This is a genomic window from Streptomyces sp. JLYT201 (assembly GCF_059448825.1).
Genome location: NZ_CM182551.1, coordinates 6,040,811 through 6,267,753 on the forward strand (window position 1 = coordinate 6,040,811; position 226,943 = coordinate 6,267,753).

General features: G+C 72.9%; 201 protein-coding genes, 6 tRNA genes and 2 riboswitches (2 of these 209 running past the window's edge). Of the genes, 99 read left to right on the forward strand and 108 right to left on the reverse strand.

Features of this window, described 5'->3' with window-relative positions:
• Both AC5WAM_RS25285 and AC5WAM_RS25290 read right to left on the reverse strand, forming a co-directional pair.
• On the reverse strand, positions 1-115 hold the 5' portion of the coding sequence (locus tag AC5WAM_RS25285) for a PTS transporter subunit EIIC (RefSeq protein ID WP_495518885.1). 1,136 nt of this gene lie to the left of the window's left edge; the window shows 115 of its 1,251 coding nt (coding positions 1-115); the start codon lies at positions 113-115; the stop codon falls past the left edge of the window.
• Between the two features lie 228 nt (positions 116-343).
• Positions 344-1,657 (reverse strand): PTS transporter subunit EIIC, encoded by a 1,314-nt coding sequence (locus AC5WAM_RS25290; protein ID WP_138959946.1) that lies wholly within the window; start codon positions 1,655-1,657, stop codon positions 344-346.
• 222 nt (positions 1,658-1,879) lie between these two features.
• Here AC5WAM_RS25290 and AC5WAM_RS25295 point away from each other — a divergent pair, with 222 nt between their 5' ends.
• From AC5WAM_RS25295 to rdgB, 4 genes are all read left to right on the forward strand, one after another.
• A complete protein-coding gene (locus AC5WAM_RS25295) occupies positions 1,880-2,113 on the forward strand; it encodes a PTS sugar transporter subunit IIB (protein ID WP_030686811.1) in 234 nt (77 codons plus the stop codon).
• Positions 2,114-2,422: 309 nt separating this feature from the next.
• The gene (gene rph, locus AC5WAM_RS25300) at positions 2,423-3,154 is read left to right on the forward strand and encodes a ribonuclease PH (RefSeq protein WP_495518886.1); all 732 of its coding nucleotides are present in this window, start codon (positions 2,423-2,425) and stop codon (positions 3,152-3,154) included.
• 124 nt (positions 3,155-3,278) lie between these two features.
• The gene (locus AC5WAM_RS25305; protein ID WP_138959944.1) at positions 3,279-3,677 is read left to right on the forward strand and encodes a hypothetical protein; all 399 of its coding nucleotides are present in this window, start codon (positions 3,279-3,281) and stop codon (positions 3,675-3,677) included.
• Between the two features lie 97 nt (positions 3,678-3,774).
• Entirely contained in the window at positions 3,775-4,377 is a 603-nt protein-coding gene (gene rdgB, locus AC5WAM_RS25310) for an RdgB/HAM1 family non-canonical purine NTP pyrophosphatase (RefSeq protein WP_138959943.1), read from the forward strand.
• A 92-nt stretch (positions 4,378-4,469) separates the two neighbouring features.
• On the opposite strand, the gene AC5WAM_RS25315 is transcribed toward rdgB, so the two are convergent.
• From AC5WAM_RS25315 to bcp, 3 genes are all read right to left on the reverse strand, one after another.
• Positions 4,470-4,553 (reverse strand) — tRNA-Leu (locus AC5WAM_RS25315).
• A gap of 47 nt (positions 4,554-4,600) precedes the next feature.
• A complete protein-coding gene (proP, locus tag AC5WAM_RS25320; RefSeq protein ID WP_366796005.1) occupies positions 4,601-6,127 on the reverse strand; it encodes a glycine betaine/L-proline transporter ProP in 1,527 nt (508 codons plus the stop codon).
• 121 nt (positions 6,128-6,248) lie between these two features.
• On the reverse strand, positions 6,249-6,716 hold the full coding sequence (bcp, locus tag AC5WAM_RS25325; RefSeq protein ID WP_138959941.1) for a thioredoxin-dependent thiol peroxidase: 468 nt from the start codon (positions 6,714-6,716) through the stop codon (positions 6,249-6,251).
• Between the two features lie 143 nt (positions 6,717-6,859).
• Here bcp and AC5WAM_RS25330 point away from each other — a divergent pair, with 143 nt between their 5' ends.
• The 3 genes from AC5WAM_RS25330 (at position 6,860) to AC5WAM_RS25340 (ending at position 8,060) form a co-directional block, all read left to right on the forward strand.
• On the forward strand, positions 6,860-7,186 hold the full coding sequence (locus AC5WAM_RS25330) for a DUF3618 domain-containing protein (RefSeq protein ID WP_138959940.1): 327 nt from the start codon (positions 6,860-6,862) through the stop codon (positions 7,184-7,186).
• Between the two features lie 97 nt (positions 7,187-7,283).
• On the forward strand, positions 7,284-7,586 hold the full coding sequence (locus AC5WAM_RS25335; RefSeq protein ID WP_051707732.1) for a GroES family chaperonin: 303 nt from the start codon (positions 7,284-7,286) through the stop codon (positions 7,584-7,586).
• Between the two features lie 54 nt (positions 7,587-7,640).
• Positions 7,641-7,710: riboswitch (guanidine-III (ykkC-III) riboswitch) on the forward strand.
• 29 nt (positions 7,711-7,739) lie between these two features.
• Positions 7,740-8,060, forward strand: coding sequence for a DMT family transporter (locus tag AC5WAM_RS25340; protein WP_495518887.1), 321 nt, complete (start codon positions 7,740-7,742; stop codon positions 8,058-8,060).
• Between the two features lie 60 nt (positions 8,061-8,120).
• Here the strand turns inward: AC5WAM_RS25340 and AC5WAM_RS25345 are convergent, their stop codons facing one another.
• A complete protein-coding gene (locus AC5WAM_RS25345; RefSeq protein WP_495518888.1) occupies positions 8,121-11,111 on the reverse strand; it encodes a transglycosylase domain-containing protein in 2,991 nt (996 codons plus the stop codon).
• A gap of 202 nt (positions 11,112-11,313) precedes the next feature.
• On the opposite strand from AC5WAM_RS25345, the gene AC5WAM_RS25350 reads away from it, so the two are divergent.
• Genes AC5WAM_RS25350 through AC5WAM_RS25365 form a run of 4 tightly spaced genes read left to right on the forward strand, consistent with a single transcriptional unit; the run spans position 11,314 to position 14,858 of the window.
• Entirely contained in the window at positions 11,314-12,135 is an 822-nt protein-coding gene (locus tag AC5WAM_RS25350) for an ABC transporter permease (protein WP_366794730.1), read from the forward strand.
• On the forward strand, positions 12,128-13,030 hold the full coding sequence (locus AC5WAM_RS25355; RefSeq protein WP_495518889.1) for an ABC transporter permease: 903 nt from the start codon (positions 12,128-12,130) through the stop codon (positions 13,028-13,030). Before AC5WAM_RS25350 ends, AC5WAM_RS25355 begins: the two co-directional genes overlap by 8 nt.
• Positions 13,031-13,036: 6 nt before the next feature.
• Positions 13,037-14,005 (forward strand): ABC transporter ATP-binding protein, encoded by a 969-nt coding sequence (locus AC5WAM_RS25360; protein ID WP_495518890.1) that lies wholly within the window; start codon positions 13,037-13,039, stop codon positions 14,003-14,005.
• A 10-nt stretch (positions 14,006-14,015) separates the two neighbouring features.
• Entirely contained in the window at positions 14,016-14,858 is an 843-nt protein-coding gene (locus AC5WAM_RS25365) for a DUF1707 SHOCT-like domain-containing protein (RefSeq protein ID WP_495518891.1), read from the forward strand.
• Positions 14,859-14,888: 30 nt separating this feature from the next.
• Here the strand turns inward: AC5WAM_RS25365 and AC5WAM_RS25370 are convergent, their stop codons facing one another.
• The 4 genes from AC5WAM_RS25370 to AC5WAM_RS25385 form a co-directional block, all read right to left on the reverse strand.
• The gene (locus AC5WAM_RS25370) at positions 14,889-15,263 is read right to left on the reverse strand and encodes a hypothetical protein (protein WP_366794728.1); all 375 of its coding nucleotides are present in this window, start codon (positions 15,261-15,263) and stop codon (positions 14,889-14,891) included.
• Positions 15,264-15,319: 56 nt separating this feature from the next.
• Positions 15,320-15,712, reverse strand: a complete 393-nt coding sequence (locus AC5WAM_RS25375) for a roadblock/LC7 domain-containing protein (protein ID WP_366794727.1) — start codon at positions 15,710-15,712, stop codon at positions 15,320-15,322.
• Between the two features lie 79 nt (positions 15,713-15,791).
• A complete protein-coding gene (locus AC5WAM_RS25380) occupies positions 15,792-16,610 on the reverse strand; it encodes a transcriptional regulator (protein WP_495518892.1) in 819 nt (272 codons plus the stop codon).
• Positions 16,607-17,011, reverse strand: coding sequence for a hypothetical protein (locus tag AC5WAM_RS25385; RefSeq protein WP_495518893.1), 405 nt, complete (start codon positions 17,009-17,011; stop codon positions 16,607-16,609). Before AC5WAM_RS25385 ends, AC5WAM_RS25380 begins: the two co-directional genes overlap by 4 nt.
• Positions 17,012-17,437: 426 nt before the next feature.
• Between AC5WAM_RS25385 and AC5WAM_RS25390 the strand changes: the two genes are divergently transcribed.
• Positions 17,438-17,812, forward strand: coding sequence for a roadblock/LC7 domain-containing protein (locus AC5WAM_RS25390; RefSeq protein WP_172384396.1), 375 nt, complete (start codon positions 17,438-17,440; stop codon positions 17,810-17,812).
• An 18-nt stretch (positions 17,813-17,830) separates the two neighbouring features.
• Here the strand turns inward: AC5WAM_RS25390 and AC5WAM_RS25395 are convergent, their stop codons facing one another.
• The 3 genes from AC5WAM_RS25395 to AC5WAM_RS25405 form a co-directional block, all read right to left on the reverse strand.
• Positions 17,831-19,498 carry a DEAD/DEAH box helicase gene (locus AC5WAM_RS25395; protein ID WP_495518894.1) on the reverse strand — a complete coding sequence of 556 codons (1,668 nt, stop codon included), beginning with the start codon at positions 19,496-19,498 and terminating at the stop codon, positions 17,831-17,833.
• Positions 19,499-19,585: 87 nt separating this feature from the next.
• Positions 19,586-19,789 (reverse strand): cold-shock protein, encoded by a 204-nt coding sequence (locus tag AC5WAM_RS25400; RefSeq protein WP_007502648.1) that lies wholly within the window; start codon positions 19,787-19,789, stop codon positions 19,586-19,588.
• Positions 19,790-19,953: 164 nt separating this feature from the next.
• Positions 19,954-21,288, reverse strand: a complete 1,335-nt coding sequence (locus AC5WAM_RS25405) for an SGNH/GDSL hydrolase family protein (RefSeq protein ID WP_495518895.1) — start codon at positions 21,286-21,288, stop codon at positions 19,954-19,956.
• 519 nt (positions 21,289-21,807) lie between these two features.
• On the opposite strand from AC5WAM_RS25405, the gene AC5WAM_RS25410 reads away from it, so the two are divergent.
• Both AC5WAM_RS25410 and AC5WAM_RS25415 read left to right on the forward strand, forming a co-directional pair.
• Positions 21,808-23,019, forward strand: coding sequence for a DUF445 domain-containing protein (locus AC5WAM_RS25410; RefSeq protein WP_366794735.1), 1,212 nt, complete (start codon positions 21,808-21,810; stop codon positions 23,017-23,019).
• Between the two features lie 224 nt (positions 23,020-23,243).
• Positions 23,244-23,684, forward strand: a complete 441-nt coding sequence (locus AC5WAM_RS25415) for a hypothetical protein (RefSeq protein WP_495518896.1) — start codon at positions 23,244-23,246, stop codon at positions 23,682-23,684.
• A gap of 35 nt (positions 23,685-23,719) precedes the next feature.
• On the opposite strand, the gene AC5WAM_RS25420 is transcribed toward AC5WAM_RS25415, so the two are convergent.
• The 9 genes from AC5WAM_RS25420 to AC5WAM_RS25460 all read right to left on the reverse strand — a co-directional run bounded on the left by AC5WAM_RS25420 (position 23,720) and on the right by AC5WAM_RS25460 (position 35,670).
• Positions 23,720-24,028: a hypothetical protein gene (locus AC5WAM_RS25420; RefSeq protein ID WP_366794722.1), complete on the reverse strand. Its 309-nt coding sequence runs from the start codon at positions 24,026-24,028 to the stop codon at positions 23,720-23,722.
• 172 nt (positions 24,029-24,200) lie between these two features.
• Positions 24,201-25,550: a DNA cytosine methyltransferase gene (locus tag AC5WAM_RS25425; protein WP_495518897.1), complete on the reverse strand. Its 1,350-nt coding sequence runs from the start codon at positions 25,548-25,550 to the stop codon at positions 24,201-24,203.
• Positions 25,551-25,559: 9 nt separating this feature from the next.
• Entirely contained in the window at positions 25,560-27,404 is a 1,845-nt protein-coding gene (locus tag AC5WAM_RS25430) for a DNA cytosine methyltransferase (RefSeq protein WP_495518898.1), read from the reverse strand.
• A complete protein-coding gene (locus AC5WAM_RS25435; protein ID WP_495518899.1) occupies positions 27,404-28,258 on the reverse strand; it encodes a hypothetical protein in 855 nt (284 codons plus the stop codon). The genes AC5WAM_RS25430 and AC5WAM_RS25435 overlap by 1 nt, the downstream gene beginning before the upstream one ends.
• Positions 28,259-28,296: 38 nt before the next feature.
• A complete protein-coding gene (locus tag AC5WAM_RS25440) occupies positions 28,297-30,294 on the reverse strand; it encodes a hypothetical protein (RefSeq protein ID WP_495518900.1) in 1,998 nt (665 codons plus the stop codon).
• The gene (locus AC5WAM_RS25445; RefSeq protein WP_495518901.1) at positions 30,291-31,319 is read right to left on the reverse strand and encodes a PD-(D/E)XK motif protein; all 1,029 of its coding nucleotides are present in this window, start codon (positions 31,317-31,319) and stop codon (positions 30,291-30,293) included. Before AC5WAM_RS25445 ends, AC5WAM_RS25440 begins: the two co-directional genes overlap by 4 nt.
• Positions 31,316-33,883: a Z1 domain-containing protein gene (locus AC5WAM_RS25450; RefSeq protein ID WP_495518902.1), complete on the reverse strand. Its 2,568-nt coding sequence runs from the start codon at positions 33,881-33,883 to the stop codon at positions 31,316-31,318. The genes AC5WAM_RS25445 and AC5WAM_RS25450 overlap by 4 nt, the downstream gene beginning before the upstream one ends.
• 237 nt (positions 33,884-34,120) lie before the next feature.
• Positions 34,121-34,543, reverse strand: coding sequence for a very short patch repair endonuclease (locus AC5WAM_RS25455; protein ID WP_495518903.1), 423 nt, complete (start codon positions 34,541-34,543; stop codon positions 34,121-34,123).
• Positions 34,544-34,608: 65 nt separating this feature from the next.
• Positions 34,609-35,670, reverse strand: a complete 1,062-nt coding sequence (locus AC5WAM_RS25460) for an SEC-C domain-containing protein (RefSeq protein ID WP_495518904.1) — start codon at positions 35,668-35,670, stop codon at positions 34,609-34,611.
• 227 nt (positions 35,671-35,897) lie between these two features.
• Here AC5WAM_RS25460 and AC5WAM_RS25465 point away from each other — a divergent pair, with 227 nt between their 5' ends.
• The 3 genes from AC5WAM_RS25465 to AC5WAM_RS25475 are packed head-to-tail and all read left to right on the forward strand — an operon-like array spanning position 35,898 to position 38,472.
• Positions 35,898-36,704 carry a class E sortase gene (locus AC5WAM_RS25465; protein WP_495518905.1) on the forward strand — a complete coding sequence of 269 codons (807 nt, stop codon included), beginning with the start codon at positions 35,898-35,900 and terminating at the stop codon, positions 36,702-36,704.
• An 11-nt stretch (positions 36,705-36,715) separates the two neighbouring features.
• Positions 36,716-36,949, forward strand: coding sequence for a DUF3311 domain-containing protein (locus tag AC5WAM_RS25470; RefSeq protein ID WP_366794710.1), 234 nt, complete (start codon positions 36,716-36,718; stop codon positions 36,947-36,949).
• A complete protein-coding gene (locus AC5WAM_RS25475) occupies positions 36,946-38,472 on the forward strand; it encodes a sodium:solute symporter family protein (protein WP_366794709.1) in 1,527 nt (508 codons plus the stop codon). Before AC5WAM_RS25470 ends, AC5WAM_RS25475 begins: the two co-directional genes overlap by 4 nt.
• Here the strand turns inward: AC5WAM_RS25475 and AC5WAM_RS25480 are convergent.
• Complete coding sequence (locus AC5WAM_RS25480) at positions 38,438-39,847, reverse strand: MFS transporter (protein WP_495518906.1); 1,410 nt, start codon at positions 39,845-39,847, stop codon at positions 38,438-38,440. The two genes, AC5WAM_RS25475 and AC5WAM_RS25480, sit on opposite strands and share 35 nt — an antisense overlap.
• Before the next feature lie 150 nt (positions 39,848-39,997).
• Between AC5WAM_RS25480 and AC5WAM_RS25485 the strand changes: the two genes are divergently transcribed.
• From AC5WAM_RS25485 to AC5WAM_RS25505, 5 genes are all read left to right on the forward strand, one after another.
• Entirely contained in the window at positions 39,998-40,528 is a 531-nt protein-coding gene (locus AC5WAM_RS25485; RefSeq protein ID WP_495518907.1) for a winged helix-turn-helix transcriptional regulator, read from the forward strand.
• 50 nt (positions 40,529-40,578) lie between these two features.
• A complete protein-coding gene (locus AC5WAM_RS25490) occupies positions 40,579-40,902 on the forward strand; it encodes a DUF6412 domain-containing protein (protein ID WP_495518908.1) in 324 nt (107 codons plus the stop codon).
• 190 nt (positions 40,903-41,092) lie between these two features.
• Positions 41,093-41,860 carry a YidC/Oxa1 family membrane protein insertase gene (locus AC5WAM_RS25495; protein WP_495518909.1) on the forward strand — a complete coding sequence of 256 codons (768 nt, stop codon included), beginning with the start codon at positions 41,093-41,095 and terminating at the stop codon, positions 41,858-41,860.
• 173 nt (positions 41,861-42,033) lie between these two features.
• On the forward strand, positions 42,034-42,891 hold the full coding sequence (locus AC5WAM_RS25500) for a fumarylacetoacetate hydrolase family protein (protein WP_366794704.1): 858 nt from the start codon (positions 42,034-42,036) through the stop codon (positions 42,889-42,891).
• A 192-nt stretch (positions 42,892-43,083) separates the two neighbouring features.
• Entirely contained in the window at positions 43,084-44,724 is a 1,641-nt protein-coding gene (locus AC5WAM_RS25505) for a choice-of-anchor A family protein (RefSeq protein ID WP_495518910.1), read from the forward strand.
• An 18-nt stretch (positions 44,725-44,742) separates the two neighbouring features.
• Here the strand turns inward: AC5WAM_RS25505 and AC5WAM_RS25510 are convergent, their stop codons facing one another.
• Together AC5WAM_RS25510 and AC5WAM_RS25515 are read right to left on the reverse strand one after the other, a co-directional pair.
• The gene (locus tag AC5WAM_RS25510) at positions 44,743-45,219 is read right to left on the reverse strand and encodes a heme-degrading domain-containing protein (protein WP_366794732.1); all 477 of its coding nucleotides are present in this window, start codon (positions 45,217-45,219) and stop codon (positions 44,743-44,745) included.
• A gap of 5 nt (positions 45,220-45,224) precedes the next feature.
• Positions 45,225-46,310, reverse strand: coding sequence for a Gfo/Idh/MocA family oxidoreductase (locus AC5WAM_RS25515; protein ID WP_495518911.1), 1,086 nt, complete (start codon positions 46,308-46,310; stop codon positions 45,225-45,227).
• A 56-nt stretch (positions 46,311-46,366) separates the two neighbouring features.
• On the opposite strand from AC5WAM_RS25515, the gene AC5WAM_RS25520 reads away from it, so the two are divergent.
• From AC5WAM_RS25520 to AC5WAM_RS25580, 13 genes are all read left to right on the forward strand, one after another.
• A complete protein-coding gene (locus tag AC5WAM_RS25520; RefSeq protein ID WP_495518912.1) occupies positions 46,367-47,551 on the forward strand; it encodes an ROK family transcriptional regulator in 1,185 nt (394 codons plus the stop codon).
• Positions 47,552-47,740: 189 nt separating this feature from the next.
• Positions 47,741-48,448, forward strand: a complete 708-nt coding sequence (locus tag AC5WAM_RS25525) for a hypothetical protein (RefSeq protein WP_495518913.1) — start codon at positions 47,741-47,743, stop codon at positions 48,446-48,448.
• 744 nt (positions 48,449-49,192) lie between these two features.
• Positions 49,193-49,981, forward strand: coding sequence for a GntR family transcriptional regulator (locus tag AC5WAM_RS25530; protein ID WP_366794698.1), 789 nt, complete (start codon positions 49,193-49,195; stop codon positions 49,979-49,981).
• Positions 49,982-50,141: 160 nt separating this feature from the next.
• Entirely contained in the window at positions 50,142-51,263 is a 1,122-nt protein-coding gene (locus tag AC5WAM_RS25535; RefSeq protein WP_495518914.1) for a TIGR03364 family FAD-dependent oxidoreductase, read from the forward strand.
• Positions 51,257-51,973, forward strand: coding sequence for a phosphonatase-like hydrolase (locus AC5WAM_RS25540; protein ID WP_366794696.1), 717 nt, complete (start codon positions 51,257-51,259; stop codon positions 51,971-51,973). Before AC5WAM_RS25535 ends, AC5WAM_RS25540 begins: the two co-directional genes overlap by 7 nt.
• Positions 51,970-53,025, forward strand: a complete 1,056-nt coding sequence (locus tag AC5WAM_RS25545; RefSeq protein WP_495518915.1) for an ABC transporter ATP-binding protein — start codon at positions 51,970-51,972, stop codon at positions 53,023-53,025. The genes AC5WAM_RS25540 and AC5WAM_RS25545 overlap by 4 nt, the downstream gene beginning before the upstream one ends.
• The gene (locus tag AC5WAM_RS25550; RefSeq protein WP_495518916.1) at positions 53,018-53,980 is read left to right on the forward strand and encodes a 2-aminoethylphosphonate ABC transporter permease subunit; all 963 of its coding nucleotides are present in this window, start codon (positions 53,018-53,020) and stop codon (positions 53,978-53,980) included. The genes AC5WAM_RS25545 and AC5WAM_RS25550 overlap by 8 nt, the downstream gene beginning before the upstream one ends.
• Positions 53,967-54,764 (forward strand): ABC transporter permease, encoded by a 798-nt coding sequence (locus AC5WAM_RS25555; protein ID WP_495518917.1) that lies wholly within the window; start codon positions 53,967-53,969, stop codon positions 54,762-54,764. Before AC5WAM_RS25550 ends, AC5WAM_RS25555 begins: the two co-directional genes overlap by 14 nt.
• A gap of 50 nt (positions 54,765-54,814) precedes the next feature.
• Complete coding sequence (locus AC5WAM_RS25560) at positions 54,815-55,885, forward strand: 2-aminoethylphosphonate ABC transporter substrate-binding protein (protein ID WP_495518918.1); 1,071 nt, start codon at positions 54,815-54,817, stop codon at positions 55,883-55,885.
• Between the two features lie 89 nt (positions 55,886-55,974).
• Positions 55,975-57,471, forward strand: a complete 1,497-nt coding sequence (locus tag AC5WAM_RS25565) for an alkaline phosphatase family protein (protein WP_495518919.1) — start codon at positions 55,975-55,977, stop codon at positions 57,469-57,471.
• 83 nt (positions 57,472-57,554) lie between these two features.
• Complete coding sequence (locus AC5WAM_RS25570; RefSeq protein WP_138959908.1) at positions 57,555-58,334, forward strand: HAD-IIA family hydrolase; 780 nt, start codon at positions 57,555-57,557, stop codon at positions 58,332-58,334.
• Between the two features lie 87 nt (positions 58,335-58,421).
• Positions 58,422-58,961, forward strand: coding sequence for a hypothetical protein (locus AC5WAM_RS25575; RefSeq protein ID WP_366794691.1), 540 nt, complete (start codon positions 58,422-58,424; stop codon positions 58,959-58,961).
• A gap of 2 nt (positions 58,962-58,963) precedes the next feature.
• A complete protein-coding gene (locus AC5WAM_RS25580; RefSeq protein ID WP_495518920.1) occupies positions 58,964-59,644 on the forward strand; it encodes a class F sortase in 681 nt (226 codons plus the stop codon).
• Between the two features lie 119 nt (positions 59,645-59,763).
• Here AC5WAM_RS25580 and AC5WAM_RS25585 read toward each other — a convergent pair whose 3' ends face one another.
• The 3 genes from AC5WAM_RS25585 to AC5WAM_RS25595 form a co-directional block, all read right to left on the reverse strand.
• Positions 59,764-60,594, reverse strand: a complete 831-nt coding sequence (locus tag AC5WAM_RS25585; protein ID WP_495518921.1) for a CbtA family protein — start codon at positions 60,592-60,594, stop codon at positions 59,764-59,766.
• A gap of 17 nt (positions 60,595-60,611) precedes the next feature.
• Positions 60,612-60,839 (reverse strand): CbtB domain-containing protein, encoded by a 228-nt coding sequence (locus tag AC5WAM_RS25590; RefSeq protein WP_366794688.1) that lies wholly within the window; start codon positions 60,837-60,839, stop codon positions 60,612-60,614.
• 55 nt (positions 60,840-60,894) lie between these two features.
• Positions 60,895-60,965: riboswitch (cobalamin riboswitch) on the reverse strand.
• Between the two features lie 459 nt (positions 60,966-61,424).
• Positions 61,425-62,246 (reverse strand): ANTAR domain-containing protein, encoded by an 822-nt coding sequence (locus AC5WAM_RS25595; RefSeq protein WP_495518922.1) that lies wholly within the window; start codon positions 62,244-62,246, stop codon positions 61,425-61,427.
• 159 nt (positions 62,247-62,405) lie between these two features.
• Between AC5WAM_RS25595 and AC5WAM_RS25600 the strand changes: the two genes are divergently transcribed.
• Positions 62,406-63,440, forward strand: a complete 1,035-nt coding sequence (locus AC5WAM_RS25600; protein ID WP_495518923.1) for a glycoside hydrolase family 6 protein — start codon at positions 62,406-62,408, stop codon at positions 63,438-63,440.
• A gap of 124 nt (positions 63,441-63,564) precedes the next feature.
• Here AC5WAM_RS25600 and glxA read toward each other — a convergent pair whose 3' ends face one another.
• The 4 genes from glxA to AC5WAM_RS25620 form a co-directional block, all read right to left on the reverse strand.
• Positions 63,565-65,502 (reverse strand): radical copper oxidase GlxA, encoded by a 1,938-nt coding sequence (glxA, locus tag AC5WAM_RS25605; RefSeq protein ID WP_495518924.1) that lies wholly within the window; start codon positions 65,500-65,502, stop codon positions 63,565-63,567.
• The gene (locus tag AC5WAM_RS25610) at positions 65,499-67,487 is read right to left on the reverse strand and encodes a glycosyltransferase family 2 protein (protein WP_366794684.1); all 1,989 of its coding nucleotides are present in this window, start codon (positions 67,485-67,487) and stop codon (positions 65,499-65,501) included. The genes glxA and AC5WAM_RS25610 overlap by 4 nt, the downstream gene beginning before the upstream one ends.
• Positions 67,488-67,819: 332 nt before the next feature.
• On the reverse strand, positions 67,820-68,533 hold the full coding sequence (locus tag AC5WAM_RS25615) for a FadR/GntR family transcriptional regulator (RefSeq protein ID WP_366794683.1): 714 nt from the start codon (positions 68,531-68,533) through the stop codon (positions 67,820-67,822).
• 172 nt (positions 68,534-68,705) lie between these two features.
• Positions 68,706-68,779, reverse strand: a tRNA-Lys gene (locus AC5WAM_RS25620).
• Between the two features lie 243 nt (positions 68,780-69,022).
• Between AC5WAM_RS25620 and AC5WAM_RS25625 the strand changes: the two genes are divergently transcribed.
• From AC5WAM_RS25625 to AC5WAM_RS25655, 7 genes are all read left to right on the forward strand, one after another.
• Positions 69,023-70,360 carry a peptidoglycan-binding protein gene (locus AC5WAM_RS25625; protein WP_495518925.1) on the forward strand — a complete coding sequence of 446 codons (1,338 nt, stop codon included), beginning with the start codon at positions 69,023-69,025 and terminating at the stop codon, positions 70,358-70,360.
• A gap of 49 nt (positions 70,361-70,409) precedes the next feature.
• Complete coding sequence (locus AC5WAM_RS25630; RefSeq protein WP_366794681.1) at positions 70,410-71,615, forward strand: SPFH domain-containing protein; 1,206 nt, start codon at positions 70,410-70,412, stop codon at positions 71,613-71,615.
• Positions 71,616-71,976: 361 nt separating this feature from the next.
• A complete protein-coding gene (locus AC5WAM_RS25635; protein ID WP_366794680.1) occupies positions 71,977-72,576 on the forward strand; it encodes a lytic polysaccharide monooxygenase auxiliary activity family 9 protein in 600 nt (199 codons plus the stop codon).
• A gap of 91 nt (positions 72,577-72,667) precedes the next feature.
• Complete coding sequence (locus tag AC5WAM_RS25640) at positions 72,668-73,219, forward strand: DUF3592 domain-containing protein (protein ID WP_309248601.1); 552 nt, start codon at positions 72,668-72,670, stop codon at positions 73,217-73,219.
• Between the two features lie 22 nt (positions 73,220-73,241).
• Entirely contained in the window at positions 73,242-74,492 is a 1,251-nt protein-coding gene (locus AC5WAM_RS25645; RefSeq protein ID WP_495518926.1) for a sensor histidine kinase, read from the forward strand.
• Positions 74,459-75,124 (forward strand): response regulator, encoded by a 666-nt coding sequence (locus tag AC5WAM_RS25650; protein ID WP_366794678.1) that lies wholly within the window; start codon positions 74,459-74,461, stop codon positions 75,122-75,124. Before AC5WAM_RS25645 ends, AC5WAM_RS25650 begins: the two co-directional genes overlap by 34 nt.
• A 14-nt stretch (positions 75,125-75,138) precedes the next feature.
• Positions 75,139-75,429, forward strand: coding sequence for a hypothetical protein (locus AC5WAM_RS25655; RefSeq protein WP_138959895.1), 291 nt, complete (start codon positions 75,139-75,141; stop codon positions 75,427-75,429).
• Here AC5WAM_RS25655 and AC5WAM_RS25660 read toward each other — a convergent pair.
• From AC5WAM_RS25660 to ehuB, 11 genes are all read right to left on the reverse strand, one after another.
• Complete coding sequence (locus AC5WAM_RS25660; RefSeq protein ID WP_495518927.1) at positions 75,369-77,585, reverse strand: MMPL family transporter; 2,217 nt, start codon at positions 77,583-77,585, stop codon at positions 75,369-75,371. The two genes, AC5WAM_RS25655 and AC5WAM_RS25660, sit on opposite strands and share 61 nt — an antisense overlap.
• A gap of 169 nt (positions 77,586-77,754) precedes the next feature.
• Positions 77,755-78,450 carry a response regulator gene (locus AC5WAM_RS25665; protein ID WP_366792749.1) on the reverse strand — a complete coding sequence of 232 codons (696 nt, stop codon included), beginning with the start codon at positions 78,448-78,450 and terminating at the stop codon, positions 77,755-77,757.
• Positions 78,383-79,657, reverse strand: a complete 1,275-nt coding sequence (locus tag AC5WAM_RS25670; protein ID WP_495518928.1) for a sensor histidine kinase — start codon at positions 79,655-79,657, stop codon at positions 78,383-78,385. The genes AC5WAM_RS25665 and AC5WAM_RS25670 overlap by 68 nt, the downstream gene beginning before the upstream one ends.
• Before the next feature lie 109 nt (positions 79,658-79,766).
• Entirely contained in the window at positions 79,767-80,597 is an 831-nt protein-coding gene (locus AC5WAM_RS25675) for an endo alpha-1,4 polygalactosaminidase (RefSeq protein WP_495518929.1), read from the reverse strand.
• A 110-nt stretch (positions 80,598-80,707) separates the two neighbouring features.
• Positions 80,708-81,463: a thioesterase II family protein gene (locus AC5WAM_RS25680; RefSeq protein WP_495518930.1), complete on the reverse strand. Its 756-nt coding sequence runs from the start codon at positions 81,461-81,463 to the stop codon at positions 80,708-80,710.
• 108 nt (positions 81,464-81,571) lie between these two features.
• A tRNA-Lys gene (locus AC5WAM_RS25685) sits at positions 81,572-81,645 on the reverse strand.
• Positions 81,646-81,731: 86 nt separating this feature from the next.
• Entirely contained in the window at positions 81,732-82,490 is a 759-nt protein-coding gene (locus AC5WAM_RS25690; protein WP_495518931.1) for an IclR family transcriptional regulator, read from the reverse strand.
• Positions 82,491-82,677: 187 nt separating this feature from the next.
• On the reverse strand, positions 82,678-83,493 hold the full coding sequence (gene ehuA, locus AC5WAM_RS25695; protein WP_366792744.1) for an ectoine/hydroxyectoine ABC transporter ATP-binding protein EhuA: 816 nt from the start codon (positions 83,491-83,493) through the stop codon (positions 82,678-82,680).
• Positions 83,483-84,148: an ectoine/hydroxyectoine ABC transporter permease subunit EhuD gene (gene ehuD / locus AC5WAM_RS25700; protein ID WP_495518932.1), complete on the reverse strand. Its 666-nt coding sequence runs from the start codon at positions 84,146-84,148 to the stop codon at positions 83,483-83,485. Before ehuD ends, ehuA begins: the two co-directional genes overlap by 11 nt.
• Entirely contained in the window at positions 84,145-84,984 is an 840-nt protein-coding gene (gene ehuC, locus AC5WAM_RS25705; protein WP_495518933.1) for an ectoine/hydroxyectoine ABC transporter permease subunit EhuC, read from the reverse strand. Before ehuC ends, ehuD begins: the two co-directional genes overlap by 4 nt.
• Positions 84,981-85,913, reverse strand: coding sequence for an ectoine/hydroxyectoine ABC transporter substrate-binding protein EhuB (gene ehuB / locus AC5WAM_RS25710; RefSeq protein ID WP_366792741.1), 933 nt, complete (start codon positions 85,911-85,913; stop codon positions 84,981-84,983). The genes ehuC and ehuB overlap by 4 nt, the downstream gene beginning before the upstream one ends.
• 121 nt (positions 85,914-86,034) lie before the next feature.
• Between ehuB and AC5WAM_RS25715 the strand changes: the two genes are divergently transcribed.
• A complete protein-coding gene (locus tag AC5WAM_RS25715; RefSeq protein ID WP_366792740.1) occupies positions 86,035-86,541 on the forward strand; it encodes a DUF3830 family protein in 507 nt (168 codons plus the stop codon).
• Here AC5WAM_RS25715 and AC5WAM_RS25720 read toward each other — a convergent pair.
• Together AC5WAM_RS25720 and AC5WAM_RS25725 are read right to left on the reverse strand one after the other, a co-directional pair.
• Complete coding sequence (locus AC5WAM_RS25720) at positions 86,538-87,944, reverse strand: amidase (RefSeq protein ID WP_495518934.1); 1,407 nt, start codon at positions 87,942-87,944, stop codon at positions 86,538-86,540. The genes AC5WAM_RS25715 and AC5WAM_RS25720 overlap by 4 nt on opposite strands.
• Before the next feature lie 83 nt (positions 87,945-88,027).
• Positions 88,028-89,014: a D-2-hydroxyacid dehydrogenase gene (locus tag AC5WAM_RS25725; protein WP_366792738.1), complete on the reverse strand. Its 987-nt coding sequence runs from the start codon at positions 89,012-89,014 to the stop codon at positions 88,028-88,030.
• Between the two features lie 430 nt (positions 89,015-89,444).
• On the opposite strand from AC5WAM_RS25725, the gene AC5WAM_RS25730 reads away from it, so the two are divergent.
• The 3 genes from AC5WAM_RS25730 to AC5WAM_RS25740 all read left to right on the forward strand — a co-directional run bounded on the left by AC5WAM_RS25730 (position 89,445) and on the right by AC5WAM_RS25740 (position 92,503).
• The gene (locus AC5WAM_RS25730; protein WP_366792737.1) at positions 89,445-90,365 is read left to right on the forward strand and encodes a maleate cis-trans isomerase family protein; all 921 of its coding nucleotides are present in this window, start codon (positions 89,445-89,447) and stop codon (positions 90,363-90,365) included.
• Positions 90,362-91,102: a maleate cis-trans isomerase family protein gene (locus tag AC5WAM_RS25735; protein ID WP_366792736.1), complete on the forward strand. Its 741-nt coding sequence runs from the start codon at positions 90,362-90,364 to the stop codon at positions 91,100-91,102. The genes AC5WAM_RS25730 and AC5WAM_RS25735 overlap by 4 nt, the downstream gene beginning before the upstream one ends.
• A gap of 294 nt (positions 91,103-91,396) precedes the next feature.
• Complete coding sequence (locus tag AC5WAM_RS25740) at positions 91,397-92,503, forward strand: LLM class flavin-dependent oxidoreductase (RefSeq protein ID WP_366792758.1); 1,107 nt, start codon at positions 91,397-91,399, stop codon at positions 92,501-92,503.
• Between the two features lie 177 nt (positions 92,504-92,680).
• Here AC5WAM_RS25740 and AC5WAM_RS25745 read toward each other — a convergent pair whose 3' ends face one another.
• Positions 92,681-94,534 (reverse strand): putative bifunctional diguanylate cyclase/phosphodiesterase, encoded by a 1,854-nt coding sequence (locus AC5WAM_RS25745; RefSeq protein ID WP_366792735.1) that lies wholly within the window; start codon positions 94,532-94,534, stop codon positions 92,681-92,683.
• A gap of 337 nt (positions 94,535-94,871) precedes the next feature.
• Between AC5WAM_RS25745 and AC5WAM_RS25750 the strand changes: the two genes are divergently transcribed.
• A complete protein-coding gene (locus tag AC5WAM_RS25750; RefSeq protein WP_495518935.1) occupies positions 94,872-96,146 on the forward strand; it encodes a M6 family metalloprotease domain-containing protein in 1,275 nt (424 codons plus the stop codon).
• A gap of 69 nt (positions 96,147-96,215) precedes the next feature.
• Here AC5WAM_RS25750 and AC5WAM_RS25755 read toward each other — a convergent pair.
• From AC5WAM_RS25755 to AC5WAM_RS25785, 7 genes are all read right to left on the reverse strand, one after another.
• Positions 96,216-96,289, reverse strand: a tRNA-Lys gene (locus AC5WAM_RS25755).
• On the reverse strand, positions 96,280-96,882 hold the full coding sequence (locus AC5WAM_RS25760; protein ID WP_495518936.1) for a bifunctional DNA primase/polymerase: 603 nt from the start codon (positions 96,880-96,882) through the stop codon (positions 96,280-96,282). Before AC5WAM_RS25760 ends, AC5WAM_RS25755 begins: the two co-directional genes overlap by 10 nt.
• A gap of 346 nt (positions 96,883-97,228) precedes the next feature.
• Positions 97,229-97,576 carry a DUF8844 domain-containing protein gene (locus AC5WAM_RS25765; protein ID WP_366792732.1) on the reverse strand — a complete coding sequence of 116 codons (348 nt, stop codon included), beginning with the start codon at positions 97,574-97,576 and terminating at the stop codon, positions 97,229-97,231.
• A gap of 122 nt (positions 97,577-97,698) precedes the next feature.
• Positions 97,699-99,045 carry an AAA domain-containing protein gene (locus tag AC5WAM_RS25770; protein ID WP_495518937.1) on the reverse strand — a complete coding sequence of 449 codons (1,347 nt, stop codon included), beginning with the start codon at positions 99,043-99,045 and terminating at the stop codon, positions 97,699-97,701.
• A complete protein-coding gene (locus AC5WAM_RS25775) occupies positions 99,042-100,628 on the reverse strand; it encodes a hypothetical protein (RefSeq protein ID WP_495518938.1) in 1,587 nt (528 codons plus the stop codon). The genes AC5WAM_RS25770 and AC5WAM_RS25775 overlap by 4 nt, the downstream gene beginning before the upstream one ends.
• 157 nt (positions 100,629-100,785) lie before the next feature.
• Positions 100,786-101,880 carry a hypothetical protein gene (locus AC5WAM_RS25780; RefSeq protein ID WP_495523652.1) on the reverse strand — a complete coding sequence of 365 codons (1,095 nt, stop codon included), beginning with the start codon at positions 101,878-101,880 and terminating at the stop codon, positions 100,786-100,788.
• Positions 101,846-102,970, reverse strand: a complete 1,125-nt coding sequence (locus AC5WAM_RS25785) for a phosphatase PAP2 family protein (protein ID WP_495518939.1) — start codon at positions 102,968-102,970, stop codon at positions 101,846-101,848. The genes AC5WAM_RS25780 and AC5WAM_RS25785 overlap by 35 nt, the downstream gene beginning before the upstream one ends.
• A 304-nt stretch (positions 102,971-103,274) precedes the next feature.
• On the opposite strand from AC5WAM_RS25785, the gene AC5WAM_RS25790 reads away from it, so the two are divergent.
• The gene (locus AC5WAM_RS25790; RefSeq protein WP_366792728.1) at positions 103,275-103,871 is read left to right on the forward strand and encodes a histidine phosphatase family protein; all 597 of its coding nucleotides are present in this window, start codon (positions 103,275-103,277) and stop codon (positions 103,869-103,871) included.
• Between the two features lie 10 nt (positions 103,872-103,881).
• On the opposite strand, the gene AC5WAM_RS25795 is transcribed toward AC5WAM_RS25790, so the two are convergent.
• Positions 103,882-105,303, reverse strand: coding sequence for an NsdA family TPR-like regulatory protein (locus AC5WAM_RS25795; protein ID WP_495518940.1), 1,422 nt, complete (start codon positions 105,301-105,303; stop codon positions 103,882-103,884).
• A 496-nt stretch (positions 105,304-105,799) separates the two neighbouring features.
• On the opposite strand from AC5WAM_RS25795, the gene AC5WAM_RS25800 reads away from it, so the two are divergent.
• Together AC5WAM_RS25800 and AC5WAM_RS25805 are read left to right on the forward strand one after the other, a co-directional pair.
• A complete protein-coding gene (locus AC5WAM_RS25800; protein ID WP_495523653.1) occupies positions 105,800-106,231 on the forward strand; it encodes a hypothetical protein in 432 nt (143 codons plus the stop codon).
• A 337-nt stretch (positions 106,232-106,568) separates the two neighbouring features.
• A complete protein-coding gene (locus AC5WAM_RS25805) occupies positions 106,569-107,432 on the forward strand; it encodes a spermidine synthase (protein WP_495518941.1) in 864 nt (287 codons plus the stop codon).
• 32 nt (positions 107,433-107,464) lie between these two features.
• Here AC5WAM_RS25805 and AC5WAM_RS25810 read toward each other — a convergent pair whose 3' ends face one another.
• Positions 107,465-107,989 carry a hypothetical protein gene (locus AC5WAM_RS25810; protein ID WP_495518942.1) on the reverse strand — a complete coding sequence of 175 codons (525 nt, stop codon included), beginning with the start codon at positions 107,987-107,989 and terminating at the stop codon, positions 107,465-107,467.
• A 131-nt stretch (positions 107,990-108,120) separates the two neighbouring features.
• On the opposite strand from AC5WAM_RS25810, the gene AC5WAM_RS25815 reads away from it, so the two are divergent.
• Positions 108,121-108,807 (forward strand): response regulator transcription factor, encoded by a 687-nt coding sequence (locus AC5WAM_RS25815; RefSeq protein WP_172383965.1) that lies wholly within the window; start codon positions 108,121-108,123, stop codon positions 108,805-108,807.
• 34 nt (positions 108,808-108,841) lie between these two features.
• Positions 108,842-110,248, forward strand: a complete 1,407-nt coding sequence (locus AC5WAM_RS25820) for a sensor histidine kinase (RefSeq protein ID WP_495518943.1) — start codon at positions 108,842-108,844, stop codon at positions 110,246-110,248.
• Between the two features lie 259 nt (positions 110,249-110,507).
• Here AC5WAM_RS25820 and AC5WAM_RS25825 read toward each other — a convergent pair whose 3' ends face one another.
• From AC5WAM_RS25825 to AC5WAM_RS25840, 4 genes are read right to left on the reverse strand one after another with little or no spacing between them, the layout of a single operon-like run.
• Positions 110,508-111,953: a GH1 family beta-glucosidase gene (locus AC5WAM_RS25825; RefSeq protein ID WP_495518944.1), complete on the reverse strand. Its 1,446-nt coding sequence runs from the start codon at positions 111,951-111,953 to the stop codon at positions 110,508-110,510.
• Positions 111,954-112,010: 57 nt separating this feature from the next.
• A complete protein-coding gene (locus AC5WAM_RS25830) occupies positions 112,011-112,931 on the reverse strand; it encodes a carbohydrate ABC transporter permease (protein ID WP_495518945.1) in 921 nt (306 codons plus the stop codon).
• A 9-nt stretch (positions 112,932-112,940) separates the two neighbouring features.
• Positions 112,941-113,930 (reverse strand): carbohydrate ABC transporter permease, encoded by a 990-nt coding sequence (locus AC5WAM_RS25835; protein ID WP_495518946.1) that lies wholly within the window; start codon positions 113,928-113,930, stop codon positions 112,941-112,943.
• A 7-nt stretch (positions 113,931-113,937) separates the two neighbouring features.
• The gene (locus AC5WAM_RS25840; protein ID WP_495518947.1) at positions 113,938-115,314 is read right to left on the reverse strand and encodes an ABC transporter substrate-binding protein; all 1,377 of its coding nucleotides are present in this window, start codon (positions 115,312-115,314) and stop codon (positions 113,938-113,940) included.
• Positions 115,315-115,576: 262 nt separating this feature from the next.
• On the opposite strand from AC5WAM_RS25840, the gene AC5WAM_RS25845 reads away from it, so the two are divergent.
• Complete coding sequence (locus tag AC5WAM_RS25845) at positions 115,577-116,632, forward strand: LacI family DNA-binding transcriptional regulator (protein WP_366792720.1); 1,056 nt, start codon at positions 115,577-115,579, stop codon at positions 116,630-116,632.
• Positions 116,633-117,072: 440 nt separating this feature from the next.
• On the opposite strand, the gene AC5WAM_RS25850 is transcribed toward AC5WAM_RS25845, so the two are convergent.
• Positions 117,073-117,279 (reverse strand): hypothetical protein, encoded by a 207-nt coding sequence (locus tag AC5WAM_RS25850; RefSeq protein ID WP_366792719.1) that lies wholly within the window; start codon positions 117,277-117,279, stop codon positions 117,073-117,075.
• Complete coding sequence (locus tag AC5WAM_RS25855) at positions 117,276-117,779, reverse strand: hypothetical protein (RefSeq protein WP_366792718.1); 504 nt, start codon at positions 117,777-117,779, stop codon at positions 117,276-117,278. Before AC5WAM_RS25855 ends, AC5WAM_RS25850 begins: the two co-directional genes overlap by 4 nt.
• A gap of 249 nt (positions 117,780-118,028) precedes the next feature.
• On the opposite strand from AC5WAM_RS25855, the gene AC5WAM_RS25860 reads away from it, so the two are divergent.
• The 3 genes from AC5WAM_RS25860 to AC5WAM_RS25870 are packed head-to-tail and all read left to right on the forward strand — an operon-like array spanning position 118,029 to position 119,664.
• Positions 118,029-118,289, forward strand: coding sequence for a hypothetical protein (locus AC5WAM_RS25860; RefSeq protein WP_366792717.1), 261 nt, complete (start codon positions 118,029-118,031; stop codon positions 118,287-118,289).
• Positions 118,261-118,788, forward strand: a complete 528-nt coding sequence (locus AC5WAM_RS25865; protein WP_495518948.1) for a DUF6879 family protein — start codon at positions 118,261-118,263, stop codon at positions 118,786-118,788. Before AC5WAM_RS25860 ends, AC5WAM_RS25865 begins: the two co-directional genes overlap by 29 nt.
• 24 nt (positions 118,789-118,812) lie before the next feature.
• Positions 118,813-119,664 (forward strand): helix-turn-helix domain-containing protein, encoded by an 852-nt coding sequence (locus AC5WAM_RS25870; protein WP_366792715.1) that lies wholly within the window; start codon positions 118,813-118,815, stop codon positions 119,662-119,664.
• A 280-nt stretch (positions 119,665-119,944) separates the two neighbouring features.
• Here the strand turns inward: AC5WAM_RS25870 and AC5WAM_RS25875 are convergent.
• From AC5WAM_RS25875 to AC5WAM_RS25890, 4 genes are all read right to left on the reverse strand, one after another.
• Positions 119,945-120,017, reverse strand: a tRNA-His gene (locus AC5WAM_RS25875).
• Between the two features lie 114 nt (positions 120,018-120,131).
• Positions 120,132-120,734 (reverse strand): oligoribonuclease, encoded by a 603-nt coding sequence (gene orn, locus AC5WAM_RS25880; protein WP_366792714.1) that lies wholly within the window; start codon positions 120,732-120,734, stop codon positions 120,132-120,134.
• A gap of 10 nt (positions 120,735-120,744) precedes the next feature.
• Positions 120,745-122,085 (reverse strand): helix-turn-helix domain-containing protein, encoded by a 1,341-nt coding sequence (locus tag AC5WAM_RS25885; RefSeq protein WP_495518949.1) that lies wholly within the window; start codon positions 122,083-122,085, stop codon positions 120,745-120,747.
• Positions 122,086-122,481: 396 nt separating this feature from the next.
• Positions 122,482-122,793, reverse strand: a complete 312-nt coding sequence (locus tag AC5WAM_RS25890) for a hypothetical protein (protein WP_366792754.1) — start codon at positions 122,791-122,793, stop codon at positions 122,482-122,484.
• A 644-nt stretch (positions 122,794-123,437) separates the two neighbouring features.
• Between AC5WAM_RS25890 and AC5WAM_RS25895 the strand changes: the two genes are divergently transcribed.
• The gene (locus tag AC5WAM_RS25895) at positions 123,438-123,962 is read left to right on the forward strand and encodes a universal stress protein (protein ID WP_030681921.1); all 525 of its coding nucleotides are present in this window, start codon (positions 123,438-123,440) and stop codon (positions 123,960-123,962) included.
• Positions 123,963-124,268: 306 nt separating this feature from the next.
• Here AC5WAM_RS25895 and glmS read toward each other — a convergent pair whose 3' ends face one another.
• From glmS to AC5WAM_RS25910, 3 genes are all read right to left on the reverse strand, one after another.
• Complete coding sequence (glmS, locus tag AC5WAM_RS25900; RefSeq protein ID WP_366792712.1) at positions 124,269-126,086, reverse strand: glutamine--fructose-6-phosphate transaminase (isomerizing); 1,818 nt, start codon at positions 126,084-126,086, stop codon at positions 124,269-124,271.
• A 29-nt stretch (positions 126,087-126,115) separates the two neighbouring features.
• Complete coding sequence (locus AC5WAM_RS25905; RefSeq protein ID WP_172383958.1) at positions 126,116-126,373, reverse strand: hypothetical protein; 258 nt, start codon at positions 126,371-126,373, stop codon at positions 126,116-126,118.
• Positions 126,374-126,491: 118 nt separating this feature from the next.
• Positions 126,492-127,394: a DUF4429 domain-containing protein gene (locus AC5WAM_RS25910; RefSeq protein ID WP_366792711.1), complete on the reverse strand. Its 903-nt coding sequence runs from the start codon at positions 127,392-127,394 to the stop codon at positions 126,492-126,494.
• Positions 127,395-127,519: 125 nt separating this feature from the next.
• On the opposite strand from AC5WAM_RS25910, the gene AC5WAM_RS25915 reads away from it, so the two are divergent.
• Complete coding sequence (locus AC5WAM_RS25915) at positions 127,520-129,151, forward strand: beta-N-acetylhexosaminidase (protein ID WP_495518950.1); 1,632 nt, start codon at positions 127,520-127,522, stop codon at positions 129,149-129,151.
• A gap of 86 nt (positions 129,152-129,237) precedes the next feature.
• On the opposite strand, the gene AC5WAM_RS25920 is transcribed toward AC5WAM_RS25915, so the two are convergent.
• The 7 genes from AC5WAM_RS25920 to AC5WAM_RS25950 all read right to left on the reverse strand — a co-directional run bounded on the left by AC5WAM_RS25920 (position 129,238) and on the right by AC5WAM_RS25950 (position 138,526).
• A complete protein-coding gene (locus AC5WAM_RS25920; protein WP_366792709.1) occupies positions 129,238-129,816 on the reverse strand; it encodes a GNAT family N-acetyltransferase in 579 nt (192 codons plus the stop codon).
• A gap of 30 nt (positions 129,817-129,846) precedes the next feature.
• Positions 129,847-131,289 (reverse strand): pyridoxal phosphate-dependent decarboxylase family protein, encoded by a 1,443-nt coding sequence (locus AC5WAM_RS25925; RefSeq protein WP_495518951.1) that lies wholly within the window; start codon positions 131,287-131,289, stop codon positions 129,847-129,849.
• 283 nt (positions 131,290-131,572) lie between these two features.
• Positions 131,573-132,610 (reverse strand): ABC transporter substrate-binding protein, encoded by a 1,038-nt coding sequence (locus tag AC5WAM_RS25930; protein WP_366792707.1) that lies wholly within the window; start codon positions 132,608-132,610, stop codon positions 131,573-131,575.
• A 117-nt stretch (positions 132,611-132,727) separates the two neighbouring features.
• Complete coding sequence (locus AC5WAM_RS25935) at positions 132,728-133,888, reverse strand: acyl-CoA dehydrogenase family protein (protein ID WP_495518952.1); 1,161 nt, start codon at positions 133,886-133,888, stop codon at positions 132,728-132,730.
• Positions 133,889-133,893: 5 nt separating this feature from the next.
• Complete coding sequence (locus AC5WAM_RS25940; protein WP_495518953.1) at positions 133,894-134,853, reverse strand: hydroxymethylglutaryl-CoA lyase; 960 nt, start codon at positions 134,851-134,853, stop codon at positions 133,894-133,896.
• Positions 134,850-136,889, reverse strand: a complete 2,040-nt coding sequence (locus AC5WAM_RS25945) for an acetyl/propionyl/methylcrotonyl-CoA carboxylase subunit alpha (protein ID WP_495518954.1) — start codon at positions 136,887-136,889, stop codon at positions 134,850-134,852. The genes AC5WAM_RS25940 and AC5WAM_RS25945 overlap by 4 nt, the downstream gene beginning before the upstream one ends.
• Positions 136,890-136,909: 20 nt before the next feature.
• Positions 136,910-138,526 carry a carboxyl transferase domain-containing protein gene (locus AC5WAM_RS25950; protein WP_366792703.1) on the reverse strand — a complete coding sequence of 539 codons (1,617 nt, stop codon included), beginning with the start codon at positions 138,524-138,526 and terminating at the stop codon, positions 136,910-136,912.
• A gap of 83 nt (positions 138,527-138,609) precedes the next feature.
• Between AC5WAM_RS25950 and AC5WAM_RS25955 the strand changes: the two genes are divergently transcribed.
• The 3 genes from AC5WAM_RS25955 to AC5WAM_RS25965 all read left to right on the forward strand — a co-directional run bounded on the left by AC5WAM_RS25955 (position 138,610) and on the right by AC5WAM_RS25965 (position 141,513).
• Positions 138,610-139,239 carry an SACE_7040 family transcriptional regulator gene (locus AC5WAM_RS25955; RefSeq protein WP_495518955.1) on the forward strand — a complete coding sequence of 210 codons (630 nt, stop codon included), beginning with the start codon at positions 138,610-138,612 and terminating at the stop codon, positions 139,237-139,239.
• Positions 139,240-139,408: 169 nt separating this feature from the next.
• Positions 139,409-140,566: an acyl-CoA dehydrogenase family protein gene (locus AC5WAM_RS25960; RefSeq protein WP_366792701.1), complete on the forward strand. Its 1,158-nt coding sequence runs from the start codon at positions 139,409-139,411 to the stop codon at positions 140,564-140,566.
• 8 nt (positions 140,567-140,574) lie between these two features.
• Complete coding sequence (locus AC5WAM_RS25965) at positions 140,575-141,513, forward strand: acyl-CoA thioesterase (protein WP_495518956.1); 939 nt, start codon at positions 140,575-140,577, stop codon at positions 141,511-141,513.
• A 10-nt stretch (positions 141,514-141,523) separates the two neighbouring features.
• Here the strand turns inward: AC5WAM_RS25965 and AC5WAM_RS25970 are convergent, their stop codons facing one another.
• On the reverse strand, positions 141,524-142,309 hold the full coding sequence (locus tag AC5WAM_RS25970; RefSeq protein ID WP_366792699.1) for a phosphatase: 786 nt from the start codon (positions 142,307-142,309) through the stop codon (positions 141,524-141,526).
• Between the two features lie 80 nt (positions 142,310-142,389).
• Positions 142,390-143,934 carry a PucR family transcriptional regulator gene (locus tag AC5WAM_RS25975; RefSeq protein ID WP_495518957.1) on the reverse strand — a complete coding sequence of 515 codons (1,545 nt, stop codon included), beginning with the start codon at positions 143,932-143,934 and terminating at the stop codon, positions 142,390-142,392.
• A 134-nt stretch (positions 143,935-144,068) separates the two neighbouring features.
• On the opposite strand from AC5WAM_RS25975, the gene AC5WAM_RS25980 reads away from it, so the two are divergent.
• The 3 genes from AC5WAM_RS25980 (at position 144,069) to AC5WAM_RS25990 (ending at position 148,459) form a co-directional block, all read left to right on the forward strand.
• A complete protein-coding gene (locus tag AC5WAM_RS25980; RefSeq protein WP_495518958.1) occupies positions 144,069-145,517 on the forward strand; it encodes a sodium:solute symporter family protein in 1,449 nt (482 codons plus the stop codon).
• A 261-nt stretch (positions 145,518-145,778) separates the two neighbouring features.
• A complete protein-coding gene (speB, locus tag AC5WAM_RS25985; protein WP_366792696.1) occupies positions 145,779-146,771 on the forward strand; it encodes an agmatinase in 993 nt (330 codons plus the stop codon).
• Positions 146,768-148,459, forward strand: a complete 1,692-nt coding sequence (locus AC5WAM_RS25990) for a thiamine pyrophosphate-binding protein (RefSeq protein WP_495518959.1) — start codon at positions 146,768-146,770, stop codon at positions 148,457-148,459. The genes speB and AC5WAM_RS25990 overlap by 4 nt, the downstream gene beginning before the upstream one ends.
• Here AC5WAM_RS25990 and AC5WAM_RS25995 read toward each other — a convergent pair whose 3' ends face one another.
• On the reverse strand, positions 148,460-148,906 hold the full coding sequence (locus tag AC5WAM_RS25995) for an ATP-binding protein (protein ID WP_495518960.1): 447 nt from the start codon (positions 148,904-148,906) through the stop codon (positions 148,460-148,462).
• A gap of 195 nt (positions 148,907-149,101) precedes the next feature.
• Between AC5WAM_RS25995 and AC5WAM_RS26000 the strand changes: the two genes are divergently transcribed.
• The 3 genes from AC5WAM_RS26000 (at position 149,102) to AC5WAM_RS26010 (ending at position 154,805) form a co-directional block, all read left to right on the forward strand.
• Complete coding sequence (locus tag AC5WAM_RS26000) at positions 149,102-149,860, forward strand: GntR family transcriptional regulator (RefSeq protein ID WP_495518961.1); 759 nt, start codon at positions 149,102-149,104, stop codon at positions 149,858-149,860.
• Positions 149,861-150,001: 141 nt separating this feature from the next.
• A complete protein-coding gene (locus AC5WAM_RS26005; protein ID WP_366792694.1) occupies positions 150,002-150,928 on the forward strand; it encodes a serine hydrolase in 927 nt (308 codons plus the stop codon).
• A gap of 100 nt (positions 150,929-151,028) precedes the next feature.
• The gene (locus AC5WAM_RS26010) at positions 151,029-154,805 is read left to right on the forward strand and encodes an ABC transporter ATP-binding protein (RefSeq protein ID WP_495518962.1); all 3,777 of its coding nucleotides are present in this window, start codon (positions 151,029-151,031) and stop codon (positions 154,803-154,805) included.
• Positions 154,806-154,817: 12 nt separating this feature from the next.
• Here AC5WAM_RS26010 and AC5WAM_RS26015 read toward each other — a convergent pair whose 3' ends face one another.
• On the reverse strand, positions 154,818-155,309 hold the full coding sequence (locus tag AC5WAM_RS26015; RefSeq protein WP_495518963.1) for a hypothetical protein: 492 nt from the start codon (positions 155,307-155,309) through the stop codon (positions 154,818-154,820).
• A gap of 160 nt (positions 155,310-155,469) precedes the next feature.
• Between AC5WAM_RS26015 and AC5WAM_RS26020 the strand changes: the two genes are divergently transcribed.
• Both AC5WAM_RS26020 and AC5WAM_RS26025 read left to right on the forward strand, forming a co-directional pair.
• A complete protein-coding gene (locus AC5WAM_RS26020; protein ID WP_366792691.1) occupies positions 155,470-155,862 on the forward strand; it encodes a hypothetical protein in 393 nt (130 codons plus the stop codon).
• A 180-nt stretch (positions 155,863-156,042) separates the two neighbouring features.
• Positions 156,043-157,452, forward strand: a complete 1,410-nt coding sequence (locus AC5WAM_RS26025; RefSeq protein ID WP_495518964.1) for a S28 family serine protease — start codon at positions 156,043-156,045, stop codon at positions 157,450-157,452.
• A gap of 155 nt (positions 157,453-157,607) precedes the next feature.
• On the opposite strand, the gene AC5WAM_RS26030 is transcribed toward AC5WAM_RS26025, so the two are convergent.
• From AC5WAM_RS26030 to AC5WAM_RS26040, 3 genes are all read right to left on the reverse strand, one after another.
• Positions 157,608-158,228, reverse strand: coding sequence for a hypothetical protein (locus tag AC5WAM_RS26030; RefSeq protein ID WP_366792689.1), 621 nt, complete (start codon positions 158,226-158,228; stop codon positions 157,608-157,610).
• 131 nt (positions 158,229-158,359) lie between these two features.
• Complete coding sequence (locus AC5WAM_RS26035) at positions 158,360-160,108, reverse strand: glycoside hydrolase family 3 protein (protein ID WP_495518965.1); 1,749 nt, start codon at positions 160,106-160,108, stop codon at positions 158,360-158,362.
• A 295-nt stretch (positions 160,109-160,403) separates the two neighbouring features.
• Positions 160,404-161,300, reverse strand: a complete 897-nt coding sequence (locus tag AC5WAM_RS26040; RefSeq protein ID WP_495518966.1) for a LysR family transcriptional regulator — start codon at positions 161,298-161,300, stop codon at positions 160,404-160,406.
• Between the two features lie 169 nt (positions 161,301-161,469).
• Here AC5WAM_RS26040 and AC5WAM_RS26045 point away from each other — a divergent pair, with 169 nt between their 5' ends.
• Positions 161,470-162,390: an EamA family transporter gene (locus tag AC5WAM_RS26045; RefSeq protein WP_366792687.1), complete on the forward strand. Its 921-nt coding sequence runs from the start codon at positions 161,470-161,472 to the stop codon at positions 162,388-162,390.
• Entirely contained in the window at positions 162,387-163,109 is a 723-nt protein-coding gene (locus tag AC5WAM_RS26050; protein WP_495518967.1) for a MerR family transcriptional regulator, read from the forward strand. Before AC5WAM_RS26045 ends, AC5WAM_RS26050 begins: the two co-directional genes overlap by 4 nt.
• A 151-nt stretch (positions 163,110-163,260) precedes the next feature.
• On the opposite strand, the gene AC5WAM_RS26055 is transcribed toward AC5WAM_RS26050, so the two are convergent.
• Positions 163,261-164,052 (reverse strand): sugar phosphate isomerase/epimerase family protein, encoded by a 792-nt coding sequence (locus AC5WAM_RS26055; protein WP_495518968.1) that lies wholly within the window; start codon positions 164,050-164,052, stop codon positions 163,261-163,263.
• Positions 164,053-164,081: 29 nt separating this feature from the next.
• Positions 164,082-165,008 (reverse strand): bifunctional helix-turn-helix transcriptional regulator/GNAT family N-acetyltransferase, encoded by a 927-nt coding sequence (locus tag AC5WAM_RS26060; RefSeq protein WP_366792684.1) that lies wholly within the window; start codon positions 165,006-165,008, stop codon positions 164,082-164,084.
• A 137-nt stretch (positions 165,009-165,145) separates the two neighbouring features.
• On the opposite strand from AC5WAM_RS26060, the gene AC5WAM_RS26065 reads away from it, so the two are divergent.
• Positions 165,146-165,340, forward strand: a complete 195-nt coding sequence (locus AC5WAM_RS26065; RefSeq protein ID WP_495518969.1) for a hypothetical protein — start codon at positions 165,146-165,148, stop codon at positions 165,338-165,340.
• Positions 165,341-165,727: 387 nt separating this feature from the next.
• Here AC5WAM_RS26065 and AC5WAM_RS26070 read toward each other — a convergent pair whose 3' ends face one another.
• Entirely contained in the window at positions 165,728-166,783 is a 1,056-nt protein-coding gene (locus AC5WAM_RS26070; protein WP_495518970.1) for a LacI family DNA-binding transcriptional regulator, read from the reverse strand.
• A gap of 149 nt (positions 166,784-166,932) precedes the next feature.
• On the opposite strand from AC5WAM_RS26070, the gene AC5WAM_RS26075 reads away from it, so the two are divergent.
• Genes AC5WAM_RS26075 through AC5WAM_RS26085 form a run of 3 tightly spaced genes read left to right on the forward strand, consistent with a single transcriptional unit; the run spans position 166,933 to position 170,161 of the window.
• The gene (locus tag AC5WAM_RS26075; protein ID WP_495518971.1) at positions 166,933-168,084 is read left to right on the forward strand and encodes a Gfo/Idh/MocA family protein; all 1,152 of its coding nucleotides are present in this window, start codon (positions 166,933-166,935) and stop codon (positions 168,082-168,084) included.
• Positions 168,081-169,310, forward strand: coding sequence for a dihydrodipicolinate synthase family protein (locus AC5WAM_RS26080; protein ID WP_495518972.1), 1,230 nt, complete (start codon positions 168,081-168,083; stop codon positions 169,308-169,310). The genes AC5WAM_RS26075 and AC5WAM_RS26080 overlap by 4 nt, the downstream gene beginning before the upstream one ends.
• Complete coding sequence (locus tag AC5WAM_RS26085; protein ID WP_495518973.1) at positions 169,307-170,161, forward strand: sugar phosphate isomerase/epimerase family protein; 855 nt, start codon at positions 169,307-169,309, stop codon at positions 170,159-170,161. Before AC5WAM_RS26080 ends, AC5WAM_RS26085 begins: the two co-directional genes overlap by 4 nt.
• Here the strand turns inward: AC5WAM_RS26085 and AC5WAM_RS26090 are convergent.
• From AC5WAM_RS26090 to AC5WAM_RS26115, 6 genes are all read right to left on the reverse strand, one after another.
• Positions 170,121-170,534 (reverse strand): DUF937 domain-containing protein, encoded by a 414-nt coding sequence (locus AC5WAM_RS26090; RefSeq protein WP_366792678.1) that lies wholly within the window; start codon positions 170,532-170,534, stop codon positions 170,121-170,123. The two genes, AC5WAM_RS26085 and AC5WAM_RS26090, sit on opposite strands and share 41 nt — an antisense overlap.
• A 271-nt stretch (positions 170,535-170,805) precedes the next feature.
• A complete protein-coding gene (gene rbsD, locus AC5WAM_RS26095) occupies positions 170,806-171,201 on the reverse strand; it encodes a D-ribose pyranase (RefSeq protein WP_366792676.1) in 396 nt (131 codons plus the stop codon).
• Complete coding sequence (locus AC5WAM_RS26100) at positions 171,198-172,127, reverse strand: ribokinase (protein ID WP_495518974.1); 930 nt, start codon at positions 172,125-172,127, stop codon at positions 171,198-171,200. Before AC5WAM_RS26100 ends, rbsD begins: the two co-directional genes overlap by 4 nt.
• 60 nt (positions 172,128-172,187) lie before the next feature.
• Positions 172,188-174,155 carry an ABC transporter permease/substrate-binding protein gene (locus AC5WAM_RS26105; RefSeq protein WP_495518975.1) on the reverse strand — a complete coding sequence of 656 codons (1,968 nt, stop codon included), beginning with the start codon at positions 174,153-174,155 and terminating at the stop codon, positions 172,188-172,190.
• Positions 174,142-175,731, reverse strand: a complete 1,590-nt coding sequence (locus AC5WAM_RS26110) for a sugar ABC transporter ATP-binding protein (RefSeq protein ID WP_495518976.1) — start codon at positions 175,729-175,731, stop codon at positions 174,142-174,144. Before AC5WAM_RS26110 ends, AC5WAM_RS26105 begins: the two co-directional genes overlap by 14 nt.
• Positions 175,728-176,795: a LacI family DNA-binding transcriptional regulator gene (locus AC5WAM_RS26115; RefSeq protein ID WP_495518977.1), complete on the reverse strand. Its 1,068-nt coding sequence runs from the start codon at positions 176,793-176,795 to the stop codon at positions 175,728-175,730. Before AC5WAM_RS26115 ends, AC5WAM_RS26110 begins: the two co-directional genes overlap by 4 nt.
• 171 nt (positions 176,796-176,966) lie before the next feature.
• Here AC5WAM_RS26115 and recD2 point away from each other — a divergent pair, with 171 nt between their 5' ends.
• Entirely contained in the window at positions 176,967-179,222 is a 2,256-nt protein-coding gene (gene recD2 / locus AC5WAM_RS26120) for an SF1B family DNA helicase RecD2 (RefSeq protein WP_495518978.1), read from the forward strand.
• Positions 179,223-179,442: 220 nt separating this feature from the next.
• Positions 179,443-180,741: a citrate synthase gene (locus AC5WAM_RS26125; RefSeq protein ID WP_495518979.1), complete on the forward strand. Its 1,299-nt coding sequence runs from the start codon at positions 179,443-179,445 to the stop codon at positions 180,739-180,741.
• Between the two features lie 765 nt (positions 180,742-181,506).
• Here AC5WAM_RS26125 and AC5WAM_RS26130 read toward each other — a convergent pair.
• The 4 genes from AC5WAM_RS26130 to AC5WAM_RS26145 form a co-directional block, all read right to left on the reverse strand.
• Positions 181,507-183,765, reverse strand: coding sequence for a heavy metal translocating P-type ATPase (locus tag AC5WAM_RS26130; protein ID WP_495518980.1), 2,259 nt, complete (start codon positions 183,763-183,765; stop codon positions 181,507-181,509).
• 94 nt (positions 183,766-183,859) lie between these two features.
• On the reverse strand, positions 183,860-184,108 hold the full coding sequence (locus tag AC5WAM_RS26135) for a heavy-metal-associated domain-containing protein (RefSeq protein ID WP_366792670.1): 249 nt from the start codon (positions 184,106-184,108) through the stop codon (positions 183,860-183,862).
• Positions 184,109-184,266: 158 nt separating this feature from the next.
• A complete protein-coding gene (locus AC5WAM_RS26140) occupies positions 184,267-184,467 on the reverse strand; it encodes a helix-turn-helix transcriptional regulator (protein ID WP_030687661.1) in 201 nt (66 codons plus the stop codon).
• 350 nt (positions 184,468-184,817) lie between these two features.
• Complete coding sequence (locus AC5WAM_RS26145) at positions 184,818-185,744, reverse strand: sugar phosphate isomerase/epimerase family protein (protein WP_366792669.1); 927 nt, start codon at positions 185,742-185,744, stop codon at positions 184,818-184,820.
• A gap of 126 nt (positions 185,745-185,870) precedes the next feature.
• On the opposite strand from AC5WAM_RS26145, the gene iolC reads away from it, so the two are divergent.
• The 6 genes from iolC to AC5WAM_RS26175 all read left to right on the forward strand — a co-directional run bounded on the left by iolC (position 185,871) and on the right by AC5WAM_RS26175 (position 193,720).
• On the forward strand, positions 185,871-186,860 hold the full coding sequence (iolC, locus tag AC5WAM_RS26150) for a 5-dehydro-2-deoxygluconokinase (protein ID WP_495518981.1): 990 nt from the start codon (positions 185,871-185,873) through the stop codon (positions 186,858-186,860).
• Positions 186,857-187,750 (forward strand): Cgl0159 family (beta/alpha)8-fold protein, encoded by an 894-nt coding sequence (locus tag AC5WAM_RS26155; protein ID WP_366792667.1) that lies wholly within the window; start codon positions 186,857-186,859, stop codon positions 187,748-187,750. Before iolC ends, AC5WAM_RS26155 begins: the two co-directional genes overlap by 4 nt.
• A 31-nt stretch (positions 187,751-187,781) precedes the next feature.
• Positions 187,782-188,585 carry a 5-deoxy-glucuronate isomerase gene (iolB, locus tag AC5WAM_RS26160; RefSeq protein ID WP_366792666.1) on the forward strand — a complete coding sequence of 268 codons (804 nt, stop codon included), beginning with the start codon at positions 187,782-187,784 and terminating at the stop codon, positions 188,583-188,585.
• Positions 188,582-190,459, forward strand: coding sequence for a 3D-(3,5/4)-trihydroxycyclohexane-1,2-dione acylhydrolase (decyclizing) (gene iolD / locus AC5WAM_RS26165; RefSeq protein ID WP_366792665.1), 1,878 nt, complete (start codon positions 188,582-188,584; stop codon positions 190,457-190,459). Before iolB ends, iolD begins: the two co-directional genes overlap by 4 nt.
• 22 nt (positions 190,460-190,481) lie before the next feature.
• Positions 190,482-191,984 (forward strand): CoA-acylating methylmalonate-semialdehyde dehydrogenase, encoded by a 1,503-nt coding sequence (mmsA, locus tag AC5WAM_RS26170; protein WP_495523654.1) that lies wholly within the window; start codon positions 190,482-190,484, stop codon positions 191,982-191,984.
• Between the two features lie 320 nt (positions 191,985-192,304).
• Positions 192,305-193,720, forward strand: coding sequence for an APC family permease (locus AC5WAM_RS26175; protein ID WP_366792664.1), 1,416 nt, complete (start codon positions 192,305-192,307; stop codon positions 193,718-193,720).
• A gap of 206 nt (positions 193,721-193,926) precedes the next feature.
• On the opposite strand, the gene AC5WAM_RS26180 is transcribed toward AC5WAM_RS26175, so the two are convergent.
• Positions 193,927-195,087: a threonine synthase gene (locus AC5WAM_RS26180; protein ID WP_495518982.1), complete on the reverse strand. Its 1,161-nt coding sequence runs from the start codon at positions 195,085-195,087 to the stop codon at positions 193,927-193,929.
• Between the two features lie 143 nt (positions 195,088-195,230).
• Between AC5WAM_RS26180 and AC5WAM_RS26185 the strand changes: the two genes are divergently transcribed.
• Positions 195,231-197,921 (forward strand): alpha/beta fold hydrolase, encoded by a 2,691-nt coding sequence (locus tag AC5WAM_RS26185; protein ID WP_495518983.1) that lies wholly within the window; start codon positions 195,231-195,233, stop codon positions 197,919-197,921.
• Between the two features lie 176 nt (positions 197,922-198,097).
• Entirely contained in the window at positions 198,098-198,904 is an 807-nt protein-coding gene (locus tag AC5WAM_RS26190) for an ABC transporter permease (RefSeq protein WP_366790542.1), read from the forward strand.
• Positions 198,905-198,952: 48 nt separating this feature from the next.
• On the opposite strand, the gene AC5WAM_RS26195 is transcribed toward AC5WAM_RS26190, so the two are convergent.
• Both AC5WAM_RS26195 and AC5WAM_RS26200 read right to left on the reverse strand, forming a co-directional pair.
• Positions 198,953-200,635 (reverse strand): arabinofuranosyltransferase AftB family protein, encoded by a 1,683-nt coding sequence (locus tag AC5WAM_RS26195; RefSeq protein WP_495518984.1) that lies wholly within the window; start codon positions 200,633-200,635, stop codon positions 198,953-198,955.
• Between the two features lie 96 nt (positions 200,636-200,731).
• A complete protein-coding gene (locus AC5WAM_RS26200) occupies positions 200,732-201,205 on the reverse strand; it encodes an SCP2 sterol-binding domain-containing protein (RefSeq protein WP_495518985.1) in 474 nt (157 codons plus the stop codon).
• Positions 201,206-201,335: 130 nt separating this feature from the next.
• Between AC5WAM_RS26200 and AC5WAM_RS26205 the strand changes: the two genes are divergently transcribed.
• Both AC5WAM_RS26205 and AC5WAM_RS26210 read left to right on the forward strand, forming a co-directional pair.
• Entirely contained in the window at positions 201,336-201,992 is a 657-nt protein-coding gene (locus AC5WAM_RS26205) for a TetR/AcrR family transcriptional regulator (RefSeq protein ID WP_366790543.1), read from the forward strand.
• Positions 201,993-202,211: 219 nt separating this feature from the next.
• Positions 202,212-204,131 (forward strand): AMP-dependent synthetase/ligase, encoded by a 1,920-nt coding sequence (locus tag AC5WAM_RS26210; protein ID WP_495518986.1) that lies wholly within the window; start codon positions 202,212-202,214, stop codon positions 204,129-204,131.
• Between the two features lie 57 nt (positions 204,132-204,188).
• On the opposite strand, the gene AC5WAM_RS26215 is transcribed toward AC5WAM_RS26210, so the two are convergent.
• Complete coding sequence (locus AC5WAM_RS26215; protein ID WP_366790389.1) at positions 204,189-204,674, reverse strand: MarR family transcriptional regulator; 486 nt, start codon at positions 204,672-204,674, stop codon at positions 204,189-204,191.
• Positions 204,675-204,783: 109 nt separating this feature from the next.
• Here AC5WAM_RS26215 and AC5WAM_RS26220 point away from each other — a divergent pair, with 109 nt between their 5' ends.
• Complete coding sequence (locus tag AC5WAM_RS26220) at positions 204,784-205,146, forward strand: HGxxPAAW family protein (protein WP_495518987.1); 363 nt, start codon at positions 204,784-204,786, stop codon at positions 205,144-205,146.
• 157 nt (positions 205,147-205,303) lie between these two features.
• Positions 205,304-205,654 (forward strand): SCO4225 family membrane protein, encoded by a 351-nt coding sequence (locus tag AC5WAM_RS26225; protein WP_366790391.1) that lies wholly within the window; start codon positions 205,304-205,306, stop codon positions 205,652-205,654.
• A 193-nt stretch (positions 205,655-205,847) separates the two neighbouring features.
• Here AC5WAM_RS26225 and AC5WAM_RS26230 read toward each other — a convergent pair.
• A tRNA-Arg gene (locus AC5WAM_RS26230) sits at positions 205,848-205,920 on the reverse strand.
• Between the two features lie 308 nt (positions 205,921-206,228).
• Between AC5WAM_RS26230 and AC5WAM_RS26235 the strand changes: the two genes are divergently transcribed.
• The 7 genes from AC5WAM_RS26235 (at position 206,229) to AC5WAM_RS26265 (ending at position 215,299) form a co-directional block, all read left to right on the forward strand.
• The gene (locus AC5WAM_RS26235; RefSeq protein WP_366790392.1) at positions 206,229-207,833 is read left to right on the forward strand and encodes a dynamin family protein; all 1,605 of its coding nucleotides are present in this window, start codon (positions 206,229-206,231) and stop codon (positions 207,831-207,833) included.
• Positions 207,830-209,746 carry a YfjP family GTPase gene (locus AC5WAM_RS26240; protein ID WP_495518988.1) on the forward strand — a complete coding sequence of 639 codons (1,917 nt, stop codon included), beginning with the start codon at positions 207,830-207,832 and terminating at the stop codon, positions 209,744-209,746. Before AC5WAM_RS26235 ends, AC5WAM_RS26240 begins: the two co-directional genes overlap by 4 nt.
• A 213-nt stretch (positions 209,747-209,959) precedes the next feature.
• Positions 209,960-210,484: a single-stranded DNA-binding protein gene (locus AC5WAM_RS26245; RefSeq protein WP_366790393.1), complete on the forward strand. Its 525-nt coding sequence runs from the start codon at positions 209,960-209,962 to the stop codon at positions 210,482-210,484.
• 307 nt (positions 210,485-210,791) lie between these two features.
• Positions 210,792-212,336, forward strand: coding sequence for a Cys-Gln thioester bond-forming surface protein (locus AC5WAM_RS26250; protein ID WP_495518989.1), 1,545 nt, complete (start codon positions 210,792-210,794; stop codon positions 212,334-212,336).
• Between the two features lie 179 nt (positions 212,337-212,515).
• On the forward strand, positions 212,516-214,180 hold the full coding sequence (ettA, locus tag AC5WAM_RS26255; RefSeq protein ID WP_138959796.1) for an energy-dependent translational throttle protein EttA: 1,665 nt from the start codon (positions 212,516-212,518) through the stop codon (positions 214,178-214,180).
• A 1-nt stretch (position 214,181) separates the two neighbouring features.
• Positions 214,182-214,616: an acyl-CoA thioesterase gene (locus AC5WAM_RS26260; RefSeq protein ID WP_366790395.1), complete on the forward strand. Its 435-nt coding sequence runs from the start codon at positions 214,182-214,184 to the stop codon at positions 214,614-214,616.
• The gene (locus tag AC5WAM_RS26265) at positions 214,613-215,299 is read left to right on the forward strand and encodes a DUF8185 domain-containing protein (protein ID WP_366790396.1); all 687 of its coding nucleotides are present in this window, start codon (positions 214,613-214,615) and stop codon (positions 215,297-215,299) included. The genes AC5WAM_RS26260 and AC5WAM_RS26265 overlap by 4 nt, the downstream gene beginning before the upstream one ends.
• 18 nt (positions 215,300-215,317) lie before the next feature.
• On the opposite strand, the gene AC5WAM_RS26270 is transcribed toward AC5WAM_RS26265, so the two are convergent.
• Positions 215,318-215,722: a globin gene (locus tag AC5WAM_RS26270; protein WP_366790397.1), complete on the reverse strand. Its 405-nt coding sequence runs from the start codon at positions 215,720-215,722 to the stop codon at positions 215,318-215,320.
• A gap of 85 nt (positions 215,723-215,807) precedes the next feature.
• Between AC5WAM_RS26270 and AC5WAM_RS26275 the strand changes: the two genes are divergently transcribed.
• Positions 215,808-216,797, forward strand: a complete 990-nt coding sequence (locus tag AC5WAM_RS26275) for a methyltransferase domain-containing protein (RefSeq protein ID WP_366790398.1) — start codon at positions 215,808-215,810, stop codon at positions 216,795-216,797.
• Between the two features lie 44 nt (positions 216,798-216,841).
• On the opposite strand, the gene AC5WAM_RS26280 is transcribed toward AC5WAM_RS26275, so the two are convergent.
• A complete protein-coding gene (locus AC5WAM_RS26280) occupies positions 216,842-218,425 on the reverse strand; it encodes an FHA domain-containing protein (protein ID WP_495523655.1) in 1,584 nt (527 codons plus the stop codon).
• On the opposite strand from AC5WAM_RS26280, the gene AC5WAM_RS26285 reads away from it, so the two are divergent.
• On the forward strand, positions 218,424-218,669 hold the full coding sequence (locus tag AC5WAM_RS26285; protein ID WP_249402289.1) for a hypothetical protein: 246 nt from the start codon (positions 218,424-218,426) through the stop codon (positions 218,667-218,669). The two genes, AC5WAM_RS26280 and AC5WAM_RS26285, sit on opposite strands and share 2 nt — an antisense overlap.
• A 263-nt stretch (positions 218,670-218,932) precedes the next feature.
• On the opposite strand, the gene AC5WAM_RS26290 is transcribed toward AC5WAM_RS26285, so the two are convergent.
• From AC5WAM_RS26290 to AC5WAM_RS26315, 6 genes are all read right to left on the reverse strand, one after another.
• Entirely contained in the window at positions 218,933-220,276 is a 1,344-nt protein-coding gene (locus AC5WAM_RS26290) for a vWA domain-containing protein (protein ID WP_495518990.1), read from the reverse strand.
• A gap of 140 nt (positions 220,277-220,416) precedes the next feature.
• Positions 220,417-221,766 (reverse strand): PP2C family protein-serine/threonine phosphatase, encoded by a 1,350-nt coding sequence (locus AC5WAM_RS26295; RefSeq protein WP_495518991.1) that lies wholly within the window; start codon positions 221,764-221,766, stop codon positions 220,417-220,419.
• A 2-nt stretch (positions 221,767-221,768) separates the two neighbouring features.
• A complete protein-coding gene (locus tag AC5WAM_RS26300) occupies positions 221,769-224,384 on the reverse strand; it encodes a serine/threonine-protein kinase (RefSeq protein WP_495518992.1) in 2,616 nt (871 codons plus the stop codon).
• Complete coding sequence (locus AC5WAM_RS26305) at positions 224,381-225,700, reverse strand: coiled-coil domain-containing protein (protein ID WP_366790403.1); 1,320 nt, start codon at positions 225,698-225,700, stop codon at positions 224,381-224,383. Before AC5WAM_RS26305 ends, AC5WAM_RS26300 begins: the two co-directional genes overlap by 4 nt.
• A 78-nt stretch (positions 225,701-225,778) precedes the next feature.
• Positions 225,779-226,807 (reverse strand): glutamate ABC transporter substrate-binding protein, encoded by a 1,029-nt coding sequence (locus AC5WAM_RS26310; protein WP_495518993.1) that lies wholly within the window; start codon positions 226,805-226,807, stop codon positions 225,779-225,781.
• A 40-nt stretch (positions 226,808-226,847) separates the two neighbouring features.
• Positions 226,848-226,943, reverse strand: the 3' end of a protein-coding gene (locus tag AC5WAM_RS26315) for a GlnX family signal transduction membrane protein (RefSeq protein WP_366790405.1). The gene runs 1,359 nt beyond the window's last position; the window shows 96 of its 1,455 coding nt (coding positions 1,360-1,455); its start codon lies off the right edge, out of view; its stop codon occupies positions 226,848-226,850.

Consider the following 226,943-nt stretch of genomic DNA (forward strand, 5'->3'; position numbering starts at 1 on the left):
CGGCGGGCAGCACGGCGATGGGCAGCTGCAGGCTGCGGCCGACCTTCTGCAGACCCTGCAAGAGGCCGGCGCCCCGCTTCTTCGCGGGCGCCGCCTTGGCGGTGGCCGTACTCATGACTTCCTCCATGTGCGGGTGCTGTCAGGGGACAGTTCGGGGGGTCGACAGCATCCAGGTGGTCTACACCACTCAGTGGTGTAGACCTGTTGTAACACGGTCAAGGCGGCATAAGGAACCCGCGATTCCTGTGGCCTGGGCCATATCGGCACAAGCATGACGAAAGGCCCCGGGACCAGGGGTCCGAGGGCCTTTCCGAAGGCTCTGAAGCGAGGTTCCGCTTGAGTCTTACGCTTTAGTCTGTTCTGCGTCCAACGCCTTTGCCTCTTCTTCCGGTTCGCGGCCCGGGGTGGGCAGGTCGAACTTGTGGATGACGAAGCGGAACAAAGCGTAGTAGACGACCGCGAACGCCAGGCCGATCGGGATGATCAACCAGGGCTTGGTGGCCAGGCTCCAGTTGATGACGTAGTCGATGAGACCCGCCGAGAAGCTGAAGCCGTCCTTCACGCCGAGCGCCCACGTCACCGCCATCGAGACGCCGGTGAGCACCGCGTGGATCGCGTACAGGAGCGGCGCGATGAAGAGGAAGGAGTACTCGATCGGCTCGGTGATGCCGGTGACGAAGGAGGTCAGGCCGACCGAGAGCATCATGCCGCCGACGACCTTGCGGCGCTCGGGCCGCGCCGCGTGCGTGATGGCGAGCGCGGCGGCGGGCAGCGCGAACATCATGATCGGGAAGAAGCCCGAGGTGAACTGGCCCGCCGTCGGGTCCCCGGCGAGGAAGCGGTTGATGTCACCGTGCACCACGGTGCCGTCCGCCTTGGTGTAGTCGCCGAACTGGAACCAGACGAAGGTGTTCAGGAACTGGTGCAGGCCGACCGTGAGCAGCGCGCGGTTGGCCACGCCGAAGATGCCCGAGCCCAGCCAGCCGAGGTCCACCAGCCACTTGGAGAAGCTGGTGAGCCCGTCGCCGATGGGCGGCCAGACCCAGACGCACAGGCCCGCGAAGACCAGGCCGACGAAGGCCATGATGATCGGTACGAGCCTGCGGCCGTTGAAGAAGCCCAGCCAGTCCACCAGGCGCACCCGGTGGTAGCGCTGCCAGAGCCAGGCCGCGAGCAGGCCCATCACGATGCCGCCGAACACGCCCGGATTCTGGTACGAGGCCTGCGCCGAGGTGCCGTCCTCGGCCACGCACACCCCGCTCCACATCCCGGCGCCCGCGAAGTCGGCCCCGGCCGCGCAGTCCTCGGGGAAGGCGCGGAGCACCGCGTAGTAGACGAGGAAGCCCGCGACGGCGGCGAGGGCGGTGGAGCCGTCCGACTTCTTGGCCATGCCGATCGCCACGCCGATGCAGAAGAGGAGCGGCAGACCGAGCGAGGAGTCGAGCAGGGCGCCGCCCGCGGCCGCGAAGACCTTGGCGACGTTCGTCCAGCCCAGGCCGTCGTCGCCGAAGACGTCCGGTTGGCCGAGCCGGTTCAGGATGCCCGCGGCGGGCAGCACGGCGATGGGCAGCTGGAGGCTGCGGCCCATCTTCTGAAGGCCCTGGAAGAGGCCGTTCCACCACTTCTTCTGCGGTGCCGCGGCGGCGTCCGAACTCATCGGCGTTCCTCCTGGAACCGGCCAGTTTGGCGGTCGTTGAAAACTGGTGTAGACCAGTTGCGGACGGGTGTGCGGTGGCCCCCTGGTCAGGGACGACACCTTGATCGTCATGATGGGGTGCGGCCGCCGTGACCGCCCGCGAAGATGGGCCAACCGTGCGTTACCGTGACAAAGCGGACCTACGGTGTCGTGGCCGCGTCCTTTCACAGCAGGGAGTAAGCAATGGCCAGCAAGGCTGAGAAGATCGTTGCCGGGCTCGGCGGCATCGACAACATCGAAGAGGTCGAGGGCTGCATCACCCGTCTCCGCACGGAGGTCAACGACGCGGGCCTGGTCGACGAGGCCGCCCTGAAGGCCGCGGGCGCGCACGGCGTCGTGAAGATGGGCACGGCGATCCAGGTCGTCATCGGCACGGACGCGGACCCGATCGCGGCGGAGATCGAAGACATGATGTGAGCGACTTCGCTCCCGCTGGGGGGTGCGGGTCCGGGCAGCCGGGGCCGCGCCCCTTTTGCGTTGCCCGGGGTGGCGTCCCTCGGGCTGCTGCCGGGGCCTGGTGCCGCGGCGCGGGGCGGCTGTCCTCTGTGCCCGCCCATCCCCAAGCTCTCGGCTTCGCTCGAGCAGGGGAGGCCCCACTCGCCCTCTGGGCGGACCAGCCGCCCACAGGGACCCAGGGAGGAGGGCGGGACAGCCGCCCGCCGGTCGTCCGTAGCGGAGCGGGTGAACCGGTCGGGTGGGTTCCGAGGGGACTATAGGGTCGTTGGCATGTCTCGATTCGACGGTCGTACCCCCGCCCAGCTTCGTCCCGTTTCCATCGAGCGGGGGTGGAGCAAGCACGCCGAGGGCTCCGTCCTCGTCTCCTTCGGCGACACCAAGGTCTTCTGTACGGCCTCCGTCACGGAGGGCGTGCCCCGCTGGCGCAAGGGCAGCGGCGAGGGGTGGGTCACCGCCGAGTACTCGATGCTGCCGCGCTCCACCAACACCCGCGGCGACCGCGAGTCCGTGCGCGGCAAGATCGGCGGCCGCACGCACGAGATCTCCCGCCTCATCGGCCGCTCGCTGCGCGCCGTCATCGACTACAAGGCGCTCGGCGAGAACACCATCGTCCTGGACTGCGACGTCCTCCAGGCCGACGGCGGCACCCGCACCGCCGCCATCACCGGCGCGTACGTCGCGCTCGCCGACGCCGTCTCCTGGGCGCAGGGCAAGAAGCTCATCAAGGCGGGCCGCCAGCCGCTGACCGGCACCGTCAGCGCCGTGTCCGTCGGCATCGTCGGTGGCGTGCCGCTGCTCGACCTCGCCTACGAGGAGGACGTCAAGGCCGACACCGACATGAACGTGGTGTGCACCGGCGATGGCCGGTTCGTCGAGGTCCAGGGCACCGCGGAGGCCGAGCCGTTCGCGCGCGACGAGCTGAACGCCCTGCTCGACCTCGCCGTCGGGGGCTGCGCGGAGCTGGCCGCGCTCCAGCGCGAGGCACTGGATTCGGCCAAGTAGCCGTCGATGTAAAGGGGTTCGCCTCCCGGCGAGCAACCGTCCCGCCGACCACGGGCGTTCTATGAGGTGGAGCGTGCGGGAACGACCGCACGCTCGCTCACCGCATAACGGGAGGGAACCATCCATGGCCGTGCGCCACCGACGGGTCACCGTCGCCATAACCACCGCCCTGATCGCCGTACCGGCGACGCTCGGCCTGGTCGCCTGCGACCCGAAGGACGCCGTGGACTGCGTCAAGGCGGCCGACGCCGTGTCGGACGGCGCCGACGCGCTCCGGCAGGCCGCCCAGGACGCCGTCCTCTACCCGGACCGGAAGTCCGAGAAGCGCTTCGACAAGATCCGGGGCGACCTCGACGACATCCGCAGGGACCACGAGGACGACGAGGACATCAGCGACGCCGTCGACGAGATGCAGAAGGCCGTCGACAACGTGGAGAAGGCCGTCGACAACGGCGACAAGACGCCCGACCTCCGCCCGATGGCGAACGCCGCGGGCAAGGTCACCAAGGCCTGCACGAACTGACGCGGGGCCAGGGCCAGGGCGAACCGACGCGGCGGGACGGCCGGGGGCACCCCCGGCCGGGCGGCCGGGTCCCGGTGACGGGACGGATACTGGTCCCATGACCCGTCTCATCCTCGCCACCCGCAACGCCCACAAGGTCACCGAGCTCAGGGCGATCCTCGCCGCCGCGGGCCTCGACCACGAACTCGTCGGCGCGGACGCCTACCCCGAGATCCCCGACGTCAAGGAGACCGGGGTCACCTTCGCCGAGAACGCCCTGCTCAAGGCGCACGCCCTGGCGCGGGCCACCGGCCTGCCCGCCGTCGCCGACGACTCCGGGCTCTGCGTCGACGTGCTCGGCGGGGCGCCCGGCATCTTCTCCGCGCGCTGGGCGGGACGCCACGGCGACGACAAGGCCAACCTCGACCTGCTGCTCGCCCAGCTCGGCGACATCGACGAGGCCCACCGCGGCGCGCACTTCGCCTGCGCCGCGGCCCTCGCCCTGCCCGACGGCACCGAGCGCGTCGTCGAGGGCCGGCTGCGCGGCACCCTGCGCCACGCCCCCGCGGGCACGAACGGCTTCGGCTACGACCCGGTCCTCCAGCCCGAGGGGGACACCCGGACCTGCGCCGAGCTGACGGCCGAGGAGAAGAACGCGATCAGCCACCGCGGCGAGGCCTTCCGCGCCCTGGTGCCGGTGGTGCGGGAGCTGCTCGGCTGACCCGGCGCGCACAGACGGCGAAGGGCGCCCCCGCGTGCGGCGGGGGCGCCCTTTCGTACGTCTGCTTCCGAAGGCGGCAGGGCCCTCGCGAGTGCGGCCGGAGGGACTCGAACCCTCACGGGTGTTACCCCACTGGGACCTAAACCCAGCGTGACTGCCAATTCCACCACGGCCGCGTGCCGCCCCATCGTAATGGGCGCCCGCCCGCGGTCGCCGGGCGGAGTCAGAACTCGGGTGCCGCGGCCCGCGCCTCGACCAGGTCGGCGGCCTCCTCCTCGGTCTCGACGCACGGCGGGGAGCCGCTGAGCGGCCGCTGCGCCGTCTCCTTCAGACAGGCGACCGCGGCGATGCCGACGCCCGCCGCCGCCATGGAGTAGTAGGCGGGCATCATGTCCGAGCCCGTGACGCTGATCAGCGCGGTGATCACCAGCGGCGCTGTGCCGCCGAACAGCGAGGCGGAGAGGTTGTAGCCCACCGACAGCGAGCCGTAGCGCACCGGTGTCGGGAACAGCGCGGGCAGCGTCGCGGACATGGTGCCCAGCAGACACACCAGGGACAGGCCGAGCATCAGCACGCCCGCCGCGACCGCGACCAGCGCACCCTGCTTGATCAGCAGGAACGCCGGGACCGGCAGCACCAGGAAGCCCACCATGCCGGTCATCAGGAGCGGCTTGCGGCCGAAGCGGTCGGACAGCGCGCCGACCCGGCTGATCACCAGCATCAGCGCGAGCATCGTCACGATGAGGATCACCAGACCGTGCGTGTCGTCGTAGCCCAGCTCGTCGGTCAGATACGTCGGCATGTACGACAGGAGCGTGTAGTGGGCGATGTTGTACGCGCCGACCAAGGCGACGCACAGCACCAGCGGCCGCCAGTGCTCGCGGAAGATCCTGGCCAGATCGCCCTTGGCGGAGGTCTCGACGGCGGACGCGGCGTCCGACGCGGGGTGGCGGCTCTCGTCCGTGAGCTTCTGGAACGCCGGGGTCTCGTCCAGGCGCAGCCGCAGATACAGCCCGACCAGGCCGAGCGGGCCCGCCACCAGGAACGGCACGCGCCAGCCCCACGCCTCCATGGCGCCGTCGTCGAGCACGGTCGTCAGGATCGTGACCAGGCCCGCCGCGCCCGCGTACCCGGCGAGCGTGCCGAACTCCAGGAAGCTGCCGAAGTAGCCGCGCCGCTTGTCCGGCGCGTACTCGGCGATGAAGGTGGACGCGCCGCCGTACTCGCCGCCGGTGGAGAAGCCCTGCACCATGCGGAAGAGGATCAGCAGCACCGGGGCCCAGAAGCCGATGGTGGCGTAGCCGGGGATCAGGCCGATGGCGAAGGTGCCCGCCGCCATCAGGATCATCGTCAGGGCCAGCACCTTCTTGCGGCCGACCTTGTCGCCCATCGGCCCGAACACCATCCCGCCGAGCGGCCGCACCAGGAACGAGACCGCGAAGGTGGCGAACGACGAAAGCAACTGGACCGTGCTGTTCCCGGACGGGAAGAAGACGTGCCCGATGGTGACGGCCAGATAGCTGTAGATGCCGAAGTCGAACCACTCCATGGCGTTGCCGAGCGACGCCGCCTTCACCGCGCGGCGCACCGCCGCGTCGTCGGTGACGGTGACGTCGGTGCGCCGCAGGGGCGGGTTCCGGCGCCGTCTCACCGTGCGGAAGAGGAGGCGGTGACGCTTCACCGCCTCCGGGTCGGCGCCGGGGGCGAGGGGGTCGGTCCCCGGGTCGGCCTGGTACCTGCTGGCCGCCATGGAAGGAGTCCTTTCGGAGCGGGTGGGTCTCCAGGACGCCTACTCCGAGCCCGCGATCGCAAACGAAAGCCCCCTGCCGGAGGGGGCTTTCTCACATCCGCCGCGGCGGATGCGCGCGTCGTCAGATGCCGAGATCGCGGATGATCTTGGCCACGTGGCCGGTCGCCTTCACGTTGTAGAACGCGTGTTCCACCTTGCCGTCCTCGTCCACGACGACGGTCGAGCGGATCACGCCCGTCACCGTCTTGCCGTACAGCTTCTTCTCGCCGAAGGCGCCGTACGCCTCCAGGGTCTCCTTGGCCGGGTCGCCGACCAGCGTGACCTTCAGGTTCTCCTTCTCGCGGAACTTCGCGAGCTTCTCCGGCTTGTCCGGGGACACCCCGATGACGTCGTAGCCCGCGGCCGCGAGCACGTCCAGGTTGTCCGTGAAGTCGCAGGCCTGCTTGGTGCAGCCGGGGGTCAGGGCGGCCGGGTAGAAGTACACGATCACCTTGCGGCCCTTGTGGTCCGCGAGGGAGACCTGCTTGCCGTCGGCGTCGGGCAGGGAGAAGGCGGGGGCGGTGTCGCCGGGCTGCAGTCGCTCGCTCATTCTTGGGCTCCTCACGGTGCGCGTACGCACCAAGCTGTGGTGACGGAGACGAGCGTAATAGGGGTGCCGTGGGGTGCGGCGCGGGCGAAGCTGACAGACTGTGGAGGTCCGAGTACACATACACACCCCACGGAGGCAGCGCGGTGTCGGATGCGGATGCCAGGACCCCTGCGCAGATCGAGGCGGACATCAAGCTCCGGCGCGAGCAGCTCGCCGAGACCCTCGACGAGATCGGGGTGCGGGTCCACCCGAAGACGATCGTCGGCGACGCGAAGGCGAAGGTCGCGGCCAGCGTGGACAACACCCTCGGGCGGGCCTACGTCGGGGCGAACCGCTTCGTCTCCGACGTGCGCGGTCAGCTCGTCTCGGCGGACGGCCAGCCACGCCTGGAGCGGATCGTGCCGGTGGCCCTGGTGGTCGTGGGTCTCGTGGGGCTCCTCGCCGTCGGATCCCGGCGTCGCAAGGGCTGACCCGGGGGCGTACAGGGCGCGTGCGGGCAGGTAGGTTCGGGGCGTGAGCGCCAAGACACAGGAATCAAGCACCCACGACGACAAGCTGCCGATCCGGATGCTGCACGACCGCGTGCTCGTGCGTCAGGACACCGCCGAGGGCGAGCGGCGCTCCGGCGGCGGCATCCTGATCCCGGCGACCGCGGCCGTCGGCCGCCGGCTCGCCTGGGCGGAAGTGGTCGCCGTCGGGCAGAACGTGCGCACGGTGGAACCGGGCGACCGGGTGCTCTACGACCCGGAGGACCGGGCCGAGGTCGAGGTGCGGGGCACGGCGTACGTGCTGATGCGCGAGCGCGACCTGCACGCGGTGGCCGCGGACCGCTTCGAGGGCTCGGAGGACTCCACGGGGCTCTATCTGTAGCCCGCGCACCGGGTGTGCGAAGGGGCTGGTGACCATGGTCACCAGCCCCTTTTGCCTGTCTTTTGCTACCGTGGAGGGACCCCGACGAGACGCGCCGTACCGGGCCCCGCAAAGACGACGCACCCCTGAAGTCTCGTTCTCGGAGGTTCCGTCATGGCCTGGGTCCTGCTCGTCGTCGCCGGTCTGCTCGAAGTCGGCTGGTCGATCGGCATGAAGTTCACCGAGGGGTTCACCCGCCTGTGGCCGAGCGTGTTCACCGGCGCGGGCATCGTCGCGAGCATGGTCCTGCTGTCGTACGCGGCCAAGACGCTCCCCGTCGGCACGGCCTACGGCGTGTGGGTCGGCATCGGCGCCGCGGGCGCCGCGGTGGTCGGCATGGTCGCCCTGGGCGAGCCCACCACCGCGGCCCGGATCTTCTTCGTGTGCCTGCTGCTCGTGGCCGTCGTCGGCCTGAAGGCGACGAGCGGCCACTAGCCCCGCAAGGGGCGCGGGGAACCGCACGCTCGGCCCCCGCGCACCCGCACGATCACACGATCAGCCGTCGCGGTCCCGCCCACCGGGCCCCACGGTGAGTCCGCCGAGGGCCCCCTGGGCGGCCCCGCCCTGGTCACCGCCGCCGCCGTCCGCACCGCCGCCGCCGTCCGCCGCACCGCCGCCGTCCGCGGCACCACCGCCATCGGCCGCGCCGCCCTGGGCCTGGCCCTGGTTCTGCCCCTGGTTCTGGCCGCCCTGGTCGCCGCCACCGGTCTGGCCGCCCTGGTCGCCGCCGCCGGTCTGGCCGCCCTGGTTCTGCCCGCCGGTCTGGCCGCCGTCCGTGGTGCCGCCGTCGGTCCGGCCGCCGTCGTCCGCGCCGCCCGTCGCCCCACCGGTGTCGTCGCCCTCGTCGGGCTCCTGCGCCGACTGCGACGGGTCCGGCGCGGCCGGCTCCTCGGAGCCCGGCTCCAGCTGGAGGTCGAACTCCTTGACGGGCTTGCCCGCCAGGGCGTCCTTGGTGAACTGCGCCCACACCTTCGCCGGGTAGCCGCCGCCGTTGATGCGGGTCTCGCCGAGCGCCCCGTACAGCGGCGTCTGCGTCGCCGTGACCGGGTCCTGGCCCATCACCGCGACCACGGTGGCGAGGTCGGGGGTGTAGCCCGCGAACCAGGCCGCCTTGTCGTTCTCCGCCGTACCCGTCTTGCCCGCCGCCGGACGGCCCGCGGCGAGGGCCTCGCGGCCGGTGCCGGACTGCACCACGCTCTGCAGGATCGACGTCGTCGTGTCCGCGGCCTCGCGGCTCACCGCCGTCGACGTCTTGCGCTGCGGCAGCGCGATGTCCTGGCCGTCCTTGCTGATCTTCTCGACGAGCGTGTACGTGCCGTGCTTGCCGTGGTTGGCGAGCGTCGCGTACGCCTCGGTCATGTCCAGGACGGACGCCGTGGACGGGCCGAGCGCGATCGACGGGGACGCGGTCAGGTCCGGCGTCTTCGCCGGGACGCCGAGCGCGACCGCGGTCTCCTTGACCTTGTCCGAGCCGACGTCGACGGCCATCTGCGCGTACACCGAGTTCACGGACTTGTCCGTGGCCTCGCGCACGCTGATGTCGCCGTACTGGTAGTCGTCCTCGTTGGCGGGCGCGTACGTGCCGCCGTCCCAGCCCTGGACCGGGCGGCGGTTGTTGCCGTCGTAGACCGTGTTCGGCGTGATCGGGCGGCCGTCCTGCGTGGTCGAGTCGTTCTCCACCGCCGAGGTGAACACGAACGGCTTGAAGGTCGAGCCGACCTGGTAGTCGCGCCGGGTCGCGTTGTTCACGAACTGCTTCGTGTAGTCGATGCCGCCGTACATCGCGACGACCTTGCCGGTCTTGGGGTCCACCGAGGCGCCGCCGACCCGCACGTCCTTGTCGATCTTGCGGGCCTTCTTGTCGATCTTCGACATGACCTGCTCGTCGACGGCCTTCACGAAGGCGTCCTGCTTGGGCTTCTGGAGCGTGGTGGTGATGCGGTAGCCGCCCTTGCTGAGGGCGTCCTCGTCGACGATCCGGTTCTCGATCAGATAGTCCTCGACGGCCTTCACGACGTAGCCGCGCTGGCCGGAGAGGCCCGGCGCGCCCTTCGCCTGCTCCGGCATCGGGAACTTGACCTTGTCCCGCTCGGCCTTGTCGAGCCAGCCCTCCTTGACCATGCCGTCCAGGACGTAGTTCCAGCGCGCGACGGCGCGCGGCTTGTTCTCCGGGTGCGTCGCCACGTCGTAGGCGTTGGGGGAGTTCACCAGGGTCGCCAGGTAGGCGCCCTGGCCGACGGACAGGTCCTCGACGTCCTTGCCGTAGTACGCCTGGGCCGCGGCCTGCACGCCGTACGCGCTGCGGCCGAAGTAGCTGGTGTTCAGATAGCCCTGGAGGATCTCGTCCTTGCTCACCTCGCGGTCCAGCTTGATCGCGATGAAGAACTCCTTCACCTTGCGCGAGACCGTCTGCTCCTGCGCCAGGTAGTAGTTCTTCACGTACTGCTGGGTGATCGTCGAACCGGACTGCTTGCCCTTGCCGGTGAGCGTGTTCCAGCCCGCACGGAGCATCGCCTTGGGGTCGACGGCGGACTCGCTGTAGAAGTCCCGGTCCTCGGCGGCGAGGACCGCGTGCTGGACCTTCTTGGGCACCTTCGACAGCGGCACGTTCTCGCGGTTGACCTTGCCGTCGCGGGCGATCTCGGTGCCGTCGGAGTACAGATAGACGTTGCTCTGCTTGGTGGCCATGGCGTTGGCCGGCGGGATGTTCACGAGGAAGTAGCCCGTCATGAACGCGCCCACGCCGAGCAGGATGAACAGGATGAAGGCGCCGAGCACCATCCGCCAGGTCGGGAACAGGCGCCGCCAGCCCTTGCGCTTGGGCCGCTTCGCCTTCTTGCCCTTCTTGCCCTGCTGGCCGGGCGCGACGGGTCCGGCGGGGCTCGCCCCGTCGCCGTCGCCCGTGCCGCCCTCGCCGGGGTCGCGGGGCGCCCAGCCCTGCGGCCGGCCGTTCCCGGGCTCCTGGTGCCCGGCGCCTGGCCCCTCGGGCCGCACGGGCCGCAGCCGGGTCGTGGCGGGGCCGCCCTTCGCCGCGGCGCCCGCGGCCCCGGCAGCGCCCGCGGCGCCCGCGGCCCCGGCCCCCTGGGCACCGGCCTTCACGGGGCGGATCTGCTGGGTCGCGGGGTCGTTCGCCCCGGCGGCCGGGCCGCCCTGGGGCGTCGCGGCGGAGCCGTCCTTGCGCAGGGGCGCGGCGTCGCCCCCGCCCTTGCCCCGCGGCGCGGCGCCCCGGTCCGTGACCGGCCGGATCTGCTGGGTGGCGGGGTCGGGCGCGCCCTGGCCGGGGCGCGCGGCGGGGTCATCCCGGCGTGCGGGCCCGTCACCCTTGCCGGGGACGCCCGGGCGCCCCGCGTCGGCGGGGCGGCGGGCCCCCTCGGGGGCGTCCTGGCGCGGGGCCGCAGGCCCGTCCTCGGGGGCGGCGGGCTCCCCGGGCCCGTCAGCGGGCCCGCGCCCGGGGCCACGCTGCTGCTGCGGCTCGTCGCTGCTCATGTCTCGCGGAACTCCCAGTTCGCGTCGTACGCCTCGTACGACCCATTGCACACTGTCTCCGCATGCCTTTCTGACCAGGCACGCGCCGCGCGGCGAAATTGCCTGGCACGGACGGCCCCGCTCACATTAGGCTCCTGCGCTTCGGTCCGGACACGCGGTCCGGGCGCCCGGCCTGGAAGCGGGACGAGGCTCTCTGAAAGGGATGTGCGTGAGAACAGGACGGTTCCGCTTGTACGCGGCCGTCGCCGGAGGAAACTTCCGGAGATTCGCCACATACCGGATGGCGACGCTGGCGGGTGTGTTCACCAACACGGTGTTCGGGGTGATCCTGGCCTACACCTACAAAGCCCTCTGGGACGAGAGACCCGGACTAGGAGGATACGACCAGGCGCAGGCGCTCACGTACGTCTGGCTCGGTCAGGCCCTCCTGATGACCGTCGCGGCGATGGGCGGCGGCTTCGAGGCGGACCTGATGGAGCGCATCCGCACCGGCGACGTGGCGACCGATCTCCACCGGCCCGCCGACCTCCAGGCGTGGTGGCTCGCGAGCGATCTGGGCCGGGCCGCGTTCCACCTTCTGGGCCGTGGGGTGGTGCCGATGATTTTCGGGGCGCTCGCCTTCCAACTCGCGCTGCCGAGATCTCCGTTGACCTGGCTGGCGACGCTCCTCGCGGTGTTCCTCGGCGTCGTCGTCAGCTTCGCCCTGCGCTATCTGGTGGCGCTCAGCGCCTTCTGGCTCCTGGACGGTGCGGGCGTGGCCCAGATCTCCTGGCTCGCCGGCACCTTCTTCTCCGGCATGCTGCTGCCCCTGAACGTCTTCCCCGGCGCCCTCGGCGAGATCGCCCGGGCCCTGCCCTGGTCGGCGCTGCTCCAGGTGCCCGCGGACGTGTTCCTGGGCAAGCACACGGGCACCGGGCTCCTCGCGATCTACGCCTTCCAGGCCGCCTGGGCGGCGGGGCTGCTCGCCGTCGGACGGCTGCTCCAGGGCGTGGCGACCCGGCGGGTGGTGGTCCAGGGTGGCTGAGCCGCTGCGGGAGCGGCCCGAGCCGCCGCGCGCGGGGGCCGGGGGCCCGGCGCCCGGCGGCCTCGGCGCCCCGGTCGGGCCGCTCGGCCGGGCCCGCGAGGGCGTGCGCGCCTACCGCCTGATCACCGCCATGTGGATCCGCTCCACGATGGCGTACCGCGCCTCCTTCGCGCTGACCGCCTTCGGGAACTTCGCGGCCACCGCGCTCGACTTCGTCGCGATCCTGCTGATGTTCTCCCAGGTGGACCGGCTCGGCGGCTACGGCCTCGGCGAGATCGCCTTCCTGTACGGGGCGGCGTCCACCGCCTTCGGCGTGGCCGACCTCGCCATGGGCTCCATGGAACGGCTCGGCACCCGGGTGCGCGACGGCACCCTCGACACCCTCCTGGTCCGCCCCGTGCCGGTCCTCGCGCAGGTCGCCGCCGACCGCTTCGCGCTGCGCCGCCTCGGCCGGATCACCCAGGGCCTGCTGGTCCTCGCGTACGCCTTCTGGAGCGTGGACATCGCCTGGACGCCCCTGAAGGTGCTCCTCGTGCCGCTGATGCTGATCAGCGGGGCCGGGATCTTCGCAGCCGTCTTCGTGCTCGGCGCGGCCTTCCAGTTCGTCGCCCAGGACGCCTCCGAGGTGCAGAACTCCGTCACCTACGGCGGCAACACGCTGCTCCAGTACCCGCCGACCGTCTTCGCCGACGACCTGGTGCGCGGGGTCACGTTCGTCGTCCCGATCGCCTTCGTGAACTGGCTGCCCGGCCTGTACGTCCTCGACCGCCCGGCCCCGCTGGGCCTGCCCGGGTGGGCCGCCTTCGCCCCGCCGCTCGTGGCCCTCGCGTGCCTGGCGCTCGCGGGACTCGCCTGGCGCGCGGGGCTCCGTTCGTACCGCAGCACAGGGAGCTGACTCTTCGTGGGCACCGACGCGTTCATCACCCTCGACGGCGTCGAGAAGGTCTTCGACGTCCGCAGGAAGACCGGCTTCCTGCGCCGCGAGCGGCACGAGGTGCGCGCCGTGGACGGCATCACCTTCCGGGTGCCGCGCGGCGAGATGGTCGGCTACATCGGGCCGAACGGCGCGGGCAAGTCGACCACCATCAAGATGCTCACCGGCATCCTCACGCCCAGCGGCGGCCGGCTGCGGGTCGCGGGCATCGACCCGGCCCGCGAACGCACCCGCCTGGCCCGGCACATCGGCGTCGTCTTCGGCCAGCGCACCACGCTGTGGTGGGACCTGCCGCTCATCGACTCGTACCGCCTGATGCACCGGATGTACCGGATCCCCGACGCCCGGTTCGCCGAGAACCTCGACCGCTGCGTCGAACTCCTGGACCTGGGCGCCCTGTTGGACGTCCCCGTGCGCCAGCTCTCGCTCGGCCAGCGCATGCGCGGCGACATCGCGGCGGCGCTCCTGCACGACCCGGAGGTCCTCTACCTGGACGAGCCGACCATCGGCCTCGACGTGGTCAGCAAGGCCAAGGTCCGCGGCTTCCTGCGCGATCTGAACGCCGAGTCCGGCACCACCGTCCTGCTCACCACGCACGACCTCACCGACATCGAGCAGCTCTGCGAGCGCGTCATGGTCATCGACCACGGCCGCCTGATGTACGACGGCCCGCTCGACGGCCTCCACGAGGCGGGCCAGAGCGAGCGCATGCTGATCGTGGACCTGGAGCACGAACTCCCGCCCCTGGAGGTCGAGTCGGCGCGGGTCGTGCGCACCGAGGGCCCCCGGCAGTGGCTGGCCTTCCCCGCGGACGCCTCCGCGGCCCCGCTGGTCGCCGCGGTCGCCGAGCGCTACCCGCTGCTCGACCTCTCCGTGCGCGAGCCGGACATCGAGGCCGTCATCGCCAAGATGTACGCCGACCGGGGGACCTCGTAGGCTTCGGGGTATGACGGACGCCGAGCCTTCCCAGCCCCCCGCGCCGCGGCCCTCAGCGTCGCCGCCGGCCGTCCCCGGCGCGCCGGACCCGGGCCTCCGCGCCTCCGACGCCGACCGCGAGCGCGTCGCCGAGGTCCTGCGCGAGGCCCTCGCCGAGGGTCGCCTCGACATGGACGAGTTCAACGAGCGGGTGGACACGGCGTACCGCGCCCGTACGTACGGCGACCTCGCGCCGCTCACCCGGGACCTGCCCGCGGCCGGTGCGGTCGCGCCCGCCCCCAAGACGTCCCTGGTCAAGCGGTCCGCCGACGACGGCTCGACGGAGATCGACTGGGCGGAGCGCGTCGTCCTGGGCGCCGAGCCCACCTCCAGCGGCGCCTTCGCCCTCTGGAGCGGCTTCAACCGCAAGGGCGGCTGGACCATCGGGCGGCTCTTCACCTCGTTCGCGATGTGGGGCGGCGGCGAGATCGACCTGCGCGAGGCGCGCTTCGCCGAACGCGACGTCGTGATCCGCTGCTTCACGATCATGGGCGGCATCCAGGTCACCGTGCCGCCCGAACTGAACGTCACCGTCAAGGGCTTCGGCATCATGGGCGGCTTCGGCGACGACGCCACGGGCGAGGGCACCCCCGGCTCCCCGCGGGTGACCGTCACCGGCTTCGCCCTGATGGGCGGCGTCGGCGTCGAGCGCAAGCTCCGCAAGGCCGAGCGCCAGCGCCTGAAGGAGCAGCGCCGCCAGGAGCGGATCGAGGAGCGGGAGGCCCGGCGCCTCCAGCACCGGGAGCGCCACGAGCTGCGCCACCGGCGGCCGGAGGGCGGCCACCGCGGCGTCCACGGCGGGGACGGGCAGTAGCCCGCCCGCCCCCGCCGTCCGCCGTGGCGGTCAGACGTCCAGCTCCGCCTCGATGCGCCGCAGCTGGTGCCGGGCCATCGCGAGGTTCGCCTTGTCCTTGTCGAGCGCGAGGTACAGGAAGAGCCCGCTGTTGTTGCGGGACTTCAGCAGCCGGATCAAGTGGTACTGATCGCTGAGGGTGATCAGGACGTCCTCGATCTCGCCCTTGAGGCCGAGCATCTCCATGGTCCGCACCTTGGCGCGCACCACGTCGGTGTTGCCCGCCGCGGCCACGGACAGATCGAGCTCCTTGCTGCCGCCCAGGGTGCCGAGGGCCATGCCGCTGCTGTAGTCGACGAGGGCCGCGCCGAGGGTGCCGTCGATGGCGGTCATCGCCTCTTTGAGGGCGGTTTCGGTGTTGTACATGGGACTCGTACTTCCTTTCCGTCTGTTGGTGGAGCGGGCTGTGGGAGGGGTCATGGTCAGGTGTCCTCCAGTCGTTCGAGCGCCCCGTCGAGCAGTTCCCCGATCCGGGCGCCGGCCCGGCGGCCCTCCAGGTGGAGCCGGCCCACGTTCACGCGCGGCTCCGCGAGGAGGGTCAGGACGGCGGTGGGGCCCGCCGCGTACGCCGCTACGTAGCCCCCCTCGCCCCGGACGAGCAGCTCTTCCGCACGCCCCTGGCCCGCGGCGTCCGCGAGCCGCAGGGCGGCGAGGAGGGCGTCCACGGTGAGGGCGGCCAGACGCTGTGCCCCCTCGTCCGTGGTGTCCCGGGCGAGCACGCGGCCGCCCGTGTCGGCCGCGAGGGCGCCGGTCAGCTGCGGGACTCGGGCCCGCAACCGTGCGAGTTCGTCGAGCACGTCGGGTTCCACCGCCATCAGCTGCCTCCTCAGGGCGCGGCGCCGCGCGGCCCGCCCCCTCACGGAGCACTCGCGCCCCGGCCCGTGGCGCCGCGCGTCACAGGGCCTCCAGGGCGTCGCGGACCCGGCGCAGCAGCGCGACGTCGGGCGGGGTGAAGCCGTCCGTCCCGAAGGAGCGGGCGACGGGGGAGTCCCGGGGCGGGACGCCGGGGGCGTCCGGCTCGGGCGGCGGCGGGCGCGGCGGGTCGATCAGCCCCGCGACCGCCAGGCGGCGCACTTCGAGCAGGACGTGGAAGACCGGCCTGCCGAGCAGCCGCGACAGCTCGCCCGGGGTGCGGCGGCCGTCGGCCAGGTCGAGCAGCGCGCGCTGGCGGCGCGGCACGCTCCCGCCGGGCGGCCCCGGCCGCCGCACCAGCGGCGCCGTGTCGATGGCGGGGCCCGGCCAGGCGCTGTCGAGCAGCCGTCTGCGCCGCCGGGCCTCCCGCTCCACGGCGGCGGCGGACACGGGCCGCACCGCCCCGATGCCGTGGCCGACGCCGCGCCGGAACCGGGTGGGCCCGCCGCCCGGGGCCAGGGCGAAGAGCGCGGCGTCGTACAACGCGGTGAGCAGGCAGATCTCCAGCTCCCCGGGCGTGAGGTGCCCCTCGGCGACCAGATGGCTGCCGACCTGCCGCCGGGGGCCCGCCCGGCCCGCGGCCTCGTCCCAGACCGCGCGCGGCAGCCGCCCGCCCGCGACGAGCAGGACGTCGACGCCGGGGGCCGACGCGCTCTCGGCGTGGCTGACCAGGCCCTCGGTGAGGTACAGCGTCCCGGTGTCGCGCAATAGCGCGCCGGTGGCGCCCTCCGCGGCGAGGCGCTGGAGCGTCGAGCAGCGCGCGGGCAGGGCCGTCTGCACCGGAGGCGCGGTGGCGTTCACTCCAGGACCAGCCTTCGGGCGGCGTCCCTGAGGCACAGGCGGGCCACGGCCAGGTTCCCCGCGTCCCGGTCGAGCCACAGATGCAGGAACACGCTGCTCTCGTCGCCGGTCTCGACGAACCGCAGCAGGTGGTAGGCGGTGCGGGTGGTGACGATCAGGTCCTCGACGGCCCCCGGCGCCCCGGGGCCCGGCGGCTCCTCGTCGTCCGGTGGCCGGAAGGTGCCGTACTCCACGGAGAGGCGGGCCAGCTCCGCCGCCTCGACAGCGGCCGACTCGGCCTCTCCGCGCGGCGGTTCGCCCGCCGAGCCGAGGGCGAGGCCGCACGTCCAGTCGACGAGGGCGGCGCCCCGCGCACCCGGCAGGGCCATGACCTCGTACAGACACACGTCGATTCCGGACACCGGGCTCCCCTCCCCGCGCGGCGCGGCGGTCGGCGCACCGTGCCGCGGTGACGCGGAGGTTATGCACCGCCACGACACCGGCGGAAGGACCTGGCGCATTCCCTCGGAACCTGTTCGAGAACGACAGGACCGTGCCGCAGGGCGCCCATTCCGTGACGTGTTCCGGCAGTACTCCGGGCGAGTGAGCGATTTTCTCCCCGAAAAGGGTGAACCAGAAGTAAACAGTCGCTCGATCGAAAGGAAAGCGATTCCCGATCCACGGGCCGGACCACATTCCGTCACATTGTGCGAATGCGGGGGTGGGGCGCACGCCGGTTGATAGACATGCCCCCGCGCGGCCGGTGACCCGGCGGGCCCCCCGGACGGCCGCCGCACCCCGTGTGACATCGCCCTGCATCACGCACGTACGCCCGAGGGGGCCATGGAATGAACCACGAGGCACTGGCGACGGAGATGCGGGGGCTGCGCGAACAGCTCGCGGGCGTCACGGACACGGCCGTGGCGGCGGTCGACGGGCTGCTCATCGTGTCCGACACCGACGAGGCGATCGACGCCGACAGCCTGGCCGCGCTCGCCGCGGCCAGCCTGGGCCTCTCCCAGCGCATGGTCGCGATGACCGAGCGGGGCGCGCTGCGCAGCGCGGTGTCGTACGGCAGCAGGGGCTGCGCGGCGGTGTACGCGGTCGGGGACAACGCCCTGTTCGTCGTCCTGGGGGACGAGGGCCTCGACCTGGACCGGCTGCACCGCGAGTCGCAGCCGGTCCTGAAGCGGATCGACACCATCCTGACGAGCGGGGCGTGACGGCCCCGCGGGGGTGGACTAGGCCGCGGAGTCCCGGCGGCCGCCCTGGCGGCCGGAGCCCGTGCCCTTGGCGCCGCCCGCCGCCGTACGCCGTCCGGAGCCGCGCCCGGCGTTGCCGGAGGCGGCACCGGCCGCGGACCGGCGGCCGGAGCCACGGCCGGAGGCCGCGCCTGCCGCCGTCCCGCCGGACGCCCGGCGCTCCGAGCCCCGGCCCGCGGCCGTGCCCGTGGTGCCGGTCGCGGTGCCCGTCGCGGCCTTCGCCCCGCCGCCACCGCGGCGCCGGCGGCTGGACCGCCTGCGCGACTCCGAGCCGGACGCCCCGTCGGCACGGCCGGAGGCCGGTGCCTGGGGCTGCGGGACCTCGATGGTGACGGCCACGCCGGAGGGCTCGCGGGCGCCGGTGATGTCGGCCAGCTCCGTGTCGCTCGACGTGACGCGGCTGGTCCGGGGGCGGATGCCCGCGTCCGACATGAGCCGGGTGATGTCCCGCTTCTGCTCGGGCAGGACCAGCGTGACCACGCTGCCGGAGTCACCGGCGCGGGCCGTGCGGCCGCCGCGGTGCAGATAGTCCTTGTGGTCGGCCGGGGGATCGACGTTCACGACGAGGTCGAGGTCGTCGACGTGTATGCCCCGGGCCGCGACGTTCGTCGCCACCAGGGCGGTGACCTGCCCGTTCTTGAACTGTTCCAGGGTGCGGTTGCGCTGCGGCTGGGAGCGGCCGCCGTGCAGTGCCGCCGCGCGCACGCCCACGGCCAGGAGCCGCTTGGCGAGCCGGTCCGCGCCCCGCTTGGTGTCGATGAAGAGGATCACCCGGCCGTCGCGGGCCGCGATGCGCGTGGTGACGGCCTTCTTGTCCGTCTCGTCCTGAACGTGGAGCACGTGGTGCTCCATGGTGGTCACCGCGCCCGCGGACGGGTCCACGGAGTGCACCACCGGGTCGGTCAGGAACCGCTGCACCAGACGGTCGATGTTCCGGTCCAGGGTGGCCGAGAAGAGCAGGCGCTGACCGTCGGGCCGTACGCGCTCGACCAGCTTGGTGATCTGCGGCAGGAAGCCCATGTCGGTCATCTGGTCGGCCTCGTCGAGCACCGTGACGCGGACGTCACCGAGCACGCAGTCCCCGCGCTCCACGAGGTCGTTGAGCCTGCCGGGGGTCGCCACGAGGACCTCGGCGCCGCGCCGGATCGTGGCGGCCTGCTTGGTGATGGAGAGGCCGCCGACCACGGTGGCGAGACGGAGGTTCACCGCCGTCGCGTAGGGGGTCAGCGCGTCCGTGACCTGCTGGGCGAGCTCACGCGTGGGCACCAGGACGAGGGCGAGGGGCGCCTTGGGCTCGGCGCGGAGGCCGGCCGTACGGGTCAGCAGCGCCAGCCCGAAGGCGAGCGTCTTGCCGGATCCGGTGCGGCCGCGGCCGAGGAGGTCGCGCCCGGCGATCGAGTTGGGCAGCGTGGCGGCCTGGATGGGGAAGGGGGTGGTCACCCCCTGCGCGGTGAGGGTCTTGAGCAGGCCCGAAGGCATGTCCAGATCGGCGAAGCCCTCGACGGCGGGGAGTGCGGGTGTCGTGTTCTCCGGCAGCCGGAAATCCCTCGCGGGCGGCGCCGAGGACGCGGACGACTTGGACGACCTGGACGAGGACGTCTTGGCCGACGACGCGCGCCGGTTCGGCTTCTGGGGCCTGCGGGACATGCGGGTACTTGCCTTCCTGGAAACAGCACAAACCGGGGTCCGCACCGTGACGGTACGGACCCCGGTGAGTGGATACGCGTCCGGCGATCAGGCGGGGACGATGTTCTCCGCCTGCGGGCCCTTCTGGCCCTGCGTCACGTCGAAGGAGACGCGCTGGCCCTCCTGGAGCTCACGGAAGCCCTGGGTGGCGATGTTCGAGTAGTGGGCGAAGACGTCGGGGCCGCCGCCGTCCTGCTCGATGAAGCCGAAGCCCTTTTCCGAGTTGAACCACTTCACGGTTCCCTGTGCCATGACATTCTCCTTGACTGTAGGCAGAGGCCCCATCCGGAGATGCCGGAAAAAACTAATGCGCCCGAGGAAACATTCCCGTCAGGCGCACATAGGTTCATGGGTACCACAACTGCAACGCTGAAACTCTAACACAGCCCGGCGGCCGCCGCCGGGTGATCGTTCTCTCAGAGTTCGGCCGCGCCCGACCCCTTCAGGTCCCCCAGGTCGAAGGTCTCGCCCATGCGGCGGAAGCCCGCGTCGCTGGGGTGGAGGCTGTCGCCCGAGTCGTAGCGGGCGAGGAGCCTGCGGGGGTCGTACGGGTCGCGCAGGGCCTTGTCGAAGTCCACGAAGTCGTCGAAGACCCGCCCCGAGCGGATCTCGGCGTTGACGGACTGCCGCACCGCCTCCAGGGCGGGGGTGTAGCCCCGGTGGCCGCCGAAGGGCATGAGTGTGGCGCCGACCACGCGCAGGCCGCGGGTGTGGGCCTGGCGGGTCAGCTCCCGCAGCCCGTCGAGGATGCGCTGGGCATCGGTCTGCCGCGGGTTGCGCAGGATGTCGTTGATGCCGAGGGCGATGACGACGGCCTTGGCGCCGCTGCGGCCGAGGACGTCGCGGTCGAAGCGGGACAGGCCGCTGGGGTTGTTCGCGGGGGCGTCCGCGGAGCGGGCGGGGCGCCCGTCGGACAGGACGCGGTTGCCGCTGATGCCCTGGTTGACGACGCTGTAGCGCGGTGCGCCCGGCTCGTCGCGCAGCCGGTCCGCGAGCACGTCGGTCCAGCGGCGGTTGGCGCCCATGGTGGACGTGATGCCGTCGGTGATCGAGTCCCCGATGACGACGACCGTGCCGTCCGTGTCGCTGCTGAGGACGTCCACGGCGGAGACGTACCGCCAGTACGGGCTCTGCTCGTGGTAGGCCGCCCCGGTCGCGTCCTCGGTCCGGTCGCCGTCGGCCACGTAGGAGATCTGGCGGGCGTGCGGGTGGTACGTCACCGGGCCCGAGGGCGTCGGCGAGTACGTGGTGACCAGCAGGTCCGCGTCGTCCGGGACGCGCAGGCGGGCCGCGTCGCTGACCACCTGGCGGCCGGGCGGGATGACGACGGACGTCTCGCCCCGGAAGGTGAGGCGGCGCAGCGTGTCGGCGGCGGCGGCCGGGCTGCCGGCCCCGGCGGCCACCGCGAGGGAGGCGTGCGTGACGGTCAGCGGCCGGCTGCCGTACAGGTTCGAGAGGGTGACGCGGGCGCCGTCGCCGCCCACGCTGGTGTGCACCACGTTGCGCAGGGAGCGGCCCGCGAGGCCGTGGGCCTGCGTGCCGGGCTCGGCGCCCGCCGGGGACGCGGACCAGGTCCCGACCCAGGTGCCCGCGGAGGCGGGGGCCGCGGAGTTGCGCGGTGCGCGGGGGCCAGCGCCGGACGCGTCCCCGGTGTCGTCGGCGCCCGTGACGCCGAGGTATATGGCCGCCGATACGACCACGGTGACCGCGAGCAAGGCGGCCAGCAGTGCATAACCGTGACGCTTGGTCATGCGGCCTTTTTCTCCTCGGGCAGAGGGAGCCCGAGGCTCCGGTGTGATGACCCCATGATGCGTCATGGGCCGCGAGGGAGCCGACGGTGCCCCCTCCGCTCCTTCAGACGCCGGGAACTCCTCGTCCGTTCCGGGAGTCGGTCTGAAGGGAACCCGGATGGGATCCGCTGAAGGGCACCCGGAGGGGGCCTGAAGGGACAATGCGTACGACGAACTACGCGAGACGGGGCGCTGGGTATGAATCGCATCAAGGGTGAGGAACCGCTCGAAACGGGTTCCGGGGCTCGGCGGGGCGCCGCGGCCTCCACGGGCGGGCCGGACGCGCGGGGCACGGTGGGCGCGCTGGACACGGCGGACGCGCTGGACACGGCAGGCCCGGCGGGCACGGTGGATCCGTCGAACCCGGCGGTCCCGGCGGACCCGGAGGACCCGACAGGCACCCCTGGCTCCGGTGGCTCCGGTGGCTCCGGCTTCACCTACAGCGCGGCCGACGAGGAGAAGCGGCGCGGCGTGCGCCGGATGAAGCTCACGGCCACGGGGCTCCTGCTGTTCGTCGCCGTCGTGTACGTCCTCGCGAAGTGGGCGCAGCACGAGGACGCGGGCGCCTGGGCCGGGTACGTCGCGGCGGCGGCCGAGGCGGGCATGGTCGGCGCGCTCGCCGACTGGTTCGCGGTCACGGCCCTGTTCCGCCACCCGCTGGGCATCCCCATCCCGCACACCGCGATCATCCCCAAGAAGAAGGACCAGCTGGGCGCCTCGCTGGGTGACTTCGTGGGGGAGAACTTCCTCTCCCGGACGGTCGTACGCCAGCGGCTGCGGGCCGTGGGCATCGGCAGCCGCCTCGGTACCTGGCTGGCCGAGCCGGAGCACGCCGACCGGGTGACGGCCGAGCTGGCCACGGCCCTGCGGGGCGCCCTGACCGTGCTGCGCGACTCGGACGTCCAGGCCGTGGTCGGCGAGGCCATCACGCGCCGGGCGGACGCGCAGGAGATCGCGCCCGGCATGGGGAAGATGCTGGAGAAGGTCGTCGCGGACGGCGGGCACCGGCGGTTCGTCGACCTGGTGTGCGTCCGCGCCCACGACTGGCTGGTGGTGCACGCCGACCAGGTCATGGACGCGGTGCAGGGCGGCGCCCCCGGCTGGACCCCCCGCTTCGTCGACAAGAAGGTCGGCGAGCGCGTCTACCGCGAGCTGCTCCGCTTCGTCACCGAGATGCGTGACATGCCCGAGCACCCCGCGCGCGGGGCCCTCGACCGCTTCCTCACGGACTTCGCCGCCGATCTGCAGTCCGACTCGGACACCCGGGCGCGCGTGGAGCACCTCAAGCGCGAGGTCCTCGCCCGCGGCGAGGTGCAGGACCTGATCGCCTCCGCCTGGTCGGCGGTCCGTCAGATGATCGTGGCCGCCGCCGAGGACGAGCGCAGCGAGCTGCGGCTCCGGGTGCGGGCGGCGCTCCTCTCGCTCGGCGCGCGCATGGCCGGTGACGCCCGCCTCCAGCAGAAGGTCGACGGCTGGGTCGAGGGCGCGGCGGTGTACGTCGTGACGACGTACCGCGACGAGATCACGTCGCTGATCACCGACACGGTCGCGAGCTGGGACGCGGACCACACCTCGAAGAAGATCGAGGCACACATCGGCCGCGACCTCCAGTTCATCCGCATCAACGGCACGGTGGTGGGCTCGCTGGCGGGGTTGGCGATCTACTCGGTTTCGCGGTTGTTCGTGGGGTGAGGGGGTGGCTGGGGTGCGGCCGGGTGCGCCGCCGGGTGCCGCCGGGGTGCGGCCGGGTTCCGGCGAGGCTCCGCCGGGCTTCGGCGGGCTTCTGCTGGGCCCCGGCGGGCTCCGATGGGCTTCCGGTGGAGTGGGCTGTCGCGCGGGGAACTGCGCTCGCCCGGACGGCACTTGAGTACGCGTACTCAGGCGGCACCCACGGCCCGCACGCCATCGTCGTACACATGAGCGCACTGAGCCCCCTGCCCGCCCGCCCCCTCCTGGAGCGCGGGACGGTCCGCCTGCTCGGCGCGGGCCTGGCAGCCGCCACGTACCTCCTGTTCCTGCCCTGGGACCTGCGCAACCGTGCCGAGTCGCCGGGCGGCATCGACGAGACGTCCCCCGTCACGGACATGGGCATCACCGGCGTCGTCGTCACGGTCCTGGCCCTCGCGGCCTACTTCGGCTACCGCGACCGCCTGTACTGGGTCCTGCCGGTGGTGGCCGCACCCCCGGCCGGCCTCCTCCTGGCGTCGTTCCTGACCCACGAGCCCCCGGACGCGTCGCTGTGGCCGCTGGCCTGGGTGGTGTTCGTGGCGGTCGGCGGGGCCGCGGTGCTCGCGGTGGCGGGGTTCGCACGGCAGCTCCGGGCTGGGGCGGGCGGGGCTGCCGGGAGTAACGCGTAGGCGGCGAAGCCGCAGGTCTCTAACGCCGTAGATCTCTAACGCCGCCGGTCCGCCACGAGCCACGAGGCGAGCCCCACGGCACCCGCGACCCCGAACACGGCGGGCCAGGCCCCGACCTTCTTGGCGAGCGGGTGGGACCCGGCGAAGGCGGCGACGTACGCCGCCCCGAGCCCGACGGCGGCCTTGCCCCCGGCCCGCTCCTGCCACCCCTTGGCAGCGACGGCCCCGGCAGCAGCGAGCACGACCCCACCGAGGGGCCGCTTCTTGGTGAACCGGGCGGTGGCGTACCCACCGACGAGCCCACCCACCGCGACCGCTGCCGGGGGTACCTGGACCTTGGCCATGCTTGCCTCGCCTTCGGGCTGTCCTTGGGCGGACCGGCCCATAAGGGGCCGGTCCCTTGCCCTGAGCGTAATGGGCGGTGATTTCCAGAGGGGAGGCCTGCAGGTGGAGAGAGCCGACGAAGTATGCCTGGGCTGCCGATCTTCGGGGGTGGAGTCAGGCCCCTTCCCTGGATCAGCCGCGCAAGAAGCTGTGGATCGCTGAGGCAATAGCGGTGCCGAGCGGAACGGGAACGGCGTTGCCGATCTGCCGGGCGATTTCGATTTTCGAGCCGCACCAACGAAAGTCGAGAGGGAATCCCTGGATCCGTGCCGCTTCGTAGTGGGTGATCGGACGGGCAGCCGTCGGGTGGAGGTAGCGGCCCTTTTCGGGTTTGAAGAACTCGGTTCGGATGGTCACTGAGGGCTGGCCCTTGCGGAGCCTTCCCATGACGTCACCGGAGCCGGTGTTGTGATTGTCCCAGCTTGTGGTGGATAGATATTCGACAGGAGTTTTCACCCCTGCAGGTTTCGGGGTGTCGAAGATTTGAATGCTGCCGTCGGCGTTGAGCGTGTACCACTTTCCCTGGAGGTCCTTCCGGTTTCCGCCTTCGGGGATAGCGAGATACCGACCTCTCGAGAGTGGTTCCGGATTGCGACCGAAGTGTAGGTCTCTGGTCGAGAAAATCCCTGGGACCACGGCATCGATCTCGGCGATATGGTCTTTGCTGTCCGGCAGTTCGGTACCACGGAGCATCAGATGTGATGATTCGTCAAACACGCCGTCCACGGCCTGCCAGTACGTGATACCGGCGTCGACGCTTTCGAGTGGCTGGTCGGAGGAACCGAGGCCGCGCTTCGGGCGCCGCATGTGGGTTGCATTCGGGTACGTCATCTCGCGTTCGCCCACGTCACGGCGTATGCCGATGACAATGGCCCGTCTGCGGGCCTGGGCCGCTCCGTAGTCTGCGGCGTTGAGAAGATAGCGTTTGTTCTTCTGGTCAGGCGAATCCATCGGCGTATAGCCGGGAGGATCGACAAGGTGGTAGTCCTCCAGTAGGCCGCCCTTGTCCACCTGACTGAGTAGATTGTGAAATTCGTCCGACTTGAGGAATCGGTCGACATTCTCGATCACGAAGACCTTGGGGCGGACCTTGGCCACAATGCGAACGTAGTCTTCCCACAAACGATTTCGTTCGCTGCCCTTCTTGTCGCGGTTCAGAGCTGAGAAGCCTTGGCAGGGAGGACCCCCCACCACTACGTCTGCGTGCAGTGCCTCGGGTGTGGGGTCCCACTCCTCGATGTCGCCGAAGTGAACGCGGGCGGGCGGAATGGACTTGTCTGGCCTGGCTTGTCCGAAGTTCACGGCGTATGTGGCAGCCGCCGCGGCGTCATGCTCCACTGCAGCAATGCTGTGAAACACGGGGCCACCGTTCTCGTCCCCCTTCGGGCGGAAGGCATGGAACCCCTGGGTGAAGCCGCCGCACCCAGCAAAGAGATCAACAACTGTGATGGGGGCGGATTCGTGGGGGCGGGGCATGCGCATGAGGGGATCTTAGCTGTGCAGCGCAGCCGCGATGGCATGTCCGACGGCGGTTGCGACGGGGGGAGGCATGGCGTGACCGATCTGGCGATACCGCGACGTCTTGCCGCCGAAGAACCGCCAGTCCGCCGGGAACGCCTGGATCGCAGCAGCTTGGTCGATGGTCAGCTTGGGGTGCTCGTCTGCGGGGAAGTCCGCGTCCGGTGGTTCGTTGCCGAGGCTGTTGCCGTTCACGCCGAGCGTGGCCCAAGCCCTCTTGCTACCGGTTGGACCGAGGTCTGCCCCGCCGCGCCGTTCCGAACCCCCGATGAGAGGTGGTGCGATGCGGTCGGCGTCCTTGATCCAACGTTGTGCACCGGGCCAACCGTTCGCGGACATGGAGCGGCCGAGTACTTGGCCGACTGTGGGGGGAGGTTGATCTGTCGGCTCAGGCCATGAGAAACGTGAGTAGTACGGGGCTCGCAGGCTCACCAAGAAGCCACTTCTTCGGTTCTGCGGCACACCGAAGTCCGCGGCGTTGAGGACCTTCCAACTCGAGTGATAGCCAGCGCCTTCGAGTTCGGACTCAATCCAGGAACGATCGAACTCGAATTCCGAACTCTCCACTAGGTCCGGCACGTTCTCCAGCAGCACGGCCTTCGGCCGGATGGTGCGTGTCAACCCGATCACGGCCCTGAGGACCTTGCGTTCCTCTGTGTCCTCAGCGCGCCCGATGCTGGCAGAGGACCTGACCCTGGGGAGGCCGCCACTCACTAGATCAGCATTGAAGACATCAGGGAACATGATCGGCTGGAATTCCATCACGTCCATGCAAACAACGTTCCACTCAGACCTGTTGAGGTTGATCGTGAAGCAGGCGTCGGCCTTGCTGTCGATGAGGATGACCGGATCGAAACCGGCGCGCTCAAGCCCCAGGGCCTGGGCGCCGGCACCGGCGCAGAACTCGACAGAGCGGAACCGATGGGATCTTTTCTGCCCTTTTCCCTTCGCATCGAGTACGGACGCTTCATTTGAAGGGAATGCGCTCTTTGGATCCCCGCCCTTGCCGATGATCTGGTGCGATGCTTGATGAGTTTGTGTGGTGGTCGCCGAGATGGGCACGGGACTCGGCCGTTGGGCTTCGATGGACTCCTGGGCGACCGCGTGCAGTTCCTCATGGAGAGCGTCACTCTCGACGCCATCGAAGAGTACGAACGGGGCGAGCCGCAGCAGTCTCTTGAGGAAGTCGCGCAGGGTCTCCCGCTCGTTCAACCCGGCAAGATCGAGATCTTTCCAGACGTGGAGGATGGCCCGGACCATGTGAGGGCTTCCGCCGAGGGCGGCACGGCGCGCGTAGATCTGGTCGAATGCGGCCTCACCGAGGATCTTCAGAGCGCTGTAAGGCTCGGGATCGTCCGAGGACCGCACAAGCTGGGCCCGCCACCACAACCGGCCGAAGACATGGCGGGTCAGGTCCGTACCGAGGACGCGGTCTCTGGGCGGCTGCGGGTACCGCCAGAAAGCGACGTCCGGGAGTAGCACCAGAGAAAGGAAGGCCCAGACGTCCCGAGAGGCGGCTTCTGCGGGGACCATGCCCATCTCGGCATGCAGCAGCGCAGCGAGCCGAAGGTCGAAGTCGGCGTTGCGGTTGCGATCCGAGTGGTCGGGGAACCCGGCCTCCATGGCGAGGCTGAGCACGCTGTCACGTAGTTCCCTGAGCTGGCCGGAGGAAATCCGGTCACCACCCGTGGCCACATAGACTGCAGACTCATGACTGATGGCCGAGAGGTCGGTCAGCTCGGTGATCGGAAGAGGGCGGTATTCCTCGAAGAGAGGTCTGGCCTGGGCGGCTAGCAACCGGGGATAGAGGAAGCCCATCACGACACCTCGAACACTTTGACGGCTGCTTGCAGGTCGGAGGCGAACAGAGCGGGCGACTGCCGTTGGCGCAGTCGCACGTCGGCGATTGCCTGACCTGGGAACAGATGGTTGAAGAGGGTAACCAGAGTGGCACCCAGCGAGCCGTCCGGGAAGGTGGAGTCCTCAGTGAAGTCTTCATTGCCGAGCGCGTGCTCGATCATGATCCGAGCAGTATCCGCATACACTGCGGAGAGTACGATCCGGTCCACCGGGCGCGGCTTGCCCGCGTTCTCGAACGCGGTGGCGGTCACTGTGTTGCGCTCATTGACGAGCAACAGCAACGAACCCATTGTCGCGCTCTCCAAACCCCCGCTGATCTGCAGGTGCCAGGCGGCGTTGCTCGGAAAGGACGTGCGGTCGAAGTCGATCACAGCCATGGGGAACTGTGGCGCGTCACCTTGGAGGCGCAGTGACTCTCGATCACTCCACAGCACTGAGCCTGCCCGACGAGGCGAGGACGGGTGCGCGTCGCCACGGCGTTCGGCCAGTACGAGAGCTGTGTCGAGCAGGAGTAGGCCGCCCAGGTCGGCGCCCCGCAGCCGAATGTCCAACGTGGCTGTCACGGTGCCCTCTTCGGACAGGCGCACGTGTTGTGCGGGTCCGCTGAGATTGGACCCCGTGGCTGTCCACACAGCTGAGAGAGTGAGCGGTGCATCGGTCGGCAACCCCGACTGGGCTCGCGTTTGGTCGAGGTCGACTTGAATGGTCCTGCGTAGATGCAGGTCCATCTGGTAGTCCCAATCCGGCAAGGCCTCGGGCATGGCCACCTCGCCGTCCTCAGTCACCAGCGACCAGTCCCGGGCGACGACCACGTCCTCGGACGGACTGCGGTATGGAAGAACACGCCGGGTCACTGGCCCCTCACTGCCTCAACTTTGATCCCGATCTCAGTCATGGTGTCCGGTGCGGGACGCACGACAGCTCGCCAGACAGCCTCGCCTCCACCTTCGATGACGCAGATCTCGGCGTCGTGCAGGCGGCCGTTGTCGTCCTCCCAGCCGACGAGTGCGGGCATGCTCGCTCCAATAGGGGGATCTGTCTCTCGCCCACCGGTACCCGGGAGCGTGACAGCCAGGTCGATGCGGACCCGCTGAGGGCCGGGCACCGGAAGTCGGAACTCCTGGATGAGCACTGTGAGGGTGCCGCGATCGTTGTAGTAGGCGTCACCGACGTACTGCACGCGCGGTCGATGACGCGGCGTACCGGGCGAAGGGTTCCCCGGCCCATCGGTGAAAGAGCGTCGGCCGGTATCGAGGTGGGTAGGGCCCGGGAGCCCGCCGGAGTGGGGCCGCTCCCTGCCGCTCGGCACGGCCGTCGGAGCGGAACGACCCGGTTCATGAGATGCGACCGCTTTCGTTTCACTCGACCTTGCTCCGTGAGTGGAGGCGCTGCCCGACTTGGAGTAGGCAGTGGCACCACCGATCCCCCAGGCTCCCCCCACCAACCCGGAGAAGACTGAGCTGGCTGCTCCCAGGGCGACATTGCTGGCTCCCGAACGGGCGGCACCTCCCAGGGAGAGCAGGCTCTCCAACGATTCGCCGATGCGTCGGAACGTCGTGAGCACGAATGTGCTCTCGGGACGCTCGAGCGACTGTGGGTTCCAGGCATCGTGCGTGGGAGGTTCGGCTTTCGCGTAGATCTCATCCATGGCTTTGTCGGCCCGGAAGACGCCCGCGTAGCCCTGGTGCACGCTCGGAGGTTTAGGGCCCGGACGATATGTGACGACGAGCTCCGCGGGCCGCATCAAGCACACGTGATGGATGAGCTGCTCGATGTCGAGCATGCGCGAGGCGCGACTCGGTTCCAGCGGCGGCATGACCCGCTTGACCAGGCCCAACCGTCCCAAGTACCTCTTGGGCTTACGACATTCCACGTCGATGCCGCTCGGCCCACGCATGGCCTCGTAGGCAGCGACGAACATGTTGAGTGGGTGATTCTCCTGCGGATCGGGCACGTCGTGTTCGAGGCCGTCGCAGGTGACGGAGAAGCGCATGGAAGGTGAGCTCCCGCCCTCAGGGAGCATCTTGGGCCAGAGATGCCAGGCGATGGTCTCGGCCAAGTAGTCGGCAGCCTCGGACGGAGAGAGCTCGTCCAGGTTCGGGTCGACGACGATGACGGTTGTGCCGGTCTCCTCGGGCCCAAAGGGCTTGAGGCCTAGGCGTAGGGCCATCTCCTCGGCAGCCCGGTCGACCAGGGGTTCCACGAATTCCCCCGAGTTGTCCCCCCACCAGTGCCGACCCGTGTATCGACGGTTTCCCTCAGGCCCAGCGCCCACGTAGCTCTTCCACAGGGCGCATCCGATGAGTCGGGTTTCGAACTCTCCTCGCGTATTGCGGCATCGGGAGTGCACGAGGACGGTCCCCGGCTTGGACAAGAGATAAAAGATGCCCTTGCCGAAGCCGTAGGTACCGCCGCCCAGTGCGACGTCGCGCGGTTCGCCGATGTTGCGGATGAAGGATACGAAGTCGCGGTCGGCGTCGACGGCGTCATCGGCGCGAGTGGGGCCTCCAAGCCCTCGCGTGCCGCGGTCGGAGACCGCAAGGGTTCGGATGGGGCCGCGTTGGAGCGACTCGCGGAGCGGAAAGTTCTCCACGCCGGCGGGGGCTCCTTCGAGGAGCAGTTCCCGCCACGCCCTGGCGTGAGCCGGGCCGACCGCCCACAGGTCGATGGAGTAGCTGACAGGACCTGAGGGCGGCGTCGATCGAGCGTCCCAGCTGTTCTGTGCCGACTCACGGACCAGGATGGTGAGCAGATCGAGTTCCGGACGCCCGAGTTGGTTTCGAATTCCCTCTGCCGCGCTCGCGCCTTCGGGAGGGTAGGGCTGAGAGAACCAGTTGGTTGCTGTCACACGGGCTCCTGGATCAGCTTGTCGATCGTTCGGGAGATCTTTCCAGGAGTGAGTGGGGCAGGCACCTCGCCGGACAGGTCGATGGTGTATTCGACGTCCGTGACCGACACGGGTACACCTGCCGCAGTGAGGGCTCGGCCCGTCAGCCCGGGGAAGTTGGCGTCGACCTCGTACCACCTCTCCTCCTCGACGGTGAAGCGCACATCGCGGTACCGTGCGGCATCCTCACGGTGGTGGTACCCGGCGCCCACGAGGAGTTCCAGGAGCGCACCTTCGTCGTCGCACAGTTGCAGCGCCTGCTCGATCGACTCCACGAGTCCTGTGCCGTCGCCGTTCGCAGTGGTGCGCCGCAGACGGAACCAGGCCAGACAGAGGGTTCCGCCCTCTGGCACTTCGAGTTGGCCGAGACCGTGTATCCGCGCCTTCCGCCCGCCACCGAAAGTGCTGCATTTCACTTCGATGGCGGTGACACCGCTGGCGAAGTCGTGGCGATACCTCTCAGGCCCGTGCCAGCACCGGTGAGCACTCGCGTCCTTCGCGATGATCCGGTTGAGCACGAGCAATTCGCCGAAAAGGCTTGCGAGCTGCCCGGCGTCCAATGGGTCGCTGTGAGTCCGGAAGAGAGCCCTCCAGCGGTCAAGAGCCCGATAGAGGGCTTTGGTCGGGTTGTGAGGCAGTCGTTTGGTCTCGTCCAGGATGTCGACGCACAGCTCCGTGAAAAGGTCGTTGAGGTCTTCGCGGAGACAGACGAGATCGGCATAGGTCTGGTAGCTGTCCGCGCCCTCGAGTGGGCGCTTGCGCAACAGCAGAGTGGGGCCGTTCAGGCCGGGACGGACCTTGCGATGGGTAGGGATCGGTACCAGAACATGTCGATGTCTGTCGTGGTCGACCGCCACCGCCAACGGGCCGTGCTCTGAGACGACCGGCAGTTCGGACACGCGCAGCCGACGCTCGCCAGTGCTCAGCGCCTCCTCGAGTCTGGCCCAGTGCTCGTCCACGGCCTTGCGCAGGGTGTCGTCCCTCATTCGTCCTCGCTGTCGAGGAGGCTGAAGTCCTCATACTCGATCGATACGTTGGACAGGTCCGCAGAGATATAGCTGTGCACCGTGCTGTCTCCGCCTCGTGGCTCCGGGAAGACCAAGCCGACACCGATCACGTGATCCTCTGCGTTCAGGGGAGCGCGCAACAGCTGCTTCCTCGGGTTGCTCGACGGAATCGGATCGGACACTTTGTCGATCGGGTACAGAACCAGCAGACCGATGTCCGGGAGCAGCTCGCTCCGTTGACTCGCGATGGCTTTCTCGGTCAGCTTCGAGGTGTCCCCGGGAAGGTCTACCGCTGCGTCACGGCGACTCATCAGTGTCTTGATGTCGGCAAAGTCGTCAATGGGATTGTCGACCTTGAGCCGAGCGCGGATATTCCGCCCCACGGCCACGCCCGGCGCGAATGGAAAGATGCCCCCCTTGGGGTTGCCGACGATCGCAATGTTCCACCGGCCGAGCGAGCCGGATTCGGTAACCCGCTTGCGAATGTACTTGATGATCAGTTCAGGGTCGTTCTCTGAGGACTTCTCATGGAACTTGTAGCTCGAAAGGAAGTCGATGACGAAGCTGTGAGGGACGTACCGGAACACGTACCGGCCTTCCGTCGGGCGCGCCTCCGTCCTGACGGCGTTCGTGGCTGCGGCTCTGACCAGGTTGCGGGCGGCGTTGATGTTTCTGCTCAGCCAGTCCTCGTTGGTGTGGAAGTAGTGGGTCTGAACCCGTTTGCCGCCGTACGAAGAAGCCGCGGTGACGGCGTTCTGCATCTTGGCGGCGGCGGTCACACGCAGGGCGGGGTGGGTGCGCAGCCGGACGGCGAAGGTGAGAGGCGTCTCGTCCTCGGTCATGTAGACGTCGATGTCGCGCCGCATCTCCGTCTCTACCGTGGCTAGGTGTCGGAACCACTCGGCCAGCTCGTCGGTCATCCAGATCCGTGGCAGGTCGGCATAGCCGTTCCGAAAGCCGAACCAACGCCCCATCTGCAACAGTGTGTCGTATGCCGATACAGCGCGGACGAAGTAACTGACTGAAAGGCCTTCGAGCGTCAGTCCTCGGGAGAGGGTGTTGCCGCCCACGGCGATGGCTACGACCGGTCCGTTCTCGTAGTCCAGGCGATCCTCGCTGCTGGAGTTGTCCATAATGACGCGACAGCTGTCGAGGACACCTGGCAATTCGGGTAGCAGCTGATCGAACGGTACCTTCGTCTCGCCGAAGATCTCCGCTGGGACGCGGTCGGTCTCCTCTTCCCACTTGCTGCGCAGCCGGGAGAGGAATGCGGCATCTGTCAGTGACTGTGCCGACCGGTTGCGCAGATTTTCCAGGGGCTTCTTGAAGCTGTTGTGCACTGCGGTGTTGACGCTGGTGTGGATCAGCATTGTGCTGTGGGGGTTGCCGGTTGCTCTCACCCGCCGTGCCGCTGTGGCCAACCAGAAGTATTCGACTGCCGTGCGGAGCGTATCGGTGATGACTGGTTCGAAGCCGTCGACATCTGCCCTCGTCGCAGGCCGTACGCATGCCACGTCGTCATCGGGGACCGAGCGAATCATGTCGTAGCCGTCGTCAAGCTGCTCGGGATCCTCGTCGTCGAGCGCGTAACGCCCGAAGAGGACCTCGGTGCCGAAATGCCCTTCGGGTTTGGGAAGGTTGACGATGAAGTCTTGAGGATAGAGATCATCAGCACTTGGGTCGATGAGCAGGTTCGCGAATGGCGAAGCGGTGTATCCGACGTACGCGGACTTTGGCAGATTACTCATGATCCTGAGGATCAATGGGTTGATCGAATTCGTTGCCACGGTGGCCTGGTCGGCCTCGTCGTCAATGATCAGGGCAGGGCAATCCGCAAGGTAGTCCGAAGCCTTGGCGAGCCATTCCGCCAGCTTGCGCAGTACCGTCGCATTTTTCTTAACCACACAGAGCACGTGGGTTCTGTTGTTCTTCCCGAAGTACGAGGCCGGGTTTTCCTGCGGGGTGAAATCCTTCTCGATCCCGGTCAACTGCGACCACATCGTGGGGTTCGGCTCGATGAGTTGCTGGACCAGCCGGGCCTGGGTCTGGCGACGGAGGCCGTTGTGGACTCCTGCCAGTACGATGAAAAGCTTGTAGCCTCGGTCGGCGGCCTTGGCCATGACCGAGGTGAAGTTCGTCGTCTTGCCGGACTGTACGTGGCCGACGACTAGGCCTCGGGCGGAGAATGCTTTCTCCTTCGGATGGTTCAGCAGTGAGACGATACGCGTCGAGGAATTATCAAGATTCTTGATCGCGGGTTCCTGAGACCAGTTATCCTTGCGGAGCAAGTCGACAATTGCCGGCCAGCACTTGTCCTTGGGCTGGGGGCCCGTGTACCAGGTGTCGCGATTCCCCAGGACCACCGCGCGCGGCTCTTCGAGCTCCTTGATCCGGATGGTTTGCCGTACGTGCCGGTCGCGGATCTGCTCGATGATGTCGGAGCTGATCCCGAGCTGTTCCAGCCGCTTGACTGATTCAGCTGGGGAGAACTTGTCCAGGATTGCCTTGAATGTGTCGTACATTCCGTCGAGCTCATCAGCCATGGGAGGCGACCATTCCCCTTGATCTCGTTCACTGAAACATCCGAGCCGCAGCGATCCCGTGTCTCGATGGGGTTCGTTCCGTGATCGGCACGGGTCTCCGGGTGCGTCAGAGGGTGTCGGCCCCAGTCGTGGGTGCACCCTCTCGCGCAAGGCCTACACACTATTGGGTGCGGGCGGGTTCTGATGTTCGATACGGGTCACGATCGAAGGCTGAATTGCGCCACTCGATGTCAGTCCCTATGGGGGTGGCCTTCGGGCGATCACAGCGGCTGCGACCCGGTCTGCGATCACCTCCGCTGATTCGTGCTCCCAGAACCTCAGCACTGTCCAGCCTTCGGAGCGCAGATGGTCGGTGGTCTCTTGATCTCGCGCCGTGTTCCGGTCGAGCTTCGAGCGCCACCATTGTGCGTTCGCCCGAGGGCTCGTCGCATGTTCGGGACAGCCATGCCAGAAGCAGCCGTCGAGGAACACGGCGACGCGCCACTTGCCAAAGGCTACGTCCATTGTGCGGCGGGGCATCCCCGGGACAGGGACGTGCACCCGATAACGCAGCCCTTTGTGGTGCAAGAGCCGGCGCACGGCCAGTTCTTGTGCCGTGTCGCGGGAAGCCTGACGACTCATACGTGCGGCGACAGCCGGGGATGAGGCGTTCGGGGGCATGGCATCAGTATGGGTTGCGGGACGTGGGTCGCGCGAGCGGGATCCGGCATCGCTACGTCGCACGTTCAGTGGCTCGGTCGGGTTCGTTCGCCGTGGCACTCCCCATAGGAATTGCCCGACCCGCACCAGCAAGCCTCCGAAGGGCGTGGCGGCCACTCCTGTGCTCGCCCCCTCGCCGCCAGCGTCGTCGCGTACTGAGGGAGGAGGGTCGGGTCCGACGGTGGGGTGCCCTCGGAGGCGGCGAAGGCTTCGTAGGAGGGGACCGTGCCGGTGACGATGCCGAGGTTGGGGGTGCCGGAGGCCGAGAGTTCGCGCAGGGAGGCCTCTATCGTCGTCAAGTGGGCCTCGTGGGAGGGGTATTCGGCCGCCAGGCCGGGATACGCCGTCAGGAGCTCGGCGAGTTCCGTGGCGGGCCAGTGCAGGACCGCCACCGGGAAGGGGCGGGACAGGGCCTCCCGGTACGTGCCCAGTTCCGCCTGGAGGCGGGTGATCTCGGCGCGGATCTCCTCCGGGTTCTCCGAGCCGAGGGTCCAGATCCGCTTCGGGTCGTGCAGCTCGTCCAGGGGCACCGGCGTGCGGCCCGACGCCGCCGCGCGGGCCCGGTGGACGCGGTCCGCGCGCTCGTCCCAGTTGTCGTGCGGCGCGCCGAGCAGGCGCCGCACGCGGTGGCGGCCGTAGAGCAACGGGTGCGTGGCGTACGGTGGTTCGAGGTCGGGCGCGGGGAGCAGGAGGGCCAGGGCCTCCGAGAACGTGTCGTGCGCCTGGTCCAGCTCGTCGTGGGACTCCAGGGACTCCGCCACGATCACCCACGGGGCCGCGTCCGCCGGGCGCTGGCCGCGTACGCCGTCGATGATCGCCCTGGCCTCCGCCTCGTGGCCGTACTCCCAGAGGTTCGCCGCCTTGAGCGCGCGGATCAGGGTGGGGTTCTCCGGCGGGTGCGGTGCCGACGGGGACAGCAGCTGGTCGTAGAGCGTCGTCGCGCGGTCGCGGGCGTCGGCCAGCTCCAGGTGGGCCGCGGCCTGGAGGAGGAGGTGTTCGGCGTCCTCCGGGTAGAGGCCCGCGGTGCGCTCCAGGCGCTCCGCTTCGGCGATGTGGTCGACGTGGTCGGCAGGCGTGTCGGGGCGCATGGGTGACACCGTACTGCCGTACCCCGGCCAGGGTGTATGGGCCTTGTCGTCGGTGTGGTCCGTTCCGTCCGCGGGGGCCTCGCTCCCTCGTCGGTACGTCCCGTCCCTTCGCTTCGCGCTGGGGGGCTGACCTCGGTACCCCGTCGGGGCACCTCCCTCCCGGGGCTGGTCTCTTCGCGGCCGCGGCCCTATCTTGCGGGCCTGCCGAGTCGCCGGGAGGGGGCGGAGTGGTTCGCGTCGTCACGCACGGAGCCCGCGGAGAGCGTGGGGAGCGCGGGTCCGCCCTCGCCCGCTCCCTCTGGTGCGCCGCCGAGCTCCTCGTCACCCTCGGCCTCGTGCTGCTCCTGCTGGTCGTGCACCAGCTGTGGTGGACCAATCGGCAGGCCCGGGCCGGGGCGCGGGCCGCCGTCCAGCGGCTGGAGGAGGAGTGGGGGCACCAGGCCCTGCCCGATACCGCCCCCGACGCCGCCCCCAAGGCGATCCCCAGGACAATCATCCCCAAGGCGATCCCCGATACCGCCCCCGATACCGTCCCCGACGCCGACCGCGGGCCCGGCCCCGGCGTCCCCCCGCCCTCCCGCCCCCACGCCGCCTACGCCGTCCTCCGCATCCCCCGCCTCGGCCGGAGCGCCCCCGTCGCCGAAGGCATCGGCAAGCGAGCGGTGCTCAACAAGGGGTACGTCGGCCACTACCCGCGCACCGCCCAGCCCGGCCGGGTCGGGAACGTCGGGCTCGCGGGGCACCGGAACACCCACGGCGAGCCGTTCCGGCACCTCGACCGGCTGCGGGCCGGTGACCGGATCACCGTGGAGACCCGCGCCGCCGTCTACACCTACGCCGTCGTCAGGACGCTGCCCCGGACCACCCCGTACGACCGCGGCGTCCTGAAGGCCGTGCCGCGCAGCGACGTGCGGCCGGGGTACGGCTTCCGCGAGCCGGGGTACTACCTCACGCTCACCACCTGCACCCCGGTCCACACCTCGACCCACCGGCTCGTCGTGTGGGGGAAGCTGCGTTCGATGGCGCCTCGGTAGGCTGACGCCCCGTGATCATTCGCCGTCAGCCGCGCGCCCCGCGCCGGCCGCAGCTGCTCTGGCTGCTCGTGCCCTTCGTGCTGTATCTGGGGGCGCTGCCCTTCGCCGACCGGGTCGACCCGGTGGTGCTCGGGCTGCCCTTCCTGTTCGTGTGGCTGCTCGGGGCCACGCTCCTGACGCCGGTCGCGGTGTGGCTCACCTACCGGGCGGACCGGAAGAGCGGCCGGAAGGGACGGCGCCCGTGAACACCGCCGTCGCCACCTCCGTCTTCGGCGTCTTCATGGTCGGCACGGTCGCGCTCGGCCTCCTCGCGGTGAAGGGCCGCGGCGGGCAGGGCGGGCTCGCCGAGTGGTCGGTGGGCGGGCGTTCGCTCGGGCCCGTGTTCATCTGGGTCCTGATGGCGGGCGAGGGATACACGAGCTTCAGCTATCTCGGCGCCGCGGGCTGGGGGTACAACTACGGGGCGCCCGTGCTCTACGTCGTCGCCTACATGTCCTGCGGCTACGCGGTCGGGTACGTCGTCGGGCCGCTGCTGTGGGACTACGCGCGGCGGCACGGGCTCGTCGGCGTCAGCGACATGGTGGCGCACCGCTTCGGCAGGCCCTGGCTCGGCGCCGGGGTCGCCGTGCTCGCGACCGTGTTCCTGCTGCCGTACATCCAGTTGCAGATCACGGGGATGGGCGTGGTCGTCTCGACGATCTCGTACGGCGCGATCAGTCTGAACTGGGCCTACTTCATCGGATTCGCCGTCACCACCGGGTTCGTGGTGGTGAGCGGTCTGCGCGGCAGCGCGTGGGTGTCCGTGCTCAAGGACGTGCTCGTCATCGGCACGCTCGCCTTCCTCGCCGTGTACGTGCCGCTGCACTACTTCGACGGGTACGGGGACTTCCTCGACCGGGTGGTGAGCGAGAAGCGCGACTGGCTGACGCTGCCGGGGCACGGCGGTTCCCCGTACGGCGAGGCCTGGTTCGCCACCACGTCGTTCCTCAACGCGCTCACCGTCGTGATCTTCCCGACCACCGTCGCCGGGTACCTCGGCGCCCGCAGCGCCGACGCGCTGCGCCGCAACGCCATCTGGCTGCCCGCGTACAACGTCCTGCTGTTCGTGCCGATGCTGCTCGGCCTCGCGGCCCTGTTCGTGGTGCCGGGGCTGACCGGCGCCGGGTCGAACCTGGCCCTGTTCAAGCTGGTGGTGGACTCGCTGCCCGCGTGGGCCGTCGGCGTCATCGGGGTCGCCGCCGCGCTCTCCTCGATCGTGCCGATGGCGGTGTTCATGCTGGTCATCGGGACGATGTGGGGCAGCAGCGTGGTGTCCCTGCTGCCCCGGTGGCGGTCGCCCGCGCGGCAGAAGCTCGCCTCGCAGGGCGTCGTCGTGGCCGCGGGCGCGCTCGCGCTCGTCCTGACGTACGCGACGCCCAACACCCTCGTGCGCCTCTCGCTCATCTCGTACGAGGGGATGGCGCAGCTCGTGCCGATGCTGCTGCTCGGCCTGGTGTGGCGGCGGCTCACGCTCGCGGGGGCGGTGAGCGGGCTCGTCGTGGGCGTCGCGGTCGTGTGCGCTCTCGTCTTCACCGACCGCGACCCGGTGGCCGGCGTGAACGCGGGGATCGTCGCGCTCGGCGCCAACCTCCTGGTCGCGCTCGTGGTGTCGTACGCCGGTCCGGCGGACCGGGACCCGCGGCCGGACGGCGAGGTGCTCGCGCGGGACCCGCTCGACGACGACCACGACGAGGTCAGCGCCGCCGCTCCCGCAGCGTCAGGACGGTGAGCGCGGCCAGGACGCCGAGGCCCGCCGACACCAGGAGGGCCACGTCGGCGCCGTGCGCGAGCGCGGCGGGCGACGAGCCCGAGGCCGTGGCCACGGCGATCATCAGGGCGACGCCCGCCGCTGAGCCGAGGTAGCGGGCGGTGTTGCCCGCGCCCGAGCCCATCGCGGCGCGCCCGGGCGGCACCGACTCGACGGCGAGCAGCGGCAGGGCGGCGTTCAGCAGGCCGCTGCCCGCCCCGGAGAGCAGCAGGCCGGGCAGCAGGCGCGGCCAGGAGCCCGCGGCGGCCGCGCCCAGCATGGTCACGGCGGCGACGGCGTGCAGCAGGAACCCGGCGGCGAGCTGGGCCCGCGCGGGGACGCGGCCCGCGAGCCGCCGGGCCTGGAGGGCGACCAGGAAGCCGGTCCCGGCCCAGAGCATGAACAGCCAGCCGGTGCCCGTCGCGGACAGGCCCATGGTGTGCTGGAGGACCGTCGGCAGATAGCTGAACAGGGCGATCACCGACAGGCCGGTGAAGAGCCCGCCCGCCGACGAGGCGAGGAACAGCGGGCGGCGCAGCAGGCCGAGGTCCAGCATCGGTGTCGCCGCACGGCGTTCCACGTACGTGAACGCGGTGAGCAGCGCGGCGGCGGTGAGCAGCAGGGCGCCGACGGGCAGCCGCAGCCAGCCGTCGCGGCCCAGGGTGAGCGCGGCGAGCAGGGCGACGAGGGCCAGGCCGAAGGTCAGGGCGCCCGCGAGGTCGGGGCGGCCCGCGCGTGGTGCCCGGGACTCGGTCAGGGCGCGCGGGCCGAGGGCGCCGACGGCGAGGGTGGCCACGGCCATGACGGCGTACGGCAGGCGCCAGTCGGCGAGCGTGGCGAGGGCGCCCGAGACGACCGGCGAGAGGGCTATGCCGCCGCTGACGAACGCGCCCCAGACGCCGGTCGCCCGGATCCGGCCGGGCCCCGCCGGGTAGGCCTGCGCGATCAGGCCGAGGCTGGCCGCGAGGACGGCGGCGCTCGCCGCGCCCTGGACCACGCGGGCCAGGGTGAACATCCAGGTCGAGGTGGCGAGGGCGCCCAGCGCCGTGGTGACGCCGAGCGCGTGCGTGCCGTACAGGAAGATCCGGCGCCTGCCGTAGTCGTCGGCGAGGCTGCCCGCGACGAGGAGCAGGGCCGCGAGCCCGAGCGGGGTGCCGTTCAGGAGCCAGGCCTGCGCGGACAGGGAGGTGCCGAGGGCCGCGGCGGTGTCGGAGAGCGTGACCATCGGGGCCGTGTACGTCATCAGGGCCATGAAGGTCGCGGCGCTGGTCAGGGCGAGGGTCCGGGCGGGGGACGCCGTGCGGACGGGGGCGGCGGCCGCGGGCGCGGTGGGCGCCGCGGTGGCTGTGCGTGGCATGGGTGAGTGCCCTTCGGGAGGTGCGTGGTGGGGCGCACGCGTCGACGGGTCATGCAGGTTCATTCATTGAACCTGTGGTGCGTGACGACCGTAGCAGGGATCAGTTCAATGAATGAACCTCGGGTCGGCAAAAGGACTACAGTGGGGGCCATGGCTCTCGGCAAGGACTACGCGGCGCAGGAGTGCTCCATCGCCCGCGCCCTGGAGGTCGTCGGCGAGCGCTGGACGCTGCTCGTCGTGCGCGACGCGCTCTACGGCGTCCGCCGCTACAACGACTTCCTCGTCCACCTCGGCATCCCGCGCGCGGTCCTCGCCGCCCGGCTCCAGACGCTCACCGACGCGGGCGTCCTGGAGAAGCGGCCGTGCCCGGGGGCGCCCCGGCGGCACGAGTACGTGGTGACCGAGCGGGGCCGCGCCCTCTGGCCGACGCTGCGCGCGCTGAGCGCGTGGGGCCGCGAGACCCTCGCCGGCGCCGAGCCGCTGCGCTACTTCCGGCACGCGCCGTGCGGTACGGAACTGGGGCCGTCGGGGGAGTGCCCGGCCTGTGGGCTGCTCGTGCCGGTCGACGACGTGGAGATGCTGCCCGGCCCCGGACTCGATCCGGAACCAAGCGATCCGGTCAGCCGGGCGCTGCTCGCCCCCCGGCGTCTGCTTCAGCCCGTCGTCACGGATCCTGTATAAACAGCAGCAGACACATGCGTACGCACAGGGGTTCGGGGAGGAGGGCGGCCTTGGTCAAGGAACTGGTCAGGCGCTGGGGCGGAGTCCTGCGGCCCGCCGTCCTGCTGTTCGTCCTGCTCGTCGAGACCGTCCTCGCCGACACCGGCAGCCTCGTGGGCGCCGTCGCGGTCGCCGCGACCGCCGCCGCGGGCTCCGCGCTCGCCCTGTGCTCCCTGCTCGCCGCGCGCTCCGCGCCCGCCGTGCCGCGCACCCGCGTGCGCACCGCCATCCGCGACCGCGAGCGGCGCACCGCCTTCCTGCCCCAGCGCGACCCCGACGCCCGGGGCCGCACGCGCCCGCGAGCGCCCGGCCGTCCCCTCCTGACGGCCGCGTAGGGGACCCCGGCTCCACCTCCCGGGAACTCCCGGAACCTTCCGGAACTCCCGGTGCCTTCCGGAGCTCCTGGACTCTCCCGGAACTCCCGGACTCTCCCGGAACTCCCGGATCCCGCGCGGATCGTCCTGCCGACACGCACACGCACACGCACCTCACCCCGGCACGACGAGACCCCCGGAGGGCTCACCCATGTCTTTCATCGCCGACCTGGTCGCGCGCCTCGCCGACCTGCTCGAACCGCTCTTCCACGGCTCCGCCATGGCCGCGGCCATCGTCCTGGTCACCGCCTGCGTACGCCTCCTGATCCACCCGCTGTCCCGGGCCGCGGCCCGCGGCCAGAAGGCGCGCGCCAAGCTCAACCCGCAGATCGCCGAGCTCCGCAAGAAGCACGGCAAGAACCCGGAGAAGCTCCAGAAGGCGGTCCTCGAACTGCACCGCAAGGAGCAGGTCTCCCCGCTCGCGGGCTGTCTGCCCGGCCTCTTCCAGCTGCCCGCGTTCTTCCTGCTCTACCACCTGTTCTCCAACTCGAAGATCGGCGGCGAGGCCAACGAGCTGCTCGGCCACGAACTGCTCGCGGCCCCGCTCGGCGGGCGCTGGGCCGACGCCCTCGGTGACGGCGGCGTGTTCGGGGCGGCCGGGCTCGTCTACCTCGCCCTGTTCGCGCTCGTCGCGGCCGTCGCGACCTTCAACTTCCGGCGCACGAAGCGGCAGCTGGCCGGATCGCCGCTGCCGGGCGGTGCTTCCAGCGGCGGGCAGGCGCCCGGCGCGGAGGCCATGGCGGCGATGTCGAAGTTCATGCCGTTCCTGTCCTTCTTCACGCTGGTGACGGTCGCCGTCGTGCCGCTGGCCGCCGCGCTGTACGTCGTCACCAGCTCGACGTGGGCCGCCGTGGAGCGCGCGGTCCTGTACCGCGACATGCCGCAGGGCGCCGCCGGGGCCGCGGCCCCGGCGATGTGACCCCCGGAGCCCGTGGACGGTCCAGTACGTGAACGGGGTCTTGCGGGCCGGACGGTGAGCTTGGAGGATCGACCGAACCTCCGGTGGTGCCGCACCTCCATCCCCAAGTTCTCGGCTTCGCTCGAACAGGGGAGGCTCCACTCCGGGTCAGGCTCGACCAAGGGGAGACAGAGATGAAGCTGCTGCGAGTCGGTACGGCGGGCGCCGAGCGTCCGGCGCTGCTCGACGCCGGGGGCACCCTGCGCGATCTGTCCGGCGTCGTCACCGACATCGACGGCGCGCTGCTCGCCGACGACGCCGCGCTCGCCCGCGTGCGCGCCGCCGCCGACGCGGGCGGCCTGCCCGCGCTCGACGCGGCCGGGCTGCGCGTCGGGCCGCCGCTCGCGCGGATCGGCAAGGTCGTCTGCATCGGGCTCAACTACCACGACCACGCCGTCGAGGCGGGCGCCGAGCCGCCCGCCGAGCCCGTCGTCTTCCTGAAGGCGGCGGACACGGTGGTCGGGCCGGACGACACGGTGCTCGTGCCGCGCGGCTCGGTGAAGACGGACTGGGAGGTCGAGCTGGCGATCGTCATCGGGCGGACCGCGCGCTACCTGGACTCCCGCGAGGAGGCGCTCGCACACGTCGCGGGCTACGCGGTGGCGCACGACGTGTCCGAGCGCGAGTTCCAGATCGAGCGCGGCGGGACCTGGGACAAGGGCAAGAACTGCGAGACCTTCAACCCGCTCGGGCCGTGGCTCGTGACCGCGGACGAGGTGCCGGACCCGCAGGCCCTGTCCCTGCGGCTGTGGGTCAACGGCGAGCTGATGCAGGACGGCACGACGGCCCGGCAGATCTTCCCGGTGGCGGAGGTGGTCCGCTACGTCAGCCGGTTCATGACGCTGTACCCGGGCGACGTGATCAACACCGGGACGCCCGCCGGGGTCGCCCTCGGCCGCCCCGAGCCCAAGCCCTATCTGCGGGCGGGCGACGTGGTGGAACTGGAGATCGACGGGCTCGGGCGGCAGCGGCAGGAGTTCAAGGACGCCTGACGCCGGGACGGTCCCCGCCCGGCCCTCGACACCCCCGCCCGGCCCTCGACACCCCCACACGGCCCTCGGCGCCCCCGCACGGGCCGCCGCTGGTCGGCCTAATGGGGGCCGTGCTGAGCGTGTCTCCCGCCCTTGATGTCCGTAATACGCATATTTCCAGGTATGCGAAGAAAAAGCTCAGCATATCTAGCGGTGGCTGTCGCGGTCGCGGCGGCCACGGTCGTCGGCGGCCTGGCGGGGCAGGGCGTCGCCGACCCCCTGCCCGGCGGCCTCGGCCCCTGCCTGGGCGATGCCTGCCCGGGCACGTACCCCGAGGTCAACAACGGACCCGTGGCGGGCCGCGACGAGAACGTCAACGTCTTCGTCGGTGAGGACATGCTCGTCCGCGAGGCGGCGGCGGAGGCCGAGGGCAAGGTCGTCGTGCTCGGCGACTTCGACATGAACAAGCGGGCCGGGGCCTCGCAGATCTACAACGTGGGCGTCGCCGGCGTCGGCTCGCGCGTGCCGCCGCCCAACGGCTCGGACTTCCTCACCACGGGCGGCGACCTGACCGTCGCCGCGGGCCAGCGGCTGCTCGCCGAGGAGGGCAGCGTCTCCGGACGCGTCGTGTACGAGGGCACGGCCAGCGGCACGGTCGCCCCGCCCGCGGTGCAGGAGGCCGGGGCGGCCGACAAGTACGCGACGCTGCCCGCCCAGCTCACGCAGGCGAGCCAGTGCTACGCCTACGACCAGGGCTCGCCCCGCACGGCCACCGGCACGGCCGTCAACAACGGCAGCGAGACGACCTTCACCGGTGACGGCACGTCCGCGATCCAGGTCTTCAACGTGGACTTCGACCTGGTCAGCCGCACCGGTGGCGACCAGGGCATCGTGTTCGCGAACATTCCCGCCGACGCCACGGTCCTCGTCAACCTCACCGGTGACGTGCGCACCATCCGCACCTACATGGGCACGCTGCCCGGCGGCCTGCGCGAGCGGCTGCTCTGGAACTTCCCGGACGCGTCCAACGTGCAGTTCGGGGGCAGCGGCCAGTTCCAGGGGAGCGTGCTCGTCGGGTCGCCGGGCAGCATGACGACGGTGACGCTGCCGGGCATGAACGGGCGCTTCTTCACGGCGGGCTCGATGACCCACACCTCGGGGGCGGGCGGCGGGCAGGAGTTCCACGCCTATCCGTTCAACGGCGACCTGCCGACGTGCACCACGCCGTCGCCGTCGCCTTCGCCGTCGGACAGTGAGAGTCCGTCCCCGTCGCCCTCGCCGTCGGACAGCGAGAGCCCCTCACCGTCGCCGTCCCCGTCGGACAGCGATGGTCCGTCGCCGTCTCCGTCGCCGTCGGACAGTGACGGCCCCTCGCCGTCTCCGTCGCCGTCCGACAGCGACGGCCCGTCGCCGTCCCCGTCCCCGTCGGACAGCGACGGCCCGTCGCCGTCTCCGTCGCCGTCGGACAGTGACGGTCCCTCGCCTTCGCCGTCGGACAGTGACGGGCCTTCGCCGTCTCCGTCGGACAGCGACGGCCCGTCGCCGTCGCCGTCCGACAGTGACGGTCCCTCGCCCTCGCCGTCCGACAGCGACGGGCCCTCCCCGTCCCCGTCGGACAGTGACGGGCCTTCGCCGTCTCCGTCGCCGTCGGACAGTGACGGCCCGTCCCCGTCCCCGTCGGACTCGCCCACGCACCCGACCCCGCAGCCGACCAAGAGCCCCGACGAGATGGCGCACACCGGTGCCTCGTCCGGGGAGCTTGCCCTGGTGGGCGGGATCGCCGCCGCGCTGCTCGCGGCGGGTGTCACGGTCGTGGTGACGGTACGCCGCCGCCGCGCCGGGGAGTTCGAGTGACGGACCCCCACCCGGGCGTCAGGACGCGGTGAACCGCTCCAGGGCCTCCACCACCAGGGCGTGATCCGCGACCTGGGGGAGACCTGAGACGGTCACCACGCCGACGACGCCCACGCCCTCGACCCCGATCGGGAACGCGCCACCATGGGCCGCGTACCGGTCGGGGTCGAGGCGCGAGGAGTCCTCGAACGTCGTGCCCTTGGCCCGGAACCGGCTGCCCACCAGGTACGACGAGCAGCCGTACCGCTCGACGACGCGGCGCTTGCGGTCGATCCAGGCGTCGTTGTCCGGCGAGGATCCGGGCAGCGCCGCGTGGAAGAGCTGCTGGCCGCCGCGCCGGATGTCGATCGCCACGGGCGCCTCGCGCTCGCGTGCGAGCTCCACCAGGAGGCAGCCGAGCGCCCAGGCGTCCTCGTGGGTGAAGCGGGGCAGCGTCAGCCGGCGCTCCTGCTCCTCGATCTCCTCGACGGAGGGGGCCTGCGGGCCGGTCGGCAGCGCCGTCACAGCGTCACCGCCACGCCCTCGTGGGCCGAGCGGCGCGCGGCCTCCAGGACGTCGAGGGCCGCGGCGGCCTCGTGCGCGGTGACCGGGTTGTCGCCCTCGCCGCGCAGAGCCGCGGCCACGGCGGCGTAGTACGCGGGGTAGTCGCCCGGCAGCGTGGGTTCGGGGCGGCCGCCGCCGGTCAGCGGGGACTCGCCGGAGCCGACCCGGCCCCACATGCACTCGGGCTCCGCGCCCCACGGCCCCTCGGCCGCGTCGTCGCCGGGGCGCCTGCCCTCGCGCAGGGCGGCCTCCTGGGGGTCGAGGCCGTACTTCACATAGCCCGCGGCCGAGCCGAGGACGCGGAAGCGCGGGCCGAGCTGGGCCGCGGTCGCGCTCACGTACAGGTGCGAGCGGACGCCGCCGGTGTGCGTGAGGGCGATGAAGGTGTCGTCGTCGGCCCGCGCGCCCGGGCGGCGGACGTCCGCCTCCGCGTACACGCGCTCCGCCGGGCCGAAGAGCACCAGGGCCTGGTCGACGACGTGGCTCCCCAGGTCGTACAGGAGCCCGCCGATCTCCTCGGGGTCGCCGGACTCGCGCCAGCCGCCCTTGGGCTGCGGGCGCCAGCGCTCGAAGCGGGACTCGAAGCGCCAGACGTCGCCCAGCTCGCCGGCCGCGAGCAGCTTGCGCAGCGTACGGAAGTCGTTGTCCCAGCGGCGGTTCTGGAAGACGGACAGGAGCAGGCCGCGCTCGTCGGCGAGGGCCGCGAGGTCCCGGGCGTCGGCGGCGGTGCCCGCGAGCGGCTTGTCCACGACGACCGGCAGGCCCGCCTTGAGCGCCGCGGTCGCGAGCGGTACGTGCGTCTTGTTCGGCGACGCGATCACGACGAGGTCGAGCTCGTCGGCGCGGTCCAGGAGCTCGTCCGCGGACGCGGCCGTCCGGCTGCCGTACGCCGTGGTCGCCTCGGCCTGCCGCTCGGGGTTCGACGTGACGACCGTGTCGAGCGCGAGGCCGTCGGTGGCGGCGATCAGCGGGGCGTGGAAGACGGAGCCCGCGAGGCCGTAGCCGATGAGGCCGACGCGGAGGTCGTTCTTGCCTTCAGTCATGACCTCCACTTTGGCAACGCTGTTGCCAAAGTGCAAGCGGCGGCGACAATGGAGGGGTGAACAGGGCTGACTCCGGTACGACCGGGCCGACGGGAGCGAATCTGCGAGCGCTGCGCGGGCACAACGCGGCGGTCGTGCTCGAACTGCTGCGGGGCGCCGGGGGCGAGGGCGTCAGCCGCCTTGAGCTCGCGGCGCGGGCGGGGCTCACGCCGCAGGCCGTCAGCAAGATCGTCGCGCGCCTCCGGGGGGAGGGCCTCGTCGCCGACGCGGGGCGGCGGGCCTCCACCGGCGGGAAACCGGCGACGGCGCTGCGGCTCGTGCCGGAGGCGGGGGGCGCGGTGGGCGTGCATCTGGAGCGGGACGCGCTGGTCGCCGTCCTGGTGGATCTGGCCGGGACCGTGGTGGCCGAGCGGCGGGTGGGGGTTGACTTCTCGGCGGGGGTCTCGGCCGTGGTGGATCTGGTCGCTCGGGAGGTGCGGGGGCTGGTCGACGGGGCTTCGGCCGAGGGCGGTGGCGCGGTGCAGGGCGCAGCGGGGACACGAGTGGACTCACCGTCCGTCGTGCTCGGGGTAGGTGTGGCGCTGCCCGGCCCCCTCGACCACGTCCGCGGCGTGCTGCACCGGGTCACCGGGTTCCCCGGGTGGGACGGGTATCCCCTGCGGGAGGTGCTCGCGGAGCGGCTCGGCCTCGCCGTGGTGGTGGACAAGGACACGAACGCCGCCGCGCTGGGGATCGCGCTGGCCGGGGGCGCGGAGTCGTTCGCGTATCTGCACCTGGGGACGGGTCTCGGCGCGGGCCTCGTGCTCGGGGGCGGTCTGTACCGGGGCGCGCGCACCGGGGCGGGGGAGTTCGGGCACCAGGTGGTGCTGCTCGACGGGCCCGTGTGCGAGTGCGGTGACCGGGGGTGCCTGGAGGCGCTGTGCCTCGCGGCCGTGGCGCGGGGCGACCTCGCCGGGGCGGCCCGCCTGCTCGGTGTCGGCGCGGGCAATCTGGTCTCGCTCCTCGACATCGACCTCGTGCTGCTCGGCGGGCGGACCGTGGCGGGGGCCGAGGACGTGTTCGTACGGGGCGTCGGCGAGGCCGTGACCGCGCGTTCCCGGCGTGAGGGCGCCCGCGCGCGCGTGGGCGTCGCGAGCGCGCCGGGCGGCGAGCGCGGCGTGGCGGAGGGGGCGGCGCAGCTGGTGCTCGCCCCGCTGTTCGGCCGGGCGGACGTGGCCCTGCCCGCACGCCGGACCGGCTGAGGCGCGGGGGGATCGGCTGTTCGAGGGGAATTCCGGGGGCGGTCGGCCGCAAGGAGTGGCGACGGCGGGGCGGGGGCGCGCGGCCGTGACAGGGTCGGCCACGGCCTGTTGCCTCCCGGCGGGGCAACGGGGCACGTCCCGGCGCGAGTTCGACGCGCCCCGCCCGCCCGCGCTCAGCAAAGGTCCCGCATGCGACTCCGCTGCCGCCTGGCCGCAGGCGTCACCGCCGTGGCCGCCGCCCTGGTGCCCGCCGCGGCCGAGGCCGCCGCCCCGCGCCCCGCACACCGGGCCGCCTGCTCCGCTCCGGCCTCCGCCGACTTCCCCGTCCGCGCCCGCATGGGGAAGGGCCCGGACGTCTACCACGCGGGCGGCGGCTACGGGCGCTGGTCCCTCAGGCTCGTGAACACCACGGGGGGCAGCTGCGAGCACATCCACCCCGTCGTCGTACTCGTGGACCGCAAGGGGAGGCTGCGGCCGGGGCAGGCGCAGCTGGAGTTCCGTGCCGGGGGCCGCTGGCGGGCGGTCGCGTTCGAGGGGGCGGGGCGGGGGGAGAACGTCGGGGTCCTCGACGACGGGACCGGCGGGTTCACCGTTCGGCCCGGAGAGCCGGTGAGCGTGCCGGTGCGGCTCGCGTTCACCTCCGACGCCGGGGCGGACCGCGTCGTGGCGAGCGCCGCCGTCGTGCAGCGGCGGGGCGGGGACGGCGACTGGGTGGGGGAGTCCGACGACTATCCGTTCCGCGTGGTGGGCGACGGCGGCGCCCGGCCGTCACCCGCCGAACTCGCGAGGACCGGCCCCAGCGCCCTCCTCGGCCTCAGCGCCACTGCCGCCGCCCTCCTCCTCACCGGCACGACCTTGATGGCAGCCTCCCGCCGCCACCCACCCAAAGACCGCTGACTGCGGGCAGGGGCGTTCGGGCCAGCGCCCCAAAGGGGCGCGGGGAACGGCGCGCTCAGCCGCGACGCTCCCGCAGACGGTGAACGGCTGAGGGGGATGCCCCGCCCGGCGCGCGGGGGCTTTCGGGGCAGCGCCCTGAAGGGGCGCGGGGAACGGCGCGCCCGGCCCCGACGAACCTGCAGGCGGCTACCGGCCCATCGTGGCAGCCCTGGCGGAGCCTGTGGGGTGTCTCGCCCGGCGCGCGGGGGCTTTCGGGGCAGCGCCCTGAAGGGGCGCGGGGAACGGCGCGCCCGGCCCCGACGAACCTGCAGGCGGCTACCGGCCCATCGTGGCAGCCCTGGCGGAGCCTGTGGGGTGCCTCGCCCGGCGCGCGGGGGCTTTCGGGGCAGCGCCCTGAAGGGGCGCGGGGAACGGCGCGCCCGGCCCCGACGAACCTGCAGGCGGCTACCGGCCCATCGTGGCAGCCCTGGCGGAGCCTGTGGGGTGCCTCGCCCGGCGCGCGGGGGCGTTCGGGCCAGCGCCCTGAAGGGGCGCGGGGAACGGCGCGACCAGCCACAACGAACCCGCAGACGGCCAACGCCCCACGGCGGCAACCCCGGCGGAGCCCCCGGGACCAGGGGCCAGCCCCGGAGCGGGGCCAGGCGCCAGTCCCAGCACGGGGCCAGGGCCGGCCCCAGCACGGGCCCCGGGGCCGGCCCCGGCTGTTCAGCCTGGCCGCACGGCCGCTCGTGCGACGATCCCCCCGTGGACCACCAGGACAACCCCATCGCCGCCCCGCCCGCCCACCTGCGCGGCCAGGTGCCCGGCGGGCCGGTTCGCTCGGGCATCCCCGAGCACGGCCGTATCCCCAAGTACTACGCGGTCAAGGCGCGGATCGCGGAGCTGATCGAGGAGTTGGGCGTGGGGCGGGCGCTGCCCACGGAGCGGGACCTCGCGGAGCGGTACGAGGTGGCGCGCGAGACCGTGCGGCAGGCGCTGCGCGAGCTGCTGCTCGAAGGCAGGCTGCGCAGGCAGGGGCGCGGCACGGTCGTCGCGGGGCCCAAGCTGGAGCAGCCGCTGTCCCTCGCCAGCTACACCGAGGGCGTGCGCCGCCAGGGCCGCACCCCGGGCCGCACCCTCATCTCCCTCGACCGCTTCCCCTGCCCGGCCGCCCTCGCCGCCGACATCGGGGCCGCGGTGGACGAACCGGTCTGGCACATGGAGCGCGTCCTGCTCGCCGACGACGAGCGGGTCGGCCTGGAGAGCACGTACGTCGCGGTGGCGCGGGTGCCGCGGCTCGACGCGGACTTCGACCCCGACTCGTCCTTCTACGCGTATCTGCGCGACCAGCTCGGCATCGCGTTCGGGGACGCCGACGAGCGCATCGAGACGGTGCTCGCGACGCCGCGCGAGGCGCTGCTCATCGGGACGCCGCCCGCGCTGCCGATGCTGCTCCTGCACCGGCTCTCGCGGGACACGGAGGGCGGTCCGCTGGAGCGGGTGCGGACCCTGTACCGGGGGGACCGCTTCTCGTTCACGACGCACCTCGGCTGAGTCCGGGACGCAATCGGGTCCAACTATCCCTTTCCGGGTCGTAGTTGGGCCCGCTTAATTACGGAAAGATAACGGGTCTAGTCCAAACTTGCTCGGCAGTTCACCCTTTGGTTGCCGCCCGGCCCTCGCCGGGCCACCCGCCGAAAGGAACGTTGCCGTCGTGAGAGTCATCGTCGTAGGAGCAGGCGTGGTCGGAACCATGCACGCCTGGCACGCAGTGGAGCGCGGCCACGAGGTCGTACAGATCGAGCGCGAGAGCGAGGCCCGAGGGGCGTCCCTGCGCAACTTCGGGCAGATATGGGTGAGCGGCCGCGCGGGCGGCGAGGAGCTGGAGACGGCCCTGCGCGCCCGCGAGCTGTGGGAGGGGATCGGCGCCCGCGTCCCGGGCCTCGGCTTCCGCGCCAACGGCTCGCTGACCCTGGTGCGCACCGAGCGGGAGCGCGCCGTCGCCGAGGCCGCGCTCGCCCGCCCCGACGCCGCCGCCCGCGGCTACAAGCTGTTCGCCCCCGACGAGGCCCGCGCGCTCAACCCCGCGCTGCGCGGCGACTTCGCCGCCGCCCTGTGGTGCGAACGGGACGCCGCCGTCGAGCCGCGCACCGCGCAGCTGCGCCTGCGCGAGGAGCTGCGGAAGTCCCCGCGCTACACCTTCCTGCCCGGCCGCGAGGTCCGCGACGTCGTCGGCCCCGGCGCGGTGCGCGACGACCACGGCGACGTGCACACCGGCGACGCCGTCGTGCTGTGCACCGGCGCCTGGCTCGGCGGCCTCGTGCGCGAGCTGGCGCCGGACCTGCCGGTGCGCCGCGTACGGCTCCAGATGATGCAGACCGACCCGCTGGGCGAGCCGCTCACCACGTCCGTCGCCGACGCCGACAGCTTCCGCTACTACCCGGCGTACCGCTCCCCGGAGCTCGACGCCCTCAACGCCGGGCAGGAGCAGCCCCCGACGGCCGCCGCGCACAAGATGCAGCTCCTCATGGTGCAGCGCGCCGACGGCGGCCTGACCATCGGCGACACCCACGAGTACGAGCACCCCTTCGCCTTCGACACCGTCGAGGACCCCTACGACCACCTCGCCGAGGTCGTCGAGGGCTTCCTCGGGCGCCCCCTGCCCAAGGTCCGGCGGCGCTGGGCGGGGGTGTACGCGCAGTGCGTCGACACCAGCAGGGTCGTGCACCGCGAGCGCGTGGGCGACGGGGTGTGGCTGGTCACCGGGCCCGGCGGGCGCGGCATGACCTGCTCGCCCGCGATCGCCGAGCAGACCGCCGACGAACTGGGATGGTGAGGGAATTGACCACGCACGACACCACGCGCATCAAGCTGGCCGTACTCGACATGGCCGGGACCACCGTCGCCGACGGCGGCCTGGTCGAGCGGGCCTTCGCGGCGGCCGCGGGGGAGCTGGGCGTCGAGCCGGGCTCCGCCGACCACGCGGCGAAGCTCGACTACGTCCGCGCCACCATGGGCGAGTCCAAGATCTCGGTCTTCCGGCACCTGTTCGGCGCCGAGGACCTGGCCCAGCGGGCCAACACGGCCTTCGAGAAGGCGTACGGGGAGCTGGTCGACGGTGGTCTCATCGCCCCCGTCGCCGGGGCCCGCGAAGCCGTCGAGGAACTCAGGGCCGACGGTCTCACCGTGGTCCTCACCACGGGCTTCGCCCGTGTCACCCAGGACGCGATCCTCGACGCCCTCGGCTGGCGGGACCTGGTGGAGCTGACCCTGTGCCCCGCCGACGCGGGCGGGCGCGGGCGCCCCTACCCGGACATGGTGCTCGCCGCGTTCCTGCGCACCGGCGCCGCCGACTCGGTGCGCGAGGTGGCCGTCGCCGGGGACACCGCGTACGACATGCGCAGCGGCACCCGCGCCGGAGCCGGGATCGTCGCGGGCGTCCTGACCGGCGCCCACGACGAGCCCGCGCTGCGGGACGCCGGGGCCACGCACGTGCTGCCCTCGGTCGTGGAACTGCCCGCCCTGATACGGGACTTCGGGTCATGAGCAGCGGCATACGGTTCGACTCGGTGTCGGTCGCGTACGGCGGCAACGTCGTCCTCGACTCGCTCGACCTGACCGTCGAGCCCGGCGAGGTCATGGCGCTGCTCGGGCCCTCCGGGTCCGGCAAGACCACCGCCCTCCGGGCCGTCGCCGGGTTCGTGACACCGGCCGCCGGGCGGGTGTTCATCGGCGACCGCGACGTGACGGGCCTGCCGCCGCACCGGCGCGGCATCGGCATGGTCGTCCAGCAGTACGCGCTCTTCCCGCACCTGCGGGTCGAGGAGAACGTGGCGTTCGGCCTCCGGGCGCAGAAGGCCCCCAAGGCGGAGATCCCGGCGCGCGTCGCCGACGCCCTGGAGATGGTCGGGATGGCCGCGTACGCCCGGCGGTTCCCGCGCGAGCTGTCCGGCGGCCAGCAGCAGCGCGTCGCCATCGCCCGGGCCCTCGCCATCCGGCCCGGGGTGCTCCTCCTCGACGAGCCGCTGTCCGCGCTCGACGCGCAGCTGCGCTCCGGCATGCTCGCCGAACTCGCCCGGCTGCACCGGGAACTGCCGGACGTCTCCATCCTGTACGTCACCCACGACCAGGTCGAGGCGCTCACCCTCGCCGACCGGATCGCCGTCATGGACCGGGCCCGGCTGCGGGACGTGGGCACGCCGCAGGAGCTGTACCGGCGCCCGCGCACGGAGTTCACGGCCTCCTTCGTGGGCAACGCGAACCTCCTGCCGGTGTCGGTGGGCGAGGGCGCGGTGTCCCTCGGCGCGGCCGAGGTGAAGGTCGCCACGGACGGGGTCGCGGCCGGGGCCACGGCCACGCTGTGCGTACGGCCGCACCTGATGGGGCTCGGGCCCGGGCCCAACGCGCTGACCGGCAGCGTCACGGAGGTGCAGTGGCGGGGGTCCACGCACCGGCTGTACGTCGACGTGGACGGGCACGCGGTGAAGGCCGACGTGCGCGAGCTGCGGGTGCCGCCCGGGCTGGGGGAGCGGGTCACGCTGCACTTCGCGCCCGAGGACGCGGTGCTGCTTGCCGCAGGGGTGAACGGCGATGGGTGACCTTGGCTCGGGCCTCGTTGACAGCGGGGCGGCACCTTCGGCTGTGCCCACCCCTCCCCAAGCTCTCGGCTCCGCTCGAGCAGGGGATGCCCCACTCGCCCTGCGGAACGATTGCCCACAGGGCAAACAGCGCCATATCCCGTCGTTTGTCTGGGTGTTGCCCCCCATCGCTCTGCTCGGGGCCGTCTTTCTCTATCCGCTCGGGCTCGTCGTGCAGCAGTCCGTGCGGCCGGACAGCGGGGGGACCTCGCTCCAGCCGTATGCCGACGTGTTCGCCTCGGCGTCCTTCCGGGACGCGCTCGGGACCACTGTGTGGCTGGCCGTGGGGGCGACCGTCGGGTGTCTGGTGCTCGGGTTCGTGCTCGCGCTCGTCATCGCCTTCGTGCCGTTCCCCGGCGGGAAGGCCGTCGCCAAGTTCATCGACGTCTTCCTGTCCTTCCCGTCCTTCCTCATCACCCTCGCGCTCCTCTTCATCTACGGCACCAAGGGCATGGCCAACGGGCTGTGGACGGACGCGACCGGGAGCGGCGGCGACGGGCCCTTCCAGTTCCTGACCACGCCGTGGGGCGTGCTGCTCGCCGAGATCACGTACTTCACGCCGTTCGTGATGCGGCCGCTGCTCGCCGCCTTCTCGCAGCTCGACACCGCGCAGCTGGAGGTGGCCTCCAGCCTCGGCGCGCGGCCCGCGCGGATCGTGCGGAAGGTGATCCTGCCGGAGGCGCTGCCCGCGCTCGCGGCGGGCGGCAGCCTCGTCCTGGTGATGTGCCTGAACGAGTTCGGGATCGTCCTGTTCACCGGGGCCAAGGGCGTCACGACCCTGCCGACGCTCGTCTACGGCAAGGCGATGCTCGAGTCCGACTACCCGGCGGCCTGCGTCGTCGCCGTCGTCAACATCGCGATCTCCGTGGGCCTCTACGGCCTGTACCGGGTGGTGAGCCGTCGTGCTGGTGCATAGCCGCAAGGGCAAGTGGACGCTGTGGGCGGTGTTCGCCGTGCTGTTCCTGCCGGTGTTCGCGCTGCCGCTGGCCGTCATCGTCATGGCCTCGTTCGCGGGCCACTGGTCGGGGGCGTTCCCGTCCGCGTTCACCACCGAGCACTACGCGGCGGCGACCCGGGGCGAGTCCCTGGAGGCCCTCACCACCAGCCTGCTCACCGCGCTCGGCGCGAGCGTCGCCGCGCTCGCCGCGGGCACCTGGGCGGCCCTCGCCGCGGCCCGGCTGCGCAAGCCCGGCAAGCGGGTCGTCGACGCGCTGTTCATGCTGCCCGTCGCCGTGCCGTCCGTCGTCGTCGGGCTCGCCGTGCTCGTCGCCTTCAGCAAGCCGCCGGTGATCCTCAACGGCACGTCCACGATCGTCGTCCTCGCGCACGCGATCCTCGTCACGGCGTTCGCCTACCAGTCGGTCGCGGCCGCCCTCGTGCGTCTCGACCCGATGTACGAGCAGGCCGCGGCGTCCCTGGGCGCCCGGCCCGCATACGTCCTGTGGCGGGTCAAGCTGCCGCTGCTCCTGCCGTCCCTGACAGCCGCCGCGGGCCTGTGCTTCGCCCTGTCCATGGGCGAGCTCAGCGCCACGATGATGCTCTACCCGCCGGACTGGACGCCCCTGCCCGTACGGATCTACGCGGCCACCGACCGGGGCGCCGCCTTCACCGGGGCGGCCCTCGCCGTGGTCCTCATGGGCGCCACCCTGCTCGTCCTCTTCGCGGTGTCCCGCATCCGCACCCGCGCCTCCTACCGCTGACCCGCCCGACCCCTCACCCGAGCACCCCTCTCCAAGGAGCACGACACGTCATGCGTACCGTCACCCCCGTCCGCGCGCTCGCCGCCCTCGGCGGCTGTGCCCTGCTGGCCACCACCCTGACCGCCTGCGGCGGCGACTCCGCCGCGTCCGACGCCAAGGTCGTCACCGTCTACAGCGCCGACGGCCTCAAGGGCGAGAACGGCGACGGCTGGTACGACCAGGTCTTCAAGGACTTCGAGAACAAGACCGGCATCGAGGTCAAGTACGTCGAGGGCGGCTCCGGCGAGATGGTGCAGCGCGCCGTCCGCGAGAAGTCCAACACCCAGGCCGACGTCCTCGTCACCCTGCCCCCGTTCATCCAGCAGGCCGACGACAAGGGCCTGTTGCAGGCGTACTCCCCCGAGGGCGCCGAGCAGGTCGACGGCGCGAACAAGGCGTCCGACGGCAAGTGGACCACCGTCGTGAACAACTACTTCGGCTTCATCTACAACAAGAAGGAGCTGAAGGGCTCCAAGACGCCCAGGACCTGGGACGAGCTGACCGACGGCGCGTACAAGAACAAGATCCAGTACTCCACGCCGGGCGTCGCGGGCGACGGCACCGCCGTCCTCATCAAGGCCATGCACGACTTCGGCGGCAAGGAGCCCGCCATGAAGTACCTGGGCAAGCTCCAGTCCAACAACGTCGGCCCGTCCGCCTCCACCGGCAAGCTCGCGCCCAAGGTCGACAAGGGCGAGCTGCTCGTCGCCAACGGCGACGTCCAGATGAACTACGCCCAGTCCAAGGACATGCCCAACCTCGGCATCTGGTTCCCCGCCAAGCGGGGCGCGAAGCCCACCACCTTCGCGCTCCCGTACGCCGCGGGCCTCGTCACCAAGGCCCCGCACAGCGCCAACGCCAAGAAGTTCCTCGACTACCTCCTCAGCCGCACCGCCCAGCGGCAGGTCAGCGAGATCGGCGGCGGCTTCGCGGCCCGCAAGGACGTCAAGGCCACCGACGCCAACGCCATCGCCCTGGAGAAACTCCTGGACGGCGTGGAGGTCTTCGAGCCGGACTGGGCAGACATCTCCGAGAACCTCACGTCGTACGTCGAGGACTGGAAGTCCGCCACCGGCAGCTGACCCCACCACCCCTCTCTCCTTCCCCCAACGCCCCTGTGCCACCAGGGGCGTTGGCGTGTCCTGCCCTGCCCGCTCCCCCTGGAGGAATCGTGTCCCACGGCATCCGCCGCCGCTCGCTCCTCGTCTCCGCCGCCGCCCTCGCCACCGCCGCGGGGCCCCTGTCGGGCCTCGCCCGCGCGGCCGCCGCCCGCACGCCCAAGGTCCTGGTCATCGGCCTCGACGGCACGCTCCTCAGCCGCATCAAGGACGCCGACGCCCCCCGCCTGAAGTCCCTGATGGCGCGCGGCCTCACCGCCCCGAGCAGCATCTACGCCAACCCGCTCGCCCCCACCATGTCGGGACCCGGCTGGGCCACGCTGCTCACCGGCGTCTGGCCCGACAAGCACAAGGTCGTGGGCAACGACTTCGCCGACCACGACCTCGCCCGCTACCCCGACTTCATGACGCGCGCCGAGACCGCGAAGCCCGCCCTGCGCACCTACGCCGTGTCCTCCTGGGCGCCCCTCACCGAAACGGTCTTCTCGCCGAAGGTCGACACGCGCGTCTCGACGCCGTCCGCCGAGTACGACGAGGGCACCACGAAGCGCGCCGTCGCCGCCCTCAAGGACAAGGACCCCGACGCCGTCTTCGTCCAGCTCGACAACATCGACCACGCCGGGCACAGCAGCGGCGCGGCGAGCCGCGCCTACCTCGACGCCATCCAGGGCGCCGACGCCCAGGTCGGCCGCATCCTCGACGCCGTGGCCGCCCGCCCGGGCCACGGGGACGAGGACTGGCTGATCCTGGTCACCGCCGACCACGGCCACACCGACGCGGGCGGCCACGGCGGCTCCAGCAGCGCCGAGCGGCAGACCTTCCTCATCGCCGTCGGGGACGGGCTCACCGCCGGTTCCGTACGGCACGACGTGCGCATGCCCGACGTCGCCGTCAGCGCCCTCGCCCACCTCGGCGTCCCGGTCGACCCCGCCTGGGGCCTCGACGGCCGCCCGGTGCAGCAGCCGCGCCCCGACGCCTTCGACACGCTGCGGGACCGGCTGAAGCCGTCCGTGGACGAGACCGGCATCGGCTCCGGCGTCCTCGGCTTCACCCACACCCCGCCCGACGGCTGGAGCGTCGACAACACCAGGATGGGCGGCGGGGGCGTCACCGAATGGCGCGGCTGGGCCTTCACCACGGACGAGTTCTGGACGCGGACCGAACGCGACCAGCAGCGCGAACTCAACGTCAGGGCCCGCAACGTGTTCGCCGTCGCCGACGGCGACGAGTGGTCCGACAAGCCCGTCACCGGCACCTTCGACTCCACCCTGATCAGCCCCGCGTACGAGGTCACCGGCGGCGCCCCGGCGACCCTCACGTACACGACGTACTACCGCCACGAGGCCCCGCAGCAGGGCCAGGTGCTCGTCTCCTACGACGGCGGCGCTCCCGTCGTCGTGAAGACGTACGCCGCCGACACCCCGTCCACCGTCGAGACCGTCCGGCTCCAGGTCCCGGCCGGGGCCCGGACGGCGCAGGTCCGCTTCCGCTACACCAGCGGCAACAACTGGTACTGGGTGATCGACGGGGTCGGGATCAAGCCCTCGTGACTAGGCTGGGGGCGTCGGCACAGCGTGGTTCCGACGCCCCACCCGCCACCTTGGTTTCACGCAGACCCGCAGGAGTGCACCCCATGGCAGAGCGCAAGCCCATCGAATCGTGGCTCACCGACATGGACGGGGTGCTCATCCACGAGGGCGTGCCGATCCCCGGCGCCGACTCCTTCATCAAGAAGCTCCGCGAGTCCGGCAAGCCGTTCCTCGTGCTCACCAACAACTCCATCTACACCGCCCGCGACCTCCAGGCCCGGCTGACCCGCATGGGCCTGGAGGTGCCCGTCGAGAACATCTGGACCTCGGCCCTCGCCACGGCGAAGTTCCTCGACGACCAGCGGCCCGGCGGCACGGCGTACGTGATCGGCGAGGCGGGCCTGACGACCGCCCTGCACGACATCGGCTACGTCCTGACCGACCACGACCCGGACTACGTGGTCCTCGGCGAGACCCGCACCTACTCCTTCGAGGCCATGACCAAGGCGGTGCGGCTCATCAACGACGGCGCGCGCTTCATCTGCACCAACCCGGACGAGACCGGCCCCTCCACGGAGGGCCCGCTGCCCGCCACCGGCGCCGTGGCCGCACTGATCACCAAGGCGACCGGCAAGAAGCCGTACTTCGCGGGGAAGCCGAACCCCCTGATGATGCGGACCGGTCTGAACGCCATCGGGGCGCACTCGGAGACGAGCGCGATGATCGGCGACCGCATGGACACGGACGTCCTCGCGGGCCTGGAGGCGGGCATGGAGACCTTCCTGGTGCTCACCGGGCTCACCTCCCGGGCCGACATCGACCAGTACCCGTTCCGGCCCTCCAAGGTCGTGGACTCCATCGCCGATCTCGTGGACCGGATCTGAGGCCCGGCGGCCCCGGGGCACGGACGGGTGTGCTGAGGATGCGGTAGGGCGCCGCGCGCGTGAGCCTGCTGGTACAGGAGGTTCACGATGCGTATATGTTCGCTCGCCGTGCGTGGCGCGGGAGGGCTCGTCCTCGCGGGCGCCCTGGCTGCGGTGCCCTCACCGGCAGCCGCGCACGCGCAGGACCAGGTCAGGGCCCAGGTCACCCCCGCGGGCGCGGAGCCGGGCGGGCAGGTCGAGGTGCGGGTCTCGGGGTGCCGGGGGACGACCGGCGCCGCCGGGTCCGGGGCGTTCGCGAAGGACGCCGCGCTGACCGGCGGCGACGGGAAGTCCCTCACCGGCTCCACCCGGATCAGGGCCGGGATCTCGGGCACGTACGAGATCACCGTGACCTGCGACGGGCACCCCCACCAAGGCGTCGGCACCGTCCGGGTCGGCGGCGCCGGGGCCACCCCGCAGGCGCCCGTGCGGGCCGGTGGCGGCGGCACCGCCGATCTTCAGCCCGTGGCCGCGGTCGCCGAGGAGGCCGGGCCCGGCACGCGGCACGCCGTCGTCGGCCTGGTGCTCGCGGGGGCCGCCGCCGTCGCCGTGGCCCTGCGCAGCGTCCGCCGGCGCCGCTCCGACTGACCATGTCCGGGCCCGAGCCCGAAGGCGCCGACGCCCCGCACGGCACGAGCCGTCTCGTCCTGGGCGTGGCGTGGGCCGTGCTGCTCGTGGCCCTGTGGCTGTGGGGCAACGAGATCACCGATGTGCGCGGCGGCCTCTCCGACCCGACCACCGGCGACGTCGCCGCCGTCGGACGGCCCCCCGGCCTCGAACTGCCGGGACCGCACGAGCCGCTGGCGGACGCGCGGCCGCAGCGCGTGGACGTCCCCTCGCTCGGCGTCCGGGCCCCGGTGGTGGCGCGCGGCCTGGACGCGGCGGGCGCGATCGACCCGCCGCCCTACGAGCAGCCGGGCGTCGTCGGCTGGTACAGCGGCGGGGTGCGGCCGGGGGCCGCCGGGGCCGCGCTCCTCGTCGGACACGTGGACACGGAGAGCAGGCCCGCCGTCTTCTACCACCTCAGCGCCGTGCGCCCCGGCGAGAAGGTGCGGGTGGTGCGGGACGACGGGGCGGTCGCCGAGTTCACGGTGGACGACGTCCAGGTCATCGGCCGCGACGACTTCGACGCGAAGACGGCCTACGGCCCCCGCCGAAAGGGCCGGGCCGAGCTGCGCCTGATCACCTGCGGCGGCACCTTCGACCGCGCGAGCCGCACGTACTCGGCGAACGTGGTGGTCTCCGCGTACCTCACTGGGGTGAGCCCCTGAGCGATTCGCTGGAATTGCCGCGACGGGCCGTCGATCGCCTGCGGGCCCGTCGCGGCTGGTCGCGCAGTTCCCCGCGCCCCTTCGGGGCGATGCCGAACCGCACCACACTTCCACAGGGCCTAAGCCGCCTCCGCCCCGGCTCCGGGGCGCAGGGCCCGCAGGCCGATGCCGCCGAACACGGCGGCGAAGACCACCCACATCAGCACGTGCGACGCGAGCGACAGCATGCGGAAGTCCCACAGGAGCGTGGGGCTCACGGGCGTCGGGTCCGGGTTGTCCGGCAGCGCCCACAGCAGCGCGAGGACGGCGGCCGCCGTGCCCGCCGCCGCGAGCTGCCGCACCGGCAGGGCCCGGGCGGCCAGGCGCACGTACACCTGCCAGACCAGGAACATGCCGAGCACGCTGATCACGACGGCCGCGACCCACATCGCCTGCCGGTCGCCCACCGTGCCGGAGTCCCCGACGCCCGGCGGCATCGCCGGATAGCGCAGGGCGGGGAAGAGAGAGATCGCGCAGAACGCGGCCGCGCAGAAGGCGAGCGCGCGCGGCCAGGGGTGGGAACGCGGATCGCGCCGGTGCACGAGCGCGTACGCGACGGCGAAGAGCACGCCGATCGCGAGGCCCGCCACCACCAGGGCGATGACCAGGCCGGCGTGCTGCGTGGAGCGGGAGAACAGCTCCTCGTGGTGCTGCACGGCGGCACCGGGGTCATGCTGCTCGTGCGCCTGCGAGCGGGCCTCCTCGGCGCGGATCGCCCGGTCCATCAGCGGTTCGGCGAGCAGCAGCGAGAAGAGCCCGGCGGCCAGCCCGCCCAGGCTCCCGGCCGCGAGACCGCGGCCGAGCAGCGCGAGGACGGGGGAGGAGGCCGCCGGGGAGGCGACGGAGCGGGCCGGACTGCGGGGAGCGGTGAGGGAGTTCGGGGATGGGGGAGTCTCTGGGGACGCGGTCATGGTGCGAGCGGCCCCGATCAGTGGCAGGGGGCACCGAAGAGGTGCCTGCCGTCGTGCGCGAACTCGTGGAGGTAGTCGCCGGTCGCCGAGATCAGCGAGCCGTTGTCCATGAAGACGGCGTACAGCGTGATGAGCGCGAGGATCACGGCGCCCGCGGCGATCAGCCAGTCGCGGGTCTCGATGGTCGCGGACTGTATCGCGGCGGTGTCGGACTGTGGTGCGGTGTGCGCAGCGGAAGCGGACATACCGTGGTTCTCCTTACTGGGGTTTCCACGCCCCACGGCAGGAGGACGACGGGTTCAGTTCCTGACTTCCCCACGTGTCGCGGGGTCACAGTGGCGGGACCGTCCCGGAGTCGCACCGGGTTCCTGGCAACCGTCGCCTCGATGTATGGACTTGTCGCCGGGAGAGTCGCAGGTGGTCATGGACACTGTCAACCAGTCACCGCGCCCCCGAAGGGACCGCGCGCGGGCGGCGTGCGCCCCGGAGCGGGCACGACCTGGCCCGGTCAACGACCCGCTCCCCCCGGAGTCGCCGACCGGGCCGGTCCTCCACCGCGCGCGCTCGAGCTGCGGGAGGAACCCGGCGTCGGCGCGGGAGGCTTGCGGATGGTCCAGCGGTCGTGAGGTGTGCGGAACGCCCTGGAGCGCACGGACGCAAGGCGTCGCGCCGCACTCGGATCGCTCCATTCCGGCCGGGGGCTTGGGCCGTCACCACGACTTTAGAGCGGAAGCCGGTCCCGGCCTAGGGGAGTTTGACGCCAACTCACCTTTTGCCACGGCTTGACGAACGCCGCAGGTGGCACGGGACGGAGGCCGGGCCGGAACCGGCTACGGGGGCGGCGCGAGGCCGTCCCGCAGGCTCGTGTCGTCGAGGTCCCCCTGGATCACCATCCCGGCGACCGTGTCCATGATGAGGCGCTCCCTGCGCGCGTACCGCCGCATCGCGCCGAAGGCGACGTCGGGCCCGGTCCGCCAGCGCTCGGCCAGTATCCCCTTGGCCTGCTCGATCCGGATGCGGCTGCTGAGCGCCGACTGGAGCTGCCGGGAGAGATCGCGGTACTCGGCGTAGGCGCGCTGGTTGTGCAGACCGGCGGCCGCGGCGTCGGCGAGCGCCTGCGCGAGCCCCAACGCGCTGCCCTGTCCGTCCTCTTGGGGCGCCGAAGCCAGGCTCCCTCCGGCCTCCGGCGCACCGGGCACGCCGAGCGGCCACCCCTCCGCCGCGAAGACGCTGAGCACGCCGAAGACGTGCCCCCGGGCCCGCAGCGCCACCGCGAACGCGAGCCCGACGCCCTGGACGCGGGCCCGGGCCGAGAACTCCGGCCAGCGGGCCACCGCCTCCCGCGACGCGAGCCGGACGGGCCCCACCGGCTTGCCGGTGCCGAAGCAGTCGATGCAGGGGCCGCCCAGGTGCTGGGCCTCAAGGAGGCCGCGGGCGAGGGCCTCACCGCGGTGGCTCGCGGCGATCCGCACCGCGCCCTCGGCGTTCGTGTACAGCACGCCCGCGGCGAGCGCGTCCAGGAGCTCCGCGCAGAGCTGGCTGACGCGGCGCAGATGGCGGTCCGCGTCGAAGTCGTCGGCGACCGTGACCACGGTCTCGACGAGGGCGCGCGCCAGTCTGAGCTCCGGGACGGGGTCGGGCATGGCCTGCATGGCCTCTCCTCTTCGCCTCCCCCCAACCGGGTCGCCTACCCCGCTACGAGGGGCTGTAACAGCTCTCCTACAGGTGCTCGGGCGGGCTCTCCCGGCCTCGTGAGGGGCGCGTAGTTATGTCAGGATTGGGCACCGGACCGTGCACCCGAGGGGGACTGGATGTACCGCAAGAACACAGGTCGCGGGCGGGGTCTCGCGGCCAGGGGGGTGCCGGCCGCGGTGGTGCTCACGGGGGCCGCGCTGCTGCTCGCGGGGTGCTCGTCCGACGGCGACGGGGACGGCGACGAGGCGACCCGTCCGGTGAAGCAACAGCCCAAGGACACCGACCCGTTCTGGGTCAACCCCGACGGGAACGCCGCGCGGCAGGTCGCCACGTACGAGAAGGACGGAGACAAGGACGAGGCGGCGCTCATCCGGAAGATCGCCGAACAGCCCGTCGGCGAGTGGATCGGCCCGGAGAAGCCCGAGGACGAGGCGCGCGGCTTCACCGAGGCGGCCGAGAAGGCCGACCGCGACGCGCTCCTGGTCCTCTACAACATCCCGCACCGCGACTGCGGCCAGTTCTCCAAGGGCGGCGCCGCCGACGGCAACGCGTACCGGGCGTGGATCGACGGCGTGGCCAAGGGCATCGGCGACCGCGCCGCCACGGTCGTCCTGGAGCCGGACGCGGTGCTGCACATGGTCGACAAGTGCACGCCCGAGCAGTTCCACGAGGAGCGCTACGACCTCCTCAAGGGCGCCATCGCCAAGCTGAAGTCCCTGAAGAACACCAAGGTCTACCTGGACGCGGGCAACGCGGGCTGGTCGCATCCGGACGGTCTGTACGAGCCGCTGAAGCGCTCCGGCGTCGAGCAGGCCGACGGCTTCGCGGTGAACGTCTCCAACTTCCAGACCACCGAGGCGAGCGTGGCCTACGGCAAGACCCTTTCCGCCAAGGTCGGTGACAAGCCGTTCGTCATCGACACCAGCCGCAATGGGCGCGGGCCCTACACGGGCAAGGGCAAGGACCCCTGGTGCAACCCCCCGGGGCGGGCCCTGGGGGAGGCTCCCACGACCAAGACCGGTGACCCGAAGGTCGACGCCTACCTCTGGGTCAAGCGGCCCGGCGAGTCGGACGGCACCTGTCGCGGCGGCCCGCAGGCCGGGCAGTGGTGGCCCGAGTACGCACTCGGGCTCGCCAAGAACGCCCCTTAGGGGCGCGGGGAACTGCGCGCTCAGCCGAGGGAAAGCCGCAGTCGCGTCTGCCGAGTTACCGAGCAGACGCGACTGCGGCTTTTCACTGGTTGCTCGCGCAGTTCCCCGCGCCCCTTACGGGGCCTTAGGGAACGTGCACCCACTGGGCCTTGCTGGGGATGCCCTTGGCATTCGTCACGAAGAGCATGTACCAGCCCGACTCCACCAGACCGCGGTTCTTCGGCACGGTGACCGTGATCTCGCCCTTGGACTTCTTCAGGCCGAGGGCGATCGACGTCTGGTCGATGTCCGTGACGTGGGTGGTGGCCGAGGGGCGGATCAGCCGGGCAGCCTTGACGGAGGAGGCGTCCTTCGTGGGGAACGTGCCGGATGCGCCCCGCTTCAGGGTCTTGGGGCCCGCACCGAGCGCGGGCCGGTCGCCGTGGTACAGGTACGGCGGCGTGTAGATCTCCACCCGCTGCTCGAACGTCCCCGGCTTCGTGTTCGCCTTGTCGTCGTACAGCGAGTCCGAGCCGAAGAACATCACGCGGCCGTCGGGCAGCAGGATCGAGCCCGAGTGGTAGTTGCGGCCCACGAGCGGGTCGGCGACCTGGTCGAAGGTGTTCTTGCGCGGGTCGTAGAGGCGGGCCTCGTGGATGTTGGAGGCGCCGCGGCCGCGGTAGTCCTCGGAGCCGCCGGAGACCAGGACGGAGTCGTCGGGCAGGATCGACGCCTGCGGATAGCGGGTGCCCTTGCCGAGCTCGGGCCCGTCCACGAAGCGCGGGTCGCGCTTCTTCAGGTCGACGATGCGGGTCTTCTTGGAGGCCTCGGTGGACTCGCCGACGCCACCGCCGCCGACGACCATGTAGCGCTGGTCCTGCGCGGGCGGCAGCTCGACCGTGTTGGAGGTCTCCAGGAGGTCCGGGTCGCTCATGCCCGGGATCTTCTTGAAGGAGTTGCTCTCCAGGTCCCAGACGCCCGGGACGCGGCCGACGTCGGCGGGGCCGTAGCCCGCGTTCGAGCCGGAGTAGAAGAGCTTGCCGTTGGCCAGCTGGAAGATCGCCGGGTAGGTCGGGAACTGGCGGATCTTCTTGGTGTACGTCCACTTCTTGGTCTTGGGGTCGTACACCTCGTTCTTGCCCGGCACGAGCTGGCCGATCTCGTCGAGGCCGGAGAGGGAGAGCACCTTGCCGTCGGTGAGCGTGGTCAGCGTGGGGTACCAGCGGGCCTCGTTCATCGGGTCGACCTTGATGTACTTCTCGGCGACCGGGTCGAACTCGAAGGTGTCCTTGATGCCCTGGAAGTCCTTCTTGTCGAGGGCGAGCTTCTGCGCGATCCCGTACGTGTTGCGGGCGTCGGCGCCGCTCAGGCCCTGCACGCGGTAGTTGTCCTGCGTGCCGGTCTCGTACTTGGCGCCGCTCGCCTGCGCCTCCACGTAGATGCGGCCGAGGCCCGGGTCGTTGCGCAGGAACGCGCCGGTCTGCTTGTCGAAGACCTTCTTCGCGCGCTCGACGACGACGGGGTCCTTCGACACGAAGGTCTTGCCGTTCTTCTTGCCGGTGAACCTGGTGCCCGCGGGCAGCGTGATCGGCCGGTCCGGGTTCTCGTTGTGCACGATCATCAGGCCGCCGGCCTTGGTGACGTCACCCTTGAGCTTCTCGTACCGCTTGGTGCCGCCCGCGATGAGCAGCTTGCCGTCGGCGAGCTGGGTGTGGCCGGTGCAGAACAGGTCCGTGGGCGTCGGGATCTTCTTGATGGTGTTCTTCTCGGGGTCCCAGAGCCGGGTGTCGAACTTCTTCTCGTCGAAGTTCTTCTGGTTGTTGCCCGAGCCCGCCACCATCAGGATCTTGCCGGTGTGCAGGAGCGACGCGTGGATCGTGTTCTGCCGGTACTCCTCGGGGAACTCGACGACCTTCCAGTGGCCGTTCGCCGCCTTGTACTCCGGCTTGTTGATCTTGTAGTTGTGGTACTTCTCGGAGCCCACGCGCCACAGCCAGGGGCCGTTCATACCGGCCAGCGCCAGCACCACCGCGGTGCCTATCGCTATCCGGCGGGCGCGCCGGCGGCTGGAGGGGTCTCTCATGTGTCGTGGCTCCCGAGGGCGATGTGCATGGTGTCGTCATTCGGACCGGCCGGGGGGTTCGCGGCCCAGCTGGGCTTCTGCTGCGGCGCGTGCCGGGCCGGGTGCGCGTGCGGGGGCGCGCTGTGCGGTGCGAACTGCCGGGCGGGCAGGGTCTGCTGCTCGGGCCCCTGGGGGCCGCCGCCCGCCGCGGGCACCGGCGGCCTCTTCCGCTCCTGCCGCAGGCCGTGCCGCCAGGCGAAGATCGGCGCGGCGGTGACGAGCAGGGCGAAGGTGGCCCAGATGATCATCGCCGGGTGCGCGTGGTCGTACACGTACGCCGCCGCGATGGAACCGCCGAAGACCAGGATGAAGAACAGGTGGATCCGGAACGTGCCGAACAGCGTGTCCGGGCTCGCCGAGTCGCCCTTGGGCGTGACCACGAAGCTGCTCTTGCGGCGCAGCGCGGCGTCCATGAGGGAGCGCGCGTAGATCGGGGCCGACAGGGCCGACATCACCATGCCCGCGACGCCGCCGGAGCCCTCGGGCTCGTGCGGCGAGACGTTGTGGCGGCGGTTCCAGATGTACAGGCCGATCTGGAGCGCGGACGCGTTGCCGTACAGCATGAGCCAGATGGTCGGGTCGATGTTGACGCCGGAGGCGCCGAGGCCGAGGAACAGGGCGCAGCTCAGGGCCGCGAGGATCCAGTTCAGGGCGGACATCGGGTAGAAGATGACCATCATCGTGTAGTTGAAGAGACGGCCCGGCGGCAGCGAGAAGGGCGCCTTCCAGAACTGCTTGAGGATCGTCTCGTACGTGCCGCGCGACCAGCGGAGCTGCTGGGTGAAGAAGTCCGTCCAGGCGTTGGGGCCCTCGCCGACGGCGAGCACGTCCGGGGTGTAGACGGACTTCCACTTCTTCCCCGTCACCGGGTTCTTGTGGCGGTGGATCTCGAAGCCCGTCGCCATGTCCTCGGTGATCGAGTCGTACAGGCCGCCGATCTGCTTGAGGGCCTTGATCCGCACCGCGTTGGAGGTGCCGACGAACATCGGCGAACCGTAGGCGTTGCCCGCGCGCTGGATGAGGGCGTGGAAGAGGAACTGCTGGGACTCGGCGGCCTTGGTGACGAACGTGTCGTAGTTGCCGTAGACCTGCGGGCCGATGACGAAGCCGACGTCCGGGTCGCGGAAGAAGCCGAGCATCCGCTCCAGGTAGTTGGGCATCGGGACGTGGTCGGTGTCCACGGAGGCGAAGTAGTCGTAGGCGTCGCCGTGCGCGTCCAGCCAGGCGTTGTAGTTGCCGTGCTTGGTCTTGGCGCGGTGCGGGCCCTTGGCCTGGTTCCACTTCGCGACGCCCTTGCGGGAGAAGTGGTGCACGCCCAGGCGCGCGCAGACGGCCTTGACCTCGGGGTCGTCGCCCTCGTCGAGCAGCCACACGTGCAGGAGGCCGCGGTGGCGCAATCTCACCGCCGCTTCGAGGGTCTTGGTGACCATCTCGATCGGCTCCTTGCCGGGCACGAACGAGGTGAGGAAGGCGACGCGGGTGCCGGTCTCGGGCACGACGGGGATCGGGTCGCGGGCGACGAGCGTGGCGTGCGCGTTGGACAGGACGTTCATGCAGCGGAAGAACTCGATCAGGCCGATCGAGACGAGCATGACGACGTCGAGCACGGGCAGGAAGTCATACGCGGGGTAGTCGCGCTCCGTCCAGTGCTCGGGCTGGAGCAGCCAGGCGAGCAGGACGAGGGAGAGCAGCGGCGCCGCGCCGAGCATGAGGGCCGCGCGTATCCGGTGCGGCTCCTGGGAGAGCAGGGAGCGGTACTGGACCTTGTACGGCTTGGCCGGGTCCGGCTGGGTGAGGGGTCCCGCGAGGCGGCTGTAGTGCTCGTAGTCGTAGCGCGGCAGTGACTTCTTGATGCGTCGCAGGCCGCCCGTCCGGTGCGAGAGCACGCGCAGCTGGGTGGTCTGGGACGGGTCGCCCTGCCGCTCGCCCGGTGGCGTCGACGTCATGAGTCATCCCCCCGCACGCGGCTCTCCGCGTGGTCGTCGGTCCTTTCGCCCGCGGCGGTCCCCCTCGACCTGTGCGAGCGCATCAAGTGGGAGGCCACCCCTCGCCCAAGACAGCGAAACGTGACCTTCCGGTTGCATGATGCCCCCCTTGGCATCCGTTCATGAACGCGGGGACCCCCTGTCCCGGTGTTCATGAGGACTCTCGTCGCACGGGCGGCGTCCGAGTCCCCAACTGCCCCGCGCCGCACGCCCCGTGAGAGCCGAGGCTCCGGTGTGCCTTCCGTCAGGGTTCTATGCGCCCTTGCGTGATCGCAAGAGTGAAAGCAAGGAGTTTACCGGTCATATGTGGGGCTGGGGGCCACTGTTGAGGCGGGCGCACTCAAGCGGGTGCGAATGTTGCCGAAGTGTTCGCGTATGGCCCGTTCCGCGCGCAGGACGTCGGAGGAGCGGACCGCGTCGAGGATCTCGCGGTGCTGGCGGCAGGTGATCTTCGGGTCCCTCGGCACGTCGACGAGGTCGGTGCGGACCTTGTGGAAGGCGTCCCAGAACGCCTCCAGGACCTCGCCGAGGAGCCGGTTGCCGAGGCAGCGGTAGAGCGTGGCGTGGAAGGCCCGGTCGGTCTCGGCGCGGACCTCGCCGTCGGGCCCGGCGGCCTCGGCGTCCATGCGGTCCACGAGCGCGTCGAGCTCGGCCAGGTCGGCGGGCGGCAGGGAGCCCGCGAGGCGTGCGATCAGCCCGGTCTCGACGGCCTCGCGCAGCTCCAGGAGCTGGAGCAGGCTGTCCTCGCCGCGGTAGTGCCCGGCGACGGTGCGGAAGGTGAGGCCCTCGATCATCGGGGCCATCGACATCGGCCCGACGTAGGTGCCGAAGCCGTGCCGGACCTCGACGATGCCCATGGCCTGGAGCGCCTTGAGCGCCTCGCGCACCGAGTTCCGGCTGACGCCGAGGCGCTCCATCAGCTCCGGCTCGGTCGGCAGCACGGAGCCGGAGGGCAGCCGCTGGTCGATGATGAGTTTCTTGATCCGCTCCTGGATGTCCCGCGCCATGGCGCAACCGTAGCGGCAGAACGACGAAAGCCCCCCGTCGGTGACGGGGGGCTTTCGCTGCTCCGGGGGTGCGGGTGGCGAAGCCCCCGCAGGGCGCGGCGGAGCCGTGCGGAAAACAGAGATGGCGAGGCCGGTTCGCGCTTTCCGCGAACATGCCTCGCCATCGTCATCGTGCGCCGCCAGGGACTCGAACCCCGGACCCGCTGATTAAGAGTCAGCTGCTCTAACCAACTGAGCTAGCGGCGCCTGCTGACGGAGATAACTCTACCGGACGTTCAGGGGTGCTCTTGACCATCAGGGCTCCCGGGGGTGCTTCCCGGCGTCAGGGCGGGGAGCACCCCCGGGAGTCTTTCCCGTGCCCCCTCCATCATTCGGACCGTCAACATGCGATATCCCCGGACAGTTGGAAAACTGACGGATATGCAGATGCGCGGACAATCCTGGCCGGGGGCCTTCCCCGGACACCCCGGCGGATGTGAGGGGAATCGCATGGAGGCCGCTCCGGCATTCGAGGAATTCAGGCCCGCGAGTGACTGCGACTGCCCGGGCTGTGTGTACTGGCGGCGCGCCGGAATGCACGCGCTGCCGCCGGGGCGCGGCGGCCACCCGGGTGCGCACGGCGCCCGGCGGGCCCTGGTCCTCGCGGCGGCGGCGGGCTCCGTGCTCGGCCCCGGCCAGGCGCTGCCCGCGGCCGCGGCCCCGGCCCAGGAGTCGTTTCCGCAGGTGGGAGCGGGTGCGGCGGCGCCGAAGGGGGACGACCCCGGCACCCCGCAGGGCAGGCAGAGCCCGCTGCACGGGACGAGCGCGCACGGCGCCCGGCTGCGCACCACCACCCGGGCCGAGATCATCGCCAGGGCCGGGCAGTGGGTGGACGCGCGGGTCCCGTACAACCTGCGGAGTTTCTGGACGGACGGCTACCGGCAGGACTGCTCGGGCTTTGTCTCGATGGCCTGGGACCTCGGCGGAAACGAATGGACGGGCACGCTCGACCAGCACGGGACGCGCATCTCGAAGGCCGCCCTCGCGCCGGGGGACATTCTCCTGTTCCACAATCCGGCGAACCCGGAGAGGGGCTCGCACGTGACGATTTTCGGCGGCTGGACGGACTCCACGCGCACCTCCTATCTCGCCTATGAGCAGGCGCGGCCGTACACCCGGAAGAAGGCCACGCCCTACGCGTACTGGAAGGACGCGAACCGCTACCGGGCCTACCGGTACAAGGGCCTGCGGGCGCCGGGGCCCGGGGGTGCCGCCCCGGCGGTGTCCGCGCGCTATCCCGGGGCGCGTTCCTTCGGGCCCGGCGCGCACAACGCATACGTCACCCGGCTCGGGCGGCTCCTGGTCGCCCGGGGCGGCGCCCCCTTCTACCGGTCCGGGCCGGGGCCCCGCTGGGGCGACGCCGACCGCAGGGCGACCCGGGCGTTCCAGCTGGCACAGGGCTGGACGGGCCGGGACGCGGACGGCATCCCGGGGCCGCTGACGTGGTCGTACCTGGTCACGGGCAAGGGCCGGGACATTCCGGGCGGCCGTGGCGCGGGGGGCGGGCAGGGCACCCCGGGCGCCCCCGGCGTCCCCGCCGCGTCCGCTGTCCCCGTCTTCCCGGGCAAGGCCCACTTCCGGCCCGGGCAGAGCAACGCGTACGTCGAGCTGCTCGGGCGGCAGCTCGTGCGCAGGGGCTTCGGCAAGCACTACGCGGTCGGGCCCGGGCCGCGCTGGGGCGAGGCGGACCGCAGGGCGGTCGAGGCCTTCCAGCGGGCGCAGGGCTGGCGGGGCGGCGCGGCCGACGGGATCCCGGGCCCCGAGACCTGGCGGCGGCTGTTCCGGTGAGGGGCCCGCGCGCGGCGGGGAACCCATGGCGGAGGCGACGGAGGCAGAGATGAGCACGACGACAGAGCGGTCCCCGGAGTCGGACGAAGGCCGGGGGCGCGGCGGCGCGGCGGGGGCCGCGGGCCGCCCGTCCCGCCTCATCCACAGCGAGGCCACCACGGAGATCCCCGTCCACCTGCTGTTCCGCGACGATCCGCGGGATCCGGTGGGGGTGGCACTGCCCTCCGCCGTGGTGCGCGGCGGCGCGGCGCGCCCCCGCGTGGAGCCCGCGGCCCGGGCGGAGGCGGCGGCCCGGGCGGAGGCGGCGCGGCCGTCCGTGCAGCTCCCGCCGCCGGTGCCCGGGGCCGACCCGGAGCTCGCCGAGCGGCGCGCCCGGGTGCTGCCCGGCGCGGCCGGGGTGCTCGCCGGTGGCGTGGGGGCGGCCGGATGCGTGCTCGCGCTGTGGTGGGCCGGGGTGCTGCCCCGGGTCCTGCCCGGGGCGCCGGGCCGGGCGGGGGCGCAGGGGATCGGGGCCGCGCAGTGGGCGGTGCTCGCCGGGGCCGGGGCGCTCGCCCTGTTCGGGTTCGGCGGGCTCGCGCGCGGCCGGGTCGGCGGGGCGTGGGTCCTGACCCTGTTCGGCCGGTACCGGGGCAGCGTGCGGCGGACCGGCCTGCTGTGGGTGAACCCGCTGCTGCTGCGCCGCCGTGTGGACGTGCGCCTTCGGCACTGGCGCAGCGAGCCGATGGCCGCCGTGGACCGCTCCGGGGTGGCGCTGCGGGTGGTGGTCCTCGTGGTGTGGCGGGTCAGGGACACCGCGCGGGCCGCGCTCGCCGTCGCGGACCACCAGGAGTACCTGCGCGAGTGCGTGGAGGCGACCGCCGCGCGCGTCCTGTCGCGGCTGCCCGCCGACGCCTTCCACGACGGGGCGCGGGGCGCGGCCGACGGCGGTCCGACGCTGCGCGACGCGGAGGCCGTGGGGGAGGCCCTGACCCGGGCCCTCGCCGCGCAGGCGGAGCCGGTGGGGATCGAGGTCTTCTCCGTACAGCCGACGCGGATCGAGTACGCGCCGGAGGTGGCCGAGGCGATGCACCGGCGCCGGATCGCCGCGCTCGACGCGCGGCACCGCGACAGCGTGCTGACGTCGGTGGTGGACTCCGTCGAGGACACGGTGACGCGTCTGACCGCGCGCGGCCTGGTCGAGCTCGACGACTACGAGCGCAAGGCGCTGGTGAAGGATCTGACGGTGGCGTTCTACACGGGGCACGGCGAACGCTGATCGGCGACAGCACCGTCGGCGTACTTGCCGAAGTGTGCCGGAACCCGCTGGTGGCACGGCAGTTGACGGGTGATCGCAGCCCGTCGGCGGCGCGGGCGTGGACGCAGGCGGGGGCGGCCCCGTCCGTGAACTTGTGGAGGAATCGCGGGGACGCTGCGACCGGATCACCTCCACGGTTGGTATGGACATGTTCAACTAACCGCAATAATCTGAGACTTGGTCTAGACCGCACATCCCCGTAGGTCCAGACCATGCGACTCGCACCCCGCGTGGCACCGGACCATCCGTCACACGGCAGCTCAGCACGACCGTCAGCGCGCACGGCTCACAGAACTACCCCCACGTTGTTCAGGAGCGCAGCATGCGAAAGAAGATGTCCGCCGCCATGCTCGGGATGGCGACGGTCGGAGCGTTCGTGCTCTCGACCGGCGGCGCCAGCAGCCATGGCTACACCGACCTGCCCGCAAGCCGTCAGATCAACTGCGCCAAGGGCGTGGTGACGGGCTGCGGTTCAATACAGTACGAACCGCAGAGCGTCGAGGGCCCCAAGGGCTTCCCGGCGGGCGGCCCCGCCGACGGAAAGCTCTGTTCCGCCGGACTCGCCGGCTTCAGCTCGCTCAACAAGGCGACGCAGCCGAACGGCAACGCGTGGCCCACGACGAAGGTGTCCGGCGGCCAGAGCTACAGCTTCCGCTGGCAGTTCACCGCGCGCCACCGCACCACGGACTTCCGGTACTACATCACCAAGCAGGGCTGGAACGAGAGCCAGCCCCTGACCAGGGCGGCGCTCGACACCCAGCCGTTCCTCACCGTCCCCTACAACAGCCAGCAGCCGCCCGCGACCCTGTCGCACAGCGGCACGATCCCGGGCGGCCGCAGCGGCCACCACGTGATCCTCGCCGTCTGGACGATCGCGGACACGGGCAACGCGTTCTACGCCTGCTCCGACGTGAACTTCTGAGACCGCGAGCACCTGGTTCAGAGGTTCTCCTGAGGATCTCCGCCACCCCCCACGGGTAGGTTCTGCGCACGCCGTACGTGACCACGACGGCGTGCGCGGGACTTATCGGGGGATCCTCATGGGCCTGTTCTTCTCACTGATACCGCTGGTCATGGCGGGCGGAGCCATCGCCATGGCGGTGGCGATCGCCAGGCGCTCGGCCCAGGTGCGGCGCGCCTGGGGCAGCGGCCTGACCGCCGAGGCGCGCTGTCTGCGCACCTACACCACGACCTCCGGGCACCGCGACCACGTGTCCACGACCCTCCACCACGTCTACGAGTTCGTCACTCGCGACGGCCGCACGGTCCGCTTCGAGGAGGAGAACGGCCCGGCGACGGTCGTCCAAGGCGACATCGTGACCGTGTACTACACCCCGGACCGGCCCGAGCGGGCGACCGCCCACGCACCGCGCCCGGTCGCGAACACGGTGGCCACGGTCGCCACGCTCTGCTTCCTCGGCCTGTTCGCCGTCTTCTGCCTCTCCTTCGCCACCGGCGCGCACGCCTTCTCCGAGGACTTCGGCTGGGGGCCCGGCGTGAGCGTCGACGACGACCCGGCCGCCGACGTGCCGTGGGAGTCCGACCCGGAGATCGAAGTGCCCTGAGGCGCCCGGCTAGCGTGACCGCGTGAAGCACACGTTGCGGGGCGCGGCCTACGTGCTGTCGGGGGCCGCGCTGGGAGCGCCCCTCCTCGTCGCCCTGGTCACCGGCCTCGCCCTCGGCCTGGCCGCCAGCCTCGCCGTGGTGGGCATCCCCCTGCTCGCGCTCCTCGCGCTCGCGGGCGTGCCCGTGGCGGCCCTGGAGCGCCGCCGCGCCCGGCTCGTGCGGCCGGGACCCCTTGCCAGCCCGCACCGCGTCCCCGAGGCTCCGGGCCTCGCGGCCTGGCTGCGGCTGCGGGTGCGGGAGCAGGCGACCTGGCGGGAGTTGGCGTACGCCGTCCTGATGGCGTGCGTGCTGTGGCCCCTCGACCTGGCCGTCGCCGCCTGCACGCTGGGGCTGCCCCTCGCCCTGGCCGCCGCGCCCGCCCACCTCGCGCTCGCGGGCGGCCCCGGGGGCGGCGGCGTCCGGCCCGCGAAGCTGTGGTTCGTCGCGTCCTACCCGGCGGCCTGCGGCACCGCCCTGCTCGGCCTGGCGCTGCTCGCCGCCCTGGCGTACCCGCTCGGCGCGTACGCCACCGCCCGCGCCGCCGTCGCCCGGCTCCTGCTCGCCCCGCGCGAGGCCGAGACCGAGGCGCGGCTCGCCGAGGTCACCCGGTCCAGGGCCCGGCTCGTCGCCGCCTTCGAGGCCGAGCGCCGCCGGGTGGAGCGGGACCTGCACGACGGGGCGCAGCAGCGGCTCGTCGCCCTGAGCATGGGCCTCGGCCTCGCCCGCCTCGACGCCGAGCCGGGCAGCCCGCTGGCGGTCCGGCTCGCCGCGGCCCACCAGGAGGCCGACCGGGCCCTGGCCGAACTGCGCGAGCTGATCCGGGGCATCCATCCGCGCGTCCTCGCGGACTACGGCCTAGCGGCCGCCGTGGAGGACGCCGCCGACCGCTCGCCCGTGCCCGTCGACACCGACGCGGACCTGCCCCGGCTGCCCGAACCCGTGGAGTCCGCCGCGTACTTCGCGGTCCGCGAGGCCCTCGCCAACGTCGCCCGGCACAGCGGCGCCGCACGGGCCGAGGTGCACGCCCGGCACACGGGCGGCGCCCTGCGGCTGCGGGTGCGCGACGACGGGCGCGGCGGCGCCGACCCCGCGCGGGGCACCGGCCTGACCGGCCTCGCCGACCGCATCGCCGTCCTCGATGGCACACTGACCGTCACCAGTCCGCCCGGCGGGCCGACCGTCCTGTCCCTGGAGATACCGTGCGACCCGATGCCGCCCGCGCCCGCCGCGTAGTCCTCGCCGAGGACAGCGTGCTGCTGCGCGAGGGCCTCGTCGGGGTACTCACCCGCTTCGGGCACGAGGTGGCCGCCGCGGTCGGCGACGCGGACGCGCTGCGCCGGGCCGTCGCCGAGCACGGCCCTGACGTCGTCGTCACCGACGTGCGGATGCCGCCCGGCTTCCAGGACGAGGGGCTGCGCGCCGCGCTCGCCCTGCGCGCCGAGCGGCCTGACCTGCCGGTCCTCGTGCTCAGCCAGTACGTGCAGCGGTCGTACGCCGCCGAGTTGCTGGACACCGGCGACGGCGGCGGCGTCGGCTATCTGCTCAAGGACCGGGTCGGCCAGGTCGAGCAGTTCGTGGACGCCTTCACCCGGGTCGCCGACGGCGGCACGGTCGTGGACCCCGAAGTCGTACGGCAGTTGCTGCGGCGCAGGCGCGACCCGCTGGAGCGGCTCACGCCGCGCGAGCGCGAGGTGCTCGCGCTGGTCGCGGAGGGCCGGTCCAACGCCGCGATCGCCGCCGAACTCGTCGTCACCGAGGCCGCCGTGGGCAAACACATCGGCAACATCCTCGGCAAGCTCGACCTGCCCGTCACCGACGGCACGCACCGGCGCGTGCTCGCCGTCCTCGCGTACCTCAGGTCCTGACTACGATCCCGGGCATGAGCATGTCGGAGCAAGAGCCCGCGGAGCGTGGGGCCCGCACCCCGCGCCAGGCACGGCGACTGCGCGTCGCCGCCGCCACCGCGGGGATGGCGGTGGCGGCGGTGCTGCTCGCTGTGCGCCTGCTGGACAGAGCGTCCGTTCTGGTCGTAGGTGTGTACGGGCTGCTGCTCATCCTGTGCGGAGTCGTCGTCGAACTGAGCCGCCGCGGCCGCACCAGGCTCGGCAGCTACCTCCTCGGCTGCGGGCTCGCCGTCGCCGTCGTCATGGACGTCATCGTGCTCTCCTGAGGAGCGGGCGCGGCCGCCTCGTGCTCGGTCCTGACCTCGGCCGGGGCCTCCTTGAGCCCGTACCGCTGGTGCAGCCGCCGCAGGAACGGCGGGGCCCACCACGCCCGGTCGCCGAGCAGCGTCATCGCGGCGGGCACGAGGAGCATCCGTACGATCGTGGCGTCGATCAGGACCGCGAGCGTCAGGCCCAGGCCGATCTGCAGGATCGGTGAGAAGCCGCCCGTCATGAAGCCGCCGAAGACGATGGCGAGCAGCAGCGCGGCACAGGTCACCACGCGGCCCGAGCGGCGCAGCCCCTCGACGACCGCCTCGTGCGCGTCCCCGGTCGCCTCCCAGGACTCCCGCATCCGCGACAGGATGAACAGCTCGTAGTCCATGGCGAGCCCGAACGCGATCGCGATGATCAGCGGCGGCGCGGTCAGGCTGAGCGCGCCGAGCCCCTCGCCGCCGAGCAGCGAGGCCCCGTGCCCGTCCTGGAACACCCAGGTCACCACGCCGAGCGCGGCCCCCAGGCTCAGGAGCGTGGTCAGCAGCGTCCGCAGCGGGCTGAGCAGCGAGCCGGTGAAGGCGAAGAGCAGCGCGAACAGCCCCCCGAGCACGGTGAGCACGGCCCAGGGCGCCCGGTCGGCGAGCATCGCCCGGAAGTCCACGAGCCGGGCCGCGGTGCCGGTCACCCGGGCCGGCTCGCCGTCGCGCAGGTCGCGCACCCGCTCGACCAGGGCGGTGGCGTCCGGCCCGTCCGCCGAGCCGGTCGGGGTGAGCCGCACCAGCGTCGAACCGCCTGGCAGGCGCTCGCTGGCCGACCGGGTGACGCCGGGCAGAGCGCGGATCTCCCGTGCGTAGGCGGGGTCGGCGCCGGGCCGGATCATGACGTCGACGGTGTTCACGTCGGTGCCCGCGGGGAAGTGCTCGTGCACGGCGTCGTAGAGCTGTCGGGCCTCGGTGTCGTGCGGCAGCTGGCGGGCGTCGCCGATCTCGATGCGCAGGCCGAGGACGGGCATCGCGAGCACGGCGAGCCCGGCGACCACGGTGACCAGGACGGCGTAGGGACGCCGGGCCGAGAAGCGGGCGAGCCGGGCGAAGAGCGCGCCGGGCTCCGCCGGCCGCTTCCGCAGCCGGGCCTTCGCGCGCTTGGGCGTCAGCTTGCCGCCGAACAGGGCGAGCAGCGCGGGCAGCAGCGTCAGGGCCGCCAGCATGTCGACCACGACGACCGCGCCCGCCGCGAGGCCCATGCTCCGCAGGAACGGGCTGGGGAACCACACCAGGCCCGACAGGCACACGGCCACCGTCAGACCGGAGAACAGCACGGTCCGTCCGGCGTGCGCGACCGTCGCGTGCACGGCGCGTACGACATCCGGCTCACGCCCCCGTTCCTCGCGGAACCGCACCACCATGAGGAGCGCGTAGTCCACCGCGAGGCCGAGGCCCAGCATCGACACCACCTGCACCGCGTACACGGAGATGTCCGTGACCTGGCTGAACGCGAACAGCGTCAGGAACGCCCCGGCCACCCCGCTCACCGCCACGAGCAGCGGCAGCCCGGCCGCCCGCAGCCCGCCGAAGATCAGCAGCAGGGCGAGCAGCACCGCGGGCAGGGTGATCAACTCGGCGCGCGCCACGTCCTCCTGGGCCCGCCCGCCCATCTGGTCGCCGAGCAGCGGGTCGCCGCTGACCGCCACGTCGACGCGGTCGTCGGCCGCCCCGGCGATCTCCCGCAGCCGGTCGGCGGCGTCGTTCACCGCGTGGATCTCCTCGCGGTCGGAGAGGTCGCCCTCCAGCGTGACGGGGATCAGGAGCACCTTCCCGTCCTCGGCGACGAGGCCCTTGGCGGTGTACGGGTCGAGGACGCGGTCGACGCCCGGCAGGCCGCGCAGGTCGGCGAGCGCGTCGGCCACCGCGGTCCGCACCTCCGGGGCGCGCACCGAGCCGTCCGCGCCGCCCGTGACGGACGCCGTGAAGGACTCCCCGCCCGGCGTGAGCGGCCCGAGCACCTCGCTCGTGACCGCGGACTCGCTGCCGGGCACGTCCTCCACGGACGAGTTGAGGTCGCCGAAGACCCGCGTACCGAAGCCGAATCCGACGGCGAGCAGCAGAAACCACACCAACAGCACCAAGACCGGATGCCGGGTGGCCGTCCGGGACAGCTTGGCGAGCATGACCGCTCCTAACTGGCCCCAGGGGCCGGGGCGAAGACTGTTCTCGGCCATACCTTCGCCCGGCGCCGGCATCCGCCGGATCGCCGTGGGGAGCGGTCTTCGGGGACGCGGTCCCTGGGTCGCGCGGGGGAGGGCGCGGGCCGCGCTCCCTCCGGCGGGGGAGGACCGCTCAGGGGCCCTGGTCCCCGGGCACCACGAGCCCGTGCTCGTACGCGCAGATCACCGCCTGGACGCGGTCCCGCAGCGCCAGCTTCGACAGGACGTTGCTGACGTGGGTCTTCACGGTGTGCTCGCTGACCACGAACTCCGCCGCTATCTCCGCGTTCGACAGGCCGCGGGCGAGCAGCCGCAGCGTCTCCTCCTCGCGGGCGGTGAGCACCCCGAGGTGATGGGAGGGGCCCGCGGCGGACGAGGGGGACGGCGCCGCCGCCTCGCCGGGGCGGCCGCGGCGCACGAAGTCCGCGACCAGACGGCGGGTCACGGACGGGGCGAGCAGCGAGTCCCCGGCGGCGACGACGCGCACCGCGTGCACCAGGTCGTCCCTGCGCACGTCCTTGAGCAGGAACCCGCTCGCGCCCGCGTACAGGGCGTCGTACACGTACTCGTCGATGTCGAAGGTCGTCAGCATCACCACCCGGCAGCCGGACTCCGCGCACACCACGCGGGCGGCCTCGATGCCGTCGACGCCGGGCATGCGGACGTCCAGGAGCAGCACGTCCGGCGCCAGGCGGCGCACGGCGTCGATGGCCTCGGCGCCGTCGCCCGCCTCGGCCACCACCTCGATGCCGGGCTGCGCGTCAAGGATCATCGCGAAGCCGCTGCGCACCAGCTCCTGGTCGTCGGCCACCACCACGCGGATGCTCATGCGCCAAGGATGCCGTGGGCAGCCGCGCCGCGACACGGAATCCGCCTCCTGCGGCGGGTCCCACGTCGACCCGGCCGCCACAGGCGGCGGCGCGCTCGCGGATGCCGACCAGGCCGTAGCCCCCGCCGGTGCCCCGCGCGGCCCCCGTGCCGTCGTCCGTCACCGTCAGCGCCAATTCCTCGGGTGACCAGGCGACTTCCACGGTCACCAGGCTCGCTCCCGCGTGTTTCAGCACGTTGGTCAGGGCCTCCTGGGCCAGGCGGTAGGCGGCCACGTCGACGTCGGCGGCCAGCGGGCGCGTCTCGCCGGACTCCTTCAACCGCACGGTGACACCGGCCTGTTCGACGCGGGCCAGCAGCGCGGGCAGCGCCGCGAGGGCGGGCTGGGGCCCCCGGCCGCCGTCCGGGGAGCCGTCGCCGTCCGCCTCCCGCAGCACCCCGAGTATCCGGCGCAGCTGCTCCATCGCGTCCCGCCCGGCCGCGCCGATCGCCTCGAACGCCCGCTCCGCGCGCCCCGGATCGGCCCGCACCACCACCGGACCCGCCTCGGCCTGCACCACCATGACGCTCACGGCGTGCGCCACCACGTCGTGCATGTCCCGGGCGATCCGGGCCCGTTCACGGGCGACGGCCCGCGCGGTCTCGCCGGCCCGCTCCCGCTCCAGGCGCAGCGCCCGGTCCTCCAGGGCCGCGGTGTAGGCGCGCTGCACCCGGGCCAGCACGCCGAAGCCGTACGCGCTGACGAAGCTCAGCAGGTGGAAGGCGTACTCGAAGGGCTCGGCCCGCTCCCGGAACGTCATCGTGGCCGTCGCGCCGATCAGCCAGGTGGCGAGCACGACGCGCCGCTGCACGGGCTTGCCGACGACGGCGAGGGTGTAGAGGGCGACCAGGCCGCCGTAGGCGACGTCCGGCGGCGGGGCCCGGTAGACGGCCATCGCGGGCGTGAACACGCTCACCAGATAGACGCTGAGCATCGGCGCGCGCCGCCGCCACGCCAGCGGCACCGCGGTGCCCGCGCCCAGCAGGAAGCCGATCGGCGAGAGCCGGTCGTCGCCCTCGTGGGGGAAGAGGAACTGCAGGGACGTGGCGAACAGGACGAGGGCGGCGAGCGCCCCGTCCGTGAGGTACGGGTGGAACGAGTGGAACGAATGGAACGGGTGGTGACGGCGGCGTGCCGGTCCAGGTCTCGGCACGGACGTTCGCTGCATGCGGCGGCTCCCTCGCGCGGGGGTTGCCAGTTCAGCACGGGCGGCGGGCCGCGTCCTCGCCGGTGCGGGGGATATCCGGCGCCCCGGCGCGCGGCCCGCGCGGGGGAGGTCAGCAGCGCCGGTACACGTACGCGTCCGCTCCGGCGGGGCTCACGTCGCGGTCGCGCAGGACGATGGAGAGCTTGTCGCCCCAGCGGCGGCACGCGGCCTCGAAGCCCTTCTTCTCGTACTCGACGTCGAAGACCTTCCGCCCGTACACCGCCGCGTAGTCGCCGCACTCGCCGTACTGGCCGCACTCCTCGGCGACGGCGAAGTCGAAGCCGAGCCGCGCGTCCAGGAACTCGGTGGTGTTCTTCTGCGCGATGGCCAGGCCCCGCTCGTGGGCCCTGCGCACCAGGAGCCGCGCGAAGGCCCGGCCGTCGGCGGCCTTGAGACGGCCGTGGGAGCGCGCGTAGGAGTCGAGGTTGTCGGGCTCCACGGCGTCGAACCCGGCGCGGGCGCAGCCGTCGATCCACGGGCCGACGACGGTGAGCAGGGCCTTGCGCTTGGCGGCGGTGGAGATGTCGAGGAGCGGCTCCTTCCAGTCCTCGTCGATCACGAGCTCGCCGTCGGAGTCGCGCAGCAGCAGGCCGGGGTGGTTCTCGCGCCACCACGCGGCGGTCCTGCCGCCGGGCTGGGCCTGGAAGGCGTTGACGTAGCAGATGTTGTAGCGGCCGGGGACGGGCTTCGCCGCGCGGTCGCGGGAGACGGCCCGGACGCCGTCGGGCGGCGGGTAGGCGCCGCCGAGCTGGTAGTCGAAGGGGGCACCGGCGCGGGGTGCCTGCGGCGCGTGGTCGGAGGGGCGGGGGGACGGGTCGCCGTCGCCGCTGGAGCAGCTCGTGAGAAGCGCCGACACGAGAGCGAGGCCCCCGAGGACCCGGGCCGGGCGACTGAGCGACATGTGATCCTCCTCGAGGAGTAGGGGAGCGCCCCAAAGGGGCGCGGGGAACTGCGCGACAAGCCACGATGGTCCCGCAGACGGCTGACGGCCCAGCGGCTCCGGCCAAGCGCTCAGCGAACGCGCTCGATCAGGGCGAAGGGCGGCTCGTCGGCCAGGTAGAAGTGCCCGCCGGGCAGCGTGAACCGCTCGTAGGCGGCCCGGGTGGTCTCCCGCCAGGCCTCGGCCTGCTCGACGCGCACCCGGGGGTCGGCGTCACCGAGCAGAACGGTGACGGGGCAGTCGAGCGGGGCGGCGTCCACCGGGGCCGTGTACCCCGCGACCATGCGGAAGTCCGCGCTCACATAGGGCATGACCAGGTCGAGGAAGAGCGGGTTGTCGAGCAGCTCCGCCTCGGTGCCGCCGAGCTGGCGCAGGATGTCGAGGACCTTCGCGTCGTCGAGGGCCGCGGCCTCCTCGGGCGAGCCCTGCGCGGTGTGCGGGGCCCGGGACGCCGAGGCGAAGAGGTGCTCGGGGCGGGCACCCTCGGCCTGCCAGATCCGCGCGACCTCGTACGCCACGGTGGCGCCCATGCTGTGCCCGAAGAAGACCGTGGGCCGTCCGTCGGGGAGCGGCCGCAGCTCCCGCGCGAGGTCGCGGGCCAGCTGCCGCAGATCGGTGGCGGGCGGCTCGGCGATGCGCTCGCCGCGCGCCGGGTAGCAGACCGCGTGCACCTCGAAGTCGGGCAGGGCCTTGCCCCAGGAGCGGAAGAAGTGCGGCGAGCCGCCCGCGTGCGGGAAGCACACGAGGCGCCGGGCCGCGAAGGGCCGCGGTTCCACGACGGTCGTCCACACCATGTTGTCCCCCCACCACCGGTACCTGGTCGACATCCGATGATCGCACGCGGGGCCGACACGCACGGAAACACGAAGAGGGCCCCTCCGGAAACCGGAGGGGCCCTCTTGGAGCCAGCATCGGGCGGGTGACCCGATCGCTAGTGCGCCGCCAGGGACTCGAACCCCGGACCCGCTGATTAAGAGTCAGCTGCTCTAACCAACTGAGCTAGCGGCGCCTGCTGACGAAGAAAATATTACCTGGTCCGCGGGGGTGCTCATGACCACCGGCCGCGCACCGCCGCCGGAGCCCCGGCCGGGCGGCTCAGATCGCCAGGGAGAGCAGCACCGGGGCCGCCTTGCGGTTCAGCGTCTCCGCGGCCTCCCGCAGCCGGTGCGCGCGCTCGACCGGCAGGGACAGGGCGAGACAGCCGACGGCCTCGCCCGCCGTGACGGGGACGGCGGCGCAGACCGTGCCGACCGCGTACTCCTGGATGTCGAGGACGGGGACCGTGGGGGCCTGGGCGGCGAGCCTCGTCAGCAGCACCCGCTCGTTCGTGATCGTCCGGGAGGTGAGCCGGGGCATCTTGTGGCGGGCCAGGTGGTCCCGGCGCGCGGCCACGTCCAGCTGGCCGAGCAGGCTCTTGCCGACCGCGCACGCGTGGCCCGCGACCCGGAAGTCCACCCACTCGTTGACCTTCGGCGTCCGGGGGCCGTCCGCGACGTCCATGACCCGGATCTCGCCGTCCACGTACCGGCTCACGTAGACCGCGGCGCCGATCGAGTCGCGCAGGCCGACGAGCGTGCTCTGGAGCTTCTCGCGCAGGGCGCGGCTGCGCTCGTGGGCGGAGCCGAGCCGGGTGAGGGAGGCGCCCGTCACATACGCCCCGTCCGCGAGCTGCTCCACGTACCCCTCGCGGAGCAGCATGCGCAGGAGCGGGGCGAGCCGGGCCGGGGGCAGGGCGGTGTGCCGGGCCAGTTCGCCGTCGGTGACGCCGGCGCCGCGGCGCGCGACGAGTTCGAGCACGCGCAGGGCGTGCTGCACCGACCGGTGCGCCGTCGTCGGCTCGTGCTGGAGCGTCACGGCTTCCCCCTCGACCCCTCGTGGCCCCGGTGGCCTGGTGATCCCTGGACACTGCGGTTTCCGGACAGCTGGACCCTGTCCACCATAACCGCCAAATCGCCTGCTGACAGGGGGCGTTGGAGGTTTCTACGGCGTTCCCGGCGCACCCCGGCGGGGCGCGCCGGGAAAATCCCGACGTGGGCGCCGCTCAGAGCACCGCGGACAGGAATTCGCGGGTCCGGTTGTGCTCGGGGTCGGTGAAGATCTTCTCCGGCGGGCCGGACTCGATCACCCGGCCCGCGTCGAACATCAGGACCTGGTCGGAGATGTCCCGGGCGAAGTTCATCTCGTGGGTCACGCAGAGCATGGTGATGTCCGTGGTGTGCGCGATGTCCCGCAGCACGTCCAGGACCCCGGCGACCAGCTCCGGGTCGAGCGCCGACGTCACCTCGTCCAGGAGGAGCACCTGCGGGCGCATCGCGAGGGCGCGGGCGATGGCGACCCGCTGCTGCTGGCCGCCGGAGAGCTGCGTCGGGTAGGCGTCGCACTTGTCGCCGAGGCCGACCAGGTCGAGCAGGTCGCGGGCGCGCTGCTCGGCCTCGTCCTTGGGCAGGCCGAGGACGGTGACGGGGGCCTCCGTGATGTTGCGAAGCACCTTCATGTTCGGGAAGAGGTTGAACTGCTGGAAGACCATCCCGATGTTCTTGCGGACCTCGCGGACGTGCTTCTCGCCCGCGGGCACGAGCCTGCCGTTCTTCTCCTCGTGCGTCAGATAGGTGCCGCCGACCTTGATCGTGCCCTCGTCCGGCCTGATCAGGGTCATGAGCAGCCGCAGGATCGTCGTCTTGCCGGAGCCCGAGGGGCCGATCAGCGTCACGTGCTTGCCGGAGGCCACGGAGAAGTCCAGCTCGTCCAGGACCGTGTGCGAGCCGAAGCGCTTGACGACCTTGTCGAAGCGGATCAGCTCGCTGCCGTCGACGGCCGGGTTCGCCCGGTCTTTGGAGAGGTGGGTGTCAGCGGACAAGACGGCGCTCCAGGGCTCGCAGGAGGAGGGAGGACGGATAGGCGATGAGGACGAAGGCGACGCCGACGACGGTCAGCGCCTCCGTGTACTGGAAGGTCTGCGCCGCTTCGAGCCGCGAGCGCTGGAGCAGCTCCAGGACGCCGATGCCGGAGAGCAGCGGGGTGTCCTTGAGCATCGCGATGACGTAGTTGCCGAGCGCGGGGACCACGCGGCGGATCGCCTGCGGCAGGATCACCGCGGTCCAGGTGCGCGGGTACGACAGGCTCAGCGCCTTGGCCGCCTCCCACTGGCCGACGGGCACGGCCTCGATGCCCGCGCGGTAGACCTGCGCGGTGTACGTCGAGTAGTGCAGGCCGATCGCGAGCGTGCCGGTGGTCTCGGCGGAGAACTGGATGTTCCACTCCGGCAGCACGAAGAACAGGAAGAACAGCTGCACCAGCAGGGGCGTGTTGCGGATGAACTCGGTGATCACGCCGACCGGCCAGCGCACGAACCGCGTCGGCGCGCGGAAGGCGAGCGCCCACACGAGCCCCAGCGAGAAGGCGATCAGCGAGCCGAGCGCGAGCACCTGGAGGGTGACGAGCACCCCGTCCCAGAAGTGCGGCATGAAGTCGGCGACCGCGCCCCAGTCCCATGTGTCCGTACCGTGGTTCATCGCGAGGCACCTCCGTCCGTGACGCCCGTGACGCCCGTGACACCGGGGGCGCCCGCGGTGCCCGTGACACCGGGGGAGCCCGCGGCACTCGCGGTGGCCGTGACGCCCGTCGTGCTCAACTCGCCGGACTTGGCGCTCGGCTGACGGAACCTCAGCCACGGGCCGAGGCCCTGGCGCGGCTCCGGGAACTGCCCGATCCCGGCCTTGGCCCTGCGCTCCAGGAGCTTCATGCCGCGCGTGAGCAGGAAGGCGAGGACGAAGTAGATGACCAGCGTGATCGAGTAGATCTGCGCGCTCTCGGTGGTCGCGAGCCGCACCAGGTACGCCGCGAAGGACACGTCGCCGATGCCGAGCAGCGACACCAGGGCGGTGCCCTTGAGCAGCTCGACGAGCAGGTTGCAGAACGACGGGATCATCTCCGGGACCGCCTGCGGCAGCAGGACGAGCCGCATCCGCTGCCACGGCGTGAAGCTCAGCGCGACCCCCGCTTCGCGCTGCGCCGGAGCCACCGCGTTCAGGGCGCCGCGCACGATCTCGGCGCCGTACGCGCCGTAGGAGAGCCCGAGGGCGAGCACGGCCGCCCACATCGGCACCAGCGCCCAGCCCGCGAGCTGCGGCAGGACGAAGAAGATCCAGAACATCAGGATCAGGGCGGACACGCCCCGGAAGACCTCGGTGTAGAACGCGGCGAAGAACCGCACCACCCGCGAGCTGTGCGTGCGCGCCATGCCGACGCCGAAGGCGACCGCGGTGGCGAGCGCCGCGCTGTAGACGGTCAGCTGAACGGTGATCCAGATGCCCGGCAGGACCCAGTGTTCCCAGAGGCCCGCTGTCATCGGCACAGCTCCTTGGCGGTCAGGGTGGTCATCTCGGCCTCCGTGAAGCCGAACGGCTTGAGCACCCGGAAGAGCTCGCCGCTCTTCTTCATCTTGTGGATCTCCACGTTGAAGGCGTCCCGCAGCCCGGTGTCCGTGGGCCGGAACGTGAAGCCGCCGCCGTCGACGTGCTTCTTGCCGTCGATGACGGGCGCGAACGGCTCGGTGGCCTCGGCCCTGCGGCTCTTGCGCACGACCTGGCGCGCGGTCAGGGCGGTGCCGCCGAACACGTCGATGCGCCCGGCCTCCACCGCGTTCAGGCCCGCGACCTGGTCCTGGAGGATGACGATGTCGCTCTCCGCGTACCCCGCGGCGACGGCGTACGCGATCTCGGCGTACCCGGTGCCCGTCCCGAACCTGGCCTTCTTCCGCACCACGTCCTGGTACGTGCGCAGCCCCTTCGGATTGCCCTTGCGGACGATGAAGGAGTCCAGCATCTGGTACTCGGGATCGGAGAAGATGACCTGCTGGCAGCGCTCTTTGTTGATGTACATCCCGGCGGACACCACGTCGAACTGCTGCGTCTTGAGCCCCGGTATCAGCGAGCTGAAGTCGGTCGCGACGGGCTGCACGCGGCCGACGCCGAGCCGCTTGAAGATGATCTTCGCGAGCTCCACCGCCTCGCCGGTGAAGTCCCCCTCGTCGTTGATGTACCCGTACGGTGCCTCGCCCGCGATGCCGAGCCGCACCGTGCCCTGCGACTTCAGACGGGCCAGCGTGTCCCCGGTGGGGATGCGGCTGCAGCCCGCCGCGCCCAGCGCGCCGACCGCGCCGAGGGCGGCGGCGGACGCCAGGACCGCACGCCGGGGCGGGCCCGGCGCGCGCCCGGGTCTGCGCCCGTCCGCCCGTCCGCTCGCTGTCTTGATGGGGTTGCTCAGTGGTGGAGCCATGGGCGCGCGGCTACCCGAGCCGACGCGAGATATGCGGATCAATTCAGGCCCCGCCGGGAACCCGGGGCCCGGCGGACGTCCTCTTGACGCGGGCCGCGGCCCCGGGAGGACCATGGGGCGCATGGCAGACCGCTACATCGAAGTCGCCCTCGCCAAGCGCGGTGTCCGGGCCACGGCGCGGCTCCTCGACGACAAGGCTCCGGTGACCTGCGCGGCCGTGTGGGACGCGCTGCCGCTCAGCGGCGAGGTGTACCACGCGAAGTACGCCCGCAACGAGATCTACGCCCTCTTCCCGCCCTTCGCCCCCGAAGAGCCCCCGCTGGAGAACCCCACCATCACGCCCATCCCGGGCGACCTGTGCTACTTCACCTTCGCCGGCACCGAACTGGGCACGGCGTCGCACGGCTACGACACCCCGCCCCCGAGCGGCACGGTCGTCGACCTCGCCCTCTTCTACGAGCGCAACAACCTGCTGGTCAACGGCGACGTCGGCTGGGTCCCCGGCATCGTCTGGGGCGAGGTGGTGGACGGCCTGCCCGCGCTGGCCGAGGCCTGCAACGACCTGTGGCGCACCGGAGCCCAGGGGGAGACCCTGAGCTTCCGGCGACACCCCTCGGACGCGGGCTAGGCCACCGGCCCCGGGCGCGGGATCGCCGCCGCCCCGGCCTCGTACAGGGCGTGGGCGGCCCGCAGCACCACGTCGTCGGCGAACCGCGCCCCGACCAGCTGCAGCCCCACGGGCAGGCCGTCCCCGTCCACCCCGCACGGCACCGTCGCCGCGGGCTGCTGGGTGAGGTTGAAGGGGTACGTGAACGGGGTCCACCCCGTCCATCGCCGCGCCCCGCTCCGCGGTGGCACCTCGACCCCCGCCGCGAAGGCCGTGACCGGCAGGGTCGGCGTGACCAGCAGGTCGTACGTCTCGTGGAAGCGGCCCATGCGCCGCCCCAGCTCCATGCGGACGTCCACCGCCGCGAGGTAGTCGAGGGCGCTGAACCGCGCGCCCTGCCCGCACACCTCCCGCAGCGCGGGGTCGAGCAACTCCCGGCGCGCGGGCGGCAGCTGCTGCACCACCCGGGCCGCCCCGCTGAACCACAGCGTGTGGAAGGCCTCCACGGGGTCGGCGAAGTCGGGGTCGGTCTCCTCGACGTACGCGCCGAGCGAGGCGAGGGCCTCCACGCCCGCGCGCACGGCCGCCGCCACCGCGGGCCGCACCGCGACCTGCCCGCCGAGAGTCGGCGAGTACGCCACCCGCAGCCCCCGCACCCCGCCGCGCAGCGCCTCCTGGAAGGTGCCCCCGCGCGGGCCCAGACAGGACCAGTCCCGGGCGTCGGGAAGCCCGATCACGTCCATGAGCAGCGCCGCGTCCGCCGCGTCCCGCGTCATCGGCCCCACGTGCGAGAGCGTCCCGAACGAGGACGGGGGGAACAACGGCACCCTCCCGTACGTCGGCTTGAGCCCGAAGACCCCGCAGAGCGCGCCGGGGATCCGCACCGAGCCGCCGCCGTCCGTGCCGAGCGACAGCGGCCCCGCGCCGAGGGCCACGGCCGCCGCACTGCCGCCGCTGGAGCCGCCCGCGGTGCGCGTGGTGTCGTACGGATTGCGGGTGATGCCGTGCCGGGGGCTGTCCGTGACGCCCTTCCAGCCGAACTCGGGCGTGGTCGTCTTGCCGACGAACACCGCGCCCTGCTCGCGCAGCCGGGCCACGGACGGCGCGTCCTCGTCCCAGGGGCCCTCCTCGCCGACGCACCAGGAGCCGCGCAGCGTGGGCGTGCCGCGCTGGAGCAGGATGTCCTTGACCGTGACCGGCACCCCGTCCACGAGCCCGAGCGGCTCGCCCGCGCGCCAGCGCTCCGCGCTCTCCCGCGCCCCCGCGAGCGCCGCCTCCGCGTCGGTCCTGACGAACGCGTTCACCGAGGGCTGGATCTCCTCGGCCCTGCGCAGCACCGCGCGCGTCGCGTCGACGGGGCTGAACTCGCCCTTGCGGTAGCCATCGACGAGTTGTACGGCGGTCAGTTCGGCGAGCTCAGTCATGCACGCTCCTGGAAGAGGCCCGGCAGGGGACGGCGCCGGGGGGACTCGGGGGACGCGTGATCCCTGCCCACTCGCGCCCGCGGTCAGTGCCCCGGGACGTATCCGCGTTCCTTGTCGACGACGTTCGGCAGTGGGCGCCCCGCCTCCCACCTGCCGTACAACGTCACGAACTGCGCGCCGAGTTCGTCGCGCCAGCCCACGGTGTCGCCGCTCATGTGCGGGGACACCAGCAGTCCGGGAGCCGTCCACAGCGGGCTGTCCGGCTCCAGCGGCTCGCGCTCGAAGACGTCCAGGGCCGCGCCCGCGATCCACCGCTTCGACAGCGCGGCCACCAGGTCGTCCTCCACGACCAACGGGCCCCGGCCCACGTTGATGAACCGCGCCGAGGGCTGCATCACGCCGAAGCGGCGCTCGTCGAACATGCCGCGGGTGTCCTCGGTGAGCGGCGCCGCGCACACCACCCAGTCGGCGCGGGCGAGCAGCCGGTCGAGGTCGGCGGGGCCGTGCACACCGGTGCGCGGGGTGCGGCCGACCAGGACCGTGGTGACGCCGATCGCCTTCAGCGCGCGCACGATCGCCCGGCCGATCGGGCCCGAACCCACCACGCACGCGCGCGTGCCCGCCACCCGCTGGCTCTCGCGGTGCAGCCAGGTCCGCTCGCCCTGGAGGGCGAGCGTGCGCGGCAGGTCCTTGGCCAGAGCGAGCACGAGCGCCGCGACGTACTCGGCGATCGGCTGGTCGAAGACGCCCCGGGCGTTGGTCACCACGGTGTCGGAGGCGACGAGTTCGGGACACATCAGCCGGTCGACACCCGCGCTCGCGGTGTGCACCCAGCGCGGCCGCGGCCCCTCGCCCGGCCAGGCGCGGCGCACCGCGTCGGACAGGAAGTCCCACACCAACAGCACGTCGGCGCCCGGGAGTTCCGCGGCGAGGCCGTCCGCGTCGGTGTGCCGGACGCGGGCCCGGCCGGTCAGCGCGCCGAGCCGCGGCGGCGGCGCGGGGGCCGGGGCGTCGAGGACCAGGACGGTGGGGGGCGCCCCGGTGCCCCCGGACCCGGTTCTTTCGGACACGGTGGAGAATCCGTTTCGCAACGAGAGCCCGCTTCCCTGGAAGTGCGTGCTGGACTGGAGGTGTGCGCGGTACGTGTCTCCGAGCGCCCGGGCCACGGCCCGCAGGGTCCGCACGGAGCGCCCGGACCGCGCGCGACGGACGGCTCGAACGACGGGCCGGACGGCGCCCGCGACGCCGCGCGAGCCGGCGTCTTCGACTGTCTGAGATGTGCGGATTGACCACGCTGGCACCCGAACCTACCTTCGTCAACAGAGGCACTGCACTCCCGTGACGGCGGCGGCGAGTACGTTCGGCGCACCCGCTCCCGCCCCCGTGTGCACGCCGCACATGTCCCCCGTCCCGACGTCCCGGCGCGTCGCCGGTACCGCACCACTTCCGGCCCCCGGCCGGCCCTGTCACTGCACGCACGCACGAACGTAGGGCCTGCGCATGGACGTCACGTCGTTCTCCCTGGCCGGCGGACCGCACCCGCAGCGCGGTGTCGGTGTCGTCGCCCCCTTCGACTTCGCCCTGGACCGCGAGCTGTGGCGCTGGGTCCCCGACGACGTCTCCCTGCACCTCACGCGCACGCCGTACGTGCCCGTCGAGGTCAGCCTCGACCTCGCGCGCCTGGTCAGCGAGCACGAGACGCTCGCCGAGGCGGTCCGGGCGCTGACCGCCGCCGAGCCCGAAGTCCTCGCGTACGCCTGCACGTCCGGCAGCTTCGTCGGCGGCGTGGCGGGCGAGCGGGCGATGTGCGAGGCCATGAAGCGCGAGGGCGAGGTGGCCGCGGTGACCACCTCCGGCGCCCTCCTGGAGGCCCTCGCCGAGCTGGACGCGCGCCGCATCGCCCTCGTCACGCCCTACACCTGGTCGGTGACGCAGGCCCTGGAGGAGTATCTGGGCGAGGCGGGCGTCTCGGTCGTGGGCCGCGCCTACCTCGGACTCACCCGGCACATCTGGAAGGTGCCCTACCGCGACGTCGCGGACATGGCCCGCCGCGCCGTCCTGCGGCCGGTGGACGCGCTGTTCATCAGCTGTACGAACCTGCCCACGTACGACGTCATCCCGCAGCTGGAAGCGGAGCTGCGGGTACCGGTCCTGTCGGCGAACCAGGTGACGATGTGGTCGGCCCTGCGACGACTGGGTACGCGTGCGGTAGGGCCTTACCAAGCGCTGATCGACGCGGGCGCGCGGCCGGGCGCGGCGACCCTCGCCCCCCTGGACCCGGCGCTCGGGTCCCCGGCGGGCGGCATCGCGGAACCGGCGGTGACCGAGCCGCCCGCCCCCGCGGCGCCCCCGGAGGCCCTGCCGGAACCGCCCGCGGGGCCCGGAGCCACGGGCCCCACCCCTGAAGGAGGCTGGTCTTGACCGCACTCGGATTCCTCTACCCGGGGCACTCCGCCGAGGACGACTACCCACGCGTCGAGCAGCTCCTCGGCTCCGACGTCCGCCTCCAGGTCGTCCACACCGACATCGGCGAGGACGCCCACCGCGTCGACGCGCTCGTGGAGATGGGCTCGCCCGCACGGCTCGCCGCGGGGGTCGAGGAGCTGCGCCTCACCGGCGCGGAGGCCGTGGTGTGGGCGTGCACCAGCGGGAGCTTCGTCCTCGGCTGGGACGGCGCGCACGACCAGGTGCGGGGCCTGGCCAGGGCGGCGGGGCTGCCCGCGTCCTCCACGTCCTTCGCGTTCGCGCACGCGGTACGGGAGCTGGGGGCGGGGCGGGTCGCCGTCGCGGCCACGTATCCCGAGGACGTCGCCGGGTACTTCGCCGCGTTCCTCAAGGCGGCCGGGGCGGACGTGGTGTCCCTGCGGTCCAGTGGCATCGTCACGGCGGCCGAGGTCGCCACGTGGGGCCGCGACGAGGTCCTCGCGCTCGCCCGCGCGGGCGACCATCCCGACGCGCAGGCCGTCCTCCTGCCCGACACGGCCCTGCACACCGCCGCGCACCTCCCCGACCTGGAGGCCGCTCTCGGCAAGCCCGTCCTCACCGCCAACCAGGTCACCGTCTGGGAGGCCCTCCGCCTCGCCTCCCGCCGCGTCAACGCCCCGGCCCTGGGGGCACTCTTCACGAAGGAGCCCTTGGTCCAGGTGCCGGGGGCGTAGCCCGCGCGGTGCGCCCCAGGCCCGCCCCTTCCCGATCCGGGGGCTGCCGCCCCCGTGCCCCTGCCTTATTGGCGCTTCGCGCCTCGTCCTCAAACGCCGGACGGGCTGGATGGTGCCGCTCGCGGCTGTGTTTCAGCCTCTCCGGCGTTTGAGGAGCGGAGCCCCCAGGAATCGGGAAGGGGCGGGATCGGGGAGCCCCCGGCAGGGCCCGGGAATAACCGGAGCCCCCCTCCTGTTACCGCCCTCCGTACGGACGGACAAGGCGGACCGCAGGAGGCCCCAGTGCCAGTGGACATGGACGCGAACGACGGCGGCGGCGACGGCATCCGGGCCCAGCCCAGAGGCACGGCTCCCACGGCCCTGTCCGTCCTGGACCTCGTGACCGTCGGCTCCGGCCGCACCGCCACCGACGCCCTGCGCACCAGCGTCGCCCTCGCCAAGCTCGCCGAATCCCGCGGCTACCACCGCCACTGGGTGGCCGAGCACCACTCGATGCCGGGCGTGGCCTCCTCCTCCCCGGCCGTGATCCTCGCGCACCTGGCCGCCCACACGACCCGCATCCGCCTGGGCTCGGGCGGCGTCATGCTGCCCAACCACGCCCCGCTCGTCATCGCGGAGCAGTTCGGCACCCTGGAGGCCCTGGCCCCGGGCCGCGTCGACCTCGGCCTCGGCCGGGCCCCGGGCACGGACGGCGCCACCGCGGCGGCCCTGCGCCGCACGGACCGGCTCGGCGAGGGCGCCGACGACTTCCCGCAGCAGCTCGCGGAGCTGACCCGGTTCCTCGACGACGACTTCCCCGACGGCCACCCGTACGCCCGGATCCACGCGGTCCCCGGGCCGGTCCAGGCCACGTCCCCGGGCGGTGTGCAGTCCCCGCACCGCCCGCCGATCTGGCTGCTCGGCTCGTCCGGCTTCAGCGCCCGGCTCGCCGGGGTCCTCGGGCTGCCCTTCGCGTTCGCACACCACTTCTCCGCGCAGAACACGCTCCCGGCGCTTGACCTGTACCGCGAGTCGTTCCGCCCGTCGGCGGTCCTCGACGCCCCGTACGCCCTCATCGGCGTCTCCGCGCTCGCCACGGACGCCGAGGAGGAGGCCCGCCGCCAGGTCAGGGCCGCCGCCCTCAACATGATCCGGCTGCGCACCGGCCGCCCCGGGCTCGTGCCCACCCCCGACGAGGCGGCCGCGCACCGCTTCACCGAGGCGGAGCGGGACTTCGTGACCAGCTGGAACAGCAACGTCATCCACGGCACGGCCGACCAGGTCCGCGCGGGCCTCGACGACCTCGCCAAGCGCACCGGCGCCGACGAGCTGATGCTCACGGCCAACGCACACAGCGGCGAGGTACGCCTACGCAGCTACGAACTCGTGGCGAATGCCTACGCCCTGCCCCAAGCCCCGTAGAGGAGGCCCCGTAGAGGAAGCCCCGTAGGGGCGCGGGGAACTGCGCGCCCAGCCACAACGAACCCGCAGACGAAGGACGGCCCACCGCGGCGCGTCCCGGCGAAGCGGGGGTGCCGCCCCTTCACGGGGGTGGGGGCGGCACCCCGCGCACGGCCCCCGCACACGGCGCCCGAGGCGTCACGCTCCGGCGGCTGCGAGCCCCTCCGTCGTAAGGATCTTGGAGATCCGCTCGGCGGCCACGGCCCGGGAGTACAGCCAGCCCTGCCCGGTGTCGCAGCCGATCCTGCGCAGCCGCTCCGCCTGCCCCGAGGTCTCCACGCACTCGGCCGTGACGGTGAGCCCGAGCTGGTGGGCGAGGCGCACCAGGGCCTCGACGATCACCTCGTCGGCCGGGTTGACGTGGCCCTCGCCCTCCTCGTACTGGAAGCCCCGGACGAAGGACCCGTCCAGCTTGAGCACGGAGACGGGCAGGCGGCTCAGATAGGCGAGGTTGGAGTAGCCGGTGCCGAAGTCGTCGATGGCGATGCGCACGCCCATGTCGCTCAGCGCCTGGAGGGCCTGGAGCGGGCGCCCGGCAGAGCCCATCACGGCGGACTCGGTGAGCTCCAGCTGGAGCAGCTCGGGCGCGAGCCCGGTCTCGGCGAGGATCTCCGCGACGTCCGCGACGAGGTCGGAGTCCCACACCTGCCGCACGGCGACGTTCACGCTCACGAACACCGGCTCCCGCTCGGGGTGTTCGAGCTGCCAGCGGCGCGCCTGCCGGCAGGCCGTGCGCAGCACCCAGCGGCCCAGCTGCACGATGGAGCCGTCTTCTTCAGCAAGTCCGATGAACCGATTCGGCGTGAGCAGACCGAACTGCGGATGATCCCACCGCACCAGCGCCTCCACGCCGCGCAGACCGCCGTCCTCCATGCCCACGAGCGGCTGGTAGTCGAGCACGAACTCGTCGCGCTCGACGGCGGGCCGCAGCGAACTGGCCAGGGCCTGCCGGGTCATGCGGTGCGCGTTGCGCTCGGGGTCGAAGAGCGTCCAGCGGGCCTTGCCGTCGGTCTTCGCCCAGTACAGCGTGGTGTCGGCGGCCTGCATCAGGCCGGTCGTGGTCGTCCCGGCGGCGCGCCGCTCGACGACGCCGATGGACGCCGAGAGGGAAAGGCGCTGCCCGGACAGGTCGAAGGGCTCCTGGAGCGCCCGCAGGGTCGCGTCGGCCAGCTCCGCGAGCTGGTCGGTGCCCGTGGAGTCCTCCACGAGGAGCGCGAACTCGTCCCCGCCGAGCCGCGCCACGAGCGGCGCGGACGTCCTGCCGTACGCGGCCCGGTCGGCGCAGCCGGTCAGGCGCTCGGCCACGGCGGCGAGCAGCCGGTCGCCGACGCGGTGGCCGAGGGTGTCGTTGACCGCCTTGAACCCGTCGAGGTCCAGGTAGCACAGGCCGACGCGGCCCGTGCTCGTGTCGTCGTACGCGCCCGCCTCCAGGGCGGTCGCGAGCCGCTCGAAGAACAGCGCGCGGTTGGGGAGGCGGGTCACCGGGTCGTGCATCTGGAGGTGGCGCAGGCGCGCCTGGAGGTCGCGCCGGGCGCTGATGTCGGCGGCGGCGAGCAGCACGGTGCCCGGCGCGTGCCGCTCGTCCGGCAGCGGCGAGACGGTGATCTGCGTCCACAGGGAGTGCCCGTCGGGATGTTTCAGACGGCGCGTACAGCGCAGCTTGGCCTGGCGGCCGCGGAGCACCTCGTGGTACGCGTGCCAGGTGCGGGCGTCGGACGCCAGGTCCACGAGGTCGGCGGCGACCCGGCCGGGCAGGTCGGCGTGGTCCGTGCCGAGCAGCCCGGCGAACGCCTCGTTGGCGCAGACGACGAGCCCGTCGCGGTCGACGACGGCGAGGGGGAGGGGCGCCGCGGCGAAGGCCGCGCGGTAGTCGGCGATGTGCTGGACGGAGTGCCCGGCCACACCGCATTGATTACGCTCTGTGACGGCAGGCCGGGTGCGGCCCGGTGCTGTGACCGCTGTGGCAGTCGGCCCTTCGGACGTTCCGTTCACCGCTTGCTCCCGCAGTGCGATCGATCGAGCAGGTCGATGGGGCCCCTGTTCCTGGCGGGTCTGGGGAGGCGATCGACCGCTCGTGTGCGGCCGACGGGGCCCGGAAAGTGTGCCGATCATAGAGGGTGGCCCGCATCGCCTCCAGCCGCCGCACCTTGCGGAAGCGGCCCCGGAGACCGCGGCAGATCGTTTCTGCTCGGCCCGGCCCCGCTTTCTTTCTGCGACGACCGCTTGTGACGGTGAGTGAGCGCCGGGAGTGTCGCCTTCTCGACCATGTTCACTCGGTCAGGTCAGACAAACTGGGCGAACTTCAATAAATCACCACAGGGTGGGTGGGGTGTCCCGCATTCCGCACCCGGAGGTCGACGTGGAGCGTCAGCTCCCCCCTTGGCGGCTCACCCGTGGCGGGGAGCGGCTGCGCACCACGGCCACGCTCTTCACCTGCATGACCGCCGTGGCCGCCACGTCCCTGGTCGCGGGCCCCGCGATCGCCCACGGCGCGGCGGGCCCGTGCGCGCTGCGCCGCACGGCCGCGCACCATTCGGAGGGCCTGGACACCTGGAACGCCGCGTATCCGCGGCCCACTCGGAGCCGCGACGCCGTCATGGTCTTCCTGTCGTTCCCGGACTCGCCGCCGGTGACGACGCCCGCGGAGCTCGCCGCGGACTACTTCCCCGAGACCAGCGACTTCTTCGCGCGTGCCTCGTACGGGCGGTTCCGGTTGCGCGCGCATCCCCAGTCCGAGTGGATCCCGATGCCCAAGGCGTCCACCGCGTACGCCATAGAGCGCGACTGGAAGCCCCAGCGGCGCGCCTCCTATCTGCGGGACGCGCTGGCGGCGGCCGATCCGCACGTGGACTTCTCCGCGTACGACATCGTGTACTTCGTGGCCGATCCGGACGCGCCGGGCGTGGACTCGGACGCGACGAAGGTCGTGAACTTCGACCGGCCGATGCGTGCCGACGGGGTCTCGATCCGGCGCATGGTCACGGTCTTCGAGCGCCACCCGCCGGACCGCAACGTCCTCGCGCACGAGACGGGCCACGTCTTCGACCTGCCGGACCTGTACCACCGGCCGACCGACGGCGAGGGCGACTGGGACACGCACGTCGGGGACTGGGACGTCATGGGCAGCCAGTTCGGCCTGGCCCCCGACCTGTTCGGCTGGCACAAGTGGAAGCTGGGCTGGCTCGACCCGCGCCAGGTGGTCTGCGTCCGGGGCGGCGGCCCCCGGCGGCTGACCCTCGAACCCCTGGCGGCCCCCGCCCGCGGCGGCGTCGGCGGCACCAAGCTGGCGGTGATCCGCACCGGCCGGGGCAGCGCCGTCGCCGTCGAGGCCCGGGGCCCCGCGGGCAACGACCGCGCGACGTGCAGCGAGGGCGTCCTGGTGTACCGCGTCCACAGCGACACGGCGTCGGGCCGGGGCCCCGTCGAGGTGGTGGACGCCCACCCGCGCACCGAGGCGTGCTGGAGCGAGTCGGTCTATCCGCCGCTGGCGGACGCGCCGGTGCGCGCGGGGGAGAGCTTCACGGTGCCGGGCGCCGGGGTCAGGATCGAGGTCGCGGACCGCACCCGGTCCGGCGGCTGGACCGTGGAGATCACCCCGGCCTGAGCCGGTCCCGGTCACGGACAGCAACGAATGAGGCCCCTCGCGTTTCCGCGAGGGGCCTCATTCTGTCGGTGCGCCGCCAGGGACTCGAACCCCGGACCCGCTGATTAAGAGTCAGCTGCTCTAACCAACTGAGCTAGCGGCGCCTGCTGACGTCGTAGACCTTAGCACCCTGATCGCCGCTGGGAAAAATCGATATACGCACCGCCGTCTCCGCGGCGCCCCGGGCGGCCCGTACGCAGGCCCACAGGACCACCTCGGGCCCCGGCAGCCAGGGGCTGCGGGTGTCGGGGGCGACCACCCAGCGTGACCCGCTCCGGTCGCGCTCGTCGCGCGCCAGCGGCGGCACGGTGACGGCGTCCCCGGCGCCGTGGCAGAGCAGCGAGGGCACGGCGGAGCCCCACTCCTCCCAGCGCAGGAGCGAGGGGAGCCGCTGGGCGGTGCCGGGCGCGGCGAAGAGCAGGACGCGGCCCCGGTGCACGGCGACGGGGCCGGAGCCCGGCCCCTCGTGCCAGAGCCGGTCGACCATGCGCCGCCCGAACACGGCGGGCACGCTCACCACGTCGAAGGCGCTGCCGCAGGACAGCACGGCGGGTTCGTGGGGCCGCGCCCGCCAGTCGGTGAGGGCCCTGCGCGGATACGTTTCCGCGGAGGTGAGCCAGGTGGCGCCGTCGGCGGTCACCTCGGCCGCGGAGCCGAACGCGTGGGGCTGCGGGCTGTGGGGGAGGGTGAGGCTCATGGCGACTACGTGTACCGGGAGTGAGTGCCCGGTTCCGCAGGGTTCCCGAAATCCGGGACGGTGGCCGCCCGGGTGGGGTACCGTTCGCCCTCGGCATATGCCAGAGGGCTTGCCGGGGGGAAAGGGACGGACGGGCCGCGCGGGGCCCGGGACGCCCGCCCCGCACCCGGGCCTACGCGTCGACGCCCCGCCGGGGCCTAGGTGTCGCCGCCCCCCCCCGGGGGGCCCACACGTGCCCGCCCTGCCGGGGCCCACACGTGCCCGCCCCGCCGGGGTCTACGGCGTGCCCGCCCGCAGAGCCCGGGGCCCGGGGGCCGTGACGCGCCCACCCGCCGGGGCCCGAGGCCTACGGCGTGCCCGTGCCGTCCCTGCGCAGCAGGTCCCGGCCGAACTCCACCATCTTCTTGGCGTAGTCCTCGGTCCACTGCGCGCGCTCGGCGATGTCCGCGGGCGTGAGCCGGTCGAACCGCCGCGGATCGGCGAGCTGCGCGGCCGCGATCGCCTGGAACTCCACGGAGCGGTCCGTCGCCGCCCGGAAGGCGAGGGTCAACTCGGTGGCCCGGGACAGCAGTTCGCGCGGGTCCTCGATGGACTCCAGGTCGAAGAAGTGCTCCGGGTCGGCGGCGGCTTCCGCGGGCTCGAAGAGCAACGGCGCGGGGCGCATGCGCTTGCCCTGGGCCTCGGATTCCGCCATCTTCACGATCCTTCCCTCGTACGCCACGTGCCGCGACCCATTGTCCCTTGCCCCGCAAGAGGCCGGGGGCTGCGGCCTCGTCACCCCCGCCCGGGCACGCGGTGCGCGTAGCGGCACGGTGGTCAGGGGCGCCAGGGCACCCGGTGCTCGGCCAGGTGGGACCACGTCGTCATCATCGCGTCCCAGCCATCGGGGAACTTCACCGTCACGCCCAGGCGTACGGGCTCCGTCGACGGGTGGTCGTCGAGCAGGGAGTCCACCCCGGCCCGGCACACCACCACGCACGCGTGCCGGTGCCGGGAGGTGAGCACGCACAGGCGGCCCGTCTCCAGGTGGAACGCCGTCGCGTCCGGCCGCCCCGACAGCGGGTGGAGCACCACCGTGACGTCGAACTCCCGGCCCTGGAGCCGGTTCGCCGTGTCCACGGTCACATCCACCACGCCGAGCGCGGCGAGCGCCGCGCGCACGGCCGCCGCCTGGTCGCGGTGCGCCGTGCCCACCGCCACCCGGTCCGCGGTCAGCGGCACCGGCTCCGCGGCCCGCTCCGAGGTCGCCGCCCCGCCCCGGTCGAGCAGCCGGCGCACCACCAGGGCGACGGCCCGCACCGCCTCGGGGTCGGTGCGCGGCGTGTGCCGGGCGGGCAGTTCGAGCAGGCCCCAGCCGGAGGCCGCCGCCTCGTCGATCACCCGGTCGGGCCCCGACCCGTCCGAGGGCACCGCGAAGCGCAGGGCCCGGTCCTCGGGGCCCGTACCGCTGCGGAACGGCGTGAACGGATAGAACGCGTCCGACACCAGCGGCGCGGCCGACGCGGGCAGCCGCCACGACACCGGCAGCCGGTGCTGCGGCAGCTCGGGGTTGTGCGCGAGCAGCGTGGAGACCGCACTGGCCGACGGGTCGTAGGCGAGCCCGGCCCACTGCTCGGCCTCGGCGATCGCGAACGGGTCCAACTGCCCGGGGTCGCCCACGAACAGCGCCCGCTCGAAGAGACCGGCCACGGCGAGCAGCGCGTCGGACCGCATCTGGTACGCCTCGTCGACGATCGCGTGCCCCCACGGCTCGACGCCCCGCACGTGCGCCCACTTCGCGGCGGTGGACACCACCACGTCGAGGCCCGCGAGGTCGGCGGCCTTCGTGGACTTCCGCACGTTCGCCAGGCCGTCGAGCGCCTTGTCGTACGGGTCGGAGTCGCTGCTGTGCAGACGCCCCACCGGCAGCTCGGGGTCCTTCTCGGCGAGGCGCAGCACCAGGTCGTCCACCTGCGCGTTCGTCTGCGCGACCACCATCAGGGGCCGCCCCGCCGCGGCCAGTTCGCGGGCGGCCCGCACGACGAGCGTGGACTTGCCCGCGCCGGGCGGCGAGTCCACGACGACGCCGCGGTGCGCGCCCTGGAGCGTGTCGCGCAGGATCGCCTCGGTGGCGCGGGCGGCCGCGGCACCGGGGTCGAAGGCGGTGGGGGAGGCCGGGGTCACAGGGTGTCCTCCGCGGTCACGGGGTCGGGGGTCTCGGCGGTGGCGTCCGGCGGGCCGCCGTGCGTCCAGGGGGTGTCCTCCGGGTCGGGCAGCTTCGGGCCGCCCCGCTGCTCGTGCTCGAACAGCGTCCAGCACAGCACGTCGCCCGCCTCGGGCACGGAGCCGGGCTCGGGCTCCTTGCCGCGCCCCATCTTGTCCACGATCCGCAGCACCAGCGCACCGTCCCCCTCGTACGTCACGAAGTGCGCGGTCTGCGGCTTCCCGGCCAGGGAGCGGTACACCTTCACGCCCTCGTCGAGATGCGGCCGGTCGGCCGTGCGCACGGTGACCAGCGGGCGCGGGCGCGGCGACTTGCCCTCGCTGTACGCCATCACGACCTGGGCGACCTCCCCGGCGAACGCCTCGCCGCGCAGCCGCCGCCCGGCCATCACCAGGGGGTCGTCGAGCGCCTCGTGCGCGTCGAGCCGCGCCTGCTCCCGCTCGCGCGTGGCCAGCTTCTGGGCCGCCGTCACCGCGTCGTCCAGGCGCGGCTGCGGCGGCTCACCGGCGGCGACCCGGTCGCGGTGCGCGGTGAACGACCAGCGGTCGCTGCGCCACCGGTCCTCGGCGTGCGCCGCCTCGGGCAGCGTGCACAGGGCGTCGAGGCCGCGCCACACCGCGTCCCAGGTGGGCCGGGTACGGCTGTCCACCAGGGCCCGGATCTCCCGCTCGGCAGCGGTGAGGCCGGCAAGGCGGGCCTCGGCCGCCGGGCCGTCCTCGGCGGCGGCGAGGGCGGTGCGCGCGCGGTCGTAGGCCTCGATGGCCGGAGCCAGCAGATCGTTGTCGAACGCCGGGTCGGTGGCCGGGCCCGCGGGCGGGCACAGCAGCTGCCCGGCGGCGTCCCTGGCCAGCTCCGCGCGGAGCGCCGCGGCCGCGCCCGAGGTGCCCTCGGGCGCCTCGATCCAGGCGAGTAGCGCGCCCAGGTGCTGCTCCTCCAGGCTGGACTGGCCCGTCGCCCAGTGCCGCGACAGCAGGTCCGTCATGGCGAGCAGCAGGGCCGAGCCGGGCACCCGGGCGCGCTCCCCGAAGTGCGTCAGCCAGCGGCCGAGCAGCGGCACGCGCGGCGGCGCCGGATGCGGGGTGTCCGGGTCCTGCTCGGCGGTGCGGCGGAACCGCATGGAGCGGCCGAGGAGCCGGACGAACTCGATGCCCGCACGGCTCGGCACGATCAGCTGGGGCGCGTCCGCGCACAGGTCGACCTCGACCTTGACGCGCTTGCCGGTCTCCGGGTCGGTCTCGGTGCGCTCGGCCGCCTCCACGTCGTCGCCGTACGCCTCCACGTACGGCAGCAGCACGTCGGCGAGCTCGGCGAGGAAGGCGAAGCGGAGGTCGCGGTCGCGGGGCTGGGGGACGACGAGCAGCCGCGGGGCCGTGCGCTCGGTGCCGATCAGCGCCCCGAGCGGAGCGCCCGCCTCACCGGCCGTGGTCAGCGGGACGAGCACCAGCGGGCGCTGGGAGAGCCGACGGTGCCGGACCGTGGCCCGGGGCTGCGCCCGCCCGCTGGCCGTCGCTTCCAGCCGGGCCAGGTGGTCGATCAGGGTCATGTCCGGGGCCTCGGGGTCCTTGTCTGCGGTCCGGTGGACGCTTTCAGCCCGTCCGGCGTGTGAGGACGAGGCGCGGAGCGCTGACGGACGGGGGTACGGGGGCGGAGCCCCCGGATCGGGAAGGGGCGGGCCTGGGGCGCCCTGCGAGGGACCGGCATCACCCGGGCCTCCCGGCCAGCGCCTCGGCCCGCAGCGCCCCCGCGGCCCGCAGCGCCGCCACCACCGGGTCGTCCGGATCCCCGGCCTCCCCGCGCGCGGCCGCGAGGGCCTGCTCCACCGTGGTCAGCGCACCGAGCTCGCCCCGCAGCGACCGCCCGAGCGCCGTGACCTCCCCCGCGGCGCGGGAGCGCGCACGGCAGTGGAAGGCCAGCTCGCAGGCCGCGAGGCACTCCGGCGCATAGGTCGCGGGCACCGCGTCGACCGCCGCGGTCAGCTCGGCGGCGGGACGGGTGACGTCGAACGTGGTGCCCGGCGGGAGCCCCGCCGCGATGTCCTCGACGCGGGTGAGCCGGGACAGCTGGCGGCGGGTGACGGAGAGCTGCTTGCGGATGTCGACCGGGGACGCCGTCGGCAGGTTCGAGAAGTCCTTGGGGCAGACCAGGAGGACCTGGTCGCGCACCCGGGGCGCCGGGCCGTCGAGCCGGGCGGCCAGGTCCTCCAGGGCGAGGGCGTACACCGCCGCCTGCCGGGCGGCCGCGCCCACCTTCGCCGCGTCCGCCGAACCGTCGATCATCGGGAACGACTTGATCTCCACGACCGTCCACGTGCCGTCCGGGGCGACCACCACCGCGTCCGGTTCGAGGAAGGCCGGGGTGCCCGCGACGTCCAGGGCCAGCATGGGGTGGTCGAGGAGCGTCCAGGCCCCGGCGGCCGTGGCCTCGCCCAGGGCGAGCTCCGTGCGGGCCGCGCGGCCCCGCGGGCCCGCCGCCGTGAGGTCCGGCACGTGCGCCTCGCCGGGCACCGGCTCGGGGCCGCCGCCCACGCGCGCGTGCGTGAGCCGGAGCAGCTCCGCGCCGCCGTCCGCCTTGACCCGCGCCTCGAAGGCGTGGCCGCGCATGAACGCGAACTGGGACTGCCCGAACGCCGACGGCGCGCCGAGCGAGCGCGCGAGCTCCGCCTTGGGCACGCCCGCGCCGTCCAGGAGCGCCCGTCGGCGACAGCCCGGGTTCGCCGCGAGCGCGGCGAGGGCGCGGGCGTCGAGCGGCTGCGCCGGTACGTCAGGTCCGCGCAGCTCCGCCAGCCGTCGCCGCAGCGCCGTCCCCGGTGACGGCGGTGTCGGCGGTGCTGACGGGGTGGCCTGCCGGTCGTGCGCTCCTCGGGCCGCGGGAGCCGGACTCGGCACCGAGCGTGCGCTGATGGGGAATTCGCTCACCCGCGGAAGTCTGGCATCCGCCACCGACAACCGAGGCGTGTGCGCCGGAAGTGGCGTCCGCGGCCCGCCCCGAGGACGCGTCCGTGCCCTCGGCGGACGCGGTGTCCCGGCGGGTACCGGAACCGGAACCGGAGCCGAACCGGCCGGGCAGCGCCGCCGCGACCACGGGCCGCAGCCGCGCCTTGCCCCGCTCCGCGAGCCGCTGGACCGGCTTGACGAGGAGCAGACCCACGAGCATCACGGCGACGCCCGCGACCGCGTCCAGGAAGTAGTGGTTGGCGGTGCCCATCACGACGATCGTGGTCAGCAGCGGATAGGCGACCGCCGCCGTCTTCGCCACCGGGCCGCGCCCGTACCGCCACAGCATCACGCCGCACCACAGGGACCAGCCGACGTGCAGGCTCGGCATCGCCGCGTACTGGTTGGTCATCCCGCCGAGGCCGCGCGGGGCGCTGGCCTGGCCGCCCCACCAGCCCCAGTCGCTGTACTGCGCCATGGTGTCGACGAACCCGTGGCCGGAGTCGAGGAGGCGCGGCGGACAGGTCGGCATCAGCGAGAAGCCGATCAGGCCGATCAGCGTGGAGACCATCAGCCAGGTGCGGGCCGCGGCGTAGTGCACGGCCCTGCTGCGGAACAGCCAGATCAGGATCAGCGGCGTGACCAGGTAGTGCAGCGAGGCGTACCAGAAGTCGGCCGGGACGCCGAGGGAGGCGTGGGCGGTGAACAACCGGTTCAGCGGGTGTTCGAGGTTCAGGTTCACGGCCTTCTCGACCCGCAGGATGGACAGGCCGTGGTCCACGGCCGTGGTCACGTCCCCGCGCGCAAGGAGGCGGCCCGCCGAGTAGGCTCCGTAGACGAGCAGGATCAGCGGCAGCTCGGTCCACCAGCGCAGACGGAGGCCGGGGACACCCCGTGTCCGGTGCCCGGATATGCCGCCGTTGCCGGCGCCCTGTGCCTCGGTGTGCGGCATCCGGTGGGTCCCCCATCTCAGTTCGCGCTGTTCTCACTCAGTTCTCGCGGCGTACGGCCGCTGGGTCACTTTACGGCGTACGCGAAGGCCGACGAGCCATCCCCCTGGTGGTCATAGACGCAGAGATCGGCGCGCGGGTTGCTCATCGCGCGCGTGAGTGATGATGGAAGGAAACAGAAGGGCACATGAGGGAGCGGACGATCACTTGTCCGCTTTTGTCCCAGTCGATTTCTGACATATCGGTTCGCCTCACTGCTGCCCCCTGCCCCCCGCTCCTCCTCGCATCTCCCCAGGAAGGCTCCTCATGGCACCGCGCATCCTGCTGGCCCGGCACGGACAGACCCAGTGGTCGCTGTCCGGCAAGCACACCGGCAGGACCGACATCCCGCTCCTGGACGAGGGCAGGCGCGGCGCCAAGCTGCTCGGCGAGCGGCTGCACCGGGCGCCCTACGACGGCCTCCCCGGCGTCGAGGTCCGCACCAGCCCGCTGTCCCGCGCGCGGGAGACGTGCGAGCTCGCCGGGTTCGGCGACCGGGCCGCGGAGTGGGACGCCCTGATGGAGTTCGACTACGGCGCGTACGACGGCCTGACCCCGGCCGACATCCAGGCGATCCGGCCCGGCTGGTTCATCTGGCGCGACGGCGTGCCGGACGGCGAGACGCTGGCGCAGGTCTCCGCGCGCGCCGACGAGGTCGTCGACTGGGCCCGCGGCGCCGACCGGGACGTGCTGGTCTTCGCCCACGGCCACATCCTGCGCGCCATCGGCGCCCGCTGGCTCGGCAACGACATCTCCTTCGCCTCCCGCATCCGCCTCAACCCGACGTCCCTCTCGGTCCTCGGCTGGGCGTACGGGGAGCCCGCGATCGAGTCCTGGAACGAGACCGGGCACCTGGCCGGCTGAACGCGCGCGGTCACCCGCGCGCGCGGGACGCGTGGTGCTCCAGGAAGCCGCTCACTCCGGAGGCGCGCCGGTGCGGGAGCAGCACGCGCGCGGTGGTGGCGAGCATCCCCTGGATGCGGGACGACTGGACCTCGTCGAGCAGGGCGAGCACCCGCAGGCCCGCCGCCGCCGCCTCGTCCGGGCGGCCCGCGCGGGCCAGGTCGTCGGCGAGCTCGGCGGTGTACAGGGCGATGTTCCTGGTGAACTCGGGCGTCTGCGCCGCCGCCACGTCGGCCGCCCGGTGCGCGTGCCGCGCGGCGCGCTCCCAGTGGCCGAGCGCCGACCAGCACTGGGCCTCCAGGCCCGCCAGCTCCGCGGGCCCGTAGAAGGTCATCCACTCCGGGTCCTGCGGGCCGGGGCCCCGGTCGAACAGGGCGTGCGCCTGCGACAGGGCCCGCTCGCAGCCCGCGCGGTCGCCGAGGCCCGCCCAGCCGCCCGCCTCGCGCAGCGCGATCAGCGACAGGAGCCGGGGCGAGGCGACCTCCCGGGCGGCGCGCGCCGCGGCCTGTGCCGCCCGCACCGCCTCGCGCGGGCGCCCGGCGTCGCGCGCGAGGAACGCCGTGTTGCAGAAGGCGTGGGCCTCGACGGCGGGGTCCCCGGACATCCGGGCCGTCGCGAGCGCCTCCGCGTAGTGCGAGCGGGCGTCGTCGAAGCGGCCCGAGTCGTGCGCCAGCCAGCCCACAGAGATGGCCAGTTCGCCCGCGCCCGTGTACAGCCGGTCCGCCGTGGCCGGGCGTGCGGTACCCGCGTCGAGCAGGGCGTAGGCGGTGCGCAGCGGGGCGGCGGCGCGCCGGTAGAGGCCGTCGGCGCCGTGCCGGTCGTCGAGCAGCCGGATCCGGCGGACCGCCTCCTCCACCGCGTGCACCTCCGCCTCGCCCGCCGTGCGGGGGCGTGGGACCGCGCCCGCCGCGGCTCCGGCGGTGCCGCTCAGGGGCAGGGCCGTCAGGGAGGCGGCCGCCACCGTGGCGGTGCCGCCGGCCATGAATGCGCGACGCCGCACGTCGCTCTCCTCGTCGCTGTGGTTCTCTTCGGGGTGCCGGAGCCCGCCCGGGGCGGGGACGCGGCCCGGGCCGTGCGCCGTGGGCGTGTCGGAGTCGGTGCGCGCCCCCCGGCCGCGCACCGCCGCGCGCGGTGCGAAGCCGAGGTCCGTCAGCGTCCGGCCGGGGAACATGTGCAGGAACACCCGTTCGTACGCGTAGTTGGGGCAGCGGATCTCGCCCGCCTCGACGCGGCCGACGTACCGCGCGTCGCAGCTGACCCGCTCGCCGATCTCACGTGCGGCCCGCCGCACCAGGGCCGCGAACTCGCCCGGCGAGCGCTGCCCGCGCAGCCGCCGGAAGGCGAGGTTCGGCCGCGGCGGCGGGGTGGACGAGGCCGTGGTAGACGACACCATGCCGGATCCTCTCGTGGGGACCGAGGCCCTCTCGTGGGGGACCGTGCCGACGAACCGCTGGAGTCCCGCGCCGCGCGTCCCGCCCCCGCGCTGCCCCGTGGCCCGGCCGTGTCCCGGCGGAGCAAGAAAGTACCCTCTGTGCCTCCGCGATGACGTGGAGTTTGGCTACAAACCGGATATCTCACCCGTGATCTGCCATGAACTGCCATCCTTTGCGGCGGCGTGGCGCCGTAGCCGTTGACGCGGTGGCGCGTTGAACCAGTGCGGAGAGGGAGCGAAGCGGCTTCCGCCCTGGCGAGGAGGGGTTCCCTTGTTGGAGGTCGGCATGGAGAACAGCGAATCTGGGGGCTCACTGACCACGGCTCGGCACCGGCCGAGCCAGGACCGCAGCGCCGGACCCGGCGGCGGCGAGGCGCGCGGCCCGGCCCACCCCGGGCCCCGCGGCCACGAGCCGTACGCACGGCACGCCCCGCACACCGCACACACGGCCCACACCCTGTACGACCCCCACGCCCCGTACGCCCCCTATGGCGTCGGCCCCGCCCCGTACGGCGTCGACCCGGGTCACGAGCACTGCGACCTCGTCACCGTGCCCGCGCGCCAGGGCCTCGAAGCCGTCGACATCCTGCGCCGGGGCGCCGGGGACGAGGCCGTGGGGCCCGTCCTGCACGACGGCGGCTGCGACACCCTCGGCTTCCTGGTGCCGCCCGGCACGGCCGCCGCGTGGGACCTGCCGGGCAGCGCCTGTACGCAGACCTTCGCCGGGCCCGGCACCGGCGTCCAGGACCCGACGCCCCCGCCCCCGGTCGCCGGCACGGGCTGGCTGGTGCCGCCCCGCCCGACGGACCCGGTCACCGACCCCGCGGCCCTCCGCGCCGCCCTCGGCGAGGCCCAACGCATCATCGAGGCGGCGGACAACTGCCGCTGAGCCCTGCGTTGAGCCCTGCCGGGGTGGCCGGCCGTTGATCGGCCTTCGGCCTCGTCCTCAAACGCCGGACGGGCTGAATGGTGCCGCTGCGCGCCGCACCTCGCCTGCGGCCCGGGACTGGTCCGCGGTCCGCGGACGAGATGCGGCCCGCACCGGAGACTTTCAGCCCGTCGAGGGGGTACCCCCTGCTCCTTAAGAGCTTGGGGGAGTTTGAGGACGAGGCGCGGAGCGCCGATGAGGGCCGGGGCCCGGGGGCGGCCAGCCCCCGGTTCGGGGAGGGGCGGGCCCGGGGCGCACCGCGCGAGCGGCACCCCCCGGCCCCGGCGATAATGGCCGGATGGCGAGGAACAGGCGGAGCCGCGACGCGGCGCGGGAAGCGGTGGTCGAGGAGGTCGACGGCGGCCTCGCCGAACTGCTGCCCGACCGCGACCGCCCCCGCGCCTGGACCCTCGTCATCGACGGCGCGCCCCAGTCCCACGTCGACCTCGACGACCCCGCCCACCTCGACTTCGAGTACCAGCGCAGGCTCGGCCACATCGCCGACCTCGCCGCCCCGCCCGGCGCCCCCCTGCACGTGCTGCACCTCGGCGGCGGCGCCCTCACCCTCGCCCGCTACGTCGCCGCGACCCGCCCCCGCTCCACCCAGCAGGTCGTCGAGCGCGACACCGCCCTCGTGAGCCTGGTGCGCCGCGTGCTGCCGCTCGACCCGCAGGCCCGCGTGCGCGTGCGCGGCGCCGACGCCCGCGAGGGCCTCGCCAAGGTGCCCGACGGCTGGGCGGACCTGGTGATCGCCGACGTGTTCAGCGGCGCCCGCACCCCCGCGCACCTCACGTCCGTGGAGTTCCTCGGGGGCGTGCGCCGCGTCCTGAAGCCCGAAGGGCACTACGCCGCCAACCTCGCCGACGGCCCGCCGCTCGGCTATCTGCGCGGCCAACTCGCCACCGCCGCCGCCGTCTTCCCCGAGCTCGCGCTCGTCGCCGACCCCGCCGTGCTGCGCGGCAAGCGCTTCGGCAACGCCGTGCTCCTCGCCTCCGCGCGCCCCCTGCCCATCGCCGAACTCACCCGGCGCAGCGCGAGCGACCCGCACCCCGCGCGCGTCGAACACGGGCGCGCCCTCGTCGACTTCGGCGGCGGGGCGGCCGCCGTCACCGACGCCAGCGCGGTGGCCTCGCCCGCGCCGCCGCCCTCCGTGTTCCGCTGAGCCGTGGGGCCGCTGAGCCGTGGGGCCGCGGCTCAGTACGTGGTGACGTCGACCCGCGGCGCGTGGTCGTGCCAGGTGCAGAACACCGAGACGCGGTCCGCGCCCGACGTGAACTCCACCCGGATCCACGCCGGGGCCTTCCACACCCGCATCGACCAGCCCGTCGCGGGCGACGCGGAGACCAGTGCGGCGGTGTCCCCGCCGAGGTCGAACACGACCCGGCCGCCGTCGGTGGGGTAGGTCCTCACCCGGCCGGTCGCGGGCCCGGTGGGAGGGGACGTCCGGGGAGCCGGGGCGCGCGACGCGGGCGGCTCGTGCGACGGCTCGGGGGCGGCCGGGGGCCGCGCGGGCCCCGACGACCGTGCGCCGGGCTCCGGTTCGGGCCGGTGCGTCGACGACGACACGGCGCGCTCCGGATGCTCCGCCGCGAGCGGCAGGGCGCGCGGCGGATCGTAGGCCGTGCCCGCCATCACGGTGTGCACGCCCCACCACGACAGCGTGACCGCCACACCCGTGGCGAGCGACCACGCGCCGGCGTGCAGGAGACCTCTGCGCATAGCGCGCCATGGTGCCCCACCACCACCCCGGTGGCCACATCTCCCGTCCCCCGTAAGGGACATGACGCCCATGTCCGGGCCAAAAGTCCCACGGGGCACCGGCGCCGTCCGCATGGCGTACGGTGCCGCCCATGGCTCGTGTGCTCGTCGTCGAGGACGACCAGTTCGTCCGCTCGGCCCTCATCCGGCATCTGTCCGACGCCTCCCACACCGTACGGAGCGTCGGCACCGCCCTGGAGGCGCTGCGCGAGGTCGCCCACTTCCGGTTCGACGTGGTGATCCTCGACCTCGGCCTGCCCGACCTCGACGGCGCCGAGGCGCTCAAGATGCTGCGCGGCGTCACCGACGTACCCGTGATCGTGGCGACCGCGCGCGACGACGAGGCGGAGATCGTCCGGCTCCTCAACGACGGCGCCGACGACTATCTGACCAAGCCCTTCTCCGTCGAGCACCTCTCCGCGCGCATGACCGCCGTGCTGCGCCGCGCCCGCGGCTCGGGGGCGTCACCGGCGAGCCGGGTGCTGCGCGTCGGCGGCCTCGCCATCGACCCGCTGCGCCGCCGGGCCCAGCTGGACGGCGCGCCGCTCGACCTGACCCGGCGCGAGTTCGACCTGCTCACGTTTCTCGCCGGGCGGCCCGGCGTCGTCGTGGCGCGCAGGGAGCTCCTCGCCGAGGTGTGGCAGCAGAGCTACGGCGACGACCAGACCATCGACGTCCATCTCTCCTGGCTGCGCCGGAAGCTGGGCGAGACCGCCGCGCGCCCCCGCTATCTGCACACCCTGCGGGGCGTCGGGGTGAAACTGGAACCGCCGCTGTGACGGCGGCGGGCGGCGCCACCGGGGAGCCCGCGCCATGAGGTGGGCCCTGGTGAAGGTGTGCCTGGCCGTCACGACGATGGTCGCGGCCGCCTTCGCCGTCCCGCTGGGCCTCGTCATCCAGGAGATGGCCCGCGACCGCGCCTTCTCCGCCGCCGAACGGCACGCCGCCGGCATGGGCCCCACACTGTCCATCACCACCGACCGCGCCGAGCTGACCCGGGCCGTCGCCACCTCCGAGGCGGGCGGCGAGGGGCGCATGGCCGTCCACGTCCCCGCCGTCGGCGCGCACCCCGCGCTGGCCATCGGCGACCGCCGCGCCCACGCCCACGACGTCGCCGCGACGCGCGCGCAGGGCCGGGCCAGGACCGTCACCGTGCCCGGCGGCTACGCGCTGCTCCAGCCCTTCGCCATCGGCTCCGGAGGGATCGCCGTGGTCGAGATCCACGTGCCGGAGAGCGAGGTCGGCAAGGGCGTGACCACGGCCTGGCTGGTGCTCGCGGGCGTCGGGGTCGGGCTCGTCATCGGCTCGGTGGCCGTCGCGGACCGGCTCGGCGTCCGCATGGTCCGGCCCGCGAGACGCCTGGTCGGCGCCGCCCGCGACCTGGGCGAGGGCAGGCTCACCGCGCGCGTGCCGGAGGAGGGGCCCACCGAACTGCGCCTGGCCGCCGTGGCGTTCAACTCGATGGCCGACCAGGTCGTCCAGCTCCTCGCAGGCGAGCGGGAGCTGGCCGCCGACCTGTCGCACCGCCTGCGCACCCCGCTGACCGTGCTGCGGCTCAACGCCGCCTCCCTCGGCGACGGGCCCGCCGCCGAGCAGACCCGGATCGCCGTGGAGAAGCTGGAGCGCGAGGTCGACACGATCATCCGCACCGCCCGCGAAGCCAAGCCGCGCACGGGCGCCGGCGGGAGCGGCGCGGGCTGCGACGCCGCCGAGGTGATCCGCGAGCGCATGGAGTTCTGGTCGGCGCTCGCCGAGGACGAGGGGCGCGAGGCGCGCGTCGCGGGCGTGGAGCGGCCCGTGTGGATACCGGTGGCGCGGGCCGATCTGGTCGCCGCGCTCGACGCGCTGCTCGGCAACGTCTTCCGGCACACCCGGGAGGGCGCGGCGTTCGCCGTGGACGTGCACAGCGGCGAGGACGCGGTGATCGTGCTCGTCTCCGACGCGGGCGACGGCATCACCGACCCCCAGGCCGCCCTCGCCCGGGGCGGCTCCGGCGGCTCCGGGGGCACGGGCGGGCCGAGCGGCAGCCAGGGCCCGGGCGGCGCGATCGGGTCGACGGGGCTCGGCCTCGACATCGCGCGCCGCCTGGCCGAGTCGACCGGCGGCGACGTACGGATCGGCCGCTCGGTCCTCGGTGGCGCGGAGGTGCGGCTCTGGCTCCAGCGGGCGGCCGTCCGGCAAGGGGCGAGGCGGCGTCGACGCCGGGCCCCGGCGCGCTGAGGCTCCGCCGTCGTCGGTCGGCTGCGGGCCGTCTGTTGCTGGTCGCGCCCACGCGGCGGAGCCGCATATGGGCACGGCCCCGCGCCCCTAGGGGGCGATGCCGTGCGGGCCAAGTCCGGGCTTAACCATTCCCGATGCCTTCCTTAAGTCCGGCATAAGGGCCGCTTCGGCGCCTCGGAGCAGGGCTAACGTGCAGTGCGGATCCCCCCACGGGAACGCGTGCCCCGGCCACCCCCCTCCGGCCGGGGCACGCATCCGTTCACCCCTCGGCCACGGCCTGCGGCAGCTCACCGCTCGCCGCGACCTTCGCGTACCAGCGGGCGCTCGACTTGGGCGTGCGCCGCTGCGTCTCGTAGTCGACGTACACCGCGCCGAAGCGCTTGCTGTAGCCGTACGCCCACTCGAAGTTGTCCATGAGCGACCACAGGAAGTAGCCCCGGACGTCGGCGCCCTCCCGGATCGCGGCGTGCACGGCGGACAGGTGTCCGTGCAGATAGCGCACCCGGTCGGGGTCGTGGACGGCCCCGCCCTCGGGCTTGTCGTCGTAGGCGGCGCCGTTCTCCGTCACGTAGAGCGGAACCCCGGGGGCCTGGGCGGTGTAGTCGAGGAGCAGGTCCTTCAGCCCCGTGGGGTCCACCGGCCAGTCCATGGCGGTGAGTTCGCCGGGGGCGCGGTGGAAGGAGACCAGGGAGTCCGCGCCCGGCCAGGGGGAGTGGTCGCTGCCCCCGTGCCCGTCGTGGCGCGGGGCACCGGAGGGGGAGGCGGCCGACACGACAGCGGGGGAGTAGTAGTTGATGCCGAGGAAGTCCAGCGGCTGCCGCGTGACGGCCAGGTCCCCGTCGCGCACGAAGGCCCAGTCCGTGACCCGCGCGGTGTCCGCGAGCAGGTCGTCGTCGTACGCGCCGCGCAGCATCGGCCCGGTGAAGACCCGGTTGGCGAGCGCGTCGATCCGGCGCCGCGCGTCCAGATCGGCGGGCGAGGAGGTGAGCGGGCGCACCGCGCTCGGATTGAGGCTCACCCCGATCCGGGCGCGGGCGGGCAGGGCCGCGCGCAGCGCCCGGACGCCGAGGCCGTGCGCGAGGTTGAGGTGGTGGGCCGCGCGCAGAGCGGCCGCGGGGTCGGTGCGCCCGGGGGCGTGCACCCCCGAGCCGTAGCCCAGGAAGGCGCTGCACCAGGGCTCGTTGAGGGTCGTCCACAGCTCCACGCGGTCGCCGAGCGCCCCGGCGACGACCCCGGCGTACTCCGCGAAGCGCTCGGCGGTGTCCCGCTCCGGCCAGCCGCCGCCCGCCGGGCCCCCGCCGGGCAGGGCCGATTCCAGCTCCTGGGGCAGGTCCCAGTGGTAGAGCGTGACCATCGGCGTGATGCCGTGCGCGAGCAGCTCGTCGACCAGCGCGCGGTAGAAGTCGAGGCCGCGCCGCACGGCGGGCCCGCGCCCGGTGGGCTGCACCCGGGGCCAGGACACCGAGAAGCGGTAGGCCTTGAGCCCGAGGTCCGCCAGGAGCCGCACGTCCTCGCGCCACCGGTGGTAGTGGTCGCAGGCGACGTCCCCGGTGTCGCCGCCGAGCACCTTGCCCGGCGTGTGGCTGAAGGTGTCCCAGATCGACGGGGTCCTGCCGTCCTCCCGCGCGGCCCCTTCGATCTGGTACGCGGCGGTCGCGGCACCCCACAGGAAGCCGGGGGGAAACCGCAGGTTCGCATCGGGCATGGAAGCGCTCCCAGGATTCGTACGGATGGAGGAGTGGCGGGACGGCAGGGCGCGGGCTCACCCCTTGACGGCGCCCTGCATGATCCCGCCCACGATCTGCTTGCCGAACAGGACGAAGGCGAGGAGCAGCGGCAGCGTGCCGAGCAGCGCGCCCGCCATGATCACGGACTGGTCGGGGATCTGCCCCCGGCCGAGCCCGGCGAGGGCGACCTGCACGGTGGGCTCGCCGCCCTGGGTGAGCGCGATGATCGGCCAGAAGAAGTCGTTCCACGCCATGACGAAGGTCAGCATGGACAGGACGGCCATCGCGGGCCGCGCCGCGGGGAAGACCACGTGCCAGATCAGGCGCAGGCTGCTCGCCCCGTCCACCCGCGCCGCCTCGATCAGCTCGGTGGGCAGCGCCTCGATGAGGTACTGCCGCATGAAGAACACCCCGAAGGCGCTGACCAGCGTCGGCAGGATCACCGACTGCAGCTGATCGGTCCACCCGAACTCGGCGATCATCATGAACAGCGGTACGACACTGAGCTGCGGCGGCACCAGCATCGTGCCGATCACCAGAAGCAGCAGCAGACCCCGGAAGCGGAACCGCAGCTTGGCGAAGGCGAAGCCCGCGAGGGTGGAGAAGAGCACCGTGCCGATGGTGATCGTGCCCGCCACCACCAGCGTGTTCAGCAGGGCGGTGCCCATGTTGGCGTCGGTCCAGGCGATCTTGAGGTTCTTGAAGAGATTCCCGCCGAACCAGAACGGCGGCGGTGTCTGGGCGAGCCGCGTATTGGTCCGGGACGCGGCGATCGCCGTCCACACCAGCGGGAAGAGCGACCCGATGGTGAAGAGCACCAGGACGGCGTACGTCAGCTTCCCGCCGTGCAGCTGCCGTCCGGCGCCGCGCTTACCCGGGCCGCGCCCGCGCCGCATCGGACCTGTCCCGGACCCGCCGGTGCGCGGTGCGCGGCGCGTCTGCGTCACGTCGGTCATGTCATCCCCTCACGCGCTCTTGCGGATCCACCGGCCGACCGCCCAGTTGAGCAGGCCGATCAGCACGAGGATGAGGAACATGGTCCAGGCGATCGCCGAGGCCCGCCCGAGGTGCTGGTTGAACCAGCCCTGCTCGTACAGATACAGACCGAGCGTCTGGAACTGGTGGTCCGAGCCACCCGTGGGGCTCGCCCCCTGACTGAAAAGGAGCGGCTCACCGAACAGCTGCGTCGCCCCGATCGTCGACACCACGCAGGTGAACAGGATCGTGGGCCGCAGCGACGGCACCGTCACGTGCAGGAACTGCTGCCGGCGGCTCGCCCCGTCGAGCGCCGCCGACTCGTACAGATCGTGCGGAATCGCCTGCATCGCGGCGAGGTAGATCAGCGCGTTGTAGCCGGTCCACCGCCAGATCACGATGGCGGACACCGCGAGCTGCGCCGTCCAGTCGCCGTTCTGCCAGTCCACGGCGTCGATCCCGACGAGCCCGAGCCCCCAGTTGATCAGCCCGTGGTCCGTCCTGCTGAACATGAGCACGAACACGAGCGTCGCCGCGGCCACGGACGTGGCGTAGGGGGTGAGGATCGCGACCCGGAAGAACATGGAGCCGCGCAGCCGGTAGTTGAGCAGATGGGCGAGCCCGAGCGCCATCAGGAGCTGCGGCACGGTGGAGAGGAGACCGATGGTGAAGGTGTTGCGCAGCGCGTTCCAGAAGAAGTCGTCGTCGAGCAGCCGCGAGAAGTTGCGCAGGCCCACCCACTCCATGTCGGTGGGCGCGCCGAGCTCCACCCGGTGCAGCGAGGCCCACCCCGTATAGAGGAGCGGAAAGAGCCCGAAGGCGACGAAGAAGAGGAAGAACGGCGCGATGAGGGCGTAGGGGCTGAACCGCACGTCCCAGCGGTAGAGGCGGCTGCGCCGCGCCCGGCGGCGCGCGTCCCGGGCCGTGTCCGCCGCGGGGGCGGCGGACACGGCCGTCCGGGAGTCACTCGGAAGGTCCATCACCGCGTCACTGGTCCAGCGCGTTGTCGATGGTCTTCACGGCCCTGCCCCAGGCCTTGTCGGGGGAGGTGCCTTTCTGGTCGACGCCGAGCATCCCGGTGTCCGCCAGGTACTGGGAGATGATCCCGTCCTTGGGGCCGATGGGCTGGACGGGCACGCCCTCGGCGGCCCGGGAGAAGATCCGGCCCACGGGCGCGTCGCCGAAGTAGGGGTTCTTGGCGTCCTTCACCGCGGGCAGGTCGTAGGCCGCGCTGGCGCTCGGGAAGCTGGCCCGCTCGTCGAACAGCTTGGCCTGCTGCTTCGGCGCGGTCAGCCAGGCCGCGAGCTTCGCCGCCTCCTCCTTGTGCTCGCCCGCCTCGGGCACGGTGAGGAAGGAGCCGCCCCAGTTGCCGGGCTTCGGCGCGGCGGCGACGTCCCACTGGTCCTTCGCGTCGGCGCCCGCCTTGTCCTTGATGTAGCCGAGCATCCAGGGCGGGCAGGTCACCGTGGCGAAGGAGCCATTGGCGAAGGCCTGGTCCCAACTGGGTTGGAACTGCTGGAGCTTCGCGGTGAGCCCGGCCTCGGCGAACCGCGCCGCGAGGTCCCAGCCCTCCTTGACCGCGGGGCTGTCCTTGTAGACGAGCTTGCCGTCGGCGTCGTAGAACTTCTGCGTGCCGGAGGCGTGCACGGCGGCCATCACGCCCGTCGCGCCGTCCACGAAGGCGGTGCCCTCGGGCGCCTTCGCCTTGAAGCGCTCGCCCGCCCGGAGGTACTTGTCCCAGTCCCCGGCCCACAGCCTGCCGACGGCCTCCCGGTCCGTGGGCAGGCCGGCCTTCTTGAACAGGTCCTTGCGGTAGCAGATGCCGGTCGGGCCGATGTCGGTGCCGAGCGCGACGGTCCTGCCGTCCTCGGTGGTGCCCTGCTTCCACTTCCAGCCGAGGTAGGCGCCCTTGTCGACGCCGGGGGCCTTGCCGAGGTCCACCAGCTCGTCCGCGTGGCTGCCGGTCAGCTCGGCGACGTTGCCGACCTCCACGGCCTGGATGTCGGACAGGCCGCTGCCGCTGCTCAGATGGGTGAGCAGCGCGGGCCAGTAGTTCTCGTTGCGCTGGACGGAGTTCTGCTTGATGTCGATGTCCGGGTGGAGCCGCTCGTACTCCGCGTAAAGCCCGGCCTCCTGGAGGCCGAAGGCGCCGAACACGCCGATGGTCAGGGTCGTCTTCCCCTTGCCGCCTCCGCCCCCGCCGCCGGAGGAACCGCCGGTGCCCGGGTCGTCGGAGTCCGCCGCGCAGCCGGTGAGCGCTCCGCCGGCGAGCGCGGCGACGGCCGCGAGCACCAGGGCCGTACGGGGCGTTCGAGTCCTGTAGCGAGTCCGGTCATGCGTCCTGCGGCTTCTGCTGTGGCGCATGGTGTCCTCCTAGTGCTCCGCCGCGCCGCCTGTCGGCCAACTGCCCTGTGGGAGTGACGAGTTGGAGAGGGGCGGCTCGGCCGGAGCGTGCGGATCGTGAAAGAGCCGAGTAGGGTGGGAGCGCTCCCATATTTGATGCCTTGAAGGGTTACGGCTCGTTGCGGGGGTGTCAAGGCACCGGACGGCGGGAGTTGCGGGCCGTCGGCGCCGTCGCTGGTGGCCGGGGCCCGGCTGTTAGATTTCGCGTCGTGGGGAGGCACTGATGGGGAGTCGTCAGCCCAAGGGGCGCAGCGGGGGGCGGCCCACGCTGGAAGAGGTGGCCGCGCGGGCGGGTGTCGGCCGGGGGACGGTGTCCCGGGTGATCAACGGCTCGCCCCGGGTGAGTGCGCACACCCGCGCCGCCGTGGAGGAGGCCGTCGCCGAGCTGGGCTATGTGCCGAACACGGCGGCCCGGGCGCTCGCCGCGAACCGTACGGACTCGATCGCCGTGGTCGTGCCCGAGCCCGAGTCGCGGTTCTTCGCCGAGCCCTACTTCTCGGACATCATCCACGGCGTGGGGGCCGCGCTCGCGGACACCGATCTGCAGCTCCTGCTGACCTTCGCGGGCGGCGACCGGGAGCGCCGCCGCCTCGCGCAGTATCTGTCGGCGCACCGGGTGGACGGCGTCCTGCTTGTGTCGGTGCACGCGGACGACCCGCTGCCGGATCTGCTGCAGCAGCTGGGGATACCGGCGGTGATCAGCGGCCGCCGCCGCGCGGACGAGCCGCTGGCCTCGGTGGACTCCGACAACTTCGCGGGGGCCCGCGCCGCCGTCACCCATTTGGTGGCCCGGGGCCGCCGCCGGATAGCCACGATCACGGGCCGCCTCGATGTGTACGGGGCCCAGCGGCGTCTCGACGGCTACCGCGACGCCCTGGCGGAGGCCGGGCACGAGCCGGACGAGGCCCTGACGGCGCTCGCCGACTTCACCGAGGAGGGCGGTCGGCGGGCGATGGCGGAGCTGCTGGCGCGCAGGCCGGACCTGGACGCGGTCTTCGCGGCGTCGGACGTGATGGCGGCGGGCGCGCGTCAGGTCCTGCGCCGGGCGGGCCGCCGCATACCGGACGACGTGGCTCTGGTCGGCTTCGACGACTCGGCGATCGCCCGCCACATGGATCCGCCCCTGACGAGTGTGCGCCAGCCCATAGTGGAGATGGGCCGCACGATGACGGACGTCCTGCTCACCGAGATCGCCGAGCCCCGCCCGCCGGCGGCCCGCCGCCTCGCCCGCCCCCGGATCGTCCTGCCGACGGAGCTGATCGCCCGCGCGTCGTCCTGAGGCGGGGGCCGGGGCAGTCGCGTGCGTGGAGGTAGCCGAACATCGGCCAGGGTTCTTCTCGCCAGAAGTGCGGGCGCAGGGGCTGGCCGGGGGTGATGGGGGCCTGGCAGGCGGCGCAGCGTATCGCCGGGTGGCCTGCCTGTTCCCGTACGGCCAGGTGGTTCGTGCCGAGGGCCTGGCCTGGTTCGCACGGGCCGTACGGGCACCGGCGGCACCGGACCTCGTGGTCGTACCAGGCGAGGTAGGTCGTCAGGGAGTTCGTCCTGACCTCGCAGCAGTCCAGGCAGCCGTGCGGCCGGAAGGGGCCGGGGCTGCCGAGGTCGATCCCCTCTCCGGGATGGAACTCGTACTCGCACCAGACGCAGGCGCTACCGGACAGCTGCGCCGCGTCGAGTGTGTCGAGCTGGGGGAGGGCGGCGAGCAGTACCACCGGCTTGGGCTCAGGCATCCTGGCCTCCTGCGGCCGGGCCCGCGGGCGCGGTGGCCGTGCGGCTGCCTTCGATCCAGGCGGCGTGCAGCCGCGCACCTTCGGGGCAGTCGGTGAGGATGCCGAAGTGCCGGCGGGGGCAGGTGTTCAGGTGCTCGCGGTAGGCCTCGTACGGGCCCCTGGGTTCCTGGCGGGTCTCGTGGTCGTCGGGGCCGGTCATGGTCGGCCCACCGTTCGCAGCGGGTCGGCCGTGGCGAGCAGCGTGCGCAGGACGGCGGTGTCGCACAGGTTCCCGGGATGCTCCGGCGGCACCACCCAGGTCATGAGGTACGCGATGTGCCCCACACGCGGCACCCCGAGGAAGGTGCCCGTGCTCAGGCGTTCCTCCGGCCCTTCCCACTCCGCGCCTGGCGTCACCAGGAAGTAGTACGCGCCCGCAGGGCTGCGCAGGTCCCGGATCACCGGGCCGCCCAGCCAGTCCCGCAGGGCCGCGGCCACCGTGGCGGGCTCCTCGCTGGCGACCGCGGCGTGGATCCGCTGCGCGGGTACGCGTACGGCGTCGAAGCGTCGCCCGAGCGGGATCATCGCGACGTAGGCGTCCGACCACTCCCGCCGGGCCCGGCCCGGCAAGGGATGGGCCCGGGCCAGCCAGTCGGCGATCAACCGGTTCTCCGCCTGCGAGGGCACCTGTGCTCGGGCGCTGCTTCTCGGCGCTGGCACGGGGACCGTACTCTCGCCCATCTCGACTCCTTGCTGGTCGGCCACGCCCCGGGGCCGGTCACACGGTCGCCGGGATCTTTGCTGTGTCTTTCAACGCTAGGAGCGCGCCGGAGCCGACTGCCAGGCCTGTGCAGATCTGTGCAGGCATCTGCCCACAGCACCTCTGAGTCCTACCCGCACCCTTGACCTGGAGCCCACCTGACCGCAACCGTGACGCAGAGAAATGCACACGCTGCTGACGGAGGAGCCGTGCCGTTACTGTTCATCGGGATCGACCCCGACACCAAAACCGCCGACAGCCCCACCGTGTGGGTCGACCAGGAGAAGCGGGAACTCGTCTTCCAGGGGTGGGAGCCGACCCCCGAACTCCAGGCTGAATGCGCCGCCTTCGAGGTGTCCGGCCACTCCGTCGGCATCCCGGACGATGAAGCCGTGGTCCGAATTCCTGCGAGGATGATCGACATGATCAGGGAGGCGTGCGATGTCCTTCAGCGAGCCGACGATCACTGAGCTGATGGACGGCTGCACACGGACTGCGGTGCACCTGGAGATGCGGGACCAGTACGGTGTCGCTGCCGAAGCCGACGACTTCCGTACCTGGCTGGAGACCGGCAAGCTCGACACCGACCCCTCCTCGGAGGACTGGGCGCCCTGGGTCGACCTCGTCACTCGGGCCGTCGCCCGAGGAGTCGCTGTGCGACGCGCCCGCATCGTGTCCGAACCCGTATCCGACTACATCCGGTACGAGCACGCTTCCACCATGGTCAACACGCACGCAGGTGAGGAAGTGCGCTGGCTGCCCCGCCGCCGGACCTCGTCCCTCTGCCTGCCCGGCAACGACTTCTGGCTCTTCGACGACCGTATCGTCCGCTGGGGCTACTTCTCGGGCGACGGTGCGCTGGTCGGACACGAGATCTCGGAGGACCCCGCTGTCGCCAAGCTGTGCGGGGACGCCTTCGCGGCGGTGTGGGAACGAGCCATACCGCACGACGACTACCGAATCGACTGACCAGGAAGCACCCGCAGCCAGCCCATGTCCGTCTCCCCTTCCTCGTCGGCCCAGGCCGCGCGCGAAACTGTCGCCCGGCAGCTCCGCACCCTCCGCAAGGAGGCCGGGATGACGCTCGTACAACTGGCTGCCGCGTGCGACTGGCACCACTCCAAGACGTCCCGGATCGAGAACGCCCTCACCGGGCCATCAGCGAACGACATCCGCCGCTGGTGCGTTGCCACCGGCCGTAGCGATCAGGCCCAAGACCTGATCGTCCAGTCCATCAACGCCGAGACGCTGTACCAACAGTGGCGCGACCAGGTCCGATCCGGGCTCCGGCACATCCAGGAGAGCCGGGTCCAGTTCTTCCGCGGCACCGAGCTGTTCCGCGTGTACTCCTCCGGCCTCGTCCCCGGCCTGCTCCAGACCGAGGGGTACGCGACTGCAGTGCTCCGTATCGCTGCGGACTCCAACGACCTTGCTGTGGACGACAGCGTGGAAGCCGCGCGCGCACGCATCGAGCGCTCCCGCCTCATCCACGAGCCGGGGCATCGCTTCGTGGCGGTGATCGAAGAGTCCGTCCTGCGCTACCGGATCGCTGGAGCAGAAGCCATGGCCGCCCAGCTCGGCTACCTGCTCACTGCGGGGGCCTTGCCCGCCGTCTCCCTCGGCATCATCCCCACGGGCAGCGAGCGGACGCACTGGCCGGAGGAGACGTTCCACATCTACGACGACAAGCTGGTGGCCATGGAACTCGTGTCGGCCGAGGTACGTGTCACCCAGCCCTCCGAGGTCAACCAATACGTGAAGACGTTCGAACGCCTGCGGAGCATGGCCGTCTACGGTGCTGAGGCCCGCGGCCTCATCCTTCGCGCGATCGCAGCGCTGCACTGAACGGGTACGACGAAGGCGCCCGCCGTCCGAAGACGGAGGGGGCCGCGCGTCAGCGGATGAACAGGACGATCAGGCCGGTCGCTGCACCGGCCACCCCGTCAGCGCGCCGACGGCGCCGAGCGGGGCCACCAGGGCTGGCGACGGCGGCGTGGAGGGGACGGGGTGATCTCGCCGAGGGGCGGGTCGCGGAAACCACGGTCGGGTTGCCGTGGTGTTCCCGGGCCCCGGGGGAACGACAAGGGCCCGGCCTGCTTTCGCAGGTCGGGCCCTTGATCATCAGGGTGAGTGACGGGACTTGAACCCGCGGCCACCTGGACCACAACCAGGTGCTCTACCAACTGAGCTACACCCACCATGAGCCGATCTTTTGTCTTTCTTCTGACCGGCCGAGAAAAAGTGTACAGGGTCCGAAGGGGTGCTCGCGCACCCCTTCTTCCGACCCCGTCCACCAGGCCCTTCCGGGCCGCCTAGCGTGCGGGCAGGACGTGCTTCGCCGCGATCGACTTCGCCGTGTCCGAGTCGGGGCCCGGCTGCGGGACGAAGATCGCCTCGCGGTAGTAGCGCAGCTCGGCGATGGATTCGCGGATGTCGGCGAGGGCCCGGTGGTTGCCGTTCTTGTCCGGGCTGTTGAAGTACGCCCGCGGGTACCAGCGCCGGGCGAGCTCCTTGATCGAGGAGACGTCGACGATCCGGTAGTGCAGGAAGTTCTCCAGGGTGGGCATGTCCCGCAGCAGGAAGCCGCGGTCCGTGCCGACCGAGTTGCCGCACAGCGGGGCCTTGCGGGGTTCCTTCACGTGCTCGCGGATGTAGTCGAGGACCTGCTCCTCGGCGGCGGCCAGCGTGGTGCCGCCGGACAGCTCGTCGAGGAGTCCCGAAGTGGTGTGCATCTGCCGCACCACCTCGGGCATGGTCTCCAGGGCTCCGTCCGGCGGGCGGATCACGATGTCCACACCTTCGCCGAGCACGTTCAGTTCCGAGTCGGTGACCAGGGCGGCCACCTCGATAAGTGCGTCATCCGTCAGCGAGAGCCCGGTCATCTCGCAGTCGATCCACACCATGCGATCGTTCATGCGCCCAACCCTACGGCGCGCTCCTCTGGCCGGGGAGCGGCGTGCGTCCCTGCGCGTACGCATCGGCGGTCTGCTTGCCCGCGTCCATGGCCAGGGACGCCGAGGCCCCGAAGGCGCTCGCCGCCGCCGTGCGCCGGGTCTGGGCCGGTACCGGACCCGGGGGCATGCCCGGATTCGGGCCCGGCACGGAACCGTGCCCGCCCTGGCCGCCCGGCCCTCCCGGACCGCCGGACCCGCCCATCCCGTCCGCCGCCGGGACCACGGCGGGCGCGCTGGGCATGGCCATCGGGCCGCCGGTCGCCCCGGCGGCACCGTCCAGACCGCGCTCGTTCTGCGGCCTGCGCGCCCGGTACGCGGCGCGGTAGGCGGCGGGCGAGGAACCGAGCTGGCGCCGGAAGTGGCCGCGCAGCGCGACGGGCGAGCGGAAGCCGCAGCGCCCGGCGACCTCGTCCACGGAGTAGTCCGAGGTCTCCAGGAGCCGCTGCGCCTGGAGCACCCGCTGGGTGATCAGCCACTGCAGGGGAGCGCTTCCCGTCAGTGAGCGGAAGCGCCGGTCGAAGGTGCGGCGGCTCATATAGGCGCGTGCGGCGAGCGTCTCCACGTCGAACTGCTCGTGGAGGTGTTCGAGCGCCCAGGCGACGACCTCGGCCAGCGGGTCGGCGCCGATCTCCTCCGGGAGCGACCTGTCCAGGTAGCGCTCCTGGCCGCCCGCGCGGCGCGGCGGCACGACGAGCCTGCGGGCGAGCGCGCCCGCCGCCTCGTTGCCGTGGTCCGTGCGCACGATGTGCAGACAGAGATCGATTCCGGCCGCGGTTCCGGCCGACGTCAGGACGTCCCCGTCGTCGACGAACAGCTCGCGCGGGTCGACGTGGACGGACGGATATCGTTTGGCGAGCGTCGGCGCGTACATCCAGTGCGTCGTCGCCGGGCGGCCGTCCAGTAAACCGGCCGCCGCGAGGACGAACGCGCCGGTGCACAGACCGACGATGCGGGCCCCTTCTTCGTGTGCCCGGCGCAGCGCGTCGAGTGCCTCCAGCGGCGGCGGCGACGTGATCGACCGCCAGGCCGGGACGACGACGGTGCCGGCGCGCGCGATGGCCTCCAGGCCGTGCGGCGCGGTGAGTTCGAGCCCGCCGGTGGTGCGCAGCGGCCCCTCCTCGCCGGCGCATACGAGCAGCCGGTACCGGGGCACTCCCGCGTCCTGCCGGTCAATGCCGAACACGGAGAGTGGTATGGAACTCTCGAAGATGGGACCACCGCTGAAGAGCAGCACCGCGACGATTTCCCGACGGCGCCGCCCGGAGAGTTTGCGCGCCGCAGCTTCCTGCACGGCAGTGGAGTCGTGGCTCATGGCGCTAAGCCCCCCTCGGTCGTCGCGGCTCCCTGTTCTTGACGTGCTTGCTGGACCTGTCGCTCCTGCACGTTTCCCCTCGGTCCTCCACCAGTCCCCCGCCGTACTACAGTCAAGATCGAATCTACTGCGTCGTGTGACGCTGCCGTGACCAGTTCAGCACTCGGCGCATTGTCGACATGGCAACTTGGCGTGAAGCATTCGATCACGAAGCGTCGCACTCACGGGCCGTGCAGGGAAGTGCGCCTCGTCTCAGTGGCCGGTCAACGTAGGGTGCGGATGCCTTCTACGCTCCTTTCACCCCTGGTGGGACGTGGGTTGACCCCCCGTTCGGCCAGGGAATGCGGACCAGCCGGAAGTTGGCTGAAAACGTATGGGGGAGTGCGCCGGAATCGGTCAGTCCACCGGCGCGTTCGGCCCCGCGTGCCGTCCGCCCCGGCGCGCCCCCGGAGCCGCTCCCGCCCGGCGCCCGGCCGGGGCGGGACGCCGCTCGACGCGGGCCCGCTCGGCCCCCCGCTCGGACTGCCTCAACAGCACCCGGCACACCCCCGTGACGGCCGCGAGCCCGAGGGCCGATCCGGCGGCCCCGGCCAGCGAGGTCCCGTACCCGACGAGCACGACCGGGACGAGGACGCAGGAGAACGCGGCCCAGCGCACCACGTCGCTCGCCGACTCCTGCGGGACCGTCCCCGGGGTCTCGGCGCCCAGAGGCCCGGTGGTCCCGGGGCCCCGGCGCTCGTGCGCCCCCTCGGGAGCGCGGCGGCGGGTGGTCGGTGCGGCGACTGGGGCGGCGGTGATCGGTCCTGGCACGGCGTACTCCCTGTGGCGGTGGTTTCGCACGTGGTGTCTGTTCCTGGGGATGTCTCCGAAAGAGTGGTTTCAAGGGTTCAACGCGTGGCCATGCGGCCGGTCACTGGCCGGAAGGGGCCAGTGCGTGCGAACCGGGCGCAAACCGCCTGTACGGGGCAGCTGCCATTGCCATCCGGGCCCCGCTCATGCATGCTCCGGTGAACGCCGCGAGGCCGTGCGGAGGCCGCACCGAGGCCCCGGGCGGGCGGCGGCAGCCGCCGTCGCGGCCCGGGAGACCCCCGGCCGGGACCTGGGCAGGAGAGGAGTGTCGCCGTACCCTTGGGGGTAAGGGGTTGGGAAGATGATTCCCGGACACGCGTCCGGTGACGGCCCGTGTCCGCCGAAGGTCGCAGGGCCCGACCCGCACAGCTCCGCGCTCGACCCGCTCCCCGTACTCCACCCGGGAATCCGCGCACGACCCGATCCACGGCCCCGCACCACGGGCGCCGCAGCACCTGGACAGAGCCGACCCTCCCACAGAGGACTCCTTCGCCGAGACACCGATGGCCGGTCACGAATTCTCCGAACCCGCGGACCGCAAGCGGCAGGTCGCCGATCCGACGACGACCCCCCAAGCGGCGGAAGAACCACGTCACTCCTGCGATCCGGCCTTCCGGCACGGCGTCGTCGTCGGCTTCGACGGCTCGACGTCCAGCGAGCGGGCCCTCGCCTACGCGATCGGCATGGCGCACCGCTCCGGCTCCGGCCTGATCATCGTCCACGTCGCCAACCGGCTGCCCACCACCGTCTGGGCGGGCTGTGAGCCACCGGTCTTCGTCGACGTCCCCGACCACCGCACCGAGGTCCTCGGTCTGGAACTGGCCTGCGCGGACTATCTGTCGGAAGTGCCCTGGATCCTCGTCGAGCGCGGTGGCGACATCTGCCACGAGCTCGAAGAGGTCGGCCGGGAGTACTCCGCGGACGCCATCGTCGTCGGCTCGACGCACGGCATCGTGGGGCGCATCTTCGGCTCCGTCGCGGGCCGTCTCGCGCGCCGTGCGCAACGGCCCGTCGTCGTCATTCCGTAACGCCCCTCCGTCCCAGGTGGGATGAGGGTGTCGCGGCGTCAACTTCCGTGTCGCGGCGCATAAATCTACTCGTGCGTAGAGGTGGTTCGTGCCCTTGTGAAGGGTACATACCGGTCGCCGGGGCGCCGCAGCACAGCGACTTCCCACCGCGGCCTCCCGCGGACCCCCGGCGTCCTGCCGGCCGGGGGGTGACGGCCACCGGCTGAGGCAGGCACGGGCCGGGGTAATGGGCGACCCCGGTTCCTGAAGGAGTGGCCCCCCGTGTGCTTGGTGGCACGCGCGGGGGGCCACTCACTCGTGCGGGGCCTACTCGACGGTGACGGACTTCGCCAGGTTGCGCGGCTTGTCGATGTCCCGGCCGAGCGCCAGGGCCGTGTGGTAGGCGAGGAGCTGGAGCGGGATGCCCATGAGGATCGGGTCCAGCTCGTCCTCGTTCTTCGGGACGACGATGGTGTGGTCGGCCTTCTCCTGCTCCTGGTGGGCGACCGCGAGGATCTTGCCGCTGCGGGCCTTGATCTCCTCCAGGGCGGCCCGGTTCTTCTCCAGGAGGTCGTCGTCGGGCACGATCGCGACCGTCGGCAGGGCGGGCTCGATCAGGGCGAGCGGGCCGTGCTTCAGCTCGGACGCGGGGTAGGCCTCGGCGTGGATGTAGGAGACCTCCTTGAGCTTGAGGGAGGCCTCGCGGGCCACCGGGTAGCCGCGCACCCGGCCGATGAACAGCATCGACTTGGCCTCGGCGAACTCCTGCGCCAGCTTCTGGATCTCGTCCTCGCGCGCCAGCATCTGCTCGATCTGCGCGGGCAGCTGCCGCAGGCCCGCGATGATCCGCTTGCCGTCGGCGACCGACAGGTCCCGGATGCGGCCCAGGTGCAGGGCGAGCAGCGCGAAGGCGACGGTGGTGTTGGTGAAGCACTTGGTGGAGACGACGCAGACCTCGGGGCCCGCGTGCACGTACACGCCCGCGTCCGCCTCGCGGGCGATCGCGGAGCCGACCACGTTGACGATGCCGAAGACGCGGGCGCCCTTGCGCTTGAGCTCCTGCACGGCCGCGAGCACGTCGTACGTCTCACCGGACTGGGAGACGGCCACGTACAGGGTGTCGGGGTCGACGACCGCGTTGCGGTAGCGGAACTCGGAGGCGGGCTCGGCGTCGGCGGGGATGCGGGCCAGCTCCTCGATCATCTGGGCGCCGATCATGCCCGCGTGGTACGAGGTGCCGCAGCCGAGGATCTTCACGCGCCGGACCTTGCGGGCGTCGTGGGCGTCCAGGTTCAGGCCGCCGAGGTGCACGGTGGAGAAGCGGTCGTCGATGCGGCCGCGCAGGACGCGGTCCACGGCGTCGGCCTGCTCGAAGATCTCCTTGTGCATGTACGTGTCGTGGCCGCCCATGTCGTACGACTCGGCCTCCCACTCCACGGTGGTCGGCGAGGCCTGGGTGCTGGAGCCCTCGGTGGTGTACGTGCGGTAGTCGTCGGCCTTGAGGGTGGCCATCTCGCCGTCGTCGAGGGTGACGACCTGGCGGGTGTGGGAGACGAGCGCGGCGACGTCCGAGGCGACGAACATCTCCTTCTCGCCGATGCCGAGGACGACGGGCGAGCCGTTGCGGGCGACCACGATGCGGTCGTTGAAGTCGGCGTGCATGACGGCGATGCCGTACGTGCCCTCGATGTGGCGCAGGGCCTCGCGGACCCGCTCCTCCAGGGTCTCGGCCTGCGAGCGCGCGATGAGGTGGGTGATCACCTCGGTGTCGGTCTCGGAGCGGAACTCCACGCCGTCGGCGAGCAGCTTGGCGCGCAGCTCGGTGGCGTTGTCGATGATGCCGTTGTGGACGACGGCGACCTTGTTCTCGGTGTCGAGATGGGGGTGGGCGTTCTCGTCGGAGGGGGCGCCGTGGGTGGCCCAGCGGGTGTGGGCGATGCCGGTGGTGCCGGTGAAGCGCTTGGGGACACGGGCCTCCAGATCGCGCACGCGGCCCTTGGCCTTGACCATCTTCAGGCCGGTGGCCTTGGGGCCGGTGATGACGACGCCCGCGGAGTCGTAGCCGCGGTACTCCAGGCGCTGGAGGCCCTCCAGGAGGAGCGGGGCGACGTCACGCTTGCCGATATATCCGACGATTCCGCACATAAGGGTCCCTTGGGTGTGGTGGGGATGGTCTAGCCGTAGACGATGCGGCGCAGCTGCCTGAGCGAGAGCTCGGGCGGGGCCACGGCGCGGTAGCGCAGGTCCGCCGCGATCCGCTCGAAGATCTCCGCGTTCACCAGGCCCTGACCCTGGAGTTCGCGGTGGCGGCGGCGGACGTACGCCTCGGTCGTCTCGTCGAAGTACGCGAGCACGTCCTGGATCACCCGGAGCGCTTCGCCGCGCTGGAGCTGGGTGGAGCGCGTCAGGTGATCGACAAGGTCTTCGTGCACCCGACGATCCTGGATTACGCAGGGTCCTTGTGCAAGAATCCTGCCCGGAATCGGGCAGGATTCGCTCGATTGCTGGCGGATTCGGGGTGCGCCGCTGCTTCGCCGGGTGTCCCCGGGGTCACATCCGCTTCAGGACCGCCTGCTTGGCCGCCGTGAACTCCTCGTCCGTGAGGATCCCGCTCCGGTGCAGCTCGCCCAGCTCGCGCAGCCGCCGCAGCAGCGCGTCGTGATCGTCCTCGGCCGGGGGCGCGGGCGCGAGGGCGGGCGCGGTGGCCGGCGCGAGCTGCTCCGGGGCCGCGGCGGGGGCCGGGGCCGCGGGGCGTGCCGGGTGCGGCAGCCGGGCCTGGACGGCCGCCGCGACGAGGGCCATCAGCGGGTCCTTCTTGAAGCCCCACAGCTCCACCGAGTTCGGGTCGTACTTCGGCGGGGCCTTCGTGGGCGCGTTCCGCACGGTGAAGCGGAGGTAGCCGTTCTCCAGGCCTATCGCGGGCTGCCACTCGACGGCGGCGACATCGGCGAGCGCGATCGTACGGGTGCCCGCGGCGGCCTTGGCCTCCTCCGTCTTCCAGTTCCACTCGAGGCGGACCTGCTCCCCGTCGAAGCTCACGGTGGCGTCGCCCGCGGAGACCTGGAGCGGCACCGACGGCCCCGACAGCAGATAGGCGTCACAGCCCGCGGCCGGTACCTGTTCGAGCAGCAGGGCGTTGCGCAGCTCGTCGACCACGTACTCGGCGACGCCGTACCGGTCGGGCTCCACCGCGAGCTGGTACGGGTCGGAGGAGTCGGCGAGCTTGCCCGCGGTCGCCTGGAGCAGCGGGTCGGCGCCGTCGCGCAGGCGCAGCCGCAGCCGCCCGCTCTTCTTGCCCTGTTCGAAGGCGACGCCCGCCAAGGCCTGTAGGGGCAGGGTGAGTTCGCCCAGGGTCTTGCGCAGCAGCGAAACGCCCTTGTCGCGCCCCGGCACGAGCCGCAGCGTCACTCCGTCGAAGGTCCAGGTCCCGTCCCGCTGGATGATTTCCGCCATGGGGGGATTCTCGCACCGCGACCCTGGTCAGGTGGTCTACACCTTGACCCGACCTGGGGTGCGCGGTACGGATGGTGACGGTTCGACTGCACCACATCCGCGTTGCCTGTCGAAGGGACCCGCTGGTGAGAAAGGACCACCGACCGACACGTGTCATCGGCTCTCTGCTCCTCATCGCCGCCGCCGGGCTGTCGACCGCGGCGGTCGCGCCGGACGGCGAACGCCGCCCCGCTCCCGCGCCCACTCCGCTCGGCCGGATCATCCCCGCGCCCCTGAAGGCCGAGGCGCACGGGCCCGGTTACGAGATCACCGCCGAGACCCGGATCCGGGTCGGCGACCACCCCGAGGAGCGCCGCGTCGGCGAGTACCTCGCCCGGCTGCTCCGCCCCGCCACCGGCTTCCGCCTGCCCGTCACCGACCGCGCGGGGCGCGACGGCATCCGGCTGCGCGTCGGCGCCGGGCACGCGGACCTCGGCGACTTCGACCACAAGGCCCTGGGCCGCGAGGGCTACCGGCTGATCTCCGAGCGCCGCTCCCTCACCCTCACCTCCTGGTCCGGCGCGGGCCTCTTCCACGGCGTCCAGACGCTGCGCCAGCAGCTGCCCGCCGCCGTGGAGAGGACCTCGCCGCAGCCCGGCCCCTGGCGGGTCGCGGGCGGCACCATCGAGGACGCGCCGCGCTACGCCTACCGCGGGGCCATGCTCGACGTGTCCCGCCACTTCTTCTCCGTCGACCAAGTCAAGGGCTTCGTCGACCGGTTGGCCCTCTACAAGATGAACACGCTGCACCTGCACCTGAGCGACGACCAGGGCTGGCGCATCGCCGTCGACTCCTGGCCGCGCCTGGCGGAGTACGGCGGCTCCACCCAGGTCGGCGGCGGCCCCGGCGGCCACTACACCAAGGAGCAGTACCGGGAGATCGTCTCCTACGCGGCCTCGCGGGGTCTCGAAGTGATCCCCGAGATCGACATGCCGAGCCACACCAACGCCGCGCTCGCCTCCTACGCGGAGCTGAACTGCGACGGCGTGGCCCCGCCCCTCTACACGGGCACGGAGGTCGGCTTCAGCTCGCTGTGCGTGCACAAGGACGTCACGTACGACTTCGTGGACGACGTGCTCCGCGAGCTCGCCGCGCTCACCCCGGGCCGCTACCTCCACATCGGGGGCGACGAGGCGCACTCCACCAGCCACGAGGACTTCGTGGCGTTCATGAACAGGGTGCAGCCGATCGTCGCCGAGTACGGCAAGACCGTGCTGGCCTGGCACCAGCTCACCGAGGCGACGCCCGCGCCGGGCGCCGTCGCGCAGTACTGGGGCTACGACCGCACCGGCCAGGCCGAGCGCGACCGGGTCGTGCGCGCGGCGCGCACCGGCACCGGCCTGGTGCTCTCGCCCGCCGACCGCTCCTACCTCGACCACAAGTACGACAAGGACACCCCGCTCGGCCTGAAGTGGGCCGGATACGTGGACGTGCGGCGGGCCTACGACTGGGATCCGGGCAGCTATCTGCCGGGCGCTCCGGCCGACGCGGTCCTCGGCGTCGAGGCGCCGCTGTGGACGGAGACCCTGTCGACGACCGCCCACCTCGACTACATGGCGTTCCCGCGCCTGCCCGGCATCGCCGAGCTCGGCTGGTCGCCCGCCGCGAGCCACGGCTGGGAGCCGTACCGGGCGCGGCTCGCGGAGCAGGCGCCGCGCTGGGACGCCCTGGGCATCGGCTACTTCCGGTCGCCGCAGGTGCCCTGGCCCGGGCGCTGACCGGCCGCGCACGACGGAGCGCGACCGCGGGCGCCGCGTACGGGGACGGGGTTGCGGAGGACCGTACTCCGCAACCCCGTCCGGTCTCAGGGGCGTGCCGCCGTCAGGGCGGGGCGGGCGGCCACGGCCCGGCGGACGGCGGCCGCCTCGAACCGCTCGCGGGTGCAGAGGCTGAGCAGGCCGTGCTGCTCCGGCCGCTCCACCTCGTACGCCGCGACGAAGCCCGCGACCTCGTGGAGCTCCTGCGCGCGGTGGTCGGCGGCGTCGGCCTCGACGACGACCCGTACCGTCCGGGGGTCGGCGAAGAGGTGCTCCAGGACCGTGGTGAGCGCCGCCTGGCCGAAGCCGGGGTCGCGGTCCGCGTCCGGGGCGACCAGGAAGCGCAGGCCGACGTCGCCGGGTTCGGGCTCGTAGGAGCCGACGGGTTCGGCGTGGCGCGGGTCGTGGCGCTCCACCAGGAACGCGGGCTCGCCGTCGCGCAGACCGACGAAGGCGTCGTGGTGCTCCTCGGCCGCGACGTGCATGTACGCCCGCTCCACCTCGTGGAGCCGCGCGCCCCACATCGGCCAGAAGACGGACCGGGGGTGCGTCACCCAGGGGTGGATGACCTGGGCGTCCGTGAAGGGGTCGAGCGGACGCAGGGTGAGGGTTCCGAAGGGGCTCATGCGGCGGACTCCTGACGCCGTTCGCGGGGGTCAGTTGGCGCGGTCAAGGCTCTCTCCCAGGTACTGCTCGGCGTGGCCCGCGATCAGGTCGAGCACGGCGGCGAGGTCGGCGGCCGTGGTCCCGGGGTCGCGCAGGGCGAGCTTCAGGTACTGGCGCTCGCCCGCCCTGGTGCCCGTGACCACGGCCGCGCCGGAGGCGAAGAGGGCCTTGCGGGCGTACAGGTTGGCGCGGTCGATGTCGGCGGGGGAGCAGATCGCGGCCGGGATGTAGCGGAAGACGAGGGTGGCGAGGTCGGGTTCGGCGACGACGTCGAAGCGCGGGTCGGCGGCGATGAGGTCGAAGCCGCGGGCGGCGCTCGCGCAGACCTCGTCGACGAGGTCGCCGAGGGCGTCCGCGCCCATGACGCGCAGCGTCAGCCAGAGTTTCAGGGCGTCGAAGCGGCGGGTGCCGCGCAGGGCCGTCCCGGCCCGGCCGGGGGCGCGTTCCCACGCGGCGCGGCGCGGGTCGAGCTGGTCCGCGGGGTCCGCCGCGTGCCGCAGCGTCGCCGCGTCGCGGACGAGGAGCACGGAGCAGTCGGCGGGCTGGAAGAAGGACGCGTGGAAGTCGACCGTCACGGAGTCGGCGCGCTCGATGCCGTCGAGGAGGTGGCGCCGGGTGCGCGAGAGGAGCGGCCCGCCGCCGTGCGTGGCGTCCACGTGCAGCCAGGTGCCGTGGTGCGCGCACACCTCGGCGAGCTGCGGCAGCGGGTCGACGGAGCCGAAGTCCGCGGTGCCCGCCGTCGCGACGACGGCCATCGGGACCAGGCCCTCGCGGGCGCAGCGCTCCAGCTCGCGGACGAGCGCCACGGCCTGCAGGCGCCCGGCCCGGTCGGCGGGGACGGCGACGACGGCGTCGGGGCCGAGCCCGAGGAGGTGCGCCGCCCTGCGGACGCCGGGGCGGGCCGCCGCGGACGTGAACACGCGCAGGGCGCGCGGGTCGTCCGCCCCGGCCTCCTCGCGGGCGAGCAGCAGCGCCTGGAGGCCGGCCTGCTCGCTGCCGGAGGTGAACACGCCGTCGGCGGCGGGGCCGAGCCCGACGCGCTCGGCCGTCCAGTCGACGAGGCGCTGCTCGATGAGGGCGGCGCCCGCGCACCGGTCCCGGCCGTCGGGCGAGGAGTGCACGGCGGACAGCACGGCCTCGCCGAGGACGGCGGGGATGACGACCGGCCCTTCGTGGCCCGCGAGGTGGTGGGGGTGGTGGAAGGAGACCGCGTCGCGCAGATAGAGCGCGTCGAGCTCGTCGAGGGCGGCCACGGTGTCGTGCAGCGGGGCTTCGAGATCGACGGCGCCGACGCGGGGGGACGGGTCGTCGGCCTGGACACCGGTGAACGGCCGGGAGGCGGCGGCGACTTCTGCGGCCACGCGCTCGACTCCCTCGGTCAGGCAGGCGCGGTACCGCTCGGTGGTCGTGTCGGTGAGCAGGTGCGAGCGCATGAACGGTCCTCCAGGTGAGGGGACTGGGGTCGCGCCCCGGGGGCAGGGCACAGCGGGGAGGAATCCGGGGCGCGACACTTAACTAAGGTTAGCCTAACCTAAGTTTAAATCAAGGGGGCGGGAGGGGGCCGAGAGGCGGCGGATACGCAGGAGCCGCCCGCTCCGCGGGGGCGGAGGGGCGGCTCTGGGTGGGGGGCCCGGCCTGAGGCCGGGCGTGGACCGAGGGTGGACGCGGTCCGGGGGCGGGCCCGCATCCGGGTGCGGGCCCCGTCCGGGCGTCGGGTCAGGAGACCTTCTTGGCCTTCTCGATCGCCTCGGCGAGGTCCTCCAGGATCGGCGCGCACTTGGCGTAGGAGAAGATCGGCTCCGTCACGCGCGGGATGACCTGCCCGGCCTTCACCGCGGGCAGCTTGCCCCAGGTGGGCTTCTGGTCCGCGAGGCCGTCCGGCTGGAGGGCGGAGGTGCGGTTGTCCATCATGATGACGTCGGCCTTGTACGTGTCGACGTTCTCCCAGGACAGGTTCTGGAACCAGCCGCCGCTCGCCTTCAGGGCCTGCGCCGGCGGCTCGACGATGTTCACGCCGAGGGCCTTGAAGTACTCCAGGTCGGCGGAGAGGTTCGAGCCGGAGACGTAGAAGACGTCCGCGCTCGCGGAGCCCACCAGGACCTTGATCTCGGGGCGGGACTTGGCGGCCTTGCGCAGCCGCTCCGCCGCCGCCTCGAAGCGCTTCTTAGCCTTGACGACCTTGTCGGCCCGCACGTCCGCGCCGAGCGACTCGGCGAGGGCGAGCAGCCGCTCCAGGGGCTTGGTCATCTGGCGGTCGTACACCGAGACGCCGACGCTCGGGGCGAGCTTGAGGATCTTGTCCTTGGACGCCTCGGGGACGTACCAGAGGGTTCCCTTGTCGTCGAACATGGTCGAGATCAGGACATCCGGCTGGAGTCCCACGTACTTCTCGATGTTGAACTGGTCCCACGCGTTGCCGAGGATCGTCAGCTTGCTGATGTCCATGTCGCCGGCCTGGACGTCCGCCTTGCCGTCCTTGGTCCTGGTGGGGCCGAAGACGCCCTTCACCTCGATGCCGTAGTCGAACAGCGCGGCGGCGACACCGGTGAACGCGACGATGTTCTTCGGCGTGGAGTCCTTCTTGGCCGTCTCGCCGCGGTCGTCCTTGAACGACCAGGGCCCGCCGTCCTTGCCGCCGCCGCCCTTGCTCTTGCCGCCCTTCTCGTCCCCGCACGCGGCGAGGGCTGCGGTGAGGCCGAGGGCACCGCCCGCGGCGAGGACGCCGCGGCGGCTGAGGTGGGGGAGACGGGACATGGGGGTCTCTGCTTTCGTAGGGAACCCCCTGACGGGGTCCTGGCCGGAAATCGTGCTTAGGTTAACCTAACCTTCCTTGCTGTCCGGCAGCGACCCCCACCTCGGCCACGGAGCGGGTCAGGACGTGAGGCCCAGCTCCCGGGCGATCAGCATGCGCTGGACCTCGCTCGTGCCCTCGCCGATTTCGAGGATCTTGGAGTCCCGCCACATGCGGGCCACGGGGTACTCGTTCATGAAGCCGTAGCCGCCGTGGATCTGGGTGGCCTCGCGGGCGTTGTCGACGGCGATCGTCGAGGAGTAGAGCTTGGCGAGCGCCGCCTCCTTCTTGAAGGGCTCCCCGGCCACGAGCCGGGACGCCGCGTCGCGCCAGGCGAGGCGCGAGGTGTGGGCCTTCATCTCCATGTCGGCGATCTTGAACTGGATGGCCTGGTTGGAGCCGATCGGCCGCCCGAAGGTGTGCCGCTCCTTGGCGTACTTCACGGACTGGTCCACGCAGCCCTGCGCGAGCCCCGTCGCGAGCGCGGCGATGGCGACGCGGCCCTCGTCGAGGATGCGCAGGAACTGGGCGTAGCCGCGGCCCTGCTCGCCGAGGAGGTTGGCCTTCGGCACGCGCACGTCCGCGAAGGACAGCTCCCGGGTGTCCGACGCGTTCCAGCCGACCTTCGAGTACGGCGCCGCCACCGTGAAGCCCGGCGTCCCGGACGGCACGATGATCGAGGAGATCAGCGGCTTGCCCGTGTCGGTGCGGCCGGTGACGGCCGTGACCGTGACCAGGCCCGTGATGTCGGTGCCGGAGTTGGTGATGAAGCACTTCGTGCCGTTGATGACCCATTCCCCGGTGGCCTCGTCCAGGCGCGCCGTCGTGCGGGTGCCGCCCGCGTCCGAGCCCGCGCCGGGCTCGGTGAGCCCGAACGCGCCGAGCAGCTCGCCCGAGCACAGCCGCGGCAGCCAGGTGCGCTTCTGCTCGTCGGTGCCGAAGAGGTGCAGCGGCATCGCGCCCAGCGAGACGCCCGCCTCCAGGGTGATCGCGACGGAGGAGTCGACCCGCGCCAGCTCCTCCAGGGCGATGCCGAGCGCCAGGTAGTCGCCGCCCATGCCGCCGTACTCCTCCGGGAACGGCAGGCCGAACAGGCCCATGCGGCCCATCTCGCGCACGATCTCGTACGGGAACTCGTGCCGCTCGTAGTAGTCGCCGATCTTCGGGGCGACCACGTCGTTCGCGAACGCCTCGACGGTGCGCCGGAGTTCCTCGTGCTCTGGGGAGAGGTGGTGGTCCATGGAGATCACGGCTCCTTGTGGGAGAGGGCACGCACGGTGCGGGACGGGCTCGGTCGGCCCAACTGGGTGGCCATCCACACGCTGGTGTCGGTGAGGCGGCCGAGGTCGACCCCGGTCTCGATGCCGAGGCCGTGCAGCATCCACACGAGGTCTTCGGTGGCGAGGTTGCCGGTGGCGCTCTTCGCGTAGGGGCAGCCGCCGAGGCCGCCCGCGGAGGCGTCGACGGTGGTCACGCCGTGCTGGAGCGCGCCGAGGGTGTTGGCGAGGGCCTGGCCGTACGTGTCGTGGAAGTGCACGCCGATCCGGTCCGTCGGCACGCCCTGTTCGTTGAGCGCGGCGAGCAGCGCCTGGACGTGGCCCGGTGTGGCCACGCCGATGGTGTCGCCGAGGCTCAGCTCGTCGCAGCCCATGTCCATGAGCGCCTTGCAGACGCGGACGACCTGGGAGACGGGGACCGGGCCCTCCCAGGGGTCGCCGAAGCACATGGAGAGGTAGCCGCGCACGTGGACGCGGTCGTGCGCGGCCTGTGCCGCCTTGGCGCGGGCCACCACCGGCTCGAACATCGCCAGGGCCTCGTCCACCGTGCGGTTCAGATTGGCCTTGGCGAAGGACTCGGTGGCGCTGGCGAACACGGCGACGCGGCGGGCGCCGAGCGCGAGCGCGCGGTCCAGGCCGCGGTCGTTGGGGACCAGGACCGGCAGGTGCACGCCCTCGATGTCGCCGAGCAGCGGGAAGAGCCGCTCGGCGTCCGCCAGTTGGGGCACCCACTTGGGGTGCACGAAGCTCGTGGCCTCGACGGTGGTCAGGCCCGCGTCGGCCAGGCGGTGCACGAACTCCGCCTTGACCTCGGTGGGGACCGTCGCCTTCTCGTTCTGGAGGCCGTCGCGGGCGCCGACCTCGTGGATGCGGACCCGGGCGGGCAGGCCCGGGGCGGGGACGGCCATGGGCAGGCCGGGGGCGGTCATGAGGCCTCCTCGACGGTCTCGTCGGGCACGACCACGGCCAGGACCTGGTCCATGGCGACCGTGGTGCCCGGGGTGACGTCGAGCTCGGTGACGGTGCCCGCGTGCGGCGCGGAGATGACGTGCTCCATCTTCATCGCCTCCACGACGAGCAGGCTCTGGCCCGCCGCCACGCGGTCGCCGGGGGTGACCTTGACGACGGTGACGGTGCCGGGCATCGGGGCGGTCAGCGCGTCCGCGCCCGCGTGGGCCGCGCCGGTGAGCGCGGCCTCCACCGGGTCGTGGTCCCGGACCTCCCAGGCGTCGCCGTCCCGGCCGAGCCACGTTCCGGCGCGGTGGAACCGGTGGGGCCCTGCCGGGGGCTCCCCAAGCCCGCCCCTTCCCGCAACCAGGGAGCTGCGCCCCCTGGACCCCCCATGGTCGACCTCGACATCGCCTTCGGCGGTGAGCCGGGTGCGGACGACGACCGGGTCGTGTCCCGGTACCCGGAGGTGGTGCACGGTCCACGCGGCCTCGCCGCCGAGGCGCCACCCGTTGGGTACGGAGAAGGGGTCGACCCACGAATTCAGCCCCTCCGGCGCCTGAGGAGCGGGGTCCGGGGCGGAGCCCCGGTTTCGGGAAGGGGCGGGGTGGGGGATACGTGCCAGCGCCGCGGCTTCGTACACCTCAACCGGTACCTCCGAGGCGACAAGCCCCTCGGCCTCCCGCTCCACCAGGCCCGTGTCCAGGTCCCCGGCCACCACCGCCGGATGGGCGAGCAGCCGCCGCAGGAAGCCGGTGTTGGTCGGCACGCCCAGGATCACCGTCTCCGCGAGCGCCGCGCGCAGCTTGCGCAGGGCCGTCGCCCGGTCCGGGCCGTACGCGATGACCTTCGACAGCATCGGGTCGTACAGGCTGCCGACCTCCGTGCCCTCGCTGAGGCCGGAGTCCGTGCGCACGCCGTCGCCGGAGGGCTCGCGGAGCAGCAGGACCGTGCCGCCGGAGGGCAGGAAGCCGCGGGCCGGGTCCTCGGCGCAGACGCGGGCCTCCACCGCGTGCCCGGTCAGCGTGATGTCGTCCTGCGCGAAGGGCAGCGGCTCGCCCGCCGCGACCCGCAGCTGCCACTCCACCAGGTCGAGTCCCGTGATCAGCTCGGTGACCGGGTGCTCCACCTGGAGACGGGTGTTCATCTCCATGAAGTAGTACGAGGACGGGTCGCTGCCGGGGACGATGAACTCGACCGTGCCCGCGCCGACGTAGCCGCAGGAGCGCGCGGCCTCGACGGCGGCGGCACCCATCGCGGCGCGCGTGTGCTCGTCGAGCAGGACGCTGGGCGCCTCCTCGATGATCTTCTGGTGGCGGCGCTGGAGGGAGCACTCGCGCTCGCCGAGGTGCACCACGTTGCCGTGGGCGTCGGCGAGGACCTGGATCTCGATGTGCCGGGGGCGGTCGACCCAGCGCTCGACGAGCAGGGTGTCGTCGCCGAAGGAGGCGCGCGCCTCGCGTCGTGCGGCGGCGATCTCCTCGCCGAGCAGCGCGGCGTCGCGGACCAGGCGCATGCCCTTGCCGCCGCCGCCCGCGGACGGCTTGAGCAGGACCGGGGTGCCGATCTCCCGCGCGGCGGCGGTGAGCTGGGCGTCGCTGAGGCCGCTGCCCGAGGAGCCGGGCACCACGGGGACCCCGGCCGCGCGCACGGTCTCCTTGGCGCGGATCTTGTCGCCCATCAGGTCGATCGCCGCGGCGGGCGGCCCGATGAAGACGAGCCCGGCGTCCGCGCAGGCCTGCGCGAAGGCGGCGTTCTCCGCCAGGAAGCCGTAGCCGGGGTGGACCGCCCGGGCGCCGGACGCGGCGGCCGCGGCGAGGAGGCGCTCCACCGAGAGGTAGCTCTCGCTCGCGGGCGCCGGGCCGAGGCGCACGGCCGTGTCGGCCTCGCGCACGTGCCGGGCGTCGGCGTCCGCGTCGGAGAAGACGGCCACCGAGCGGACGCCGAGGGAGCGCAGCGTGCGGATGACGCGGACGGCGATCTCGCCCCGGTTGGCCACGAGGACTGTCTCGAACATGCTCATTCCGTGTCTGCCCCTCACATCCGGAAGACGCCGAAGCCGCGTTCGCCCAGGGGCGCACCGGCACACGCGGTCAGGGCCAGGCCGAGCACCTGGCGGGTCTCCAGCGGGTCGATGACGCCGTCGTCCCACAGGCGTGCCGTGGCGTAATAGGCGTTGCCCTGCTGTTCGTACTGCGCGCGGACGGGGGCCTTGAAGGCCTCCTCGTCCTCCTGCGACCACGGCTCGCCGCGCGCTTCGAGCTGGTCGCGCTTGACGGTGGCGAGCACGGACGCGGCCTGCTCGCCGCCCATCACGGAGATCTTGGCGTTCGGCCACATCCACAGGAAGCGGGGCGAGTAGGCCCGGCCGCACATGGAGTAGTTGCCCGCTCCGTACGAACCGCCGACCACGACGGTCAGCTTGGGCACGCGGGCGCAGGCCACGGCGGTGACCATCTTGGCGCCGTGCTTGGCGATGCCGCCCGCCTCGTAGTCCTTGCCGACCATGAAGCCGGAGATGTTCTGGAGGAACACCAGCGGGATGCCGCGCTGGTCGCACAGCTCGATGAAGTGGGCGCCCTTCTGGGCGGACTCGGAGAACAGGATGCCGTTGTTGGCGACGATCCCCACCGGGTGGCCGTGGATGTGCGCGAAGCCGGTGACGAGCGTCTGGCCGTACTCCGCCTTGAACTCGGCGAAGCGGGAGCCGTCGACCACGCGCGCGATGACCTCGCGCACGTCGTACGGGGTGCGGGAGTCCACCGGCACCGCGCCGTACAGACCGAGGGGGTCGACCTTCGGCTCCTCGACGGGCCGCACCTCCCAGGGCAGCTGTCCGCGCGCGGGGAGCGTGGAGACGATCGTGCGCACGATGCGCAGCGCGTGCGGGTCGTCCTCCGCGAGGTGGTCGGTGACGCCGGAGACGCGGGAGTGGACCTCGCCGCCGCCGAGCTCCTCGGCCGTGACGACCTCGCCGGTGGCCGCCTTCACCAGGGGCGGGCCGCCCAGGAAGATCGTGCCCTGGCCGCGGACGATGACGGCCTCGTCGCTCATCGCCGGGACGTACGCCCCGCCGGCGGTGCAGGAGCCGAGGACCGCCGCGATCTGCGGGATGCCCGCGCCGGACATCCGGGCCTGGTTGTAGAAGATCCGCCCGAAGTGCTCGCGGTCGGGGAAGACCTCGTCCTGCATCGGCAGGAAGGCGCCGCCGGAGTCCACCAGATACAGACACGGCAGGCGGTTCTCCAGGGCGATCTCCTGGGCCCGCAGGTGCTTCTTGACCGTCATCGGGTAGTACGTGCCGCCCTTGACGGTGGCGTCGTTGGCCACGATCACGCAGTCGCGGCCGCTGACCCTGCCGATGCCCGCGATGACGCCGGCCGCGGGGGCGTCGCCGCCGTACATCCCGTCCGCCGCGAGCGGGGCCAGCTCCAGGAACGGCGAGCCCGCGTCGAGCAGCGCGTCGACGCGGTCGCGCGGCAGCAGCTTGCCGCGCGCCACGTGCCGCTGCCGGGCGCGCTCGCCGCCGCCGAGCCGGGCGGCGGCGAGCTTGCCGCGCAGCTCGGCCACCAGCGCGGCGTGCGCCGACTCGTTCGCCCGCCAGGCGTCCGACGCGGGGTCCGCCGCGCTCGTGAGGACCGGTGCCTGTTGCATCCGCTGTGCTCCCCGGGTTAGTGAGCGTTAACGTCAGGACTTCAGGTTAACGACCGCTAACGGCCCTGTCTAGAATCGTTTCCATGGCCACCAGGACCGACGCCCCCACCCGCCGCGAGCAGATCCTCAAGGAAGCCGCCCGGCTCTTCGCCGAGCGCGGTTTCCACGGGGTCGGCGTGGACGAGATAGGAGCCGCCGTCGGCATCAGCGGCCCCGGTCTGTACCGCCACTTCCCGGGCAAGGACGCGATGCTCGCCGAGCTGCTCGTCGGCATCAGCGAGCGGCTGCTCACCGGGGGCAAGCGCCGGTCCGCGGAGGCCGCGGGCTCGCCCGTCGCCGCCCTGGACTCGCTCATCGAGGGCCACATCGACTTCGCCCTGGACGACCGTCCGCTCATCACTCTCCACGACCGCGAGCTGGACCGCCTCCGGGACAGCGACCGCAAGATGGTGCGCCAGCTCCAGCGGCAGTACGTGGAGCTGTGGGTGGCCACCGTCCGCGAGGTGTATCCGGGGCTGCCGGAGGTGGAGGCGCGCGCGTCCGTACACGCGGTGTTCGGGCTCCTCAATTCGACGCCGCACCTGGGGCGCCCCGGAAGGGAGGAGACGGCGGCCCTGCTGCACAGGCTGGCCCGAGGGGCGCTGGCGGCGGCACTTCCGAGCCCGTCCGGGGTGAATTCAAGCCCGTCGAGGGGGCACCTCCCTGCTCCTTAAGAGCTTGGGGGAGTTTGAGGACGAGAAAGGCCGAAGGCCACGAGGGCCCGCGCCTCCGCCGGTTACGGCTTTCGCTCTGGACGGTCACGGAAACCCATGGGTAACCTCGACCTGAGCAAGCGCTTAGCCAACGGCGCTTGGCCGGATCCGTGACCCAGGGAGCTCAGCCGTGCGGCGTACCGTCTTCAACGAGGACCACGAGGCATTCCGGGAGACCGTCCGGGCCTTCATCGAGGCCGAGGTCGTGCCCGTGTACGACGAGTGGTACGCGGCGGGCCAGGCGCCCCGCGACTTCTACTACAAGCTCGCCGAGCTCGGCGTCTTCGGCATCCGCGTCGAGGAGGAGTTCGGCGGCGCGGGCATCGACTCGCACAAGTTCGAGGCCGTCATGTACGAGGAGACGGCCCGCGCGGGCGTCTCCTTCGGCGGCTCCGGCGTGCACGTGCTGCTCGGCCTGCCGTACATCCAGATGCTCGCCACCGACGAGCAGAAGAAGCGCTTCCTGCCCAAGTTCGTCTCCGGCGAGGAGATGTGGGCGCTCGCCATGACCGAGCCGGGCACCGGCTCCGACGTCGCGGGCATGAAGACCACGGCCAAGCTCTCCGCGGACGGCACGCACTACGTCCTCAACGGCGCCAAGACCTTCATCACCGGCGGTGTGCACGCCGACCGCGTGATCGTCTGCGCCCGCACCGCCGCGCCCGGCGCCGAGGACCGCCGCCACGGCATCTCGCTGTTCGCCGTGGACACCAAGTCCGAGGGCTACTCCGTCGGCCGCAAGCTCGACAAGCTCGGCCTGAAGGTCTCCGACACCGCCGAGCTGGCGTTCGTCGACGTCAAGGTCCCCGTCGAGGACCTCCTCGGCGAGGAGAACAAGGGCTTCTACTACCTCGGGCACAACCTCGCCTCCGAGCGCTGGGGCATCGCCTTCGGCGCCTACGCGCAGGCCAAGGCCGCCGTCCGGTTCGCCAAGGAGTACGTCCAGGAGCGCACGGTCTTCGGCAAGTCCGTCGCCTCCTTCCAGAACACCAAGTTCGAGCTGGCCGCCTGCCAGGCCGAGGTGGACGCCGCCGAGGCCGTCGCCGACCGCGCCCTCGAAGCCCTGGACGCGGGCGAGCTGACCCCGGCCGAGGCCGCGTCCGCGAAGCTCTTCTGCACCGAGGTCGCGCACCGCGTCATCGACCGCTGCCTCCAGCTCCACGGCGGCTACGGCTTCATGAACGAGTACCCGATCGCCCGCCTGTACGCCGACAACCGCGTCAACCGCATCTACGGCGGCACCAGCGAGGTCATGAAGATGATCATCGCGAAGTCGATGGGCCTGTAACCCCGCCCATGAGCGAGGAGAACGGGGCCCACGGCGCTCGCGGCCCCCTGGACGACCTGCTCGTCCTGCTCGACCTGGAGCGGGTCGAGCAGGACATCTTCCGCGGGGTGAGCCGCTCGGCCCTGGTGCCGCGCGTCTTCGGCGGCCAGGTCGCGGCCCAGGCTCTGGTCGCGGCGGGCCGCACCGTACCGGACGACAGTTCCCCAAGCTCTCGGCTTCGCTCGAGCAGGGGAGGCCCCACTGCCCACTCCCTGCACGCCTACTTCCTGCGCCCCGGCGACCCCGGCGCGCCCATCGTCTACACCGTCGACCGCATCCGCGACGGGCGCTCCTTCACCACGCGCCGCGTCGTCGCCGTGCAGCACGGCCAGCCGATCTTCCATCTGTCGGCGTCGTTCCAGGCGTACGAGGAGGGGCTCGAACACCAGGTGGGGATGCCCGCGGCGCCCGACCCGGAGACGCTGCCCACGGCGGCGGAGGCGCTGCCGTTGCACCTGCCGCCGGACGTCGCCCGGCGGCTGGTCGAGGCGCGCGCCGCCGTCGACCTGCGGTACGCGGACCTGCCGCCGTGGGGCACGGTGGGACGCCCCCGGGAGCCGCGCTCCCAGGTCTGGTTCCGCACGAACGGCAAGCTGGCGGGGGAGCACGCGGGGTCGCTGCTCCACCTGTGCCTGGCCACCTACGTGTCCGACATGACGCTGCTCGACTCGGTGCTGCTCGCGCACGGGCGCGGCGGCTGGGCCGTCGGGGACGTCGTGGGCGCGTCGCTGGACCACGCGATGTGGTTCCACCGGCCCTTCCGGGCGGACGAGTGGCTCCTGTACGACCAGGAGTCCCCGTCGGCGGGCGGCGGCAGGGGCCTCGGCCAGGGCCGCATCTGGACCCGGGACGGCAAGCTCGCCGTCACCGTCATCCAGGAGGGCGTCGTCCGGGTGCCGAGGCCCTGACGGGCCCCGCTCAGGCCTGCGGCAGGCCCGCCGCGTCGAGCAGGTAGGCCGTCATCGGGTCGTAGAAGCGCGGGCTCGTCACGTGGTCGTCCAGGGGGACCGCCACCTGGAGCGTGCCCTCGGCCTCCGCGATGAACAGGGCCGGGTCGTTGCAGTCCGCGTAGCCGACGGCGTCGATGCCGCGCTGGCCCGCGCGGCCCGCCCAGCCGTGGTCGGCGACGACCAGGTCCGGCAGGGGGCGCTCGGCGCGCAGGAGGCCGTCCAGGACCGCGTTCATCGGCTCCGGCGAGTGCGTGTGCCACAGCGTCGCGCCGCGCTCCAGGACCGCCACGTCCGCGAACTGGAAGAGGAAGCCCTCGTCCGCCGTCAGGCCGTCGGGGATGACGACGATCTCGCAGCCCGCCGCGCGCAGCGCGGCCGCCGTCGCCCGGTGCACGTCGAGCAGGCCGCCCGGGTGGCCGGTCGCGAACAGGACGCGCTCCTTGGCATCGGCGGCCTTGCGCAGCCGGCCCGCCATCCGCTCCAGGGCGTCGACCGTCAGCTCCGGGTCGATGGTGTCCTGGCCCTGGCGGTGCAGCGGGTCGTCGATCACGCCGCAGCGCTCGGCCATCACCGCGAGCACGTCCTGCTCGTCGCTCCAGCGGTCGTCGAGTTCCAGGCCGAGCCAGTAGTGACGGTCGCCGTTCGCGAGCTTGCGGTAGTGGTCGAGGTTGTTCTCGCGGGGCGTGGCCACGTCGCCCGCTATGCGGGTGCGGACGAGGTGGTCTACGAGAGCTGCGCGGGTCGGTGTCGGCATGGGTCCATTGTGCCGTCGGCCCCTCGCACCCATGTGGCGGAGCCACGGAGTGGTGCCGCCCCGCGCCCCTTCGGGCCTCGTCAGCCGGGGTGGTTCAAGGCGAACCACAGCTCCATGCGTACGTCCGGGTCGTCCAGGTCGGCGTCCAACAGGGCGGCGCAGCGGGCGACGCGCTGGCGCACGGTGTTGCGGTGCACCGACAGGGCGCTCGCCGTGCGGTCCCAACTGCCGTGCAGGGAGAGCCAGGTGCGCAGCGTCTCGGTCAGGGCCGCGCTGCCGCCGAGCGGAGCGAGCAGCACGCGCGCGTGGGCGTCGGCCTCGGCGGGCGCGACCAGGGCGGCCAGGCCCGTCTCGCGGTGCCGCACCAGCGGGACGCGGGTCGCCACGGCCCTGCGCACGGCCCGCGCGGCCTGCGCGTCGGCGGCGGCGAGGGCCTCGGCGGCGGCGGGCGCGGACACCCCGAGGGTCCAGCCGCCCTGCGCGGTGACCTCGCGGTCGGCGGGCAGCAGCAGCGCGGTGGTCTCGGGCCCGGGGTCCACGAGGGTGCTGCCGAGCGCGGTGGCCAGGGCCGCGGGGGTGGGCGCCGGCGTGCCGGAGCCGCGCTGCGCCCGCGCGTGGACCACGGTCCAGCGGTCGGCGCCCAGCAGGGACGCCACCTCGTCCGGGCCCGCGCCGAGCAACAGCCGGACGAGGGCCGCGGAGCGCGCGGACTCGGTGGCGCCCTGGTGGGGCGCGGTGAGCAGGGCGAGCAGGACGGCGGCGACCTGGGTGACGGTGTGGTCGCCCGGCTCGCGGCGCGGCGTCGCGACGCCGAGGGCCAGGCCCTGCGGCCCGGCGAGCGCGTACGCGGCGAGGTGCGTGGTGCCGACGGTGTCCGTGCCGGAGGCGGGGGCCGGGCGGGGTTCGGCCGGGTGCAGCACGACCCCGGCGAGCCGGTCCAGGGCGGCCAGGGCCGCCTCGCCCGGCGGGGTGCCCGCGCTCTGGGCGGGCGTTCCGTCGGCGGTGTGCAGGACCGCGTACCCGTCGAGGCGCGTGGCCAGCTGCCGCAGCAGCGCGGGCACCGGGTCGGGCCGTGCGGCGGCGGCCGCGAGGCCCTGCTGCGCCTGGGCGACGCGGCGCAGCTCGGTGTGCCTGGCCTCCGCCATCAGCTGCCACACGGCCCGCGCGACCCCGCTGAACGTCGTCTGCGGCGGCACTTCGAGCAGCGGCAGGCCGTGGCGGTCGCAGGCCTCCACCAGCGCGCGCGGCACGGTGTCGTGCACGGGGGCGACGCCGAAGCCGAGGGCCGCGCCGCCCGCCGCCACGATGCGGGACACGTACGTGTCGAGGAGCGGCCCGGCGGCCGCCGTGTCCGGCACGTGCACCCCGGCCGTCAGGAGCAGCTCGCCGCCCAGGAGGTACGGGTAGGGGTCGGCCATCTCCGAGGTGTGCACCCAGTGGATGTCGGCGGCCGCCGCGTCCGGGCCCGCGATCTGGCGCAGGCCGAGGCCGTCGCGGGCGAGCAGGGCGGTCAGCGGGACGGGCGGCGTGGGCGGGGCCGAGGGAGAGGGGGGCGACGGCGGCGGGGCCGACGGCGGCAGGGCCGACGGGGACGGGGCCGACGGGGGCGGGCTGGACTCCGCCATGGTGGATGATCCCTCCATCCGGGCCGGGAAAAGTAGAGGAAACGTACACTTCAGCGATGCTTTCCGGCCACCTAGGGTCGTGTCGACCGTCACACCGAGGTCGTCCCCCTCAGGCGCGTGAAGGAGAGATACCCATGGCTGTCGACTATGCGGTGATCGTCGTCTATCTCGCGGGGATGCTGGCCATGGGCTGGTGGGGCATGCGCCGCGCCAAGTCCAAGAGCGAGTTCCTGGTCGCGGGCCGCCGCCTGGGGCCGTGGATGTACTCCGGCACGATGGCCGCGATCGTCCTCGGCGGCGCCTCCACCATCGGCGGCGTCGGCCTCGGCTACACGCACGGCCTGTCCGGCGCCTGGATGGTCTTCACCATCGGCCTGGGCCTGCTCGCCCTCTCCGTCTTCTTCTCCGCCCGCATCGCCCGGCTGAAGGTCTACACCGTCTCCGAGATGCTCGACCTGCGCTACGGCGGCCGCGCGGGCGTGCTGTCCGGCGTCGTCATGTGGGGCTACACGCTGATGCTGGCGGTGACCTCCACCATCGCGTACGCCACCATCTTCGACGTCCTGTTCGACGTGAACCGCACGCTCGCCATCGTCATCGGCGGCTCCATCGTCGTCGCCTATTCCACGCTCGGCGGCATGTGGTCGATCACGCTCACGGACATGGTGCAGTTCGTCGTCAAGACGATCGGCGTGCTGCTCCTCCTGCTGCCCATCGCGGTCGTCAAGGCGGGCGGCTTCGGCGAGATGAAGGCGAAGCTGCCCGGCGAGTACTTCGAACCGTTCGGCGTCGGCGGTGAGACGATCTTCACCTACGTACTGATCTACACCTTCGGCATGCTCATCGGGCAGGACATCTGGCAGCGGGTGTTCACCGCGCGCAGCGACAAGGTCGCCCGCTGGGGCGGCACGGTCGCCGGTACGTACTGCCTCGTCTACGCGCTCGCGGGCGCCGTCATCGGCACCGCCGCGAAGGTCATGTACCCGAACCTGCCCAGCCCCGACTCCGCCTTCGCCACCATCGTCAAGGACGAACTGCCCATGGGCGTGCGGGGCCTGGTGCTCGCCGCCGCGCTCGCCGCCGTGATGTCCACCTCGTCCGGCGCGCTCATCGCCTGCGCGACCGTGGCCAACAACGACATCTGGTCGCGGCTGCGGGGCGCGTCCGCGCAGGGCGACCCGCACGACGAGGTGAAGGGCAACCGCGCCTTCATCCTCGTCATGGGCGTCGGCGTCATCGGCGTCTCCATCGCCCTCAACGACGTCGTCCAGGCGCTGACCGTCGCGTACAACCTGCTCGTCGGGGGGCTGCTCGTGCCGATCCTCGGCGGGCTGCTGTGGCGGCGGGGGACCGGGGCGGGCGCGCTCGCCGCGGTCGTCGCGGGCGGGCTCTCCGTGATCGGCCTGATGTGGCACTACGGAATCCTCGCGAACGAGCCCATCTACTACGGGCTGCTGACCTCGCTCGTGGTGTACGTGGCCGTCTCGCTGTCCACCCGCCCCACCGACGCGGGGACGCTCGCGGCTTGGCGTGACCGGGTCGCCGGCCGCGAGGCCGAGGCGGAGGTGCCCGTGACGGCCTGACTTCCTCCCCCACCCCGCCCCTTCCCGATTCCTGGGGGCTCCGCCCCAGACCCCCGCTCCTCAAATGCCGGAGAGGCTGAAAACCCTGCCTCAACCGGTGACAGTTCCAGCCCGTCCGGCGTTTGAGGACGAGGCGCGGAGCGCCGACAAACGGGGGTCCAAGGGGGCAGAGCCCCCTTGTTCGGGAAGGGGCGGGTCCGGGGCACACCCGTGAGGGTTCACACTGTTTACGCACATTCGTTACACCAGGAGACACCGACCATGAGCAGCACCGAGAACACCCCCCAGGGCGCCTCCGCCGAGCCCCGCGGCCCGGTGGACTCCTCGCGGATCCCGCGCTACGCGGGCCCCGCGACGTTCGCCCGCCTGCCCCGCCTCGACGAGGTCGGCACCGCGGACGTGGCGGTCGTCGGCGTCCCCTTCGACACGGGTGTGTCCTACCGTCCGGGCGCCCGCTTCGGCGGCAACGCGATCCGGGAGGCGTCCCGCCTGCTCCGCCCGTACAACCCGGCCCAGGACGCGTCCCCGTTCGCGCTCGCCCAGGTCGCCGACGCCGGCGACATCGCGGCGAACCCGTTCAACATCAACGAGGCCGTGGAGACCATCGAGGCCGCCGCCGACGACCTGCTCGGCACCGGCGCCCGGATGATGACCCTCGGCGGCGACCACACCATCGCGCTGCCCCTGCTGCGCTCGGTGGCGAAGAAGCACGGCCCGGTCGCGCTCCTTCACTTCGACGCGCACCTCGACACCTGGGACACGTACTTCGGCGCCGAGTACACGCACGGCACCCCGTTCCGCCGGGCCGTGGAGGAGGGCATCCTCGACACCGAGGCCCTCAGCCACGTCGGCACCCGCGGCCCGCTGTACGGCAAGAAGGACCTCACCGACGACGAGAAGATGGGCTTCGGCATCGTCACCTCGTCGGACATCTACCGGCGCGGCGCCGACGAGGTCGCCGACCAGCTGCGCCAGCGCATCGGGGACCGGCCGCTGTACATCTCCATCGACATCGACTGCCTCGACCCGGCCCACGCCCCGGGCACCGGCACCCCGGAGGCGGGCGGCATGACCTCCCGCGAGCTCCTGGAGATCCTGCGCGGCCTGGCCTCCTGCAACCTGGTCTCCGCCGACGTCGTCGAGGTCGCCCCGGCCTACGACCACGCCGAGATCACCGCCGTGGCCGCGTCCCACACCGCGTACGAACTGACGACGATCATGTCCCGCCAGATCGCGGAGGCCCGCGCCAAGTGACCCACGACCACGACCTGGAACTGAGGCCCACCGCCGCGCAGACCGAGGCCGCCCTCCACCCGCCCGCCGGGCGCAACGGCGGCGACCTCGTCGTCGAGACCCTGCGCGGGCTCGGCGCGGCCACCGTGTTCGGCCTGCCGGGGCAGCACGCCCTCGGCATGTTCGACGCGCTGCGCCGCTCCGACCTGGCCTACGTCGGCCTGCGCGTGGAGAACAACGCCGGCTTCGCGGCGGACGCGTACGGCCGGGTGACCGGCGAGGTCGCGCCGCTGCTCCTGTCGACGGGGCCGGGCGCGCTCACCTCGCTCGCCGCGCTCCAGGAGGCCGCCGCCGCGAGCGCCCCGGTGCTCGCCATCGGCAGCCAGGTCCCCGTCGCCGGGCTCGGCGGCGGGCGCCACGGCTATCTGCACGAACTGCGCGACCAGCAGGCCTCGTTCCGGGACGTGGTCAAGTCCGTCCACACCGTCCGCACCCAGTCCCAGATCCCGTCCGCGATCGCGGCGGCCTGGGAGTCGGCCCTCACCGCGCCGCACGGCCCGGTGTGGGTGGAGATCCCGCAGGACGTGCTGCTTGCCGAAACGACGCTGCCGCAGGTCACCGCCGTCGACGCGACGCCGCGCGACCTCGTGCCGCGCCCGGAGCTGACCGCCGTGGCCGCCGATCTGCTGACGCGCGCCGAGCGCCCGGTGATCATCGCGGGCGGCGGGGTCGTCCGCGCCGACGCCTCCGGCAAGCTCCGCGCGCTCGCCGAGAAGCTGAACGCGCCGGTCGTCACCACCTTCGGCGGCAAGGGCGCCTTCCCCTGGGAGCACCCGCTGTCCCTCCAGTCCTGGCTGGAGGACCGGCACACCACCGACTTCCTGGAGGACGCCGACGTCCTGCTCGTGGTCGGCTCCGGGCTCGGCGAACTCTCCTCGAACTACCACACCTTCGCGCCCCGTGGCCGGGTCGTCCAGATCGAGGCCGACCCCGGCAAGCTGGAGTCCAACCACCCCGCGCTCGGCATCCACGCCGACGCCCGGCTCGCCCTGACCGCGCTCCTGGAGACGGTGGGCGAGCGGCCCGACCCGGCCGCGCCCGAGCGGGTCGCGGCCGTCCTCGCGAAGGTCCGCGAGCGGATCGACGGGCAGGAGCTGACCCTGGAGCAGGACGTGCTCGCCGCGGTGCGGGCCGCCCTGCCGGACGGTTCGCCGTCCTTCTGGGACATGACGATCCTCGCCTACTGGGCGTGGTCCGCCTTCGACGCGCGGCGCCCCAACACCATGCACTCGGCGCAGGGCGCGGGCGGCCTCGGCTACGGCTTCCCGGCCGCGCTCGGGGCGGCCGCCGCCGACCCGACGCGGCCCGTGCTCGCGGTCTCCGGCGACGGCGGCGCGATGTACTCGATCGCCGAGCTGGCCACCGCCCGGCAGTACGGCCTGAACGTGACCTGGCTGATCGTCGACGACGGCGGCTACGGCATCCTGCGCGAGTACATGGCGGACGCCTTCGGCGAGGCGACCGCCACGGAGCTGGCCCGGCCCGACTTCGTCGCGCTCGCCGAGTCGTTCGGGGTGCCGGGCGTGCGGACGTCGCCGGAGCGGCTGCGGGACGACCTGGCGAAGGCCCTGGCCGCGCCGGGACCGAGCGTCGTCGTGCTGCCCGCGCTCCTGCGGATGTTCGCACCGACGCACCTCGGCGGGAGCTGATCACCACTGGGGTGGCGGCAGCCTGAGTTCCGCCCACACCGCCTTGCCGATCCCGTACGCGCGCTGACAGCAGCCCCACCGTTCGGACAAGGCGACCACCAGGGCGAGCCCCCGGCCTCGCTCGTCATCAGCCCGCGCCTCGCACGGCGCGGGCTGCGCGGCGTTCGCGTCGGCGACCTCGATCCGCAACCGCCGTCCGCGATGGGTGATCCGGACGCCGATCTCGCGGCCTGCGGGAACGCGCGCGTGCTGGATGGAGTCGGTGACCAGCTCCGAGAGCAACAGCTCGGCAGTGTCCGCCACTTCGCCGTCGATCTTCCACGCGGAGAGCTGCTCGCGCAGCAGAGTACGGGCATGGCCTGCGCTTCGGGGGACGCGGGGCAGCTGCCACTTGGCTTCGAAGTCCCCGGAGCTTGCCGGTTGCCCGGACGCGGTGTGGGCTGACACAGGTACCTCCATGTGGGGCTCCGGACCTGATGGGACATCTCTAGAGATGTTGCTAGTGAAAGTGAAGCGGAGTCCCTTTCGATGTGTCAACACATCTCTAGAGATGCATGGGATCGGCTGCGAAGGCTCGATGCCCGACTGCGTTCCGCGACGCGCGGTGCTTAAGGTGTCTAGAGATGATCGGAGGAGGTCCGGATGAGCGGCCGGGGTAGCGAACGCCAGCCCAAGTACCAGCGCATCGCCGCGGAGCTGAGGGCGGGGATCGAGGCTGGGGAGTACGGGCCGGGGGAGCGGCTGCCCGGTGAGAACGACCTCATGGCGGCCCACGGCGTCGCGCGTATGACGGCTCGGCAGGCGCTCGCGCTTCTGCAGGCGGAGGGGCTCGTCGAAGCGCGTAAAGGTGCCGGGGTGTTCGTCCGGGACTTCAAGCCGATCCGCAGGCACGGCGTCGAGCGCCTCGCGCACACCCAGTGGGGCTCGGGGCGCTCGATCTGGGCCGCCGACGTCGGTGGGCGCGACTTGGTGGTCGACTCCGTCGAGGTGGCAGAGGAGGCCGCCCCGGCGGCGGTGGCCGGAATTCTGGAACTCGGTGAGGGGGACCGCGTCTGCGTACGGCGACGTCGGTTCGTCCTCGACGGCAAGCCGGTGCTGCTCTCCGTCTCCTACCTGTCGGCGGAACTGGTCAGCGGGACGCCGATCGCCCAGCCGGACACCGGTCCGGGCGGAACGTACGCGAGGCTCGGAGAACTCGGGCACCGGCCGGTCCGGTTCCGCGAGGAGGTCCGCTCACGCATGCCCAAGGGCGACGAGTCCGCTCGCCTTGACATGTCGCCCGGCATGCCGGTCATGCTCATCGGCCGCACCGCGTACGACGAGCAGGGGCGTGCCGTCGAAGTCAACGAGATGGTCCTCGACGCGTCCGCGTACGTCTTGGAGTACGCCTTCGAGGCGTGAAGGCCCGGCCTGACCCCTGTGTGACGAAGACGGCAGCGACAGATGCCCCACAGTCGTACAACCATTCACCCTTGTAGGTGAGTCATGGGATGCGCGTGCGCCGGGGGCGCACGCGTGTACCGAACTACGGGGGGAACCTCCATGACTCACCGCATATCCCGGCGTGCCCGCGTGCTGAGCGCAGGCGTCGTCGCCGCCGTCCTCGTGCCGGTCGCGGGGACGGCCGTCGCCACCCCGGCCGCCGCCGCGACGCCCCAGGTCACGTGCACCTCGGCCCAGCCGGACCTGGCGAAGAAGCTCGCCAAGGACATCAACGCCGCGCTGAAGAACCGCAAGGGCACCATCGCCGTCGGCTTCCACGACAAGGCCACCAAGACGACGTGCACCCTGCGCGGCACCACCGCGTTCGACTCGGCGAGCGTCGTCAAGGTGACCGTGCTCGCCACGCTGCTGTGGGACGCGAAGAAGAACGACCGGTATCTGACGGACCGCGAGTCCAGCCTCGCCAAGGCCATGATCACCAAGTCGGACAACAACGCCACCAGCGCGCTGTGGCGCCAGCTCGGCGCGGGCAAGGTCAAGAAGTTCCTCGCCGCCGCGAAGATGACCAAGACCGTGCCCGGCTCGGGCGGCTACTGGGGCCTGACCCGGATCAACGTCCAGGACGAGCAGAAGCTGCTCGCCCTCGTCACCGCGCCGAACTCCGTGCTCAGCGACAACGCGCGCGCCTACATCCTGAAGCTGATGAACCAGGTCGTCCGCGACCAGCGCTGGGGCACCCCGGCGGGCGCCCCCACCGGCGTCAAGACCCACGTCAAGAACGGCTGGCTGCCCCGGGCCACGCACGGCTGGCGCGTGCACAGCATCGGCGCCTTCAAGGGCCGCGGCCACGACTACACGATCTCCGTGCTCACCCACGGCAACGGCTCCATGAACTACGGCGTCGACACCATCCAGCGCGTCTCCAGGGCCATCCACAAGGACCTGACCCCGCTGACCCAGGCCCCGCAGCGCTACGCCCCGACGGACACCCCGAAGGAGGCGTCGGTCCCGGTCCCGCAGTCCTGACGAAGAGCCCCTTCATCCCGCCGCGTTTGTTGCGGCGGGATGAAATCGGCTCCCCGCCGTGTTGGGCCTCTCGGCAGGTCAGGACGGCGAGAGGAACGCGGTGACGGAGCGGCCGGAGCGGCAGGGCTGGGCGAGACGGCTGTGGGGGTACGCCTGGCGCTACCCCAAGGACGTGGTGCTCGCCCTCGGCTCGTCCCTCGGGGGCATGGCCGTCATGGCCGTCGTCCCGCTGCTCACCAAGGTCGTCATCGACGACGTGATCGGCGACCACAGCCGCGCCATGGCCCCCTGGGCGGGCGCCCTGCTGGGCGCCGCCGTCCTCGTCTACGTCATGACGTACGTCCGCCGCTACTACGGCGGCCGCCTCGCCCTCGACGTGCAGCACGACCTGCGCACGGAGATGTACGACACCATCACCGCGCTCGACGGGCGGCGGCAGGACGAGCTGTCCACCGGGCAGGTCGTGGGCCGGGCCACCAGCGACCTCCAGCTGATCCAGGGCCTGCTGTTCATGCTGCCCATGACCATCGGGAACGTCCTGCTGTTCGCGATGTCCCTCGCGATCATGGCCTGGCTCTCGCTGCCGCTCACCCTCGTCGCCCTGGCCGTCGCGCCCGCCCTGTGGTGGATCGCCCGCCGCAGCCGCAGCAGGCTGCACCCGGCGACCTGGTACGCGCAGGCGCAGGCCGCCGCCGTCGCGGGCGTCGTCGACGGGGCCGTCAGCGGCGTGCGCGTGGTCAAGGGCTTCGGGCAGGAGGAGCAGGAGACCGGGAAGCTGCGCGAGGTCGGCCGCAGGCTGTTCGCGGGCCGCCTGCGCACCATCCGGCTCAACTCCCGCTACACGCCCGCCCTCCAGGCCGTGCCCACCCTCGGGCAGGTCGCGATGCTGGCGCTCGGCGGCTGGCTCGCGGTCGAGGGGGAGATCACCCTCGGCACCTTCGTGGCGTTCTCGACCTACCTCGCGCAGCTCGTCGGTCCGGTGCGGATGCTCGCCATGGTCCTGACCGTCGGCCAGCAGGCCCGCGCGGGCGCCGAGCGCGTCCTGGAGCTCATCGACACCCGGCCCGCCATCGCGGACGGCACCAAGGAGCTGCCCGCCGACGCCCCGGCGACCGTCGAGTTCGACGACGTGGCGTTCTCCTACGACGACGAGGGGCGCCCCGTCCTCGACGGGCTCAGCTTCGAGATCCGCTCCGGCGAGACCCTCGCCGTGGTCGGCTCCTCCGGCAGCGGCAAGTCCACCGTCTCGCTGCTCCTTCCCCGCTTCTACGACGTGTCGCGCGGCGCCGTCCTCATCGGCGGCCACGACGTGCGCGAGCTGACGCAGGAGTCCCTGCGCGCCGCGATCGGCCTCGTGCCCGAGGACTCCTTCCTCTTCTCCGACACCGTGCGCGCCAACATCGCGTACGGACACCCGGACGCGACGGACGAGGACGTCGAGCGGGCCGCCCGCGCCGCCCAGGCGGACCGTTTCATCAGCGAGCTGCCCGACGGCTACGCCACCAAGGTCGGCGAGCACGGGCTCACCCTCTCCGGCGGCCAGCGCCAGCGCGTCGCGCTCGCCCGCGCCATCCTCACCGACCCGCGCCTGCTGGTGCTCGACGACGCCACCTCCGCGGTGGACGCCCGGGTGGAGCACGAGATCCACGAGGCGCTCAAGCAGGTCATGGAGGGCCGCACCACCCTGCTCATCGCGCACCGCCGCTCCACCCTGGGCCTCGCCGACCGCATCGCCGTCCTGGACGGCGGCCGGCTCGCCGCCATCGGCACGCACGCCGAGCTCGAACGCACCTCGCCGCTGTACCGGCGCCTGCTCACCGACCCCGACGAACTGGGCGGCGTCTCGCCCGGCCACACCGCCCCGCCCCGCGCGGCCGGCGCCGTCGAGGACACCTCCGTACGCGACGAGCTGGACGCCGAGTTCGACGCCGAGCGCGGCATCACCCCGCGCCTGTGGACGGGCGACCGCGAGCCGAAGGACGCCGCGCTCGCCGGGGCCCCGGCCACGCCCGAGCTGCTCGCGCAGGTCGACGCGCTGCCGCCCGCCACCGACACACCGGACATCGACGAGGCGCGGGCCGTCGCCCCCGAGGAGTCGTACGGCCTGCGCAGACTGCTGCGGGGCTTCGGCCTCCCGCTGCTCCTGAGCCTGCTGCTCGTCGCCGTGGACGCGGGGATGGGGCTGCTCCTGCCCGTCCTCATCCGGCACGGCATCGACGAGGGCGTCTCGCAGGCCGCCCTCGGCGCGGTGTGGGCGGCCTCGGGCCTCGCGCTCGTCGCCGTCGCCGTGCAGTGGGCGGCGCAGACCGGCGAGACCCGAATGACGGGCCGCACCGGCGAGCGGGTCCTGTACTCGCTGCGCCTGAAGATCTTCGCGCAGCTCCAGCGCCTCGGACTCGACTACTACGAGCGGGAGCTGACCGGCCGCATCATGACCCGGATGACGACGGACGTGGACGCCCTGTCCACGTTCCTCCAGACGGGCCTGGTCACCGCGTTCGTCTCCGTCGTCACCTTCTTCGGCATCATGGCCGCCCTGCTCGTGATCGACCTCCAGCTCGCCCTCGTCGTCTTCGCGACGCTCCCGCCGCTCGTCGTCGGCACGTACTTCTTCCGCAGGTCGAGCGTGAAGGCGTACGAACTAGCCCGTGAGCGCGTGTCCGTGGTCAACGCCGACCTCCAGGAGACGGTGTCCGGGCTGCGGATCGTGCAGGCGTTCCGGCGCGAGCGGACGGGCGGCGCGCGGTTCGCGGCCCGCAGCCAGGACTACCGCCTGGCGCGGGTGCGCGGCCAGTGGCTGATCTCGGTGTACTTCCCGTTCGTGCAGCTGCTGTCCTCGGCCGCGGTGGTCGCCGTCCTGATCGTGGGCGCGCACCGCGTGGACGCGGGCACCCTGACGACCGGCGCCCTGGTCGCCTACCTCCTCTACATCGACCTGTTCTTCGCCCCCGTGCAGCAGCTCTCCCAGGTCTTCGACGGCTACCAGCAGGCCACCGTGTCGCTCGGCCGCATCCAGGAGCTGCTGCGCGAGCCGACCTCGACGAAGGCCCCGGACGAGCCGCTCGAGGTGCTCTCCCTGCGCGGCGAGATCGCCTTCGAGGGCGTGGAGTTCGCGTACGGGGGCGACGCGGGGGAGGCGCCCGCGGCCGCCGTCGAAAGCCCCGCCGTCGCATCCGCCGCGGGGGAGACCGCGCTCAGCGGCATCGACCTGCGCATCCCCGCGGGCCAGACCGTCGCCTTCGTCGGCGAGACCGGCGCGGGCAAGTCCACGCTGGTCAAGCTCGTCGCCCGGTTCTACGACCCGACGGACGGCCGCGTCACCGTCGACGGCACCGACCTGCGGTCCCTCGACCTGACCTCCTACCGGCACCGGCTCGGCGTCGTGCCGCAGGAGGCGTACCTGTTCGCGGGCACCGTGCGCGACGCCATCGCCTACGGCCGCCCCGACGCCACCGACGCGCAGGTCGAGGCGGCGGCCCGCGCGGTCGGCGCGCACGACATGATCGCCACGCTCGACGGCGGCTATCTGCACGAGGTGGCCGAGCGCGGCCGCAACCTCTCGGCGGGGCAGCGCCAGCTGATCGCCCTGGCCCGCGCGGAGCTCGTCGACCCCGACATCCTGCTCCTGGACGAGGCGACGGCGGCCCTGGACCTGGCCACCGAGGCCCAGGTCAACCTCGCCACCGACCGCATCGCGGGCAAGCGCACCACGCTGGTGGTCGCCCACCGCCTGACCACGGCAGCCCGCGCGGACCGCGTGATCGTGATGGACCACGGCCGGGTCGCGGAGGACGGCACCCACGACGAACTCCTGGCCCGCGACGGCCGGTACGCGCGCCTGTGGCGCACGTTCGTGGGGGACCCGGTGGAGGCCTGAGCCCGGCCGGGCTCAGTACGCCGACCTGATGTCCGTGATCCTGCGGGTCGCCAGGTCGGACTGGACCGTCAGATAGGTGTACGTGTGCCTCTGGCCGGTGCCCCAGGTCAGGCGCACCGTGGAGGTCGTCTTGCCCATGCCGCTGTCGCCCGCGGTCACGCGCCAGGCGGTCGGCGCGTTCTGGGCGCGCAGCACGCCGTCGGCGTCGTGGCGGCGCTCCCAGTCCAGCAGCCGCTCGCGCAGGTCGGGCGTCAGATAGAAGGTGCGCAGGGCGGCGGTGGCCTTGGCGGAGCCGGAGGTGCTCGCCATGTCGACGTACGCGCCGTAGAAGTGGGCGACCCGCTCGTAGGCGGGTCCCGGGCTGCCGCTGCGGGCGGGTGCCTGGCCCGGCTCGGCGGAGGCCGCGGACGGCACGGCGGCCACGGCGGCGAGGAGGACGGCGGCGAGGATCGGACGGGCCCGGCGAAGGCCGGAGCCGCGGCGTAACGGACGTATCGAAGTCATGGGATGTCCTGCCTTTCACGTTCTGCTCCGTTCGACCACGGGTGGCTTCGGGAAGTTGTGTCAAACCTGGAAAATGGCAGGCACCATTCCGCAACCGTCGGATGCCTGTCCGGCGTCCGTACGTCCGTACGCTGATGCCGGGGTGGCGGGAGGGGTCATCGTGGAGAGTGGTCGGATACGGCGCCGCGTGGCGGGGGGTGCCGCCGCGGTCACCGCTGCCCTCTTGTTCACGCTGGTGGGACCCGGCGCGGGCGCGGCCCAGGCCGCCCCGATCTGTCCCGGCCAGAAGATCCGCACCCTCACCTTCAGCACCGGCAAGGTCGTCCTCTACAAGAAGCGCGGCTTCGTCTGCGCCGTGACGTACGCCAAGAGCTCCCGCAACCGCAAGCCCATGTCCGTCAGCGTGCAGGCGCGCGGCAGCCGCCCGGTGCGGGACCACGGCCGCTTCCTGCGCCTCGCGGGCCCGGTGAAGGTGCACGCGGGCCACCGCTGCGTGTGGGTCAAGGGCGATGTGAGCGGCCGCGGGGTCAGCTCCGGCTGGATCCTCTGCTGACCGCCCGGCGCCGGGCCGGAGCCGGACACGCGTCCGCTGGGCGGACACGACCGTCCCCTCAGTGAATTTTCCCCCGCCCGAGATGGCGGTGTAGCGCCCCTATGTCGCCAATGCGGCCTGGTGTACGACCAGTTGCTCCGTTAGGTTCCGGGGAATTGCCGCGCCGACAGGGGAGGACGCATGCGCAAGGCGCTCAGATGGGTGCTGTCACTCGTGGTGCTGATAGGCACCATAGGCTTCACCGGAGCCACGGCGGCCACCGCCGCCACGCCCGGGGCACCCGCAGCCACGACCGACATCAAGGACCGGCTCCTCGCCATCAAGGGCATGAGCCTCATCGAGGAGAAGCCGTACGACGGGTACCGCTTCTTCGTCCTGAACTACCGCCAGCCGGTGGACCACCGGCACCCCGGCAAGGGCACCTTCCAGCAGCGCATCACCGTGCTGCACAAGGACACCGCCCGGCCCACCGTCTTCCACACCTCGGGCTACGGCCTGAACGTGAACCCGGGCCGCTCCGAGCCCACCCGCATCATCGACGGCAACCAGGTCTCCATGGAGTACCGCTTCTTCACGCCGTCCCGCCCGGCCCCGGCCGACTGGAAGAAGCTCGACATCTGGCAGGCCGCCAGCGACCAGCACCGCATCTTCGAGGCCCTCAAGCCGGTCTACCCGAAGAAGTGGCTGTCCACCGGCGCCTCCAAGGGCGGCATGACCGCCACCTACTTCGAGCGCTTCTACCCGCGCGACATGGACGGCGTCGTCGCCTACGTCGCGCCCAACGACGTGAACAACAAGGAAGACTCCGCCTACGACCGCTTCCTCGAGACCGTCGGCACCAAGGAGTGCCGCACGAAGATCGAGGCCGTACAGCGCGAGGCCCTGGTGCGCCGGGAGCCCCTGGAGAAGCTGTACGCCTCCTACGCGGCTGCCAACGGCTACACCTTCAAGACCATCGGCAACCTCGACAAGGCCTTCGAAGCCGTCGTCCTCGACGTGAACTGGGGCTTCTGGCAGTACCAGCAGTCGGCGACCGCCTGCGGGAAGGTGCCGACCGCCGCGACGGCCTCCGACCAGGGCCTGTTCGACTGGATCGAGGACGTCGGCGGCTGGTCCTCCTACGCCGACCAGGGCCTTGAGTACTACACCCCGTACTACTACCAGGCCGGTACCCAGCTCGGCTCGCCCGACATCAAGCAGCCCTGGCTCGCCGACCTGAGCCGCTACGGCTACCAGCCGCCGCGGAACTTCGTGCCGCGCGACATCCCGATGACCTTCCAGAAGCACGCCATGAAGGACGTCGACCGCTGGGTGCGCCACCACTCGCACCGGATGATGTTCGTGTACGGGGAGAACGACCCGTGGGGCGCGGAGCCGTTCCGCCCCGCGCGCGGGGTCAAGCACGACTCCCACGTCTTCACGGCGCCGGGCGGCAACCACGGGGCGAACGTCGCCGGGCTCACGTCCGCCGACAGGGCCAAGGCCACGGAGCGCATCCTCGCCTGGGCCGGAGTCCCCGCGGCGAAGCCCGCCCCGTACGACGCGAAGCTCGACCGTGAGCGCAAGGACCAGATGACGCTGCGGCCGTAGTCGGCGCTCCGCGCCTCGTCCTCGAACGCCGGACGGGCTGGATCTGTCGCCGGTTGCGGCAACATCTCAGCCCCTCCGGCGTTTGAGGAGCGGGGGTCTGGGGGCGGAGCCCCCAGGAAGCGGGAAGGGGCGGGATCGGGGAGCCCCCGGCAGGGTCACACCCGGACCGCGCAGCCGACCGGGCGGGCGCCGCCCAAGGACACGTACAGGGCGGTGCCGGGGGCGCAGGCAGGTCGCGCGGCCACGGCCGCCACGACGCGGTACTCCGGGGCCCGGCGGCCCGAGCCGTCGCACGGGGTCTCACGGACCTCGCCCCGCCCGGCCCCGTACACACAGTCGCCCACGACGGTCCGGGGCCCGCCCCCGCCCCCGGGGTCCCCGGGATGCGGCGGCTCCAGGTTCCGCATGCAGGCGTACCCGCGCGACACCTCCCCGTCGCCATCCTCGTCGACGGCGGGCCGGCGCTCGCTGATGTGCAGGACGTAGTCGGCACGCGCGGGACACGGGGGCCCGTCGCCGACGGGCCCGTCGTGGCGGGCGATGACGCGCGCGGCCGCCCGCTCGCTGCCGCAGGGCACCTCCGTGACGCGCTCGCGCCCCCGCGACGCGCAGTCATCGACGCCGAGGAAGACGGCCCCGTGCCCGCCGGGCGACGCGGTGAGCGCGGGCCGCTGCGAGGCGGCGTCGGGGCCCCCGGACTTCTGACATCCCGCCAGGACCAGGGCGGCGGCCAGCAGCGCGCCCCCGCACGCCGCTTCCGCCCTGGTCGTCCACATGGCAGCCCCCCGCCCCATGACCATGTGTACCCAGCGTGACCCCGCCACGCGCGGGCACGCCAGGCGCTCGGGAGGCTTTGCGCTCGTTGGCGACGGGGCGGGACGCGCGCTGCGTACGGCCGGTACGCCCGTCAGTCGGACGCGGCGTACGGCTCGTACGAAAGGCCGTGGCCGATGGGGTACAGCACCTGCCCGGGGTCGTCCGGGCGCGGCACGGGCACCGGCAGGCGGCCCGCGGGCCGGGTGCGCCCCGCGATGACGCGGGCGGCGGCGCGCAGTTCGACGTCGGTCCAGGAGTAGGTGGCGAGGGCGGCGGCGCCCGGCAGGTCCTGCGGGGTGCGGACCGCGAGGGTGACGACGGGCACGCCGGTGGCGGTCAGCGCGGTGATGAGGCCGTGCTGCGCGTCGCCCGCCGCGACGTCGTAGGCCGTGACGAGCACGGCGGCACGCCCCGCCGCGGCGGCCACGGCGTCGTCGACGGCTTCCTTGGCAGGCGCACCCCCCGTGCTCAGCACGGCGACGTCGAAACCGAGGTCGGTGAGCGCGGCGGCGAGGACGGCGGTCGGCGGGCCGGTCGTGCCGGACGGGGACACCGGGTCGGCGCCGACGACGAGCAGGTCGCGATGGGTGTCGGGGGACAGCGGGAGCAGGCCGTCGTCGTTGCGCAGGAGCGTGGTCGTACGGTCGGCGATGCGGTCGGCGGTCGCGCGGTGGGCGCTGCTGCCGACGGTCTCGTCGACGCCGTCGAGGCAGACGTACGGATCGTCGAAGAGGCCCAGTTTCGCCTTGAGTTCGAGGACGCGCAGCACGGAGGCGTCGATGCGCTCCTCGCTCAGCTCGCCCTCGCGCACGGCGCGCACGACCGCGTTCCAGGCGAGCTCCGGCTGCGGCGGGTCCAGGAGCTGGTCGACGCCCGCCTTCAGGGCCAGCACGGCCACGCGGTCGTCGCCGTACTTGGTGCGGACGCCCCGCATGGACAGCGAGTCGGTCACCACCAGGCCCTGGTGGCCGAGCTGTTCGCGCAGCACGCCGGTGACGATCGGGTACGAGAGGGTGGCCGGGTCGAGCGCCGGGTCGAGGGCGGGCACGACGAGGTGCGCGGTCATCACGGCGTCGACCCCGGCGGCCAGCGCGGCGCGGAACGGCGGGGCGTCGAGCTCCTCCCACTCCGCGCGGCTGTGGTGGATGTGCGGAAGCGCGGTGTGGCTGTCGGTCTCGGTGTCGCCGTGGCCGGGGAAGTGCTTGGCGGCGGTGGCGATCCCGGCACTCTGATAGCCCTCGATCTGGGCGGTCACGAAGCGGGAGACGGCGTCGGGGTCCGCGCCGAAGGAGCGTACGCCGATGACGGGGTTGGCCGGGTTCACGTTCACGTCGGCGGAGGGCGCGTAGTTCTGGAAGACGCCGAGCGCGCGCAGTTCCACGCCGGCGATGCGGGCCGCCTCGCGCACGTCGTCGGGGGAGCCGCCCGCGCCGAGCGCCATCGCGCCCGGCAGGAGCGTGGCGGGCGCGCCGACGCGGGCGACGACGCCGTGCTCCTGGTCGATGGTGAGCAGCAGCGGCACCCCGGGCGACTGCCCGAGGGCGACGCGCTGCACGTCGTTGGAGAGGGTGGCGAGCTGGCGCGGATCACGGGTGTTGTGGGCCCAGCCGAAGTAGATGAGCCCGCCGGGCCGGAACTTGGCGACGGCCTCGGCGGCGGTGCGGACGCCGAGCTCCCGCTCGTTGACCTCCATGTCGGCGGGGTCGGGTTCGGTGGCGTGGTGTCCGTACACGTGCAGGACGAAGAGCTGGCCGACCTTCTCTTCGAGCGTCATGCGGGCCAGGAGGGCACGCGGGTCGTCCACGGTGACAGGGGCAGCGTCAAGAGAGTCGTGAGGCACCTGCCACGGATATCCCGTGCCGTGCGGCGGGTCAAGGCTCAGGAAGCCGGGGACGGTGCCGCCACCGGCGCAATGGAGGGGGCGCACCGGTGGCGGCTCGCTGCCGGCCGCGGGCGGCGGAGAGGGAGGTCAGCGGTCGCAGCCAGCAGCGATGCCGACACCGCTCGCGAGACTCTCCGGCAGCGTGTCCGTTGGACGAGCGGGCCGCCCTCCGGGTTCCCCGAGGGGCGCGGAACGCGCGAAGTCGGTGCGCGCGGTGCCGATGGGACCCAGGTGCCGCCCTGCGGGCCCGCGCCTATGCGGGCCAGGCCTCCTGCAACACCCGTACGGTCTCGGCGATCGCGGGCCGCCGGGCGGCGCCGGTCCGCCACACCGCGTACAGGCGGCGCATCGGCAGCGGGTCGAGGCGCACCGCGACCACACCGGGCGGCAGCGGGCCGCGCCCGAGGCGGGGGAGCAGCGCGATGCCGAGCCCGGCGGCGACGAGCGCGATCAGCGTGGGGTTCTCCTCGGCCTGGTGGACGATGTCCATCTCGCACCCGGCGGCCCGCATCGTCCGCACCAGCCAGTCGTGACAGATCTGCCCCGGCGGCTGCGAGACCCAGCGCTCGCCCTTCAGATCGGTGCGCCGCACGGCGTCCCGCCCGGCGAGCGGATGTCCCTCCGGTACGAGCAGGTCGCACAGGTCGTCGCCGATCACGGCCTGGTCGACGCCGGGCGGCGTGGCCAGCGGAGTGATGTCCCAGTCGTGCACGACCGCGAGGTCCACCACGCCCTTGGCGACGAGGTCCACCGACAGATGCGGCTCGACCTCGGAGAGCCGGGCGTCCAGGGCCGGATGGCGCCGCGCGAGCTCGGCGAGGACACCGGGCAGCAGCCCGCGCGCCGCGGAGGCGAACGCCATGATCGTCAGCCGCCCCGCGGGCACGCCGCGCCGCTCCTCCAGCTCCGTCTCGGCACGCTCCATGATGGCCAGCAACTCCCGCGTGGCAGCGGCGAGATGCAGCGCCTCCTCGGTGAGCGCGACGCCGCGCCCCCGGCGTTCGAGCAGGGTGGTGCGGGTCTCCCGCTCCAGTTTGGCGATCTGCTGGGAGACGGCGGACGGCGTGTAGCCGAGCGCGGCGGCGGCCGCGCCGACGGTCCCGTGCACGGACACGGCGTGCAGCGCCTTGAGCCGAGCCAGATCGAGCAAGGCGACCTCCTTGGGGTCACGACGGACACGCGCGGGCGCCACCGGACCAGCGGGGCGGCGAACCGCCTCCGCCCACCACAACCGGCACCCGATAGCTAAGCGCAGCTAAATCCAATCATGAAGAAATCCGTGCTGGTGCTACACACTCCCGGCGAGTGATCCTCGACGCATGCGTCCCTCCCACATCGCCCTGGCCGTGCTCGTCACCGCCATCTGGGGCGTCAACTTCGTCGTGATCGAGATCGGCCTCGACCACTTCCCGCCGCTGCTCTTCTCGGCCCTGCGCTTCCTCGTCGCGGCGCTGCCCGCCGTGTTCCTCGTCGGCCGCCCCAAGGTCGCGTGGAAGTGGCTGATCGGCGTGGGCCTGGCCCTGGGCGTGGCGAAGTTCGGCCTGCTGTTCATCGGCATGGACGCGGGCATGCCCGCGGGCCTGTCCTCCCTGGTCCTCCAGGTCCAGTCGGTGTTCACGGCGCTCATCGCCTTCGCGGTCCTCGGCGAGGTGCCCACGCGCCTGCGCGTGGCGGGCATGGCCGTGGCGCTCGCGGGCATCGGCGTGGCGGCGGTCGACGAGGGCGCGTCAGGGCCGCTGACCGCCTTCGGCCTGACGATCGCGGCCGCCGCCTGCTGGGGCGTGTCCAACGTCCTCACCCGCAAGGCGGCACCTCCCGACGCCCTGAACTTCATGGTGTGGGTGAGCACGGTCCCGATCCTGCCCCTGCTCGCGCTCTCGCTGCTGTTCGAGGGCCCGTCGCGCGACCTGGACGCGCTGCGCTCGCTCGACTGGCAGGGAGCGGGTGTCGTCGTCTGGGTGGCCTGGGTCGCGACGGTCTTCGGCTTCGGGGCCTGGGGGTGGCTGCTGCGCCGCCACCCCGCGTCGTCGGTGGCGCCCTTCACGCTCCTGGTCCCGGTGTTCGGCATGTCGTCGTCGGCGCTGTTCCTCGACGAGTCGGTGAGCGGCCTCCAGTGGTGCGCGGCGGCCCTCCTGGTCGGCGGGGTGGCGCTGACCTCCTTCGCCCGTACGCCGAAGCCTCCGGCGTACGCTGCGCCCATGTCCCCCGCAGCCCCGAAGGAAACCGCGACACCGGTATGACCGCCGAGCGAGCCCTGCGCCCCGTCGACCTGGCCCGGCTCGCGGGCGTGTCCACCCAACTGGTCCGCGACTACGCCGACGCGGGGGTCCTGCCGCCCGTCGAGCGCAGCCCGTCCGGCTACCGCCGCTTCCGTCCGGTGCACGCCCGGGCGCTCCTGACGTACCGCGCGCTGGCGAGGGGCTTCGGCCCGGAGACGGCGAGGGAGATCATGCGCGCGGTGCACGCGGACGACGTCCCCGGGGCGCTGGCCCTGGTGGACGCCGCGCACGCGGAACTGCACGCCCGGCGCGAGGCGTTGCGGGCGACCGCCGAGGCGCTCCAGGCGGTCGCGGGCGAGACCTCGGCGGACGAGCCCGGGCTCCGCCCCCGCGTCCCGCTCACCGTTTCGGAGGCGGCGGCCCGGGTGGGCGTACGCCCCTCGGCGCTGCGCGTGTGGGAGTCTGCGGGCCTGCTCGCACCCGCCCGGGAGCGCGGCACCGACCACCGCCGCTACGGCGCGGCGGACCTCCGCGACGCCCGCATGATCAGCCTGCTGCGCCAGGCGGGCTACCCCCTGGCCCAGATCCGCCCGGTCCTGGAGGACCTGCGCGGGACGGGCGGCAGCGAGGCCCTGCGCACGGCCCTGGACCGCAGGAAGCGGGACCTCACCCAAACCTCCAGGGCGGCCCTGGAGGGAACGAGCCGCCTGCACGCGTACGTGACGGACGCCGAGACGTAGGAAGGAACGCGGGGTCGGCGGACGGCCGACAAGAGAGGGCCACCGGCGGACGGCCGACAAGAGACGGTCACCGGCGGACAGGCGACAAGAAGCGGGCACCGGCGGACAGGCTGGAGTGGAGACCGGAGAACGCAGAACGGGCGGCGAGCTCCTAGGCGCTGTCGCTCACCAGCCGGGCGAGCAACTCCCGCCCGCCGCCGAGCAATTCGGCAAGGGGAGCGGCATCCTCATGCCACCGCTTCTCGTACTCCCAGCACAGCCAGCCGTCCCAGCCCCGCCGGCCGAGGAGCTGTACGCACTCGGCCACCGGGAGCACTCCGGCGCCCAGGGCGACGGGGGTGGTGTCATCGGCGCCGGCGATGTCCTTGACCTGTACGTACCCGAGATAGGGCCCGAGCGCGGCGAAGGTCTCGGTGACGTCCTCCCCGCCCAGCCAGGTGTGCATGAGGTCCCACAGGGCACCGGCGTGCAGATGTCCGACGGCGCCGAGGACGCGGGCGGCGTCGGCTCCGGTGCGATGGGAGTCGTGGGTCTCCATCAGCACGCGCACCCCGGCGTCGGCGGCGAACTCGGCGGCGACCCCGAGCCGCCGGGCGGCGACGGCGTCGGCGTCGGCGCTGTCCCCGCCCCCGGGGAAGACACGGACGAACGGAGCCCCCAGGTCCCGGGCGAGCCCGACCAGCTCCCGCACCTCGTCGAGGACGGCCTCGTCGGGTTCGTCCGAGGCGAGCCGCGCATACCCGGCGACCCCCAGCACGGAAACCCCGGCGTCCTTGAAGGCGGCGGCCACATCGGCCCGTGCGGCGGCACCGAGCCCCGGGTGGACGGGCTCTTCGGGGTGGGCGCGCAGCTCGACGCCGTGGTAGCCGTGCGTGGTGGCGAGGCGGAGCACGTCGGCGACGGGCAGGCCGGGCACGCCGAGCGTGGAGAAGGCGAGTTTCATGGCCGGGAATCTATCCAGAACGCCCCGCGTCATTCGTCCCCGAGCGGAAGCCGCCAGTCCTGCCCGACGAGGTCGACGCCGAAGGACCGGTGGGCCTTCTCCGCGACCAGGACGAACCCGTGCCGTTCGTAGATGCCCCGAGCGGAGGCGAGGACGTCGTTGGTCCACAGGACGACTTCCCGGTAGCCCACGCCGCGCGCGAACGCGATGACGGCCCGTACGAGACGGTCCCCGACGCCCAGCCCGCGCGCGTCGGGCTCCACGAGCAGGAGCCGCAGCCGCGCGACGCCCGGCACCTCGTCGCGTACGCACATCACGCACCCCACGGGTCGCCCGTCGAGCTCGGCGATCCACACCCGCTCCACGTGCGGATCGTGGTCCTGGGCGAAGTCGGCGACGATCCGCGCTACGAGGCCTTCATAGTCCGCGTTCCACCCGAACTCCGAGGCGTAGACGGCCCCGTTGCGCTGCACGATCCATCCGAGATCCCCGGCGCCCGGCTCCCGCAGCAGCACGTCCGCGCCCTCGGGGGTGCGCCGCTTTCCCAGAACCTCCCGCACCACTCCCATGGCAGCCACGAGCCGCTTCCGCTCACCGGCGCTGACACCCCCCAGCAACGCCTCCACGGCCGCCCGCGACCGCTCGTCCAGCAGATCGGCCGCCTGCCGCCCCCGAGCCGTCAACGAAACCCGCCGCCGTCGGGGATCCCGTTCCGACGGCGCCCGCTCCACGAGCCCGTCCTCCTCGAACCGAGCCAGGATGCGACTCAAGTACCCCGCGTCCAAGGAGAGTTCGGTCCGCAGGTCCACCGCGTCGGTCCGCGCCGAATGCGCGAGCTCGTACAGAACGCGCGATTCGGTCAACGTGTACGGGGCGTACAGGTGGCGGCTGCAGTCCAGGGCGCCGATGAGGTTCGTATAGAAGCGGTTGAACGAACGGATCTCCTGAACGCTCATGAGCACCCCAGACAGTTGACTCAGTCAGAGATAAGAGCGTACGCCCGCACCACCCCCAGGCCCACCCGACTTGAGGCTTTCACCAGCGACTCCAGCTCCCAAGCCGCAGAAGTCCCCAGTGCAACTTCAATGAAACGATGGAAGCCATGAGATTCCACCTGGAAGTCGAATGGGACGAGACGGCGGCACCCGAGGCGACGCACCACGAACTGTCCCGGATCCTGCGCTACTGGGCGGGCGGCCTCCGCCACTGCGAACTGACCCCCGGCACGACACAGAAGATCTACGACTCCGAGTACAACGAAGTGGGCAGCTGGACGATCGGCCACTGAGCGCGGTCAGTCGCCGACGAAACAGAAGGGGACGCGGCGGTATGTCCGCCCGGAGCACAGCAACGGCACTGCCCCGCGCGGGAATCCACCCCGCGCACAAGACGGCGAGGACGGACATACCGCCGGGGCCCCGCCCCTCCTGGACGGCAGGCGCAAAAAGCGGCGGGAAAGAGGAAGACGAACCGGCGCCACGGCGAAGCGGCGCCACGGCGAAGCGGCGCCACGGCGAAGCGGCGCCACGGCGAAGCGGCGCCACGGCGAAGCGGCGCCACGGCGAAGCGGCGCCACGGCGAAGCGGCGCCACGGCGAAGCGGCGCCACGGCGAAGCGGCGCCACGGCGAAGCGGCACCACAGCGAACCGGCACCACGACGAAGCGGCGCCCAGCGCTACCCGGCCCCGCCGGGGACCCCCGTGGACCCCCGCACCATCAACTCCCCGTGCACCGTGGCGATCCCCCCGGGCGGCTCCTCCTCCCGCCCCATCGCGATCCGCCCGGCCCGCGCCCCGGCCTCGTACAGCGGCAACCGCACGGTGGTGAGCGCGGGCACCGCGTCCACGCTGAACGGCAGGTCGTCGAACCCGGCCACGGACACGTCCCCGGGAATGGAGAGCCCCCGGTCCCGCAGGGCGGCGCACGCCCCCAGGGCCACGGTGTCGTTCGCGGCGACGACGGCGGTCAACCGGGGCTCGCGCCGCAGGAGTTCGACGGTGGCGTCGTACCCGGAGCGCCGGTCGTAGGGCCCGTGCAGCGTCAGCCGGGGATCGTCGGGAAGCCCGGCCGCCGCGAGGGCTTCCTGGTGCCCTTCGAGCCGGTGGCGCGTGGTGGTCCGCTCCACCGGCCCCGCGACGTACCCCACGAGCCGGTGCCCGAGCCCCAGCACGTGCTCGGTGAGCCGTCGCCCGCCACCACGGTTGTCGAAGGTGAGGGCGACGGAGTCCGGCGCGCCCTCGGCCGGAGGCCGCCCGCACAGCACCACCCGCGACCCCGCGTCCCCGAGCCGCCGCAGCTTCGCCCCGATGGCGGCCGCGTGCTCGGGGTCCTCGCTGGTGCCCCCGGTGAGCACGACGGCGGCGGCGCGCTGCCGCTGGAGCAGCGTCAGATAGGTCAGCTCGCGCTCGGGGGAGCCGCCGGTGTTGCAGACGACGGCCATGCGCTCACCCCCGGCGCGCCCGCCGGGCCCGCCGATCTCGGACTGCACGGCGCTCGCGATGATGCCGAAGAAGGGGTCGGCTATGTCGTTGACGAGGATGCCGACGAGGTCGGACGTCGCGGCGGCGAGCGAACTGGCGGGCCCGTTGAGGACGTAGTCGAGTTCGTCCACGGCGCGCAGCACGCGCTCGCGGGTGGCGGCGGCGACGGGGTAGTTGCCGTTCAGTACGCGGGAGACGGTGGCGGGGGACACCTGGGCGCGGGCCGCCACGTCCGCCAGGGTCACGGTCATCTAGTGGTCCTCCGGTCCTCCGGTCTTGTACGAACGTTGTCCGCAGGCTAGCTTCTCCCCCGTAGAAAGCGCTTGCTACGCCTCGAAGGGCAGGTGGATCGACGCGAACCTGCCCCTAGAGCCATTCCGGGCCCCAGGGAGGAACTCACGTGACAAGCAGGACGGTCCGTATCGCCATGAACGGCGTGAGCGGACGGATGGGTCACCACCAGCACCTGGTCCGCTCCTTGCTCGCGCTGCGCGAGGAGGGCGGCCTCGACCTGGGCGACGGCACGCGGCTGTGGCCGGAGCCGGTCCTGGTGGGCCGCAGGGAGGGCGCGCTGCGCGAGCTCGCGGAGCGCTACGGCCTGACGCACTGGTCGACGGACCTGGCGGAGGTCCTGGCGGACCCGGCCGTGGAGGTCTACTTCGACGCGCAGGTGACGGCGGCGCGGGAGGCGGCGCTGCGGCAGGCGATCGCGGCGGGCAAGCACGTCTACACGGAGAAGCCGACGGCGACCACCCTGGAGGGGGCCCTGGACCTGGCCCGGCGGGCGCACGCGGCGGGGGTCAAGCACGGGGTTGTCCAGGACAAGCTGTTCCTGCCGGGCCTGCGGAAGCTCAAGCGCCTGCTGGACGGCGGGTTCTTCGGCCGGGTCCTGTCCGTGCGGGGGGAGTTCGGCTACTGGGTGTTCGAGGGGGACTGGCAGCCCGCGCAGCGCCCGTCGTGGAACTACCGGGCGGAGGACGGCGGGGGCATCGTCGTGGACATGTTCCCGCACTGGGAGTACGTGCTGCACGAGCTGTTCGGCCGGGTCCGGTCCGTCCAGGCGCTGACGGCGACGCACGTGCCGCAGCGCTGGGACGAGCGGGGGAAGCCGTACGACGCGACGGCGGACGACGCGGCGTACGGGATCTTCGAGCTGGAGGGCGGAGTGATCGCGCAGATCAACTCGTCCTGGGCGGTGCGGGTGCACCGGGACGAGCTGGTCGAGTTCCAGGTCGACGGCACCGAGGGCTCGGCGGTGGCGGGCCTGCGCGGCTGCCGCGTGCAGCACCGCGCGGCGACGCCGAAGCCGGTGTGGAACCCGGACCTGCCGTCGCCGCACGCGTTCCGCGAGCAGTGGCAGGAGGTGCCGGACAACGGGGAGTTCGACAACGGCTTCAAGGCGCAGTGGGAGCTGTTCCTCAGGCACGTGTACGCGGACGCGCCGTACCACTGGGACCTGCTGGCGGGGGCCCGGGGGGTGCAACTCGCGGAGCTGGGCCTCAGGTCGGCGGCGGAGGGCCGAAGGATCGACGTACCGGAGATCGCACTGTGAGGGACAACGCGCCAGCGGACAACGCGCCAGCTCACAACGCGCCAGCCGACAAAACGCCAGCCCACCGAACGGCACCCCACCGAACGGCACCCCACAAAGCGCCGGCAGCCACCAGAACACCGCAGCCCGAGCAAGAACGAAGCGCCCCCGCGCAAGCCGGACCCCGCACCGTCTTCGCCGCGGCCCACATCGTCGCGGACCCGCACGCGGACGTCCCTCCGGAGGGCCCCGCCGCAGTCGACTGGGACGCCACCCTGGCCTTCCGCCGCCACCTGTGGGCGCACGGCCTGGGCGTGGCCGAGGCGATGGACACCGCGCAGCGCGGCATGGGCCTGGACTGGCCGGGCGCGGCGGAGCTGATCCGGCGCTCGGCGGCGGAGGCGAAGGCGGTGGGCGGCCGCGTCGCGTGCGGGGCGGGAACCGACCAGCTCACCGGGGGCGCGGCCACCCCGGCCGAGGTGCGCGACGCCTACGAGGAGCAGCTGGCCCTGGTCGAGGGGGCGGGCGCGCAGGCGATCCTCATGGCGTCCAGGGCCCTGGCGGCGACGGCGAGGGGCCCCGACGACTACCTCTCCCTGTACGGCGGACTGCTGGACCAGGTCACCGAGCCGGTGATCCTGCACTGGCTGGGCCCGATGTTCGACCCGGCCCTGGAGGGCTACTGGGGGACGCGCGACCTGGACGCGGCCACGGAGACGTTCCTCCAGGTCGTCGCCGCCCGCCCGGAGAAGGTGGACGGGGTGAAGATCTCGCTCCTGGACGCGGACAGGGAGAAGGCGCTGCGCCGCCGCCTGCCGCCCGGCGTCCGCTGCTACACGGGTGACGACTTCCACTACCCGGAGCTGATCGCGGGCGACGAGCACGGCTTCAGCGACGCGCTCCTCGGGGTCTTCGACCCGCTGGCGCCCCTGGTGGCGAAGGCGACGCGCGCGCTCGACGCGGAGGGCCCCGCCGCGTTCCGCGCGGTCCTCGATCCGACGGTGGCGCTCGCCCGCCACCTCTTCGAGCCGCCCACGCGCTACTACAAGACGGGTGTGGTGTTCCTCGCCTGGCTGGCGGGCCACCAGGAGCACTTCACGATGGTCGGCGGGCTCCAGTCGGCGCGCTCGCTGCCGCACTTCGTGACGGCGTACGAACGGGCCGCGGAGCTGGGCCTGTTCCCCGATCCGGGCCTGGCGGAGCACCGCATGGGCCTGCTCCGAGAGGTCCACGGGGTGAGGCGATGACGGGCACGGCGGCGGCGCCCGCGGAGTTCAGCGTCAACCAGATGACGGTCAAGCAGCTCTTGCTGCCCGAACTGGTCGCGGCCTGCGTCGACTTCGGCATCCGGGGCGTCGGCCTGTGGCGGGAGCCGGTCCGGGCGTACGGGGTGGAGGCGGCGGCGAAGCTCGTGCGGGACGCGGGCCTGACCGTCACCACGCTGTGCCGGGGCGGCTTCCTCACCGCGGCGGAGCCTGCGGCGCGCGACCGGGCCCTGGCCGACAACCGCGCGGCCGTGGACGAGGCGGCGGCCCTCGGCACCGACACGCTGGTCCTGGTCCCCGGCGGCCTCCCGCCCGGCGACCGCGACCTGCCCGCGGCGCGCGCCCGCGTGGCCGCGGCCCTGGTGGAACTCGCCCCCTACGCGGCCGCCCGCGGGGTCCGCCTGGCCGTCGAACCGCTGCACCCCATGTACGCGGCCGACCGCAGTGTCGTGTCCACGCTCGCGCAGGCGCTGGCTCTCGCGGAGCCGTTCCCGGCCGATCGGGTGGGCGTGTGTGTGGACACGTACCACCTCTGGTGGGACGACACCGTGCCCGACCTCGTCGTCCGGGCGGGCGCGGCGGGCCGTCTGCACGCGTTCCAGCTGGCCGACTGGACGACGCCGCTGCCGCACGGCGCGCTCACCGGCCGGGGCCCGCTCGGCGACGGCGCGGTCGACTTCGGCCACTGGCGCCGCCTGATGGCCGGGGCGGGCTACGCGGGGCCGGTCGAGGTGGAGCTGTTCAACGAGGAGCTGTGGGCGCGCGACGGCCGCGAGGTCCTCGCGGAGACCGTCAGGAGGTACGCGGAGGTGTGCGGCCCGCGCGCTTGCTGAGCACCGCGAGGACCACCGGGATCAGCAGTTCGATCACCCGGGTCACCGTGGCCACGGGCAGGCCCGTCTTCTTCGAGACCGCCGTCGCCACGGGCTTGGCGACCTTGGCCAGGGCGCCCGCCATCATGCCGCCGCCGAGCAGCCCGCCGAGGCCGCCGCCCAGCGTGGCGACACCTTGCAGCGGCGGGTCGGCCGCGGGGGCGGGGGCCTGCGCGGCCGCCTCCTCCTGAAGGGGCGCGGACAGGGTGGAGGCCGTGGTGCCCACCACACTGCGCGCCCCCTCCGCGTCCGTGCCGAGCAGGGTGGCGATCTCCTGGAGCTTGTCGTCACCGAGCTCGTCGAGTACGTCGTTTTCGAATGAGGTGTCACTCATGTACGGAAAGCTACGTCCGGGCGGGTTTGTCGGCACCCTGAAATCTTCCGGAGGAACTTTCCGAAGCGGTGCAACCGTTCCCGGGCGTCACGGGTCGTAGTGGGTGTCATGCGCTCTGGAGGGGGGATCTGGGGGGATCCGGAAGGGCGCTGACAAGGGAGGGGAAACCGAAGGGGCCCGGTCGACGGACCGGGCCCCTTCGAAAACGCCGGATGCGGAACGCCGGGCCCACAGCCCCCGGCGCGCGGGCCGCCGCCGAGCTCGGGCCGCCTCAGAAAAAGACCCCGCAGGTCAGCAGCACATTCGCATAAGGCCGAGCCTCCCCGGTGCGCACGACGAGACGCGCGCCCGCCGACCGCTCCTTCACCTCGTCGTGCGGTACGAGATCCAGCGCGGCCCCCGGAAAGCGCTCCGCCAGGAGCCCGGCCGCCGCCGGATTCGCCGCCCGCACCTCGGCGGCCGCCACGGCGCCCTCCACCACAAGCTCGGCGAGCAGCCCGTCGAGGACCTGCGCGAACGACGGCACCCCGGCCGTGAACGCCAGGTCCACCACCCGGGGCCCCACCGGAATCGGCATGCCCGCGTCGCACACGAGCACCCGGTCCCCGTGGCCGAGCTCCGCGAGCGCGCCCGCGAGATGGCGGTTGAGTATGCCCGCCCGCTTCACCGCGCCGCGCCCGCCCCGCCGAGCTCCGCCACCTCGGCGGCCGTCGGGTACGAGGCCTGCGCCCCCGCCCGCGTCACCGCGAGGGCCCCCACCCGCACCGCGTACCGCGCCGCCGTCACCAGGTCCTCGCCCACACCGAGCCGCCACGCGAGCGCCGCCGTGAACGCGTCCCCGGCACCCGTGGTGTCCACCGCGTCGACCTTCACCGACGGCACCCGCTCACACCCCTCGGCCGTGGCCACGAGCGCGCCCTCGGCGCCCAGCGTCACCACCACCGAGCGCGGGCCGAGCGCGAGCAGCCGCCCCGCCCACTCCTCCGGGGAGTCCGGCACCTCGGCACCCGCGCCCTCAAGGATCACCCGCGCCTCGTGCTCGTTCACGATCAGCGGATCGCAGGCCCCGAGGACCTCCGGGGGCAGCGGGGCCGGCGGCGAAGGATTGAGGACGAGCCGGGCCCCGGGCGCCAGCGCCCCGGCCGCCTCCGCGACCGTCTCCAGCGGGATCTCCAACTGGAGCGAGACCACCCGGGCCGCCGCGAACAGGCCCCGCGCCGCCCGTACGTCGGCGGGCGTCAGCCGTGCGTTCGCGCCCGGCGCCACCACGATGCTGTTGTCGCCCGACGGGTCCACCGTGATCAGCGCGACCCCGGTCGGCGCGCCGCCCACGAGGACGCCCGCCACCTCGACGCCCGCCGACTCCTGCGCGTCCAGGAGCAGCCGCCCGTACGCGTCGTCGCCGACCCGCGCGAGCAGCGCCGTGCGCGCCCCGAGCCGGGCCGCCGCCACCGCCTGGTTGGCGCCCTTGCCGCCCGGGTGGACGGCCAGGTCGGAGCCGAGGACCGTCTCGCCCGCGCCCGGCCGCCGCGCCACGGCCGTCACCAGGTCGGCGTTGGCCGACCCCACGACCAACAGGTCGTACTCATCCATTCCCGTACTGCCTTTCGCGCTGTTCACGCCGCCTGAAGTGGCCGCCCTGCCACCGTACGGTCACTGGAAGGCCTTCACGTTCTTCGCCGTGACGACCTTCACCGGCACCTTCACCAGGGACGGCACCTTCTTGTCGTCGGCCACGGCCACCGCGTTGCGCACCGCGATCCGGCCCAGCTCCTTGGGCTGCTGCGCCACCGACGCGTACAGGGTGCCGTCCGCGACCGCCGTCAGACCGTCCGGCGTGCCGTCGAAGCCGACCACCGACACCGACTTCCCCGCCTTGCCACCGAGCGCCTTCACCGCGCCGAGCGCCATCTCGTCGTTCTCGGCGAACACGCCGTCGACGCCCGCGTGCGACTGGAGCAGGTTCGTCATCACGTCCAGGCCCTTGGTGCGGTCGAAGTCCGCGGGCTGCTTCGCCACCACCTTGATGCCGGGGAAGGCCTTGATGCCCTCGGCGAAGCCCTGGCCCCGCTCACGGCTCGCGGACGTGCCCGCCGTGCCCTGGAGGACCACCACCTCGCCCTTGCCGCCCAGCTTGTCGGCGAGGGCCTTCGCGGCCTGCCTGCCGCCCGCCACGTTGTCGGAGGCGACGAGCGTGGCGACGTCCGCCTTGTTCACGCCCCGGTCCGCGGCCACCACCGGGATCCCGGCCTTGTTCGCGGCGCGCGCCGCCGGGCCCACCGCGTCGGAGTCGACCGGGTTCACGATGACGGCCTTCATGCTGCCGCTGGTGAAGTTCTGCAGCTGGTTGGCCTGCTGGGAGGCGTCGTTCTGCGCGTCCGTGACCGTCAGGTCCACACCCGCCTTCGCCGCCTCGGCCTGCGCGCCCTCCTTCATCTGGACGAAGAAGGGGTTGTTCAGGGTCGACAGGGACAGGCCGACCTTCGTGGACGTACCCGAAGAGCCGTGGTTCCACAGGGACACCGCCGCGATGACGGCCGCCGCGACCACCGCCGCCAGCGTGTACTTCACCGCCTGCGGACCCTTGCGCCCGGCCCCCGAGGACGTACTGCCCGCAGGCGTGCCCGCCGCCGTCGACGTACGCCTGCGCAGCGAGTCCAGGAGCACGGCGAGCGCGATCACCACGCCGATGACGACCTGCTGCCAGAACGCCGACACCGAAAGGAGGTTGAGGCCGTTGCGGAGCACCGCCAGGATCAGGGCGCCGATCAGCGTGCCCGAGGCCTTGCCGACGCCGCCCGCGAGGCTCGCCCCGCCGATGACGACCGCGGCGATCGCGTCCAGCTCGTAGCCCTGCGCGGCCTGCGGCTGCGCGGACACCAGCCGGGAGGCGAGCACGATGCCCGCGACCGCCGCGAACAGACCGGACAGCGCGTAGATCGCGATCTTCTGCCGCTTGACCCGCAGGCCCGACAGGCGCGCCGCCTCCTCGTTGCCGCCGATCGCGTACATGGAGCGGCCCAGATACGTACGCGCCAGGATCAGCGCGGTGACCAGGCCCATCGCGACCATCACGAGCACCGGCACCGGCAGCCAGCCGCCGAGCGTGTCACCGACCTTGGACACGGACTCCGGGAACGCGATCGGGCTGCCCTGCGAGATCACCAGGGACAGGCCGCGGCCGATCGACAGCATCGCGAGCGTCGCGATGAACGGCGGCAGCTTCCCGTACGAGACGAGCAGGCCGTTGACGACACCGCAGGCCAGGCCCGTGGCGACCGCCAGGACCAGGGCGATCCAGACGGGCACGCCCTCCTTCGTCGCCGCCCAGGCGAGGACGGTCGCCGAGAGCGCCGCCACCGAGCCGACCGACAGGTCGATGCCCGCCGCGACGATGACGAACGTGACGCCGAACGCGAGGATCGCCGTCACGGCCGCCTGCACGCCGACGTTGAGCAGGTTCTGCGTGGTGAGGAAGTCGCCGGAGAGCAGCGACATCGCCACCACCAGGACCACCAGGGCGCTCAGCGCGCCGTTGTCGAGCAGCACGCGGCGCAGGTCGAGGCCGCCGCCCGCGCCGGTCGCGCCGGGCTTGTCCGGACGCAGGTCAGTGGTCGCCACGGGAGGCTCCCTTCTCGTCGTTGTCGTCCCCCGCGGGGGCGCTGTCGTGCCGCTCGGCGGCGGCCCGGTCAAGGGCGGTGGCGGTGCTGACGGCCAGGGCCATCACGGCGTCCTGCGTGGCTTCCCCGGCGGCGAGTTCGCCCGCCAGGCGGCCCTGGGCCATCACCAGGACCCGGTCGCTCATGCCGAGCACCTCGGGCAGGTCGCTGGAGATCATCAGGACGGCGTGCCCGGCCGCCGTGAGCTCGTTGATCAGCTGGTAGATCTCGACCTTCGCGCCGACGTCGATGCCGCGCGTCGGCTCGTCGAGGATCAGCACCCGCGCCTTCGCGAGCAGCCACTTGCCGATGACGACCTTCTGCTGGTTGCCGCCGGACAGGGTGCGCACGTGCTGGTGCAGGCCCGCCATGCGCACGCCGAGCTGCCCGGCGATCCGCTCGGCCGCCGCGCGCTGCCCGGCGCGGTCCACGAGCCCGGCCCTGGTCGCCGAACGCAGCGTCACCAGGCCGAGGTTGTCCGCCACGGAGGCGTCGAGGACCAGGCCCTGGCCCTTGCGGTCCTCGGGCACGAGGCCGATGCCCGCGGTCATCGCCGCGTACACGTCGTGCCGGGGGACCGGGCGGCCCGCGACCTCCACCGAGCCCGCGTCGTACGGATCGGCGCCGAAGACGGCCCGCGCGACCTCCGTGCGGCCCGCGCCGACCAGGCCCGCGACGCCCACGACCTCGCCCGCGCGCACCTCGAAGTCCACGCCGTGGAAGACGCCGCCGCGGGTCAGACCGCGCACCCGCAGCAACGGCGCGTCCTCCTCGGCGACGTCGGGGCGCTCCCTGGGGTACTGCTGCTCGATGGAGCGGCCCACCATCAGGCGCACCAGCTCGTCCTCGGGGGTGCTCGCGGGCACCTGGCCGACGCTGCGGCCGTCGCGGATGACGCTCACGCGGTCCCCGAGCGCGGCGATCTCCTCCAGGTGGTGCGTGATGAAGACGACGCCGACGCCGTCCGCGCGCAGCGCCCGTACGAGGGAGAAGAGCGTCTCGACCTCCCCGGAGGTGAGCACGGCGGTCGGCTCGTCCATGATGAGCACGCGCGCGTTCAGGCTGAGCGCCTTGGCGATCTCCACCATCTGCAGCCGGGCGATGCCCAGTTCGCGGCAGCGGGCGCGCGGGGACACGTCGACGCCCACGCGCGCGAGGAGCCCGGCCGCGTCGGCCTCCATCCTCTTGCGGTCGATCAGGCCGAAGCGGCGCGGCTGGCGGCCCAGGAAGATGTTCTCGGCGACCGTCAGATCGGGGACGAGGTTGAACTCCTGGTAGATGGTGGCGATCCCGAGCCGCTCGGCGTCCTGCGCGCCGTGCACGCGGACCTCATCGCCGCCCACCAGGATGCGCCCGGCATCGGGCTGGTGGGCGCCCGACAGCATCTTGATCAGCGTGCTCTTGCCCGCGCCGTTCTCGCCGAGCAGCACGTGCACCTCGCCCGCGCGCAGGTCGAAGTCGACGCCGTCGAGCGCCACGACGCCGGGGAAGGCCTTGCGGATGCCCTCGACGCGCAGCAGCTCACCGTCGTGGCTCACGGGGTGCTCCTTCCAGCAGGGGATTCCTCAGTGGGGGCTCCGGGGGCTCCGGGGGCTTCGGGCGCGGCGGGCTCGCCGCACGAGCGCCGGACGACCAGGCGCGCGGGCAGCGTCACGGACCGCGGCACGCGCCCCTCGATGCGATCGGCGAGCGCCCGTACGGCGGCCCGGCCGAGCTCGCCCGTCGGCTGCGCGATCGCCGTGATCGGCGGGTCGGTGTGCACGAACCACGGGATGTCGTCGAACGCGGCGAGCGCGATGTCGTGCGGCACGCGCAGGCCCCGGGCGCGGATGGCGTCGAGCGCGCCGAGCGCCATCAGGTTGTCCGCGGCGAAGACCACGTCGGGCGGTGTCGGCAGGTCCAGGAACCGCTCGGTGGCGCGGCGCCCGCTCGCCGCCTGGAAGTCGCCCTGGCCGACGTACGCGGCGGGCAGGTCGAGGCCGTACTCCGCGAGCGCCTCGCGGAAGGCCTCGACGCGCTCGCTGCCGGTGGTCGTGGCGGCGGGGCCCGCGATGATGGCGAGCCTGCGGTGGCCGAGCGCGTACAGATGGGCCACCAGGTCGCGCACCGCGGCGCGCCCGTCGGAGCGGACGACGGGCACGTCCGCGCCCGCGATCCACCGGTCCACGAACACCATCGGGGTGCCCGCGCGCGCGGCGTCCAGGACCAGCGGGGAGCCGCCGTCGGCGGGGGAGACGAGGAGGCCGTCGATGCGGCGGTCCAGGAGGGTGCGGATGTGGTGGTCCTGGACCTCGGGCCGCTCGTCGGCGTTGCCGAAGATGATGCTGTAGCCGAGCGCGCGGGCCTCCTCCTCGACGGAGCGGGCCAGCTCGGTGAAGTACGGGTTCAGGACGTCGCTGATGACGAGCCCGAGCGTGCGCGTCTGGTCGGTGCGAAGCGACCGGGCCAGGGTGTTGGGCCGGTAGCCGAGTGCCGCCACGGCGTCGAGCACGCGGGCGCGGGCGGCCGGGCTGACGGACGCGTGCCCGTTCAGGACCCGGGACACCGTTGCCACGGAGACTCCCGCCCGGGCCGCGACGTCTTTGATGCCGACGCTTGCCACTGCCGATGCCACCTCCTCGTAGAATCGATTACACGAGGGAGTGAAAACGATTACACGATGGCTGACAACCCCTTGACGGCTGGCCGAAACCAGATCGTGACCCAGGCCACGCGGGCCCCGTGGGCGGGGATCGCCGGACGCGTTGTCGGTGCCCGGCGGTAGCGTCGGATCATGTCGACTGCTGCCCGGCAGGGTTCGCCCGGTGTCCCCGCACCCCGCACGGCCGTCCTGGAGGGCGTCCTGGAGCGGATCACGTTCGCCAGCGAGGAGACGGGGTACACGGTCGCGCGCGTGGACACCGGCCGCGGCGCCGGGGACCTGCTCACGGTCGTCGGGTCGCTGCTCGGCGCGCAGGTCGGCGAGTCGCTGCGGATGGAGGGCCGCTGGGGCTCCCACCCGCAGTACGGCAAGCAGTTCACCGTGGAGAACTACACGACGGTGCTGCCCGCCACGATCCAGGGCATCCGCCGCTATCTCGGCTCCGGCCTCATCAAGGGCATCGGCCCCGTCATGGCCGACCGGATCACGACCCACTTCGGCGTGGACACCCTGGACGTCATCGAGCACGAGCCCGGGCGGCTCGTCGAGGTGCCGGGCCTCGGCCCCAAGCGCACCAAGAAGATCGCCGAGGCCTGGGAGGAGCAGAAGGCCATCAAGGAGGTGATGGTCTTCCTCCAGGGCGTCGGCGTCTCCAACTCCATCGCCGTACGGATCTACAAGAAGTACGGCGACGCCTCCATCTCCGTGGTCAAGAACCAGCCGTACCGCCTGGCCGCCGACGTCTGGGGCATCGGCTTCCTCACCGCCGACCGCATCGCCCAGTCCGTCGGCATCCCGCACGACAGCCCCGACCGCGTCAAGGCCGGCCTCCAGTACGCCCTGTCGCAATCCACCGACCAGGGGAACTGCTTCCTGCCCGAGGAGCGCCTCATCGCCGACGCGGTCAAGCTCCTCCAGGTCGACACGGGCCTGGTCATCGACTGCCTCGCCGAGCTCGCGGGCGAGGAGGAGGGCGTGGTGCGCGAGTCCGTGCCGGGCCCCGACGGCGGCCCTGACGTCACGGCCGTCTATCTGGTGCCCTTCCACCGCGCCGAACTGTCCCTGTCCGCCCAGCTGTTGCGCCTCCTGCGCGCGGACGGCGACCGGATGCCCGGCTTCCAGGACGTGGCCTGGGACAAGGCGCTCGGCTGGCTGGCGGGGCGCACCGGCGCCGAGCTCGCGCCCGAGCAGGAGGCGGCCGTCCGGCTCGCCCTCACCCGGAAGGTCGCCGTGCTCACCGGCGGGCCCGGCTGCGGCAAGTCCTTCACCGTGCGCTCCGTCGTGGAGCTGGCCCGCGCCAAGAAGGCCAAGGTGCTGCTCGCCGCGCCCACGGGCCGCGCCGCCAAGCGCCTGGCCGAGCTCACCGGCGCCGAGGCCTCCACGGTCCACCGCCTGCTCGAACTGAAGCCGGGCGGCGACGCCGCGTACGACCGGGACCGGCCCCTGGACGCCGACCTGGTGGTGGTGGACGAGGCGTCCATGCTGGACCTGCTCCTCGCCAACAAGCTGGTGAAGGCCGTCCCGCCCGGCGCGCACCTGCTGTTCGTCGGCGACGTCGACCAGCTGCCGAGCGTCGGCGCGGGCGAGGTCCTGCGGGACCTCCTGAGCGAGGGCAGCCCGATCCCCGCCGTGCGCCTGACCCGCATCTTCCGGCAGGCCCAGGAGTCGGGCGTGGTCACCAACGCCCACCGGATCAACTCCGGGCAGCCGCCGCTGACCCAGGGCCTCGCGGACTTCTTCCTCTTCGTGGAGGAGGACACGGAGGAGGCCGGGCGCCTCACCGTCGACGTCGCGGCCCGCCGCGTCCCGGCGAAGTTCGGGCTCGACCCGCGCAGGGACGTCCAGGTCCTGGCCCCCATGCACCGCGGCCCCGCGGGCGCCGGCACGCTGAACGGCCTGCTCCAGCAGGCCATCACCCCCGGCCGCCCCGGCCTGGCCGAGAAGCGCTTCGGCGGCCGCGTCTTCCGCGTGGGGGACAAGGTCACCCAGATCAGGAACAACTACGAAAAGGGGAGCAACGGCGTCTTCAACGGCACGGTGGGCGTCGTCACCGCCCTGGACCAGGACGAGCAGCACCTGACGGTCCTGACCGACGAGGACGAGGAGATCTCCTACGACTTCGACGAACTCGACGAACTCGCCCACGCGTACGCGGTGACGATCCACCGCTCCCAGGGGAGTGAGTACCCAGCGGTGGTGATCCCGGTCACCACCGGCGCCTGGATGATGCTTCAGCGGAATCTGCTCTATACGGCCGTGACACGCGCCAAGAAGCTGGTCGTACTCGTCGGTTCGCGCAAGGCTCTGGGGCAGGCCGTACGCACGGTCTCCGCGGGCAGGCGCTGCACGGCCCTGGACCACCGGCTCGCGGGCCGCCACACGGCTTGACGTCAACGCCCCCACGCGGTTGATCGATCATTTGAGTCGTAAAGGTCACACACCACTTTCGGAACGGGGACGAAGGGGGCAGGATGACCAGGTTGGCGGCACTGAGTGCCGCTAGTAGGCCCAATGGTCGACCCCGAGTGCACTCTCCAGGGCCAAATGGGGGATGGTAGAGACAGTCAGGGCACCTCGAAGAAGAGGCACAACGTCGGTGAGGGATGACGTGAGCGAGAACGCTAACAAGGCTGTAGTACTGCGGTACGGCGATGGCGAGTACACCTACCCGGTGATCGAGTCCACCGTCGGCGACAAGGGCTTCGACATCGGCAAGCTCCGCGCCCAGACCGGTCTGGTGACCCTGGACAGCGGCTACGGCAACACCGCCGCCTATAAGTCCGCCATCACCTACCTCGACGGCGAGCAGGGCATCCTGCGGTACCGCGGCTACCCGATCGAGCAGCTGGCCGAGCGCTCCACCTTCCTCGAGGTGGCGTACCTGCTGATCAACGGCGAGCTGCCGAAGGTCGACGAGCTGGCCACGTTCAAGAACGAGATCACCCAGCACACCCTGCTGCACGAGGACGTCAAGCGCTTCTTCGACGGCTTCCCGCGCGACGCCCACCCGATGGCGATGCTGTCCTCCGTGGTCAGCGCCCTGTCCACGTTCTACCAGGACAGCCACAACCCGTTCGACGAGAAGCAGCGTCACCTCTCCACGATCCGGCTGCTCGCCAAGCTGCCGACGATCGCGGCGTACGCGTACAAGAAGTCGATCGGCCACCCCTTCGTCTACCCGCGCAACGACCTCGGGTACGTCGAGAACTTCCTGCGCATGACCTTCTCGGTCCCCGCCCAGGAGTACGAGCTCGACCCGGTCGTCGTCTCGGCCCTCGACAAGCTGCTCATCCTGCACGCGGACCACGAGCAGAACTGTTCGACGTCGACGGTCCGCCTGGTCGGCTCGTCGCAGGCGAACATGTTCGCCTCGATCTCCGCGGGCATCTCCGCGCTGTGGGGCCCGCTGCACGGCGGCGCCAACCAGTCGGTCCTGGAGATGCTGGAGGGCATCCAGGCCAACGGCGGCGACGTCGACTCCTTCATCAGCAAGGTGAAGAACAAGGAGGACGGCGTCCGCCTGATGGGCTTCGGCCACCGGGTGTACAAGTCCTTCGACCCGCGCGCCAAGATCATCAAGGCGGCGGCGCACGATGTCCTCTCGGCCCTCGGCAAGTCCGACGAGCTGCTCGACATCGCGCTCAAGCTGGAGGAGCACGCGCTCTCCGACGACTACTTCGTCTCGCGCAACCTCTACCCGAACGTGGACTTCTACACCGGTCTGATCTACCGGGCCATGGGCTTCCCGACCGAGATGTTCACGGTCCTGTTCGCGCTCGGCCGCCTTCCGGGCTGGATCGCGCAGTGGCACGAGATGATCAAGGAGCCCGGGTCGCGCATCGGGCGTCCCCGCCAGATCTACACCGGCGAGGTCATCCGCGACTTCGTCCCGGTGGAGTCCCGGTAGCACCGGCTGCTCCACCCCGTCCACAGCCCGCCGCCCTGTCGCGGCGGGCTGTCGCATGTCCTCGCATGTCCCTCTGCTGCGGCGATTCCTCCCACCCGCCCACCCGTTCCACCCCGGCGACCTTGCCGGGACCGCCCAGCCCGTCCGGCGTTTGAGGACGAGCGCGTCAGCGCGGTGCTTTGAGCCGGGCCGGGGGCCGGGGGAGCGGGACCGATGGAGCCCGTCCGGCGTTTGAGGACAAGCGCGCCAGCGCGGGCTGTTGAACCGGTTCAAGGCGCCCACGCCAGCAAAAGGCGCCCACGCCAGCGAAAGGCGAAAAACGCCCCGCCGTCGATCCCCCCACGGGTCGACGGACGGGGCGCTTTCCTTGCCCCGGTGCGGATTCCCCCCACGGGATCCGGCCGGGAGTCTGAGGTGCTGCCCGAGTCTGGGTGCGGTACTGCGATCTGCCGGGACGCGTACGGATTCGGGAGGGCCGCTCAAAGCTCCCCGGTGCACGTGCCCCGGCCAACGCTCCCCTGGCTCTCAAGGAGCCGGGGGTACCCCCTTCGGCGACATCCCCCAAGATGTCCCCGAACACCGGAGGGATCCCCCAAGATCCCTCTGGTGTCGCCCTCTTAGACTCACGAGCCCCCTCGATGGTTACGTTCGGATCGTTGTGATCTGCGTCTCTTGCATATGTCCTGTGTGCACACAAGAGGACCCATATGTGGATTCCCCTGCCCACGTGAGGGTCCCGCGAAGACAGTGTGAAGGATCGCGAGTCTATGTGAAAGACCGCAAGCGGAGGCTGTTCGTCACTACGAAGACCGAGGAACAGGCCATGGCCGCTCCGGCGATCATCGGATTGAGCAGCCCGGCGGCGGCGAGCGGCAGCGCGGCGACGTTGTAGCCGAAGGCCCAGAAGAGGTTGGACTTGATGGTGGCGAGGGTCCTGCGGGACAGCCGGATGGCGTCCGCGGCGGCTCTCAAGTCGCCGCGGACGAGAGTGAGATCACTCGCCTCGATCGCGGCGTCCGTGCCGGTGCCCATGGCCAGGCCCAGGTCCGCCGTGGCGAGCGCGGCGGCGTCGTTCACGCCGTCGCCGACCATGGCGACGACCCGCCCCTCGGCGCGCAGCCGCCGCACCACGTCCGCCTTGTCCTCGGGCAGCACGTCCGCGTACACCGTCCCGATGTCCACGGCCCGCGCGACCGAGTCCGCCACGTCCTGGTGGTCACCGGTCAACAGGACCGGGGTGAGTCCGAGTTGCCGCAGCTCGCGCACCGCTTCGGCGCTGGTGTCCTTGACGGTGTCGGCGACCGCGAGCAGCCCGCGCGCGACGCCGTCCCAGGCGACGAGCACGACGGTGCGGCCCGCCGCCTCGGCCCGCGCCCGGGCGTCGGCCAGCGCGTCCAGGCCCGTGACCCCGGCCCCGGCGAGCAGCCGCGCGCTGCCGACGAGGACCGCGTGCCCGTCCACGGTGCCGCGCACCCCGGCCCCGGGCGCGTTCTCGAACCGCTCGGGCACCGGCAGGTCTGCCGTGTCGAGCCCCGACCGCCGTGCGGCGCCCGCCGCCACGGCCCGGGCCACGGGGTGCTCGGATGCGTGCTCCAGGGCGCCCGCGAGCCGCAGCAGCTCCTTCTCGTCGGTGCCCTCGGCCGCGTACACCTCCTGAAGGGTCATCTTGCCGGTGGTGACGGTGCCGGTCTTGTCGAGGACGATGGTGTCGACGCGGCGGGTGGACTCCAGGACTTCGGGGCCCTTGATGAGGATGCCGAGCTGGGCGCCGCGCCCGGTGCCGACCATGAGAGCCGTGGGAGTGGCGAGGCCGAGGGCGCACGGGCAGGCGATGATCAGTACGGCAACGGCGGCCGTGAACGCGGCGGTCAGACCCACGCCGTTGCCGAGCCAGAAGCCCAGGGTGGCGACGGCGAGGGCGATGACGACGGGTACGAAGACCCCGGAGATGCGGTCGGCCAGGCGCTGCGCGGCGGCCTTGCCGTTCTGCGCGTCCTCGACGAGCTTGGCCATCCGGGCCAGCTGGGTGTCCGCGCCGACGCGGCTCGCCTCGACGACCAGCCGGCCGCCGACGTTCACGGTGGCCCCGGTCACCGCGTCCCCGGTGGTGACGTCCACGGGCACGGACTCGCCGGTGAGCATGGAGGCGTCCACGGCGGAGACGCCCTCGACGACGCGCCCGTCGGTGGCGATCTTCTCGCCGGGCCGCACCAGGAACCGGTCCCCGACCTTCAACTCGCTGACTAGAACGTTCTTTTCAGTCCCGTTGCGAAGGACGGTCACGTCCTTGGCGCCGAGCTCCATCAGCGCGCGCAGCGCCGCGCCCGCCTTGCGCTTGGAGCGCGCCTCCAGATAGCGGCCGAGCAGGATGAACGTGACGACGCCCGCGGCGACTTCGAGGTAGATCGCCGAGGACCCGTCGCTGCGCGTCACCGTCAGGTCGAAGCCGTGCCGCATGCCGGGCTCCCCGGCCGAGCCGAGGAACAGGGCCCACAGCGACCAGCCGAAGGCGGCGAGCGTGCCGAGGGACACGAGCGTGTCCATGGTGGCCGCGCCGTGCCGGGCGTTCAGGAGCGCGGCCCGGTGGAAGGGCAGCCCGCCCCACACCACGACCGGCGCCGCGAGCGTGAGGGACAGCCACTGCCAGTACGTGAACTGGAGCGCGGGGACCATCGCGAGCACGACGACCGGCAGCGCGAGGGCGGCGGAGACCAGCAGCCGCCGCAGCAGCTGGTCGGCCTCCGTGAGGTCGGCGGTGGTGGGGCGCCCGGCGGGGTCCACCGGCGCGTCAGGGCCGTGGGGCTCCGGCGGCACGATCTCGCGCGCCGAGTAGCCGAGCTTCTCGACGGTGGCGAGGAGGTCGGCGACCTCGACCCCGTCGGCGTAGCTGACCTTGGCCTTCTCCGTGGCGAGGTTGACCGAGGCGGTCACGCCCTCCATGCGGTTCAGCTTCTTCTCGATGCGTGCCGAGCACGAGGCGCAGGTCATGCCGCCGACGGCGAGTTCGACCTCGGAGGTGTTCATGACGGCTCTTTCGCGGCGTGGGGGTGTGCGGTGCGAAAAGGGCTCAGGGCCCCGCGCCGTGGTGGCGCGGGGCCCGGGGCCGGGGGAGGGGGGATCAGGCGGTCGCGCCGGTCAGCTCGTAACCGGCCTCGTCGACCGCGGCGCGGACGGCCTCCTCGTCGAGGGGGGCCGCGGAGACCACGGTCACCTTGCCGGTGGCGGCGACCGCCTGGACCGAGCTGACGCCCGCGATCTCGGAGATCTCGCTGTTGACCGCGGACTCGCAGTGGCCGCAGGTCATTCCCTTCACGTCGTACACGGTGGTGACGGCGCCGGGCTGCGAGGTCTGGGCGTTGGCGGTCATGTCGTTCTCCTCAGTGAAACGTGTGTGACGTGCGGGTTGTCGGAACGTCGACGTCGCGAGGGGCTCCGGTAGCTCCAGGGAACCTCCCGACGTGCTTCACACTATACCCCTAGGGGGTATTTTCCAAGAGGGGCTGGGGTGACGGGGCGGGACGGGGGTCACTCGCCCTTGCGCGCGCGGTTGCCGGGCCGCGACGCGACCCAGGCGCGGATGGTGTCGGCGTACCAGAAGGGCTTGCCGCCCTCCACGTGGTCGGGCTCCGGCAGCAGTCCGTGCTTGCGGTAGGAGCGCACGGTGTCCGGCTGGACGCGGATGTGCGCGGCGATGTCTTTGTACGACCAGAGCCTGCGGTCGGTCATCAGTGGCTCCTCCCTGTGCGCACCCAGGGCGACCGGAACGGCCGACGGGGGAGCTGGGCGCGGCACTGGTGTCACTCAGCCTGTGCCCCGTGAACGACGGAGAGTGACTGTGGGGGAGTGCTTGTCGACTGGCTGTGACGGGAAACCCGCGTACGTGTCACATGTGTGACGGGAGCGCAGTGTTTGTCACCTACGTGACGCGCTTGACTGGCGCGGGCGCCCGGCGTGTTGGGGGCGCGTTCACCCGTCGAAGGAGTAAGGGGGCGGCCGTGGCCGAAGGGCGCCCGGACACACCCGAGGGGAGGCCGCGCGGTCGCGGCCTCCCCTCGGGCGTCAGGAGCGCGGGGGCCTCACGCCCCGCAGGAGCGCAGGAAGGCGCGGGTGCGGCGGGCGATGGGCAGCGGCTTGTCCGGCGCGCACGGGTACATGTCCTGCTCGACGATGGCGAACAGGTCCACGCCCAGCTTCTCGGCCGCCGCGAGGACCGGTTCGAGCGCGGGCACCCCGGCGGGCGGCTCGCACATCACGCCGCGCGCGACGGCGGGCCCGAACGGCACGTCCTGCGCCCGCACTTCGGCCAGGACCGCCGGGTCCACCTGCTTGAGGTGGAGGTACCCGACGCGCTCGCCGTACGTCTCGATGAGCTTGACGCTGTCGCCGCCGCAGTACGCGTAGTGGCCGGTGTCCAGGCACAGCGAGACGAGGGCGGGGTCCGTGGCGTCGAGGAAACGGGCGACGTTCTCCTCGGTGTCGATGTGGGTGTCCGCGTGCGGGTGGACGACGATGTCCAGGCCGTAGCGCTCGCGCACCTCGTGGCCGAGCCGCTCGGTCTGCGAGGCCAACTGGCGCCACTGCTCCGGCGTCAGCGTCGCGTTCTCCAGGACCTCGCCGGTCTTGTCGTCGCGCCAGAAGGACGGGATGACCACGAGGTGCCGCGCGCCCATCGCCTGCGTGAGGCCGGCGATGGCGGACACGTGCTCCCACGTCTTGTCCCACACGTCCGGGCCGTGGTGCAGGCCGGTGAACACGGTGCCCGCCGAGACCTTCAGGCCCCGGCGCCGCGTCTCGTCGGCGAGCCGGGACGGGTCGGTCGGCAGATAGCCGTACGGGCCGAGCTCGATCCACTCGTACCCCGACGCGGCGACCTCGTCGAGGAAGCGGCTCCACGGCACCTGCTGGGGATCGTCGGGGAACCACACGCCCCAGGAGTCGGGGGCCGAACCGATCCGGATGCGGGTCAACCGGGAACCACGCGACAACTCTGTCTGCTGCGCCATGGCCGCAAGCCTCGCCGCCCGCCGAGAACAGTGTCAAGGAGTAGTCCGAATGTAAGGACAAAATGTTGACAGGGTTCCTGGGGCGGGATTAGACCTGAGGGAAGCCACCACGAAGGGATGTGCAGGGTGACCGATCCGCACCCGGATCCGCACGCCGACGCCGGCGCCGATCCGTACGACGTCATCACGATGGGCCGGATCGGCGTCGACCTGTACCCCCTTCAGACCGGGGTGCCGTTGTCGCAGGTCACGACGTTCGGGAAGTTCCTCGGCGGCTCGGCGTCGAACGTGGCGGTCGCGGCGGCCCGGCTCGGGCGGCGCGTCGGCGTCGTCACGCGGACGGGACAGGACCCGTTCGGCGAGTATCTGCGCGGCCAGCTGCGCGCGTTCGGAGTCGACGAGCGGTGGGTCACCGAGGTGCCGGACCTGCCGACGCCGGTCACCTTCTGCGAGGTGTTCCCGCCCGACGACTTCCCGCTGTACTTCTACCGCCTTCCCAAGGCCCCCGACCTGGAGATCCGCGCGGACGAGCTCGACCTCGGCGCGATCGCCGCGGCGCGGATCTTCTGGGTCACCGGCACCGGCCTCAGCGAGGAGCCGAGCCGGGCGGCGACCCTGGCCGCGCTCGCCGCCCGCACCGGCGGGACCACCGTCTTCGACCTCGACTGGCGGCCCATGTTCTGGCGCGACCCCGAGGCGGCGCGCCCCCACTACGCCGCCGCGCTGCGGCACGCGACCGTCGCCGTCGGCAACGTGGACGAGGTGGAGATCGCCACCGGCGTGCGCGAGCCGCGCGCCGCCGCCGAGGCGCTGCTCGCGGCGGGGGTCGAGCTGGCCGTGGTCAAACAGGGCCCGAAGGGCGTGCTCGCGATGGACCGGGCGGGGGCGGTGGCGGAGGTGCCGCCGCTGCCGGTGTCGGTGGTGAACGGGCTCGGGGCGGGCGACGCGTTCGGCGGGGCGCTGTGCCACGGGCTGCTCGCCGGGTGGGAGCTCTCACGGGTGATCCGGTACGCCAACGCGGCCGGGGCCATCGTCGCTTCGCGCCTTGAGTGCTCCTCCGCGATGCCGTACGCGGCCGAGGTCGAGGCCGCGCTGGAAGCGGGGGCCGTGCGGTGAGCCGCTCCGGCACTTCCGTCGACGTCTCCGCGCTCGTGCGGACCCGGGCCCACCACCCCGAAGCCATCGCCGAAGCCGCCGCGCGGCGGGTACGGCGGCCGCTGGTCGGGGCCTCCGGGCGACTGATGATCATCGCGGCGGACCACCCGGCGCGGGGCGCGCTCGGCGTGGGCAAGGACCCGCTGGCCATGGCCGACCGGGCCGAGCTCCTGGAGCGGCTGTGCCTGGCGCTGTCGCGGCCCGGCGTCGACGGCGTGCTCGCGACCGCCGACATCCTCGACGACCTGCTGCTGCTCGGCGCGCTCGACGGCAAGGTCGTGATGGGCTCCATGAACCGGGGCGGGCTCGCGGGCGCCGCCTTCGAGCTGGACGACCGGTTCACCGGCCACCGCGCCGAGGACCTGGAGCGGCTCGGCTTCGACGCGGGCAAGCTGCTGCTGCGCGTGGACTACGAGGACCCCGGGTCGCTCGCCACGCTGTACTCCACCGCGCGCGCGGTCGACGCGATGGCGGAGCGTCAGCTTCCGGTGTTCGTCGAGCCGTTCCTGTGCCGCAGGTCGCCCGGCGGCCTGCGCAACGACCTGAGCGCCGAAGCGGTCACCCGGTCCATCGCCATCGCGTCGGGCCTCGGCGGCACCTCCGCGTACACCTGGCTGAAGGTCCCCGTGACCGAGAACCCGGACGACATGGCGCGCGTCATGGAGACCTCGACGCTGCCCGCCGTGCTGCTCGGGGGAGACATCGGCGGGGACACGGACACCGCGTTCGAGAAGTGGCGCGGAGCGCTCCAGTTGCCCACCGTGTACGGCCTGGTGGCCGGGCGGACGCTGCTGTACCCGCCGGACGGGGACGTGGCGGGCGCGGTCGACACCGCCGTCGGGCTGCTGTAGCCGTGACGTACGCACCCGACAGGAGACCCGCATGACGTACGTACCGAAGGGCAGCGCGGCCGAGGGCCCGTACGCCCTCGCCGTCGATCCCGCGCGCGCGGGCTGGACCTACTCCAGTCTGCGCGTCGTCGAACTGCCGCCCGGCGGGTTGCACTCCTTCGCCACCGGGGAGAGTGAATGGATCGTGCTCCCGCTGACCGGCGGCTGTACGGTGCACGCGGAGGGCGAGATCATCGAACTCCTGGGCCGGGAGAGCGTGTTCAGCGGAGCGAGTGACTTCGCTTACGTTCCCCGCGATACCCACATCCAGATCGCCTCCGGCGTGGGAGGCCGCTTCGCCCTGGCAGGAGCGAAGTGCGAGCGCCGACTCCCCGCCCGCTACGGCCCCGCGCCGGAGGTCCCCGTCGAGCACCGCGGCAGCGGCACCTGCGCCCGCCAGGTGCGCAACTTCGCCGCCGCGGACACGTTCGCGTGCGACCGGCTGATCGCCGTGGAGGTCATCACGCCCGGCGGCAACTGGTCCTCGTACCCGCCGCACAAGCACGACGAGCACCGGCCCGGCGTCGAGGCCGAGCTGGAGGAGATCTACTACTTCGAGATCGAGGGCGGCTCCGGCTTCGGCTACCAGCGGGTCTTCCCCTCCCGCGAGGGCGGCACCGACGTGCTCGCCGAAGTGCGCTCGGGCGATGCGGTCCTCGTGCCCGACGGCTGGCACGGCCCGTCCATCGCCCAGCCGGGCCACGCCATGTACTACCTGAACGTCATGGCGGGCCCCGGCGACGAGCGGGAATGGAAGATCTGCTTCCACCCTGACCACACGGAGGGATACCGATGAGCGGCACGGTCCGGCTCACCACCGCCCAGGCCCTGGTGCGCTTCCTGGCCCGGCAGTTCACCGAGCGGGACGGCGTCCGACAGCGCCTCATCGGCGCGACCTGGGGCATCTTCGGCCACGGCAACGTCGCCGGGCTCGGCCAGGCCCTGGTGGAGCACGCCGACGAGATGCCCTTCCACCAGGGGCGCAACGAGCAGGCCATGGTGCACGCGGCCGTCGGCCACGCCCGGCAGTCGGGGCGCCTGACGACCCACGCCGTCACCACCTCCATCGGCCCCGGCGCCACCAACCTCGTCACGGGCGCCGCCCTCGCGACCATCAACCACCTGCCCGTCCTGCTGCTGCCCGGCGACGTCTTCGCGAGCCGCCCGGCCGACCCGGTGCTCCAGCAGCTCGAAGTGCCGTACGCGGGCGACGTGTCCGTGAACGACTGTCTGCGCCCGGTGTCGGCGTACTTCGACCGCGTCACCCGGCCCGAGGCGCTGGTCCCCGCCGCGCTCCAGGCGATGCGGGTGCTCACCGACCCGGTCGCCACGGGCGCGGTGACGCTCGCGCTGCCCCAGGACGTGCAGGCGGAGGCCTTCGACTGGCCGGCGGAGTTCTTCGCCGAGCGCGTCTGGCCGGTGCGCCGCCAGGCCCCCGACCCCGCGGAGGTGGAGGCCGCGGCGCGGGCCGTGCGCGCCGCCGCGCGGCCCCTGGTCGTCGCGGGCGGGGGAGTGCACCACAGCGCCGCCGAGGACGCCCTGCGCGCCTTCGCCGACGCCACCGGCATCCCGGTGGCGTCCACGCAGGCGGGCAAGGGCTCCCTGCGCCACGACCACCCGGCGGACGTCGGCGGCATCGGCCACACCGGCACCGCCACGGCCGACGCACTCGCCCGCGGCGCCGACCTGGTGATCGGCGTCGGCACCCGCTACACGGACTTCACCACCGCGTCCGGCACGCTCTTCGCCGCGGACGGCGTGCGCTTCGTGAACCTCAACGTGGCGCCGTTCGACGCCCACAAGATGGCGGGCGCGACCGTGGTCGCCGACGCCCGCGCGGCCCTGGAGGCGCTGACCCGGGCGCTCGCGGGCCACCGCGCCGACCCGGCGTACGTGTCCGCGTACACGGACGACAAGGAGCGCTGGGAGCGGCGCGTCGACGCCGCGTACGCGGCCGACGAGCCCGCCGCGCGCCCCACCCAGACGCAGGTCCTCGGCCTGCTCGACGCGCTGGTCACCGACGAGGACGTCGTCATCAACGCGGCGGGCTCGCTCCCCGGCGACCTGCACAAGCTGTGGCGGGCCCGCTCGCCGCGCCAGTACCACGTCGAGTACGGCTACTCCTGCATGGGCTACGAGATCCCGGCGGCGATCGGCGTGTCCCTGGCCGCGCCCGAGCGGCCCGTGTGGGCGCTGGTCGGCGACGGCACGTATCTGATGATGCCCACCGAGATCGTCACGGCGGTGCAGGAGGACATCCCCATCAAGGTCGTCATCCTGCAGAACCACGGCTACGCCTCCATCGGGGGCCTCTCGGAGTCCGTCGGCGGCGAGCGCTTCGGCACGGACTACCGCTACCGGGCGCCCGACGGCACGTACACGGGCGGCCCGCTGCCCGTGGACCTCGCCGCCAACGCGGCCTCGCTGGGGCTGCCCGTGACGCGGGCGAGGACCGTGGCCGAGCTGCGCGCGGCCCTGCGCGAAGCACGCGAAGCGGACGGCCCCACATGTGTCTACGTGGAGACGGAAACGGCAGACACAGTGTCGGGCCCGCCCCCGGCGCAGGCGTGGTGGGATGTGCCCGTGGCCGAGACCGCGACCCGCCCGTCGGCGGTCAAGGCCCGCGAGGAGTACGACCGGCACGTGTCCGCCCGGCGCCGCCACCTGTGAAGGGAATCCCGGCATGACCAGCATGACGAAGACCGTCGACCATTGGATCGGTGGCAAGAGCGTCGAGGGGACCTCCGGCACGTACGGCCCGGTCACCGATCCGGCGACCGGCGCCGTGACCACCCGCGTCGCCTTCGCCGGCGTGGACGAGGTGGACGCGGCGGTGGCCGCCGCCAAGGCCGCGTACGCGACCTGGGGCCAGTCCTCGCTGGCGCAGCGCACGTCCGTCCTCTTCAAGTTCCGCGCGCTGCTCGACGCGCACCGCGACGAGATCGCCGAGCTGATCACCGCCGAGCACGGCAAGGTGCACGCGGACGCGCTCGGCGAGGTCGCGCGCGGCCTGGAGGTCGTCGACCTGGCGTGCGGCATCAACGTGCAGCTCAAGGGCGAGCTGTCCACGCAGGTCGCCAGCCGCGTGGACGTCTCCTCGATCCGCCAGCCGCTGGGCGTCGTCGCGGGCATCACGCCCTTCAACTTCCCGGCGATGGTGCCGATGTGGATGTTCCCGCTCGCCATCGCGTGCGGCAACACCTTCGTCCTGAAGCCCAGCGAGAAGGACCCGTCGGCCGCGATGCGGGTGGCGGAGCTGCTCGCCGAGGCGGGCCTGCCGGACGGCGTGTTCAACGTGGTGCACGGCGACAAGGTGGCCGTGGACCGGCTCCTGGAGCACCCGGACGTGGCCGCGGTGTCCTTCGTGGGCTCGACCCCGATCGCCCGCTACATCCACACCACGGCCTCCGCGAACGGCAAGCGCGTCCAGGCCCTCGGCGGTGCCAAGAACCACATGCTGGTCCTTCCGGACGCCGACCTGGACGCGGCGGCCGACGCCGCCGTCTCGGCCGCGTACGGCTCCGCGGGCGAGCGCTGCATGGCCATCTCGGCCGTCGTCGCGGTCGGTTCGGTCGGCGACGAGCTCGTCGCGAAGATCAAGGAGCGCGCCGAGAAGATCAAGATCGGGCCCGGCAACGACCCGGCCTCGGAGATGGGCCCGCTCATCACGGCCGCGCACCGCGACAAGGTGGCGTCGTACGTGACGGGCGCCGCCGCGCAGGGCTGCGAGGTCGTCCTGGACGGCACCGGCTACACCGTGGCGGGCCACGAGGACGGCCACTGGATCGGCCTGTCCCTGCTCGACCGGGTGCCCGTCACGGCGGACGCGTACAAGGACGAGATCTTCGGCCCCGTCCTGTGCGTGCTGCGCGTCGACACCTACGAGGAGGGCCTGGCGCTCATCAACGCCTCGCCGTTCGGCAACGGCACGGCGATCTTCACCCGGGACGGCGGCGCCGCGCGCCGCTTCCAGCTGGAGGTCGAGGCGGGCATGGTCGGCGTGAACGTGCCGATCCCGGTGCCGGTGGGCTACCACTCCTTCGGTGGCTGGAAGGACTCCCTCTTCGGCGACCACCACATCTACGGCAACGACGGCACGCACTTCTACACCCGCGGCAAGGTCGTCACCACCCGCTGGCCGGACCCCTCGGACGCCCCGGCGGGCGTGGACCTGGGGTTCCCGCGCAATCACTGACAGCTCCACCCCACCGAACGAAGCCGTCCGCCCTGCGGACGGCTTCGTTCCTTTTTTCGCCGATCAGCTGCGGTTCCCGCACGGAGGGGATGAAAGGGGTGAGAAAGGCTTGCGTGCAATTCGACCTTGCTATCAAAGGTCAGCAAGGCGAACATCTGGCTAATTGCCATCTATAGTCGCCAACGTCTGCGATTCATTGGCCAGTTGAAGATCGTCAGGGCTGCGGATTCCGTAGGTATCCGGCCATTGACGTTTTCCTGACGCGGGGATTCCATGACGCTCTGCCGCCCCCCTTGGTACGAGCCGATCGGAATCGCCGCATGACCGAAACGCTGCACACGCCGCCGCAGTCCGCGGCCGCCCCCGCGGCGGCGGGAGCCCCCGAGAACCCGGCTGCTCCCCGCAAGCTGAAGCGGTCCATCGGCGTCGTCGGCGGCACCCTGCTCACGCTGTCCTGCGTGACGCCCGCGTCCACCCTGTTCGTGGTCGTGCCCGACCTGTTCTCCTCGCTCGGCACCGCCACCACCCTCACCATCGCGATCGGCGCGCTGCTCTGCGTGGGCGTCGCCTTCTGCTACTCCGAGCTCGGCACGCTGATCCCCAGCGCGGGCGGCGAGTACGCGATGGTCTCCACGATGGCCGGACGGCTCGCGGGCTGGCTCGTGTTCGTGCTCTCGCTGCTCGTCGTGATGATCGTGCCGCCCGTGATCGCCATGGGCACGGCCGACTACCTCGCGCCCCTGGTCAGGATCGAACCCGCCCACGCGGGCGCGGGCGTCATGCTCCTCGCCACCCTCGCGGGCCTGCTCGACCTGCGGGCCAACGCCTGGATCACCGGGATCTTCCTGGTCCTCGAAGTGGTCGCGGCCGCCGTCGTGGCCGTCCTCGGCTTCGCCCACGCCGAGCGCGGCGCGGGCAGCCTCGTCGACCTCACCGTGGCGAGCGGCTCCGGAGACGGCACCGAGACCGTCACCGCGATGCTGATCGTCTCCGGGCTCGCCATCGCGCTCTTCGTCACCCAGGGCTTCTCCACGGCCGTCTACCTCTCCGAGGAGATGGAGAACCCGCGCCGCAACGTGGCCCGCACCGTGCTGCTCACCCTCGGCATCTCGGCGGTCGTCCTGCTGGTGCCCGTCGCCGCGATCACCCTGGGGGCACCGGACCTGGCCGCCCTCACCGGCGGCGACATCGGCGCGATGGTCACCGCCTGGTCCAGCTCCGGCGTCGGCACCTTCATCAGCCTCTGCGTGGCCCTCGCCATCATCAACGCCGGCATCGTCATGGTCATCCAGAACTCCCGCGTCCTGTTCGCCTCCGCGCGCGACAAGGCCTGGCCCGAGCCCGTCAACGCGGTCCTGTCCCGGCTCGGCGGCCGCTTCGGCTCCCCGTGGGTCGCCACGCTCCTGGTCGGCGTGCCCGGCGCCGCGCTCTGCTTCGTGAACCTCGACACCCTGTACGGCGTCACCGGTGTGTCCGTGACCGGCATGTACCTGCTCGTCGCGGTGGCGGCCCTGCTCGCCCGCAGGGGCAGCCACGGGGCCGCTCCCGCGTGGCGGATGCCGCTGTGGCCCGGCATCCCGGTGGTGCTCATCGCGGTCCTCGCGTACGTGCTCAGCCAGCAGGAGGCGCGGTACCTCCTGTGGACCGGCGGCATCGTGGCCGTCGCGACGGTGTACTGGGCCTGCTACCTGCGGCCGCGGGCGGCCACGCGCTGGCTGGTGACAGTGCCGGAGTAGCCCTGGCGGGCGGCACCCGGCCCTTTCGGCGCTCCGCGCCTCGTCCTCAAACGCCGGACGGGCTGGATCTGTCGCCGGTTGCGGCAGGGTTTTCAGCCTCTCCGGCGTTTGAGGAGCGGGGGTCTGGGGGCGGAGCCCCCAGGAAGCGGGAAGGGGCGCCCGCGCGCGGAGCGCGCTAATGAACACAGCGGGGCGCCCCGCGAGGGCTACGGGCCTGCCAACAGGTCCCGGTCCTTGAAGCCGCTGGACGTGGAGACGCACACCACGGGCCCCTCCACGGCCTCGGCCCCGGAGCGGCCGAGCTGTCGCAGGCCCGCGAGCCCCGCCGCCGCGGACACCTCCGCCCAGACCCCGCCCCGCGCCAGCTCCGCCCGCGCGGCCACCAGCTCCTCGTCGGTCACGAGCAGCGCCGCGCCCCCGCTCCCGCGCAGCGCGAGCACGCCCCGGTAGCCGCCCACCGGGCAGTCGATGGCGTACGCGGCGGTCTCCCCGACGGGGACGTGTGCCGCGGGCGCCCCCTCGCGCACGGCGGCCGCCAGGGGCCCGCCCGCGGCGGGCTCGCAGGAGTACAGGCGCGGCACCCGCTCCCCGTACCCGAGCCGCACCAGCTCGGCGAACCCCTTCCAGACGCCGAACAGCATCTCCCCGTACCCGGTCGGCACGAACACCGCGCCCGGGAGGGTGCCGAGTTCGTCGTGGATCTCGTAGGCGATCGTCTTGTAGCCCTCGGGCCCGAACCCGTGTCCGGTGTGCGCGGCGGACGTGAGGTTGCTGACGGGGTGGTAGCCGGTCCGCTCGACGATGCGGCGCAGCAGCGGCCACCGCTCGTCGGCGGGCACGTGCAGCACGGTGGCGCCGTACGCGCGCAGGAACGCGTCGACGGCGGGCGGCGCGTCCGGCGAGGTGAGGACCGTGCACGGAAGACCGGCCCGGGCGGCGTACGCGGCCGCCGACGCGCCGTGGTTGCCGGAGGAGGCGACGACGACACCGGGGGCACCGACGCCGACGGCCGCGCTCACCGTGATCCGGTTGAGCCGGTCCTTGTGGCTCCAGGTCGGATTGCGGGACTCGTCCTTGACCCACACGCCGTCCTCCAGGGGGAGCAGCGGCGTGCCGCCCTCGGCGAGGGAGGGGGCGCGCAGCGGCGGAAGGAGCGGCGCCCAGCGCTCGTGCCCGCGCGGCCTTGCGGCGGCCGCCCCGGGCGTGAAGAAGCCGTCGGGGACCTGGTCGTAGGCGTAGTCGACCTCTACGGGGTACGCGACGTCGGCGGTGCTCGTGACCGGGCAGCCCGCCGTGAGCGGCGGCCAGAGCGGGAAGCGGACGGAAGGGTCACCCAGCGAACGCTGGCCGACGGCAAGGGATGTCATGGGTCAGCAGCGTAGGCACCCCTGACACGCGGCCGCGTACCACGGTGGACGTACGCGGGCCGGGGGCCGTACTCCCCGGGGAGACAGCGGGGTTCCGCCCGGCGGCTGCATCGGTTGTCGGTGACCGCCCGTACCGTTGACGCATGGATCTACGACTGCCCCGGGCCGGAGCCTGGAAGGCGGCGCTGCGCGCGCCGCGGCGGACGGCCGCCGCCGCGGCGGCGGTTGTGGTGCTCGCGGGCGCGGGCACGTGGACGGCGCTCGCGTCCGACGAGGCACCCGCGGTCCGCCGCACGGACCAGACGCTCGCCATGGACCGTGGCCAGGGGCAGGAGGTGCGGATCGACACCTCGTACTTCACCGCGGGCGACCCCGGCGCCAAGCGCCCCGCCGTGCTCGTCGGGCACGGCTTCGGCGGCAGCAAGGACGACGTGCGCGAGCAGGCCGAGCGCCTGGCCCGCGACGGGTACGCGGTCCTGACGTGGTCCGCGCGCGGCTTCGGCAGGTCCACCGGACGCATCGGGCTCAACGACCCGAAGGGCGAGGTCGCCGACGTGTCGCGGCTCGTCGACTGGCTGGCCAAGCGCCCCGAGGTCCGCCTCGACAAGGCCGGCGACCCGCGCGTGGGCGTCACGGGCGCCTCGTACGGGGGCGCGGTATCGCTCCTCGCGGCCGGGCACGACGACCGGATCGACGCCGTCGCCCCGCTGATGACGTACTGGAACCTGGCGGACGCCCTGTTCCCGAAGGACGTCTTCAAGAAGCAGTGGGCCGGGATGTTCCTGAGCGCGGGCGGCGGCTGCGACAAGTTCGAGCCGAAGCTGTGCGCGATGTACGAGCGCGTGGCGGTCGCGGGCAAGCCCGACGCGCGGGCGCGCGAGCTGCTCGCGGGGCGCAGCCCGGCCGCCGTCGGCGACCGCATCAAGGTGCCCGCCCTGATCGTGCAGGGCCAGCGGGACTCGCTGTTCCCGCTCGACCAGGCCGACGCGATGGCCAGGGCGATCCGCGGCAACCACGCGCCCGTGGCGGTCGACTGGACGGCGGGCGGCCACGACGGCGGCGACCAGGAGACCGACCGGGTAGCGGGCCGGGTCACGCGGTGGTTCGACCGCTATCTCAAGGACGACAAGGGCGCCGACACGGGCCCCGCCTTCCGCGTCACCCGCACCGGAGGCATCGACTCCACGGACGGCGCGGCGACGCTGCGCGGCGCGAGCGCCGACCGCTACCCGGGGCTCGGCGGCGGTGTGCGCGAGGTCCCGCTCACCGGGCGCCCGCAGACCTTCGACAACCCCGCGGGCGCCGCGCCGCCCGCCGTCTCGGGGCTGCCGGGCCTCGGCGGCGGGGGCGACGGCCTGAGCCGCCTGTCCTCGCTGGGCGTCGGCGTCTCCCTGGACTTCCCCGGGCAGTACGCCGCGTTCGAGTCGAAGCCGCTCACCGAGGACCTGCGGATCACCGGCGCCCCCGCCGTGCGGGTGCGGGTGAAGTCCGACAGCGCGGACACGGTGCTCTTCGGCAAGGTCTACGACGTGGGGCCCGGCGGCGGCCGCCAGCAGGTGCTGCCCGCGCAGCTCGTCGCCCCGGTGCGGATCGGCGGCGCCGTGGACGGCAGGACCCTCGACCTGAGGCTGCCCGCCGTCGACCACGAGCTGAAGAAGGGCCACCGGCTGCGCCTGGTGTTCGCCGCCACCGACCTGGGCTACGCCTCACCGGCCGAACCGGCCGCGTACACGGTGGCGTTGAAGAGCGGCCTGAAGGTCCCGACCGCCCCCGGCGTGGACACGGCCGCGGCCCCGCTGCCCGCCTGGGTGTGGTGGCGGCCGCCGGCCGGCGCGGCCGTGGCGGCCGCCCTGCTCCTGGTCGGCCGCCGACGCGTCACGGCGCCCGCGCCCGACCCGGGCCTCGCCGACGTGCCGCTCCAGATCACCGGCCTCAGCAAGCGGTACGCGAAGTCCACCGAGCGGTACGCGGTCCGCGAGCTGTCCTTCCGCGTCGAGAAGGGCCAGGTCCTCGGCCTCCTCGGGCCGAACGGCGCGGGCAAGACCACCACCCTGCGCATGCTGATGGGCCTCATCCGCCCCGACGCGGGCGAGATCCGCGTCTTCGGGCAGGCCATCCGGCCCGGCGCGCCCGTCCTGTCCCGGGTCGGCGCCTTCGTCGAGGGCGCCGGCTTCCTGCCGCACCTGTCCGGCCGGGAGAACCTGGAGCTGTACTGGCGCGCCACCGGCCGCCCCGCCGGGGACGCGCACCTGGACGAGGCCCTGGAGATCGCCGGGCTCGGCGACGCCCTCGCCCGCGCCGTGCGGACGTACTCCCAGGGCATGCGCCAGCGCCTCGCCATCGCCCAGGCCATGCTGGGCCTGCCGGACCTGCTGATCCTGGACGAGCCGACGAACGGCCTCGACCCGCCCCAGATCCGCGAGATGCGCGAGGTGATGATCCGGTACGCGGCGGGCGGCCGCACGGTCATCGTCTCCAGCCACCTGCTCGCCGAGGTCGAGCAGTCCTGCACGCACCTGGTCGTCATGGACCGGGGCCGCCTCGTGCAGGCGGGCCCGGTCGACGAGATCGTCGGCTCCGGGGACACGCTCCTGGTGGGCCTCGCGGCGGACATCCCCGACCCGCTCGTCGAGAAGGTGGCCTCGCTTCCGGGCGTGGCGTCGGCGGCCCGCACCGAAGGCGGGCTCCTGGTGCGGCTCGACGGCGGCCCGGCGGCCACGGGGGCGGCACTCCTGCCCGAACTGGTCCGCCTGGAGGTGCCCGTGGAGGCGCTCGGCCCGCACCGGCGCCTGGAAGACGCGTTCTTGACACTGATCGGAGGAGGTGCGGCGTGACGGCCCCACAGGACACGACGGCGGCCCCGGACGGGCCCCGGGCGGCGGCGACCGGGGGACCCCGGGAGACCGGCACGGCGGCGGCCGAGGGCCCCGGGGAGACCGGCTCGGCGGCGACTGAAGGGCTTCGGGACGCCGGTACGGCCACCGCGCCCGGCTACCGCCCGGGCCGCACGCTGCCGCTGCGCGTCGAGGCCGTCCGCCAGCTCAAGCGGCGGCGCACGCTCGTCATGGGCGGCGTCCTCGCCCTGCTGCCCCTCGTGCTGCTCCTCGCGTTCGCGATCGCCGGTTCGCCGGGCGGCCGCAACGACCGGGTGACGCTGATGGACACGGCCACGGCCTCGGGCGTCAACTTCGCGGCGACGTGCCTGTTCGTGTCGGCCGGGTTCCTGCTCGTCATCCCCGTCGCGCTGTTCTGCGGGGACACCGTGGCCTCCGAGGCGGGCTGGTCGAGCCTGCGCTATCTGCTCGCCGCGCCCGTGCCCCGGGCCCGGCTGCTGTGGTCCAAGCTGGCGGTGGGGCTCGGCCTGAGCGCCGCCGCGATCGCGCTGCTCCCGGTGGTGGCGCTCGCCGTCGGCACGATGGCGTACGGCTGGGGGCCGCTGGAGATCCCGACCGGCGGCGTCCTCGAACCCGGTACGGCCGCGCGGCGCCTCGCCGTCGTCGTCGCCTACGTCTTCGCGTCCCAGCTGGTCACCGCGGGCCTCGCGTTCTGGCTCTCCACGAAGACGGACGCGCCGCTCGGCGCGGTCGGCGGCGCGGTCGGCCTGACGATCGCGGGCAACGTCCTGGACGCGGTGACCGCGCTCGGCGGCTGGCGCGACTTCCTGCCCGCCCACTGGCAGTTCGCCTGGGCGGACGTCTTCCAGCCGACCCCGGAGTGGTCGGGCATGCTCCAGGGCACCGCCGTCTCGGTGACGTACGCGCTGGTGCTCTTCGCCCTCGCGTTCCGCGGGTTCGCGCACAAGGACGTGGTGTCCTAGCGCCTCCCCGATGGTCCGGCACGGCGTCGCGGACCCGTCGGGCAGGCCCTAGCGCCCGCCCGCACCGCACAGTTCGCGTTCCGCCCGCACCGGATCGTTCGGGAAGCGGAACGCCGTGCGCTCCAGGGCGCCGCCGACGTTGCGCAGGAAGCGCCCCGCGGTGAGCGGCTCCCGGGTGGCCGCGCGGAGTTCGGCCAGCGGGCCGCAGGCCAGGGCGCGGCGGGCGGCGGCCACCCGCGCCGGGTCCATGCCGGGCGGCAGGTCGCCGGTGCCCCGGTCGGCGACGATCCACTCGTCGGGGAGCCGCTTGTCGTGGCCCACGCGCGCGTGGGCGATGCGCTCGGAGTGGGCGGCCAGCGGGTAGGCGAGCCCGATGGGGTCGAGCGCCGCGCCGTCGAGGGGGACGACGGTGCCGTTGAGGCCGAGCGTCGCGTAGGCGCCGGCCACGGAGGGCGCCGCGCCCTCGACCCGGGTGCGGGCCAGGAACAGCGTGGGCGCCCCGGCGTGCGCGGCGTCCCGCACCTCACGCGCGTATGCGGCGTTGCCCCGGAACCCGGCGAAGGTGTGCCGCAGGGGGTGCGCGGCCGCGTTCTGCCGCACGTACACGCCGCGCTCGTCCGCGATGCCGCGCGGCCCGATCAGGCCCTCGTACGGAACGCGCAGCGACGCCGCGCAGACCAGCGCCCACGCCCCGACGCCGGCCGCCGTGAGGGCCCACGCGCGCGTGGCGGGCACCACGAACACCGGCAGGACCAGCAGGAGGAGCCCCGGCAGGAACATCCGGGCGTGCATGAAGTCCCCGCCGACCTTGATGACGTACGCCCAGCACAGGACCCCCGCGACGACGGGCGCGAGCGCGGGCACCAAGGGCACCGCGCGCACCGGCGTCAGCGGCGGCACCGGCCGGCCGCCGCGCCGCGCGGGCACCACGGCGGCCAGCACGAACAGGGCGGGCAGCCACAGCAGGTACGGCCCGGCGAAGTCCGCGAGGTAGGCGGCCCCGCGCCCCCACAGGCTGGACGAGGCCTCCTTGGTGACGCCGGGCAACGGCATGAGGTGTCCGTAGTAGCCCATCCGGAAGACCTCGTAGGCGACGGGCAGGGCGCCCGCGGCGGCCGCCCCGGCGAGCGCGGCGCGGCGCGAGGGGCGCGCGCTCAGCCACTGCGCGCCGAGGAACACGGCGGACACCAGGGCGAGATCGGGCCGCACCAGCGGACCGAGCCCGAGGACGAACGCGGTGGCCAGCGCGCGCGGACGGGTCACGAGCAGCAGCCAGGCGCCCGCGATCCAGCACGTGGCGAGGCCCGTCTCCAGGCCGGAGGTGGCGAAGTCCCACACGGGCGGCAGTGCGAGCGGCACCAGGGCGCCGAGCGGCAGGAGGGGGCCGCCGGACACCCCCGTGTGCAGGCGCGCCGCGCCCCACGCGGCGAGCGCGAACCCGGCCGCCGTGAGCAGCAGCCCGCCGTACACCGCGGCCGTCACCACGTCGGCGCCCGGCAGCCCCGCGAGCACGAGCAGCCACTGCCACAGCGTGCCCGTCGAGGACTCGGCGCGCTCGCCCACGTTGAACACCGGCCCGTGCCCCGCGAGCACCTGCCGGACCGTCCGGACGTAGATGTGCCCGTCGTCGGACATCCAGCGCCGCTGGTACCCGGCCCAGACGACGGCGAGCGCGGGCAGCAGACACATGACGACCCGGAAGGGCTGCCGGGACCGGAGGGGAGGGTGCATGGATGTCATGCACGGTACTTCGGCGCAGGTCAGCGAGGCCTTAAGGGGCGGGCCCGGGGCACCCGGCGAGAGTCAGGACCCGTGCGGGCAGTCCTGTCACGCCTTGGGGATGTCGAAGTACCGGGTGAGCCCCGCTGCCAGCGCCACGTCCCCCACGACCTTGAGCTTGCGGGTCATGAAGAGCGTGACGGGATGCGCGTTGCCGGACACCAGCTTCAGGAACTCCGCGTCGCCCATCACCAGCGTGACCCGCGGCTCCGCGGCCGAGCCCCCCTCGCGCACCACGCAGGCGCCCTCCGCGATGTCCGTCTCGTACACCGCGTCCCCGACGCCCCCGCTCCCGGTGACCTGCCAGCGGATCAGCGCCTTCAGGGAGCCCGCGGACTCCGGCCTGAACTGCTGCTCCATGCGCGTGAACACCTCCCGCAGGACGCGGGCGCGCAGCGGGGCGTCCGTGGCGATCTCGGTGAGCTCCTTGCCGGAGAGGCCCTTGACGATCCGCGCGAACTCAGCGGGCGTCACACTGGCGAAGTCGAGCCCCGCGATTCCCCCGGCCTTGTCCGTCCCCATCGCAAGCTCCTTACCACGAAGTAAACTTACTGAAAGGTAAGGTAGAGCCGGGGCGAGGAGGCTGACAAGAGTGGGTGGCACGCCACAGGAGCGCAGGCGGCGCGTTCCGCGCAAGGAGCGCGAGCAGCAGATGATCGACGTGGCGGTCCAGGTCTTCGCCAAGCGGGGCTACCACGCCGCGTCGGTCGACGAGATCGCCGAACTGGCCGGGATCTCCAAGCCGATGGTGTACCTCTACCTCGAATCCAAGGAAGGCCTGTTCCTGGCCTGTCTGCGGCGGGAGGCCGACCGGCTGGTCGCGGCGTTCCAGGGAGCGGCTCGGGAGGCGACCGCGAGCGGCCCCGGCGGCACCCAGGACCGGGGCGCGCGGTCGGGCGCGGCGAAGCCCCAGGGCGCCCCCGAAGTGCGCCTGCACGCCGGGCTCCTGGCCTTCTTCTCCTTCGTCGCCGAACACCGCGACAGCTGGGTGGTGCTCCACCGGCAGGCGTCGGAGCTGAGCGAGACCATCGCGGCCGCCGTCGCCGACGCGCGCCGCGCGGTGATGGCACAGGTCGCGGAGCTCGTCCGGGCCGGCATCGAGGAGAGCGCGACCCCCTCGCAACTCTCCGAAAGGGACGCCGATTTCGTGGCCCACGCCCTGGTGGGCGCCGCCGACTCGCTCACCGACTGGATGGTCCGCAACCCGGACCAGTCGCCGGAGGGCGTCACCCTGCGCCTGATGAACATGGTCTGGGTCGGGATGGGGCGGGTCCTGGAGGGGGAGGTCTGGATCCCGGCCCGCGACTGACGCCCGCGCCGCCTGGAACGCCACCCCTCCCGTCCGCTCCCCGGAGTTCCGCACGGCCCATTGAAATTCCGCTACGCATCGGTAAGTTGACTGAAAAGTAAGTACGCGGCGCACGCACGCCGCGCAACAACCGCACTCGTACCGCGCACGTCGCGCAACAACCCGCACTCGTACCGCACGCACCCGAATCCGCACCACGGACACGTACCGGGAGCCGTCATGGGCGTACGCAAGGACTTGAAGAAGGCGCGGCGTCACCCCGGGCTCGCCGGGCGTGCCGAGGTCGACCTCGTCCGGGACGAGCGCGGCGTGGTGTGCGAGGCCCGCGCCCCCGCCCTCGTCCCGGCGGCCACGCACGGCAGCACGGCCGACATCCCCTTCACCAACGCCGCCGAGGCCCCCGACGCCGTCGTGCTGCGCCGCAAGGAGGCGGGCCGGTGGCGGCCCGTGACGGCCGCCGCCTTCGCCCGCGAGGTCACCGCGGCCGCGAAGGGCCTGATCGCGGCGGGGCTCCTACCGGGCGGCAGGGTCGCCCTGATGTCCCGTACGCGCTACGAGTGGGCGGTGCTTGACTTCGCCGTCTGGGCGGCGGGCGGCCAGTCCGTGCCCGTCTACCCGACGTCGTCGGCCGCGCAGATCGAGTGGATCGTACGGGACTCCGGCGCGAGCCTGCTCTTCGCCGAGTCCCCGGCGAACGCCGCGACGGCACGGGACGCCGTCGCGGGCCTGGACGCGCCCCCGACCGTCCGGACGATCGACGACGGCGCGGTCCTCGAACTCGCCGAGCGGGGGCAGACGGTGAGCGACGAGGAGGTCACCAAGCGGCGCGCGGCGCTCACGCCCGACACCATCGCCACTCTCTGCTACACCTCCGGCACCACGGGGCGTCCCAAGGGCTGCGTCCTCACCCACGGCAATCTGCACGCCGAGGCGGCCAACACCGTCGACCTGCTCCACCCGGTCTTCAAGGCGATCACCGGCCAGCGGGCCGCCACGCTGCTCTTCCTGCCGCTCGCCCACATCCTGGGCCGCAGCATCCAGATCGCCTGCATGCTCGCCCGCATCGAACTCGGCCACTGTCCGAGCATCAAGCCGGACGAGCTGCGGCCCGAACTGCGCGCGTTCAGGCCGACGTTCGTGGTCGGGGTGCCGTACCTCTTCGAGAAGATCCACGACACCGGGCGCGCGACCGCCGAACGCATCGGCCGGGGCGCCTCCTTCGACCGCGCGGAGCGGGTCGGCGTGCGTTTCGCCGAGGCCTATCTGAACGGGTTCCTCGGCACCGGACCCGGCCCGTCCGTCGGACTCCGCGCCGCCTGGGCGCTGTACGACCTGCTCGTCTACCGGCGCATCCGCAAGGAGGTCGGCGGCCGTCTGCGCTACGCCATCAGCGGCGGCTCCCCGCTCGACCGACAGCTCAACCTGTTCTTCTACGCCGCCGGAATCGTCATCTACGAAGGCTACGGTCTCACCGAGACCACCGCGGCCGCCACGATCATCCCGCCGCTGCGCCCGCGCCCCGGAACCGTCGGCCTGCCGGTGCCCGGCACCGCCGTGCGCATCGCGGACGACGGCGAGGTGCTCATCAAGGGCGGCATCGTCTTCACCTCGTACTGGAACGACCGGGACGCCACCGACGCCGTCCTCACCGGCGACTGGTTCGCCACCGGCGACCTGGGCGCCCTCGACGAGGACGGTTACCTCACCATCACCGGCCGCAAGAAGGACATCATCGTCACCAGCGGCGGCAAGAACGTCTCGCCCGCCGTCCTGGAGGACCGGCTGCGCGGCCGGGCCCTCGTCGGCCAGTGCCTCGTCGTCGGCGACAACCGCTCCTACGTGGGCGCGCTCATCACCCTCGACCCGGAGGCCGTGGCGCACTGGCTGGCCGTCCGCAAGCGCCCCGCGGACACGCCCTTGGCCGAGCTGCGCCGCGACCCGAAGCTCCTCGCGGACCTCCAGAAGGCCGTGGACCACGCCAACGAGGCGGTGTCGCGCGCAGAGTCCATCCGCCGCTTCGCGGTCGTGGAGGGGGAGTTCAGCGAGGAGAACGGCCTGCTCACCCCGTCCCTGAAGATCAAGCGACGGGCCGTGGAGCAGGCGTACGCGCAGCAGATCGAGGCGCTCTACCGTGGCTGAGCGCCCTGCCGGGGCTGAGTGTCCTACTGGAGCTGAGCGCCCTGCCGGGGCCGAGCGTCAGGGCGCGTCCGGCTCCTCGCACGACTCCTCCAGATAGGTGCGCGCGACGGCGCTCGCGCGCGCGGACCAGGCGGCGATCACGTCGATCTCCTCCGGCGTGAAGTCGTCGAACAGCGCCATCAGGCGCGCGTAGTACGGCTCGTAGATCTCCCGCACGCGCGCGGACGCGGCCGGTACGGCGACGACGCGCACCCGGCGCCGGTCGGCGGGGTCGGGGCGCCGGGTCACGAACCCGCCGCGCTCCAGGCGGTTGAGGATGCCCGTCACCGCGCCCGTCGTGACGTGCGCGCGGGTGGCCAGTTCACCCGCGGTGACCGCGTCGTCCCCGGCCTGGAGGACGTACGCGAAGCAGATCAGGTCCGTGACGGACAGGCCGAGGTTGCGTGCGAACTCCTGCTGCCCGATGACGCTCGTCGCGACGAGGTCGTCCACCGCGGCGACCACGTCCTGCGCGGACGCGCTGGGGTGGCGCTTGCCCTCCATTGAAATCCCTTAGTACGTAAGATAAATTGCTTACTCGCTAAGGCATCATACGTCCGGTGCCGGGGCGCGGCCAGGCCGTGCCCCGGCGGGCACGGGGAGGGCGCGACACGTGAGTACGCACGACGACGGCCACACGATCGCCGGCTGGACCGGCTGCGCGGTCGGCACGGTGGGGGCGCTGATCGCGGGAGTGGGCATCACCGGCTGGCGCCCCGGCATCTGGCTGGGGCTCGGCGTGATGGCCCTCGCGGTGTTCGTCACCTGGTTCCTGCACCTGGCGGGCTGGGGCAAGGGGCCGGGCCCGAGGCCGGCGTCCCAGCGGCCCATGAGGCTGCGCGACAGCACGGCGCGCGCGGGCCACCCGGGCTGCGTAGGCTGCCGTCTGGCGGGCCGCCGGGGCGTGGCTCCTGGCGCGGCGGTGGCGCCCTCCCGGCGGGAGAGCGAGGACGAGGTGGCGACCCCGGTCGCGTGACGGGGGGTCCGGCCCGGTGGCCGCGCCGGTGAGCGCGCGTTCGTGCCGCGGGGCCCCGGCCCGGTGGCCGCGCGGGTGAGTACGCGTACTCATGCCGGGGGCGGGCCGCCGGGCCACAGTGGTGCTCGCCGAACCGGACCGAGCCCAAGGACCCGCGATGCCGCCTGCCTCCCGCCCTCGCCGCCGCCTGCGCCGCCTGCTCGCGCTCGCCACGGACACCTGGCTCGCGCGGGCCTACCTCCTGGTGGTCGCGGCGGCGCTGACGTTCTTCCTGGGGGCCTGGTACGTCGGCCCTGACCCCGGGCTCGCCGGGTTCTACCCGTTCCTCGCCACGGCACCGCTCGGCGTCCTCGCCCTGCTGGCGTCGCTGCCCGCCGAGCAGTCCTCACTCACCTGGCTCGCCCCGTCGATCTTCGCCGTCGGTACGGCGGTGGCGGGGCTCTGCAACGCGGCGCTGCTCGGCAGGCTGGCGCACGGACGAGGGGCGCGGGGGCCGCGCCCGGCGTGACGGGGGCTTTGCGGGGGCTGGGCGGGGCCTGAGGGGGCTGGCCGTGCGGGTCCAGCCGGGTGCGGGGTCGACCGGTACGGGGACCGGCCGTGCGGCAGCCGGGCCGTGGGCGCGCCCAGGGTGCAGGCCCGCGCGCAGGCCCGCGGTGCGGCCCGCAGCGAAAAGGCCTTCCCGAAGGAAGGCCGATGAGGTGCGCCCCCGGCAGGACTCGAACCTGCGGCCAAGTGCTTAGAAGGCACCTGCTCTATCCACTGAGCTACGGGGGCCGGGTGGTGGCCGGTGGCCTGGAGCCCGGTGTGGGGCCGGTCCGTGACCTTGCCGGGGACAAGGATAGGGCTCCCGGGTCCTTGTCCCTGGTGCTTCACCTCCGCACCGTGATGTGGAGGTTCGGTGAAGCGGTCCTGATAATCGCAGGCAGGTGCGAATCTCGCAGCGCTTTTGGCGCCTGGCGCCCCGGGTGTTGTGCACTCGTTATGCCTGTGTCCCACTCGTCCCTTCCGTCACGTGTGTCCGATCGGCGCGCAGGCGTGCCCATATGCTTCAGAAAGCCATCAAAATTGGGCATTCTTCGTATGTGGTGACCTTGGACGTACGGCCTCAACTGCTTGACGCGCTTTCCACCCTGCGTGAGCGTGTCGCCGCCGCACGCTTTCCGCTCCCCCTGGCGGGGGCGCCACGCGCGCGTGCCAACCGGGACGAGCTTCTCGCCCAGCTCGACGACTATCTGGTGCCCCGGCTCAGGGCCCCCGAAGCACCGTTGCTCGCCGTCATCGGCGGGTCCACGGGGGCCGGGAAGTCGACGCTCGTGAACTCCCTGGTGGGCCGTCAGGTCAGCGAGGCGGGTGTGCTGCGGCCCACGACGCGTACGCCGGTACTCGTCTGCCATCCGGAGGACCACCACTGGTTCGCGGGGATGAGGGTGCTGCCGGACCTCACGCGCGTGTGGGTGCCCCTTCAGGACGGCGAGGACGGCGCCAGGGACGGCGACGGCAGCCGCGTGTTGCGGGTGGAGACCGCCGACACGCTGCCCAGAGGGCTCGCCCTCCTGGACGCGCCCGACATCGACTCCCTCGTCGCCGACAACCGCGTCCTGGCCGCCGAACTCATCTGTGCCGCCGACGTGTGGGTCACCGTGACCACGGCCGCCCGCTACGCCGACGCCGTGCCCTGGCACCTGCTGCGCACCGCCAAGGAGCACGACGCCACCCTCGTCACCGTCCTCGACCGCGTACCGCACCAGGTCGTCACGGAGGTGTCCCGGCAGTACGAGGCGCTGCTCGCCAAGGCGGGCCTCGGCGACGTGCCCCGCTTCACCGTGCCGGAGCTGCCCGAGTCCGCGGGCGGCGGCGGACTGCTGCCCGCGACCGCCGTGGCGCCGCTCCTGGCCTGGCTCGCCGACCGCGTGCAGGACACCGCGGCCCGGGAGGAGGCGATCGCGCGCACCGCCCACGGAGTGCTCGGTTCGCTGAACTCCCGCATGCCCGAACTCGCCGGTGCCGTCGCGGCCCAGCACGCGGCCGCCCTGCGGCTCACCGCCGCCGTCGACGAGGCGTACGAGGGCGAGCACGCGCGCGTACGGGAACGGCTCCAGACGGGCGCCGTGCTCGCCGGGGACGCGCTGAAGCGCTGGCGGGCCTATCCGCTGGACTGCGGCCCGGGAGAGCTCCTGGACGCCGTCTCGGCCGGTCTGGAGACGCTCCTGGTGTGCGCCGTCACCGCCGCCGACGAGCGCGTGGACGAGGCCTGGCGCCGCGAACCCGCCGCCGGGCTCCCCAGCCTCGTCCCGCGCCGCGAGGACGGCGCGGAGCACCGCGTCGGGATGGCCGTGCGCCGCTGGCGGCGCGTCCTGGAGGAGTACGTGGAGGACGAGGTCCGCGCCCTCGACCGCATCGACAAGGGCGCCCCGCCCGACCCCGACGCGCTCACCGCGCTGCTCGCCACGGCCCTGCTCGGCGGGCGCCGGGCGCGCTCCGCGGGGGAGACCCTCGCCGAACGGGTCGGCGCCCACGGCGCGCTGCGCCTGCGCGACCGGGGCGGCCGACTGCTCACCGACTACCTGGACACCGTCCTCGGCGCCGAACGGGAGCGGCGCCTCGCCCCCCTCGACGCGCTCGGCGTCCACCCCGAACCCCAGGCCGAACTCATCGCCGCGCTGTCCGTACTGCAGAAGGAGAGGTGACCGCGGTGACCGCCGTCACGGATCACACCGACCACGCCGACCGGCCCGAAGACCCGGCCTCCCGCGCGCGGGAGGCCGACGGCATCTGGGACGACGGCCTCATCGCACGGCGGGCCGGAGCCGGTGGCAATGGCTCCCCCGGGGGCGACGATTCGGCGGGCACGGGCTCTACGGGGACGGGGGACCGGGGCGTGACAGGAGGCGAAGGCTCCTCCGCCTACGGGACGTCCTCCCCGCACGCGCACTCCTCCGGCTACGAGAAGGCCTACGACCACGACGGCCCCTATGAGGCCGCCGCCGAGGCGACCGCCCTCTACGAAGGGCCGCTGCGCGCCCGGCTCGACGCGCTGCGGGAGCTGATCGGCCTCTCCAGGACGCGGCTCGACAGCGCCACGCTCGCCGAGGCGGGGCGCGTCCTCGACGAGGCGGCGGCCCGGCGGCGGCTGTCCGACCGGCACACCGTCGTGGCCATCGCCGGGGCCACCGGCAGCGGCAAGTCGACGCTGTTCAACGCGCTCGCGGGCGTGATGATCTCCGAGACCGGCGTCCGCAGGCCGACCACGGCCGCGCCCATCGGGTGCAGCTGGACGGACGGCGCCGCGGGCCTGTTCGACCGGCTCGGCATCCCGGGGCGGCTGCGCAGGAGGCCCCTCCCGGGGACCGATGCCCAGGCCCTGGAGGGGCTCGTCCTCGTCGACCTGCCCGACCACGACTCGGCGGCCGAGGACCACCGGCGGCACGTGGACCGCATCCTGCGGCTCGTGGACGCCGTCATCTGGGTCGTCGACCCGGAGAAGTACGCCGACGCGGTCCTGCACGAGCGGTATCTGCGGCCCATGGCGGGCCACGCCGAGGTCATGTTCGTCGTGCTCAACCAGACGGACCGGCTCCCCGGGGACGCCGCCGACCAGGTGCTCGACGATCTGCGCAGGCTGCTCGACGAGGACGGCATCGCCCTGGGCGAGCACGGGGAACCGGGCGCCGCGGTGCTCGCCCTGTCCGCGCTGACCGGCGACGGCGTCGGAGATCTGCGCGAGGCGCTCGGGCAGTTCACGCGCGAGCGGCGTGCCGCCGCGCGCCGCGTGGAGGCCGACCTGGACGCGGCGGCCGCGCGCCTGCGCCCGGTCTACGCCGCCGACGCGGGGCCCGCCGTCGGCCGGGGGCGGGTCGGGCTCAGCGAGGAGGCCCGCGAGGAGTTCGCCGACCGGCTCGCGGAGGCGGTGGGCGCCACCGCCGTGGGCCAGGCCGCCGAGCGCGCCTGGCGCCGGCACGCCAACAAGGCGTGCGGCACGCCCTGGCTGCGGCTGTGGCGCTGGTACGAGGCGCGCCGCTCGCCGTTCGGGTCGATCGTCGCGCCCGTGACCCGCGCCCCCGTCGACGAGGAGGCCACGGCACGCGCGCGCGTGGAGCACGCCGTGCGCACGGTCGCCGACGAGGCGGCGACGGGACTGCCCACGCCCTGGGGGCAGGCCGTGCGGGAGGCGGCGGCACGCGGCGCCGAGGGGCTGCCCGAGGCGCTGGACGAGCTGGCCGTGCGGGCCGGGCTGCCGCGGGGGCGCCCGCCCAGGCCCGGCTGGTGGCCGGTCGCGGTGTTCGCGCAGGCGGTGATGACGCTGCTCCAAGTCGTCGGCGGGCTCTGGCTGGTGGCGCAGATCGTGGGGGTCGCGACGCCGAACCTGGGCGTGCCCGTGCTGCTGATGCTCGCGGGCATCCTGGGCGGCCCCGGGGTGGAGTGGCTGAGCCGGATGGCGGCACGCGGACCCGCGCGCCGGTACGGCTTCGAGGCGGAACGCAGGCTGCGGGAGGCGGCCTCGGGGTGCGGCCGGGCACGGGTGCTCGACCCGGTGGCGGCGGAGCTGCTGCGGTACCGGGAGGTGCGGGAGCAGTACGTGCGGGTGGCTCAGCGGGGGTGAGGGGGCCGGGGGGCGCGGGCCGACCGAGGGCCGGCCGGGGCCCGGGCGGGAAGCGGAGGGCCCCCGTCGGGTGACGGAGTTGTCCACAACCCGTGGGTACGGCACAGCGCTCAGCGGGCCCGGCCGGACCGGCGCAGTCTGGATCTGCGGTCGTCGCGACCGCCGCCGACGCGGGAGAGGCCCGCACGCGGTGCGCGAGGGAGGGGCCCGACGATGAACGACACGATGATCACGGTGGTGGGGCGGGTGGCCACGACACCGGTGTTCCGGGAGCTGCCGTCCGGCCCGGTGACCCGCTTCCGGATCGCGGTGACACCCCGTCACTTCGACCGTGAGCGCAACGAGTGGGCGGACGGCCACACCAACTTCTTCACGGTCTGGGCCCGAAGGGCCCTCGGCCTGAATGTGCAGAGCTCGCTGTCGCTCGGCGAACAGGTCATCGTGCAGGGCAGGTTGAAGATCAAGGACGAGGAGCGCGGCGGCCAGCACTGGCTGTCGGTGGACATCGACGCGCACGCGATCGGTCACGACCTGGCGCGGGGGACCTCCGCGTTCCGCCGCGGCAGGGCGTCGGCCCAGGCGCCGATGGAGCGCGAGCCCGCCTGGGAGTCACCCGCGGAAGGGACCGACCCGGGCGCCGAGAAGGCGAGCGGCGCGGCGGCGGATGCCACGGCCACGCTGCGAGCGCAGCCCGAAGCCACAGCCGACGCCCACCCGGAACCGGCCGCGGTCGGCTGAGGCGCCCGCAGACCCGGCCCCCGCGCCCAACGCCCGCCGTCCCCCTGTGAAATGAGGGGAACGGAACCATGGATTTATCGATAAGCCCAGCTCAACGGGGGCGTTGCCGATAACGATTCCGATTCGGATCGGTTGTCGGACGGTCGTACTGGGAACGGCGATGCGTCGCGTCTTTAGGATGCCGGGCGTGGCTCCGTGGGTCAGTTGATGCCCGAGTGGAGTGCTCGGCAGGTGACTCTGCTCGCTTTGAGTCTGCTGGCGGGACCCGTCCCCTCATGTGAATCGGTCCTGCCCGGAGGGGAATTCTGTGTTTGCTGCGTTGTCCATACGGGGCCGGGGTGCCGCGCGCCTCGCCGCCGCGCTGGTCGCCTCCGGGCTCGTCTCCGCGGGCGCGACAGCCACCGCGGCGGCGGCCGTGGCGACGGACGCCCCGCCGTACCGGGGCGGGGCCACCGCCACGCTGGACGGCCTGACGACCTACAGCCAGGCCGTCATCCGCGAGGACGGCGAAAGCCAGCGAGTCCCCGCGGGCCTCTTCGAGATGTCCGTGGACAACGGCGGCACCCTCCAGACGTACTGCGTCGACCTCCACAACCCCACGCAGAAGGACGCGCGGTACAAGGAGACCCCTTGGCGCGGCACGTCCCTGCACGCCAACCGCGACGCGGGCAAGATCCGCTGGATCCTCCAGCACTCCTACCCGCAGGTGAACGACCTGGCGGAGCTGGCCCGCAAGGCGGGTGCGGGCTCGCTCACCGAGGAGACGGCCGCGGCGGGCACCCAGGTGGCGATCTGGCGCTACTCGGAGAGGGCCCAGAAGGCCAAGGCTGGGGAGAAGACGGAGCAGACGGAGAAGGCCGGAAAGGCCGGGAAGGCGCAGAGGGCTGAGCGGACGGGCAAGTCGGACGGGGCGGGCCGGACCGCCGGGGTCGAGGTGGAGGCGGTGGACCCGCGGGCCGAGAAGCTCGCGGACTATCTGGAGCGCAGCGCGCGCACCAGCCCCGAGCCGAAGGCGTCGCTGACCCTGGAGCCGCCCGCCGTGTCCGGCCGCGCGGGGGAGCGGCTCGGCCCGGTGACCGTGCGGACGGGCGCGGACAGCGTGACCGTCATACCCCCCGCCGACCCGGCGAGCGGAGTGCGGGTCGTCGGCAGGAGCGGCAAGCCGGTGAAGTCGGTGTCCGACGGCGGCAAGCTGTACTTCGCCGTCCCCAAGGGCACGCCGGACGGCATGGCCTCGCTGGAGGTGCAGGCGTCCACGACCGTGCCGGTCGGGCGGGCCTTCACCGCCGAGACCAGGAGCCAGACGCAGATCCTCGCGGGCTCCAGCGAGTCGACGGTGGCCGCGACGGCGACCGCGCACTGGGCGCGCAAGGGCCCGATACCGGCGCTGTCGGCGGAGAAGAACTGCGCGGAGTCCGGCGTGGACATCACGGCGAGCAACAAGGGGGACGCGCCGTTCACCTTCAGCCTGATGGGCGCCAAGCACACCATCAAGGCCGGTGAGTCACGCACGGTGACGATCCCGCTCCAGGAGGACCAGGCCTACGACTTCACGATCACCGGGCCCGGCGGCTTCGAGAAGCGCTTCAGCGGAGTGCTCGACTGCAGGATCGAAGCCGGTGCGGTCGTCGGCGTCGGCGGCAAGGCGCAGCCCGCGCCCCAGCCGAGCCCCGCGTCGGCGGGCGGCACGTCCGGGGGCGGCGACCTCGCGGCGACCGGCGGGTCGAACGCCACGCCCCTGATAGCCGGGCTCGCGATCGCCCTGGTCGTGGTCGGCGGCGGCGCGGTGTTCCTGCTCCGCAAGAAGAACGACCCGGCCGGGACCGACAAGGCGACGCCGACCGAGAAGTGAGTACACCGTGACCGCCCCGCCACGGTGTGTGCCACCGGCCCCGGACCCGCCACCCGCACTCCTGGCGGGCGGCCCCCACGGGTCGGGCGGGCCGCACGGCTATCCGGTTTTCTCCGAGGGCTAGCCGTACGGCAAGATGGGGTGTATCTGCCCACACACTGATTGCCGGACGGTTTCTCTTGGCTGAGTACATCTACACCATGCGCAAGACGCGCAAGGCGCACGGCGACAAGGTGATCCTCGACGACGTCACCTTGAACTTCCTGCCTGGCGCGAAGATCGGTGTCGTGGGTCCGAACGGCGCCGGTAAGTCCACGGTGCTGAAGATCATGGCGGGTCTGGAGCAGCCGTCGAACGGCGACGCGTTCCTGTCCCCCGGCTTCACCGTCGGCATGCTCCTCCAGGAGCCGCCGCTGGACGAGTCCAAGACCGTCCTGGAGAACGTCCAGGACGGGGCCCGCGAGGTCATGGACAAGCTCAAGCGGTTCAACGAGGTCGCCGAGCTGATGGCGACCGACTACTCCGACGCGCTCATGGAAGAGATGGGCAAGCTCCAGGAGGACCTCGACCACGCGAACGCGTGGGACCTGGACACCCAGCTCGAGCAGGCCATGGACGCCCTGGGCTGCCCGCCCGGCGACTGGCCGGTCACCAACCTCTCCGGTGGTGAGCGCCGCCGTGTCGCGCTGTGCAAGCTGCTCCTGGAGGCGCCCGACCTGCTGCTCCTCGACGAGCCCACCAACCACCTGGACGCCGAGTCCGTGCAGTGGCTCGAGCAGCACCTCGCGCAGTACCCGGGCACCGTCGTAGCCGTCACCCACGACCGGTACTTCCTGGACAACGTCGCCGAGTGGATCCTGGAGCTCGACCGCGGCCGCGCCCACCCCTACGAGGGCAACTACTCGACGTACCTCGACAAGAAGGCCACCCGCCTCAAGGTCGAGGGCCAGAAGGACGCCAAGCGCGCCAAGCGCCTCAAGGAAGAGCTGGAGTGGGTCCGCTCCAACGCCAAGGGGCGGCAGGCCAAGTCCAAGGCGCGGCTCTCCCGCTACGAGGAGATGGCCGCCGAGGCCGACAAGATGCGGAAGCTGGACTTCGAGGAGATCCAGATCCCGCCGGGCCCCCGCCTGGGCAACATCGTCGTCGAGGTCAACAACCTCTCCAAGGCCTTCGGTGAGAAGGTCCTCATCGACGACCTCAGCTTCACCCTGCCGCGCAACGGCATCGTGGGCGTCATCGGTCCGAACGGCGCGGGCAAGACCACGCTGTTCAAGATGATCCAGGGCCTGGAGACCCCGGACGCCGGCAGCATCAAGGTCGGCGACACCGTCAAGATCTCCTACGTCGACCAGGGCCGCGCGAACATCGACCCGAAGAAGACGCTGTGGGCCGTCGTCTCCGACGAGCTGGACTACATCAACGTCGGCCAGGTCGAGATGCCCTCGCGCGCCTACGTGTCCGCGTTCGGCTTCAAGGGCCCGGACCAGCAGAAGCCCGCGGGCGTGCTCTCCGGTGGTGAGCGCAACCGCCTCAACCTGGCGCTGACCCTCAAGCAGGGCGGCAACCTGCTGCTCCTCGACGAGCCGACCAACGACCTGGACGTCGAGACCCTGTCGTCCCTGGAGAACGCGCTCCTGGAGTTCCCGGGCTGCGCCGTGGTCGTCTCCCACGACCGCTGGTTCCTGGACCGCGTCGCCACGCACATCCTGGCGTACGAGGGCGAGTCCAAGTGGTTCTGGTTCGAGGGCAACTTCGAGTCGTACGAGAAGAACAAGATCGAGCGCCTCGGCCCGGACGCGGCCCGTCCGCACCGCGCCACGTACAAGAAGCTCACCCGGGGCTGACATGGCCCGTCATCTGTACAGCTGCCCGCTGCGGTGGTCGGACATGGACGCCTTCGGGCACGTCAACAACGCGGTCTTCCTGCGGTACTTGGAAGAGGCGCGCATCGACTTCATGTTCCGGCTCTCGTCGGAGGACGGCCCGTCGTTCTCCGGCGGGTCCGTGGTGGCACGGCACGAGATCGACTATCTGCGGCCGCTGGTGCACCGGCACGAGCCGGTCACCATCGAGTCGTGGGTGACGAAGATAGGCGCCGCGTCCCTGACGGTCTCGTACGAGATCAAGGACCCGGAGCAGGTGTACGTGCGGGCGACGACGGTCGTCGTGCCGTTCGACCTGCAGGCGCAGCGCCCCCGGCGGATCACCGCCGAGGAGCGCGCCGTCCTGGAGGAGTACCAGGACGACAGCGCGGGCGGTGCGGAGGCGCTGGTCGCATGACCGTGCGGCTGCACTTCGTGGACCCGGGGGAGGCGGCGGACCTGGCCGCCTTCCTGGCCCGCCTGGTCCACTACGACAAGGCGGCCGCGGTGCGGCTGCAGGCGGCGGGGGAGACGCTCGCCGTGTTCGGGCGGCCGCCGTCGTTCGAGGTCCTCGCGATCCGGACGGCGCGGCTCGCCAAGCCGTACGAGGACGGGCTGGACACCTCGCTCGACGTGACGGTGTCCGCGGGCGAGTTCCTGGAGTCCGTGGGAGATTCGGCGGAATCGGCGGGGACGGCGGGCACGGCCGCCGTGCCCGCCGCCGTGACCGGGCCGCCGTGGGCCGGTGTGCTGCCGCCGCGGGGCGGCTGGGAGCGCGTCCCCGGCCTTCCGGCCGCGCCCGAGGTGCGGGCCCTGGTGCGGAGTGCCGTCACCGAATTCCGGGCCCGGGTGGAGGAGTTGGCGCCGGAGCGGAAGGTCAGGGCGGAGCTGGACCGGGTGGGGCGGGAGATCTGGTCCCGCGTCGTGCCGGGCACGGGGCTGCCCGTGCGGGCCGCGCACGCGGCGCAGTCGCTCGGGTTCCTGCGGGGGGACTCCCTCGACCTGCTGTCGGCCGGGGTCTGGCTGCGGCTGCGCACGCCCTACGGCTCCGTCGCGCTGCGGCGGGCGGGCGCCGGAGCGCTGTCCGTCACGCCCGCCTGAGGCGTACGGCGGGGCCGCTCAGCCCGGGGTGTTCACCATGGAGGCGGCCGCGTAGGTCAGGTAGTTCCACAGCGTGTGCTCGTGCTCCTCGGCGAGGTCCAGGGAGTCGACCGCCGCGCGCATGTGCCGGAGCCAGGCGTCGTGGGCCGCGCGGTCGACCGCGAAGGGGGCGTGGCGCATGCGCAGCCGCGGGTGGCCGCGGTTGTCGCTGTAGGTGCGGGGGCCGCCCCAGTACTGCATCAGGAACAGCACGAGGCGCTCCTCGGCCGGGCCCAGGTCCTCCTCCGGGTACATGGGCCGCAGGAGCGGGTCCTCGGCGACGCCCTCGTAGAACCGGCGCACCAGGCGCCTGAAGGTCTCCTCGCCGCCGACCTGTTCGTAGAAGGTCTGCTCCTGAAGCGTGCCGCGCGGGATCTCATTCACCTCTCCATGGTCTCAGACGCCGTGGCCGAGGACGGAAGGCTTAGGACCGCTCGCATCGGGCGGCCGGGGGCAGCACAGTGGGGGTATGGGTGCGCAAGCTCCGCTCAGGGACGAACCCGACCCCGTCGTCGCCGCCGAGGCGCGGGCCGCCCTGGTGCGGGACATCGAGGCGGGCGGTGCCTTCGACGGCGATCCCGGCTGGCGGGAGGCGTTCGAGGCGGTGCCGCGGCACGTGTTCGTGCCCTACTACTACGTGAGCCAGGCCGGGGGCTACGAGCGGCTGTGGGGCGAGGACCCCGACCCGGTGCGGCGGGCCAGGTGGCTGCGCGGGGCGTACGCGGACGCGCCGCTCGCCACCCGCGTCCGGGACGGGGAGCTGCTCTCCTCCAGCAGCCAGCCCTCGCTCATGGCCAAGATGCTGGTGGAGCTGCGGGTCGGTGACGGCGGGCCGTACGACGTCCTGGAGATCGGCGCGGGCACCGGCTACAACGCGGCGCTGCTCGCGCACCGGCTCGGGGACGGCCGCGTCACGACCGTCGACCTGGACCCGGAGATCACCGAGTCCGCGCGGCGGCACCTGGCCGTGGCCGGGTACCGGCCCACCGTGGTCACCGGGGACGGGGCCGCGGGGTGCGCGCGCCGGGCGCCGTACGACCGGATCGTCGCGACCTGCACGCTGAACGCGGTGCCGAGGCCGTGGCTGGCGCAGTGCCGTCCCGGGGCCCTCGTGCTCGCGCCCCTGGCGACGGGGCTCATCGCGCTGCGGGTGCGGGACGCCACGCACGCGGAGGGGCGGTTCCTGCACACGCCCGCGTACTTCGTGCCGCTGCGCGGCGGCAGCGGCCGGACGGCGCAGGAGCCGCAGCTCGGGGGGCTGCCGCGCCGGGCGTTGCAGAGCGAGCTGTTCCGCTTCCTCCTGGAGCTGACAGCCGGGACCCTGGATCCGTACGAGGCGCTCGCGCTGTGGCAGCGGGAGCGGCGGCCGGTGCGGGAGCGGTTCGGGGTGACGGTCAGCGGGGAGTACGCGTGGGCGTGGCTGGACGACCCCGAAGGGCCGTACGCCTGGCCGCTGTGACGGCGGGCGTACGGCCCTTCGGGGTCGTGCTGTGCGCGCTGGGGTCAGTCGCGGCGGACGGTGATCGTCGTCCAGGCGCCCACGTGCACCTTGTCGCCGTCCTGGAGCGGGACGGGGACGAACGGCTGGATGGGCTCCTCGCCGCCGTTGACCGTGGTGCCGTTGGTCGAGTTCTGGTCGACGACCGCCCAGCCGCCGTCGGGCTGCTGGACCAGGATCGCGTGCTGGTGCGATACGCCCGGGTCCTCCGGCGGCACCGACAGGTCGATGTCGGGGGTGTCACCGGTGGAGTGCCGGCGGCGGCCGATCGTGACCTGGTTGCCGACCAGCGGGCGGTGCTGCTCGGGCGAGTACGCGGGCAGGTTCAGGCCCGCGGCCTCGGGGCCGCTGCGCTGCATCATCGCCATGAAGTACTCGCGGTCGGGGCCGACGGTCGCGGTCCAGGTCCCCGGGCCCTGCGGCTGCCCCTGGGGCGGGAAGCCCTGCGCGGGGGCCTCGGCCGAGGGCGGCGAGATGACCCAGTCGTCCCCGCCACCGGTCAGCGGACCCGACGGGCCGGGGCCCGGCGGCGGGGGCCCCTGCGGAGCACCGGTCTCGCGCGGGAACGCGGGCGGCGCGGGGGGACCCTGCTGGAACCCCTGCGGCGCGCCGCTCCCCGGTCCGCCGGGCGGCGTCGTGGACGGGCCGCCGCCGAAGGGCGGGATCGGCTCGGCGGGACGGTTCACCTGCGAGGGGCGGGAGCCCTGGTAGTCGAAGGAGTCGTGGCCGGAGCCGGAGCCGGAGCCCGCGGACGGGGGGAACTGGGAACCGGGGTTCGGGTCGCCGGAGCCTCCGGGACCACCAGGCCCGCCAGGCCCGCCAGGCCCGCCAGGTCCCCCAGGCCCGCTGCCCGGCCCGCCGGGGCCTTCGGGCGCGCCGGGGCCGCCGAAGGGACGGGGGCCACCGGGCCCGCCGGGGCCTTCCGGGCCGCCGAACGGGCGGGGCCCACCGGGTCCGCCGGGACCGCTGCCAGGGCCGCCAGGCCCACCAGGGCCCTCGCCGAAGGGGCGGGGCGCACCGGATCCACCGGGGCCCTCGCCGAAGGGACGGGCGCCGCCGGGACCTTCCGGGCCACCGAACGGACCAGGGCTGCCCGCGGGGCCGGGACCACCCGGGCCGGGGCCACCGGGACCGCCAGGCCTGCCGGGACCCTCCGGGCCACCGAACGCGCCGGGACCGCCGGGACCGCCAGGACCGCCCTGCCCACCCGGACCCGGGCCGCCAGGTCCACCGGGACCGCCAGGCCCACCAGGACCGTCAGCCCCACCGAACGGCCCACGGCCGCCAGGCACGCCAGGGCCCCCGGGGCCGCCCGTTCCACCGGGACCCCCGGCCGCACCGGGACCCCCGGGCCCACCGAACGGACCAGTACCACCAGGACCGCCGGGCCCACCGGGACCACCCGGCGCACGCCCGGGACCGCCGGGCCCCTCGGGCCCACCGAACGGACCGCGTCCACCGGGACCGCCAGGCCCACCAGGTCCAGCCGGACCGCCGGGCCCACCGTGCGGACCGGGCCCACCAGGCCCGGCGGACCCGTCGAAGCCGGGCCGCGGCGGGCCGCCGGGCGCCCCGCCGGGGCCGGGCATGCCCGCGGACGTGGGCAGCGGCGGGTTCGGCGCGGCGGGCGTGTACGACGTCGCCGTGTTCGTCAGGAAGTTCCAGCGGCACTCCTCGCAGAACGGCGCGTTCGCCTCGCGGGGGGTGCGGCACTGGGGGCACAGCTGGGGCTCGCGGTCCGGCACCGCGGACAGGTGCGGGCGGCCGCCGGGCGCGGGCGGCGGGCCGGGCTGCCCGGGGCCGGGCCGGCCACCGGGCCCCGGCGGCGGATAGCCGTACCCGGCGGCCGGGGGCGGCGGAGAGGGCGGCGGCGGTACGGCACCGGCCATGCGGTGACCGCAGACCTCGCACCAGTCGTCGGAACCCGACTGGTGTCCGTTCGGGCAGGTCGGCATGTCGGCGCTTCCCCCTCTCCTTCTCCGGCCCGAGGGCCGTGTGCGGTGCTTGTCCGGTACGGGCAGACGTAGCTGTACTGCGCCGTCGTATCACGACGCTCCGTGCCGTCGTATGACGAGGGACACGTTCGCCGGCTCGTGCTACTTCTTCACGCGCACGGTCTTCGTCGAGCGCGTCTCGAGCGTCATCTCGTCGGCCTCGGCGACGCGCGCCTTCAATCGAACAGTACCTGTCGTGGCGTCCACGACGTCCACCACCTTCGAAAGCAGCTTCGCGGTGTCCTCGTTGCCGGAGGCGCTCGCGAGCTGAACGGCCCGGCCCAGCTTGGCCGTTGCGCCGTCGAGGTCGCCCAGCTTGCGGGCGTCCAGGCCCTGCTGGATCACCTGGGCCAGCTCGGCCTGGCCGGTGTAGTGCGCGACCTGCGGATTGATGGAGGTGGACGCCGCCAGATCGTCGGTCCACACCGCCCGCACCAGGCCCTGGGACAGCGTCTGTACGGTGCCGTCGTGCTGCGGCACCACCAGGGAGACGCGGGCGGCGAGCATCTCCTGGCCGAGCTCGGCGCCCGGGACGCGGACGCAGACGTGGTAGTCGCGGGACTCGTCGCCCCAGGACCCGGTCGGGTAGTCGCCCGCGCGCGGCCCGGCCTCGGTGCGCCGGTCGGTCAACTCCTCGACGGTGGGCGCCACTTGCTTGACGAAGACGATCTCGACGCCCATCGGGGTCCACAGCCGCAGGCTGACGTCGGCGACCTCCTTGCCCATGGCCGTCTCCATCATGCGCGTGAAGTCGTCGGCGAGGCCCGCGGGGTCGGCGACGATGTCGGCGGTGCCGAGCAGCGCGGAGGCGATCCCTGTGACCTCTTTCACCTCCCAGTCGGTGCCGACGCCGCGGGCGTCGCAGGTGAAGCGGCCCGCGCAGGCGTCGAGGGAGGCGCGCAGGGCGTCCGGCGACTCGTGTTCGTTGCGCCCGTCGGTGAGCAGGATGCCGTGCCGTATCGACACCTCGGCGGAGGCGAGCAGCCGGTCGGCAAGGCGCAGCCAGGTGCCGATGGCGGTGCCGCCGCCCGCGCTGAGCTTGCGCAGGGCCTCCTTGGCCTGGGCGCGGGTCTGCGGGCCCGCGACGGCGAGGCGGCCGCCACCGGGGTAGACCTCCTTGGCGACGTGGGTGCCGCCGATGACGGCGAAGTGCACGCCGTCGCGCAGGGCGTCCACGGCGGCGGCCGTGGCGTCGCGGGCGCCGCGCATCTTCGTCGGCGGGTAGTCCATGGAGCCCGAGCAGTCGACCATGATGGCGACGGCGGCGTCCGGGCCCTGGCCCGCCGCGTACAGATGGGGCGCGCTGACGGCGGAGCCGATGGTGCCGCCGCCGGTGGAGGTCACCGTGGCGATCGCGTTGACCTCGCGGCCGCCCTCCGGGAGGTACTCGTTCTGATAGACGTCGACGGTGAACTGCGGGACGCTCGACTTGAAGAAATTGGCCATGGTTGCTGTTCCCCCCTGAGACGGTTCCCACGGCGGTCCCACGGTGTGGGCGCGCGCATGAAGTACGGGTGCACGGCAGCCCGTCGGGGCTCGTACCGCACGAAGGTCCCGGCGCGGGCGACGGCGTCGCGCCCGGACCGCTAGGCCGATCCTGCCCCTCGCGACGCGGCCGGGAACGGCAGGACCGCCACTGTTACGTTGTCGTGGCCGCCGCCGTCGAGGGCGTGGCCGACGAGCACCTGGGCGCTGTGCAGCGGCCGTTCGGCGGCGTCCGCGGGCACGGCCGCGGCCATCTCCTCGGCCGCCTCCGCGTAGTTCCACAGGCCGTCGGTGCACACCACCACTACACCCGCACGGTCCGGTTTGAAGGAAGCGGTGTGCGGCTCCAGTTCGTACGCGTCGGCGCCGAGCCAGCCCGTGATGGCGTGGGCGCGCTCGTCGGCGTACGCCTCGGCCTCGTTCATCAGGCCCGCGGCGACCATCTGGGCGGCCCAGGAGTCGTCCTCGGTGAGGCGGACGGCGGGGCCCGTGCGGTCGACGGGGACCCAGTAGACGCGGCTGTCGCCGACCCAGCCGACGACGAGGAGGCCGCCGGTGACGACGGCGCCGACCAGGGTGCAGGCGGGCGCGTTCTGGTGCGGGTGGTGCTCGCGGGCCGCGGCGGGCTCGTCCGCGAGGGCGTTGACGGCGTCGGCGGCGGCGACGATCGCGTCGTGCATGGCCTGCTGCGGATGGGTGCCGCGCGGCAGGGCCGCCCGCAGGGAGGCGTCGGCGGCGCGGGCCGCGGCCGCGGAGGCCTCGTCGGGGCGGGTCGCCGAGGAGACGCCGTCGCAGACGATCGCGACGACGGCGGGGGAGCCGTCGGGCAGGGCGGCCGTGGAGATCGCGAAGGCGTCCTCGTTGCGGTGGTGGCGCAGACCGCGGTCGCTGACGGCGGCGACCGCGTCGAGCTCCCGCTCCATGTGGTCGCGCTCGCGCGGCTGGGCGTGCCCGCAGTTCTCGCAGTAGCCGTCCGGTGCGACGCTGCCCGCGCGGCAGGCGACACAGACCTTGGTCCCCGCGGCGGGCTCCGCCGCGGGGGGCGCCGGGGCCCCGGCGCGCGGGTCGGGTGCGGGCAGCGGATAGTCGTCGGGCTCGGCCGCCTCGTCCCGGCCCGCGTGCCCGTCCCGCGCGTCGGCGCTCTCCCGTACGCGTACGTCGTCGGCGTCCTGGGTCTCGCTCGCGGCGATGTCGCCCCGGGCGCCGCGCGCGGCGTCGGGGGCGGCGGGCCACGCGTCGGGCCCGTCCGGGGGAGCCGCGGGGGGCGCCGCCGGGGGCTCGGGGGCGGTGCGGGGCAAGCCGTTGATCACCAGCGTGGGGCGGTCGTCCGGTGGCACCGGAGCCGCCGAGAGGTGGTAGCCGCACGCGCCGCAGTACAAGTCGCCCGTATCCAGGGGCCACTCGCAGCTGGGACACGTCGACAGGGCCGCCGGTTGGTGCATTTCCGACATCCTCACACCCACGTCCGGGGGCGGAAACGGTTTGCCCGCTCCACCAGTTCGATCCTCTCCTCGCCACCCTGGGCGAGCCGGGCGAGCGTCCGGTACGCGCGCTCCAGACCGAACCGGAGGCCGCGCTCGTCCAGATCGCTGCCGAGCAGTACGGTCCGCGCGTGCCGGTCGCCGGAGGCCGTCGACGGGGCGGAAGCGTGACCAGAGTGCCTACCGGAGAGTACCCAGTCGAGCGCGGTGCCGAGCACCTCGGTCGACAGGTGCTCCCTGCGCACCGCGTCGAGCCCGAAGCCCGCGAGGGCCTCCACCTGCCCGGCTGCGGCCGTCAGGTCGTCCAGGAAGCCCGCCCCCGGCCCCTGGGCCGTGTCGAACGTCATACGCCGTCGCAGCCGCGCCCGCACCGCGGCGACCCGGGCCGCCGTGTAGTGGATCGACGACTCCGGCACGGACTCCAGGGTCCGCACGGCGCCCGCGCGGTCGCCGGTGGCCAGCTGGACGCGGGCCAGGCCGAAGGCGGCGCTGACGTAGCTCGGGTCGGTGGTCCACACGAGGCGGTAGTACTCGGCGGCGTTGTCGAGCTGGCCGAGGACCTCGGCGCACAGGCCGAGGGCCAGCTTCGGCGCGGGCTCGCCGGGGAACGCGTCGTAGATCGCGTCGAAGGACAGGGCCGCGTTCTCGTGGTCGCCGGTGGCCAGGGCGGCGACGCCCCGGTACCAGACGACCCGCCAGTCGTCCGGGTAGTCCCGCTCCAGGTCCTCCAGGGCGTGCCCGGCCAGGGTGTGTTCGCCCAGAGTGAGGCGGACGCGGAGCTCGCGCAGACGGAGTTCGGCGGAGCGGGCGGGGGCCGCCTGGAGGGCGGCCAGGAGTTCGCCGCCGCCCGCGGAGTCCACGAGGCCCGCGAGGAAGCCGGCGTTGGGGTCGGCGGGGTCGACTCTGGGGACGGGCAGGGCCAGGGCCGCGGCGGGAGCGTCCAGGGGCTTCACGGGGACGGGCGCCGCTGCCGGGGCGCCGTTCTCCTCGGCGGGGACCCCGGCCGAACGGGCGTGGGGCACAGCGGGAACGGCAGTGGGCGCCGGGCCCGCGGCGCCAGCGGCGGCGGTGCGCGGGCCGAGGAGCGATACGTCGCCCTCCACCTCGCCGAACAGTTCCGTGTCCGTGACCTTCAGTTCCGGGCCGAACAAGGTGGAGAGGGCGGGGCGCGGGCGGCCGCTCTGGAGGGCCACCACCTCGCGGAGGACGCCCGTCAGCTGCTCGGCCATCTCCTGTGCCGAGGCGAAGCGGCGGGCCGGGTCGGGGTCGGTGGCCCGGACGAGCAGCCGGTAGAAGGACTCGTAGCGGCGGAAGACCTCGATGTGGTCGGGGTCGGGCAGCAGGTCCACGAAGACGCTGGTGTAGCCCTGGAAGTCGAAGGTGAGGACCGCGAGGGTGCGCGCCACCGTGTACAGGTCGGACGCCACGGAAGGGCCGACCTCCGCGACCTCCGGCGCCTGGTAGCCCACCGTGCCGTAGATCGCGGACTCGGTGTCGTCCATGCGGCGGACCGCGCCCATGTCGATCAGCTTGAGCTGGTCCTCGGTCTGGATGGCGTTGTCGACCTTGAAGTCGCAGTACAGCAGGTTGCGGCTGTGCAGATGGCCGAGGGCCTCCAGGGCCTCGATGCCGTACGCGCAGGCCTGCTCGACCGGCAGCGGGTCCCGCTTGCCGCCCGGGGTGCGGCGGCCGTTGGCGATCTCCTTGAGGGACTTGCCGCCCACGTACTCCATGACGATGTAGCCGTCCATGGAGCCCGTGCGCTGGTCCAGGTGCTCGACGAAGTTGTAGATCCGCACGATGTTGGCGTGCTCGATCTCGGCGAGGAAGCGGCGCTCGGCGATCGCGGCGGCCATGGCGTCCTGGTCGCCCGTGTCGAGCAGGCCCTTGAGGACCACCCAGCGGTCGGACACCGCGCGGTCCACCGCCAGGTACACCCAGCCGAGGCCGCCGTGCGCGAGGCAGCCCACGACCTCGTACTGGCCGTGCACGACGTCGCCCGGGTGCAGCTTGGGCACGAAGGAGTACGGGTGGCCGCACTTGGTGCAGAAGCCCTCCGTGCGCCCCGGCCGGTCGCCGCGCGCGCGGCCCACCGGGGCGCCGCAGTCGGAGCGCGAGCAGAACCGCTTGCGCTCGGGCACCTCGGGGTCGCGCTGCACCGCGCCGCGCGGGTCGGGGCGCGGCACCCCCGGCACGGCGACCAGGCCCATGCCGAGGCGGGCGCGGGCCGAGGAGCCGCTGGACGTGCCCGAGCTGCGCACGGAGACCGACCGCGACGACGTGCGTCCCGACAGGGAGCGCGACAGGCGGCCGGAGACCGAGCGGCGCGACGACTGGGAGCGCGAGGAGCGCGAACTGCCCCGCGTGGAGCGGGCGGAGGCGGACCGGCCCGAGGCGCCGGAGCCCTTGGCGCCGCCGGTGATGCCGGTCGCGGGCGAGCCCACCATGCCGTGCGGCGAGACGACCGGGGCGAGCCCGCAGGTGTCGCAGTACAGCTCGCCGCCGCCCACGTCCTCGTACGCGCCGGTGCAGCCGGGCCGCTGGCAGGGCCGCGGCCCCGCGGGCCCTCCGGCCGTGTGCTCGCTCATGCGTCCCCCCTCCGGTCGGCGGGCCCGCCCGGTTGCGGGACCCGCGGTGCCAGGGCCTCGGCGGCGGCCTGCTGGAAGCGCAGCACCGCCTGCTCGGCGACGCGCAGGTCGCACGGCGCGCTCCAGAGCATCCGCCGCGCGGTGTCGTACCGCTCGATGAGGAACGGGTCCTCGGCGAGGCCGTGCCGGGCGACCTTCGCCTTGTACGCGTCGAGGCGGCCGCGCAGCTCCGCGCGGACCGCGAGCGGCGCGGTGACGGCGGTCAGCGAGTCGCGGGCGCGCAGGAGTTCGTCCTCGGCCTTCCGCTCCAGGGACTCGAGGAGCGGCGAGAGCCGGTGCCACTGCGCGTTGCGGCGGTAGTCGGCGGCCATGGCCAGCTGCTCCTGGAGGGCCGTCGGCGGTCCGGAGACGGCGGGCACCTCGGACGCGGCGATCTTCGCGAGGACCTCGCCGCGCGCGGAGCGGGCCTCGGCGAGGGTGCGGTCCGCGCGCGACAGGAGGTCGCGCAGCTTGCCGAGCCGGGCCTCGGCGTCCTGGCGCACGGTGAGCACGGCGTCGATCTCGCGGCGCACGTCCTCCAGGGCGCGGGCCGCCGTGTCGTAGCGGTCGGTGTGCGGGCGGCCGCCGCCGGGGGCCGAACTGCCCGGCGCGGGCTGCCAGAACGCGAGGGGGTCGGACACCACCTGCTCGCGCAGCAGGGCCAGCTCCCGCGTGATGTCCTCCAGGTCGTCGCCCGAGGGGTGCTCGCCGGGGCGCACGCCCACGGAGTGCGCGAGCTGCCGGGTGCGCTGGAGTTCGGCGGCGAGCAGGTCGATGCGGGCGGGCAGCGCCGACCAGACGGCGTCCGCGGCGACGACCGTGTCCAGGGAGTGCGCGTACAGGTCGTTCATCCGCGCGACCAGCTCTTCGAGGGTGAACCGCTCGGTGAGCCTGGCGGGACCGGTGATCGAGGGGGCGGCGCCCGCCGCGGACCCGCCCGCGAGCGTGACGCTCTCGCCGCGAAGGAGCAGCGTCAGCTCCGTCAGGTCGTCACGGCTGGGCCAGCGCCTGCGCTCGCGCACCTCGCGGGCGGTGCGCAGGGCGCCCGCGTACGCGTCGAAGTACGTCCACAGGAGCGTGATCTGGCGCTCGGCGCCGAGCCACCGCTCCTGGGTGGTGCCGGTGAGCCGGGCGCCTTCGAGCAGACGGCGGCCGGCGTGGTCCTGGAGGGCGAGGAGCGAGGTCTCGATCGCCTCGTGTTCGGCGTCGAGGCGGGCAAGGGCACGGTCCACCTCGTCCCGGTCCATGACGGGGCCGGGGGGTCCCGCGACGCTCATCGATCACCTCTCCGCTCTGCGTTGCCAACTCTTGTGTGCCGTCGGTCCAGTTGTCGGGTCTCGCCGGGTCTCGTCGGGTCAGTCCTTGTACTTCGGCTTCGGCGGGCGGGCCGATGAGCCCAGGTCGTCGGCGAGCCAGGCGTCGTACGACTTCTTCCAGCCGTCCTTGCGGTAGTCCTCCAGGACGTCGTTCACCCGGCGGACCAGGTCGTCGGCGCCCTTCTTCATCGCCACGCCGTAGTACTCGGTGGTGAACGCCTTGCCCTTCAGCGCGACCGTCGGGTCCTGGGCGGCCTGGCCCGCGGCGAGCGCGCCGTCGGTGAGGACCGCGTCCACCTGGCCCAGCTGGAGCCGTACCAGGCAGTCGAGTTGGTTCGGCACCGTGGTCTTGATGTCGGCACCGAAGCTCTTCTCCTTGAGGGCGGCCTCCGCCGTGGAGCCCGCCGCCGAGCACACGCGCTTGCCCTTGAGGGTGTCGTTGTAGCCGGTGATGGTGGACGTCCTGGGGGCGAGCACCTGCTGGCCGGTCTCGAAGTAGGCCGTCGAGAAGTCGACCTGCTCGACGCGGGCGCAGTTGATGGTCATGGTGCGGACCACCATGTCGACCTGGCCGCTCTGGAGGGCGGGGATGCGCTGGTTGGTGGGGATCGCCCGGAACACCACCGCCTTCCGGTCGCCGAGCAGGCGTTCGGCGATCTCACGGGCGAGGTCGATGTCGAACCCCTCCAGCTCGCCCTTCTCCTTGTTCGGGTCGCGGTAACCCCAGCGGAAGCTGTTCTGGTCGACGCCCACGACGAGCTTCCTGACCTTGCGCTTCTTGATCGCTTCGAGCACCGGGCCGTCCTTGGGCGAGGGCCGCAGGCTGCGCTCCGGCTCCTCGCACTCCTCGTCGGCGCGCGCGGGCGCGGCCTGCGTGAGCTTCTCGGCGCCCCGCGAACCGGCCTTCCGCGCCGCGCTGTTGCCGCCGCCGTCGCTGAGCCGGGGCAGGACCAGGACCAGGGCGGTCGCCAGGAGGCAGGCGAGCGCCATCGTGGCCACGCCTCCCCAGCCGCGCAGCCGCGCCACGCCCCCGCCGTGCCACCGAGTCCCGTCACGTCGCGTACGCATCGTCCGCGTGCCTCCCTTCACCCCGTCACCCCTGCCCCGCTCACCGGTACTCCGACAGCCTGCGGCCGATGCCGAGCACCGCGCCCGCCGCGCCGAGGACCGCGAGCACGGCGGCGCCGACGGGCAGGCCCGTCAT

Bases quoted from the DNA above. Each gene is read 5' to 3' on its own strand.
- AC5WAM_RS25290 (WP_138959946.1), bottom strand. From the start codon at position 1,657: ATGAGTTCGGACGCCGCCGCGGCACCGCAGAAGAAGTGGTGGAACGGC.
- AC5WAM_RS25295 (WP_030686811.1), top strand. From the start codon at position 1,880: ATGGCCAGCAAGGCTGAGAAGATCGTTGCCGGGCTCGGCGGCATCGAC.
- rph (WP_495518886.1), top strand. From the start codon at position 2,423: ATGTCTCGATTCGACGGTCGTACCCCCGCCCAGCTTCGTCCCGTTTCC.
- AC5WAM_RS25305 (WP_138959944.1), top strand. From the start codon at position 3,279: ATGGCCGTGCGCCACCGACGGGTCACCGTCGCCATAACCACCGCCCTG.
- rdgB (WP_138959943.1), top strand. From the start codon at position 3,775: ATGACCCGTCTCATCCTCGCCACCCGCAACGCCCACAAGGTCACCGAG.
- proP (WP_366796005.1), bottom strand. From the start codon at position 6,127: ATGGCGGCCAGCAGGTACCAGGCCGACCCGGGGACCGACCCCCTCGCC.
- bcp (WP_138959941.1), bottom strand. From the start codon at position 6,716: ATGAGCGAGCGACTGCAGCCCGGCGACACCGCCCCCGCCTTCTCCCTG.
- AC5WAM_RS25335 (WP_051707732.1), top strand. From the start codon at position 7,284: ATGCTGCACGACCGCGTGCTCGTGCGTCAGGACACCGCCGAGGGCGAG.
- AC5WAM_RS25340 (WP_495518887.1), top strand. From the start codon at position 7,740: ATGGCCTGGGTCCTGCTCGTCGTCGCCGGTCTGCTCGAAGTCGGCTGG.
- AC5WAM_RS25345 (WP_495518888.1), bottom strand. From the start codon at position 11,111: ATGAGCAGCGACGAGCCGCAGCAGCAGCGTGGCCCCGGGCGCGGGCCC.
- AC5WAM_RS25350 (WP_366794730.1), top strand. From the start codon at position 11,314: ATGTGCGTGAGAACAGGACGGTTCCGCTTGTACGCGGCCGTCGCCGGA.
- AC5WAM_RS25365 (WP_495518891.1), top strand. From the start codon at position 14,016: ATGACGGACGCCGAGCCTTCCCAGCCCCCCGCGCCGCGGCCCTCAGCG.
- AC5WAM_RS25370 (WP_366794728.1), bottom strand. From the start codon at position 15,263: ATGTACAACACCGAAACCGCCCTCAAAGAGGCGATGACCGCCATCGAC.
- AC5WAM_RS25375 (WP_366794727.1), bottom strand. From the start codon at position 15,712: ATGGCGGTGGAACCCGACGTGCTCGACGAACTCGCACGGTTGCGGGCC.
- AC5WAM_RS25390 (WP_172384396.1), top strand. From the start codon at position 17,438: ATGAACCACGAGGCACTGGCGACGGAGATGCGGGGGCTGCGCGAACAG.
- AC5WAM_RS25395 (WP_495518894.1), bottom strand. From the start codon at position 19,498: ATGTCCCGCAGGCCCCAGAAGCCGAACCGGCGCGCGTCGTCGGCCAAG.
- AC5WAM_RS25400 (WP_007502648.1), bottom strand. From the start codon at position 19,789: ATGGCACAGGGAACCGTGAAGTGGTTCAACTCGGAAAAGGGCTTCGGC.
- AC5WAM_RS25405 (WP_495518895.1), bottom strand. From the start codon at position 21,288: ATGACCAAGCGTCACGGTTATGCACTGCTGGCCGCCTTGCTCGCGGTC.
- AC5WAM_RS25410 (WP_366794735.1), top strand. From the start codon at position 21,808: ATGAAGCTCACGGCCACGGGGCTCCTGCTGTTCGTCGCCGTCGTGTAC.
- AC5WAM_RS25415 (WP_495518896.1), top strand. From the start codon at position 23,244: ATGAGCGCACTGAGCCCCCTGCCCGCCCGCCCCCTCCTGGAGCGCGGG.
- AC5WAM_RS25420 (WP_366794722.1), bottom strand. From the start codon at position 24,028: ATGGCCAAGGTCCAGGTACCCCCGGCAGCGGTCGCGGTGGGTGGGCTC.
- AC5WAM_RS25425 (WP_495518897.1), bottom strand. From the start codon at position 25,550: ATGCGCATGCCCCGCCCCCACGAATCCGCCCCCATCACAGTTGTTGAT.
- AC5WAM_RS25430 (WP_495518898.1), bottom strand. From the start codon at position 27,404: ATGGGCTTCCTCTATCCCCGGTTGCTAGCCGCCCAGGCCAGACCTCTC.
- AC5WAM_RS25445 (WP_495518901.1), bottom strand. From the start codon at position 31,319: ATGAGGGACGACACCCTGCGCAAGGCCGTGGACGAGCACTGGGCCAGA.
- AC5WAM_RS25450 (WP_495518902.1), bottom strand. From the start codon at position 33,883: ATGGCTGATGAGCTCGACGGAATGTACGACACATTCAAGGCAATCCTG.
- AC5WAM_RS25455 (WP_495518903.1), bottom strand. From the start codon at position 34,543: ATGCCCCCGAACGCCTCATCCCCGGCTGTCGCCGCACGTATGAGTCGT.
- AC5WAM_RS25460 (WP_495518904.1), bottom strand. From the start codon at position 35,670: ATGCGCCCCGACACGCCTGCCGACCACGTCGACCACATCGCCGAAGCG.
- AC5WAM_RS25480 (WP_495518906.1), bottom strand. From the start codon at position 39,847: ATGCCACGCACAGCCACCGCGGCGCCCACCGCGCCCGCGGCCGCCGCC.
- AC5WAM_RS25485 (WP_495518907.1), top strand. From the start codon at position 39,998: ATGGCTCTCGGCAAGGACTACGCGGCGCAGGAGTGCTCCATCGCCCGC.
- AC5WAM_RS25495 (WP_495518909.1), top strand. From the start codon at position 41,093: ATGTCTTTCATCGCCGACCTGGTCGCGCGCCTCGCCGACCTGCTCGAA.
- AC5WAM_RS25500 (WP_366794704.1), top strand. From the start codon at position 42,034: ATGAAGCTGCTGCGAGTCGGTACGGCGGGCGCCGAGCGTCCGGCGCTG.
- AC5WAM_RS25515 (WP_495518911.1), bottom strand. From the start codon at position 46,310: ATGACTGAAGGCAAGAACGACCTCCGCGTCGGCCTCATCGGCTACGGC.
- AC5WAM_RS25525 (WP_495518913.1), top strand. From the start codon at position 47,741: ATGCGACTCCGCTGCCGCCTGGCCGCAGGCGTCACCGCCGTGGCCGCC.
- AC5WAM_RS25540 (WP_366794696.1), top strand. From the start codon at position 51,257: ATGGTGAGGGAATTGACCACGCACGACACCACGCGCATCAAGCTGGCC.
- AC5WAM_RS25545 (WP_495518915.1), top strand. From the start codon at position 51,970: ATGAGCAGCGGCATACGGTTCGACTCGGTGTCGGTCGCGTACGGCGGC.
- AC5WAM_RS25550 (WP_495518916.1), top strand. From the start codon at position 53,018: ATGGGTGACCTTGGCTCGGGCCTCGTTGACAGCGGGGCGGCACCTTCG.
- AC5WAM_RS25560 (WP_495518918.1), top strand. From the start codon at position 54,815: ATGCGTACCGTCACCCCCGTCCGCGCGCTCGCCGCCCTCGGCGGCTGT.
- AC5WAM_RS25570 (WP_138959908.1), top strand. From the start codon at position 57,555: ATGGCAGAGCGCAAGCCCATCGAATCGTGGCTCACCGACATGGACGGG.
- AC5WAM_RS25575 (WP_366794691.1), top strand. From the start codon at position 58,422: ATGCGTATATGTTCGCTCGCCGTGCGTGGCGCGGGAGGGCTCGTCCTC.
- AC5WAM_RS25580 (WP_495518920.1), top strand. From the start codon at position 58,964: ATGTCCGGGCCCGAGCCCGAAGGCGCCGACGCCCCGCACGGCACGAGC.
- AC5WAM_RS25585 (WP_495518921.1), bottom strand. From the start codon at position 60,594: ATGACCGCGTCCCCAGAGACTCCCCCATCCCCGAACTCCCTCACCGCT.
- AC5WAM_RS25590 (WP_366794688.1), bottom strand. From the start codon at position 60,839: ATGTCCGCTTCCGCTGCGCACACCGCACCACAGTCCGACACCGCCGCG.
- AC5WAM_RS25595 (WP_495518922.1), bottom strand. From the start codon at position 62,246: ATGCAGGCCATGCCCGACCCCGTCCCGGAGCTCAGACTGGCGCGCGCC.
- AC5WAM_RS25600 (WP_495518923.1), top strand. From the start codon at position 62,406: ATGTACCGCAAGAACACAGGTCGCGGGCGGGGTCTCGCGGCCAGGGGG.
- glxA (WP_495518924.1), bottom strand. From the start codon at position 65,502: ATGAGAGACCCCTCCAGCCGCCGGCGCGCCCGCCGGATAGCGATAGGC.
- AC5WAM_RS25610 (WP_366794684.1), bottom strand. From the start codon at position 67,487: ATGACGTCGACGCCACCGGGCGAGCGGCAGGGCGACCCGTCCCAGACC.
- AC5WAM_RS25615 (WP_366794683.1), bottom strand. From the start codon at position 68,533: ATGGCGCGGGACATCCAGGAGCGGATCAAGAAACTCATCATCGACCAG.
- AC5WAM_RS25625 (WP_495518925.1), top strand. From the start codon at position 69,023: ATGGAGGCCGCTCCGGCATTCGAGGAATTCAGGCCCGCGAGTGACTGC.
- AC5WAM_RS25630 (WP_366794681.1), top strand. From the start codon at position 70,410: ATGAGCACGACGACAGAGCGGTCCCCGGAGTCGGACGAAGGCCGGGGG.
- AC5WAM_RS25635 (WP_366794680.1), top strand. From the start codon at position 71,977: ATGCGAAAGAAGATGTCCGCCGCCATGCTCGGGATGGCGACGGTCGGA.
- AC5WAM_RS25655 (WP_138959895.1), top strand. From the start codon at position 75,139: ATGAGCATGTCGGAGCAAGAGCCCGCGGAGCGTGGGGCCCGCACCCCG.
- AC5WAM_RS25660 (WP_495518927.1), bottom strand. From the start codon at position 77,585: ATGCTCGCCAAGCTGTCCCGGACGGCCACCCGGCATCCGGTCTTGGTG.
- AC5WAM_RS25665 (WP_366792749.1), bottom strand. From the start codon at position 78,450: ATGAGCATCCGCGTGGTGGTGGCCGACGACCAGGAGCTGGTGCGCAGC.
- AC5WAM_RS25670 (WP_495518928.1), bottom strand. From the start codon at position 79,657: ATGCAGCGAACGTCCGTGCCGAGACCTGGACCGGCACGCCGCCGTCAC.
- AC5WAM_RS25675 (WP_495518929.1), bottom strand. From the start codon at position 80,597: ATGTCGCTCAGTCGCCCGGCCCGGGTCCTCGGGGGCCTCGCTCTCGTG.
- AC5WAM_RS25680 (WP_495518930.1), bottom strand. From the start codon at position 81,463: ATGTCGACCAGGTACCGGTGGTGGGGGGACAACATGGTGTGGACGACC.
- ehuD (WP_495518932.1), bottom strand. From the start codon at position 84,148: ATGAACCACGGTACGGACACATGGGACTGGGGCGCGGTCGCCGACTTC.
- ehuC (WP_495518933.1), bottom strand. From the start codon at position 84,984: ATGACAGCGGGCCTCTGGGAACACTGGGTCCTGCCGGGCATCTGGATC.
- ehuB (WP_366792741.1), bottom strand. From the start codon at position 85,913: ATGGCTCCACCACTGAGCAACCCCATCAAGACAGCGAGCGGACGGGCG.
- AC5WAM_RS25715 (WP_366792740.1), top strand. From the start codon at position 86,035: ATGGCAGACCGCTACATCGAAGTCGCCCTCGCCAAGCGCGGTGTCCGG.
- AC5WAM_RS25720 (WP_495518934.1), bottom strand. From the start codon at position 87,944: ATGACTGAGCTCGCCGAACTGACCGCCGTACAACTCGTCGATGGCTAC.
- AC5WAM_RS25730 (WP_366792737.1), top strand. From the start codon at position 89,445: ATGGACGTCACGTCGTTCTCCCTGGCCGGCGGACCGCACCCGCAGCGC.
- AC5WAM_RS25740 (WP_366792758.1), top strand. From the start codon at position 91,397: ATGGACGCGAACGACGGCGGCGGCGACGGCATCCGGGCCCAGCCCAGA.
- AC5WAM_RS25760 (WP_495518936.1), bottom strand. From the start codon at position 96,882: ATGAGCCTCACCCTCCCCCACAGCCCGCAGCCCCACGCGTTCGGCTCC.
- AC5WAM_RS25765 (WP_366792732.1), bottom strand. From the start codon at position 97,576: ATGGCGGAATCCGAGGCCCAGGGCAAGCGCATGCGCCCCGCGCCGTTG.
- AC5WAM_RS25775 (WP_495518938.1), bottom strand. From the start codon at position 100,628: ATGACCCTGATCGACCACCTGGCCCGGCTGGAAGCGACGGCCAGCGGG.
- AC5WAM_RS25785 (WP_495518939.1), bottom strand. From the start codon at position 102,970: ATGCCGCACACCGAGGCACAGGGCGCCGGCAACGGCGGCATATCCGGG.
- AC5WAM_RS25790 (WP_366792728.1), top strand. From the start codon at position 103,275: ATGGCACCGCGCATCCTGCTGGCCCGGCACGGACAGACCCAGTGGTCG.
- AC5WAM_RS25795 (WP_495518940.1), bottom strand. From the start codon at position 105,303: ATGGTGTCGTCTACCACGGCCTCGTCCACCCCGCCGCCGCGGCCGAAC.
- AC5WAM_RS25805 (WP_495518941.1), top strand. From the start codon at position 106,569: ATGGCGAGGAACAGGCGGAGCCGCGACGCGGCGCGGGAAGCGGTGGTC.
- AC5WAM_RS25810 (WP_495518942.1), bottom strand. From the start codon at position 107,989: ATGCGCAGAGGTCTCCTGCACGCCGGCGCGTGGTCGCTCGCCACGGGT.
- AC5WAM_RS25815 (WP_172383965.1), top strand. From the start codon at position 108,121: ATGGCTCGTGTGCTCGTCGTCGAGGACGACCAGTTCGTCCGCTCGGCC.
- AC5WAM_RS25820 (WP_495518943.1), top strand. From the start codon at position 108,842: ATGAGGTGGGCCCTGGTGAAGGTGTGCCTGGCCGTCACGACGATGGTC.
- AC5WAM_RS25825 (WP_495518944.1), bottom strand. From the start codon at position 111,953: ATGCCCGATGCGAACCTGCGGTTTCCCCCCGGCTTCCTGTGGGGTGCC.
- AC5WAM_RS25830 (WP_495518945.1), bottom strand. From the start codon at position 112,931: ATGACCGACGTGACGCAGACGCGCCGCGCACCGCGCACCGGCGGGTCC.
- AC5WAM_RS25835 (WP_495518946.1), bottom strand. From the start codon at position 113,930: ATGGACCTTCCGAGTGACTCCCGGACGGCCGTGTCCGCCGCCCCCGCG.
- AC5WAM_RS25840 (WP_495518947.1), bottom strand. From the start codon at position 115,314: ATGCGCCACAGCAGAAGCCGCAGGACGCATGACCGGACTCGCTACAGG.
- AC5WAM_RS25845 (WP_366792720.1), top strand. From the start codon at position 115,577: ATGGGGAGTCGTCAGCCCAAGGGGCGCAGCGGGGGGCGGCCCACGCTG.
- AC5WAM_RS25850 (WP_366792719.1), bottom strand. From the start codon at position 117,279: ATGACCGGCCCCGACGACCACGAGACCCGCCAGGAACCCAGGGGCCCG.
- AC5WAM_RS25865 (WP_495518948.1), top strand. From the start codon at position 118,261: ATGTCCTTCAGCGAGCCGACGATCACTGAGCTGATGGACGGCTGCACA.
- AC5WAM_RS25870 (WP_366792715.1), top strand. From the start codon at position 118,813: ATGTCCGTCTCCCCTTCCTCGTCGGCCCAGGCCGCGCGCGAAACTGTC.
- orn (WP_366792714.1), bottom strand. From the start codon at position 120,734: ATGAACGATCGCATGGTGTGGATCGACTGCGAGATGACCGGGCTCTCG.
- AC5WAM_RS25885 (WP_495518949.1), bottom strand. From the start codon at position 122,085: ATGAGCCACGACTCCACTGCCGTGCAGGAAGCTGCGGCGCGCAAACTC.
- AC5WAM_RS25895 (WP_030681921.1), top strand. From the start codon at position 123,438: ATGGCCGGTCACGAATTCTCCGAACCCGCGGACCGCAAGCGGCAGGTC.
- glmS (WP_366792712.1), bottom strand. From the start codon at position 126,086: ATGTGCGGAATCGTCGGATATATCGGCAAGCGTGACGTCGCCCCGCTC.
- AC5WAM_RS25910 (WP_366792711.1), bottom strand. From the start codon at position 127,394: ATGGCGGAAATCATCCAGCGGGACGGGACCTGGACCTTCGACGGAGTG.
- AC5WAM_RS25920 (WP_366792709.1), bottom strand. From the start codon at position 129,816: ATGAGCCCCTTCGGAACCCTCACCCTGCGTCCGCTCGACCCCTTCACG.
- AC5WAM_RS25925 (WP_495518951.1), bottom strand. From the start codon at position 131,289: ATGCGCTCGCACCTGCTCACCGACACGACCACCGAGCGGTACCGCGCC.
- AC5WAM_RS25930 (WP_366792707.1), bottom strand. From the start codon at position 132,610: ATGTCCCGTCTCCCCCACCTCAGCCGCCGCGGCGTCCTCGCCGCGGGC.
- AC5WAM_RS25935 (WP_495518952.1), bottom strand. From the start codon at position 133,888: ATGGACCACCACCTCTCCCCAGAGCACGAGGAACTCCGGCGCACCGTC.
- AC5WAM_RS25940 (WP_495518953.1), bottom strand. From the start codon at position 134,853: ATGACCGCCCCCGGCCTGCCCATGGCCGTCCCCGCCCCGGGCCTGCCC.
- AC5WAM_RS25945 (WP_495518954.1), bottom strand. From the start codon at position 136,889: ATGTTCGAGACAGTCCTCGTGGCCAACCGGGGCGAGATCGCCGTCCGC.
- AC5WAM_RS25950 (WP_366792703.1), bottom strand. From the start codon at position 138,526: ATGCAACAGGCACCGGTCCTCACGAGCGCGGCGGACCCCGCGTCGGAC.
- AC5WAM_RS25955 (WP_495518955.1), top strand. From the start codon at position 138,610: ATGGCCACCAGGACCGACGCCCCCACCCGCCGCGAGCAGATCCTCAAG.
- AC5WAM_RS25965 (WP_495518956.1), top strand. From the start codon at position 140,575: ATGAGCGAGGAGAACGGGGCCCACGGCGCTCGCGGCCCCCTGGACGAC.
- AC5WAM_RS25970 (WP_366792699.1), bottom strand. From the start codon at position 142,309: ATGCCGACACCGACCCGCGCAGCTCTCGTAGACCACCTCGTCCGCACC.
- AC5WAM_RS25975 (WP_495518957.1), bottom strand. From the start codon at position 143,934: ATGGCGGAGTCCAGCCCGCCCCCGTCGGCCCCGTCCCCGTCGGCCCTG.
- AC5WAM_RS25980 (WP_495518958.1), top strand. From the start codon at position 144,069: ATGGCTGTCGACTATGCGGTGATCGTCGTCTATCTCGCGGGGATGCTG.
- speB (WP_366792696.1), top strand. From the start codon at position 145,779: ATGAGCAGCACCGAGAACACCCCCCAGGGCGCCTCCGCCGAGCCCCGC.
- AC5WAM_RS26000 (WP_495518961.1), top strand. From the start codon at position 149,102: ATGAGCGGCCGGGGTAGCGAACGCCAGCCCAAGTACCAGCGCATCGCC.
- AC5WAM_RS26005 (WP_366792694.1), top strand. From the start codon at position 150,002: ATGACTCACCGCATATCCCGGCGTGCCCGCGTGCTGAGCGCAGGCGTC.
- AC5WAM_RS26015 (WP_495518963.1), bottom strand. From the start codon at position 155,309: ATGACTTCGATACGTCCGTTACGCCGCGGCTCCGGCCTTCGCCGGGCC.
- AC5WAM_RS26025 (WP_495518964.1), top strand. From the start codon at position 156,043: ATGCGCAAGGCGCTCAGATGGGTGCTGTCACTCGTGGTGCTGATAGGC.
- AC5WAM_RS26030 (WP_366792689.1), bottom strand. From the start codon at position 158,228: ATGTGGACGACCAGGGCGGAAGCGGCGTGCGGGGGCGCGCTGCTGGCC.
- AC5WAM_RS26045 (WP_366792687.1), top strand. From the start codon at position 161,470: ATGCGTCCCTCCCACATCGCCCTGGCCGTGCTCGTCACCGCCATCTGG.
- AC5WAM_RS26050 (WP_495518967.1), top strand. From the start codon at position 162,387: ATGACCGCCGAGCGAGCCCTGCGCCCCGTCGACCTGGCCCGGCTCGCG.
- AC5WAM_RS26055 (WP_495518968.1), bottom strand. From the start codon at position 164,052: ATGAAACTCGCCTTCTCCACGCTCGGCGTGCCCGGCCTGCCCGTCGCC.
- AC5WAM_RS26060 (WP_366792684.1), bottom strand. From the start codon at position 165,008: ATGAGCGTTCAGGAGATCCGTTCGTTCAACCGCTTCTATACGAACCTC.
- AC5WAM_RS26065 (WP_495518969.1), top strand. From the start codon at position 165,146: ATGGAAGCCATGAGATTCCACCTGGAAGTCGAATGGGACGAGACGGCG.
- AC5WAM_RS26070 (WP_495518970.1), bottom strand. From the start codon at position 166,783: ATGACCGTGACCCTGGCGGACGTGGCGGCCCGCGCCCAGGTGTCCCCC.
- AC5WAM_RS26085 (WP_495518973.1), top strand. From the start codon at position 169,307: ATGACGGGCACGGCGGCGGCGCCCGCGGAGTTCAGCGTCAACCAGATG.
- AC5WAM_RS26090 (WP_366792678.1), bottom strand. From the start codon at position 170,534: ATGAGTGACACCTCATTCGAAAACGACGTACTCGACGAGCTCGGTGAC.
- AC5WAM_RS26100 (WP_495518974.1), bottom strand. From the start codon at position 172,127: ATGGATGAGTACGACCTGTTGGTCGTGGGGTCGGCCAACGCCGACCTG.
- recD2 (WP_495518978.1), top strand. From the start codon at position 176,967: ATGTCGACTGCTGCCCGGCAGGGTTCGCCCGGTGTCCCCGCACCCCGC.
- AC5WAM_RS26130 (WP_495518980.1), bottom strand. From the start codon at position 183,765: ATGAACACCTCCGAGGTCGAACTCGCCGTCGGCGGCATGACCTGCGCC.
- AC5WAM_RS26135 (WP_366792670.1), bottom strand. From the start codon at position 184,108: ATGACCGCCAACGCCCAGACCTCGCAGCCCGGCGCCGTCACCACCGTG.
- AC5WAM_RS26140 (WP_030687661.1), bottom strand. From the start codon at position 184,467: ATGACCGACCGCAGGCTCTGGTCGTACAAAGACATCGCCGCGCACATC.
- AC5WAM_RS26145 (WP_366792669.1), bottom strand. From the start codon at position 185,744: ATGGCGCAGCAGACAGAGTTGTCGCGTGGTTCCCGGTTGACCCGCATC.
- iolB (WP_366792666.1), top strand. From the start codon at position 187,782: ATGACGTACGTACCGAAGGGCAGCGCGGCCGAGGGCCCGTACGCCCTC.
- iolD (WP_366792665.1), top strand. From the start codon at position 188,582: ATGAGCGGCACGGTCCGGCTCACCACCGCCCAGGCCCTGGTGCGCTTC.
- mmsA (WP_495523654.1), top strand. From the start codon at position 190,482: ATGACGAAGACCGTCGACCATTGGATCGGTGGCAAGAGCGTCGAGGGG.
- AC5WAM_RS26175 (WP_366792664.1), top strand. From the start codon at position 192,305: ATGACCGAAACGCTGCACACGCCGCCGCAGTCCGCGGCCGCCCCCGCG.
- AC5WAM_RS26180 (WP_495518982.1), bottom strand. From the start codon at position 195,087: ATGACATCCCTTGCCGTCGGCCAGCGTTCGCTGGGTGACCCTTCCGTC.
- AC5WAM_RS26185 (WP_495518983.1), top strand. From the start codon at position 195,231: ATGGATCTACGACTGCCCCGGGCCGGAGCCTGGAAGGCGGCGCTGCGC.
- AC5WAM_RS26195 (WP_495518984.1), bottom strand. From the start codon at position 200,635: ATGCACCCTCCCCTCCGGTCCCGGCAGCCCTTCCGGGTCGTCATGTGT.
- AC5WAM_RS26200 (WP_495518985.1), bottom strand. From the start codon at position 201,205: ATGGGGACGGACAAGGCCGGGGGAATCGCGGGGCTCGACTTCGCCAGT.
- AC5WAM_RS26205 (WP_366790543.1), top strand. From the start codon at position 201,336: ATGATCGACGTGGCGGTCCAGGTCTTCGCCAAGCGGGGCTACCACGCC.
- AC5WAM_RS26210 (WP_495518986.1), top strand. From the start codon at position 202,212: ATGGGCGTACGCAAGGACTTGAAGAAGGCGCGGCGTCACCCCGGGCTC.
- AC5WAM_RS26215 (WP_366790389.1), bottom strand. From the start codon at position 204,674: ATGGAGGGCAAGCGCCACCCCAGCGCGTCCGCGCAGGACGTGGTCGCC.
- AC5WAM_RS26225 (WP_366790391.1), top strand. From the start codon at position 205,304: ATGCCGCCTGCCTCCCGCCCTCGCCGCCGCCTGCGCCGCCTGCTCGCG.
- AC5WAM_RS26245 (WP_366790393.1), top strand. From the start codon at position 209,960: ATGAACGACACGATGATCACGGTGGTGGGGCGGGTGGCCACGACACCG.
- AC5WAM_RS26260 (WP_366790395.1), top strand. From the start codon at position 214,182: ATGGCCCGTCATCTGTACAGCTGCCCGCTGCGGTGGTCGGACATGGAC.
- AC5WAM_RS26265 (WP_366790396.1), top strand. From the start codon at position 214,613: ATGACCGTGCGGCTGCACTTCGTGGACCCGGGGGAGGCGGCGGACCTG.
- AC5WAM_RS26275 (WP_366790398.1), top strand. From the start codon at position 215,808: ATGGGTGCGCAAGCTCCGCTCAGGGACGAACCCGACCCCGTCGTCGCC.
- AC5WAM_RS26285 (WP_249402289.1), top strand. From the start codon at position 218,424: ATGCCCGCGGACGTGGGCAGCGGCGGGTTCGGCGCGGCGGGCGTGTAC.
- AC5WAM_RS26280 (WP_495523655.1), bottom strand. From the start codon at position 218,425: ATGCCCGGCCCCGGCGGGGCGCCCGGCGGCCCGCCGCGGCCCGGCTTC.
- AC5WAM_RS26290 (WP_495518990.1), bottom strand. From the start codon at position 220,276: ATGGCCAATTTCTTCAAGTCGAGCGTCCCGCAGTTCACCGTCGACGTC.
- AC5WAM_RS26295 (WP_495518991.1), bottom strand. From the start codon at position 221,766: ATGTCGGAAATGCACCAACCGGCGGCCCTGTCGACGTGTCCCAGCTGC.
- AC5WAM_RS26300 (WP_495518992.1), bottom strand. From the start codon at position 224,384: ATGAGCGAGCACACGGCCGGAGGGCCCGCGGGGCCGCGGCCCTGCCAG.
- AC5WAM_RS26305 (WP_366790403.1), bottom strand. From the start codon at position 225,700: ATGAGCGTCGCGGGACCCCCCGGCCCCGTCATGGACCGGGACGAGGTG.
- AC5WAM_RS26310 (WP_495518993.1), bottom strand. From the start codon at position 226,807: ATGCGTACGCGACGTGACGGGACTCGGTGGCACGGCGGGGGCGTGGCG.